We start from the raw sequence: 226227 nt of genomic DNA, 5'->3' as shown, positions 1-226227 counted from the left end.
CGATCCGCGCTGGCTCAACCGTGTCTCGAAGCTGTCGGCGAAGGGCTGGAAGAACTTCGTCCATCACGAGAAGGACCGCATCAAGGACCTCCGCCACGAGGTGCATCAGCTCGCGGCGCTGACCGGCCTCGAGATCATCGAGTTCCGCAAGATCGTGCACTCGGTGCAGAAGGGCGAGCGCGAAGCCCGCCAGGCCAAGAAGGAGATGGTGGAAGCCAACCTCCGTCTCGTGATCTCGATCGCCAAGAAATACACCAACCGCGGCCTGCAGTTCCTCGACTTGATCCAGGAAGGCAACATCGGCCTGATGAAGGCGGTCGACAAGTTCGAGTACCGCCGCGGCTACAAGTTCTCGACCTACGCGACGTGGTGGATCCGGCAGGCGATCACCCGATCGATCGCCGACCAGGCGCGCACCATCCGCATCCCCGTGCACATGATCGAGACGATCAACAAGATCGTGCGCACCTCGCGCCAGATGCTCAACGAGATCGGTCGCGAGCCGACCCCGGAAGAGCTGGCCGAAAAGCTCGGCATGCCGCTGGAGAAAGTGCGAAAAGTCCTCAAGATCGCCAAGGAGCCGTTGTCGCTGGAGACGCCCGTCGGTGACGAAGAGGATTCACACCTCGGCGATTTCATCGAGGACAAGAACGCAATCCTCCCGATCGACGCCGCGATCCAGTCCAACCTGCGCGAGACCACCACGCGCGTGCTGGCCTCGCTCACCCCGCGCGAAGAGCGCGTGCTGCGCATGCGCTTCGGCATCGGCATGAACACCGACCACACGCTGGAAGAAGTCGGCCAGCAGTTCTCGGTGACGAGAGAGCGTATTCGTCAGATCGAGGCGAAGGCCCTGCGCAAGCTGAAGCATCCGTCGAGGTCGCGGAAGCTGCGGAGCTTCTTGGATAACTGAGCGCGAACATCGATTCAAAGCAAAACGGCGGGCCAAGGCCCGCCGTTTTTGTTTTAGCTTCCGCTCTCGCCCCGTCATTGCGAGCGGAGCGAAGCAATCCATCGCGCAGCATGTGGAGACGTGGATTGCTTCGCTTCGCTCGCAAAGACGTGGATGGGGCTGAAGCCTACTTCTTCTTCGCGCCGACCCGCTCGAGGTTCTTGATCTCCAGCGCCGGGCGGCCGGATTTTTCGGCGATCTCGCGGTCCTGCTCCATGATGTAGGCGCGGGCCGGCTCGTCGCCGTCGAGGCCGCCGAGCAATTCGGCGGGGACGCGCCGGTTGGAGCGTTGGGAGCCGTCTTCATAGAAGACGTTGAAAAAGGCGAATTCGCCCTTGGGATTGGTTCCGGGTTTTTTGGCCATGGCCGGCTTTTCGTCGATCAGGGGGCCATAGTCAAATGACTTTGGCAGGTTTCCGGGGGCTGGCCGCGGGGCGCTGCGGCGGCAGAACCGGCTACGCGATCGATCGACGAACCCGTTTGCGAGCGGCGCGGATGCAGGGCGGAAGCGTCCGACGCTTCGTAAAACCCGATGCGCTCCTTCGAGGGGACCCTTAACTTCAGCCTTGCCTCACCCTTGCCTCAACAAACGGCGGGCCGCGAAGCCCGCCGTTTATTTTGGTCTTCAGTGTCGCCCGGGGCTGGCGGGGCGACAACCTAGAATAGAAGTTTATAACCGGCGCCATGCCATGGCAAGGCAAATCGTTGGCGCTGCGATGTCGCAGTGAGCGCATCGGATATGCAATGGTCGCGACATCGCGTTTCGATCAGCGTCACAGCAATTGATTGGATAGCCAAATCACTTTGTTCATATTTCCTCCTCTCGCAATGCAGCGATCGGTGCGCGCCTTGTCGGCAAGCGCGTTTGCCTGCACGTATTCCCCGCGTGCAGAAGTTGCGATGCCCAACATAATGAGTTCCGCGCTCCACACGTAGCGTTGTTCCCATCACATTGCGCGCGCCGCATGCACCGTTCCTACGGCGCCACCAGCTCCACCCGTCGGTTCAGCGCACGGCCCGCGTCCGTTGCATTGGATCCGACCGGCGCCAGCAATCCAACGCCGGCAGTGCGCAATCGCGCCTGAGCGATGCGAAAACTCTTCACCAGCTCGGCCGCGACGGCTTCGGCGCGGCGCTTCGACAGGTCGAGATTGTATTCATAGGCGCCCTGGCTGTCGGTGTGGCCCACGATGAAGACGTTGAGCTGCGGCTGGCTCGTCAGCAGCTTTGCGATCTGCTCCAGCGTCGGGCGGCTTTCCGGTTTGAGCACCGCCTTGTCGGTGTCGAAATAGATGCCGTAGAGCGCGATGTGGCCGGTCTCGCCGAGTCCTTTCGCCATCGCGGCGGCATCCACCATCTTGTTCGCGATGGCCCCGAGCTCGGCGACGGTGACCTGCGCGGTGATGTCCTGGTTGTTCTGGCTGACCAGGACGCTGGCGAAGGTCTCGCGCCCGCCCTCGGTCTTGCGGCCGGCGTAGTAACGGTAGTTGAAACCATCGACCCACATCTGCGGCACCGGCAGCGTGTCGATAGCTTCAGTAAAGGGAATGGCGCCGCAGGCATCGGTGTCGCAGGCGAGCAGGGTCTCGAAGCCGGCTTTCGCCAGCTGCGTCTCGAAATTGCGCGACACTTCCAGGATCGAGGGGCCGGGATTGGTGCGATAGGCGATGCGAAAGACGCGGCCCTCGAGCCGCCGCGCATCGACGGGCTGACCGTCCCTGAAGGGAGCCGCCTGCATCCGCGCCGCGTCAAAATCCTTCATCGCATAGCCGGTGATGACGCTGCCGGCGAACCGGCCGATGCCGGGATAGTCGCGGCCACCTGCCACATCGCGCGTCTGCGCGGAAGCGGCCGTCAGGGTGAGGGAGAGCGATGCGAGGACGCCGAGCATGCGGCGCGACATGGACATAGACATGGTCATCTCGATCGGTTGGGGAGGGGGCGAGCGCATTTGTTTTGTCGCAGGCAGGCAGCGATCGGTTCTGGCGAGGATTTGCCGCTTTGACGCGAATCCGGTTCCCGGGCATGATCGCGCGCTGCCTTCCCCGCTCATTCCCTGTAGGATTCATCCGAATGTCGAAATACGCCCTCGCCATCGCCGTCATCGCCTGTCTGGCCGGCGGATCGGCGCAAGCCGCGCGCTGCGGCGGCGACTTCAATAGCTTTGTCGCGAGCATGACCTCGGAAGCGCAAGCTGCCGGCGTCTCGGCGGGCGTAACCAGCGCGGCGCTCAGCGGTGTGCAGCAGGACGGCGCGGTGCTCGCCTTCGACCGGCGCCAGCGCTACACCTTCAACAAGAGCTTTGAGCAGTATGTCTCGACCCGCGTCGGCCCCGGCCGCATCAATGGCGGCCGTGCGATGTTGCAGCGCCACGCCGCGTTGCTCTCACGCATCGAGCAGCAGTTCGGCGTGCCCCGCTACATCCTGGTCGCGATCTGGGGGCTGGAGAGCGATTTCGGCAAGGGCGACATCGGCAAGCTGCCGGTGATCCGCACGCTGGCGACGCTTGCGCATGACTGCCGCCGCACGGAGCTGTTCCAGGGCGAGCTGCTCGCGGCGCTGAAGATCGTGCAGCGCGGCGACCTGCCGCTGCGCGACCTGATCGGCGCCTATGCCGGCGAGATCGGCCAGACCCAGTTCCTGCCGTCCTCCTACATCAAGTACGGCGTCGATTTCGACGGCGACGGCCACGTCGATCTCCGCCACAGCGTCCCCGACGTGCTCGCCTCGACCGCGAACCTGCTCCACACCAGCGGCTTCAAGATGGGCCAGCCCTACGGCGAAGGCACCGCCAATTTCGAGGCCATGCGCGAATGGAACAGGGCGGTGATCTATCGCAAGACGATCGGGTATTTTGCCGATCGGCTGGCGGGGCAGTGACGCGGTGATGTCTCTCCGCCGTCGTCCTGGCGAAAGCCAGGACCCACCCCAGGCGGGACTTGTTACAACGACTCACAGTCACATGCTGAGTAACTGCCAGTCCTCGCCAAACTGAATTCGGGGGCTATGGGTCCTGGCTTTCGCCAGGACGACGGTGAAATTCGATGGCGCCGCTCATTTCCCCTTCGCCATCTTCTCCAGCTTGCGCTGCAACGGCGCCCAGTACGTTGCCGGGCGGAAGCGCTGCAGGAGGTCCATGAAGCGGGCGTCGTTGCCGATCAGGATGCGCGGCTCGTTTCTCTCGATGCCCCTGATGATGCGCAGCGCGGCGTCTCTCGGCGTGGTCTTGGCCGCGTTCTCGAACCGCTCGATCGATTGCGACCGGCGCGCATTGTCGGTGACGCCGACCCCGGTGCGCGAATTGCGGGCGATGGCGGTGGCGACGCCGCCGGGATGCACCACCGACAGCCTGACAGGGCTGCCCGCCACCACTAGCTCGTGCCGCACGCTCTCGGAAAAGCCGCGCACCGCGAATTTCGCCGCGGCATAGGCTGACTGTCCCGGCGGGGCGATGATGCCGAAGATCGAGGACAGGTTGACGATGTGCGCCTCGCCCAGCGTCTTCAGATGCGGCAGGAAGGCGCGCGTGCCGTGCACCACGCCCCAGAAATTGATGTCGAACAGCCAGTCCATCTGCGCCTGGTCGATCTCCTCGAACGAGCCCATCAGCGCCACGCCGGCATTGTTGACGACGATGCCGAGCGCGGGATGTGTGGTGGTCGCCTCACGCGCGAACTGCGCGATGTCGTCGGGCTCGCCGACGTCGACGCGATGCAGGCTGATCTTGCATGCGGCGCCGATCTCGGCCGCGAGCGTCTTCAGCCCGGCCTCGTCGCGATCGGCGAGCGCGAGATCGCAGCCGCGCCGCGCAAGCTCGATCGCCAGCGCGCGGCCGATGCCGCTTGCCGCTCCGGTGATGGCGGCGGCGCCGCGGATTGCTGTCATGATGATCCCCCGTCGAGCCTCTCGAACGGAACTATGATTTACATTTTTTCATATTGGAACCGAACCGCATCGCTGTTCCCACCTTAACCTACGTTACTTGATGAAGACAGGCAGCATTGGGAGCCGCCGATGGGACAAGCACAGCCATTTCGGGCCACCGCACTGATCGTGGAAGACGACCTCATGCAGAGGGAGATGCTCAGTCTTCTTCTCGAAGAAAGCGGCTACGACGTCATTCAGTGCGAGAGCGCCGAGGCGGCCGAGCTTGTATTGGAGAAGAGGGCCGGCGCGCTCTGCCTGATGATGACAGACGTCCAGCTTGCGGGCCGCATGAACGGCGTCGAGCTCGCCCACGTCGCCAAGGACCGCAACCCCAGGCTCGACATCATCGTCACCTCCGGCCGCCCCTTGATGCAGGCCCTGCCTGACGGCGCGAAATTCTGGGCCAAACCCTGGGCCCCGCTCGACGTGCTCCGCGAGGCCGAGATCGCGCAACTGTCCTGAAGGCGATCCCGCGGGGCCGCTTTCGTGGTCCGGGGTACGGTGATAAGGTCTGTCCATGACCTTGTCCTTCCTGCTCACCTCGCTGATCGTCGTCGCCTCGCCCGGCACGGGCGTGCTCTACACGCTGGCCGCCGCGCTGACCCGCGGCTCGCGCGCGAGCATCGCGGCCGCCTTCGGCTGCACCCTTGGAATCGTGCCACACATGATGGCCGCGATGCTGGGGCTTGCCGCCGTGCTCCACACCAGCGCGCTCGCCTTCGCCGCACTGAAATGGTGCGGCGTCGCCTATCTGCTCTACATGTCCTGGCAGGCGCTACGCGAGACCGGGGCACTGGCGGTCGACGGCGAGATCCGCGAGCGTTCGGCTGGCCGGGTGATCGTGACCGGCTTCCTGATCAACATCCTCAATCCAAAACTGTCGATCTTCTTCCTGGCCTTCCTGCCGCAGTTCATCGCCGCGGACGAGGGCCATGTGCTGGCGCGAATGCTGGAATTGAGCGGCGCCTTCATGGCGATGACGTTTGCGGTGTTCGTGGTCTACGGGCTCTGCGCTGCCTCGGTGCGCGAGCGCGTCATCTCCAGACCGCGCGTCATGGCCTGGCTGCGCCGGAGTTTTGCCGCCGGCTTCGCCGCGCTCGGCGCCAAGCTGGCGTTCGCGGAGCGGTAGCTTCTCCAGCCAATAAACGCGGGAGCCAATAAAAAAGCGGGCCTTGCGCCCGCCGTTTTCAAACTCACAACTCTTGCCCGACGCCCGGGCGGAGCGAGCTCCACCCGGGCAAAGAATAAGAAGCCTCGTTACTTCTTCTTCGCTGCCTTCTTGGCCTTCTTCTTCGTCGCCTTCTTCGCCTTCTTCGCTTTCTTAGCCATAGGATCCTCTTCAGGGTTAATGGTGAAACGCGACACGAGGGATGCTCGGCGGAGGGCCAGCCTCGCAACATCCTCAATGACAAGCTCAGCAGATTCGCGCGCTTCTGCCCCGCGCTGTCACATCCGTGTCATCGCGTTATCCACAGCTCAGATGCGTTTTCGGGTGATTTTGGCTCGCGAATCCGCTTCGCCGGCATGCCTAACGATCCGACAATGCGCTGGCCGTTCATGAATCCAAAACCAAAGGCATGTTTTCGCGGATCGCAGTGAGACTCCGTTAAGCGCGTCGGTCGCATTGTCCCCGCAAGAAAACGGGGACGGGTCATGGACGGACAGCTGGCAGGGACGGAGGGCGCGACGCTGCGCTTGTGGCGCGCGCCATGCTGAACGTGCCCACACTCTGGACCGTGTTCGTCGTCAACTTCCTGGCGCTCGGCCTGATCTGGGCCTACGTGACGCGCTCCTATCCGAAATTCGCGGCCGCGCGGTTCTGGATGGCATCGTGCTTCGTCGGCGCGACCGGCACGATGGCGGCCTTGATCCGCCTTTTCGTCGTTTCGCCTGTCCCGCTGCTGCTCGGAGCCGTCGGCATCATTGCCGCGAGCTGCCTTGCCGCCATGGGCATTCAGCGCTTCTACGGCCAGCCGGTGTCCTGGCGCGTCATGGCTGCGACGGGAATTCTCAGCCTCGGCGGCGTATTGTTCTTCATGGTCGCATACGATCACATGCAGCTGCGCATGCTCAGCTACTCGCTCGGCCAGGCGCTGCCGCTGGCGCTGTCGCTGCGTTTGCTGCTGTCGCCGCCGGAAGGCCGCGCCAGCCCGGGAGCCCGGCTCTCCGGCATCGTGATCATCACCATCATCGCGATCTTCGCGGCCCGTGCGATCGGCAATCTGCTCGGCGGCGATTTCTCGTCGGTCGCCGGAGGGCAGTCTCATGCCGTCATGGTGCTGGGCCTCCTGTTCCTGTCGATGACGCTCAATTTCGGCTTCCTGCTGATGGCGATGGACCGCCTGCGCAACGAGGTTGCCGACCTCGCGCTGCTCGACGATCTCACCGGTGTCGCCAACCGGCGGCACCTGTTGCAGCGGCTGGCTGAGGAATGCGCCCGCTCGGAGCGCAGCAACGAACCGTTCTCGCTGCTGGTGATCGATCTCGACGGCTTCAAGACCATCAACGACACCCATGGCCATGCCGCGGGCGATGCCTGCCTCCAGCACTTCACCTTGATGGCGCAGACGCGTTTGAGGCCCGGCGACATGCTCGCCCGCACCGGCGGCGACGAATTCTGCGTCGTGCTGCCGTCGTCGACCTTGCGCGAGGCGGCTGCGATCGCCCGCCGCGTGCTCGAGGTCTGCCGCCAGGATGCCGTCACCTGCACCGGCATCGACATTCCGATCGCGATCTCGATCGGGGTGGCGCAGTGGGACCGCGGCGTCGGCCAGTTTCCGGACCGGCTGATCGCGCATGCCGACCACGCCCTCTATGCGGCCAAGAAGAACGGCAAGAACGACTTTGCCGTCCACGATCCGGCGCCGCCGCTCATGCCTGACCCGATCGGTCCAGGCGAGGCCTTGCGCAAATTCGCGTAAGGGCGTGCTAACGTCGGGTCCGCACTGGACCCGCATCATGATCTCCCGCCTGCTTGCGGCCGTTCTCGCCGCTCTCATTCTGATCGCACCCGCCGCCGCGACCGACGCCGAGCTCGCCAAGCTCGCGCGCGCCTCCGGCACGCCCGACATTCCCGGCCTGAAGATGGTGTGGCTGGCGCCATGGGGCGACGTCGGCAACGCAAGGCCCTGGCGCAACATCATCGTGCACCAGACCGAGGGACCGGCGGGCTCGGCGCGCGGCGGCGCGCAAGAGCAAGCGAAGAACCCCACGCGTCGCGGCGTCACATTGTGGGTCGAGACCGACGGCACCGTCTATTGGGCGGTCGCGGAACACCTGGTGCCGACCCATGGCGACGGCGCCAACCGCAACGACAACAAGTACATCGACAACAAGCCGACCTATCGCCAGGTGGTGCGCGACAATTCGATCGGCGTCGAGTTCGCCGGCAACTATCCCGACGTCACGACGGGCCCGACCGCGGCGCAGGTCGCGGCGTGGAAGATCCTCGTCCAGATCCTGCGCGCGCGCTACGGCATCCCGCTCGACCACGTCTATGCGCACAACTGGATCGACTACAAGGACGCCCGCTATTGCGAAGGCTGCTGGCTCGCGACGCTGGCGCGGGTTTGGGGGGAGTAGAGGGCGCGCCGGCGGTAGTCTTTTCCCTTCTCCCCCTGCGGGAGAAGGTGGCGCGAAGCGCCGGATGAGGGGTATCTCTCCGCGAATGACGATGTGAGAGGCGTGCTCGCGGAGGCAACCCCTCACCCGTCTCGCCGCTACGCGGCGATCCACCCTCTCCCGCAAGGGGCGAGGGGAAGATCAGTCACACCGGCTCCGACATCCAGCCGAACAGCCGCCGGATCAAGCCCGGCCGCCGCGGCATCTCCGGCGGGCCGTCCGCCGCCAGCACGCGTTTGAAGAAGTAGTCCAGGAACACCATGTCGTTCGGCTCGGTGACGGTGAATGTCTCGTCGCCGAAATAGACGCTGTAATTGAAGAAGAACGGGCCCATGAGCGGGATGCTCGCGGTCGAGGCGTAGTCCTTCGAGATCACGAACTCCGACGGCTCGAGTCCGTGCTCGCGCATCGCCTGCTCCACCAGCGGCAGCTTGCGCATGAACTGGGCGGAGAAGCCGCCGACGGTGGATTGCAGGATGATCGACACGCTGCGTGTCCGTTCTCTTGATGCTGCCGGCCCGATGCTTTTGGTCGCTCGACCGGCAGCGCCGGTTCAAGATGCCTGGTCCGCGTCCCCGCGAACATGCTGCGCCTCACACGCAAAAAAAAGCCGGCGTTGCCGCCGGCTTTCTGTCTCTCGTCGATCCGCCAATCTCTGGCGCTAGAAACCCGCGCTTAGAGCGCGGCTTCCAGCGCGGCCTGTTCGGCCTTTGCGATCGTGCCCTTGACCGCGGACTGCACCTTCTCGAAGGCGCGGACCTCGATCTGGCGGACGCGCTCGCGCGACACGCCGAACTCGGCAGCAAGGTCTTCCAGCGTCATCGGCTCATCGGCGAGGCGGCGCGCCTCGAAGATGCGGCGTTCGCGCGGGTTGAGCACGCCCATGGCGCCGTTCAGGGCGTCACGGCGGTGATCATACTCCTCGTGCTCGGCCAGCATGGCTTCCTGGTTGGGCGAATTGTCGACCAGCCAGTCCTGCCATTCGCCGGCTTCGCCGTCGTCGCGGATCGGCGCGTTGAGCGACGCGTCGCCACCGAGGCGGCGGTTCATGTCGACCACGTCCTGGGCCGTGACGCCGAGACGCTTGGCAATGATGGCCACCTGGTCGGGGCGGAGATCGCCTTCGTCCAGCGCGGAAATCTTGCTCTTCGCCTTGCGCAGGTTGAAGAACAGCTTCTTCTGGTTCGCGGTGGTGCCCATCTTCACGAGCGACCACGAACGCAGGATGTACTCTTGAATCGACGCCTTGATCCACCACATCGCGTAGGTAGCGAGACGGAAGCCCTTCTCGGGCTCGAACCGCTTCACCGCCTGCATCAGGCCGACATTGCCTTCCGAGACGACCTCGGAGATCGGCAGGCCGTAGCCGCGATAGCCCATGGCGATCTTGGCCACGAGACGGAGATGGCTGGTGACGAGTTGGTGCGCGGCGTCACGATCATCGTGCTCGCGCCAACGCTTGGCGAGCATGTATTCCTGCTGGGGTTCCAGCATCGGAAACTTGCGGATCTCGCCGAGGTAACGGGAAAGGCCGGATTCGCCATTAAGGACCGGCAGGGTAGCTGTACGGGCCATAGTGCGCCCTCCAAACAGGTTCAGGCCCCCGATAGCGGCGGGCCAGGCAGACGACCGCTTGGTTAAAGCCGATCGGTGCTGCGATGTTCCGCGTTGGTCTTCAACGCAAGCGCAATATACTCCATCGGGAGGCAAAAAGGGAAGGATTGCTGACGTCACGTCCCCGTGTGGCAGCTATAACTTTTTGTAATGTAAAGCATTTCTGAAGCGGCCTGCGTCATTGCGCCGCTTTCAGGGCCCCCTGAAGGAGAAGCAAATCCTCCGGCAGAGGCGTCTCCCAGTGGAGTAATTCTCCAGTCCTCGGGTGCTCCAATACCAGCAGGTAAGCGTGCAGGGCCTGCCGCCCCAGCGCGGCGAGGGCGGCCTGCGACTCAGGCGCCAGCTGGTTTGCCTTGGTCTTGAAATGCGGGCCGTAGACGGCATCGCCCATCAGGGGGTGGCCGATATGGGCGAGGTGGACGCGGATCTGGTGGGTGCGCCCGGTCTCGAGCTCGCAGGCGAGCAGCGTCGCGATCGGCTTGCCGTCACGCCCGTTAAAACTCTCCAGCAGCTCCCAATGCGTCACCGCCTCGCGGCCGCCCTGGCGCACCGCCATCTTCTCGCGCGCATGCGGGTGGCGGTCGATCGGCGCGTCCACGGTGCCGCGATGGCGGCCCGGCAGCCCCCATGCGAAGGCCATGTAGCCGCGCCGCATCGGCCCGGTGCGGCCGTGGTCGGCGAATTGCGCGGTGAGCGAGGCATGCGCGAGGTCGTTCTTGGCGACCACCATCAACCCCGTGGTGTCCTTGTCCAGCCGGTGCACGATGCCGGGTCGGCGGACGCCACCGATGCCCGACAGCGATGAGCCGCAATGGGCGATCAGCGCGTTCACCAGCGTGCCGGTCTCGTGGCCCGCCGCGGGATGCACCACCAGCCCCTTCGGCTTGTTGAGGACGACGATGTCGTCGTCCTCGAACACGATGTCGAGGGCGATATCCTCGCCTTTCGGCTCCGGCGCGGCCGCTTCCGGCACGTCGATTGTGATCGTATCGCCGGATGCGACGTGATAAGCGGGGTCCCGGATCGCGGCGTCCCTGAGGCTCACCGCGCCCGCCAGAATCAGGGCTTTCAGCCTCGATCGCGACAGCTCGGCAAGGTGCACCGCCAGCACGCGGTCGAGCCGGGTCGAGCCCTCGGAGCCCTCGACGACCACCTCCAACCTTTGCGCAGAGCCAGAATTTTCCATGACGACGTCTGATACCGCTGTTCCCGACCCGAGCCCCGAGCAGGCCGCGCTGTTCGCGCGGGTGCGGCGGATGATGCTGATCGCGGGGTTGACCACGGCGCTGGCAATCTGCGCCGTGCTGATCGCGGTGGGCTACCGCCTTTTCAAGTCCGAGGGAAGGGCGCCCGAGCCTGTCGGCGACGTCACCGCCACCCTGCCCAAGGGCGCCAAAATCGTCTCGAGCGGTGTGGCCGGCGACCGGCTCGTGATCACGCTCGATGTCGGCGGCGTCACCGAGATCCGCACCTTCGATGCCCATACTCTGAGGCCGGCCGGAAAGCTGAAATTCGCCAATGAGCCGTAACGCGGGGGCTGGGGCGCGGAACTCGCCTCAGCCGTCGTCCTGGCGAAAGCCAGGACCCATAACCACCGAATCCGGTTGCGTGAACGAGATCGCCACTCCGATCGGTCTTAACCATCCGCATACGGGGTAATGGGTCCTGGCTTTCGCCAGGACGACGCCGATTGCGCGTCTAAAACCCCTCGATCCCCGCTTGCCGCCGGCAAAATTCGAGGCTATGTCCTCTCCCTCAACGCTCCCTTCGTCTAGCGGTTAGGACGCGGCCCTCTCAAGGCTGAAACAGGGGTTCGATTCCCCTAGGGAGCGCCACCTTTATAGAGTCGATCGGCCTCCGTTTGGCGATTGACTGTTCCGCCCACAGGGTGAGTCTGTGGCACTTGCCATCAACATCCGGGCCGACCATGCCTCCGCTGGCGAGATAGAACGTCTGTGGGATCAGGTTGCCGCGTTCGAGGTCGAGCCATCGATGCGTACGCTGGGCTATCGGCCACATTTCACATTTGCCATCTACGATCCGCCTGCCATCGACGAGAAGACCGCATGGGACGCCATGCAGGCGGCCGTCGTCGATGAACCGCAATTGCGCATCGAGTTCAAACGTATTCGCTGGTTCGAAGGCTCGCCACTCGTTCTCTGGGTGGAGCCGACCTGCAATGAGGCGCTAACCCGCATCCACAGCTCTATCAGCGCCGCAATCGACCCGGCACATTGTCGTCCTCATTACCGGCCGGGAACGTGGACGCCGCATTGCACGCTCGGCACGCGCATCGCCGATGAATGTCGCGGTGACGCCCTTGCATTCGCACGCTCATTCGAGCGACGAATTGAAGTGCTGTTCGATGTGGTGGATTGCGTCGCCTTTCCGCCGGTGCGGATCATCTCCGAGCGAAAATTGCCATCGTAGTTGGTTGTCGCTTCGGCGTCATTGATCGCGACGCATCAAACTCATGCCGGGCGGCCACTCCCTTACGCGATCGTGCCGTCGATCGAGCGGCGGATCACCCGCTGTACTTCTGCATTCGATAGAAACAGATCGTGGTTGATGATGCCCCAGCCTTCCTGCGAGGCATCGACCACGCGTACACCGAGCCGCGCGATGACGGCTTTTTCGGCGGCGCCGACCCTGGTCATTCCACCTGCGATCTGTCCCGACAGCGCCAGTGCGCGATCGTTCGTGGAGGCGATCACGGTGATCTTGCCGGCAAGCGGACCGATGCGGTGGATCGCTGACGAGAACACGTCCATGTCGATATCCGGCGCGGCAAACACCACCGCGCCGATCTTGCTCGTCACTGTGTCGCCGTATCGCGCATAGAGCTGACGCAGGCTTTCGAGCGCCAGCATGGTTCCCATGCTGTGCGCAACGATGTTCACGCGGCCGGTGCCTGGCGCCGACACGAGTGCGGAGAGCACGCGCTCGAACTCGTCGCGGGACCACATCGCACTGTCGCGGTCATAGGCATAGTCGAACAGTCCTGCCTTGGAGGGCCAGGAGAACACCATGGTCCGGCCGCGGAACTTGATCCCATCGGAGAGATGGGCGCCATCCAGCACCGCCGTCTCGAAGGTCTGCTTGAAGCCGTGCACATAGATCAGCACGTCTCCTCCGCCGGCTTGCGCCACGAGATCGCCAACGTCTGCCGACACCGGTTCGAGCCGATCAAGGCGCCAGTCGCCAAATCCGACTGAGGCGAGAGAAAGTCGGCTCTCGTCCGGCGCCATCAGCTTCGCCCGCGCGACCATCATGTTGGTTGCGCGCTCCGGCCCGAACCAGGGTTTCGCGCGACCACCGTTCACGGGCTTGCGCGTGGTAGCGACGAGCAATGTGGGGTCAAGCGAGAGCGATGACGCGTCGAAACGCGCCCCGGTCGCACCCAAGCCGGCGCATCCGCCGAGCGCGAGGGCGGTCCCTGCCGACATAAATCCACCGAGGAGAGCGCGGCGCGAAATAGAATGACGAGAGTCGCGTTGCAGGAGACGTCGAGCGATCACACGAAACCTTTGGGAACTTTGCCCACCGTAGCGCCCCATCTAACTTCCTGAATGACAATGGGGGCGAGAAGACGGCGGAGCAGCTTCGCGGGTCCATTGCATGGCCTTGGGTCCATCACCTCCGCGGGGCGAGAGTTACGGTGACGGTGCACAAGTCTGACTCGTGATAGTCCATGATTTCGACTACGGTATTGGATCGGCTTGGAGGTTTCAATCAACGAAGGCCGGCTGGCACACACAGGACTGAGCGTTGAGGACGGGGATGACCGCCGCACAGATCAGTAAAAAGCACTTCGCTATTGCAAAGACGCGAGTTGCGCGGTGGCTCGACACGACCCAGCATTCTGCCGAATTGCGTTTGAAAGTCTTAAGCGGGTTAGACCTTATTTCGAAGGAGCTCCCCGCACGCAGAGACTGGTTCGAAGTTTACACGGTCGCGCTGGATGGAAGCAGCGGAATCGACGTGTTGATCGAGAGTAAGGGTTTTCGGGCATTTCAGTGCCGAGATTGCGTCGCCATTACAACGATTGTGCCTTCATGGGCGAATGGTTGGTCAAAGATACTGAAGGATGAAGAAGTATATCAGATACTCACGTGGCTGCTGCACTATGCGCGTCAGTATATTCATAGGTCGTACGTCGCATCAGTTCTCATGATGCTCTGGGAGAGTAACCAGAGGGTACTGCATCCATTTGGGAGCCGGGCGATCAAGAACTACTACGGGCAAGTGAGGCCATTTGAGTCGGCGGAGAGCGCTCTCGCAGAAGCGCAGACCAGTGCCATTGCGGTATGGGGCTCATCTGCCTGTTCGACAGAAGGGGTTGTGGCAAGCAATTCTCCTTGGCTAAGAAGAAATACTCTCGACCCGTTACTGCATCAGGCCATATTCTATTTCCTTCGAGCGCAGAGCTTGCGAGCGGCCAATTTTGAGATGGAATCGGTTGTTGCTTTTGATTGCGCCCTGCAGGCGATCGCTAGATTTGTGCGCGACAGGTTTCATTTTCCGAACGAGCCCAGCCTAGACGAGACGTTCCGAAATCTCGGGTTGCCCGCTCAGCTTCGACGAGCGGCTGAGTATTCGCGTTTTCTGAGAAATAATTTTGGGGCGCATGCAGGTGGCTGGAGATGGTGGGACCAAGCAGAATTTTTCGAAGATGGAGCGCTAAGTGAGCTCGCAGATCTGGTTCAACTCGCATTGGCCGCCGCGGCAGATGTTGAACCCAGAATCCGTTCGGTCGATCCCTCACCTTTAGAATGGGGGGAATGGTTGTTCAAACATCTCGAAATGCTTTGGGATGCAGTGTGGTTCGAGAGAGTCGACGAGTGGGATCGCAAGGTCGCAAACAGGTCACCATTCCTTCCATGACCGAATGGTCTGGCGGCTAGAGTTCGCTGTCTTTTCGAGGGCGGGCGTTCTGGCGAAGCAGCTCAATCCATGTCAATCCCCTCCCGCAAAAATATTCCACTTTACCGAAATTCGGATTTGTCGTATGTGTCGCCCATCCCAGCCCACAAAAGGGGCGGTCGTACGTCGTCACGAACGCGGGTTGGGAGTTGCGGTGGACGCGGGCGGCGTTAAAGGCGGGCTTGTGCGTGCAGGGCGAGATGAACCTCGTGAGCATGGCACGAACCGCATCGACGGACGACGCTCAAACCTCGCGAAGTCTCTGGCGAAGCAGGAAGCCTGCGTACGGCGAAACCGTGTGGTCCTGACCGTCGTTGCTACGGTCAAGCCTTTGCGAAGGCGTCAGCGCGTCAACCGGCGCGGTGCCGTGCATTTCGCGGAGGTGACGGAGGCAAGAAGGAACTCGTCTCCGGGGAGCAACTGTGTTGAAGTAGCCCGGCGATCGGCCGGCCTCAAGGCTGGCGCTTGCGCGCCACCGCCTCCGGCGGCTGACGGCCTTGACCCCGCCCGCTCACCGGTCTTCAGGCTGTGCATGCGCTCGGCAGAAGCCGAGCGGAGTCGCTTGCTTGGTACCGGTTGGGGTCCCATTTCTCACCACGCGCGATCATGACGTTGAGGATCACGATCAGCTTGCGCATGCAGGCTGTGAGCGCAACCTTCGGTTCTTTGCCTTTGGCGATCAGGCGATCGTAGAACGCCTTGAGCACAGGGTTGTGCCGTGTCGCGGCTCCCATGCAAGCCATGTAAAAGACATTGCGGACTTTGCGGCGCCCGCCCTGGATATGGCGCGTGCCCCGACGTTTGCCGCTGTCGTCATCGTAAGGTGCAGCACCCAGTAAGGCGGCAGCAACTTTACTGCTGATCTGGCCGAGTTCCGGCATCGCCCCGATCAGTCCGGCGGACGTGCCCTGGGCAAGACCCGGTACGCTCTCGATGATCTCGGCGAGCTCGGCAAAACGCGGTGTGGTCTTGATCAGGGCTGCGATCGCTGCCTCCAGCTTGGCAATCTCGGCGGCGATCTGTTTCAGCAGGCGATCCTGCATCTTCTCCACGACGTCAGGTGTGGAATGCTCCCTTCTGTTTTGCAAGCTCGTCTGTACGTCGATCAGAGCTTGGCGCGCACTCACGATCTGGACCAGCTTCTCACGTGCCGCATCGTAGGCTTGGCCCCTTGACTCGATGAAGGTCTCGGCGAACCAAGCAATCATCTGCGCATCAATCGGATCATTCTTGGCAAGCCGTCCGGCCGATCTGGCGAAGTTGCGCACCCGCTTCGGATCCACCACCAGGGCTTCGATACCAGCCTCGCGTAGCGCCTTGGCCCACTCCCGTTCATAGCCGCCGGAAGCCTCCATGGCTGCCTTGCCGACTTTTTGCTTGCGAAGCCAGCGGATCAGCGCTCGCCGGCCTTCTGGGCTGCTCGGGAACGCCTGTCTTTGCCACAATGAGCGAATGCACACATCCACCTTGTCTTTGGCCACGTCGATGCCGGCGACAACCAGATCGTTTTGTGCCATCATCCAGTCCCTTCCTTGCTCGTCCGGGCTCGAAGCCCATGCAACTGTTCGGGTTGAGGAAGATCACCGGATCTGTCCCTCGCTCCCCGACAGGCTCAAGGCCTTTGAGCACGAACGGGCTCAGATCCAGCGACGGGCGGTTTTGCGAGAACCGCCCGTTTGCACATCTTGTCAGATTTTCTGGACACAAGAGCACGGCATAGGCCGTCAAACCATCGCGCAGGGAAGGCCTGGTCTCGGCTGCCCTGTGTCTCCCCTGTGCATTGCGTGTGCAATCAGTTCGCATCGGGGCTTTTATGGGTGCCAGCCGGCGCCCGGTCTTCCCTGCGCCCTTTCTTCTCGAGAGGGTGAAGCGAGAAGCATAGCTCGGGCAAACCTGCCGCGAGACTGCGAGCGCGTGTCCGCGACCCGCATGTGAATTGACCTCTCTTTCGAGCCTTCCTTGCGAGCCTTGCTTGCGAGCATGATGCGTCGGCATCGGTGGAGGTGGTCGTCCCTCGCGGAATCTGCCTTGATGCGAATTCAGCGTGAGGGAGCGACGACATGAGCGGCTTGGTGATCTCTGGCGGCCGGGTGGTGGATCCCGCCAGCGGAATGGACGCCATCGGGGATGTGGCGGTAGTGGACGGCAAGGTCGCCGCGGTCGGAACGGGGCTCGGCAGCTCCGAGCGGGTGATCGACGCGACCGGGCTCGTGGTCGCGCCCGGCTTCATCGACCTGCACGCGCATGGCCAGTCGCTCCCCGCCGATCGCATGCAGGCGTTCGACGGCGTCACGACGACGCTCGATCTCGAAGCCGGCGTGCTGCCGGTCGGGTCCTGGTATGAGCGCCAGGCGCGGAAGGGACGCGTGCTGAACTACGGCGCCGCGACCAACTGGGCTTTCGCGCGCATCGGCGCGATGACGGGCTCCAATGCGGAGAGCTCGCTGGAGGCGTTCGGCAATGCCATGCGCGATCGCCGCTGGATGGACAACGTGGCGAGCGATGCCGAGGTCGCCGGCATTCTGGAGCGCCTTTCGCGCGGCCTGAACGACGGCGGCATCGGCATCGGCATCTTGAATGCCTATGCCCCGGGCGCCGGGGTGCAGGAGCTGACCGCGGTGTGCCAGCTCGCTGCCGCGCAGGACGTGCCGACCTTCACGCATGTCGCCTACATGTCGCGGGTCGACCCCGAGAGCGCGGCGGAGGCCTATATCCGCCTGATCGGCTATGCCGGCGCCACCGGCGCGCACATGCACATCTGCCATTTCAACTCGTCGAGCAAGACCGACGTCGAGCGCTGCCGCGTGCTGATCGCGAAAGCGCAGGCCCAGGGCCTGCCGATTACGGTCGAGGCCTATCCCTACGGCACCGGCTCGACCGTGCTGGCGGCGGCGTTCTTCAGCGACCCCGAATTCGTCGAGCGCAACGGCACCGGTTACGATTCCGTGCAGCGGGTCACCGACGGCCATCGCTTCAGCGATCGCGAGGAGCTCCTGAAGGCGCAGGCGGAAGAGCCGTCCTCGCTGGTGCTGTGGCACATTCTTGACACCGAGAACAATGCGCATCACCGCGACCTCCTCGACATGTCGGTGCTCTATCCCGGCGGCGCCATCGCCTCCGACGCGATGCCGTGGACGACGTCGGACGGCAAGACCTACACCGGCGATGCCTGGCCGCTGCCGGACGACGCCACCTCGCATCCGCGCTCGGCGGGCTGCTTCACCAAATTCATCCGCGAATGGGTGCGCGAGCGCAAGACCGTGTCGCTGCTCGAAGGCGTGCGCAAATGCGCGCTGATCCCGGCGGAGATCCTGTCGCAGAGCACGCCCGCGATGCGCGCCAAGGGCCGGCTCGCGAAGGATGCCGATGCCGACATCGTCGTGTTCGACTACGAGAAGCTCTCGGACCGCGCGACCTTCACGGCGATGAACCGCCCCTCCGAAGGCGTGCGGCATCTCGTGGTCAGCGGCCAACCGCTGATCACAGATGGTGTGTTGGACGTGGCGGCGCGGCCCGGCCGTCCCGTGCGCCGCCCCGTCGTTGGGGGCTGAGACATGCCGGTCCCCATTCTCCTGGTGACGGGTTTCTTGGGGGCCGGCAAGACCACTGTCGTCAACCATCTGCTGGCGCATGCGGAAGGGCGGCGGATCGCCGCTGTGGTCAATGATTTCGGCGCGATCAACATCGATGCCGAGCTGATCGCGGGCGTGAGCGACGGCGTGGTCAGCCTCGCCAACGGCTGCATCTGCTGCTCGCTCGAAGGCGACCTCTTGCGCACGCTTGCGACGCTGCTGCGGCGAAATCCCAAGCCGGAGTACATCGTCATCGAGACCAGCGGCGTCGCCGATCCCGCCGAGATCGTCCGTAACCTGATGGATCCCGTGATCCTGCGCGAGGCGCCGCTGGAAACCGTGCTCTGCGTGATGGACGCGGCGACACCGCCGGCTGCCCTGGACGATGCGCTGCACCGTTCGCAATTGCGCGTCGCCGACATCGTGGCTCTGAGCAAGCTGGATCTGGCGGACGAGGGCGCGGGTGCGCGGATGCGCGAGGCCATCCGCGCGCAGCGCGTTCCTGCCGTGGTGGTGGATGCGCAGCACGGCGAGATTCCGTCCGCGCTGCTGTTTCCCGCAACCGTCGATCGCGCCCCCGCGCTACGCGAGGCCGGACCGAAACATCCGACAGAGCAACGCTTCGACACGCTCAGCTGGACGTCGGACCAGCCGATCTCGCTGCCCCGACTGCAGCAGGCGATCGGCCGGCTGGCGCCAAAACTCGCGCGGGCAAAAGGCCTGTTCGAGACCGTCGAGCAGCCCGGACGCCAGATGGTGTTTCAATTCGCCGCCGGCCGCGCCACGCTGGCCCCCGCAGATGGCAATGCGCCGACGCCGGCCGCGCCGCGTGCGCGGATCGTCTTCATCGCCGAGCTCGGGGTGCTCTCGAAGGCGGAGCTCGATGGGATCATGGAGACGTGCGTTGCGGATCGGTGAAGCTGCCGCCTCAAGAAAATTGCGCGACGCCGTGGCCGACGGACCAGTTCTCCGCGGGCGCGTCGAGCACGTTCACGAACACGTCCTCGGGGCGGATGCCCGGGTTTTCGCCGAGCAGGTCGGCGATCCGCCGGTACAGGGCCTTCTTCTGCTCAGGGGTGCGCGAGGCGAACACGGTGATCTGGATCAGCACGGCGTCGTCGCTGCGCTCGACGCCATAGGCGTTGCCGCAGCGGAAGTTCGCAGGCGAGAGCTCGCTGATGGTCATGAACTCGTCGCCGTCAGGGACGTTCAGCGCTTCGCGCATGGCACGGTAGAGGCCGTCGAGGATCGCCCTCCGGTACGCTTCCGGCTTTCCGGCGCGCATCGAGATGTGGAGGAGAGGCATCGCGAATTCCTCATTGACGAGAGGGCGCATCGGCACCAGTTTGTTCTTGACGCAGCGTCAAGAAACCACGTTTTTGACGGCGTGTCAAATATTCCCGGCAGGAGCAAACCTTGAGGCCGCGCGAGTTCGACCACGACGACGTCCTGCGGATCGCGTTCGACCAGTTCTGGCGCAAGGGCGTGCGCGGCACCTCGCTGTCCGACATCGCGCGGGATGCCGGTGTCCAGCGCGGCAGCCTCTACAATGCTTTCGGCAGCAAGGAGGCGCTGTTCCTCCAGGCCTATGAGCGCTACGCGGGCGACTATCTTCTTGCGCTGCAAAAAGCGCTCGCTGCGGGCAGCTTGCGAAAACGCCTCACCGCGTTCTTCGATCTGACCATCACAAACTTCCGCTCCGGCACACCGCCGCGCGGATGTCCGACGACGCGCGGCTTGATGGAGCTCGGCGCGGCCGAAGGCGAGGGGCTGGACGAGGAGGCGCGGCAAGCCTTCGCGAACCTCATCTCGCGCATTACCGTTCTGGTTCAGGAGACGTTGTCGGCGGGTGCGGCGCGCGGTGAATTCAACGGCAGCCCCGCGTCCGCAGCGCTGCACATCATCACGGTGACGCGCGGGCTCGCGGTGCTCGAACGTGCCTTCGGCGACGAGCCCCAGCTGCGCAAGATCGCCGCCCACACCATCGATCTCGTGCTCGGCAAGAAGGGCGGCTAGGTGTCAGCAGACCGCGAGCGCGTTGACCGCCCGCGTCGTCACGGTCTCGTTCTCGTTGCCGACGAACTGGCAGACGGCGGATTCGAGCTCACCCGCCTGGCTGCCGCGCGCCACCGCCAGCAGCCGCATCAATTCCGCCTCGTCCTTCGACAGGCGCCGGCACGACGGCGGCATGAAGCACAATTGGCAGGGCCGGCCGCTGCGCAGGATTCTGACCAGCGCGGCAACGCGTGCGACCAGCAGCGGGCTGTCGGCGATGCCAGGCGCCTCGTCGGCAAAGCGATAGGCCGCCTCCCAGCAATCGGACGCGCCGGTCGCATAGGCGGCAGCGATGAACCGGAACAGCGAGAGCGTGACGCGGCCAAAATCATCGTAGCTCTCGACACTAGGCCGCGTCACAAGCGCGGCCTGAAGCGGACAGAGCCGCGCCTGGCCGGCTTCCGTGACAGACACAGAGCCGCAATTATCCTGCATCATGCGCGATCCCGGTCAGTGCAACGTCGGGCTTCCGACCAGCCAGCTCTTCATCGCCATCGTTCGGTCATGGTCGAAAGACGGAACGTGTCGGTCGGGCAGGATGAGACCGGCCATGCGGAAGATCGTTGCAAGCCCCCGCACAGGTGCGAGGGCCCAATCGGCGCCGACCGGCGGCAGCCAGCATTCGAACTGTTCGCGCGCGATATCGTCGCGCTCTTTCTGCGCGGCGGCGATCGCCCGCAGCATGCCGTGCTCGCTGTCGGACATGCGTGGACAGGTCGGGCAGTGCACCGCGATGGCCGTGTGCGCCGTGCACGCAAAGATCTCGACGATGGATTCCAGCGAGGGTACGGCGTCGCCCACGCGAAAATGGTCGTACACTTGCTGAATGTCGGCCGCGGTCGGAACGGCGCTTCCGCTGCGTGCCTTGGCCCGAAATCCCCAAATGAAGAGCCGCTCCGCCGCGCTCAGCGACGGAAGGTCGAGGGATCCTGTCGATGTCGATTGATGCATTGAGCCTCCGGCCTCTGGCTGCGCCCACGCTCCGGCTGGCGCCGATGATCTGTCCCGATCGTTCCGTCAGCGCCCCCTGCAAGTCAACGCTCGGAGGGGCGATGTCGAGGGCTTCTAGTTTTGAAGAGTTCGCATTTCGGATGCAGCCGGCGTCGTGAACCTGCGAGGCCGTGCGCGGCACGCCGGTAGGATCCTACGGAGGTCTGCGGAGTTTTTGGGGGAACCCGAATGCTTAAAGCTTTGCTAAGGGGCGCGGGATAAACTGGCATATCAGCCCTTCCAATTCTTGCGAGCTCCAATGTTTTTCTCCCGCATCAGTTTCAAGCTGGTCCTGATTGTCGGTATCAGCCTCCTCGGCATGATCGCGCTGGCGCCGATCGCGCTTTCGACCCTGCGCACGCAGATGATCGCGGACCGTGAGGCCAAGACGCAGCACATGGTCGACGTCGGCTACGGCATCCTGGCGCACTACCAGAAGCTCGAGAGCGAGGGAAAACTCCCGCGCGAGCAGGCCCAGGCCGGCGCGATCGCGGAGATCAAGAGCCTGCGTTACGACAAGGTCGAGTATTTCTGGCTGAACGACATGACCCCCAAGATGGTCATGCACCCGATCAAGCCCGAGCTCGATGGCAAGGATCTCGCCGGGATGAAGGATCCGGCCGGCAACGCGCTGTTCGTCGGCTTCGTCGACGTCGTCAAGAAGCAGGGCGCGGGCTTCTACAGCTACCTCTGGCCGAAGCCCGGCTTCGACCAGCCGGTCGGGAAAATCTCCTATGTGAAGGGCTTTGCGCCCTGGGGCTGGATCATCGGCACCGGTATCTATCTCGACGACGTCGACGCCGTCTTCCGCCAGAATGCGATGACCTTTGCCCTGGTGTGCCTGGTCGTGCTCGTGCTCGTGCTCGGCGCCTCCTTCGTGATCGGCCGCAGCGTGACCCGGCCGCTGGCGAAGATCACCGCGCTCACCGATCGCCTCGCCGCCGGCGACAGCGCGTTCGACGTGCCCCATACCGACCGTCGCGACGAGATCGGCGGGCTCGCCAAGGCGCTCGCCGTGTTCAAGGACAATGCGTCGGCGGTCGGTCGGATGCACGCCGAACAGCAGGAGACGAAGCAGAAGGCCGACGAGGAGAAGCGCAAGACGATGACCGACCTCGCCGGCAAGTTCGAGGCGAACGTTCAAGCCGTCGTCCGCGACGTCTTCAACGAGGCGCGCGCGATGCAGCAAGCCGCGCAGGGCATGTCCGCGACCGCCGACAAGGCGACCGACCGTGCGAGCTTCGTCGCCACCGCCTGCCAGCAGGCTTCGAGCAACGTGCAGACGGTGGCCTCCGCCGCCGCGCAGCTGTCGTCCTCGATCACCGAGATCAGCCAGCGCGTCGCGCAGGCTGCAAGCGTGGCCGACAAGGCCGCCGCCGACGGTCAACGCACCAACGACACCGTGCAGGGACTTGCCGCCGCCGCGCACAAGATCGGCGAGGTCATCGACCTCATCAACCAGATCGCCTCGCAGACCAATCTGCTCGCGCTCAACGCCACCATCGAGGCGGCGCGCGCCGGCGAGGCCGGCAAGGGCTTTGCGGTGGTGGCAAGCGAAGTGAAGTCGCTGGCAAGCCAGACCGCGAAGGCGACCGACGAGATCGGCGCGCAGATCACCGCGATCCAGGCCGAGACCAACCAGGTCGTCGGCAACATCGACAGCATTCGCAAGACCATCATGGAGGTCAACGAGATATCCTCGTCGATCGCCGCAGCGGTCGAAGAGCAGGGCGCCGCGACCGCGGCCATCGCCCACAGCGTGAGGGAGGCCGCCTCCGGCACCGACCAGGTTTCGCAGAACATCTCGGGTGTCACCGACGCGACGGCGGAGACCGGCCAGGCCGCCGGCCTCGTGCTGCAATCGAGCGGCCGGCTGTCGCAGAAGCTGCAATCGCTGGAAAACGAGGTCAGCGCTTTCGTTGCGGGGGTGCGGGCGGCCTAGTATAGCAGGGGGATGGGCCAAACTTCCGATCGGCGCGCGCGCATTCTCCTGATCAATCCGAACAGTTCCGTGGCGACCACAGCGATGATGGTCGCCATCGCGAAGTCGGCCGCCGTCGACGGCTTCGACATCGACGGCGCGACCGCAACGCGCGCGCCGCAAATGATCGTGACGCCGGATGCGCTGGATGCAGCTTCCACCGAAGTTCTCGAGATCGCGCAGTCGAACCGGCATGCATGCAACGGTATCATCGTCGCGGCGTTCGGCGATCCCGGATTGGCCGGGATCAAGGCCGCGATAGAACGGCCGGCGGTCGGCATCGGCGAGTCCTCGATGTTGGCAGCCGCCGAGAACGGCCGCCGCTTCGGCGTGGCGACCACGACGCCGCTGCTGGAGGCGAAGATCAACGCCTTGCCGGACGCGCTGGGGCTGCGATCGTATTACACCGGCGTCCGCTTCGCGGAGGGCGATCCGCAGGAGCTGATGCGCGATCCGGCGCGGCTGCGCGCCGCACTCGCCGGCGCGGTCGAGGCCTGCATCGCGCAGGATGGCGCGGAGGCGGTCATCATCGGTGGCGGGCCGCTGGGCGACGTCGCGCGCGAGCTTCAGCCGATGTTCACCGTGCCGGTGATCGCGCCGATCCCGTCTGCCGTGGCGCGGATTATTCGCCTCCTCACGGCGCGCGCGCCCGACTGAAATTCCGGCCCGCGGGAACGGTCGTCGCCACTAGCGTTCTTGCCCTTGACGGCCTCGGTTAAAGTGACGAAGCAGAACCATCGGACCTGCCGATCCGCGCTTGGGCACGCGGGCATGGAGACGCTGCATGTCGTTCAAGAAGCTCCTGATCGCCAATCGCGGCGAGATCGCCATCCGCATCGCGCGTGCGGCGGCGGACGCGGGGATCGCGACGGTCGCGATCCATACCGCGGACGATGCGCTGTCGCTGCATGTGCGGGTTGCCGACGAGGCGGTCGAAATTGCCGGCCGCGGCGCGCGGGCCTATCTCGACATCGAGGCCGTGGTGAAGGCGGCGAAGAGCGCAGGCTGCGACGCCATGCATCCCGGCTACGGCTTCCTCAGCGAGAACGCTGCGTTTGCGAAGGCCTGCGCCGATGCAGGCATCGCCTTCGTCGGGCCGAAGCCGGCGGCGCTCGAACTGTTCGGCGACAAGGTGGCGGCACGTCAGCTGGCAAAGCGCTGCGGCGTGCCGATCATCGCCGGCACCAGCGGGCCGTCCTCGCTGGAGGACATCACGGCGTTCTTCACCTCGCTCGGCAGCAACGCGGCGATCGTGATCAAGGCGATGGCCGGCGGCGGCGGCCGCGGCATGCGCGTGGTCGAGCGCGCTGCCGATCTCGCGGAGGCCTACACGCGCTGCCAGTCCGAGGCCAAGGCCGCGTTCGGCTTCCACGGCGTCTATGCCGAACGGCTGATCCGGCGGGCGCGCCATATCGAGGTGCAGATCATCGGCGACCGCCATGGCGCGATCTCTCACCTTTGGGAACGCGAATGCTCAATTCAGCGCCGGCACCAGAAGCTGATCGAGGTAGCGCCGAGCCCGTCGCTCAGCGACGGCTTGCGTGGCCGGATCATCGAAGCGGCCAAGCAACTCGCCGCGGCCGCGTCCTACGACAATCTCGGCACGTTCGAGTTCCTGGTTGACGGCACTGCCGAAGACAGTTTTGCCTTCATCGAGGCCAACCCGCGGCTTCAGGTAGAGCACACCGTGACGGAAGAGGTGCTCGGCCTCGATCTCGTCCGCGCCCAACTCGCGGTCGCTGGCGGTGCCTCGCTTGCCTCGCTCGGCCTGGCGCAAGCTTCGATCCCGAAACCGCGCGGCTACGCCATGCAGTTGCGCGTCAACATGGAGACGCTGGACGAGCTGGGGGCGACGCACCCGACCGGCGGCGTACTTGCCGTGTTCGAGCCGCCGTCAGGTCCCGGCGTCCGCGTCGACAGTTTTGGGTATGCCGGCTACAAGACCAGCGCCGCCTTCGACTCGCTGCTGGCAAAGGTCATCGTGCATACGCCCGGTGAAGCCTGGCACGAGGTCGTTGCCAAGGCTTCGCGTGCCTTGCGCGAGTTTCGGATCGACGGCGTCATCACCAACATCGCCTTCCTCCAGGCCGTGCTGGCGCATCCCGACTTCAGGGCCAACCGCATCGCGACAGACTTCATCGATCGCAATATCGCGAAGCTCGTGGTGGCCGCTGATTGCGCTGCAAAGCCGCTGTATTTTGCCGCGAGCGAGCGAAGCGTCGGCCAAGACACCGACGCACACGTCGCGCAGGTAGTTCCTGAAGGCGCCGTGATGGTCGCAGCGCCCTTGCAGGGAACCATCGTCACCATCCAGGTGAAGGAAGGCGAGGTCGTGCGCCCGGGCCAGCAGCTCGCCGTGATCGAGTCCATGAAAATGGAGCATCTCGTCATGGCCGAGCAGGGCGGACGCGTCATGAAGCTCGTCGCCGGCGACAGTGTCACGCTGATGCATGGCGAGCCGATCATGTATCTGGAGCCGCTCGACGTTGCGGCGGACGCGTCGGCAACGGAAACCGATGTCGATCTCGACCACATCCGTCCCGATCTCGCCGAACTGATCGCGCGCCAGGCCAACACGCTCGACGAAAATCGCCCGGCCTCGGTCGAGCGCCGCCGCAACACCAATCAGCGCACCGCACGGGAGAATGTCGCGCAGCTCATCGACGATGGCTCGTTCATGGAGTACGGCAGCCTTGCGATCGCGGCGCAGCGGCGCCGGCGCAAGCTCGACGATCTCGTCAAGAACACGCCGGCCGACGGCCTCGTCATGGGCGTCGCGACCGTCAACGCCGGGAAGTTCGGTCCCGAAGGCGGGCGCTGCATCGTCGTGGCCTATGACTACACCGTGCTCGCGGGCACGCAGGGCCACATGAATCACAAGAAGATCGACCGCATGCTGACGCTCGCGGAAGACTGGCGCGTGCCGCTGGTGTTCTATGCCGAAGGCGGCGGCGGCCGGCCCGGCGATACCGACCGGCTCGGCATGACCGGGCTCGATGGTCCGTCCTTCGTGCAGTTCGCGAGGCTCTCGGGTCTGGTGCCGGTCATCGGCGTGGTCTCCGGCTATTGCTTCGCCGGCAATGCCGCGATGCTCGGCTGCTGCGATGTCATCATCGCGACCAAAAACGCCTCGATCGGCATGGGTGGCCCCGCGATGATCGAGGGCGGCGGGCTCGGCGTCTATCATCCGGCCGAGGTCGGTCCTGTTACGTTCCAGTCGCCGAACGGCGTCATCGATATCCTCGTCGAGGACGAGGAGGAGGCGACGCGTGTTGCGCAAAAATATCTGTCCTATTTCCAGGGCGCGGTGACGGAGTGGCAGGCCGCCGACCAGCGGCTGCTGCGCCGCGCGATCCCCGAGAACCGCCTGCGGGTCTATGACATCCGCAGCGTGATCGATCTCGTCGCGGACAAGGAGTCCGTGCTGGAGCTGCGCCGCGACTACGGTGTCGGCATGATCACCGCGCTGATCCGCATCGAGGGCAAACCGTTCGGCCTGATCGCCAACAATCCACGCCATCTCGGCGGTGCGATCGACGCCGATGCCGGCGACAAGGCCGCGCGCTTCCTCCAGCTCTGCGACGCCTTCGATCTGCCGATCGTCTCGTTGTGCGACACGCCCGGCTTCATGGTTGGCCCGGAAGCCGAGAAGACCGCGATCGTGCGCCACGTCTCGCGGATGTTCGTGACAGGCGCGAGCCTGACAGTGCCGCTGTTCGGCATCGTGCTGCGCAAGGGCTATGGGCTCGGGGCGCAGTCGATGATCGGCGGCGGCTTCCACGCCTCGTTCTTCACCGCGGCCTGGCCGACCGGCGAGTTCGGCGGCATGGGCCTGGAGGGTTACGTCCGCCTCGGCTTCCGCAAGGAAATGGAGGCGATCGCTGACCCCGTCGAGCGCGAGACTTATTATCGCAACAAGGTCGCCGAGCTCTATGCCAACGGCAAGGCTGTCTCGATCGCCTCCGTGTTCGAGATCGACAACGTCATCGACCCCTCTGAGACGCGGCGGTGGATCATGGCGGGCCTGCGCTCGGTGCCGAAGCCGCCGGCGCGGACTGGGAAGAAGCGGCCCTGCATCGATACGTGGTGAGGGCGGTGCAGCAATTCTGATTGCGCTTCGCCGCGTTCCCGGTTCCCGATTGACATCCCCGCCTGCGGTGCCAGACTTTGCACAATAATACAGGGTGGAGACGTCCGCGATGGCCAGCCTTTCGGCCTCGAACCATGTCGCCCGCGTCTTGTCCGTCGCCAATCACGTGGCCGACGTCGATGCCTCTTCGCGTATTGCCAATTCCTGGCGGCGCTGCCTGGTCAGCCACAAGCTCGATCCCGCCCGTCAGGGGCCGCCGCAGACGCTGACCGAAGTCGAGATTCGTCGCGTCGCCGAACCCATGGAGGAGACGATCCGGCTCGTAACACCGGAGCTCGACGACCTCGCCCGTGTGCTGCGCGATGCCGGCTATTGCGTCAATCTGGCAGACGTGAACGCAACCATGCTGTTCAGCCGTCTGCCCGGCGAGGCCGACGCAAGACTGTTCATGGACTGGAAGATCTACACCGGCTCCAATTTTTCCGAGGCCTTCGAAGGCACCAACGGGCTCGGCACCGCACTCGCCGAGCAGAAGCCGATCCTGGTGCATCGCGACGAGCATTTTCGCGCGCAGTGGCACATGTTCTCCTGCGCCGTGACGCCGCTGTTCGACCAGGCCGGACGGCTCGCAGGCGCCGTCAACATCACCTCCTGCCGCGAGGACCTCGAACGCACCGCGCATCAGCTTGCGCTGGCGGTGACGATGGAGGCGACGCGGCGCATGGAGGGGGCGATCTTCCGCGGTCATTTCCGCAACGCCTGGATCGCGACCGTCCCGGGCGACGGCGGCAGCGGCCTGCTCGCCTATGACGACGATCGCCGCATTGTCGGCGCCTGCCGTTCGGCGCGCGCACTGCTGGGTCTCACGGATGGCTTGATCGCAGCCGGCATCGATCTGTTGCGCTACGTCAAATTCGACCATCCCGCCGCGCGCGACGCAGACGATCTCGTCGAGCTGCGCCGGGCCGATGGCACTCCGTTGGGGCATGGCCATGTCGCGCCGCCGCTGCGACCACGGCCGTCCACGCAGCGTCGTGACGCTCCTGTGGACCGGTTCGACGCGCTGCACCGGCTCGCCGGTCGCGATCCCGGACTGATCAAGAGTGTAAAGCGGCTCAGAAGCATCGGCGATCACAATCTGCCGGTGCTGCTACATGGTGAGACCGGCGTCGGCAAGGATGTGTTCGCTCGTGCCATTCACGCAGCCGGCAATCGCGCACGCCACAACTATGTCGCGCTGAACTGCGCGGCGATGCCGGAAAGCCTGATCGATGCCGAGCTGTTCGGCTACGAGGCCGGCGCCTTCACCGGCGCACGCCGCGACGGCTCGAAGGGCCTGATCGTGCAGGCCGACGGCGGCACGCTGTTCCTGGACGAGATCGGCGACATGCCGATCGCGCTGCAGACGCGGCTGTTGCGCGTGCTGGAGAACCGCGAAGTCTGGCCGCTCGGCGCGCTGAAGCCCGTGCCGGTCGACATTCGCCTGATCAGCGCCACCCATCGCGATCTCGGCCGCATGGCCGAGGAGGGCGCCTTCCGCACCGACCTCTATTTCCGTCTGCGCGGCATGGAGGTGCGGCTGCCGGCCTTGCGCGAGCGCGCCGACCGCGACGACGTCATCCGCCAGATCGCGCGCGAGGAAGCGCCGAACTGCTCCCTCTCGGACGAGGCCTGGGCGCAGCTCGCGGCCTATCCCTATCCCGGCAACATGCGCCAGCTCCGCCACGTGCTGCGGCTCGCCGGCTGCACGGCGGAGGACGGCGTGATTGCCGATGCCGATCTCGACCTGCCGCCGTTTGGCGGAAGGGCGGCGGAGCCGGATCTGGCAGCGGCCGAACGCGCCACGATCGTAGAGGCGCTACGCAAGCATGGCGGCCATGTGACCGAAGCGGCGCGCGCGCTGAAGCTGAGCCGTGCCACGCTGTATCGGAAGATCAAGCAGTTGAAGATCGAGACGGCGCAGTAGCCCTCAGCTGCGTGCGGCGCCACCTTCTCCCGCAAGGGGAGAAGGGAACGGTAGCGAACTCGCCGCCGCTGCCTTACGAAAAATCACTCCAGCTCAGATGCCGGGAATCGAGATCTCCGACTGTGACTGTCCCACGGATTTCGCGCGGTGCGTGGAAGCTGCTGCGCAGATACACGAGCGGCGCCGCGCCGTCGGAATGCGATGCGCCGCGCACCTCGCCGACGAAGATCGAATGCGTCGTCGTCTCGAATTCCTGGGCCAGCACGCAGTCGAACGCGGCGACCGCATCGCTCAGCACCGGCGCGCCGGTCACCCCGCGCGTCCACTCCCCGAACGCAAAGCGATCGTCGCCATTGATGCCCTTCTGGCCACTGAAGGTCAGCGCCAGCGCCGCATGGTCCTCGTGCAGGAAGTTGATCGCGAACGCGCCTTCCTCGCGGATCCGCGCGTGCGCGCTGGCGTTGCGGTTGACGCAGACGATCAGGGATGGCGGATTGTCCGACAGCGAGCAGGCCGAGGTCACCGTCAGCCCCGTGCGCTTGCCGTGCTCGGCCCCCACCGTCACCAGCGCGACCGCGCCGGCGCACTGGCGCATCGCCTGCTTGAAATCCTTGGCGTCGAAAGCACTGGCGTCCACCGTCACGCGGAAATCTCCGAAATGGATGCGGGTGCGGCACGATCGCGCCGCACCCGCGTCGGGTCAAGCCGCCTTCTTCGCGGAGCCGAGATGCTTCAGGCGCGGCATCACCTCGTTCCTCAGCAGCGACAGCGAGTGATGCCAGGCTTCAGCCTTGTGCTTGTAGTCGAAGCCGAACACCAGCAGCACGCCGAAGCCGCCGACCTCCTCGTAGATCTTCTCGATTTTCTCGGCGACGGTCGCGGGCGAGCCGACGATCCAGTTCCGCTTGGCGCAATATTCGACGGTGACGTCGCTATCGGGCACGTCGGGCGCGTGCTTCAGATAGTCCTTGAAGCCGAAATGCCCGAGCAGCGGCAGGAAGTACTCGCCCATCATCCGCCCCATCATGTCGCCGGTCGAGAGCTTCCACGCCTCCTCGTCGGAGTCGGCGACGAACACTTCGCGCACCAGCCGCCAATCCGCGCGATCCGGCTTGCGCCCGGTCTTGGTGGCACCGGCCACAACCGAATCCCAATGACTGCCGACATAGGCCGGGTTCAGGTTGAGGCTCATCGGGATGAAGCCGCGCTCGCCGGCGAGCTTCAGCGTGTCCGAGTTCTTCGAGAGCCCGGCGACGCCGATCGGCGGATGCGGCGTCTGCAACGGCTTGATGTGCGGCTTGAGGAAGTCGAACATCGTGTCCGGCTTGGTCACCGTCCAGAATTTGCCCTTGTAGGTCCAGGGCGCGGGATCGCTCCACATCTTCAGAATGATCTCGAGCGCCTCGCGCGTCATGTCGCGGTTCTGTCCGCTCATGCCGTCGACGTTGAACATGGCCCAGTCGCTCGGCAGGCCACTGGCTGCGACGCCGAAATTGAGCCGGCCCCCGGAGAGATGATCGAGCATCGCGACGCGGTTGGCGAGCTCGGCCGGGTGGTGATAGGGCAGCAGGAAGCCGCCCGGTCCGATGCGAATATTCTTGGTCTGCATCAGGGCCTGTGCAATCAGCAGATCCGGCGTGGGATTGGGTTCCCACGGAGCGGTATGGTGCTCGCCGACCCAGGCCTCCTGATAGCCGAGCTCGTCGAGCCAGCGCATGACCTGCAGGTCCCAATCGTTCCCTTCCTTCAGGCCGCACTCCGGCGGGTGCGAAGGCATCGTGAAATAGCCGATCTCCATGGTTTCCTCTCCACAATTGACGCGTCTTGTTGCGCGGTTCACGGATGTGAGCAGGGTTGCTTGAGCAAGCGGTGTGCCACCGCTCCGCAAGCGGTGTGCCAGCACTACAGCGTCTCAGACCTGCGAGAAAACGCTGGTTCGCGGCGGCAATAGCCGATATCCCGGGGCGAATTTGCCGGATGTCGTCTCATTGTCGCGAGACGGCGTCTTGCCGGTGAGACGAGGACGAGAACCGAGATGACCGAACCCGCTTACGTCGCGGTGGACTGGGGCACCAGCAGCTTCCGGCTCTGGTTGATCGATCGTACCGGCGTGGTGCTGGCCGAACGCCGCAGCGATGAGGGCATGCTGGCGGCGGCAAAGACCGGTTTCGCGGTCGTGCTGCAATCGCATCTTGCCGCCGTCGAAGCACCAGCTCAACTGCCGGTTCTGGTCTGCGGCATGGCCGGCGCCAAGACGGGCTGGGTCGAGGCCGGCTATGTCGACACGCCGGCACCACTCTCCGCCGTTCTGAAGCAGGCCGCGCGCGTGCCGGGCGAAGCACGCGACATCCGCATCCTGCCGGGTATCGCGCAGCGCGATCCAAGAGCGCCGGACGTGATGCGCGGCGAGGAGACGCAATTGCTCGGCGCGCTCGGGCTCGATGCCGCCGGCGAAGCGCTGGTCTGCATGCCCGGCACGCATTCGAAATGGGTGCGCCTGAAGGACGGCACCGTCGCGCGTTTCTCCACCTTCATGACCGGCGAGCTCTTCAGCGTCGTCTCGCGCGAGACGATTTTGTCGCTTGCGGTTGCCGGGGCCGATGACGCCGAGGATGTCGCGAGCTTCCAGGCAGCGGTGAAGTCTGCGTATGAAGCGCCGGCCTTTGCAGCCAACCTTCTGTTCACCGCGCGGTCGCGGCAGTTGCTGTTCGGCGGCACGCCAGCTGCCGCGCGCGAAACGCTGTCGGGCACCTTGATCGGCATCGAGCTGGCCGCGGGGCTGTCTGGCGCCGTGCCGAAAGCAGGCATTACCTTGATTGCCTCGGGGCGGCTCGCGACGCTGTACCGGCTGGCTTTCGGCGCGCTGTCGGTCACTGTGAACCCGGTCGATGCCGATGAAGCGGTCCGCCGCGGTCTGTCGATGGCGGCTGCCGCGATCTGGATGAAATGAGAGGACTGTCGAGATGAGCGTTCCCTTTCCGGCGATGAAGCGGCCACTGGTCGCGATCCTGCGCGGCGTGAAGCCCGAGGAGACGCAGGCCATCGTCGGCGTGCTGATCGAAGCCGGCATGACTGCGATCGAGATCCCGCTGAACTCGCCGGACCCGTTCCGCTCCATCGCAACGGCCGTGAAACAGGCGCCGGCGGGCGTGCTGATCGGCGCCGGCACGGTGCTGACCACCGCAGATGTCGATCGGCTCAACGATGTCGGCGGCAAGCTGATGGTCTCGCCGAATGTGGATACACAGGTGCTTACGCGTGCACATCAGTACGCCATGGTGACGTTGCCGGGCGTGTTCTCGCCGACCGAGGCGCTGCATGCCGCGCGCTCCGGCGCCTCGGGCCTGAAATTCTTTCCGGCCAGCGTGCTCGGTGCATCCGGCATCGCCGCGATTCGCGCCGTGCTGCCGGCCGGCGTGATGATCGCCGCCGTCGGCGGCGTCTCCGACCAGAATTTTGCGGAATATATCAACGGTGGCGTGACGGCGTTCGGGCTCGGCTCCAGCCTCTACAAGCCCGGCATGTCGGCGGCTGATGTCGCCGCGCGCGCAAAGTTGACGATTGCGGCCTACGATCGGGCGATTGCGAAAGACTGAGCCCGCAATAAACCAGCCGTGATGCGGTCACGGTCGCGCGTTATCCTATCTTGCCGAAGAAGCGAGATCAGGAGACCGACATGGCGATCAACAACGTGGCCGATCTGTTCGTGGCAACGCTCGAACAGGCCGGCGTCAAGCGCATCTACGGCATCGTCGGCGACAGCCTGAATGCGCTGACCGAAGCGCTGCGGCGGCGCGGCACGATCGAGTGGATCCATGTCCGGCACGAGGAGGTTGCGGCCTTCGCCGCTGCCGGGGAAGCGGAGATGACGGGGAGCCTTGCGGTGTGCGCGGGCTCGTGTGGTCCCGGCAATCTGCATCTCATCAACGGCCTGTTCGACGCACATCGCAGCCGCGTTCCGGTGCTGGCGATCGCCGCGCAAATCCCGACCGCCGAGATCGGCAGCGGCTATTTCCAGGAGACCCATCCGCAAAACCTGTTCCGCGAGTGCAGCCATTATTGCGAGCTGGTCTCCGATCCGAGCCAGCTGCCTTACGTGCTGGAAAACGCCATCCGCGCGGCGGTGGGCATGCGCGGCGTTTCCGTCGTCGCCATGCCCGGCGACGTCGCCTTCCGTAGCCCACCCAAGCGCGCGCTGTCGACGGCGCGTGGCCTTGCGCTGTCGGCGCCGAAGGTCGTGCCGCAGGCCGATGAGCTGAAGGCGCTCGCGGACCTCTTGAATGGCGCCGAGCGCATCACCTTGTTCTGCGGTCGCGGCTGCGCCGGCGCGCATGCGCCGTTGATGCAGCTTGCGGAAGCTTTGAAGAGCCCGATCGTGCATGCGCTGGGCGGCAAGGAGCATGTCGAATACGACAATCCCTACGATGTCGGCATGACCGGCTTCATCGGCCTCTCCTCGGGCTATGCGGCCATGCACGCCTGCGACGCGCTCGTGATGCTCGGGACCGATTTTCCCTACAAGCAGTTCTTCCCGACCGACGCGAAGATCGCGCAGATCGACATCCGTCCGGAAAATCTCGGGCGCCGCTGCAAGCTCGATCTCGGCCTGGTCGGCGACGTCAAGCTCACCCTCGAGGCGCTGCTGCCGCTGCTGAAATCCAAGACGCAGCGCAAGCACCTCGACGATGCGATCGCGCATTACAAGAAGGCGCGCGAGGGCCTCAACTCGCTCGCCAAGGGCACGCCGGGCAGCAAACCGATCCATCCGCAATACCTGGCAAAGGTCATCAGCGACCATGCGAGCGATGATGCGGTGTTCACCGCCGATGTCGGCACGCCGACGGTGTGGGCCGCGCGCTATCTCGAGATGAACGGCCGCCGCCGGCTGATCGGCTCGTTCGTGCACGGCTCGATGGCCAACGCCATGCCGCAGGCGATCGGCGCGCAGGCCGCGCAGCCCGGCCGTCAGGTGATCTCGCTCTCGGGCGACGGCGGCTTCACGATGCTGATGGGCGATCTGATCACGCTGACGCAGATGAAGCTACCGGTGAAGGTGGTCATCTTCAACAACGGCGTGCTCGGCTTCGTCGCACTGGAGATGAAGGCGGCCGGCTTCGTCGACACCAATGTCGATCTGGAGAATCCGGACTTCGCGGCGATGGCGCGCGCCATGGGCATCTTTGCGCGGCGCGTCGAGGATCCCGGCGAACTCTCGGGGGCGGTGAAGGAGATGCTGGCCCACAACGGGCCGGCGCTGCTCGACGTCGTCACCGCGAAGCAGGAGCTGTCGATGCCGCCGACCATCACGCCCGAGCAGATCAAAGGCTTCAGCCTCTGGGTCTTGCGCGCGGTGATGAATGGCCGCGGCGACGAGGTCGTCGATCTCGCCAAGACCAATTTGCTGCCGCGCTAGCCGCGCTTGACCGACGGCACGGGCAGCCGCTCATGGCGGCGCTGGAAGCGTTGCCAGTGCAGCACGATGCCGATTAGCAGTGCCGGCACGAAGCCGAGCGCGATCAGGAAATGCGGCAGCTGCGCCGGTGAGATGAACGCAATGCCGATGTCGGAGATCAGCCAGAGCGCTGCGAACATCACCGCGAAATCCAGGCGCGGGCAGCGCAGATAGTAGAACACGGCGGTGATGACGATGGCGGGTCCGATGGCAATGCCAATCATCACCGCGGTCAGCTCCTTCGGCGTCAGCGCGTCGAGCACCATCGCCGCCAGCAGCCAGAGCGCGGCGAACATGGCGATGATGTCGAGCGGATGCCGCAACCCAATACCTCTCGCGGGAACGCGCTATCGTTGTGGCCCAGACCTTGGCCGTCAAGGGAAAATGCGCCTATTCCTCGTCGTTTCCGGGCGTCGGCCGCAGCATGAAATGGCCGAAGGCGGTGGCGATCGGCTTGTTCGCATCGTCCTGCCAGGCCCGCGCCTCGAAGGCGACAATGCGCCGGCCCTGCTTCACGATCGAAACGTTGGCGAACGTGTCGAGCGCGCGGCCCGAGCGCAGATAGTTGACGGTGAGTCCGATCGGCTTGGGCAGTGCGGCGACGCCGAGCTCGCGCGCCACTCCGAAGATCGCGGCGGTCTCGAGGAAGGCGCCGGTCATGCCGCCATGAATCGCGGGCAGGATCGGGTTGCCGATGATCTTGGGCGAGAACGGCATCGTCAGTGTGTCGTCGTCGTTGACGCGAATGCCGAGGCAGCGCGCGAACGGACTGTTGGCGAACGGGCCTTCCGGATCGTCCGGCGCCTCCAGCGTCGGGATGTCGAGCGAGTCCATCCTGCGATCCGCGAGCATGTTGGTGCGGTTGGCGCCGATCATGAAGCAGGCGGTCGCGGTCGCGACCGGATCGTCCTCGGACTCCTGATAGGCAGTGGAGCGCACGAAGGCGATCGAACGCGTGGTGCGATAGCAGACCGAATGCGCCTTGATGTCGAGTCCGGGCGTTGCCGGCTTCTGATAGTCGATGCGCAGATCGAGCGTCGCGATGGCGCTCGTGCCGTCGAGCGCGAGCTGCACAGCCATGCCGCAGCTCTCGTCCAGCATCGCGGTGACGACCCCGCCATGCAGGACGCCGGTCTCGGTGTCGCCGACGAAGACAGGCCGGTAGGGCAGGCTGGACCAGGCCTCGCGAGGTGCGAAGCGATTGAGCTGGAGCCCGCTGATACGGCCGTAATCGGAGCGGCGGCCCTGGATGGCCTCGGCGAGGTCCTCGAACGAAAGTGTGGTCGGTGAGCTGGACATGAGGACGTTCTAGACCAGTGGCGGGCGCGGCGCAAAACCCCGGATGCGCGTCCGGCGGCAGGCGCCGGGGGCGGTTTGGCCTCGACAGGGCGGGCCGAAGCAACGATGGTGGGCGCTTCGTTCGTCCGACTAGCCGCAAGGAGTGCCCATGGCCGATTCCGAAACGCCCGCCACCAGCCAGGGGCCCGTCATCATTTCGACCTCGAGCTCGGAGCGGGCGCCGATCATCTATTTCGACGGCGCATCCTGCTTCGGCCACCACAACGGCGCGATTCAGATCGAACTTGCGGCGAACCTGTTGATGCCGGTCGGCGCCGCCGTCAGGGTCGACGTGGTCCAGACCGCGCATCTGCGCTGCAGCGTGGCCGCGGCGCTGGCGCTGCGCGAAGCGCTCGAAAAGGCGCTGGCGATGTACCAGCAGGGCCAGCAGCAGCCCCGGCCGGAAGAAATTCCGACCGTGAAGAACTGAGATCCGCTATGGAGGTTGGCTCGCGCGCTTGGCCTTATGGTTCGAGACGACCGCTTCGCGGTCTCCTCACCATGAGGGTCTGACATTTCGCCTCGCCGCTAAACCAGACCTCATCCTGAGGAGCCCGCAACGCGGGCGTCTCGAAGGATGGCCGCGGGGACGTGAACTCTCGTCAAGGCGAATAGCTCCGCTTCAGCTCACATGCACCTTCGGCTTCCTGCCGTCGTTCCACTTGCCGTCGAGCGCGCGCTCGATCTGGGCGGCGAGTTGCAGCAGGAGGCCGTCATTGGCCTGTTTCGCAATCGCCTGGATGCCGAGCGGCAGGCCGTGGTTCTGCGTGGCCATCGGCATCGAGATCGCGGGCATGCCGCAGAGATTGGCGAGCGGCGTGAAGGCGAAGAAGCGCCAGAGATTGCCGAACCAGTCGAGCACGTCGGGGTTGTCGGAGATGGTGAGATATTCCCTGGTGCCGACCTTCGGCGTCGGCAGCGCGGTGATCGGGGTCAGGATCACGTCCCACTGCTCGAAGAAGGCGCCGAAGGCGCGCGAGGTCGTGTTGAACGCGCCTTGCATCTTCGCCCGCTCGGCGAAGCTCGTGTGCCGGCCGGCTTCCCAGATCCGGATATTCATCGGCTCGATGAGATCTTCCGGCGGCCGTTCCAGCCCGCGCGCGGCGAGCATGTTGGAGATCACCACGGCAAAATTCGAGATGTAGCAGGTGGTCTGCGCCTCGAACGCGGCGCGGAAGTCGACTTCGGGCAAGGCGTGGTCGACGTGATGGCCGAGGCCCTCGAGGAAGCGGCCGGCCTTCGCCAGTTCGGCTGCGATCTCGGGCGTCGCGGTGTAGTCGCCCCAGCTGTGCGACAGCGCGATGCGAAGTTTTGACGGATCGCGCTTGATCATCTCGGAATATGGCTGCGCGGTGGTCCAGAACGGCATGAACTCGCCGGGCGCCGCTCCCCTTGCGTGATCGACGAAGGCGGCGGTGTCGCGCACCGAGCGCGACTGGCAGCCCTGGATGGAGACGAGGCCGGTGAGATCCGACATGTGCGGTGCCAGCGAGAACACGCCGCGCGAGACTTTCAGGCCGATATTGCCGTTGACGCCGGCGGGAATGCGGATCGAGCCGCCGCCGTCGGTCGCATGCGCGATCGGCACCACGCCGGCGGCGACCATTGCGGCGCTGCCGGCCGACGAGCCGCAGGTGGTGTAGTCGGTATCCCAGGGATTGCGCGTGACATAGACGGCCGGATTGTCGGCCGAGCTGCAGACGCCGAATTCCGGCGTCGTGGTGCGTCCGATCAGGTTCAGGCCGGCCTGGCGGAATTTGCCGGTCAGGAACGTGTCGGCGCTGGCGCGATTGCCGCGCATCAGCAGCGAGCCCATCTCCTGGAGCCGGCCCTTCATGGTCGGGCCGAGGTCCTTCATCAGGAAGGGCAGGCCTGCGAACGGGCCGGCGAGATTGGCGCCGTCCTTGGCCGGATCGGCGATCACGTCATCGAACAACTCGACCACGCCCGACAGTGCCGGATTGACCTTGGCAACCCCTGCAGCGGCCTGGCGCGCCAACTCCTTTGCCGTGAGCTCGCCCTTGCGGACGCGCGCGGCCAGCCCGACGCCATCATGCTGCGCCCATTCGTTCCAGCTCATCGGAAAAGTCATGCGATCCAAACCTCTTCGTGCGGCGCCATCTTAGTTTCGCACGGGAACACTTTAATCAACTGAGCGGCGCGAAGGGCAGGGTTGCGCCGGATGGAGAGGTAATCCCGCATTGCATGCGCGCGCATCAATTCGAGAGCTTTGCGATCACCGCGACCGGCCCGCCGCCGGCGGGGCCCTGATGCTCGGCGCCGCCGGAGACGTAGACCGCCCCGATGCCGGCGAGGCCGGCAATCAGGCCGCCGACGGCAGCCCGTGCGTGGCGCGTCGAGCTGATATCGGTATCTTCCAGCATGGTGTGGCGGAAGCCGCGCACGTTGCCATCAGGCGAGGCCTCGGCCTTGGCGAAGATGTTGACGAGCTCGCGGCCGGTCGTCGTCTGCGGCGCGGCACGGAGCCCAACGCTCTCCAGTGCCGCAAGCACTGCGGTGGCGTCGATCGCATCGCCCATCACGGCATGCCCGATCTCGAATTCGCTCGTTGAGGACATCGAATTGCCGAGCACGATGACGACGTTGTGCATCAGCTCGATCCCGGACGAGGTCGAGGCGACGTTCGAGAACAGATCGTAGCGGCGCAGCACGTCCGCGTCGCGTATGTCGGTTGCGATCTCGCCGAGCGCGACCGCAACGCCAAGCGCGGAAGCGCCGCGGGAATAGGCCATCGAACTGTAGGCGCTGATCGTCGCCGTCTTGTGGCCGCGCGCATTCGCCGCTTCGACGCGCTCGCTGGTGAGCAGCGGGCACTTGATCTGCACGAAATGGACGTCGGCGGGATCGGCGATGCCGCCATCTGCCATCGCGGCCTTCACGGCCTTGGCTGTCTCCGTGATCTGAGCGGAGCGGCCGAGCTCTTCCGGGAGAAAATCCCGCGTGTGCGCCATGCCGATGCTTAGCCGCTTGCCGGAGATGCCTGCCGGGCGCTGCGGGACTTCCCGGCGCGTGAACACCGTGATGTGCGGGCTGAGCACGCCCTCGGTGCCACCGGACATCACGAAAGCGATGCGTTGCTCGACCTCCTGCGGCAACAGGCCGAGCCGCGGCGCCAGCGCCGTGCACAGCGCGGCGACGGCATATTCCCGGGTAAAGTCGTTGACGCCGCCATTGCCTTCGGTCTTGCCGAGGATCGCCAGGATGGATGCCGGATCGATCGCGCCGGAGCCGATCATGCTGATCAATCCGGAGACGTCGCCGGGGCCTTTGGTGGCGACCTTGAAGACGCCGACCGATGTCGTCCGCATGATAGTCCTCACATGGGTTCAGGAGCCCGGCCGACAAAACAGCCGCTGAACCGCGGCGCCTGTCAAGGTGTCCTCCTCGTCGTCCTGGCGAAAGCCAGGACCCATTACCCCATGGGGGAGTTTGGCGAAGGCTCGTCGTTCGGTATTGATACCGCCCACAATCGATGAATTCCGCGGTATGGGTCCTGGCTTTCGCCAGGACGACGGCGGAAGATGTGCGTCGTCTTCCCCGCTCCCACGATTGTGGCGAGATCGCATCGGCTCAACAAAAAATCCCTTGTCGACGGCCGTGCGTCGCACCTTGATGAATCAACCCTGATTGGTCCATAAGCGGCGTCCCGCAGCCGGTGGTTCGCCTCCGCGATGCGTGCTTGGATAGAGGGGTTCTCGCGTGGCAAATATCAACCAGAAAATTGCGCAGGAGCTTGGAGTTCGGGCGGAGCAGGTCGAGGCGACAGTGGCTCTGCTCGACGGCGGCGCCACGGTTCCCTTCATCGCCCGGTACCGCAAGGAAGCGACCGGTGCGCTCGACGACGCGCAATTGCGCACGCTGGAGGAGCGACTGGGTTACCTGCGCGAGCTCGAGGACCGCCGCAAGGCCATCCTCGATTCGGTCCGCGAGCAGGGCAAGCTCGATGCCGCGCTGGAAGCCTCCATTCTCGCCGCCGACAGCAAGGCGCGCCTCGAAGACATCTATCTGCCGTTCAAGCCGAAGCGCCGCACCAAGGCGGAGATCGCCAGGGAAGCCGGCCTCGAGCCGCTCGCCAATCAGCTCATGGCCGAGCCCACCAACGATCCGAAGGTCGTTGCCGAAGCCTTCGTCAATGCCGAGAAGGGCGTTGCCGATGCCGCTGCGGCACTCGACGGCGCCCGCGCCATCCTGGTCGAGCGTTTCGACGAAGACGCCGACCTGATCGGTGCGCTTCGCGAGGAGGTGTGGACCAATGCGCGCATGGCCTCCAAGGTGCGCGACGGCAAGAAAACCGAGGGCGAAAAGTTTGCCGACTATTTCGAGTTCTCCGAGCCGCTGACCAAGCTGCCCTCGCACCGCATCCTCGCGATGTTCCGCGGCGAGAAGGAAGAAATCCTCGATCTCCAGATCCAGGCCGAGGCCGAAGCATCGCCCCCGGGCGTGCCGAGTGTGTATGAATTGAAGATCATGAAGCGGTTCGGCATCGCCGACCTCAAGCGCGCCGGCGACCGCTGGATGATCGACACCGTGCGCTGGGCCTGGCGCACCAAGATCCAGGTGCATCTCAACATCGACCTGCGCATGCGGTTGTGGAATGCCGCCGAGACCGAGGCCGTGCGCGTGTTCGCCTCGAACCTGCGCGACCTCCTGCTGGCCGCGCCGGCCGGCACCCGCGTCACCATGGGCCTCGATCCCGGCTTCCGTACCGGCGTCAAGGTCGCCGTCACCGACGCAACCGGCAAGGTAGTGGATACCGCCGTGATCTACCCGCACGAGCCGCAGCGGCAGTGGAACGAGGCGCTTGCGATCCTCGGCAAGCTCGCGCTGAAACATCGCGTCGAGCTGATCGCGATCGGCAACGGCACCGCCTCCCGCGAGACCGACAAGCTCGCGGCCGACCTCGTCAAGGGCCTGCCTGACTTGAAGATGACCAAGATCGTGGTGTCGGAAGCTGGCGCGTCGGTCTATTCGGCCTCGGCTTTCGCCTCGGAGGAGTTGCCTGATCTCGACGTCACCCTGCGCGGGGCGGTGTCCATCGCGCGGCGGCTTCAGGATCCGCTCGCCGAGCTCGTCAAGATCGAGCCCAAGGCGATCGGCGTCGGCCAGTACCAGCACGACCTCGGCCAGGCCAAGCTCGCCAAATCGCTCGACGCGGTGGTCGAAGACTGCGTGAACGCCGTCGGCGTCGACGTCAACACCGCGTCCGCTCCGCTGCTCGCGCGCGTGTCGGGCGTCGGCTCCGGCCTTGCCTCCAGCATCGTGGCACACCGCGACGCCAACGGTCCGTTCAAGTCGCGCAAGGCGCTGAAGGACGTGCCGCGACTCGGCCCCAAGGCGTTCGAGCAGTGCGCGGGCTTCCTGCGCATCCTCGGCGGCGAGGACCCGCTCGACGCCTCCGGCGTGCATCCGGAAGCCTATCCGGTGGTGCGCCGGATTCTCAGCGCCACCAAGAGCGACATCAAGGCGCTGATCGGCAGCAGCGACATCGTTCGCACGCTGAAGCCGAAAGACTTCGTGGACGAGACGTTCGGTCTGCCGACCGTCACCGACATCCTGCGGGAGCTCGAGAAACCCGGCCGCGACCCGCGTCCGGCGTTCAAGGCAGCAGTGTTCATGGACGGCGTCGAGGAGATCAAGCACCTCAAGAAGGGCATGATCCTCGAGGGCACCGTGACCAACGTCGCCGCGTTCGGCGCCTTCGTCGATATCGGCGTGCACCAGGACGGGCTCGTGCACATCTCGGCGATGTCCAGGACCTACATCAAGGATCCGCGCGAGGTGGTGAAGCCCGGCGACATCGTCAAGGTCAAGGTGCTGGACTTCGAGGTCGCGCGCAAGCGCATCTCGCTGACACTGCGGCTCGACGACGAGGTCGGCGCCAAGAAGGACGCGCCCGGCATGCAGCGGGACAACAGCCCACGCAACCCCTCCCGCATGACGTCGTCGGCCCCGCGCCAGCAGGAGTCTTCCGGCGGCGGCGGTGCGCTCGCCGAAGCGCTGCGCCGCGCGGCCGAGAAGAACGGCGGCAAGCGGGCGTAGCTTCTAACCTGTCCCCGCTCTTCTGCGGGGAGAGGTCGGAATTCGCGCGAAGCGCGGATTCCGGGTGAGGGCCGAGCCTCCGCTGATCGCACTGGTCGATGTATGGAGAGCTCTATCCAATCGTCATTGCGAGCGCAGCGAAGCAATCCAGAATCGTTTCGCGGCGGGACTCTGGATTGCTTCGTCGCTTCGCTCCTCGCAATGACGAGGAGAGATTCGGGACGCCTCCTAACTTCCGCGTCAGAATCTGGCGCGTTTGTAAGTTGAAGGTGCCGGTCCCTTGCTTTCATCTGAGCCTCCTCGCGCGGCAGGTATCGCTGCGCAGCACGGAGGACGCTTCGATGGACAACAGGATTCTGAAAGGCCTCACCGCGGTGTCGATCGCCGCGGTGATGGCGCTCGCTTCGCCTGTGCTCGCCCGTGGCGGCGGTGGAGGCGGTGGCCACGGCGGTGGTGGTTTCGGCGGCGGAGGTCATGGCGGCTTTGGTGGCGGCGGGCATTTCGGTGGTGGTGGCATGCACGCGGGAGGCTTCGGCGGTGGCATGCACGCCGGTGGCTTCGGCGGCATGCACGTTGGTGGCATGGGTGGCGCCCGTTTCGCCCATGTTGGCGGACCCGGCTTCGGCGGCGCCCGCTTCGCACATGCGGCGATCGGGCCGCGCTTCGCTGGCTCCGGCTGGCACGGCAGGCCCTTCATTGGTCGCCATGCCTTCTTCCGGCACCACCATCGCTTCTTCTTCGGAGCACCTTTCATCTATGCCGGCTACAATGACGGCTGCTGGCGCAGGAGCTTGACGCCCTATGGGTGGCAATGGGTCAATGTGTGCGGAGACTCTTGGTACTAGCATCGCCGTACCGCACCATTGTCGCGATCGTCATCGGACGGTTCCGCTCAGCCCCGGAACGGGATAGTCTGGTGGCGATCGTCGCGCGGAGTTTGTCATGACCGGAGCTCACCGCCGCATTCTGGTCGTCGAGGACGATGCGGAAACCGCAGGCCAGCTCGTCGAGGAGCTGACGACCTCCGGCTACGATGTCGATCTCGCCGCCACGGGGCGCGAAGCCCTCAGCCGCGGCGCCGCGCGCGACTATGCCGTCATCACCATCGACCGCATGCTGCCCGACATCGACGGCATCAGCGTGATGCGCCAGTTGCGTGACGACGGCATCGCCGCACCGTTCCTGATCATCTCCGCACTTGGCGAAGTCGACGACCGCGTGCGCGGCTTGCGCGCCGGCGGCGACGATTACCTCGTCAAGCCGTTCTCTTTCACCGAGTTGCTGGCGCGGCTGGAGGCACTCGGCCGGCGCAGTGACACCGTCGCCAAGGAGACGATCCTGCGGATCGGAGATCTCGCCATCGACCTGATCGCACGCAGCGCGAGCCGCCGCGGCCGGAAGATTCCGCTATTGCCGCGGGAATTCCAGCTGCTCGAATATCTGGTCCGCAACGAGGGCCGCGTCGTCTCGCGTGCGATGCTGCTCCAGCATGTCTGGGATTTGCACTTCGATCCCTCCACCAACATCATCGACGTCTATGTCGGGCGCGTCCGTCGCAAGGTCGATGGTGCCCAGGCCTATCCGCTGATCCACACCATCCGCGGCATCGGATATTGTCTCCGTGCTCCTGGCTAAAACGCTCCGCTCCTCGACCTTCCGCCTTGCGCTGATCGCGATCGCAGCGTTTGGGCTGATCGTCGCGGCAATCATGGCGTATGTCTATTTCGGTACGATCGCCTATGTGCGGAGCCGGGTCGGCGATGCCGGCGATCACGGCGGCTTCACCGCGATGATCGAGCTCGCAATGGCTGCGGTAGCCGTGCTGATGCTGGTGCTCGCCGGGCTCGCCGCGGTGCTGGTGACGCGCCGCACGGTCGGGCGAATCGAGGAGATCAACGCCACCAGCCGCGCCATCATGATGTCGGGCCTCGACCAGCGCATTCCCTTGCGCGGCAGCCACGACGAGTGGGACCGCGTCGCCGAAAACCTCAACCAGATGCTCGACCGCATCGAGACGCTGATGGGCGAGGTCAAGCAGGTCAGCGACAACGTCGCCCATGATTTGCGCACGCCGCTGACGCGCATGCGGGGTCGGCTGGAAAAAGCTTATCACGCCTCGCGCAATGACGAGGCCGACGCGGCGCTGATCGGCGACACCATCGCCGATCTCGACGCCGTGCTCGGCATGTTTGCCTCCATCACCCGCATTTCCGAGATCGAGACCCGAGCCCGCCGCAGCGCGTTTCGCAAGCTCAATCTCACTGAGGTCGCCGGCGAGGTCGTCGAGCTCTACGATGCCGCCGCCGAACAGGTCGCGACCCGGCTCAGCCTGGGCGGCGATCGCGAGGTGGCGATCACGGGCGACCGCGACCTGCTGTTCGACGCCTTCGCCAATCTCGTCGACAACGCGATCAAGCACGGCTGCAAAGGCGGGCAGGTGACCGTCACCTGCCGCAGCACCGACCGTGGCGCGACGATCGCGGTCGCCGACGATGGACCGGGCATTCCGGCGGATCAGCGCGATCACGTGTTCAAGCGTTTCTACCGGCTCGAACAGAGCCGCTACACGCCGGGTAACGGCCTTGGCTTAAGCCTGGTCGCCGCGGTCGCCGGCCTCCATGGCGCCGAGATTGCCCTGCACGACAACGCGCCGGGCCTGACGGTTCAGCTCAGCTTCCCGCTGCTCCCGCTCTAGAGTTCGATCACGCCGCGGCGGGCCGCATGTGCCACCGCGTCGGTGCGGCCGGTGGCGTCGAGCTTGTCGAGCAGCGAGCCGACATGGAATTTCACGGTGTGGACGGAAATGCCGAGCTGACGCGCGATCATCTTGTTGGAGCCACCTTCCGCCATCAACGCCAGTACATCGAGCTCGCGCTGTGTCAGCGCGATGTCCTCAGGCATGATGCGCGGATCGCGAGTGACGATCGTCGCGGCGGCCTTCTCGCCGGGTTCGGCGAGGCGAAGCCCGGCGATATTGCCGAGCAGAGCCGCCAGGCGATCGGCGAGGGCGGGATCGTCGATCTCCAGGGCCAGAACGATCTCGGGCGCGATATCCTCGCTCACGCCGCCGGCCTCTCGCCGATCGTGACCTTGAAGCTGACGGGCTCTCCGCCGCGGCGCGCCGCGACATCGACCACCGTGCCGACACTCGCCGGACCCAGCGTCCGCGACAGCGCGCGCACGCCGGACAGTTTCTGGTCGTTGACCGCGACGATGACGTCGCCCTGGCGGATGCCGGCCGCGGCCGAAGGGCCGGCCTTGTCGACATTCATCACCATCGCGCCGACGCCGTCGTCGAGCCGGACCGGCTGCAGCCCGAGGCCAAGATATCCGCGTGCGATGCGGCCGCGGGCCTCTAACTGAGCCGCGACCCGCTCGATCGTCGCCGTCGGGATCACCAGCACACGCCTCGGGCCGAGCACGGCCATGCCGAAGGCTTCGCCCGATGCATCGAGCGCGAGGCCGCCCTGCTGGCTGGAGCGCAAGCGGACGTCGAGCTCGATCCGCGCGTCGATGTCGCCGCCGCGCAAGGAGCGCCAGCTCTTGCCGGACAGCGACACCATGCCGAGCGCGGCGCTCGACGCATCGCGGTTGGTGGCGACGACGACCGACAACGCGCCGAGGGGCGGCACCGTTGTGGCCAGCTTGACCGGAGCAATCGCCGTATCGGCGCGCAGCAGCGCGATATCGGTGGTGTGGTCACGGCCCGCGATCGTGGCAGCCACCTGGCTGCCGTCGGGGAGGCCGATCGCGACGTCCCCCTCGTCAGCCAGCGCCTCGTCGGCGGTGACGATCAGGCCGGGTTTCCAGACGAAGCCGGTGGCGCGAGAGCGATGCGAATGCACGGCGAGGACGGACGGCGCAGTGCGCGCGACCAAATCCGCGAGCGCGGACGAAAGCGAGGACAGGGGAGTTGAGTCGGTCATGGCAGGCTCCTGTAAGCTGTCCTCAATCTGGGATGTCGCGGGCGATCGCGTAACTGGCCGCATGGCCAGGAAATAGGCAGGGAAGCTGGTCCGTAAGACCACGGCCGACGAACATGTGATTGGAGCCGCTCACGGGAAAGTGTAGCAATCGGCTCGACCTTGTGCCGTACGGCCTCGAGCCGTTTTTTGCGAGCCCTGATTGATGACCATCGACCTCACACGCCGCACCCTGCTTCAACTCGCGGGCGTCTCCTCGCTTGCAATGGCGGCCGCGGGCGCGGCGCGCGCCGAGGGCACACCGCAGGGCGGCGGGCCGACCTATGCCAGCCGCACCCCGATGCGGGTCGGCATGGTGACGCTCCGGGTGAAAAATCTCGACAAGGTTGCGGACTACTACCGCGACGTCATCGGGCTCACTGTGATGGAACGCTCGGCGAGCGCCGCCAAGCTTGGCACGGCCGGCATCGCGCTGCTGGTGCTGGAGGCCCGTCCTGATGCCGAGATCGAACCACGCAACGCCGCGGGCCTTTACCACACCGCCTTCCTGATGCCGACCCGCAAGGACCTTGCGCGCTGGCTGGTAGCAGCGGCCTCGCATCGTGTGCCGCTGTCGGGCTTTGCCGATCACCTCGTCAGCGAATCCGTCTATCTCGACGATCCCGAAGGCAACGGCATCGAGGTCTATGCCGACCGCGATCCCTCGCAATGGCAGTGGAGCGAGGGCAGCGTGAAGATGGCGTCCGACGAGCTCAACATCCCCGATCTGCTGTCGCTGACCAATGCGCGTGTGCCTGATTATGCCAAGGCGCCGGACGGAATGCGCATCGGCCACATGCATCTGCGCGTCGGCGACCTCGCGCAGGCCGAGCGCTTCTATCACGGTGCCATCGGCCTGGACCCGACCCGCAGCCGCAACGGTGCCGCGTTCCTGTCGTCGGGGCGCTATCATCATCACCTCGGCATGAACGTCTGGCAGAGCCAGGGCGCCGGCCAGCGCGACGATCAGGCAACAGGGCTCGCCTGGTTCTCGCTGGTGACGGAGAAGCCGGACCTGCTTGCCGCGCAGGACGAGCGCCTGCGCAAGGGCGGCGCGAAAGTCACGGCGCTGGCCAATGGCGTCGAGGCGATCGATCCCTGGGGCACGCGGGTGCGGCTGATCAGGGTTTGATCGCCGGCGCCAGCGTTGGTATGACCGGTCAGGCGCTGGCCAGTTTCCGGGATTCACACCTGACATGTCCGATTTTCGCGGCGTCTTCCCTTATCTCGTCTCGCCCGTCGCTGCCGATGGCGCGGTGCGCACGAACGTGCTCGCAAAGCTCTGCGACGATCTGGTCGGTGCCGGCGTCCACGGTCTGACCCCGCTCGGCTCGACCGGCGAGTTCGCCTATCTCAATGCCGCCCAACGCACCGCGGTCGTGCAGACCACGATCGAGGCGGCAATGGGCCGCGTGCCCGTTGTCGCGGGCGTCGCCTCCACCTCGACGGCGGACGCGGTGGCGCAGGCGAAAGCGTATCAGAAGCTCGGCGCCAACGGCATTCTGGCGATCCTGGAAGCGTATTTCCCGCTCGCCGACGCCCAAGTCGAATCCTATTTCCGCGCCATCGCGGATGCCGTGGACATCCCCGTCGTCATCTACACCAATCCGCAATTCCAGCGCTCCGATCTCACCCTCGACATCATCGCGCGTCTCGCCGAACATCCGCGCATCGGCTACATCAAGGACGCCTCGACCAACACCGGCCGGCTGCTCTCGATCATGAACCGCTGCGGCGATGCCTTGCGGGTGTTCTCGGCCTCCGCCCATATCCCGGCCGCGGTGATGCTGATCGGCGGCCTCGGCTGGATGGCGGGCCCGGCCTGCATCATTCCGCGCCAGAGCGTCGCGCTCTACGACCTCTGCAAGGCCGGCCGCTGGGATGAGGCGATGGCGCTCCAGCGCAGGCTGTGGCGCATCAACGAGGCTTTTGCCCGCTTCAACCTGGCGGCCTGCATCAAGGCCGGGCTGGCTATCCAGGGCTACGACGTCGGCGATCCCGTCCTGCCGCAGGCCGCTCTCACGGCCGATGCGCGCAAGATCGTGGAAGCGGCCCTGCGGGAGCTTGGCTAGGCGTCCATAGGACGGCTTCGCTTCCGCTCGCCTATGCCCGGCATGACGAAATCGTGGATAGACCGCCCAAAACCGCGGCTGGCCTCGCATGCCTCGATCCGCTAAAAGGCAGCCGCTTTTGAGACATTAAGGGACCCCACGGAATGAACATTCTTCCCGGCAATTTGCGTTTCGGAGCGGGGCAGCCCGTCAAGCGTTTGGAAGACCAGCGACTGCTCACCGGGAAGGGGCAGTTCATTGACGACAAGCCGGAAGATGGCGCGCTGTGGTTGTACCTGCTGCGCTCGCCCCATGCCCACGCGAAGATCGTCTCGATCGACACTGGCGCCGCCACTGCAATGCCCGGCGTGACCGCGGTCTACACCGGCGCCGACCTCGTCAAGGACGACATCGGAATCATCCCGACCTTGAGCATCTTCAAGCGCCCCGACGGCAAGCCGATGACGGTGCCGCCACGTCGCCTGCTGGCGCACGAGATCGTGCGCTATGCCGGCGAGGCTGTGGCCGCAGTGGTGGCCTCCTCGCGTGCCGACGCGCAGAGCGCAGCCGAAGCGATCGTGGTCGAATATGACGTGCAGCCGGCGGTGGTCGATCCGGTCGAGGCGGTCAAGCCCGGCGCGCCATTGGTGTGGCCGGAGGCGCCCGACAACATCGTCGGCGCGATGGCTTACGGCGATGCCGCCAAGGTTGACGAGGCTTTTGCCAAGGCGACGCATACCGTCGAGCTCGATCTCGTCAGCCAGCGCCTGGTGCCCTCGGCCATGGAGCCGCGCTCGACCATTGCCGAGATCGACAAGAAGTCCGGCCGCCTTTTGCTGCATGTGCAGTCGCAGACGCCCGCCTCGACCCGCGACGTGCTGGCCGAGGCCGTGCTGAAGCGTCCGAAGGACAGCGTGCGCGTGCTGGTCGGCGATATTGGCGGCGGCTTTGGCCAGAAGACCAATCTCTATCCCGAGGACGGCATCGTCGCCTATGCCGCAACCAAGCTGAACAGGAAGATCCGCTGGCGAGGGGACCGCACCGACGAATTCGTCGGCGGCACCCACGGCCGCGATCTCACCTCGACCGCTTCCTTCGCGCTGGACGAGAAGGGCAAGGTGCTGGCCTATCGTGTCAGCTCGATCGGCTGCACCGGCGCGTATTCCTCGGGCGCGGCCAACATCATTCCGCTGGTGCTGGGGCCGTTCGTGCAGACCGGCGTCTACGATTTGCCGCTGGTGCATTTCGAGGTGAAGTCGGTGATGACCCACACCGCACCCGTCGGTGCCTATCGCGGTGCGGGCCGGCCCGAGGCGGTGTTCATCGTCGAGCGCCTGTTCGACGCGGCCGCGCGGAAAATCGGCATGGACCCGCGCGCGATCCGGAAAGCCAACTACATCAAGCCGGCACAGCTCCCCTACACCAATGCTGCCGGGCAGGTTTACGATTCCGGCGCCTTCGCGCACATGCTCGACCGCGCCGTGAAGCTCGCCGACTGGGACGGCTTTGCCGCGCGCAAGAAGGCGGCGAAGAAGAAGGGTCTGCTCTATGGCCGCGGTCTTACCTCCTATATCGAATGGACCGGTGGCCGCGCCCACACCGAAAAGGTCAGCCTGCACGCGACGTCGGAAGGCCGCGTCATCCTGCATTCCGGCACCATGGCGATGGGGCAGGGGTTGCAGACCACCTACACCCAGATGATCTCCGACACGCTCGGCATTGCCATGGACAAGATCGACGTGGTCCAGGGCGACACCGATCTCGCCACGGGCTTCGGCAGCGTCGGCTCGCGTTCGCTGTTCGTCGGCGGCACGGCGGTCGCGGTCTCCTCCAACGATCTGATCCAGAAGGCGCGTGAGAAGGCGGCGAACGTGCTGGAGACCTCGATCGAGGACATCGAATACCAGGGCGGCATGCTCACCGTGGTCGGCACCGACCGCCGCATCAGCCTGTTCGATATTGCAGAGAAGGAGAGCGGCGCAAAACTCAGCGTCGATTCCGAAGGCGAGGTCGATGGCCCGAGCTGGCCGAACGGCACGCATATCTGCGAGGTCGAGATCGACCCCGAGACCGGCGTCTCCAAGGTCGTGCGCTACACCACCGTCGACGACGTCGGTGTCGCCGTGAATCCGATGCTGGTGACGGGGCAGATCCATGGCGGCGTGGCGCAGGGTATCGGCCAGGCGCTGTATGAAGCCGTGTCCTATGATTCCGACGGTCAGTTGCTCACCGCGAGCTACCAGGACTATTGCATCCCGCGCGCCGACGACGTTCCGCCCATTGTGGTGACGCTGGATGATTCCGCGCCCTGCCGCACCAATCCGCTCGGCGCCAAGGGCTGCGGCGAATCCGGCGCCATCGGCGGCCCGCCTTGCGTCACCAACGGCGTGATGGATGCGCTCGCCGAACTCGGCATCACCCAGCTCAACACGCCCCTGACGCCGCAGAAGATCTGGCAGGCGATCCGGGACGCGAAGGTGGGGTAGTTGCTCGGCGTGTAGCCCGGATGGAGCGAAGCGAAATCCGGGGCCGCTCGCGATTGTTGTCCCGGATTGCGCTGCGCTCCATCCGGGCTACAAGTGCTAAATCCCCAGCATCATCTTCGCAATAATGTCGCGCTGGATCTCCGAGGTGCCGCCGAAGATCGTATAGGCGCGGCCGTTGAGATATTCCGGCACCACGGTTAGCATCTCCTCCGGCATCGCCGGCTCGTGGTTGAGCCTGTAGAGCGGGCGCATCGGCTCGACCGTGAGGGCGTCATGGCCGATCACGTCGACGCCTAACCGCGTCACGGCCTGCCGGATCTCGCTGTTGCGCAGCTTCAGGATCGACGACACCGCGCCGGGATTCTGTCCGGTCTGCAGCGCCGCCAGCACGCGCAGCTCGGTCATCTCCAGCGCGTCGATGTCGATTTCGACCTCGGAGATGCGCGTCGCGATGTCGGGACTGTCGATCGCGCGGCCCGTCAGGTCCGATTCAGCAAGCTCCGCGATCGCCTTCAGCCCTTCGCGCAATTTTGCCGAGGCGATGCCGGAGCCGCGCTCGAACTCGAGCAGATACTTGCCGTAGGTCCAGCCCTTGCCTTCCTCGCCGACGCGGTTCGCCACGGGAACGCGCACGTCGTCGAAGAACACCTGGTTGACCTCGTGGTCGCCGCCGATGGTGAGGATCGGGCGCGTGGTGATGCCCGGCGTCTTCATGTCGATCAGGATGAAGCTGATGCCGTCCTGCTGCCGCGGGCCGTCGCTGGTGCGCACCAGCGCGAACATGCGGTTGGCGTGGTGGGCATGCGTGGTCCAGATCTTGGTGCCGTTGATGATGTAGTCGTCGCCGTCGCGCACCGCGCGCGTCTTTAGCGAGGAGAGATCGGAGCCGGAGCCCGGCTCGGAATAGCCCTGGCACCAATAATCCTCGCCGGAGAGAATGCGCGGCAGGTAGAAGTTCTTCTGCTCCGCCGAGCCGAAGCCGATGATGACGGGGCCGACCATCTTCACGCCCATCACATTGACATTGGGCACGCCGGCACGCGCGCTTTCCGTCTCGAAAATCCAGCGCTGCGCCGGCGTCCAGTCGGGACCGCCATGCTCGACCGGCCAGCCCGGCGCGCCCCAGCCTTGCTTGTGCAGCGTGCGCTGCCAGGCCATGCCGATATCGGGGTCGGAGAACACCGACGGCGTCAGCGCGGTCGCGCGCTTCACCTCCTCGGTAAGATTTTTGGCAATGAAGCCGCGCACCTCGTCCTGGAAGGCGCGCTCCTCGGCATTGAACGACAGGTCCATGAGGCTCTCCCAGTATCAGGCCGGCACGATGGTGCGGCCAAGCAGGGCGTGGCGGCCATAATGGTGCGCGCTGCCGCCGAACAACGTGTCGAAGGCGACCAGCCGCTTGAAATAAGCGCCGACCTCGAGCTCCTCGGTGACGCCCATGCCGCCGTGAAGCTGGATCGCCTGCTCGCCGACGAAGCGCGCAGATCTGCCGATCTTCGCCTTGGCGCCCGATGCGGCCCGCGCGCGCTCGACCGGATCGGCGTCGACCTTCAGCGCGGCGCGCAGCGCCATCGAGCGCGCTTCGTCGACCTGCACCGCCATGTCGGCGAGGCGGTGGCGGATCACCTGGTTGGCCGAGAGCGGCCGGCCGAATTGCTTTCGGATCTTGGTGTACTCCAGCGTCGTGTCCAGGAGCACCTGCATGATGCCGACGGCCTCGGCGCCAAGCGCAGCCATGGCGCGGTCAACAGCCCATTCGATGGCCGGCAGCGCGTCATGCCCGTTGCCGAGCAAGGCATCCTCCGGCAGTTGCACGTCCGACAGCACGATGTTGCAGGCCCGCCCGCCGCCGAGGCGCTCGGAGTCGGATATCGCAACATTCGGCGTCGTCGCCGCGACCAGAAACAGGCCGATCCGCGCCGAGGGCCCCTGATGATCATGGATATGCGCGGAGACGATGATCTCGTCGGCGGCATGACCGTCGAGCACGGCAATCTTGCTGCCAGCAAGGCGCCAGCCTTGCGCAGTCCTATGGGCGATGGTTGCAACCTTGGCAAGATCGAACCGCGCCGCGCGCTCGGAATGCGCGAGCGCGAGCTTCATCGATCCGTCCGCGATCTTCGGCAGGATTGCCTGCTTCTGCGCCGTGCTGCCGCATCGCTCGATCAACGCGGCGCCAAGCACGATTGTTGCGATATACGGCTCCGACACCAGCCCGCGGCCGAAGGCTTCCATCAAAATGCCGATCTCGACCGCACTGCCGCCGAGCCCGCCAAACTCTTCCGCAATCGGCAACGCCAGCCAGCCGAGCTCGGCGAATTGCGTCCACACCGCCGGACTGAAGCCGAGCGGATCGTTCGCCATCTTGCGGCGGTGATCGGCATCGTAACTTTCGGCCACGAAGCGCTCCGCGCTTTCGCGCAGCAGGCGTTGCTCGTCGGTGAGATTGAGATCCATCCTGTCTACTCCGCGGCCGCCGGCGGCTTGCGCACGGAGGGATGCAGGCCGGATGGATCGACGACCATGCCGAATTCCTGAAGATTATGCGCGTGACAGAGCTGATGCAGCGCGAAGGCCTGGTCGATTGCGGCCGGCTGGCCCATCACGTCAACCGAACGATTCACCGCCTCCTTGGTCAGCTTCAGCGCAAAGGACGGCTTTGACGCGATCCGGCGCGCCAGCGCCAGCACGGCGGCTGACAGCTCTGCGCGCGGCACGACCCGGTTGACCATGCCGAGCTGGTGCGCCTCTTGCGCGCTCCATGCGTCGGCGGTGAACAGAAACTCCTTGGCCTTGCGAGGGCCAAGCTCCCATGGGTGCACGAACCATTCGACGCCGCAGACGCCCATGGTGACCACGGGATCGCAGAACTGCGTATCGTCGCTGGCGACGATGAGATCGCAGGCCCAGGCCAGCATCAGGCCGCCGGCGATGCACTTGCCGTGCACCTCGGCAATGGTCGGCTTGGCGAGGTTGCGCCAGCGCCGTGTGATCTGGAGATAGATCTCCTGCTCGCGCGCGAAGCGGCCATGAGCATTTGATTCAGCGAAGCCGCCCCAATTTCCGATCGGCGGAAAATCCACGCCCGCTTCATTCTTGCTGCCGGGCCGCAGGTCATGGCCCGAGGAGAAGTGCGGGCCGTTGCCGGCGAGAATGATCACCTTGACCGCATCGTCCTGCACCGCCTCATCGAAGGCGGCGTTGAGATCGTAGGTCATTTGCAGGTTCTGCGCGTTGCGCGCGTCGGGCCGGTTCATCACGATCCGGGCAATCGCCGGCTCCGGCCTCTCCACGAGGATGGTCTCGAACGAACTCATCGCGTTCCCCTGGCGTTCCCGACCCGGTATTATTGTTCCCTCAAGTTGACTATTACAGCCGGGATTAAGCAAGAGGCTTGCGTACATTGGCTGCTTTTCGCGGCCTCGGCGCGGACGCAAGATGTCTGGCATCTCGCGTATGCAATCTGGTAGCTTGCGCCCGATTCCACCGGGAGAAATTTGATGCGCAAGATCCTGACCGTGCTGGCGGCGCTGGCCTCGTTGAGCCTCACCAATTGCGGCTATAACGCGATCCAGAGCGAGGACGAGCAGATCAAGGCCAACTGGTCCGAGGTCGTGAACCAGTATCAACGCCGCGCCGATCTCGTGCCCAATCTCGTCAACTCGGTGAAGGGTTTTGCGCAGCAGGAGAAGGACGTGCTGCTCGGCGTCACCAATGCCCGCGCCAAGGTCGGAAGCATCCAGGCGACGCCCGAGGTGCTGAACGATCCCGCCGCATTCCAGAAATTCCAGGCCGCCCAAGGCGAGCTCTCGGGCGCGCTGTCGCGGCTGCTCGTGGTCACCGAAAACTACCCGCAGCTCAAGTCGGATGCGCTGTTCAAGGATCTGATGTCGCAGCTCGAGGGCACCGAGAACCGCATCACGGTGGCGCGCAACCGCTACATCAAGGCGGTGCAGGACTATAACGTCACCATCCGCTCGTTCCCGAGCAACGTCACTGCGATGATGTTCGGCTACAAGGAGAAGCCAAACTTCACGGTCGGGAACGAGAAGGAAATCTCGACCGCACCGAAGGTCGATTTCAATCCGGCACCTGCGTCGTCGAAGTAAGTGCGCGCTATTTTGCGCATGCGCCCAGCCCCACCCACCACTGTCATTCTCCGCGAAAGCGGGGAATCCAGTACGCCGCGGCTTCACCGTATCCCGCTGGCGTGTCTGGAATACTGGATCGCCCGGTCCCGGCTTCGCCAAGGGCTTCGCCGGACTCCTCGATATGGGGCCGGCGAAGCGTCAGCGAAGACGGCGAGCCGGGCGATGACAGCGCATGTGTGGCGAGCGATAGTCGCCGTCGCATTCTCATTCTTTCTCACCTTTGCGCTTCCCGCCTCAGCTGATGTCGCCATACCCCAGCTCACCGGCCGCGTCGTCGATCAGACCGGCACGCTTTCCAGCGGCGACATCGCCGCGCTGTCGCAAAAGCTGCAGGACTTCGAGACCCGCAAGGGCAGCCAGATCGCCGTCCTGATCGTGCCGACGACGGATCCGGAGACGATCGAGCAATTCGCGATCCGCGTTGCGGAGGCCTGGAAGATCGGGCGCAAGAAGGTCGACGACGGCGCCATCCTGGTGGTCGCCAAGAACGACCGGCATTTGCGCATCGAGGTCGGTTACGGCCTCGAGGGCGCGCTCACCGACGTCACCTCGCGGCGCATCATTGACGAAGACATCACGCCGAAATTCCGGAGCGGCGATTTCGCCGGCGGCATCACGGCGGGCGTCGATCGCATGATCCGCGTCATCGATGGCGAGCCGCTGCCGACGCCCTCGCGCAGCGTGAATTTCGGCGATTGGAACGACATCGAGCCGCTTTTTTTCTTCCTGCTGTTCGGGCCGCTGGTGATCGGCGGCATCCTGCGTTCCATGTTCGGGCGGCTGTTTGGTTCGGGCATAACCGGGGCGATCGTTGGTGTCCTCGCCTGGTTCGTGATCGGCTCTGCGGTCATCGGACTGGGTGTCGGTGTGCTCGGCGCTGTCCTGACGTTTATCGCCGATCTGTTTGGGGCGGGATCGGGCACCGGGTCCTCGCGCGGCCGCTCGTGGTCGAGCGGCTCGTCATCCGGCGGCTGGAGCAGCGGGTCGTCGTCGAGCGGCGGCTTCAGTGGCGGTGGCGGCAGCTTTGGCGGCGGCGGTGCTTCGGGGAGCTGGTAGGTCATGAGCATCAAGCGCATCACCCGGCATCTGCTTCAGCATCATTGGCGTGCCAAGCAGGTGTTCCCAAAAGACATGCTCGACCGCATCGAGCAGGCGATCAGGCGCGGCGAAGCCATGCATTCCGGCCAGGTACGGTTCGTGGTCGAAGGCGCGCTCGACGGCGGCCCGCTGTTTCGCAACCAGCCGGCGCGCGAGCGCGCGCTCGACGTCTTCTCGCAACTGCGCATCTGGGACACCGCGCACAACAACGGCGTCCTGATCTATCTCCTGCTCGCCGACCGCGATGTCGAGATCATCGCCGATCGCGGTATCGATGCGAAGGTCGGTGGCGAGCGTTGGGAACGCATCTGCCGCGCCATGGAAGTCGAGTTCAGGTCGGGGCAGTTCGAGCGCGGCGTGATCGGCGGGATCGAGGCGGTGTCCCGGCAGCTGGCAAAGCACTTTCCGCCAAGCGGCCCGCATCCCAACGAGCTGCCGGATGCACCGGTGGTGATGTGATGGGAGCGGTCATAGCTCGCGATAATCTATCACCGTCACCCTGAGGTGCTCGCCTCTTCGGCGAGCCTCGAAGGGCGACGGCCCGGCTGCATCTCGGCCGTTCATCCTTCGAGGCTCCCGGCGCGATGCTTTGCATCGCGCCGCTCGCACCTCAGGATGACGGGCCAGGAGAGGCGGGTGCCGCACGCCCACCTAATCGTCCAGCTTGTTCAGATCCCGCACCGACTGCATGATCGGCTCGAAGTTCGAGCGCGCATCGAGCGCGTCGAACAGTTGCGCGGTGTCGTCCAGCAACCCATGCGACCTCGCGATCGCGATGCGGACGTCTTGCTGCGGTGTGTCCGACAGCCGGCCATGGCCCGATAGCAAGATCTTCGCGTTCAATCCCTTGAGCCGCTCCAGCGATTCGATGTAGTCGGCGATGCTGCCCGAGCCGAACACGCCGCCCATCACGCCGCCGGGCATGAGCGTATCGGCGGCAAACAGCAGGCCCTTGTCCTGGTCGAACAGCGTGATGCAGGCCGAGGTGTGTCCCGGCGTGTGCATGACGTTGAGACGGAAATTGCCGAGGTCGATCAGATTGCCCTCCTCGAGCCAGATGTCGATATTAACAGGCACGTTCGGCTCGTTGAACATCTTTCGCAGCATCGAGAAGTCGTCGCGCAGCATGATCTTGTTGGCGGCGAGGCGATGGGCGGCGACGAAGGTGCGGCGCTCGTTGAAGTGCCAGGCCGCGCCGATGTGGTCGAGATGCTCGTGGCTGAGCACCACCATGTCGATCTTCTCCGGCGGGCAGCCGACGAAGTTCAGGCAATCGACCATCGCCGCATAATTCGAGGACAGCCCGGTATCGATCAGGATGGTCCGCGCCGAGCCGCGCACGAGATAGACGTTGGCGGCGCGATTGGAGAAACGGATCTGGTAGACGTCGTCCGCAGCCTGGATCAGCGAGCAGGTGTCGTTCTTCATCAGGACCGGAAAGGCCGTCGGCTTGCCGTCGCTCATGATTGGGCCGCCCTGTAGCTGACCGCGTTGGCGGCGCGCAGGCGCTTCGACAGCGCATCCATCACCATCAGCGCAAACGCCGGCTGCTGGCTGACGAGATAGACGAAGCGGGCGTGGTTGACCCTCATCACCTTGGTGTTCGGCGCCGCCGCGATCGCGGTCGCCGAACGTGCCGAGCCGTCGATCACGGCCATCTCGCCGAAGAATTCGCCCTTGCCGAGTTTGATGATGCTGGTCTTGCTGGCGCCGCTGATCTTGGCGATCTCGACCTCGCCGTCGAGGACAACGTACAGCTCGCGGCCGGTCGAGCCCTCCTCGAAGATGATGTCGTCGACGCCAAACTCGTTGATGCACTTCTCGATCGTCATGACACCCCCCAAGGGCCTTCTGCAGCCGTTCTGGCTGACATCATGTTAGCGGGGTAACAGGGGCGGGCAACAGCCTGTTCGGGGAGAGCGTGGCCTGCCGCAGGGCAGCATCGGCTGACAATTTGTTGCACAGCGCCACACCGGTTCCACGATCCCGGCCCAATTCGGCCCCGGATGAGTTCCTAAAATTTCGGTAAGCGGGTCCGCAGGTAAGGAATTCGCAAGCAATGAAAGTTACCAAAAGGTCAACCGAGACTGGAGTATTTGAGCCGTGAGCGAACCAATGCCCGAGCAGGCCGCCCAGGATACTGGCGTCGTCGAAGCCGCAGCGACCGTGCCGCAGGCCATCGAGGCTGCTGCCGGGATCGAGGCCCCCTCGATTGCCCCCGACCACGAGACGCCGCCCAAACCCGACCCGGTCAAGATCGAGCCGCCAAAAATCGAGGCGTCGAGGATCGAGGTGCCCAAGTTCGAGGCCAAGGTTGAGCCCAAAGCCGAGACCAAGCCCGAGCCGAAGCCCGGCAAGCTCATCGTCATGGCACCCGCGGAGCGGTCCTGGGACCGTGAGGAGTTTGCGCCGCATGTGAAGGCGGACGAGCCGCGCGAGACCGGCGGCAAGCGCCGCCTGTCGGCGATGGCCGCGGTGGTGGCGATAGCGGCCAGTGTCGGCGCCATCAGCGGCGCGCTCGCGACCGCAGGGATGATGCACTTCGCAAGCCCCGCGCCGGCACAGGTTGCCGACACCAGCGCGCTGGAATCCTCGGTCGCCCGGATCGATGCCGATGTCGTCGCGCTCAAGGCCAACGTAGAACATACCTCCAAGACCGGCCTCGGCCAGTTCAACCGGACCAACGACCGCCTCGACAAGCTCGAGAAGGCTCAGGCCGAGCCGATGGCCAAAATCGCGAAGCTGTCCGAGACCGTCGACAAGCTCCGTGCCACCCCGCCCGCGGCGCCCCAGGCGGCAGCCGCCGTGTCCGCCAGGGAGACCACCGGCTCGATCGCGCCGGCCCAGGTTGCGACCGCGGCAGCTGCGCCGGCTCCCGCCGCACCCAAGACCGAGGTCGGCCGGCTGCCGACGGTTGAAGGCTGGGTGCTGCGCGACGTCTCCAACGGCGGCGCACTGGTCGAGGGCCGCAATGGCCTCTACGAGGTCTATGCCGGCGACCCCATCCCCGGCGTTGGCCGCGTCGATGCGATCCGCCGTCAGGACGGCCGCTGGGTGGTCGTCACCAGCAAGGGGCTGATCGTCGCGCGCTGAGCGGCTGCTATCCGATTTTCGAAAAGGCGCTTCACCACCATGTGAAGCGCCTTTTTGCTTGAATAGCCGTCCCGGCGCGGTGTTACCTGAGGCATGAGCCGCGCCTTACGAATTCTCGTTGCCGCCGCCGTGTTTTCCGGCGGCGTCGTCTCGTCGTTGGCCGCGGAGAATGCGCAACTGGCGCGCGGCACGGCGATCACCGATCCCGATCTCCTGCGCGAGCTCGACCAGCACGATGCGTTCACGATCTCGCGCCTGTTGTGGCCGGAGCGGAACGCGAACTTTCCGCTGACGACGGATCTGATGTTTTCGTGGTTGTCGCAGCTCAAGGAAATTCGCCCCGCAATCGAAGGCGAGATCGACCGCTACGTCGCGCGGCAGAAGGCGGCATATCCGACCGAGACCATCGGCGTCGGCGATGGCTTCGACGTACAATTGTTCGATCAGTCCAATCTGAAATCCCGCGACACCCGTTTCGTGCTGGCCGGCTTAGTCAACCGCATGGACCGGGCCTATGTCTCGGAAGACTCTTGCGGCGAGATCAGGCTGATCTATCGTCTCGCGCGTTTCGAGACCAAGCCGGACGGCGGCACAACCGCAACGCGGCTGCCTATGACGCTCAACCTGGTGATGAAAGCGCGCGATGCGCGGCAGACGGATGCGAGCGGCAAACCGATCACCTGCGCCGAGGTCGCGCGACGCTGGCTCGGTCATGGCGACTGGCAGGGGCTGATCGGCAGCAGCTTCCATCCTTATGATGCGATGCTCGATCGCATCGAGACCAACATTCAGATCTCGGTTGCGGCCAAATCGGCGCTGCACGATTTCCGCTCCGATTATCTGCTCAAGGTGTTCAGATACGACGCTTCCTCAAAGACGTTCGAGGAATCGACGCTGGAGAACCAGATCGACCGTGACCGCATCCTCGCCGACAATGATCTCCGGCGCGACTTCAGGGATTGGCTGCTCGCGCCCGATCATCTTCGGGATTTCGATCGCGGCACGGTGCTGATCCCCGAGAAATTCCTGGCCAAGGCTGCAATCGTGCCGACGCCAGCCGGCCTCGATGCTTCTCCGTTGCAGCCGGAGTTCGGGATGATGCAAGGGGAGGGCAATGGAGAGGGACAAGGCGAGCCGGTCTTCTCCGACGACGACGTGGTTGGTGCGCTGAAGCAAGCTGCTGCGCGCGGGGACATGCTGAACGTCCGCTCGGTTGCGGGCTTCCAGCGCCGCCTCAATGACGTCACCTGCGCCGGCTGCCACCAGACCCGCGGCATCGGCGGCTTTCATTTCCCGGGCGTCGATTGGCTTGCGGACAAGCCGTCCAACTCGACCATCGTGCCGGCCTCGCCGCATTTTCTTGGCGACCAGGTCCGCCGCCGTGACATCCTGACCGCGATGGCCGCGGGCAAACGTCCTGATTTCTCACGCGGATTTGCCAGCCGGCCGCAGACCCGCGGCAGCACTGAGCTGGCCGGGACCGAATATCAGGATGGCTGGGGTGCGCATTGTTCCCTGGAAAATGCGGGATCGGGATCGGCCGACAGGAGTTTTACGTCATGGAGCTGTGCTAAAGGGCTGACCTGTCAGGCTGCCGCGGCCTCGCGCCGCATCGGCATGTGCTTCATCAAGACGCGTTAGCGCGTGATCCGGACCCGGAGGGCCGCGCCAGCGCAAAGTGTGCAGCGGTTTTCCGAGAAGATCACGCGCAAGATAAAGCCCACAATCGGTTTGGATGACCCCATGACGAACTCCAGCGAAGCCAACAAGGAGCGCAATCGCGAGATCGCGCAGAATGAAGAGGCCAAGCAGGTCAGCGGCAGCTTCCGCGTCAGCACCTCGGCGGTCGCGGTCGTCGTCATCATCGGCGGAATCCTGTTCACGCTCGGCTGGCTGGCGCTGAAGTAGTCGGCGCCCTCACTTCGCGTAATTCGTCATCCGTTTGCCGGGCAGCAGCTCGTAGGCCGGCTTCCACCCGGGCAGTGCAGCCATGCGGCCAAGCCACGCGTGAATGGCGGGATAGCTTTCCGCGAAATCGAAGCCGTGCTCGTCGCTCGGATAGTGCAGATAGGCCATCATCGAGATGTCGGCGACGGTCGGCCTGGTGCCGATCGCGAATTGATTGTGCTGGAGATGGCCGTCGAGAATGCCGAGAAAATCCTCGAGCCGCCGGCGAAAATGTTTCAGCACCTGCGGATCGTTGCTTTGCGTGAAGGCGCGCATGAAACGGTAGGTCGCCATGTAGCCGGTGAGCTTGTGGTTGTCCCAGAACAGCCAGCGCAGCAGCTCGAACTTTTCCTCCTCGGTCTCGGCACCGAAACGCCCGTACTGCTCGGCAAGCTTGAGCAGGAGAGGCGCGGTCTGCGTCATCTTCACACCGTCGATTTCGAGCACGGGAATCTCGCCCATCTCGTTCACGCTCTTGCGCCATTCCGCCGTCCGCGTGACGCCGCCGCCGAAATCGGTCCAGACCGGCTCGAACCTCTCGCCGCAAAGCGTCAGCATCAGCGCCAGCTTGTAGCTGTTGCCGGATTCGGGGAAGTAGTGCAGGCGGTAGCTGGGCATGGGACCTCGCGATGGCGAATGTAGTTGAAGCAAGTTATCCCTCACCGTCGTCCCGGCCTAGTGCGCAATTGCGCACGGGGGCCGGGACCCATAACCACCGAATGTGGTTTGGCGAGGACTCGGAGTTGGCGGCTTTGCGCGACAACTCTCACTCTGGGATATGGGTCCCGGCCCCCGTGCGCAATTGCGCACTAGGCCGGGACGACATAGTAGATGCAGCGAGCCGCCTCTCTTACCCCACCGCCCCCTGCGACCGCAGCTGCTTGATCGCGGCCTCGTCGTATCCCGCGCCACGCAAGATCTCGTCACTGTGCTCGCCGACGCCGGGGGGCTTGCGCGGCTGCACTTTCTTGGCGCCGTCGATCCAGATCGGGCTGGAGATGGTGAGCATGGTGTCGTTCTCGAACGGCACCAGCACTTCGTTATCGAGCATCTGCTTGTCGTTCGGGATGTCGTCGAGGATGCCGACGATGCCGAACACCAACCCGTTGCCGTCGAGGATCTTGCGCCATTCGGCGAGATCCTTGGTTGCAAAGGTCTCGTCGAAGATCTTGATCAGCTCGACCGAGCGGGCGTGGCGATCGGGTTTGGTGGCGAAGCGCGGATCGGTGATGAGGTCTTCGCGGCCGAGACACCTGGCCAGCGTCGGAAACTGTTTCTCCTCGCTCAGCAGCGACAGGATCAGCCAGCGGCCGTCCTTGCACTGGTAGTGGTTGGCGACCGCGTTCAACGCGCGTTCGCGCGGCCGCCGCTCGGCGAACTTGGCGCCGCAGAGCTTTGCCTGCGCCAGCACGCTCGCAGCCCACACGCCGTTCGCCATCAAATTGGAGGCGACATGCGAACCCTTGCCGGTCTTCTCGCGCTGGTACAGCGCGGTGACGATGGCGCCGTAGAACGCCATGGCGCAGGGATGGTCGCCCATGCCGGCGACCGAGCGGGCCGGCGTCGTGTTGGTGTCGGCGCGGACGAGGTCCATCAGGCCGGAGCGCGCCCAATAGGCGTTGCTGTCGAAGCCGGGCTTGTTGGCCTCTTCGCCCTTTTCGCCGTAGCCGGTGAAGGAGGCGTAGATCAGCCGGTCGTTGAGATGGGCGAGGTGGTCGTAGGTGATGCCGAGCTTGGCGCGCACCGGCGGCGGCATGTTGGTGATGAAGACGTCGGCCTCTGCCACGAGCTTGTAGAGCACGGCCTGCGCCTCGGGCTTTGCGAGGTCGAGCGCGATGCTCTTCTTGTTGCGGGCTTCCAGCAGCCAGGCAAAATTGTGCTCACTGCTCGGATAGCCCGGGATGTTGGGCAGGTTGCGGTAGGGATCGCCGGCACCGGGCGGCTCGATCTTGACGACATCGGCGCCGAAATCCGACAGCACGGTCGCGGCCGCTGGTGCTGCGATGAAGCTCGCGCAATCCAGCACCTTGAGCCCTGCAAAAATGCCCTTTTCCATCGCGGAATTGCTCCCTCGCTCGTGTTGTTTCCCGCGCGCTGGAATTGGCGAGGGCTACGTCACGGGCAGCATTAGACCGATGTTTCGGCGGGATGCAACGGCGGCGGGCGCAGAGCTTCGCTGCGGTACCACTCCCGTCATCCTGAGGTGCGAGGCATGGGCGCATCGCGGCCCATGCGGAGCCTCGAAGGATGAACGGCCCGGCTGCATCTCGGCCGTTCACCCTTCGAGGCCTCCGCTACGCTCCGGCACCTCAGGATGACGGAACTGAGATCATGCGTCGTAGCGTGCTCCTCGCCGCGCCTCACTCATCTCCTGCGAGCAGGGCAGCGTTGCCGCCGGCTGCTGCGGTGTTGATCGTCACGGTCTGCTCGGTCGCAAAGCGCGCGAGGTAGTGCGGGCCGCCGGCTTTCGGGCCGGTTCCGGACAGGCCGTTGCCGCCGAACGGCTGCACGCCGACCACGGCGCCGATCATGTTGCGGTTGACGTAGATGTTGCCGATCTGAACGCGGTCGACGATCGCCTCGATCGTATCGTCGATGCGGGAATGGACACCGAGTGTCAGCCCGTAGCCGGTGCGCTCGATAGCATGCAGGACGCGTTCGAGATGTTCCGCACGATAGCGCACGACGTGGAGAATCGGGCCGAACACCTCCTCGGTCAGCTGGCCGGCATCCCCAAGCTCGAAAATATGCGGCGCGACGAAGCAGCCCTCCGGCGCGGTGCCGGCAAAGTGCAGCCGTGCCTCTCTCTTCATTCGTGCGATGTGCGCATCGAGGCGCTGCTTGGCCTCGATATCGATCACCGGACCGATATGGGTCGCGACGTCGCTGGGGTCGCCGATCTTCAACTCGCGCGCCGCACCCGCGATCATTTCGATCATGCGGTCGGCGACGTCCTCCTGCACGAACAGCAGCCGCAGCGCCGAGCAGCGCTGGCCGGCGGAACGAAACGCCGAGGTGACGACGTCGTCTGCGACCTGCTCGGGCAACGCGGTCGCATCGGCGATCATGGTGTTGATGCCGCCGGTCTCCGCGATCAGCGGCACGATCGGTCCGTCCTTGGCTGCCAGCGCGCGGTTGATACTGCGCGCGACTTCGGTCGAGCCGGTGAAGACGATTCCGGCGATATCGGGATGCGCGGTCAGCGCGGCGCCGATGCGGCCGTCGCCGGTGACGAGGTGCAGCGCGCTCGCGGGGATGCCGGCCTCGTGCAGCAGCCGCACCGCCTCAACCGCGATCCGCGGGGTCTGCTCCGCGGGCTTGGCCACCACGCTGTTGCCGGCCATCAGCGCTGCCGTGACCTGGCCGAGGAAGATCGCCAGCGGAAAATTCCAGGGCGAGATCGCCACGAAGACGCCACGGCCGCGCATGGCCAGCACATTGCTTTCGCCGGTCGGACCTCGCATCGCCACATCATTGCCGAACAGCTTGCGGCCCTGCGCGGCGTAATAGCGGCAGAAGTCGGCGGCCTCGCGCAGCTCCGACAGCGCATCGTCGAGCGTCTTGCCGCCCTCGCGTTGCAGCAGCGCGATGAAACGGGGCGCGCGGCTCTCCAGAAGATGCGCGGCCTGCTCCAGCGCCGCCGCGCGCGTGGCTGCCGGAGTCCGGTCCCAGGCGGCAAAGCCCGCGCGCGCAGCCGTCACGGCCGCATTGGCCTGATCCGGCGTTGCGTCCGCGATCGGCTTGAGGTCGGCCCTCTCGGCCTTGACCTCCGTCAGTAACCGGTCGAGCGCGGCGCGCGCGCCGAATTCGACGCCGCGCGAATTGCGCCGCTCCGGCGCGAACAGATCGCACGGCAGTGGAATTTTAGGATGGGCCGCCTGCTGCGGCCCGACGACGGCATCCGCCGGACGTTGCAGCAGCGCCGTAACCGGCACGCGGTAATCGGACGCCTGCGCCACGAAGGAGGAGTTGGCACCGTTCTCCAACAGTCGCCGCACCAGATAAGCGAGCAGGTCGCGATGGCTGCCGACCGGGGCGTAGGTGCGGTAGGCGATCTCGGGGTGATCCTTGGCGAGCTGTTCGTAGAGCGCCTCGCCCATGCCATGCAGGCGCTGGAATTCGAAGCCGCCGTTCGCACCGGCAAGCTCCAGCACGGTCGCGACGCTCAGCGCATTGTGGGTGGCGAATTGCGGGAAGATCCGCGGCCGCAGGCTCAACAGCTTTTGAGCGCAGGCGACGAAGTTCAGATCGGTCATCGCCTTGCGGGTGAATACGGGATAGCCGTCCAGCCCGCGCTCCTGCGCGCGCTTGATCTCGGTGTCCCAATAGGCGCCCTTGACCAGCCGCACCATCAGCTTGCGATCGTGCGCGCGGGCCAGCGCATCGACATAGTCGATCACGGCGCCGGCGCGCTTCTGATAGGCCTGGATCGCGAGGCCAAATCCGTCCCAACCGGCAAGCGAGGGATCGGCGAGCGTTGCCGCGATCACGTCGAGGGACAATTCCAACCGGTCGGCTTCCTCGGCATCGACGGTGAAGTTGAGGTCATGGGCCTTGGCGCGTTGCGCCAGGTCCAGCAGTTGCGGCACCAGCTCAGCCATCACGCGGTCGCGGCTGATCGCCTCGAAGCGCGGATGCAGCGCCGACAGCTTGACGGAGATGCCGGGCCGGTCGGGCAGGGGATGGTTTCCGGTCGCCTTGCCGATGGTCAGAATCGCGCTGGCATAGGCGTCGAAATAGCGCTTGGCGTCAGTGGCCGTGCGCGCGCCTTCGCCAAGCATGTCGAACGAATAACGCGCCCTCTCACCGGAGCGCGGTCGGGCCCGCTCCAGCGCCTGCGCGATGGTCTCGCCCAGCACGAAATGATTGCCCATCAGCCGCATCGCTTGGCGCGTGGCGGTGCGCACGGCGGGTGCGCCCAGCCGCTTCACCAGACGGCCGATAGTGCCGTCGGGCGTCTCGCCGGGCTGGATCACCCGCGCCGAGAGGCCCAGCGCCCAGGCCGAGGCGTTGACCAGGAAGGCGGTGGACTTGGTCTCGTGGTGGATGAAGTCGCCCTCGCCGAGCTTGTCCTCGATGAACTGGTCGGCGGTGCGCGCGTCGGGCACGCGCAGCAACGCCTCGGCCAGCACCATCAAGGCGAGGCCTTCCTTGGTCGAGAGCGCGAACTCCCGCAGCATGTCCTCGACACCGCCAAGACTGCCGCTAAGCCGGTCGTCCCGCTTGCGGATGGCTTCGATCAGCCGCGTCGCGGTGCGATCGATCCGCGCCTCCTGCGGCGCGCCGAGATGCGCAGACGGCAAGAGGCGCGCGGCGATGTCGGCATCATCGGGCGCGTAGGCGGCGGAGAAGGGAGGCGGAATGTTCGGCATGGCGTGTCCCGTGGCTCAAATCCAGGATAATGCCCACGCTACCTTAGCTCGATAGACAATTTAGCTCATTCGGCTTATAAAATGAAGCAATCGAGCCATTTGGCCTTATGAAATATGGAATTAGATCGAACCGACCGGAAAATCCTCTCGATTTTGCAGCAAGACGGGCGAATCGCCAATGTCGAGCTCGCGGAGCGCATCGGGCTGTCGCCGACCTCGATCGGCGAGCGGCTGAAGCGTTTGCAGCGAGAGGGCTTCATCGAAGGCTATGGCGCGCGGCTCAACCCGCACCGGCTCGGCCTCGGGCTCCTGGTGTTCGTGGAGGTGCTGCTCGACAAGACCACGCCCGACAATTTCGAGCGTTTTGCCCGCGCGGTGAAACTCGCGCCCGAAGTGCTGGAGTGTCACATGGTTGCCGGCGGCTTCGACTATCTTGTGAAGGCGCGGCTGGCAGACATGACCGCGTATCGACGTTTCCTCGGCGAGACCTTGCTGTCGATGCCGGGCGTGCGCGAAACGCGAACCTATGCGGTGATGGAAGAGATCAAGCGCGACGCACCATTGCCGGTGGACTAACGAAATGCCGTCGCGATTGTCGTTGCTGTGGCGTCGAACGGGCGGTCTTCACGGGCAAATAGTTCTCCGTGTGCAATCGCAACGCCTGTCGTCGAATGCACTGACCGTCTTCTGAAATTTTCTTGGCCCGGGTCCCGGATTGATCCGGGAGTTAGCAAAAGCCGGCGGGCTTATACTTTGAGGTTCTCTGCGGAGCTTTTGCCTCGGTTTGCGATCTCTTCATACTCCACCGTCTGTCCTTCGTTCAGGGACGACAGACCGGCTTTCTGCACTGCCGAGATATGCACGAACACATCCTTGCCGCCCGACGCAGGCTGGATAAATCCATAACCCTTCGTCGGGTTGAACCACTTGACCGTACCTTTAGCCATCACGACTTCTCCGCGGGTCTTCCTCCGAGATCTCGAACCGCCAGTCCCCGCCAACCGGCCGGTTCGGTCCTAATACGATACGCGGAATGTGGCTGGCTTGGTAGCTCAAACCACATCTGCATTTCGCCGAATTCCGCTCAACTTCGCGGCGTTTTTGCCGGATTTGCCCGTTTCGCGGTCACTTGGTCCGCGCACCGCGCGCCATCCTCAATAAGTCGCGGCCAGATAATCGACGATCTTGCCGACATCGGCATCGTCGATGGGGGCGCCATAGACCTTGATCATCTTGGTCACCTCGGCCTGCCAGAAACCTTTCTTGTCCTTCATCGGCGGCTGCGTGTTGATGTAGTCGGACGAGTGGCAGGCCGTGCAATTGCCCTGAACCACTTCGAGATTGGGCCCGGGCTTGAACGCCGCGACCTCATCGGGGGTCTTGTAATTGACCGGTGCTGCAAGTGCCGAACCCACCAATGCGGCGAGGGCGAGCGTGATGGCGAGGAAAACGGTGCGCTGCATGATCGTTCCCCTCAAGCCACGGTGACGCGGACGGTTTCGACGACGTTGCGCAAGTAACCCGCCGGATTCCAGCGCGGCGTATCCGGCTGGGTTTCGCCGCCATTGCCGGTGGCGCGCACCTTGAGCTCGTGGGAGCCCGCCGCGAGCTTCACCGGCAGCGTCCATTCGCGGAATGAGTATTTGCCGAGATCCTTGCCGAGCTTGGCGCCGGTCCAGGTCTTGCCGCCGTCAGTGGAGACCGCGACCTCCTTGATGCCCTTGCCGCCGTCGAAGGCGATGCCGCGCAGCGTGGTGCCGCCTGCTTTCAGCTTGGCTCCGTCGGGAACGCTGGTGATGAAGGAACGGATGGTGAAGCGGTTGATCGGGATCGTCGCCTTCGGCGCGGTGCCCGGCTCGATCGCATTGTTCGGCGTGTCCGGAATACGATAGGCCGACTTCATCCAGAAGCCGTCATAGACATTGTCGACGACGGTGATCTCGTTGAGGTGCTTGACCCAGTAGGTGCCGTAATAGCCGGGCACGATCAGGCGGAGCGGAAAGCCGTTGAGGAACGGCAGGTCCTCGCCGTTCATGCCATAGGCCAGCATCACCTCGCCGTCGCTGGCATGATCGATATCGAGCGCCTTGACGAAATCGGGCGTCTTGTCGCTGACCGGACCGTCCATGCCGTTGAAGGTGACTTGCTTGGCGCCGCTCTGCACGCCCGCCATCGCCAGCACGGCCTTCAACGGTACGCCGCGCCAGCGCGCATTGCCCATCGCGCCGTTGGCGAGCTGGCCGCCGGCGACGCGCGGATCCAGGAAGCCGCGGCTGTTGCCGGAGCACTGGTTGACGGCGACGATCTCGGTCGCCTTCATCTTCCTTATGTCCTTCAGCGACAGCTTCAGCGGCTTGTCGACCTTGCCCTTGACCTCGAGCGTGAACTTGTCGGGGTCGATGTTGTAGGGCAGGTCGGAAAGGTGATAGCGCACGAAGAACGCGTTATTCGGCGTGATCGGGCCGTCGTTGAACACCGCGAACGGCGTCTCGAGCTGCGGCGGGCGGCTGGTCAGGCCGATCATCGGCCGCTTCTGCGGATATTTCACCAAGGGACGTTCGCCATTGGCGAAGGGCAGGGTGACGGTGTCGAGTGCCAGCGCTTTGGTCGGGCTCATTGCAGCCGCAGCAGCAGCAAAGCCCGCTCCTTTGAGCAGGTCGCGTCGATCGAACATGTGGTCTCCTCCCGGAGCTTTTCGTTGATGGCGGTCATCACCGCCATCTCGCGTCCATGTGTCGCAACGACTCAGTTGAAGTCAATTCGTGCTTTCGCAGCAAGCCCATGCCGCTGCGTTGCAGCAAGCCGGTGTTTCGCTTGCAAGGAGATTGAGCCGAGCCGTAGCCGCGACGACGGTGCACCTCTCCCGCTTGCGGGAGAGGTCGCGCCGAAGGTGCGGGTGAGGGTTTTCTCCTCTGGGGGATTGTCCCGTTGCGGAGACACCCTCTCCCCGACCCTCTCCCGCAAGCGGGAGAGGGAGCGCTCCGCCTCAGTGGCCGCCTTACGCCGCGACGCGTTCGCCGTGGTCGACGAGCGCCGACAGCTCCCTGGCGTCCGCGACGACGCGCACGGCCATCGGTTCGTCGCGGCCGCGGATCGGGACCTCCTGCTGTGGCAGCGCATCCTCGGCAAGGCCGGCGGTGCGGCGGACTTCCTCCGACACGACCGCTTCGCAGGCCAGTGTCTTGGTCATGTCCTGGAGCCGGGCCGCGACGTTGACGGCATCGCCCAGCGCCGTGAAGACGATGTGATCGCGATAGCCGATGTCGCCGATGATGACCTCGCCGCCGTGGATGCCGATGCCGAAGCGGATCGGTTGGCGCAGATCGTGGCTCAGGAGCTCGTTGAGCTCGTCGATATGCACGGCAATGCCGGCTGCGGCCTTCAGCGCCTGCCGGCAGGCTTCTTGCGGATCGGCGCTCAGTCCGAACAGCGCCAGCATGCCGTCGCCGACGAACTGGTTTGGCTGGCCGCCATTCTCGATGACCGCCTGCGAGACGGCGCCGAGGAAGCGGTTGACGATGAAGACGGTGTCGAACGGCAGCCGCTTCTCGGCGAGCTGCGTCGAGCCGCGCATGTCCACGAACAGGCTGACGAGATAGCGCTCCTGGCCGATTCTGGCGGGCGTCGAGGCCTGCGAGCTCGCCGTCAGGGTATGCGCGGTGAAGAGCTGGAAGAAGGAGAGATCCGACGTCGGCCGCAGCTGGCAGGCGAGCCTGATCGAGGGGTCGCTGGTGCCGACACGGGTCAGCACGAACGCCTCGCGCTGCGACGGCTCGGGCAGGGCGCCGTGATCGCCGATGATGCGGATGCGGCAGGTCGAGCAGCGGGCGCGGCCACCGCAGACGCTGGCATGCGGCACATTGTGGCGCAGGCTCGCCTCCAGCACGGAGAGGCCCTTGGGGACGCGCACCGTCTTGCCGTTGCCGTAGGACAGCGCGATCATGCCACCGCGTCGTTCGCGCAAGGCCCGTACGCCGCGTGCGGCCAGCGCCAAGGCGAGCAATCCGAGATAACCGGCGGTAAGGCCGCCGGTGATGCGGTCGAGCGTCGTGGCCTCGGCCGCCGTGCCGACCTGGCGGCGCGTGAGATTGTGCGTCCGCCATTCCCCGTCGTCGGCCTCGACCTCGACGCTGCGGCCACCCTGGTAGACACCCAGCAGCGACAGCGTCGGGATCAGCACGGCCGCCGCGAGCAGATAGGGCGCCGCGCGCGTGAAGAACGGTTTGAGGCGAAGCCAGAAATAGATGCCGATGCAGCCGTGCACCCAGGCGATGAGAAGCAGGACCGTCATGGTCCAGATACGGTTCGACGCGACGAAGAACAGATAGAGTTCCTGCGGATAGAGTTTCTGGTGTCCGTAAAGCGTCTGGCCGAGCCGCACCCCGATCACATGCGCCATGACCAGCGCGGGGATGCTCAAGCCCAGCACGAGCTGCAGCGGCTCGACCGTCCGCCAGCGGAACTGCCGGCGCTGATACAGTGCATAGATGCCGAGCCCCATATGCGTCAGCGCCGCCGTGTAGAACACGATCGCAACCGGCAGGAACTGCCAGAACAGCGTGTGGTAGGTGACCCCGATCTCCATGGCATCGACCGAGATGTTGCCGAGTGCATGGTTGAGGAAATGGCTGACCACATAGGCGAACAGGATGACGCCGCAGACCAGCCGCACCTGGCGCAAGCTGATGGCGCGGGAAAGCTCGGAAAATCGGGTGGATGCGGTTGCGGCCATGATTCTGTTGTATCAGTTCATGAAGGAGAACAGCCAGCGCCGCGTTTAATTCCGGGCTCGATCGGTTCGCGGGATCACATCCGCGGCAGGAATCACTCCATTGTCGTCCCGGACAAGCGCGCCCTTGGGCGCGCGCAGATCCGGGACCCATAGCCACAGGACCGGGTTTGGCGACGACTCGTGGTGATCAGCTCGCGCCACACCACTCCCTGTGGTTATGGGTCCCGGGCTCGCGACTGCGTCGCGCCCCGGGACGACAGGTTTCTTCCCCCCACATTGACTCCCCCTCCCAGGTTGGCGAAAAGCGCCGCCGTGACGACAGCTCCCGACATCACGATGCCCCCCGCCGGCGCGGCGCGCCGGCCGCTCGTCATGGCCGCGGTAATCATCGCCGCGATGACGCTGCTGCGCATCGTCTACGCCTCGGCCATCGAGCTGCGCACGGACGAGGCCTATTACTGGACCTGGTCGCGGGAGACGGCGCTCAGCTTCCTGGATCATCCTCCCGGCATCGCCTGGCTGATCCGGTTCGGCACCGCGATCTTCGGCGACACCACGCTCGGTGTGCGCTTTGGCGGCATCGTCGCGATGCTGGTGACGCAGCTCCTGCTCGCCGATATCGTTCGCCGCCTCACCCACGACATGCGCGCCGTCGTGCTCGCGGTGCTGATGCCGGAGGCCGCGCTCTATTACGGGCTGCTGATGGCGAAGGTCGCGCCCGATGTCGCCATGATCCCGCTTGCGGTGGCGATGATGTGGTGCCTGGTGCGGCTTGCGCAGGGCGGCGACGGCTGCTGGTGGCTCGCGGCCGGCCTGTTCGCCGGGCTGGCGATGCTGTCGAAATTCACCGTGATCATGTTCGCGCCGGCGGTTGCCGCCTTTCTGCTGGTGCCGGATTGGCGCTGGCGCTGGCTGCGCAGCCCCTATCCGTATCTCGCGGTCCTGATCGCAATTGCCGTATTCTCGCCCGTCCTGATCTGGAACGTGCAGCACGACTGGGCCGCGATCCGCTTCCAGGGTGTGCGTGCCACCACCAGCTACGGCATCTCGCTCCGCACCTTCGGCGATTACATCGGCCTGCAATTCGGACTGGTCGGCTTCGTCATGCTGCCGGTGGTGCTGACGGGGGTGGTGCTGACGGCGTGGCGCGGCTATCGCACGCGCGAGCCGGTCGCGATTTTGCTGTCGACCGCGGTGCTGGTGCCGTTTCTCTATTTCCTCTTGAAATCCCTGACCCTCCGCGTCGGCGACACTTGGCCGATGTTCATGTGGCCGGTCGGTTTCGCCGCCGCCGCTGTCAACCTCACCATGCTGTCGCGCGAAGGAAGATCGGCGCGGATGCTCAGGTCGGCGCTGTTCTGGGCCAACACGGCGGTGGTCTCGGGCATCGCCTTTGTCGTCATCGTGTTCCTCTACTACGTCGCCGCGCCCTGGAATTTGCTCGGCAAGATCGATCCGATCGGTGCCGAGTCCGGTTACGAGCAGGTCGCCGCGCGCGCACAGGCCGCATTGGACGAGACCGGCGCGACCTGGATCGCAACCACGGACTACCGCACCTATGCCATGATGCGCTGGCTGTTCAGGGGCCGCGTGCCCGTGATCGAGATCAACGAGCGCGGCCGCTTCCAGGATTTTCGTGATCCCGGCATGGATCGGATCAAGGGCCACGCCGGCATTTATGTTGGGCGCGAGCCAGACAACCGCTCGCCGCTGTGGGAGAACATCCCCGCCAGGCGCGAGCCGCTCGGTCAGGTCGAGCGCCGCTGGCGCGGACTCGTGATGGACACGTACACGCTGGAAAAGCTCACCGGCTGGACTCCGGAGCTTTCACCACCGAAGGACTCGCCGCTGTTCCAGTGGCGCGTGCTGGCGGGAGAATTCGAGCGACGTACGCTCGCATAGCAAGGCGGCCTTCTTCCTTCTCCCCTTGTGGGAGAAGGTGGCGCGAAGCGCCGGATGAGGGGTATCTCTCCGCAAATTCGAATGAGAGTTGGACTCGAGGAGAGAACCCCTCACCCGTCTCGCCGCTTTGCGGCGAGCCACCCTCTCCCGCAAGGGGAGAGGGAACAGCGGTCGCGTCGCGCGAACAGAACGCTACTCCTCGTCGTCCTTCTTCCGCAGAAGATCGGTCGCGAGATCCGACAGCTTCGGCGGCGGCAGGGCCGCGAACGGCAGCGGTCGTGTGACGTCGATCGCGGCGAGGCCCAGCCGCGCCGTCAGCAATCCATTCAGCATGCCTTCGCCCAGCCGCTGCGACAGCTTCGCCGCAATCCCATGGCCGAGCATCTGCTGCACCAGACTGTCGCTCGCCGCCATGCCGCCGGTGATGGCGAGATGGGCGATGACGTGGCGGAGCAGGCGGATCATACCGAGTGCGCCGGGACGGCCGCCGTAGAGAAAAGCGAGCTGGCGTATCAATCTCAGCGACGCCACGAACACGAACAACACGTCGATCAGCGCGCGGGGCGAAACCGCTGTCACGATCGAGACCTTTTGCGCGGCTGACGACACCAGCCGCCGCGCCTCGATGTCCAGCGGCGACATCAATTCGCGCTCGGCGAGCCGGATCATGTCGGCGCCGTCGATGATCTCGCCGGCATGGCTTTCCAGCGTGGCGCGGGCGCGCGCGAGCTGCGGGTTCTGGTGCGCGATCTTGAGCAGATCCTGCACGATGATGCGGCTCTCCTTGCGGTCGTCGCTGGCAAGGACGGCGGCTGCGCGCTGATGCAGCTTTTCGATCGTTGCCAGCCGCGCCAGCCCGAACGCCTCGCGTCCGGTCACCACCGCGAGCGCAAGCGCAGTGACGAAGGCAAGCGCCAGTCCGACGAAGCCGAGGCTTTCGCTGCGCGCAAACAGATCCTCGATCAGACGGACGACGCCGAGCCCGACCCCGAGCAGCGTCAGCCCGGCAACGCCGGACCAGAACAATGTGCCCCAGGGAAAGCCGCGCCGCGCCGGAAGCGTCGCTGCGATCGGCACCGGAAAATTCGCCGGATCGGGCTCCGGCGTGATCTGGATGGTGGTGCGGCCGAGCCGGGTCGTCTCGTCGGCCTCGGTGACGACGACGCCGGGATCGTCGAGCCGGAACGTCGCCGGCCGCCGTGGCTTCGATCGGTCGTTCATGACAATTTGTCTCCGATCAGGAACTGCAAGGCACGGTCGAGGCGGATGTGAGGCAGCGCCGGCTGGTCGTCCCCCTCGCGTTCGAGCTTTGGCGGACGAAAACGCAGGAAACGAAAATCGCTCTTCTCGACGGCCTCGGTCGAGAGCCCGCGGAACGCGTCGGTGCCGTTGAACAGGGGTTCGGGATCCAGCGGCAGGTCGCCCGGAAAGGTTGCCACCTCGGTGTTGCCATCGAAGAACTCGCCGCCGGCGCTTTCGCCTGCGGCCGGCGTTCCCAAAATCGACGGCAATTTGTCGCGGCCATGCGCAACCTGCGCCTCGCGGGTAGCGCGGACGGCGGCAAGCGCGACGACGTCGATCACCGCGCCGGTAGTTTCCGCGCGCGCAACGGCTCCCGAGACGGCGCGGCGCAGCACGGCCTCGAGCCGGTCGTGGCTGGAATGATGCAGATGATCGGCCTTGGTCGCCGCGAACAGCACGCGGTCGATCCGCGGCCGAAACAGGCCGGAGAGGATCGTGCTGCGGCCGATGTTGAAGCAGTCGAGAATGCCCGCGAGTGCGGCTTCGAGATCGTGCAGCGCTTCGGGGCCGGCGTTGAACGCGGCGAGCGCGTCGGCCAGCACGATCTGGCGATCGAGCCGGGCAAAATGATCACGGAAGAACGGCCGCACCACGACGTCCTTGTAGGCCTCGTAGCGACGTACCATCATCGCCCACAGCGATCCCTCCGGCGCCTGGCCGCCTGCGGGCACGTCGAGCGGCGCAAAGGTCAGCGCTGGTGTATCGGCGAGATTGCCCGGCATCAGGAAGCGGCCGGGCGGCAGCAGGCTCATCGCAAACCGCTCGTCGCGGCAGCCTTGCAAATAGCTCCTGAAGAGCTTTGCGGCCGTGAGCGTCGCCTGCTCGTCCTCGCGCGCTTCGGGTTTGAGCGTTGCGAGATGCGCGTGCCAGTCCGCGGCCAGATGGACGCGCGGCGCCTCGCGCGACAGGGCGAGACTTTCGGCCGACCATTGCTCAAAACTCTTCTGGAGCAGCGGCAGGTCGAGCAGCCACTCGCCGGGATAGTCGACGATGTCGAGCGTCAGCGTGCGGTCGGCGCCGTTCTGGCGCTGGTAGTCGATGACGAGCCTGAGCTCGCTGATGTCGACAGTCGAGTTCGGCCAGCGCCGCTCCTCGATCAGCGCGCGCAGATGGCTCTCATAGGCAAAGCGCGGCACGGCGTCGTCCGGCTGCGGCGCCAGATGCGCCCGCGCGATCCGCCCGGATGAATAGGCCTCGAAGACCGGAAACCGCCCACCGCGCGTGAGGCCGTGGATCAGCGCGGTGATGAACACCGTCTTGCCGGCCCGGGACAGGCCGGTGACCCCCAATCGTACCGTCGGATTGAAGAAATGCTCGCCGTAGTCGATCAGCGCCCTCGCCGACAGCCGCGCTTCTTCGACGATATCCTGGAAACTGAATGCCATGTGAACGAGAGGGTCTCGGGCGGGGGGCAAATACGCAAAACGGACTAATCACAAAAATGGCAACTGCCTGAGGAAAATCAAGCTTCACACTTCCACCGCCTTTATCGGCAAATCAGCTATTTGAACGACGCGCCGATGCCGAAAGACCCATAGAAAAGTGGCCCCTTCCTTGCCTCCGGATTGCCATGACCGTCTTCCAACTGAAACAGCTCGCATCCTTCTCCGTCCACGCAGCCGCTGACGCGGTCGGCTGGCATTACGACCGCGCCGAGTTGATCGCCGACGGCGTGATCCACGCGATCGGCGTGCTCTGCGGCATCATTGCCGCGACCGTGCTGGTGGTGCTGACGGTGCTCTTTGCCGACGGGACCGACATCCTCGGCGTCTCGATCTACGTCGCCGGCCTGCTCTCGATGCTGGTGTTGTCGGCGACCTATAATCTCTGGCCCGTCTCGCCGGCCAAATGGCTGCTGCGCCGCTTCGACCATTCGGCGATCTATCTCCTGATTGCGGCGACCTACACGCCGTTCATCCTGGAGGTGAAGGACAGCGCCTTCGCGCTGGTGCTGCTCGCCGGCGTCTGGTGCGTGGCGATCCTCGGCATCGTGCTGAAGCTTCTCTATCCCGGCCGGTTCGACCGCGTCGCGGTCGGCATCTATCTCGCGATGGGCTGGAGCGGCGTGATGCTCTACGATTCCGTGGTCAAGGCGTTGCCTGCGCTGGTGCTGGGCTTCATCCTTGCGGGCGGACTGCTCTACAGCTTTGGCGTGATCTTTCATGCCTGGCGGCGGCTGCGCTTCCAGAATGCGATCTGGCACGGCTTTGTCTTGGCCGGCGCGGCATGCCATTATACCGCGGTGCTCGACCTCGTGTTGAGCTGAGCAAGCTCCGCGAAGCGGAATAAGCGCAACTGCATAGGTATAAAACAAGAGGGAGACGTCGCATGCAGGTGACCGGCAAGGTCGTGGTCGTCACGGGCGGCGCCAACGGCATCGGCAAGGCGCTGTGCGAAGCGTTTCACAAGGCCGGTGCGGCCAAGGTCGTCGTGGCCGATATGGACGCGGACAATGCGAGGGCGGTCGCAGCCACGGTGGATGGCGCGGCCTTCAAATGCGATGTCGCGCAGGAAAAGGATATTTCCCACGTCATCGAGGAGACCGAGCGGCTGTTCGGCCCGATCGAATTGTTCTGCTCCAATGCGGGCATCGGCGGCGGCTTCGATCCGATGTCGGTCAATGCCGGTGGCGCCTCGGATGAGCCGTGGCAGCGCAGCTGGGCGATCCACGTCATGGCGCATGTCTATGCGGCGCGGCACCTGATCCCGCGCATGAAGGCGCGCGGCGGCGGTTATTTCCTCAACACCATCTCGGCCGCGGGCCTGCTGTCGCAGGTCGGTAGCCCGGCTTACTCCACCACCAAGCATGCCGCGGTCGGCTTTGCCGAAAATCTCGCGATCTCGCACAAGGCGCACAACATCCGGGTCTCGATCCTCTGCCCGCAGGGCGTCGATACCAACATGCTGCGTTCGATTCCCAAGGGCCCGCAATCCGGCGACGGTGACCTCTCGCCCGAGCAGGTCGCCAGGGACGTGCTCGCCGGCCTCGAGCAGGAGACCTTCTTGATCCTGCCGCACCCGCAGGTGCTCGGCTACATGCGCAAGAAGACCGAGAACTATGACCGCTGGATCGGCGGCATGGCCAAGATCCAGGCCAGGATGCGGGAAGATTTCGGGACGTAGGGAAGGCGGGCCGACAATTTCGGAGTCGTCCTGGCGAAGGCCAGGACCCATACCGCGAGGTCGATCGATCTTGCCGTGGTAGCAGTACCGAACGACAAGTCTTCGCCAAACTTCTCCCTGGGGGAATGGGTCCTGGCTTTCGCCAGGACGACGCTGGTAGCTACGCCGCCGACTCCACCTCGCCCTCCACCCGGCTCTGCCGCAAAGCCCGCGCATAGAGCATCATCCCTTCCCGGACCGTGCGCTGCTCGGCCTCTGTCAGTGCGGCCAGTGCACCACTCACCTGCTGCCGTCCGAACGCGTGCAGCGCCTCCAGCGTGCGGCGGCCCTTCGCGGTCAGTGACAGCAGCTTGCTGCGCGCGTCGGCCGCATCGGGCGTTTCCCGCAGCTCGCCGCAGTCGATCAGCTTGCGCACCAGGCGGCTGACGCTCGATTTCTCCAGCCGCAGGAAATCGCCGAGCTCGCCGGAATTCATCGGCCCCCGGATACCGATCTCCAGGATCGTGTGCACGGCCGACGGCGGATAGTCCGATGCCGCCACGGTCGCATCCATGAAGCCGAGCTCGCGTACCATCAGGCGCGAGGCCGCGCGAATGTCGTCGATCAGCGACAGCCTGGTCATGCTTGACTCCGCGCATATAGTTGTACAATACAACTATATGCGCGGAACGGCGCGTGCAAGCGTTTTGGGGTGAGCCATGAGCGGAGCTTTGCCTGCGGGGGCGCGGATGAGCGGCAAGGTCTGCCTGGTGACGGGCGGCGGCAGCGGCATCGGGCGTGCCACGGCGTTGCGAATGGCGTCCGAAGGCGCGGAGGCGATCGTCGTGGCGGGCCGGCGCGAAGCCGAGATCGACGCCACCGCTGCGGCGTGCCGCGAACTCGGTGCGAACGCCATCGCGTTCAAGACCGACATCACGCGCGAGGACGACGTCGCGCGCCTCGTTGCCACGGCGGTCGAGCGATGCGGCCGGCTCGACGTCGCCTTCAACAATGCCGGCTTCCAGGAGCGGCGCGCGCCGCTGGAGGAGCAGGGCATGGATGTCTACGACAGCGTGTTCGACACCAACGTCCGCGCGCTGTTCCTGTGCCTGCGCCATCAATTGCCGGTCATGCTCGCGCAAGGCCGCGGCAGCATCGTCGTCAACGCCTCCGTCAGCGGCGTGCGCAATCCCAATCCCGGCTTCTCGCTCTACTCGGCATCCAAGGCCGCGGCGATCTCGTTGACGCGCTCAGCCGCGATGGAGAACGCTCCACGTGGCATCCGTATCAACGCCGTCGCTCCCGGCCGCGTCGTCACCGACATGATGCTGCGCGCCGGTGTCGGCGATGTCGCAACCGTCAGCGCGGGCCTGCCGCTGCGACGGATGGGGAGCCCGGAGGAGGTGGCCGAGGCGGTGGTGTGGCTATCGTCCGACGCGGCGTCCTATGTCGTCGGGCATGTGCTGGCGGCGGATGGGGGGTTCCTCGCTTCGTAGCCCGGATGGAGCGTAGCGTAATCCGGGGCGGATTCGCGTGTGGCACGATTCCCGGATTACGCTGCGCTCCATCCGGGCTACGGCACGGTCAATGCTTCTGCCCGTATAGCACCGGCACCGCCGAATCCACGACGACCTCGACGAGGCTGGTCCCTTCGAATGCCATCCCGCGCTTGAGCGCCTCGCCCAGTTCGGCTGCCTTCGTCACCCGCACCGCATGGCAACCCATGCCCTCGGCGAGCCGGACGAAATCGATCCCCGGCAGCTCGAGCCCCGGCACATTCCTCACCTGCATCACCTGGCTGAACGAGCGCATCGCGCCGTAGCCGGAATTGTTGATGACGATGATGGTGAGCGGCAGCTTGCGCTGCGCGGCGGTCCACAGCGCCTGGATCGAATACATCGCCGAGCCGTCGCCGATCAGGCACACGGTGCGGCTGCTCGGCTTGCCGAGCGCCATGCCGACAGCGGCGGGCAGGGAGTAGCCGAGGCCGCCGCTCGCCATGGTGTAGAAACTGTCCTGGCCGCGCATCGGCATGAACTTTTGCATCGCCGGCCGGTGCGAGGGGATTTCCTCGACCAGAGACGCGCCATCCGGCATCGCCTGCGACAGCGAATGCAGCAGGAATTCGACCGGAAGCGGCTCGCCGGCCTGCGGGCCGGGCGGCAGCGTACGCCCCTTCGGTGCGGCGCGCTTGCTCTCGGGCAGGAGCTCGAGCAGCGCCGTGAGCGCCGGCTTCATCGTCGCGATGATGCTGGTCCCGACCGGCGTCACCGCTGCGGCATCCGGGTCATCCGTGATCTGGAAGATCGTCGCGCCGCCGTCGAAGATCGCGGCGTGGCCTTCGACGTGGAAGGTGAACACCGGCGCGCCGATCACGACGACGAGGTCGTGCTCGCGCAGCGCGTCGGACAATTGCGCCGGCGAGGCATGCAGGAAGCCCGCGAATTGCGGATGGCGTTCCGGGAACGAGCAGCGCGCCGAAAACGGGCTGACCCAGACGCTGGCCCTGGCCTTCTCGGCGACGCGCACCATCAGGTCGACCGCGCCGGCGCGGTCGACGCCGGGGCCGACGACGAGGGCAGGGTGCCTGGCCGAGCCGAGCGCCGTGACCAGCGCCTTCATCGCGTCAGCCTCGGGCCCGATCTCGCGGCTGACCTTGCGGGCTTCGACGGGCGCTGTCGCATGCGCCCAGTCGTCGACAGGGATCGACACGAAAGTCGGCCCGCAGGGTGGCTGCATCGCGGTGTAATAGGCGCGTGCGATCGCGGCCGGCACGTCCTCGGGCCGTGCCGGCTCGACGCTGTACTTCACATAAGGCCGCGGGAATTCGGATGCACGCTCCGCATAGAGGAACGCCTGCAACGGGAGGATCGAGCGCGCCTGCTGGCCCGCGGTGATCACGAGCGGCGTCTGGTTGCGATGCGCGGTATAGATGTTGCCGAGCGCGTTGCCGACGCCGGCGGCCGAATGCAAATTGACGAAGCCGGCATTGCGCGTCGCCTGCGCATAACCATCGGCCATGCCGACGGCCGAGGCTTCCTGAAGCGCCAGCACGTAGTCGATGTCGTCGGGCCAGTCGCTCAGGAACGGCAGCTCGGTCGAGCCGGGATTGCCGAAGACGCGTCTGATGCCGAAGGAGCGCAGCAGGTCGAGCGCCGCCTGCTTGACGGTGACGGATTTGCTGCCGGTCTTGCCGTTCTTCGCCATGGTTCCGTCCTTCTAATTCCTCATCCTGAGGAGCGCGTCTTCGCGCGTCTCGAAGGATGAAGGCCCGGCTGGTGGCCTCGCCCTTCGAGACGCGCGCGAAGGACGCGCTCCTCAGGGTGAGGGTCTAGCAGCAGTGTATCACCACACCGCCGTCCCCTTCATCGTCGGCTGCCCCTCCGCGTTCGCGGTCCACAGCTCCATGCCATCGGCGGTCTCGTTGGCGTTGATGGAGAACTCGCTGCCCTCGAACAGCGGCTGCAAGCCGCGATAGGTGAACTTCTTAGGCGCCTTGCCGCCGTGCAGCCTCGCGGCCATCTCGATGATCAGCGCCGCCTGTAACGGCCCGTGGAAGATCAGGCCGGGATAGCCCTCGACCTTGGTGACATAGTCGCGGTCGTAATGGATGCGGTGGCCGTTGAAGGTCAGCGCGGAATAACGAAACAGCAGCACGGGATCGGAGACATGCGCCTCGCGATGCTGGGCCTTGGGCGGCGGAGGTGGCGCCTTTGCCGGCGCGGGCGTCGTCGTCATCTCGCGATAGACGATGTCCTGCCGCTCGCGGATGGCGACGCCGCGCGGCGAGGAGATGCTGTGCTCGACCGAGACGAAGCACAGCGTGCCGGTCGAGCCGGTCTTCACCTGCACGTCGGCAATGCGCGAGGTCCGCGTCGATTCGTCGCCGACGCGCAGCGGTTGCAGGAACTCGATCTCGCCGCCGGCCCACATCCGGCGCGGCAGCGGCACCGGCGGCAGGAAGCCGCCGCGGGTGGGGTGGCCGTCGGGGCCGAGCATCGACATCGGAAACACCGGCTGCGCCAGACACCAATGCACCGTGAACGGCGCCGCATCGCCGGCCTTGGGCGAGCCGACCTCCTGGAACAGCGTCGCGCGCAGACCCTTCACGAGCTGCGCGGTGACGGTGTCGGTGGCCTCTTCGCTGCGGCCGATCCATTGCCTGAGATGATCGATGTCGAGCTTCCCGGTCATGACGCCTCGCTCTCGTTATTTCTTGGATTGGGGATTTTCGCCGATCCCCGGCACCGCGCCATAGCTGCGCGTCTCGCCGACAATGATCGGCGCCGGCGCGGGATAGCTGACACGTCCCTGCGGGGTGTCCACCTCGATGCGGCGCAGATGCGGATGGTTGGTGAGGTCGGCCATGGTGTTGACCTCGGCAAAGGCGATGTCGGCGTCGGACAGCCGCTTCAATAGCTCGTCGCGCGTCATCTTGCCGAAGGCATCCGCGACCGTCTTGTCGGTGAAGTCGCGGTTGCGTACGCGCTCGACCATGTTGGCAACGCGCGGATCGGCGGGCAGATCCGGCTGGTCCAGCACTTTTGCGCAAAGCGTCTTCCACTCGCGCTCGCTCTGGATCGAGATCAGAATGTCCTTGCCGTCGCTGGACGTGAACACGCCATAGGGCGCGATCGAGGGATGGCGGAGCCCCATGCGCTTGGGCGGATTACCGGCTTCCGAGTTGAGCAGCGGCACGGTGCACCAGTCCGCCATCACGTCGAACATGGAGATCCGGATGTCGGCGCCCTTGCCGGTGCGCCCGCGCCCAATCAGCGCCTCCAGGATCGCCGCATGCGCGGTGGCGCCGGTCGCGACGTCGACGATGGACATGCCGACCCGCGAGGCACCGTCGGGATTGCCGGTGATCGAGGCAAGGCCGCTCTCGGCCTGGATCAGGAGATCATAGGCCTTGCGGTGCGCATAGGGGCCGTCGTCGCCATAGCCGGTGATCGTGCACGAGATCAGTTTGGGATAATCCTTCAGCAGCCGCTCGCGCGAAAAGCCGAGCTTGTCCATCGAGCCCGGCTTGAGGTTCTGGATCAGCACGTCCGCGCTCGCGATCAGTCTCTCCAGCTCGGCGCAGCCTTCCTTGGTTGCGAGATCGACCACCGCCGATTGCTTGCCGCGGTTGAGCCACACGAAGTAGCTGCTCTGGCCCTTGGCCGCCGCGTCATAGCCGCGGGCGAAATCGCCTTCGGGCCGCTCGATCTTGATGACTTCCGCACCGGCATCCGCCAGCCGCGACGAGCAGAATGGCGCCGCCACCGCCTGCTCGACCGCAATCACCCTGATCCCGTCAAGAGCTCCCATGACGGTGGCCTCAGTACGAGCGGGGCATGCCGAGCACGTGCTCGGCGATGAAGGACAGCACGAGATTGGTCGAGATCGGCGCGACCTGATAGAGCCGCGTTTCGCGGAACTTGCGCTCGACGTCGTACTCCTCGGCGAAGCCGAAGCCGCCATGGGTCTGGACGCAGGCATTGGCCGCTTCCCACGAAGCATCGGCCGCGAGCATTTTTGCCATGTTGGCCTCCGCGCCGCAGTCGAGCCCTGCCTCATATTTGCGCGTCGCTTCCTTCACCATCAATTCGGCCGCGCGCATCGCGGCGTAGGCCTTGGCGATCGGGAACTGGATGCCTTGGTTCTGACCGATCGGCCGGCCGAAAACGCTGCGCTCCTTGGCGTAGTTGGTGGCCTTGGCGATGAACCATTTGGCATCGCCGACGCATTCGGCCGCGATCAGGATGCGCTCGGCATTCATGCCGGAGAGGATGTAGCGAAAGCCCTTGCCTTCCTCGCCGATCAGATTCTCCGCCGGCACCTTCATGTCGGTAAAGAACACTTCGGTGGTGGCGTGGTTCATCATGGTGCGGATCGGGCGGATCTCGAGGCCCTTGTTCTTGGCCTCACGCATGTCGACGATGAACACGGAAAGGCCGTCGGTGCGCTTCTTGACCTGGTCCTTCGGCGTGGTCCGCGCCAGCAGGAGCATCAGGTCGGAATGTTCGGCGCGGCTGGTCCAGATCTTCTGGCCGTTGACGACGTAACCGGCATTGCCGTCCTTGCGCGCGAAGGTCTTCAGCGAGGTGGTGTCGGTGCCGCTGGTCGGCTCGGTGACGCCGAAGGCCTGCAGCCGCAATTCGCCGCTCGCCACCTTCGGCAGATATTTTGCCTTCTGCTCGTCATTGCCGTGCCGCAGCACGGTGCCCATCGTGTACATCTGGGCGTGGCAGCCGCCGCCGTTGCAGCCCGCGCGCTGGATCTCTTCGAGGATCGCCGCGGCCGCTGAAAGCTTCAGGCCCGCGCCGCCATATTCCTCGGGGATCAGCACCGAGAGATAACCGGCCTCGGTCAGCGCGTCGACGAAGGCCTTGGGGTAGGCCATCTCACGGTCGAGCTTGCGCCAGTATTCGCCGGGAAACTGCGCGCAGAGCTTTGCGACGGCTTCGCGGATGTCGGCGTGATCTTCGGTGTGGTGTTCTTCACTCATGGGGTTTCCCGTATATGCGGCAGTCAAGATAACGCCGGCCGATCCTCTGGCGTTGTGAAAACAACGCCAGCCCCCTATGCTCATTTGCTATAGCGTATGGAGTAGCCTTCCAGGATTGGCAAGCATGGATTTCCGTCAGCTCAGGACCTTCAGTTGCGTGGCGGAGCTCGGCAGCCTCTCCAAGGCGTCCGACACGTTGCGCGTGGCGCAGCCGGCGCTCTCCAGGCAGATCAAGCTGCTGGAACACGAGCTGCGCACCGAATTGTTCACCCGCAACGGCCGCGGCATGGTGCTCACGGATGCCGGCCGCCTCTTGCTGGCGCGCACCTCCGGCATCGTGCGGCAGATCGACCAGATCCGAGACGACATCCAGTCCTCCAAGGGGCCGCCGTCCGGCCAGGTCGTGCTCGGCCTGGTCCCGACCGTGAGCTGCGTACTGTCGGCGCGCTTCGCGCGGCGCTGCGTCGAAAAGTTTCCCGGCATTTCGCTGCGCATCGTCGAGAGCTACAGCGGCCATCTCGTCGAATGGCTGCATCGCGGCGAGATGGATCTCGCCATCCTCTACGGCCGCTCCGCCGATCTGCATCTCAACGTGGAAAGCCTCGGTCGCGACAACATCGTCGCCGTTGGTCCGCGCGGTTGTGGCCTGGCGCGCAAGAAGAGCGTCGATATCGGCTGGCTGCTGCGGCAACGGCTGGTGCTGCCCAGTCATTCCCACGGTCTCCGTGCGCTGATCGAGCACGCGGCGGCCCAGCGCAAGATCAAGCTCAACGTCCAGCTCGAGGCGGATTCGTTCCGCGTGCTCACGAGTCTCGTCGAGGAAGGCCTCGGTTTCGCGCTGCTGCCGCCCTCGTCGGTCCACGGCGAGGTCGCGGACGGGCGGCTGGAAACCGCCGTCGTCTCGAAGCCGATGACCCGCGAGCTCATATTCGCCTCTCCGATCGACCGTCCGGTCTCGACGGCCTCGGTCGCCGTCACCGCCCTCCTGCGCGAGGAAGTCGCCGCCTGCCGCAAGGACGGGGTCTGGGACATCAAGTTGAGTTAGATGTGTCCGTGCGGTTTAGGACAGTACGCCGTGTGCGACCCATCGCATGTTGTGCGAGCTGTCATGCCGGAATTTTATATCCGCGCGAAAGGCGTTTATCCTCATCCTGAGGAGCGCGTCTTCGCGCGTCTCGAAGGATGCAGGCCCTGCTCTCGGCCTCGCCCTTCGAGACGCCTGCTTCGCAGGCTCCTCAGGGTGAGGGGATAGAGTTGAACGCGCCGCAATGACGGACAGTGAAGTCTACCCCGGAATCCTCACCGGCAGTGACTCATAGCCCTTGATGAAGCTCGAATAGATCCGCTTGGGCTCGCCGACCACCTCGATGCGGTCGAAGCGCTTCAGCATCTCTTCCCAGACGATCTTGAGCTGGAGCTCGGCGAGGCGCATGCCGACGCAGCGGTGGATGCCGAAACCGAAGGAGAGGTGGGTGCGCGGCCGCGGGCGATCGATGACGAACTCGTTCGGCCTCTCGAACATCTCCTCGTCGCGGTTACCGGAGACGTACCACATCACGACGCGGTCGCCCTTCTTGATGTGCTTGCCGCCAACTTCGGTGTCCTGCAGCGCAGTGCGGCGCATATGCGCGAGCGGGGTCTGCCAGCGGATCACTTCGGGCACCATGGAATCGATCAGTTCCGGGTTGGCGCGCAGCCTGTCGTACTGCTCCGGATTCTCGTTCAGCGCCAGCACCGAGCCGGTCATGGTGTTGCGCGTGGTGTCGTTGCCGCCGACGATGAGCAGGATGATGTTGCCCATGAGATTGTCGGGATCCATGAACCGTGTAGCGTCGTTGTGCGCCATCAGCGACAACAAATCGTTGCGCGGCGCGGAATTGACTCGCTCGTTCCAGAGCCTGGACATGTAGGCGTAGCACTCGTCCATCTCGCGGCGGCGCTCTTCGGCCGAGGCAACAATGCCGCTCTTGGGCAGCGCGGTCGCGACATCGGACCAGCGCGTCAGCTTGCGCCGCTCCTCCCAGGGGAAGTCGAACAGGGTGGCCAGCATCTGCGTCGTCAATTCGATCGAGACGCGCTCGACGAAATTGAAGGTCTCGTTGCGCGGCAGATTGTCGAGCACGGTCTGCGAGCGCTGGCGGATCAGTTTTGCCAGCTCGTCCAGATGCGTCGGCGTGAACATCGGCGACACCGTCTTGCGCTGCGACGAATGACGCGGCTGGTCCATGGCGATGAAGCTCGGCCAGTCGTAGCCTTCCGGCACGTCGCGGATCCCGATGCCGCCGAGCGTTGAATCGGAGGAGAACAGGCCGTGGTTGGTGTCGACATGCATGATGTCGTCGTACTTCACCACCGACCAATACGGCTCGATCGGCGCATTGGTGCAGTAATGCACCGGCTCTTCCTTGCGCAGCCGCTCGAACCACGGCCACAGGGTATCGTCCTGGAACAGCCTGGGCGCGCCGGGGTGGAATTGCGCCAGCGGCGTCGCATAGGCCTCCTCGCGGGCCCGACGCATGCGTTCGGCCTTGTCCACTTGAACCGGCGCTTGAATGTTCATGGTGGTTGCTCCAGTGTTTGAATCGGACGCCGGGACGCAGTTCACCTCGCCCCGCTTGCGGGGAGAGGTCGGATCGCATCGTTAGATGCGATCCGGGTGAGGGGGACTCTCCACGATCCGGCTGTCACCGTCCTCGCGGAGACTCCCCCTCACCCCACCCTCTCCCCGCAAGCGGGGCGAGGGAGACAAGCACCGGCGCATGCCGCACGTCACGCCGCAATCTTCACCGGCAAGGTTTCGAGACCCTTCACGAAACTCGAATAGACCCGCTTGGGTTCGCCGACCACCTCGATATGGTCGAATCGCTTGAGGATCTCTTCCCAGATAATCTTGAGCTGGAGTTCGGCAAGCCGCAAGCCGACGCAGCGGTGGATGCCGAAGCCGAACGAGAGATGCGTGCGCGGGCGGGCGCGGTCAATGATGAATTCGTAGGGCTTTTCGATCGCGTCGGCGTCGCGGTTGCCCGAGACGTACCACATCACGACCTTGTCACCTTTCTTGATCTGCTTGCCGCGGAACTCGAAGTCGGCAAGCGCGGTGCGGCGCATATGGGCCAGCGGCGTCTGCCAGCGGATCACTTCCGGCACGAAGCTGTCGAGCAGCGCGGGATTTTCGCGCAGCTTGCGATATTGCTCCGGATGCTGGCTCAGCGCGTGGAGCGAGCCCGACATGGTGTTGCGGGTGGTGTCGTTGCCGCCGACGATCAGAAGGATGAGATTGCCGAGGAAGTTCTTCGCGTCCATGTCGCGCGTCGCGGCGCCATGCGCCATCATCGACAACAGGTCGCTCTTCGGCGGCTGCGCGATGCGTTCCTTCCACAGCCGCGCGAAATAGCCGGCGCATTCCGTCAGCTCGGCCTGACGCTCGTCTTCGGTGGCGACGAGGCCATCGGGTCCGGGAATGGTGGTCGCGATGTCCGACCAGCGCGTCAGCTTGCGGCGATCCTCCCAGGGAAAATCGAACAGCACCGCGAGCATCTGCGTGGTGAGCTCGATCGAGACATGGTCGACCCAGTCGAACACCTCGCCACGCGGCAGATTGTCCAGACACTCGGCCGAGCGCTGGCGGATGCTCAGGGCCAGATTGTCCAGATGCGTCGGTGTGAACATCGGCGCCACGGTCTTGCGCTGCGCCGCGTGGCGCGGCGGGTCCATCGAGATGAAGCTCTCGCGGCGCAGGTCCGGATCGATGTCGCGGATGGTGATGCCGCCGAGCGAGGAGGCCGAGGAGAACACCGAATGATTGGTCTCGATCTCCATGATGTCGTTGTAGCGCGTCACCGACCAATACGGCCCGAACATCGAGTCCTTGCAATAGTGCACGGGATCTTCGCGGCGCAGGCGATCGAAATAGGGCCAGAACGTATCGGTCCTGAACAGCTCTGGGTCGCCCGGATCGAACTGCTCCAGTGGCAGTGACGTAGCGCGTGCGCGTAACGCGTCGAGCTTCGCCGCGTTTTCGATGGTCCCATGCATGACCGCTCTCCCTGACATCAACCGCGCGTTCTCGTTGAATTCTGCGCTGCGGTATTTGATTTGCAATTACAGCCGGTTGTCTGCGCCGGAGCAAGGGCGAGTTTTGCCACATGGGTGTGTAGTAGCCCGGATGGAGCGAAGCGAAATCCGGGATTCAGGCCGCCACTGCCGCCGTCCCGGATTGCGCTCCGCTCCATCCGGGCTACCGGACATTCGCGAACGTGATCTCGCGCACCCCCTCGGCCGTGAAATCGTGCCAGAAAGCGACTGGAATCGAGCCAAATCGAACCCGCCCATCTTGGGGATCGACTAATCTCTGATCTATAGTTTGATCGAACCAGGTCCGCACCCCGAGGTTGCCGCCGTGAACGACATGCAATGGGCCCCTATCGGCTCAGAACCCTTACCCCCGCCGCTGCCGCCCACGCGGGTCGATTTCACCGGCAACCGCACCGAGTTTCGCAAATTGGTCACCAAGGGTGCCCTGCTGGAGCTCGTCACCTTCGGCTTCTACCGGTTCTGGCTCGTCACCGACATCCGCCGTCATCTGTGGGCGAACATCGCGGTCGACGGCGACGCCGCCGAATATACCGGGCGGGCCAAGGAGCTTCTGGTCGGCTTCCTGTTCGCGCTCGCGATTCTGGTGCCGATCTACCTCGCTTACTTCCTTGTCGGTATCGAGTTCGAGCGCTGGCAGGGCTTTGCCTCGACGCCGCTGTTCATCAGCTTCTACGCCTTCGGCCAGTTCGCGATCTTTCGCGCGCGGCGCTATCGGCTGACGCGCACGGTCTGGCGCGGCGTGCGGTTCTGGATGGACGGATCGGGCTGGGCCTATTCGTTCCGCGCCATGCTGTGGGGCTTGCTGGTGTTTCTGACGCTTGGGCTCGCGTTGCCGTGGCGCGAGGCCTCGCTCGAACGCTACAAGATGCGGCACACCCATTACGGCGATTTGCGCGGCGATTTCGATGCCGACGGCTGGACGTTCTTCAAGCGCGGCTGGTGGCTGTGGCTGCTGAGCCCGATTGCAATGGTGATCTTTCCGCTGGCGCCGTTCTTCTATGCCGAGTTCAAGGCGCGCGAGTGGCGCTGGTGGCTCGACGGTATCCGTATCGGCGGCGTCAGCGTGTCCTCGCAACTGCCGCACAACGCATTCTACGGCCTGTACTGGAAGGTAATCGGCTGGTGGATGCTGCTCTCGGTGATCTTCGCCGCCTATATCGGCGGAGCGACCATGCTCGTCGTCAAGCTGAGCGGCCTTTCGGTCGAGCAGGCGTTGGGGCCCGGCAATGCCGCCAAGAGCATCCCGACACTGGTGATGATGGTGATCGGCTACTTCGCACTCGCTCTCGCCCTCAACATCGTCATGCGGGTCTATCTCCAGCGCGATCTCTGGGCCAAGGTGCTGGAAACGGTCGATGTGCACAACATCGGGGCCGCGGCTGACGTGCGCGGCAGCGCCGAGCTTGCCAGCGCTCTGGGCGAAGGCTTTGCCGATGGACTCGATGTCGCGGGATTCTGAGCTGTGAGTGACGTATTCGCTGAGGCCCCGGCGCAGTCCGCGAAGCCGACGATCTTCTTCGACGGCGTGTCCAGCCGCAGACGGCAGGTGGTGCTGACGCTCATTGACGCGCTCGAGATCCTCGAAGAGGGTGCGACGCCCGTTCGCTGGGCCTATGCCGACATCCGCCGCGCCGACAGCCCGCCCGGCATCTTGCGACTCGCCTGCGCTTCCGCGCCGCCGCTGGCGCGGCTGGAAATCCGCGACGCTCTGCTCGCCTCAGACGTGACCGCCCGCTGCATGCGGCTCGACGAGCACCAGACCTCGCGCCGCGGCGTCGCAAAGATCGTCGGCTGGTCGATGGCTGCCGCCGTCTCCATCGTCTGCGTCGTGCTGTTCGGCGTGCCGCTCGCCGCCGACCGCCTCGCGCCGCTGGTGCCGAAACCGATCGAGCGGCGCATCGGCGACGCGTCGGAGGTTCAGGTGAAGACGATCTTCGGCCGCAACGCGTGCGAGGACGCGGCAGGGAAGGCGGCGTTCATCAAGCTCGTCAATCGGCTGCGCGATGCCGCCGGCCTCGACGACGATTCCATGACCGCGGGCGTGCTGCCGACCCCGGTGCCGAACGCGTTCGCGCTGCCCGGCGGCAAGGTCTTCGTGCTGAAGGGCCTGCTCGACAAGGCCGAAAGCCCGGACGAGCTCGCCGGCATCCTCGCCCACGAGCTCGGTCATCTCAAGCATTACGACAACATGCGCGGCCTGATCTACAACGGCGGCACCTCGTTCCTGATCGGCTTGTTGTTCGGCGACGTCACCGGCTCGAGCGCCGTGATCTTCGCCTCGCGTAGCGTGGTCGAGGCCTCCTATTCGCGCGAGGCCGAGACCGCCGCGGATACGTTTGCCATCGAGATCATGCACAAGCTCGGCCGTTCGCCGAAGCCCGCGGCCGAATTGATGTTCCGCATCACCGGCAAGGAGGGCGGCGGCCTCACGTCGATCCTGGCGAGCCATCCGCTGACCGAGGACCGCCTCGCACGCATGACGAAAGAAGACCGCCCCGCCAGCGGCGCGCCGCTGCTGACCGATGCGGAGTGGCGGTCACTGAAGGGGATCTGCGGCAGCGGCAAGGTATAACGCGCCGCCCTCGGCGCATCATTTCGCGGGCGCAGCAGGCGGGTTCGATCCGGTGGTGACGCTCGGCGCGTTGTTCGGGCTGGAGGTCGTGGTCTGCGGACCGACGTCGCGTCCATTGTAGAAGAAGACGGCCGCGACCACGGCGATCACGAAGATCGCGCCGATCGCCCAGCCCACCGGGCTGTTGCGGCGTGCTCTGTCTGCCCTGCGGTCATCCTGATAGGTCATCGTGCTCTCCATCGTAGAGCAGGAAGAACCTTGCGCGGGCGAAGCTGTTCCTAACGTGACGCGGTTTGCGGGCCGGCGCCTATCTTGTCCCGTAGGCGCGGTCGCCGGCGTCCCCGAGGCCCGGCAGGATAAAGCCGTTCTCGTCGAGACCTTCGTCCACCGCGGCCGTCCAGATCGGGACGTCAGGATGCAGTCCGCGCAGCCGCTCGAGCCCTTCGGGGGCGGCGATCAGGCAGGCGAGGCGAATATCCTTGGCGCCGCGCTCCTTGAGCCGGTCGATTGCGGCCACAGCCGTGTTGGCGGTCGCAACCACCGGCGTCACCACGATCGCCAGGCGCTCGCTGAGATCGGACGGCGATTTGAAGAAGTACTCGACCGCCGCAAAGCTGTGCGGCTCACGATAGAGTCCGATATGGGCGACGCGCGCGGTCGGCACCAGGTCCATCATGCCGTCGACGAAGGTCGTGCCGGCGCGCAGCATCGGCACGAATACCAGCTTCTTGCCCGCGATCTTGGCCGAATGCATCGTCGCCAGCGGCGTTTCGATGACGGTATCGGCGAGCGGCAGGTCGCGCGTCACCTCGTAGCACAGGAGCATGCCGATCTCCTTGATCAGCTCCCGAAACGATTTGGTCGAGATCGATTTGTCCCGCACCAGGGTCAGCTTGTGCTGCACCAGCGGATGATCGACGATCGTAACGCCTTGCATGGAACGCTCCTAACGAAATGCACTTGGGTGAAACGCGACGGGCCGATGCTTCCCTTCTCCCCTTATGTCCGCCGAAGCCTTGGCGAAGGCGGATGTGGGAGAAGGTGGCGCGAAGCGCCGGATGAGGGGTCTGTTTCCGCGAACTCGAACGAGAGACTAGAACACCGTGCCGTCGCTGATCACCGTGAGCGGCGGCGAACCGTCGGGCCGGCGCGCGAAGGCGATCGCGCGGCCCGCGGCCCAGGTGCCGCCTTCCAGAATGCTGGCGAGCGGCAATGTTTCAGGGGTGCGGCCGAGTTTTGCGCGAACCAGTTCGGCGAGCCGGTCCAGCAGCGCCACCGTCAGCGCGCGCCACTCGACGACGAGCAGGGAGTCCACCGCATGCGCATGTTCGGCGTCAGCGGCGTCGCGCAGGCGCAACACCTCGTGATCGACGAACAGGCCGCCATTGCGATATTCGGCCAGCCCGGTCAGGCCGTCGATGTCGGTGACGTCAATTCCGGCGCGCTGCAGCGGCTCGATCAGCGAATAGCTCAGCCATTGCGACAGCTTGTGCAGAGGCACGAGGCCCGAGGTGGCATCGCTGGCCTTGATCGCCGGATGGCGCCAGCAATCGCCGAGCGGAATCCCGGCAAGCTCGAGCCGCGACGGCCAGATCGGTCCGAGCTGGTTCAGCACCGCCGATAGGATCGCGGGCGCGGGAACCGCGCCGCCCTTCGCCTGTGCCGCGATGTGATCGAACAGCCCGCCCGGCCGCGGCGTGTCGTGCGAGCCGAACACGTCCGCGCGCTCCGCCACCAGCTTGCCCAGACGCCGCAGCAGATCGGTCCGCCCCTCGAGCCCGAGCAGCGGATTGGCATCGCTCACCTGAAAGGCCGGAGTGAGCGCGGCGAGCGGCAGTTGCGCGAGCACGTCGGCATCGGCCCTGAAAGGCGCGCGGGCATCGTGGGAAAAAAGACCGCTCGCGAACATGTCGAGACTTGCAATCGCCAGTCCTTCGGATCGGCCGATGCTTTGTCCCGTCACAGCGTCGCGGTATCGCCACGCCGCACCCGCGCCGGCATCGAGCAGCACGCTGACGATGGCAAGGTCGAACTCCGCGCGCGCCCGTGCCGCGCGATCGGTCCATGACGCCGAATCCGCAAGCCGCGCCCAACGGTCGACGCCGCCGAGCACGAAATGCCGCCAGCGCGCATGGAACGGAATCTCCAGCGTGGGATAGGCTTTTCGCGTAACAGCCAACACGGCGTCGGCAACGCCGTCCATGCGATCGAGATCGATCGTGAAGTGCGTCAGCCCTCCGTTCAGGCCGATCTCGAGCATCTCGCCGGCACGCGCGCGAACCGCTGCTGCGCTGAGCAGGGAACGGGCCTGCAATTCCAAAGCGTCTGCCATCAATCGATCAGTATTTTTCCAGCGAACGCCCGACCACGCCGTCGACGTCCTTCTCCGGCGCGATGTCGGTGGAGTAATAGCCGGCGGCCTTCTTCGCGGCGATCTCGACATAGGCGTCGGCGGGAATGAGCTCGGGCGGGATCGGCACGCGCTCGACAATGTCGATGCCCTGAGAGGTCAGCGCGTCGTGCTTCATGTCGCTCATCGACAGGAAGCGGTCGATGCGCTTCAGGCCGAGCCAGTGGATCGTATCCGGCATCAATTGCTGGAAACGCGCGTCCTGGACGCCGGCGACGCATTCGGTGCGCTCGAAATAGGCGGCGGCCGCGTCGCCGTCTTCCTGGCGCTTGCGCGCATTGTAGACCAGGAATTTCGTGACCTCGCCGAGCGCGCGGCCTTCCTTGCGGTTGTAGATCACGAGCCCGAGCCCGCCCTCCTGGGCGCCGCGCGCGGATTCCTCGATGCCGTGAATGAGGTAGGGGCGGCAGGTGCAGATGTCGGAGCCGAACACGTCGGAGCCGTTGCACTCGTCATGCACCCGGCAGGTGATCTTGGTGCGGTGGTCCGGCAGCTTGGTGACATCGCCGAACATGTAGACGGTGGTGCCGCCGATCGGTGGCAGAAACACCTTCATGTCCGGCCGGGTCACGAGCTCAGGGAACATGCCGGCGGTCTGCTCGAACAGCGTGCGCCGCAGCTCGGTCTCGTTGGTGGCAAAGCGCTCCGCAAGACCCGGCAGATACCAGACCGGATCGATCGCGATCTTCACCACCGACACGCTGCCATTGGCGTGCACGACGTCGCCGTCGGCGCGCAGGCGCTTGGCGGCGAGCGCCTCGCGGATCTCCGGCAGGTCCAGCCGCGCACGCGTCACCGCGATGCTCGGCCTGATGTCGATGCCCTCAGCGATGTCCTTGCCGAAATTCTCGGCGACGAGATGCCCCCAGGGATCGAGCGCGACGATCTTGGCGGGATCGCTCCATTGCGGAAACGGCCCGATGGTGGCGGCCGGAAAGGTATTGGTGAGGTCGGGACGCCGGATCGGATCGAGTGCGCCGGCGGACACCGCGAGCGCGCGGTACATCGCATAGGAGCCGCCATGGCTGCCGATCACGTTGCGATCCCCGGCGCGCGACACCGTGCCGATGATCGGCCCGCGGGCGCGTGCGTCGGCGGCGCCCCAGTGGATCGGGAAGGCGGCTGTCCTGCCCGGCTCCGGATGGGAGGTCAGGCGGATGTGGTCGGTACGGTTCGCGCGGCTCATGACCAAACTCCCAAAAAGCCAACGGCCCGCCGCTCGGACGGGCCTTGGCTCGTCGCGCTGCCGATGCGGAACATCGGCGGCGCGAGCTCAATCCAACATATTGTAGCGGGCAGTCGCGACAGACAAGTTAATCGTGCTGCGCGGGGCAGGGCGGCTCGCGGCCAAATTCCCGTCATCCCGCGACCCGGCAGCGCTTGCCCGAGTGCCACGCCACCGCACTGGCGGAGCTCGCTGCCATCGCCGTAAGCTGATGAAGTAATTATGGTTTTCACGTTTTCAAGGGGCGGTGCACGGGTTGCGCGGCGGTCGTCGAGTTTCCGGACAAAACGTGTCATCAAACCAAACGTACAGATCGCCTTTGCCCTATCGCCAACCTCATCGTCTTCCTTGGAGACCGCCATGCCCGCCGCCGCCTACATCGATCCCCGCAACGGAAAGCTCTATCCGCTGGACCAGCCGCGCTGGTGCTCGGACGAACGCACGCCGCTGCTGGTGACGCGGGGGGCCGGGATGTCGCGCGAGGACATCGACGGCCGGGCGCGCTCGCTCTGGCGCTACCGGGCGGCGCTGCCGGTCGAGATCAAGACTCCGATCACGCTCGGCGAAGGCTGCACGCCGCTGGTGCAGCAGGCCTGGGGCGAGCTGCGCCCGTTCTTCAAGCTCGAATGGTTCAACCCGACCGGCAGCTTCAAGGACCGCGGCTCCGCCGTGATGCTGTCCTTTCTTCGGCAGATCGGCGTCGAGGCCATTCTGGAGGATTCGTCCGGCAATGGCGGCTCGTCGATGGCGGGGTTAGGTGCCGCCGGCGGCATGCGCGTGAAGATTCTCGCGCCGGCATCGACGTCGCCGGCCAAGATCGCGCAGGTCCGCGCCTATGGCGCGGCAGTGCAGCTCGTCGAGGGCCCGCGCGAGGAATCGGAGGCCGAGGCCATCCGGCAGTCCAGCCAGACCTTCTACGCCAGCCACAATTGGCAACCGTTCTTCCTCGAAGGCACCAAGTCGCTCGCCTATGAGATATGGGAAGATCTCGGCTTTCGCGTCCCCGACAACGTCATCGTTCCCGTCGGTGCCGGCAGCTCTCTGCTCGGTTGCGCCTTCGGCTTCCGCGAGTTGCTCAAGGCGGGCCAGATCGCCAGGCTGCCGCGCCTGTTCGCGGCGCAGCCGCTCAATTGCTCGCCGATCGATGCAAGCTTCAAGGCGGGTGTCGATACGCCTGTCGCCCGCGAGGTCAGCAAGACCATCGCCGAAGGCACCGCGATCAAGCATCCGCTGCGCCTGCGCGAGATCATCGGCGCGTTGCGCGAGAGCGGCGGCGGCACTGTCGCGCTCACCGAGGACGAGATCGTCGCCGCGCTGCGGCGCCTTGCGCGGCAGGGCCTGTTCGCCGAGCCGACCAGCGCCAGTGCGGCCGCCGCGCTGGACAAACTGTCCGCCACCGGTGCCATCAGGGCGAACGAGACCACGGTCGCGGTCCTCACCGGCACCGGCCTCAAGGCCGCGACCATCGTTGCCGATCTCGTGCAATAGGACCGCAAGGAGGCGAAGCCGTTGCCGTCATGGGCCCGCGTTGAACCTTTGGCATCCGTCGTCAGCCTCATGAAAACCGACCTCGAGCGAAGGGAGAGTTCCATGACCGCGCAAGACCCGTTTGCTGGTTTCAAGGCAGTCCAGAAGGAAGCCTGGTCGCTGTTTACGCCGATGGAAGTGTTCACGACGCCCTCGGCCGCCAAGCTCGTGAGCTTCGCCGGGGTCGCGACCGGCCAAAGGCTGCTCGACGTCGGCTGCGGCACCGGCGTTGCCGCGATTACGGCGGCGCGCCGCGGTGCGAAGGTCAGGGGCCTCGACCTGTCGCCAGTCCTGATCGAACGCGCTCGCGAGCACGCGCGGCTGGCGAACCTCGACGTTGACTTCGCCGAGGGCGACGCCGAAAACCTGCCCTATGGCGACAACGAGTTCGACGTGGTGCTCAGCCAGTTCGGCCACATGTTCGCGCCGCGTCCCGAGGTCGCCATCGGCGAGATGCTGCGTGTGCTGAAGCCCGGCGGCATCATCGCCTTCTCCACCTGGCCCCCGCATCTCTATGTCGGACGGATGTTCGCGCTGATCTCCCGCCATCTGCCGCCGCCCGAGGGTGTGGCATCACCGGTGTCGTGGGGCGATCCGAAGATCGTCTCCGAACGTCTCGCGGGGAAAGCGAAGGACATCGCCTTCGACATGGACATCATGACGCCATCCGCACTCAGCCCGCAGCATTTCCGCCGCACCATGGAAACGACGATCGGGCCTTTGATCAAGCTCATTGCCCAGTACAAGGACGAGCCGGACAGGTTGCGGAGTTTTCGCAGCGAGTTCGAGGCGCTGATCTCCGAATATTTCGACGCAAGCCACAACGTGATGCGCCAGCAATTTTTGATGACGAAGGCGAAGAAGGCGTGAGGCCGCGTTGACAGTGACTTCCCTTCTCCCCTTGCGGGAGAAGGTGGCGCGAAGCGCCGGATGAGGGGTTGCTTCAGCGAGCTCGAAAGCGAGAGGTTCGCGGGCTGAGAGAACCCCCGCAGGGGGAGAGGGTGAGAGTGCCTCACTCCTTCAGATCGTTCACGCGCCTCACCCAGATGCGCACATCGGTGAGCACGCCGGGCAGCGCGGCCTTGACCTCAGCCACGGTCATGCCGGCCTTGATGCGGGGATCGTAGAGCAGGTTGAGGATGTACTGGTCGTAGACGTCGAAATAGCCCATCGAGACGTTGTCGTTGAACATGGTCCAGGGCACGCTCGCGGTGTCGTTGATCGGGCCGAGCGATTGCAGCAGCTCCTCATAGGCGCAGTCGAGGAAGGTGAAATCGCCGTTGTCCACGGTGAGGATGACGTCGGAATGCTCGATCTCGAAATTGTCGTTCTTGCGGAAGCCGGACAGGCACTGCGGATCGAGCGAGGTGCGGATCTCGCGGGCCTTCTCCGCACCGTAGAAGCTCGAGATGGTGCGGAACAGATCGCGGTCGCGCACGAGCTTCACCCGCACATTGGCGGCCTCGCTGCTGTCGATCATGGCGATGTCGAGATGCTGCACGCGCTTGCCGATGTCGGCCACGACCTTTGCGAGCTGCGCCTTGCGGTCGGCGCGGTCGCTCTCGGCAAACACGCGCACCGGTCCGTCGAACTTGCGGATGCGGTCGACACGGCCGGCAAGGTGATATTCGGCGCCGAACGCCGTCTTCAGAAAGCCATCGACGATCTCGCCGTCCGTAAAGCTCTTCTTCTCGGCGCGCTGGCGCGAGGCGATCGCGGGCAATTCGCCCGCGACGGCGATGGTAGCGGTGTCAGGGGCAAACGCGACGGTGGCGAGCGCCAGCAGGGCGATGCGAAAGCCGGACGAAGGCGGGGCCATTGCGCTCATTGCCGGGCGACGCTGCCGTATTCGCCTCGCGCACACAAGACCGCATATCCACGCGCCCGGCGGTTCCTGCTAATTGTTCAGCACGACCACGGTGGTGCCGACCCCGACGCGGCCGTAGAGGTCGGTGACGTCGTCGTTGGTCATGCGGAAGCAGCCCGAGGATACTGCCTGGCCGATCGTCTCCGGCTCGTTGGAGCCGTGGATGCGGTAGAGCGTCGAGCCCAGATACATCGCGCGCGCACCGAGCGGATTCTCGATGCCGCCCTTCATGTGGCGCGGCAGGTCCGGCCGGCGCGCGATCATCTGCGACGGCGGCGTCCAGTCCGGCCACTCCTTCTTCGCGGTGATCCTGTGCACGCCGCCCCAGCGGAAGCCGTCGCGGCCGACGCCGATGCCGTAGCGCAGGGCCTGGCCGCCTCCCAGCACCAGATAGAGCCGGCGCTCGGTGGTGTTCACCACGACCGTGCCCGGCGCGTAATTGGTCGGATACATCACGGTCGAGCGCGGGATCGGGCTCGCGCCACCGCCGAGAAATCCGCCGGAACTGGTACCCGTGAAGTCTACCATCCCTGCCGCGGACACGCCGCTCGCGCCGGTGACCAAAAGCGCCATTGCGGCGACCGACGCGGCAAAAAACCGGAACATGCTCTACCCCCGGGGAAAATCGATTCAACACACCCATCAGAGGCCATATTCGCCGGGATTTCGCAAGCCCCGGCGCCGTGAACATGCGCAACCCGATGGCGTCGCCGTTAGCGAATCCGTAAACGGTGACCGTCAAATTGAACGGCGAGGTCCGCAGCCGCGGGGCCGGGCAGGGCAGCAATGCCGCCGAATGCTTTGACGAAGACGGCGAACAATGTTTGATCGGCCGTGGATCTACGATCATGGTTGCGGGAGCTGACGGATGAACGGTGCGGAAAGTCTGGTGCGGACGATGGTCAAGGGCGGGGTCGACGTCTGCTTCTCCAACCCCGGCACCTCCGAGATGCATTTTGTCGCAGCGCTCGACCGCGTGCCCGGCATGCGTTGCGTGCTCGGCCTGTTCGAAGGCGTGGTGACCGGCGCCGCCGACGGCTATTTCCGCATGAAGGGCACGCCGGCCTCGACGCTGCTGCATCTCGGTCCCGGCCTCGCCAACGGCCTTGCCAATCTGCACAACGCCAAGAAGGCGAATTCCGGCATCGTCAACATCGTCGGCCAGCACGCCGTCTACCACATCGGCTACAACGCGCCGCTGACCTCCGACATCGAGGGCCTGGCCCGGCCGATGTCCTCCTGGGTCCGGACCTCGCCGGACTCCAAATCGGTCGCCGCCGACGGTGCCGCGGCGATCGCGGCCGCCAAGAGCGCGCCGCCGCAGATCGCGACCCTGATCCTGCCCGCCGACACCGCCTGGAACGAAGCGGACGGCATCGCCGAGGTTCCGGCCGAGCAGCAGCGCGCGAGCTATTCGCCGCAGGCCGTCGAGCAGGCCGCAAAGATCCTGCACGGCGACGGCGAGGGCACGCTGCTGCTGATGACCGGCAGTGCGCTGAGCGAGCAGGGCCTGGCGCTGGCCGAGCGCATCGCCGCCAAGACCGGCTGCACCGTGATGGGCCCGACCTTCCGCCCCAGGATGGCGCGCGGCCGCGGCCGCTTCTCGATCGATCGCATTCATTACGTGATCGACAACGCGCTGCAGATGCTGGCGAGGTTCCGCCATATCGTGCTGGTCGAGTCCGACGATCCCGTGGCCTTCTTCGCCTATCCGAACAAGCCGAGCATCCTCAAGCCCGAGGGCTGCGACGTGCATCGCATGACCTCTTGGGGCGAGAATTCGGTCGCGGCGCTGGAAGCCCTCGCGGGCGCGGTGAAGGCCAGCGCGAAGGACGTCAAGCCGCAGGCCGCGGCCGAGCTGCTCAAGCCGACCGGCGCACTGACCCACGCCTCGATCGCCCAGTCGATCGCCTATGCGATTCCGGAGAATGCGATTCTGGTCGACGAATCCCTCACCACCGGCCGCGCCTTCTTCCCGCCGACGGCGGCGGCTGCTCCGCACGACTGGCTCCAGAACATGGGCGGCTCGATCGGCTTCTCGACGCCGCTCTCGATCGGTGCCGCGATCGCCTGCCCGGACCGCAAGGTGATCTGCATGGTCGGCGACGGCAGCGCGATGTACACGATCCAGTCGCTGTGGACGCAGGCAAGAGAAAACCTCAACATCGTCACCATCGTGTTCGCCAATCGCATCTACCAGATCCTGCGCGGCGAGTTCGACAATGTCGGCGCCGGCGAACCCGGCCAGCGCGCCACCGACATGCTTCGTCTCGACCGGCCGACGCTGGATTTCGTGGCGCTGGCCAAGGGCATGGGCGTGCCCGGCCGCGCCGTCACCAACGCGGACGAGTTCAACAAGGCGCTGGCCGAAGCCGTCGCCGAGCCCGGGCCGCGGCTGATCGAAGTCCAGATGTAACTCTGGTCGATTGCGCCGCGAATTCCGGCCTCACGTAGCCCGGATGGAGCGCAGCGTAATCCGGGACGCCGTGCGTTTTGCGAGAACCCGGATTGCGCTGCGCTCCATCCGGGCTACGATTGGGCCCGGAGGCAAGATGCAGACCGAGCTGAACAAGGTGATCGCGGCGCTCCGGGACTTCTACGCGCACGAAGCATTCCTGTTCGAGAAGGACATCGGCGAGCGGACCATCACGCACCGCTTCGCCGTGCATCTGGAGAAGCAGTTCTCCGGCTGGTCGGTCGACTGCAACTACGACCGGCTCGGCGAGCGTACGCTGCATCTGCCGCACGGCACCATCATCTCGACCGACGATCATCTGGGCAAGTCGATCTATCCCGACGTCGTCGTGCATCAGCGCGAGATCCCGAACAATTTGCTCACCGTGGAGATCCGCAAGGCGAGCAATCACACCGCGCTCGACCACGACCAGCACAAGCTGATGGCGCTGACCGATGCGCATGTCTGGTTCGCCTTTTGGATCGGCGTGCTGCTGGTGCTGGACAAGGACCATGTGACGATCTCGGAGGTCTATGTCAGCGGCGTCCTCGATCAACCGCTGTCGCGCTGGTTCGCCACGCGGCTCGCGGAGATCGGCCTGGGGACGGCGCGGTAAGGCGTGTGCCGAGATTGTCGCCTTCAATTCAGCTATTGCTTTGAGTCACAACCCAAGCGCGATCTCGGCCCATTTCAACATGCTGTCGCTATTGAGGAACGACAGCACCGCCGGCTCCAGTGACGCTGTCGCGCCCGGTGCGAGCAAAGCCGTCGCGGCCACCATGTCGCAGCGTTGATTGAAGGCGAGTGAGAGCGCGGCCTTGGGGTTCCCCTCGATGCGATATGCCCGGCTGCGACCGCGCATTGGACCGACGACGATCTCTCGGCCCGCCCCCATCGGCGTTGCTTTGCCAATCAGCGGCAGGTCGCCCATCTGCTCGAGGTCGCCGTCGTCGGCAACGCCGGTGGCGCAATTGCAAAAGCCGAGCTTGGCACGAACGTAGAGCTGGACTTCGCCACCGCAATCCCCGGCCTTGCAGCGGAACGCCTTGCCTTTCCCCCACGGATCCGCTCCGAAAGGCCAATCAATTTCCGTCCACACGGGTCGGACCTCCCCGGATGCCGCTGTTGCGCGTGCCGGTTCACCGGATCGCAATATCCAGACCGCAGCGGCTGCGCAGAGCAGTGCAGCGACTGCGCCGATTGCAACAAATTTGCCTGTCAGGCGCATGGATGCTGCCGCGGCACTTTTGCTAATTCTGAGCCATCAACTTTCGTGCGGCTGCGAGGTCTTCCCGCGACGAGTCGCCATTTCTCGCCGTTTCGACGATTTTTGCGTAGTACTGGCGGGCCTTCACAGCATCCCCCGCTTTCTCGGCCGCGTGAGCGGCGCCGATGGTCGCGCCAAAGCGGTTCGGCTCCTTGCGCATGGTGCTTTCAAACGCGGTCAATGCCTCGGTCGCCATGCCGCGTTCGAGCAGCATGGTCCCGTAAAGCTCGCGTGCGGGGGCAAGCGGACCCGGCGTCACGATGGATTTCTCGGTCTTGTCTTCGGCATCGGCGGCCAGGCGCATCGCTTCCAGCGCCTCCGCCTGTTTCCCCCGGGCGTTGAGCTGCCAAGCTGTGGCGACCTGCCGCTGGATGTCCACGATTTCGGTCCAATAGGCGTCCTTGTCCTGCTGCAGCTTGTCCCGCAACTCCGCCAGCTTGGCGATGTCCGGAGTTGCTGCGTCTGCATTGCCGGAGCGCGCGGCGCCAAGGGCGCGGGCGAAATAGGTGATCGCATCGACATAGGCAAACCGGCTCGGCTCGACCTTCAACGCGGCAGCACCTTTCCAATCACCGCGCTCGACCATATAGCGCGCCTGGCTGGCCGCTATCGCGTAGGGACCGGCGCGGACAGCCGGCGCATAGCCCGTGGTCGCAACCATATCCGCGATGACGTCGCTGGCGCGGCTGTCCTGCGCAAGCTGGAGCAGGGCGTAGACCATATAGTCGTCGGCATGCAGCTGCTCGCTGGGGTCCTTGCCCTCCTTGGCAGCCTTGGCGGAACGGCTATTGGCGTCGATGGATTCGTTCCAGTAGCCGACGCGCGTGAAGATGTGCGACGGCATATGCAAGGCGTGCGGTGCCGCCGGCGCGATCTCGGAGTAGCGCTTGGCAGCGTCGAGTCCCTGCTCTGCGATCGCCGGATAGTCATAGAGGTGGATCAGGTAATGCGCGACGCCGGGATGCCGCGGCTGGCGCTTGAAGATCGGCTCCAGGATAGCAGCGCCCTTGAGCTGGTTGGCATAGGTCTTGTCGTTTGGTGACGCCGTGACATTCAGCGTGATGGCGTAGGCGATCTGCGCCTCGTCATCATCGGGATAGCGCGCGGCGACGGCTTCGGTTGCCTTCAGATAGTCCTGCGCCCGCTGGCCAAACGTCGTCTTCTCGTCGCCCGAATAGAAGGCCAGCAGCGCGTCGATATAGTCGCGTTCGCGTTCGCTCTTGGCGCCGAGTGCCTTGGCCTTCTGCAGCGCGGCGAGGCCTCCGGCGAGGTTTTCCTTCGGCGCGGGAAAATGCGGATTGTACAGCAGGCTCAGCGCAATGCCCCAATAGGCGATCGCGCAATCCGGATCGGCCTGCAGCGTCTCCTCGAAAATTTCTTTTGCGGGCCGGTACCAGAATGAATGCTGATAGCGCATGCCGCGATCGAAGCGGCGCTGCGCCACCTCATTGCAGGTGGTCTGGAAGTGCACCTTGCCAAATTGCTCGTCGGTCCCGTCCTCCGCGCGTGCGGCAGGCGTGCCGGAAATCGAACCCAGGGCAGCGAGGGCGAGAAGAGAGACGGTTCTCAAGGCGAGCGCGCGCATCAGCCCCTCCATTTTCTGTTCAGAATAAATTTGGTCGGATGGCGCCGATAAAACCGAGGGCGCCGAAATTCGTACTGCTGAGATTGGCAATGGCAATTGTCTTGTTGAAGGATTTCTCCATTCGCGATGCGAGTCAACAGGAAGCGGACGGATTCGCGTTAGGGAAGCACGCCTGCCAGGACCCGTCCGCCCGCCCGTCGAGGCGATGGGGCCACAAGGCCGCTCGCACGACGAGCGGCCTTGCATCATCGTCCGTCACCCGCTCAATGCAGCGGGTCGCCCTGGCCGAGCGCGTAGGCGACGAGGTCCTTCAGCGCGAAGCCGGAGCCGGTCACCGGCGTCCATTGCGGGTCGAGCGACAGCACGGAGGAATTATCTCCGAACATCATGCCGAGGAAGACCTCGGCGACGATGCGGCCGCCGACCGGTCCGAGTTGCGGTGTCTTGACCGTGGCGGGCCCACCGGTAGCCGGGATTGGCATGTCCGTCGCGTTTTGCCGCGCCTCGGCCAGGATATAGGCCCACAGCGGGCAGTTGTCGGCGAACACACCATTCGCGATGCTCGCGATCTTGACTTGCGGATCGCCCGGTCCCGGCTCGTCGACGGCCTTGCCGATGATGATCTCGTCGTCGGTCAGCGGCGTCAGGTTCATCGCCCGGGCGACGGCCTGGCCCGACGGCAGTCCGAGCCGCCAGCTGCGCTCGAGATTGCGTAGCGCCAGCGACGCCGGATTGGAGGCGACTTCCGGCGGCAGCTTGCGCAGCGGGTCCACCAGCGAGGCATCGATGCGATAGGCGAACTGCAGCCGCCTCTTGTTGTCGGGATTGGCGTCGTCGTCCTCGACGCCGTAGGGGCGCGTGTCGAGATCGATGAAGCGGCCCCAGTCCATGGCGCGTCCGGGTCCCATCGCACGGAAGCCGGTCAGTGCGTTGTGATCGGGATTGTTGGGGTCGGGGAAGATCTGCAGCAGCATGTTGGCCGCATCGTTCAGCCGGTAGCCGGGGCGGATCATGGAGTGCCCGAGCCGGTAAGCCGCGACCGAGAATTCGACCGGCATGAACGGATAGGTCTTCCAATGGTAGTAAGCGAGCTTGCTGCGGTCATATTGACCTGCGGTCTTCAGCTCGTCCAGGACGCTGGCGTGGACGATGCGCGGCAGGAAGTCGTTCAGCACGACGTACTGATAGTGGAATCGAACGCGCTGCTGCACGTCTTCGAACGACAGGCTGTCATTGTCGTCGACCATGCGGTTGTGAAAGCGCAGCATCAGGGCCTGAAACTGCGAGACGATGCTGTTCTCGTCGTTGCGGGGATCGCCGATGAGCGCGCGGCCCTTGAAGCGCGGCAGGTCGACCGCATCGGGCACGCCCGCGCCGGTGACCTTCTCGCCGAGCCGGAACTTATTGCCGTCATACATGTAGGGCTGGTCGTTCGGGCCGCGGCCGTAGACATTGTCCATGTCGAGCGAAGGCGTGCGGAAATCGACGAGGCCGTCGGGATCCTGCTGCTTGGTCAGCGAGCTGACCGGATCGAAGGTGATGTCGTGGTCGACGAACTGGCCGAAATAAGTGTAGAGCGAAGGAATGCCGCTCTCTTCCGCGTCCGGCCCGTCCTTCGGCCCGTCGAAGCCGGCGATCATCTTGTCGGCGAGCGCCGACAGGTTTGCGATCGTGTTGGAATCGTTCGGGCCGAATTTGGCCGGTGCGAGCTTGCGGAACATGCGGCCGAAGCGGCCTTGCGAAAGCGGCGAACGCGTTGCGTTCAGACCGCGCGGAACAATTGCGTGGCGGCTGCTCATTGAAACACCTTCCTGAAAAGTCGGATGAAACAGTTCGGGCTCAAGTTTCTCGCGCTGGGATTTGCAGCCTAGGCGCGATCACGCCTGCCACGAGCGAGATGGATCACAATTGCCCGTCATCGAAATTTTCGGAAGGTGTGCTTGGCCCGCAAGCCACGGCGGCGCATCGTGAATTTCTCCGTGACGATGACGGATAACATTCTCGTCATCGACGGACGCAGGCGGCTTCGGGCAGTATCAATTCGCCGGAGCGTCGGCGAAGCGGATCGTCTTCACGTAAAAAATTGTGGCGGCGTGCGCGGCATGCGCGCACGCCGCGAATCGTCAGGAGTCGCGCTGCTGCGAGAACGCGTAGCGCGGGCTGATGCCACAATGGGACGACGTGCCGGACGCGGTGGCAAGGCACTGCTGGTAGCTGGCGAACTGGCAATATGCCTTGCGTTCGCGACAAGGCACATCGTGACGCAGCCTGCCGCCGGCAATGTGATCTCGGCCACAGTTCACGATGGGGTTCGAGCCTATCGTGAACGGACTTGCACGCGTCGATCCCGGAGAACTACGCTTGCCTTGTTCGGATCAGGTATTTTGGAGGTTCTAATGCAGAAATCATATTGGCTGGCTGCGACAGCAGCGCTGGCGCTTCTCATGCAGACACCGCTCGCGCTGGCGCAGGGCGCACCAGCCGCCGCCGGAACCGCGGCGCCTGCGGCGACAACCGCCGCGCCGGCAGCGACGACCACAGCGCCTGCCGCCACGAATGACGCTTCCAGCCAGCCGACCGACTCCAAAAAGAGTGCGTCGAAAAAGCCGGCGAAGAAGAAGATGACGCGGCAGCAGGAGATCGATCACTCGGTCGACAGCGGCACGGTGCCCGCGCGCTACCGCAGCTCGGTGCCCAAGCAGTACCAGCAATACATTCCGTTCGATGAGCAGTGACGGATCGCACGGCGGCGCGGCGTGATCGGGCGTCGCGCCGCCGGTGTCATCGCGTGACGGACTTGAAATAGGACCTTGGCCGGACGGAATCCGGCCATACAACCCGGTGGCGGTCCGCGCGAGCGGTGCTAGAGTAGGCCGAAGCTTGGGGGAAGTAATGAGTGACGACGTGAGGGATGCTGGCCTTGTGGCCATGATCAGCAGCATCCTGGGAGGCAACAAGCGCAATTCAGAAAGTGTTGCGCCGCCGCCGCTCATCGAGGTTCCGCCGCCGACCGCGCCGACGAACGGATTTGAGCTGGTCGAGCCCGCCCCCGATACATCGCCCGCCAATCCAGAGAACAAGCCCGAAAATAATTCCGAGAACGCGCCCGATGCGACGCCGGCTGCCGCGAAGCCGGCCGAGCCGCCGGCGAAGATCGCCACCACACCTGATGGCAAGCAGTTGCTGCCTGCCGAGGCGATCGCCGATCTCGTCCTGGGTGAGCTGCGCAAGCTCGAGAATTTTCCGGCGGCCGGCGCCTCCGTGACGGTCTATGGTTACAGGCACTGGAACGCGATGATCACCTTCGCGCCGTTCTCGACCACGTTCCGGGATGCTACGCGGTTCCGCCAGGCCATGCCGGACATCGTCTTCAAGCTGCGCCGTTTCGTCGAACTTGAGATATGATCCGGGATGATCGCCAGCTTCGGCCCGCCGCGTTTCCTCGCGGCGCGAAGGCGCGGGCCGTGAGCCCGAACAGTTCGACAGGATTTTCGACTTGAGCGTTGCCTTTACCAAAGAAGAGAGCGCGGAAACCGCCGCCGAGACGCTGTTGCCGGATCGGCCGATCTCGCCGCATCCAAACCTCGTGACGGAAGCGGGTTTGCAGGCGTTGCAAAAGCAGCTTCAGGACGCACGCGAGGCCTATGAAGCCGCGCAGGCCATTGAGGACGTCAACGAAAAGCGCCGGCAATCGGCGGTGCCCTTGCGCGACGCCCGCTATCTCACCGAACGGCTGCGCACGGCGCAGGTCATTGCCGCTCCGGCCTCGACCGATATCGTCGCCTTCGGAAGCACGGTGACGTTCAGCCGCGCCGATGGCCGCGTGCAAACCTATCGCATCGTCGGCGAGGACGAAGCCGATCCCAAGGCCGGCTCGATCTCGTTCGTGGCTCCGGTGGCGAAGTCGTTGATGGGGAAGGCGGTCGGGGATGTCGTGGGGTCGGGTGCGCAGGAGATCGAGATTTTGTCGATCGGGTAGGGGGCGTTTATCGATGGTTTCCGCTGTGTCCGCGCAACAAGGCGCGATAGCTGGATGAGGCGGTTTCTGTCGGGAGCATTGCCGTTCTACGCGCTGGCCGGATTGGCCATGTGCATGTACCTCGTCCTGTACAGGACAAACCTCTTCGACTTGAACGCCATCGTCCAGGATGCGACCGGTTCTTCGTGGTTTTTGGTCTTCATATTCGTCTGCGTGCTGCTGGAGTCGGTTTTCCCGTATTTTGGCTATTTTCCCGGAACCGCCCTCATCCTGATGTCCGTGGCGCTCAATCCGAAGCCCGCGGACGTCTCCGTTTTCATCGTGGCGTGGCTGGCCATCATCCTGGGCGCCGTTCTGAGCTACGGACAGGCTCGTTTTTTCAGACCGCTGTTGCAGCGGGTTGCCTCAAAGGCGGCGCTGAACCGGTGCGAGTCCCTCCTCGACGCCTACGGTCCTTACGCGCGAATTGCCCTGTTCGTTCATCCCAACGCCTGCGCGATGTATTTCACGGCACTCGGACTTCTCGGCCGCAACCTGACGCGCGAACTCGCCTATCTCGCCGTGGGTGCAGCAGCCTCCGTGGGCGTGCTGTTCGTCGTCGTGAGCAGACTCGTGTCGTCCGTAGGCACGACAGACGATGGCGAATTGCAGCTGCTCCTGGCCGCAGCGCTGCTCGCCATCGGGACGCTGGTGGGTCTCTACGTGGCCTGGCGGCCGGCGCGGGCGGCTTGATCCGCCATCAGACTTCAGCCCCCGCGACGATGCCATCATGCCAGTGTTTTGCCCGACGGCGCAAGTGAATTCGGAAAAAGAGTAGTTACTCGCAGGGGGCGCATCGCGCGGTGAGGCGTTCGCGCAGCGCGAGCGCGGCTACGGCAAACGGACTTTCGCCAAGCCCATCGCCTTCGCCGATCTGACGAATCGCTGATTGAAGGTCAGTAAGGCATCGCAGGAAGCAGCCCGCCCAAGGTGGAGCAAATCGGCAAAATCCATGCAAGATTGATATCAATCGCGAGCATGACGTCTTCGCGCCTCTGCAGCGATACCCGCCTCCATCTCTTCCACCCTTTTTGGCTTGCCCCGATAGGGCAGCGACGCGAAGACATCCGTGGTCTTGCCTGGCGCGAAAAGCGAGGCCGGCTTGAGAAGCACTCCCTCCGGCGTGTTCTCGATCGTGAGTAGCGTACCCGCCCGCCAGCAGCGCTTATCACGGATCGCCTTCGGCAGGACGACCTGACCCTTGGTCGTGACGGTCGTCGTCAGCTTGTCCAAAGCCATGCGGTCTCCTTGGTACGACAAAAGTTAGATAAGTCGGCCGCCCTTCAGGCAAGGGCGGTCAGCCTTAAATCGCTGCGGTTGATCACGTCATGTGGGCCGCACCCAAAGAATCAAAACATTCGGGAAAGCGTAACCCCTTGATTTCGCACGCGTCGGCTACTGTGCATGGGGTTGTTTTCGACATTTTTGATCGAGACGGTCCCCACACGCGACCGTGCGTCGACGATGAGTCCGCGATCAGCAGGGTTCAGGAAGGTGGATGGTGGGCGCACAAGGGATCGAACCTTGGACCTCTCCCGTGTGAACCACAATCCGTAGACCACAGCCAACCAAATTTGGCCATAGTGAAGTTCTAAAAACGTTGCGCAGCAGTGAGTTCTGGCCATCTGGGGCCATAGCAGGCCTTACTACAATTTGTATGCCCTGGCTGTGCCCTCGGTGAGTTTTCCCTTGGGGCACACCAGAGCCGGGAACGCGAAGGGAACGGTTTCTGATCCGTTTTGGGTCTCCCCTCGATGTGCCCCGGGGCACCAGGAAGAAGGGCAGGATCGATGGAAACGAACGGTAAAGATCTTAGGCCCGAGAACCACCTGAAGCTCACTGACGCGGCGATCCGTGCGTCCACGCTGCCGTCGGGCAAGTCGCAGCATTATCTCCACGACACAGAGCAGCCAGGGCTTGCGATCAGGATGCGCGCGACTGGCGGCCGGACCTGGGTCTACATGTTCACCAAGCCTGGGATGAAAGGCACCCAACGCAAGACGCTAGGCGCATGGCCCAAGTTCAACGAGAAGGCCGCGCGCCAGGCCGCTACCATCGCCGCTGCCGAGGTGGTCAAGGGGGTGGATCCGAACGACGCCAAGCGCGAGGTAATGCGGCAAAAACTCGCCGACAAGCAATGCACGACGCTGGCGATCCTGATCATTGAAGATGGCCCCTACGAAACGTCCTTGACCGGACGCCAGGTCGTCAACTGGAAACCAGCAATGTCGGCGCTGCGACGCGGTCTCAAGGATCATTTCGATCTCGCTATCGGCGAACTGACGCGACGGCAAATCATGGCGGCAGTGGACAAGATCACCAAGACCGGTAAGCGCGGCGCGGCCAAGGACTTGCGCAAGCATACGCACACACTCCTCGAATGGTGTGTCGGTGAAGGTTACGTCGAGCACAACGTGCTCGCCGGCTATCGCGCGCCCAAGGAAACCCGTGCGCAGAGGGTCGGGCGCCGAACGAAGGGCCGCGCGCTGATCGATGAGGAGATCATCAAGGTCTGGCACGCATCGGGCAAGCTCGGGGCTTTTGGGCAATTAGCACGGATGTGCCTGCTCGGTGGCCCGCGCCGCAGCGAGCCAACCATGATCGAGTGGCGAAAGCACATCATGGATGACCGCATCACCTTCGATGCGGCATGGACCAAGATGGGCCTGCACCACGATGTGCCGCGCACCCACCTCGTTGATGAGGTACTCGCAGCAGCGAAACATTTCCAGCGCGCGACGTCCGACTATGTCTTCCCGTCACCGAAAACAGGTGGCCAGATGTCGGGTTTCACCAAGATGGTCAACCGTCTGATCAGGGAAGCGGGTGTCGCCAAGTTCACCATGCATGATTTAAGGCGCAGCTTGAGAACGATCATGTCGCGCTGCGGCTACGACAACGAAATCCAGCGGCTGTGTGTCGGGCAAAAGCCGCGTGGAATCGATCAGGTCTACAATCACGACGAACAGTGGATCATCCGCAAGATGGCGTTCGAAGCGGCTCATGATTACATCGCGGAGTTGGTGGGTGCGAAACGGGCCGGCAAGGTCGTGCGGTTGCAGCGGACGAATCCGCTCGACCCCATCAAGGCCGAACTGCTGGGCCGTCTCCGCGAGCATTATGCGGCTGGGGCGGCTTAGTGGTCTTATCGCATCCGGCCAAATAGTCGCGCACCGCATCAACACGATAAAGCGGGCGGCCATCGACGTAGCGCCATTTCAGCGGGTGGTTCGGATCGCGCCGCCACTGCTCCAGCGCTCCGGGCGTGCGCCGGATGACCGCGGCCGCCTCCAAAGCCGTCAAATTTGAGCTGCCCGGCAGCGTCTCGATATCGAACGTCGCGGGCGGTGGCATGCCCCGGTTCTTGCGATGGCGCTTCGCCACACGTGGGATTTTCCGACCGCCTGGCGACCCTAATGCCTCGATCCGAGTCTTTTCGTCCTTGCCGCTCATGCCTCCGCCCCGAACCATGATTGGTCTGAGGCAAGAAGATCTTAGACATCACCAGAAAGAAAGGAATCTAGCGCGCAGATATGGCTGCTGGGTAGCTTTGGCGTACAAAGAGGACGAATTCCCTTTGGCGCCAAGTTGACGAGCCACTGCTGTCGCTCGGCGGCCAGCTTCTGCAGGGTATGGCCCTACGCACGCTCAATGTGGCGGTAGTGGTCGCGTTGATTTCCTATGGTTCGATTTCTTCGGTCTTGCGGCCTCCCTCGTGATCCTGGGCGAGCGCCTGGCCGAGCTGTATGCGCGGCTGATGTCTTTGCACCGGACGCGGGTCAGACGGCCCGGGCCTGGTTGACGGAAAGTGCCGGGAACGCCTAGCTCGCGCGCGGCCGGGTCGGGCTGAAATCGGGATAATTTGGCCAATAACAGCCGCGTCCGAAATTTGTATACATATTTCGGACATACAATTTTGCGTTTCATCCGAAAAAGGTATACATTTTTCGGACATGACCGACGACTCACCTGATCTCAAGACGGCAATCCTGGAGCGCATCCGGGCTGATGCGCCACGCAAGGTCTGGACGCCGACCGATTTCGTCGACCTCGCTTCGCGAGACGCCGTCGACAAGACATTGCAGCGGCTGACCAACGCCGAAAACCTCAGGCGGATTGACCGCGGGCTCTACGACCAGCTCGGTTTCAACAAGCTGACCCAGAAACCCAACCCGCCCGATCCGCGATCCGTCATCGACGCCGTCGGGCGGCGTGACCAGAACCGGATGCTTGTCGACGGCATGACCGCCGCGAACGACCTGGGCCTGACCGACGCTGTGCCAGCGAAGATCGTGGTCCATACCGACGCGCGCAAACAGCCGATCAAGCTCGGCAACGTCACCATCACTTTCCGTCTAACTGCTGCCAGCAAGCTCTTTTGGGCCGGACGGCCGGCCATGCGCATCATCCAGGCACTTCACTGGTTGCGTGATCTCCTGGCCCGTGAAGGCGAGAGTGACCGGGTTAAACGAAAGCTTGCCAAGCTCTTCGACGACCCGTCGGCAGGGCCGCCGCTTAAAGCCGATATCAACGCCGGCATGACCGCGCTTCCGATCTGGATGTGGGCGTTCCTCAAGCCACTGATCGAAAGAGACATCAATGTCCAAGATCGGTACGTCGATGCTGACTATGCTGCTGATGATGATCATACTGGTTCGGATCATGATGATCATCGTCCCGCCGCCGGCGTCCGGTCAAAGGGCAACCTGGACCTAACCAAAAAGCCGCAATCAGCCAAGCGGGGCAGGGCGAGAAAACATGAATCGCGCTTTTGATGAGGTCCTCGCAGCCGGAACGGACACGATGTTGAGCGCCTTCGATACGACGGCGCTACGCCTCGGCACGGTATCCCAAAATATCGAAAAGGATTTCTGGGTGTGCTGGACGCTCGACGCCTTATTCCATGGCCTGAAGGAGGGTGGACCCCGCCTGCTATTCAAGGGCGGGACATCATTGTCCAAAGGCTTTGGCCTGATCAATCGCTTTTCCGAAGATATTGACGTGACAGTTTTTCGGGACGACATCGGCGAGCCGGCGACCATCGAAGAACTCAATGCTCTTAGCAACAACAAGCGCCGCGCGCGGCTCGATGCGATCAAAGCGGCATGCCAAGCCTATATCAACGGCCCATTACGCGACCAACTGACACAGATTCTCAAGGATCGGCTAAAGGCCGCCGGTCTTGATGCAGGCGCGGCACGGGTGGAAGTAGACGACACAGATGCCGACAAGCAGACGCTTCTGATCTGGTATCCGACGGCGACGCCGCAATCGGATTATGTCCGCGCCGCGATCAAGATCGAGTCGGGCGCCAAATCCGCCCTTGATCCGAACAGCGAAGTGCCGATTAAGCCCTATGTTGATGACGATCTGCCGGCGCTCGACCTGACCGTTCCGGACGTACGAACTGTCGACCCCGAACGAACCTTCTGGGACAAGGTCGTCATTCTGCACGGCTTACGGCGTTGGTTCGACAAGCGCGGCGAGCTGCGCGGCGGCGGCCAGCGCGTGTCCCGCCACTATTATGACCTGCATAAGCTCCTTCCGACGCAGGCCGGAGCCTCCGCAATCGAAGACCCGGAACTCGGAGCCGACTGCGTCGCGCACGCACGGATGTTCTTCAACCGCCCTGATTTCGATCTCGCGAGCGCCGCGCCTGGCTCCTTTGCGCTCGCTCCACATGACGAGATGATCGCGCAGCTGCGTGTCGACTACAGAGCCATGACTGGCATGATCTTCGGCAACCCGCCGAGGTTCGAGGCCGTGCTCGAGAGCGTCACCTCGCTCGAGGCGCGCCTGAACAAACGCGCTGGTGGAGGCAGGGCAGCGCGATGAAACGATCAGAAGATCATGTTGGCGCAAAGCCGCAGGTGGATGCGGAGCCGTCAAGCGATGTCGTCGTAAATCCGCTGCGCAAGCGACGCCAGAGCGGTGAACTCTATGAACGCGATCCGAAGATCAACGCACTCATTGCCGAGCTCGCGGCCCTGCCGCGGGACGCCCTGGTCACTAGGGCGGCAATCACCAAGCGCTCCGACCCGGCCTACATTCCCAGCGAGTGTCTCATCTATTTCATCCGTGCAAGCCGTCGCGACAACAACGAGACCTGGTTCGAGCGGCTCTATCGCATCCTGACCGAAAGGGTGCTGCGCAGTCTGCCCAAGGCGGATAGCCAGGATGGTAAAACCGAGTCGCTGACGCGCGGAATCGTGCGCGACAAGGTCTTCGGCCGGTTTGTCGAGCTGCTCTCGGCGGATCGCGCCGACTATGTCGACAAACTCGACTATTTCGAGGTCCGTTTCGATGGCGCGCTGGCCAGCCTGCGACGAGACGCGCAGGAACAGGCTTGGCGCGACGAGAACCGGTCCCAGTCCCTGGAATATGACGAGGAGAGCGGGGAACTGTCGGAGGAGGTCGAGACGGCCGCCGGGGCCTACGATCCCTTCGCCACGTCAAATTTTGACGATCCGGCTTACCGGTTGCGCCTGGACGCGGCGATTGATGCCTTGCCACCAGAACAAAGCAGGATCATTCATATGCTGAGACAGGGCTTCCCCATCGACCCAAAGGATAAAGACGTCATGTCTATCCCCAAGGCCCTCGGCCGTTCCGAAAAGACCGTCCGGACCTACCGCGATAAGGCCTTCGCCGCAATTCGGGCCGCCATGGCCGATGGAGGTGAGCGGTGAATCCCGCCGGCCAGCGACCATCCCGTGAGGCCGTGCTCGACGCATTCGCGGTCGAAAGCGTTCCTGATCGGTCGACTTTGGAGCAATATCTCCGGCTTTACCCGGAATATGCTGCGGAACTCGTCGATTTTTCGCGAGAACTCTGCCGCGAAGATCGTGACGACACGACGCCGCTGACCGCTGCCGATCGGAAATTGCTCGACGCTGCCTGGGCTCGGCACGCAGCGGCCCAGCCGACGGCAGCGGCCGACCCCTTCGCAGCGTTGACGGCCGATGACTGGCGGGCAGTGGCCCGCCGTCTTGACGTACCCCGACAGGTCGTCACCGCATTGCGGGAGCGGCGGGTCCTGCTCAGCAGCATCCCAAAACGATTTCTCCAGATGTTCGCTGACGCGGCCCGCAGCACCATCGCGCTGGTCGAGGCCTCGTGGGGCTCGCCCGAGTCGTCTCTGGCGCGCAGCTACAAGGCCGACAGCAAGCCCACGGCCGGCGAGCAAGTGACCCTTGAACAGGTCCTCATCGAGGCCGGCGTCCCGGCGGAGAAGCGGGCCCGGTTGTTGGCCGAGGCTAACTGACATGGATGGGGTGGAGCTCGCCAGGCAGATTGCCGCAGAGCTTCACGCTCGCCTTGTTGCCGCCGGTGCCGATCCCTGGTCGCCTTACGAATTTGCTGTCGCCGAGGCCAAGCGGCGAGGGATCGATGTCGAGCCGACAGCGGCGGGAGCCATGGTGCTGGATGGCGGCCGGGCGACCTTAGTCGCCGCCGACGATCTGATCATCCACGAGAATATCGGCTCTCGCTTCGATCAGGCTTTCCTCGTGGCGCACGAAATTGGCCATGTCGAGCTCGGCGACGATCCGGATGGGGCTGTAGCGGCGGCGACCATCGATCCGGCCCGGGCCGCCGAGCCGTCGCCGGTCGGCATGGACCGGGTTGTCGACTATGGACGCAAGCAACGCCGTGAAGTCCAGATGGACCTGTTTGCACGTGAATTGCTGCTTCCCCGCAACGTTGTGCGGGCGCTCCATGTCGACGATGGCCTATCCGCGTCTGCTATTGCGGCCAAGCTCGGCGCGCCATTCGAGGTCGTGGCGCAACAGCTTTTGGATGCTTTACTGTTGCCGTCGATCCCGCCGACGGCAGAGGTGACGCATGTCGAGCGGTCGCTCAATCCGCTGCAGGTCGCGGCGGCAACGCACCGTGGTGAAGCCTATCTGCTCGAGGCCGGGCCCGGCACAGGCAAGACGCAGACGTTGATCGCGCGCGTCGAAGGCCTTCTGGATGAAGACATCGATCCGAGGCGCACCCTGCTGCTGACGTTTTCCAACAAGGCGGCAGGCGAGATGGCGGAGCGCATCGCGCGCAAGCGTCCCGATGCAGCGGCTGCGATGTGGATCGGTACGTTTCACGCCTTCGGGCTCGATATCATCCGCCGATTCCATGTGGAGCTCGGGCTGCCGAAAGATCCACGCATGATGGACCGGACCGAAGCCGTCGAACTCCTCGAGGAGGAATTTCCGCGCCTGCGGCTTGCGCACTACCGCAATCTCTATGATCCAATCCAGGTCATCGCCGACATGCTCGCTGCTGTGTCGCGCGCAAAGGACGAGGTGGTCGACGCCGAAACTTACGCCTCGCTCGCTGACGCTATGCTGTCAAAGGCACAAAATCCCGATGCACGCGAACGGGCGGAGCGCGCCGGCGAGGTGGCTCGCGTCTATGCGGCCTATGAACAGCTCAAACGCAACGCGCACTGCGTCGACTTTGGCGACCTTGTGACCCTGCCGGTTCAGCTGCTCGACAAGGACACGGCCATCCGCGCGGCGCTGCAAGCGCAATATGATCACGTCCTTGTCGATGAGTACCAAGACGTGAATCGCAGCAGCGTGCGATTGCTGAGTGGCCTGCGACCCGACGGCCGAAATCTCTGGATGGTCGGCGACGCCAAGCAGTCGATCTACCGGTTTCGCGGCGCGTCATCCTTCAACATGACCCGGTTCGGCAAAGAGGACTTTGCCGGCGGCAAGCGTGGCCGATTGAAACGCAACTACCGTTCGGTGCCAGAAATAGTCGACGCCTTCTCCAGCTTCGCGACAAAGATGCTGGCTGGCGATGCCGAGAGCGGCCTGGAAGCGGACCGAGATGACAATGGGCATAAACCGGAGTTGCGCACCGTTCGGCGCGCCGAGCAACAGCAGGTCGCCCTGGCCGACGCGATCGAGGAACTCCGGCGCGAAGGTTACGCCTATCGCGATCAGGCGGTCCTCTGCACCGGAAACGAAAAGCTGTCAAAGATCGGGCAGGAATTGGAGCGGCTCGGCGTGCCGGTCCTGTTTCTGGGCAGTCTCTTCGAGCGGGGTGAGGTCAAGGACCTGCTGGCTTTTCTGTCGCTTTTGGTCGATCGCCGCGCCATGGGTCTGGTGCGCATTGCCTGTTGGCCTGAATTCGCCAGTTCCTTCGCCGACGTCGTTGCCGTGTTTGATTATCTGCGGGCGGCCGACCATGCGCCGGGCAGCTGGCTGACTCAGGACGAGCCGATCCCCGGATTGAGTGACGCCGGCCGCCAGGCGCTGGCCAAGCTCGCGGCCGCCCTCGATGGTTTCGGTCAGGCGGCCTCGCCCTGGACGGTGCTTACGACGTTGCTGCTCGATCGCACCCGTATCGCCGCTCGCCTCGGGACGTCAGCGGACCTCGCTGATCGCACGCGCGGCATCGCCATATGGCAATTCCTGAACTTTGTGCGGGTCCAACCAGCCGGCCGCGGACTGCCCATAACGCGTTTGCTCGACCGCGTGCGCAGGCTTGTTCGTCTTGGCGATGATCGCGACCTGCGCCAGTTGCCTGCGGCGGCGCAACATCTCGACGCGGTCCGCCTGATGACCATTCACGGCGCGAAGGGCCTGGAGTTCGGTGCGGTGCACATCCCGGGCCTCAACAGCGATACCATGCCGCGCGTCCCGCCGGCGCCGCCCTGCCCGGCGCCTGACGGCATGATCGCCGGCGCCGAGGGAGATGCACTCGAGACATTTCGCGCGGGCCAGGCCGAGGAGCAGGAGTGCTTATTCTACGTCGGCCAGTCGCGTGCGCGCGATCGCCTGATCCTTTACGCGCCGACCGAGAAGAGCAACGGCCATAATTGGCCGCTTTCGCCGTTCCTCGACCGTCTGGGCGGCTTTTTGGCCCGCCGTTCTGTCGTTCCCGCCCGACCGCTTCCCTTGGCGGCGGAAGCGCGCGGCATTGACCTGGTCGTCGACGGCCAGCTCCGCTTCGGCGCCCCGCAGATCGCTCTATATGAGTCTTGCCCGCGGCGCTTTTTCTACACCCATGTCTTGCAAGTCGGTGGGCGGCGAACCGCGACCGCTTTTATGCATTTGCATGAGGCGGTTCGCTCGGTCGTCGAAGCCGTGATCGCATCGGACGAGCCTTTGAGCGAGCAGGCGCTGCAGGACCGCACCGATGCGGCGCTGGCCGGGGAGGGGCTCGCCGAGCATGGCTACCGCGCCGATTTTCGCGATCTGGCGCTCACGATGCTGCGCTTCTTTCTGAACAATCGCGCCGGCGCGGCTCCCGAGCCGCCGGTCGCGCTGAGCCTCAATTTTGGTCGCGAAGAGATCCTGGTTCGACCGGACGAGGTGCTGGTCCGGCCGGACGGCAAGCGCGCTGTGCGCCGGGTTCGCACCGGCCACATGCGGTCGGCCGACGCCAAGGATGTCGGCGCCGCGGCGCTGATGCTGGCGGTCAAGCAGGCCTTCCCGGGCGCCGTCGCCGAGCTTGTCTACCTGTCCGACGGTGAAATCCACTCCATTTCCTTGTCTGACCGCGAGTTGAAAGGGCGCAAGGACAAGCTCGCCGCGTTCCTTGGCGACATCCGGGCTGGCCGGTTTCCGGCGGAGATATCGTTCCGCACCTGCCCGAACTGCCCCGCCTTCTTCATCTGCGGCCAGACCCCCGACGGCCCCCTGAAAAAAAACTTCGCCTGATTTTACCGGTTGGCCGATCTCGCCCCGATTGGACCCTTAGAGCCCCGGCATCCGCTGCGGCCAAACCTAAGGAACCAATCTGATGAAGACTGAAGAACTGCTTGACTATGACGACCTCGGCGATGCCCTGCGCGAAGGCCGGGCGCTGCGCCCGGCGCGAGGGTATCGCTTCCTCCTCGCGCAGGGCGATCTCAACTTCCAAATCCGCCAGGTGAATGATCCCGTGCCGCTCGGCCGGCAACTGCTCGAGACCGCAGCACTCGACCCGCGGGATGGTTACAGCCTCTTTGCGATCTTGCCGTCCGGTGATTTCGAGGATGTGCTGCTCGACGAGCCCTTTGATCTCCGCGCACGCGGCGCCGAGCGCTTCATCGCCTTTGAGACCGATCGCGATTTCAAGCTCACCCTCAACAAGGACGAGCTGCGCTGGGGCAAGCCGGCCATCAGCGGTGCGGTGCTCTACGGTCTGGCCAAGCCCGGCGAGGGCGAAGCCGTCTTCCTCGAAATCCCCGGCGGCGAGGATCGCCTCATCGAAGGCGGTGATCTCGTCGATCTGACGCAGCCCGGCATCGAACACTTCATCACGGCGAAGAAGGGCTATGAGATCATCGTCAATTCACGGCCCCGCACCGTGCCGGCGCGCAAGGTCACGTTCGAGGAAATCGTCCAGTTGGCCTTCCCGGGCCAGCACGCGCCGAACGTCGTCTTCTCCATGACCTTCCGCCACGCGGCATCGGCGCCACACGCTGGCGAGCTCGGCGCAGGCGGCTCGGTCGAAGTCAAAAAGAAAGGCACGGTGTTCAATGTCACGCGAACTGTTCAGTCGTAATCAGGACCTCAAGCAGCTGCGGGACGAAGGCTACTTCGTCCAGCAGCAGGGCGGCTCTCTCGTGATGCGGGAAGTACCCTACGTCGATGCGCACCGCCAGGTGCGCACCGGCAACTTGATCTCCAGCCTCACTCTGGCCGGCGACCAGACGCGAACGCCCGACACCCATGTGGTCCATTGGGACGGCGACTTTCCGTGCAATGCCGACGGAACCCAGATCCAGGGCATCTCCCATGTCGCCGGCGCTTTCGACCTCGGCCACGGCCTCAAGGCGGCATTCGGCTTCTCCAGCAAGCCCGACGGCGGCTATTCGAACTATCACCATAAGATGACGAGCTACGCCAACATCATCGCGGGGCCTGCCGCGGTGCTGAAGCCCGGCGCTACGCCTCGCACCTTCCGCGCGCCAGAGGAGGAGGAAGACAGCGTCTTCAATTATGTCGAGACCGCCTCGGACCGTGTCGGGATCGGCGTCTTGACCGAACGGCTGGTCAATGAGCGCGTCGCCGTCATTGGCGTCGGCGGCACCGGCGGCTACATCCTGGACTTCGTCGCCAAGACGCCGGTCCACGAAATCCGACTGTTTGACGGCGACGAATTTCTGACCCACAACGCGTTTCGCGCGCCGGGGGCGCCGAGCTTGGAAGAGCTGCGGGAAGCGCCCACGAAAGTCGACTACCTGAAGGGCATCTATGGCCGGATGCACTGCAATATCGTGGCCCACGGCGTCACGCTCGGCGCCAACAACATCCACCTGCTCGACGGCATCACCTTTGCCTTCTTGTCCCTCGATGCTGGCGAAGCCAAACGTCTAATCGTCGAGAAACTTGAGGCCATCGGCGCCGGATTTATTGATGTCGGCATGGGTCTGGAGCTCGACGAAGGCTCCCTCGGCGGCATCTTGCGGGTGACTGCCAGCACGCCGGAGAAGCGCGATCACGGGCGGCAGCGGATCTCCTTCGTCGGCGGTGGCGCTGAGGACATCTACGCCTCCAACATCCAGGTCGCAGACCTCAACGCCATGAATGCGGTCCTCGCAGTCATCAAGTGGAAGAAGATCCGCAGTTTCTACCGCGACCTCGAACACGAGCATCACTGCACGTACACCACGGACGGCAACATGCTGATCAATGGGGACCTCACATGATCAGATACAAGAAATTGGAGCATCGGTTCGTCGAGCATATCCCCGAATGCCTTCAGCCAGGCATCCTCTATGTTTCGACGAAGTATGCCACGTCGGCCCACAGCTGCTGCTGCGGCTGCGGCGAGGAGGTTGTCGCGCCCTTCACGCCGACAGATTGGAAAATGACATTCGATGGCGAGACCATCTCGCTTCGCCCATCGATCGGCAATTGGACGCTGAAGTGCCGGTCACACTATGTGATCGACCGTGGCAAGGTGATCGAAGCCGGTCCCTGGAGCGATGAGCAGGTTGAAGCCGAACGGCGCCGTGATAGTGCCGCCAAGGCGCGCTTCTACGGCCAGCCGCCACAGGCGGAGCACCCGCCGCAGCCCGCTCAGCCCAAGGCAACGCCAAGCATTTGGCGCCGCGCTTGGCACTGGGTCTGGGGCAGATAACGACGGGCCCGGCGGCGACCTGCCGCCGGGCTGCCTTCTTTGCGCGATTTGGCGCAGGGCCGATGATGTGTGGGCACGCTGCGCCAGATATCCAAGTCGGTAGGGTTCTTTGATAACGTTGTTGCCGGAAATGGGGACGAGACAGTGGTGATGAGGGGGACGGTTATTGTGCAGGGCGGGCTGGCTTTCGCCACCCGCCGCGCGGCCGCCGCTTGCGATGGCGAGAACGGTCTGCAGATCATGACAATAACGCAATTGGCGGCGCGGCTGGCAGGCGGCTTCCTGCATCAGGTCACAGGCGAGGAGCTTGAATTTGTTGTCGCCCGCGCCCTCGATGCCGGAGGCTTTGAGGACATCGAGACCGTCCGGCACCTCCCCGGGATGACGCGCGCCGTTGCGCGAACCCTGAGAGCGGCATGGAACGCGGACACCCGTCTCGCTCACGCCCCGGACGGTAACGCGCGCATCCGCGATCTTGCTTTGCTTGAGAACCGGGTGCGCGGCTTTCTTGCCGGCGGCGCGCGCCTGCCGATGGATCTGCGTGACGAGGCGCGCGCGCGAATGCAATGGACGCCTGAGGTCCTGGGCTCGGTCTCCATCATGGGCGTTCACTTCATCGAGCCGGTCTGGCGACCGATCATCCATGATCTCTGCGCCGTGGCGCCAGTCATCTGGACCGCACCGCCGGGCGCAGACACGGCCTGGTTTCGAGGTGAGGTCAGAACGGCCACCGCCGCGGCGGCGCCGCCCGTCCAGGTCACTTGCGCCGATCCCCGACACGAGGTGCTTGAGGCTTTTCGTTGGGCGCGCGCCTTGATTGCCTCAGGACAAGCCGAGCCCCGCGACATCGCGATCTGTAGCGTCAGCACCGATGAGTGGGACGAGTACATCGTTGCGCTCGCGCAAGAGACCGAACTGCCGGTGAGTTTTCCGCACGGCAGGCCGTGTCTTGGTACCGCAGATGGGCAGCGTTGCGCGGCGCTCGCCGATGTCCTGCTACATGGCTTAAGCCAGGCCCGCGTGCGGCGCCTGTTTGCTCTGACCGCAGGTCAGCGAACGATGCTCGACGCCTTGCCGCGCGACTGGCTGCGCGTGCCGCGCAGCGCCTCGCTGACCTCGGCCGCGGAATGGGCGGGGGCCCTCGACCAACTGACCTTTCTAGATACCGATCCGCGTCCGATCGTGATGCCGCTGCTGACCTTGCTGGAACGAGGAACAGTTGCGGCCGAAGAAGCGGCGGACGCGTTCCTGCGCGTCCGTGCGCGCCGCCTCTGGGAGCGGGCGACACGAGGCGCGCCGGCGGCCGCGCTTGAGCTTTCGCTGCGCAAAATCCGAGTCGAGGATGAGCGAGATGCCAGCGATGCCGTGGCCTGGGCGCCTGCATGGCAGCTGGCGGCATCGCCTCGCCCTTGGGTTCGCCTGCTCGGGCTAACGGAGCGCGGATGGCCGCGCTCCTCCGGCGAAGATCCTCTGCTGCCGGACCATATTGGTCCTCCAGGTCCTCTCGACGCTGATCCGCCCGCTGAAGCGGATCGGCGGGCATTCAACATCATTGCCACTTGCGCGACACAGGGCATTGTTCTTTCGCGCAGCCGTCGCAACGCCCAAGGTGGTCGCGCGGGACCAAGCCCGCTCCTGGCTACTGGCGGTAATGCGCTCGCACTCGCGCGCACGCGGATCGCGGAGCACGCGGCGAGCGAATCGGACCGGCTCACAGCGCGCCCGCAAGAGATCGCGGGGCACCTCGCGACAGACTCTGCCCTGCAGTGCTGGCAGAGCTGGCACCGACCGGAGTTGACGGCCCATGACGGGCTCCTGGTTGTGGGTCATGCCGTCATCGTCAAGAGCCTCGCAGAGATCCAGTCGCCGACCTCGCTCGCGCGGCTGCTACGTGATCCGCTAGGCTTTGTCTGGAAATACGCATTGGGATGGCGTGCGCCGGCCGACCGGGAGCGTCCACTGATGCTCCCGCCCGATGAATTCGGCCGGCTGGTCCATGAGCTTTTGCGCCGCGCCGTCGACGCGCTTGAGCCGTCGCCCGGTTTTATCGTGGCCGGTACGGAGGAGATCGAGGGCGCGCTTGAGGGCGCGGTGCGTCACGTGATTGCGGCGTGGCCGCTGGAGCGGCCGGTGCCGCCCGAGGTGCTCTGGGTCAACACCGTGCGCCAGGCCTCCGCCATGGCGCTAGCTGGGCTCACGAACGAGAAGTTCACGGAGAGCGGCACGCGCAGCTGGACCGAAGTGCCGTTCGGCGAGCATGCCAATCCGCCAGAGCCGATAAATCCGGATTGGCCGTGGGACCCTGCGTTGCGCGTCGATGTGCCTGGAACGGCGGTGGCCATTCGCGGGAAGATCGATCGCCTCGACCTGCGCGCCGGCAGCGTCGCCGTCCGTGTGACCGATTACAAGACAGGCGAGCGGCCGGAGAATGCCGCCGACAGAGTCATTGCCGGCGGCGCGGAACTGCAGCGTGTGCTGTACGCCTTGGCATGCCGCCAACTTCTGCCGGACGTGCCCGCCATTCGAACCCGGCTCATCTATCTGAAGGACGAACCAGCAATCTTCCTGCTGCCGGATCTTGACGACGCGATTGGGCAAACCGCCGCCTTCGTCAACGCTGCCTGTGCCGCTTTGACGCGCGGCCACGCTGTCCCAGGGCCAGCCGCCGACGGCCGTCTCAACGATCTGCGGCTCGCGCTTCCTGCATCTCCGGCCTACTTCCGCAGAAAGCAGGCTGCGCTCACAGCCGCCGCCGGCGATCTAGCCCGGTTCTGGGAGTTGCCATGAACGCGCTCGCCGACAGCGCCGACCGGCGGCGCGCCCTCACGGTTCTTGATCAAACCCTGCTGGTCGAGGCCGCGGCAGGCACCGGCAAGACCTCGCTACTTGCCGGCCGCGTGACCATGCTCCTGGCCAGCGGTGTCGCGCCACGCAACATTGCCGCCATCACGTTCACCGAGCTCGCGGCCGGTGAATTGCGTGTGCGCGTGGAGCGGTTCGTCAACGAACTGCTGAACGGAAACGTCCCCGATGATCTGGCGCTTGCCGTCGATAAAGCCCTGACCGCGCCGCAGAGAGCTGCGCTCATAGCGGCGCGCGCGCGGCTAGACGAACTCACGGCAACCACGATCCACGGCTTCTGCCACAAGCTGCTTCGCAGCTATGCGATTGAGGCGGGCGTCGATCCCGGCGCCGAGGTCCTCGACGCGGTCCAGACCGAGTTTGCCTTCACGACGGTATTCGAGCGTTGGCTGCGGCGGCGTCTCGGCGAGAACGCTGATCCGACCGATCCGGTCGTCGTCATGGCGCGCCGAGATCCAAGGGAGGCTGTCGACACCCTGAAAAAGCTCGGCAAGTTCCGGCGCGACTTTCGAACCGCAAAGCCTCTGCCCCGCGATCTCGCCGAACATGCCGATCTGGAGTTTGTCGAGAGTGTGCGGGAGTTTCGCCGCTGGATCGACGGCACACGGGCGCCTGACCGGGCGCTCGAAGACATTGCCGATCTCGAGAGGCTCGCCGTCTTCTTCACGGGTGCCTTCAATCCTGCGCCATCATTCGAGCGGCTCTGGGAGCTTGCCCATCCGCCTCGGGTCGAAGCCATGGCTTGGCGCTCCAACGATCTGCGCCCTTATCGGCGCTTGGGGGCCTGGAAATACGTTGCCGGCAAGGACCAAGGCACGCGCCTCGCAGAGGAGGCCGCATCCTACTATGACCGCTGCGCGACGGAGTTTCGTGGCCTTCTTGGTAGTATCGCAACAGCGCTGGTCGCGACCTTCTCCGGCGCGCTCGATGAGCTCCTTGAAGACTTCGAGGCGTTCAAGCGCAACGCTGCCGTCCTTGACTTTGACGATCTGCTGCTCGCCACGCGCGCGCTTTTGCGCGGTCATGAGGCCGTCCGGCGGGCGTCGTCGAAGCGCTACACGCGAATCCTCGTCGATGAATTCCAGGACACCGATCCGGTGCAGGCCGAGATCCTGTTTCTGATCGCGAGCGCTCCTGGCGCGGCTCCGGCCTGGCAGGCGCGGATACTGATTCCGGGCAGCCTGTTTATGGTCGGCGATCCCAAACAGGCGATCTATCGATTTCGAGGCGCGGATGTCGCAACCTATATGGAGGCGCGCAATGCCGTCGAGCGCCAGTTCCCCGGGAACATCTTGCGGATCACAACAAGCTTCCGGTCACGCGGCGAGATTTTGGACCACGTCAATCGCTGTTTCCGCGATCCCCTGGGCCGACAGGCCCCGGGTTACGTTCCGTTGGTTTCTTCGCTTGGTCCAGCCGAGCACGGTCTGCCTTGCGTCATGAAGGCCACGATCCGCATCGGCGAGAAAAGCCGTGCGGCGTTCGTACGCGATAAGGAAGCGCACGCCGTTGCCGATATCTGTGCTCAGCTCATCGGAAATGTCCGCGTTCGGCGATCCGGCGGAGAAACGTCCCTGATCGTGCCTGGCGACATCGCTTTGCTCGCGCCGGTCGGCACCGAGCTCTGGCGTTACGAGCGGGCGCTCGAGGAGCGTGGCCTGCCGCTCGTCTCGCAGGCCGGACGCAACCTCTTCCGGCGCCAGGAAGCGCAGGATTTCGTCGCGCTGATCCGTACGCTCGCAGATCCGGGTGATACGCTGGCGCTCGGCGCCCTATTGCGCGGGCCGCTCGTCGGTCTGACCGATCACGAATTGCTCGACATCACGCGGGTCCTCGCGCCGAATGAGACCGAAGATCGTGCGCCGGCGCCGAGATTGGCGCTGCAAACGCCGCCCGATCAGATCAACCATCCGCTGGCGCGAGAGACGCTCAGCGTGCTGGCGGACCTAAGGAGGCGCGTGCGTCGAACGACGCCGTTCCTCCTGCTCAGCGAAGCGATCGATCGGCTGCGGGTGCGGGCCACCCTTGCCGTGCGGGGCAGCGACCAGGCCGCGCGGGCTCTGGCCAACCTCGATCTTCTGATGGAGCGTGCACGTCGCTACGGCGTGCGAGGCCTCAAGCAATTGGCGCAGGACATCGACGCCGACTGGGAGGGCGGTCCTCTTGGACCCGAGCCCTACGACGAGGCTCGGCTGGATGCGGACCGCGAGGCGATTGAAATCATCACCGTCCACAGTGCCAAGGGCCTCGAATGGCCGATCGTCATTCCGATCAACATGGGCTCCGAACTCAGACGGCGAGAGCCGTTTATCCACCGCCACCAGGACGACACGCTGCACTGGGTGCTGGGCGACGTCGTGCCGCCGGCTATCGCGGATGCCATCCACCTCGACGACCAGGACAGCGCAGAGGAGCACGAGCGACTCCTGTACGTCGCCTGCACGCGGGCAATCGAAATGCTGATCCTGCCCACATTGTCGGTGCCGCGCACCAACAGCTGGGCGCACCTTTTAGATCTTCGGCAGGACGATATTCCGGAATGGGATCCAGCGCGTTTCTCTCGGCGTCCTCAGGCGCGCGTCGCGCCAGAAGAAAATCATCAAAGCGAGGAGGTGTTTGCCGCCGAGCAAGCCGCGGTCGCGGATGCGTCCCGGCCCATCCGCTGGGTTCGGCCGAGCGACGGCGACACCGATCGCTTGGTGGAGGTCGCTCGCGTTGACGAGAGCGCCGACATTAACCCTGCCGGTCTCGTGACGGTGGCGGGCAGCGCCATCCGGGGTGCAGTGCTGCACAAGCTGATCGAAGAGATATTGACGGGCGAGATCGAGGAGATTGCATCTGATCTGCAGGCGCGCGCCGCTGACCTCCTCGCACAGCTGGCGCCGCTCGAAGCGCAGCCGCTGCCCGATCCGGCGGAGATGGCTGCGACCGCGTTGCGAACCCTGCGACTACCGGGTGTCGCGGAACACCGTGCTGCGCTTGTGCCGGAGTTGGCGCTCTATGCTGCCCGTGACGCTGGCCGCGTCTTGACCGCCGGGCGCGCGGACGCTCTCGCCGTCGCAGCCGGCCTAGCCGTTGTCGCCTTTGACTGGAAAAGCGACGTGGCCCCGACTGCCGCTGACCGGCAGACTTATGCTAGGCAGCTGCTGCAATACCTGGACGCGGTCGGCGCTCCCCGCGGAGCTGTCGTCTATCTTACTCTTGGAGAATTGGACTGGATTGATCGATAAGACGCGGGGCATTGATGACCATTTGGCATGCGACAGTCGGAGCACACCCTCACCTTCATGACGCTGAGGCGCATCGGAGCGGCTCGTTATCTCGGGCGGTGGAATAGCTAGCCATATCGATTCGGGACGATCGCTGCGGGTTGGAATAAAAAGAAGCGCTAAATCAATGCGTTACTTGATTGACCTTGCCAAAGGTGGACGAATCTATTAAGTGACCATAATGGTACATTTCTCGTAGTTGCTGGAATGATCGATAATAAGCCGATTGAGCTCACACCGGGCGAAATCCGTCGTATCCGAGAAAAAATCGGTTTGTCGCAGGTCGAAGCCGGCGAACTCCTTGGGGGTGGTCCGCGCGCCTTCACGAAATACGAATCCGGCACGATCAAGCCCACGACGGCAACGGCGAATGTCCTGCGCCTGCTCGACGCCAACCCATCTGCCATCATCACCCTGTCCGGCGGCAAGGTCGCGCCCATGGAGGCGGACAGCACGGGACCGTTCGAGGTCACCGGCAAGCACATCGCGGCGCTCAACCCGAGGAAGTTCACGCTGCTGATGCGCCGGCTTCTGGACGGCGAGGCGCTGAGCGGCAACCTGCCGATGGATGGCATCCACGTCGCCGCCAACATCACCGCGGCCGATGGCGGCGAGGATGCGCGCATCGAGTGGCAGAACGGACCCGAACGAACGACGTTCTTGCCGAGCCGCATCTCGCAGTTCCAGCTGAAGGCAGGGCCGATTTCGCCGGCGGAAGCCGGCGCAGACGTGGTCACGCCGGGTGGCGAGGTCAAGTCGATGGTGCGCGAAGCCTTGGAAAAGGGCGGCACCTACGTCATGGCGTGCGGTCATTCGTACGAGAACAAGCTCGTCAAAGCGCGCGCCGAAAGCATCCGCAAAGCCCTCGCAAAAGCAGGGCTCAAGGTCAGGCCCGAGCAGGTTCAATTCCGTGACGCTGACCAGCTCGCGTCATGGGTCAACATTCTGCCGCCCGTTGCGGCCTGGGTGCTCGAGCAGACGCAGCCCGGCCTTGTCGGGCCGTTCAAGGATTGGACCCATTGGGCAGGTCGCTTCGACGGCACTCCCTGGATCCCGGACCCGCGGTTGCCCCCTTTCCGGGAGAAGCTTCGCGCGTTGGCCGGTAAGCCGCGTGGTGTCGCGCGCGTCGTCGGTCTGTCCGGCGTCGGCAAGTCGCGACTGACGCATGAAGCTCTCGGACCGACCGACGAGGAAGAAGCGTCGGGCGTTCAGCTATCGGACCTTGTTCTGTACTCTGTGGAATCCGAGGCTGGACCGGTGGCGATCAAAAGTATCGTGCAGAGCCTTGTGGACTCTGGCTTCCGTGCAATCGTCGTCGTTGATCGTTGCCCGCTTGAGTCCCATCACGATCTCGTTGCCATGGTGAAGCGTTCCGGCAGTCGCGTGTCGCTCATCACCATCGACCACGACCTCCCCCCGTCGGTTCAGGGTGACGATGAGCTGCAGATGGTCGAGCCGGCGAGCGACGCCGTCGTGGAAGGGATGATCAAGCAGATTGCCCCCGAACTGCCGAGCGAAGATCATCGTCGCCTCCTGAAATTTGCACGCGGCTTTCCACAAATGGCAACCTTGCTCGGCCAGGCGTGGCTCAGCGATATGCCCATCGCGGCCGCTACGGATGACGAGCTCATCGATCGGATTCTTCTTGGCCGAAGGCCGACCGACCCTGCATTGCTGAAGGATGCGGGAATGCTCCTGGGCGCCTTCCGGCTTCTCGGCACCGCCGGCGAGTTGAACGATCTTGCGCAGGCTGCAGCGTTTACGCGCGGCCGGTCCGTCGATGATCTCCGTGCCGCACTGACCGATCTGCAGGGACGCGGCGTGGTGCAGCAGCACGGACGCCTTGTCAGCCTGCAACCCAAGCCGCTTGCACTGGCGCTTGCCGAGCGGCAGTGGCGTCAATGGGGACAAGCAACATGGGACAGCGTCCTCGCTGGAAATCTTCCGGAGCGGCTTCGGCAGAACGCCGCATGGCAGCTCGCTCTCTTGAACACGGGCGCTGTCGCTCCGCAGGTCGCGCACCACCTGATGCGTTTTGATGGCCCATTTGCTTCGCTGGAAGCACTTGGCCAGGAAGGGACTGGTGACGTCGTCAGCGCCTTGGCGGAGATTGATGCCGACGCGGTCGTCACGCTGCTCGAACACATCCTGAACCCGCTCTCCGTCCAGGAACTCGTAGGCGTTCGTGGAGACCTGCGGCGCGGCCTTGTTCGTGCGCTTGAAAAGATCGCTTTCATCGACACGACGTTCGAGCGTGCTGCACTGTTGCTACTCAAACTTGCCGTCGCCGAAAACGAGCAGTGGGCCAACAACTCCGTTGGTCAGTTCAAGGCATTGTTCCCGGTATTCGGCGGGAACACGGTTGCCTCGGCCGCGTCGCGCCTACGCCTGTTGGATGAGCTGTTGCAGAGGGATGACCCCCAAGAAATGCCTATTGTGATCGACGCGCTGTTGGATGCGTCCAGCGCGCACTCGCATGCGAGCTTCATGGGTCCAGAAACGCATGGCAGCCGTCCCCAACTGGTGCCCTGGCAACCGAAATACTGGAAGGACGCCTGGGACTACGTGATTGCCTGCGTCGATCGGCTGGTCGCGATCGGCTTGCGCGACGACGGCCTCGGTGCCAGTGCGCGCAACGGGATCGCGCAGGAATTTCGCTCCTACGTGGATGGCGGCTTAATCGATCACGTCGAGAAGTGGGTTGCCCAGATTCAAGCGGTTCATCCGTACTGGCCTGCCGCCCTGAACGCGCTGGGCGATGTGCTGCAGTACGACTTGCCGGATCTCAAGGACGACGAAGAGGCGCGCGTCCGCAAACTCATCGCCGATCTCTCCCCACAAGATATTGCGAGCCGCATCCGCCTGCTTGTCACCGAGATGCCCTGGGATTATCCCGCCGACGCGAAGCTCGAATTTTACGAGCGGGAAAAGTACCAGGCCGACACCGTGCGGGACTTGGCCAAGGAGGCGCTTGGGCAGCCGGGGACGCTGCGGGCCTCGCTCGACGCTTTGTCCCGCGATGAGCAGCGCATGTCGGTCGCCTTTGGCAAAGCCATCGCCGAGCTTGCGGACGTCCCCCTTTCTTGGGAAGAGCCGATCAAGCGAGCTTATGCCGCAACCACGGAAGGCAACCGGAACTACGGACTGGTCACCGGGTACTATTCGGGCCTCGCGGCGCAGCACCCCGCTGCGGTCGCCGCCTATAAGAACGAGGCTATCGCCTCGACCATTTTCGCGCCCACACTGCCGTTCTTGTGTCTGTTGCTGGGCATTACGGCAGATGATGTCAGGCTGGCATGCGTGGGCCTGAAATCGGGCACGATGCCGCCGAGCGCGATGTCGCATTGGGGCATGGGCGGTGTGTTCGCCAAGCTCGATGCACCCGCAGCAGCGCCGTTGTTCAACCAGCTTTTGAATATGGACAGCGTGGCCTATTCGGTAGCGCTCGATGTCATGGGGATGTTCGTTCACGGCAACCGCGAACGGCTTGAGGAATTGCGGCCGCAAATCATGTTAGCGGTTGAGCACGTCGGTAAGCGGCCGAAGCGCCGCGGCTCACAGATGAGCGCGCATCACTTCGAGCATGTGGTGGCCTGGCTCTTGAAGAAGGGGCGGGACGATACCGATGCCCGCGTGGCAGCCGGGAAGCTGGCGAACTACCTTGCGGCTAGCCCGGATGGGGACGCGGCTAAGATGATCAAGCCGTTGCTGCCTATCATGTTCAAAAACTTCTCCTCCATCGTGTGGCCGGTGTTCGGCAACGCGATTATCCGGGACCGAGCCACGGCATGGCGCATAGAACACACAATCGGGGACGGCTTTTCCTTTGCCGATACCAAGCAGCCGGCGGTTTTGCATGTGCCCGAGGATATCCTTTTTTCGTGGGCGCACGCCAATCCCGAGGGTGGACCTGCGTTCCTCGCGCGAACGCTGCCGGTGCTGAACTCGCGTGCGCCGGGGGTCGAACGAAGTTTCCATCCGTTGATGATGCGCCTCCTGGACGAATTCGGTGATCGCGACGACGTGCGGCGCTACGTCATGCAGAATATGCACACCTTCGGCTGGTCCGGGTCATTGACAACATATTTCGCGCTCTACGAAGAGCCGCTGCGGTCGCTTTTCGAGCATCCGATCGGGGTTTTGCGGCGCTGGGCGACGGTCGCGCACACCCAAATGCGCAAGCAGGTGGAGTCCGCAAAGCGCGACGACGATGAGCAGGATGCTCATTGGAATGCGTGACTTTGCTTCCGCTAAGCTAGCCTGCGCATCTCATTCGACAATGGTTGCTCGTTAATGAAACCACTTACCGGTCTCTTCCTCGGTGCGGGCGCCTCCTATGAGGCTGGGCTTCCGCTCGTCTGGGAACTGACGGACGAACTTAAACGATGGCTAACGCCTGCCAAGCTGCGCGAGTTCAACGAAGGATGGCGTGTACAAGGCGGCGGGCAACCGGATGAGGTGATCGATGATTTGATTGCCTGCCTTGGCAGGCCGGAGATGCACTACGAGGCGATCTTGGGTTACCTGGAAACGCAGTGGCATCGACACCGGGCTCACGCGCAGGCGTATCACGGGCTGTATGTGTGGTTGGTCGAGATGGTCTACCACATGCTCTACTATCGGCACACCAACAACGAAGCGTATCTGGCACGGCAACTTTCTGCGTATGATGGTCTGCGCGCATTGGCCGATGAGAATACGCCCTTGTGGATATTCTCGCTCAACCATGACCTCATCATAGAGGCCATTGCAGCGCGTCTTTCCATTCCGCTGCACAGCGGGTTCAGCCCGGCGCGGAAGACATTTGTTCGTCGTAATCATGCAGGCAAACCGATCGGTGAGATCCAAGCGGAAATTCTCGGCAAGAGCGAGCTCGAAAAGCACGCTATGTATTTTGCGAACCCCTTCAAGCCCGGGATCTACCTTCTCAAGATTCACGGCGCGCTGGACGTCTTCACGTTCAACGAAGGCGAAGACCTGCTGAAGCTGTTGCCCAACGCTCCGGGCGAGGAGGGTGTCATCGACGTTCTGCGCGCCGCGAATGAGGGACTTTTCTACGACATTCCCGGTTTTCCAGGTAGGCATGCGAAAGCCGCAAACGAGATCTGTTATCCCGACGAACAAGGCGTGATGCAATTTCTTCGGCGGACGCTCCTCGCCGGCGCATACAAGTTCGACGCCCGAGGTCAGCAAGTTCTGCCGAAAAGCATGCTCAAGCACTTTCGGGAGAACCTCAATTTTGTCACCACGCTGGTCTGCATCGGCTATGGCTTCGGCGACCTACATATCAACCTTATCATCCGCGAATGGCTCGAATTCCATCCCGAGCGGCGGATCGAGATCGTCAGTCCTGACGCACGCGACGTGCCGCCATTTCTATTGCACCTCTTCTCACAAGTGACGATCACCGCACGCACTGCGACCGAATATCTAGACGAACGTGCGGGTATCGTGCGAACTCCGAAAGAACTGCTCGAACGGCGCGTCGGCAATACCCTTCGGCGGCTCGGCAAGGAGCGGGCAGACGAGGCCCTCAAGGGATTTGCCCGCGCTAATCAAGAGCGGACGGCGCAGGGAGTGGCAGAGCGGCTCAAATCGCTTCCCGTCGTGGACGGTCAACCGGACTTAGCCGCGCTTGGCGCCCCCGCGTTGGTGGCCAAGCAGTGGGCCGCAGAATTGCATCTGTTGCCGGAAGGTCAGTTAACGCAATTTCTGGCGTATGTGGAAGAGTTACGAACTCGCGAGCAGGCGCCTAACGCGAAAACGAGTTAGGCGGCTACGCAGGCCACTCGGCTATTCTTCGAAGCGTGCACTACGCGCCAAATCGTCTCTTTGTTCCCGTTGCCGGTACACCTCCGCCTCCTGGGCGAGTTCTCCACGAAACACGTCAACGGCTGCACGGAGACCGTGATGATCGCCGATATCGAGTTTGTCGAGAAGATGTATCCGCAGCTCAAATTTCGAGGCGGGTGAGCCATCGAAACTCGTCGGCCAAAGACGGCCCTTCATCGCCTCAAACACGGCGACGGGATCGGGAGCGCCGGTCAGCAACGATTTCGCGATCGGTTGCCATGCGTGCGGCGACTGATCGTCCGGGCGCGAGTAGAGCAGTGCAACCCCTGCAGCAAAGGGATAGCGGAGGCCAGGATCCCCTCCACACCAGCCGAGTAGCACATCGTCGGGTACAATGGCCGACGGATTCTGTCGATGACGCATGGTTTCCCGCATAAGACCCGTACCCGCCTGCCGATCATCTCCGTCTCCTGCGGCGAGTTCATCCAACGCGGCAATCGGCTGTCGCTTGAACAGGCTCCGAATAAGATCGTCTTGCTCCCAGGCAGAAATGTCGTGCCGTGCAACGGCCTCCTTCATATCACGCAATATCTTGCGCGTGATGGGTGCCCCCTCCGGCCCGATGAGGGAGGCTGAAGCCACCAATCCAAGTCTGTAATCATCATGGTCGCCGGTATTGCTCTGGTCTATAAACCGATGATCAATCAACAATTGACGTCCCGCTTCAGCGCTTTCTGGCAGTGGCTGGCGCTTGGCCGTGGCATCCGCGTGGAGCCGCATGGACAGAATTGAAAGTGCAATGGGGTTGCCGTCAGGCTTGGCGCCGATCGCAAGGACAAGGTCCCGAAAGGCAGGGCCCGGGATAGGTTCACACACGCCGCCATTTTCGAGGTTGGAGAACTGCTGGATCGGCGCCTTGCCAAGATTCAGTGCACGCCGCAGCCGCGCAACCCCCGCCTTGTCAATGGTCACTGCGGTCTGGAGTGCGGGCAGCCATCGGCCAAGCGTCGGGTCATCAATCGCCTCATCAAGCAAAGCGTGGGTTTCAGCATTGTCTCGCACTTCGAGCCCATTCAGAAAGCCGAGAAGGACGCGAATACTGGCGTTCTCGGCTTTGGCAACTGCGCCGACTAATTGATTCCAGAGAACGCGTGGCTCAATGGCCTCGAGAGCCAACCCGCGACCAAATTCGCGAAGGTTTCCCGGAGTGCTCACAAGTTCAGGGAGCAATTCGGAAAGCGCAGCCTCGTCGATGGCCACGTCCTTGCCCAGCTCTTCGGCGGCGATATTGGATTGCTTCACTCGCTCGGAGGCCCGTGCGACCGGCTCGTCGTCGCTTACGGCGAGTTCGTCTAACGTCAGGCGCCCGCTGCGATCTCCGAGAAGGATCGCGCGCACGCGGTTGACCAGCTCCTTCGGCCGGAGAAATTGTTCCAGCCGCACAAGCCGATCCAAAGCCTCAGGCTTGAGACCCTTGCCGTCATAGTAGTGCGTCTGTCGTGCCGCGACCCAGCCATCGCGCCAGAAGCCGTTCCGAGCGACTGTCTTCGCAATCCGTTCGAGGGCATCGTAGCGACCTCCATGGGTCCAAAGACCGCGAAAGCGCGCGGCGATCGCTTTCCTCGCGCGGGCTGTGACGGGGCTATCGCCAAGCGCGAAGGGTTCCGCGAAAGTCAGCACATCCTCAAACCATTGGCCCGCTTCAGAGCCCGTCTTTGGATAATAGCCGTAGGTGCGAGACCGCGCGCCGAATTCGAACCGTCCATAAGGGGTGAAATTGTTCGACTTCATCAGCGCGTCGAGAGCCTGGATTCCGAGATGCTGCTCGACTGATTTATCGGACTTGAGGAGCCGCTCCGCGACGGCCAGACGCAGCGGGAGTGGCGTCACGGTGCCCGAAAATGCGGGATAGAAGAGGGGCGTCGCCGCCCGAATAGCTTCTCCATCAAAGCTGCCTTCATCAAGAACGGTCGCGAATGTGGCGAGCAACCGGACGGCACGTTCGAATAGCGGCGGGTCATAGGCAAGGGAGTGCAGCAACCGGATGAAGTGTCCGCCTCGTAAGAGCGTTAAGCGATCGGCGTTGCCGAATACTCTTTCCAACGCGGCGAGCGTCGCTTCGGGCAGGACCGGCGCGACGTTCTCGAACATCGCCCGGCCCAGCTCGCCGAAGTTCAAAATGTCTGAAAGACGTCCGTCTTTCGAAAGCCAGCCCCGCACGATGTCCTGCGCTTGCTTGCTGTCATCCAGATAGCCAAGACGCCGCGAGAACGAGCGAAGCAGGCGTTCGGAGCGGCCATTGACGATTTCGGCCTCGATAGCGGCATAGGGAATATTCTCTAGCGCGCGCTTCGCAAGTTGGTTCGCGATAGCGTGTGGAAGCACGGCCCGCCATTCACGGCGCTGCTGGAGAAGACTACGCCGGCCCAACTCTGCGGCGGTTGCATGTACCTCCAGGGCCGTCTTTCCGATCAATTGGCCAAGCACCGGCAACTCGGCGTTATTGCCTTCCAAATCGACCCCTTGGAAGGAATAGACCACCGAACAGGCTTCAGCGATCTGAAGAAGATTCGCATCATGCGCGTGGCGTTGCTGAAACAGCCGCGTGAACAGATCGACGTTGGTCAGACCGGAAATCGTTTCGCTGTGCTTGACGGTGCTTGCAAGGGCAAGCGCGATGCGGGCATTCCCGTCAGAGAATTCAGCGATCGTGCGAGCATCGATTTGCGAAATGTCAGGATACCGCCCCCGCACCAGCTTCTCGATGAGAGGTAGCGACGACGTCTCGAGCGAGAAGACGTCGGTACCTTCTGGCTTGTCGTCCTTGATATCGTATTCGATTGTGATCACGCTGATGGTGGAACCGGGGATGCGCGCCACGTCGACCACCTGGCGGTGGGTTTCCGGCGGGCAATTGTCGATCACGACAATCGCGCGCGTGCCCGACGCGATGAGGTCGGAGGCAAGGCCGCGTGGCTGTGGGTCAGGCTCGAAGCCTGTATCGGTGTATATCGCGAGCGACTGGTCAAGCGCGTTTGTGCCGATTGTTGGATCGAACAGGGCTTCGGCCAGCCGGGTCTTTCCGACGCCTGACAAACCGACCAGCCTTACAACCTGGCCTGGGCTTCGAAGCGCATCCCGAATGCGGTTAATGCCCTCTGCGGCTGTCAACCCGTCGGCATCATCCTTGCGGGCGGTCTTGATGCGAGCCTTATCGTCGAGCAGATAGCTGTGGTCGGCATTCGCCGGAACCAGAGACCACCCGCCGTAGGGTTGCCAGCCGCGGAACGCCCTGCCGATCCGTGCCCGAACCCAGGGGATCAGGCCCGCATGGCCGCGCACCCAGCTCGCAATTCGGTTTCGATCATAGAACTCAAGATGAAGCTTGGGGGCATCCGCGCTGCCAGCAACAGCCGCCGCCATGGAATTGCGCCTGCTGGTCAGTGCGGAATCGGATATCGAACCGTTAGAGCTGATGATGATGTAGGAGCCGGAAGCCGCCGCCAATTCTTCGATCACTGGTCGAAGCAGACCCTTGGGCTTCATCTCCTTTGTGATTTCCGCCGCAGGCATATCCGGCTTCTTGACCTGGAAGCCGGTGGCGGCCCTCGGGACAAAGCCTTCGATTCTGGTTCCGGGTTCCAATGCAACACGAACGTCAAGACCTCCATCCTTGGCCGTTTGATCGCCGCCCCAGGTAACGGCGGAAACGGGCAGCCCCCTGCGACGCAGTTCCGCTTCGCAGAGCCTGCCGATCAGCGTGCGCAGGTCTTCATCATTCAGAGCTGCAATATCATCTCGCGTTATTTCAAACATGCCCTACTCGTCGTCTCGTCTCGAATGCCGGTCTCAAGTGTGTCGATGTTTACTGGTTTACGCGACCTTCCGTCGAGCTGTTCCACAATTTTGCGGTTGCCGGTGGGAGGGTCCCCCGCGCGCATCGCGATGATTGCGCCGCCTGCCGCTGGACGTCGAACGGGCGGGACGGCAATCCGTCAACTGCGGCTTGTTTTGGCGACCGCGGCAACCGCGACGCCGTCACGCCGGAAACGTGTATGTGCGCTCCCGGAATGTCCCGACAAAAGCGGGGACATAGCACTCTTTTCAGCGACCACTGAGGCGATGCTTTCAATCGGAAGAATGCGCGAGATGCCGCATCGCCCTTAAGCGCAAAGTCCCAACCGTACTGCGCGCAAAGCATGACAAAGAAGCCGGTCAGCGCGTCGAATGCATTATCGAGGGATGCCCGGGAGAAATGGTCGTCACGATAGTGCTTCACGGAACTATATGCGCCGTACCATGGCAGATCTTTCGTCCCGTGTTGCTACCCTTCAAACGGGCGACGTTCAGGCATCCATGGATAGTATAAGAATTCCACCGCATACTCGGCTAATTTCATCGGCGCACAAAGCTTGACGTAATGCATGGTGTTCTCAGCTTTCGTGCGGTGGGCCGCAAGAATGGCCTTCCATTGGGATTCCAATTCCGTGCAGGCGAGAATAGGCACATTTCGGATTTCGTGTCCGTAGGCCTGGAAGTTTGAGTCCTTCGGGTGGACTACGCGGCAAATCTGTTCAAGCTGTTGGATGAGTGCATGAAGCTGTCCGCTCGCGCTTGCACGGCGGCTCATTGTCCCGACGCTCTGATCGGGATTGCGCCCAAGGCTCTCCCAAAGGACAGGACGCGCCATTCCTGGATAGTATTCGCCCGGCCCAAGCTCCATCTCGTCAAATGTTGTACCCGGATAACTGCTTCGCAGCGTTTCCAATGCGGTTGTGCCGGGCCGGGCCAAAAATCTGCCGAGATCTGAGACGTCGATACGTCTTGCAGTCGTTTCATCGACCTCCCAAAGCCCGAGAACCTGGCTAGGATCGATGCCATTCAAAGCGCTTTGGACATAGTAAGACAAAGTTTTCCGGGCTCCCGTAAAGGCTCCATACTCTATGCGATTCAATCCGCGGTTTCACCCTATCTCGCAAGATACCGCGGGACGCGTCGCAGGGTGTGTTAGGCTGATGCTCGAATCGGATGCATCCAATTGCTCGCCGATAAGCCCAGATAAACGCGACGCGGACATGTCTTGCGCGCGCCCTCGTCTATTGACCGCTGGGCGGAGAGGGTCGGGCGCCAGTACGATAGCCGACTAGGAGCTGCAGGCAATGAAATCGCTACAGCAAACCGTCGACGATATCTTGGAGCGGCAGTGGCCGCTCAAGATTTGTACGGAACTGCTTGACGAAAAACTCCGTGACCAAGGCTTAAAGCTCTCGAAGTCCAAACTGACCAAGCTTGCGGAGCGCGTATTGGATGAGAGGACATCATCGGTCGATCTCGATATCGATGAACCGGCGCTAGCCGGCATTCGGATTGAGTTCACGAAGGAAGACGGACGAAAGGCGGAAGAGAGAATGGAGCAGCTATCGAACTCGCTGCCCGGCTTCCTTCAGGAGATGACCGTTGTTGGAACGGAACTCGTTCTGAAAAGCATGAGGCGCCGCTGGCCGAAGGAGTCACGTGCGCAAAAGCGCGAGATAGAGCAATTTCGCCGAAACCTCCAGCTGCGCTGGGGACCAGGCTTAGAACGCCTGAAGATGCTTTGCACTATTTCCCGCGAGCTAGGCAGCGGTATCAACACTGCGCTTCGCGCCGCCGGTGGCGGGGATCGTCCGCTGACGTTTGACCTCCTCATCCGGCTCCATGCGCGCGCTTGTCAGATCACAGAAGAGGTGGTTTGCCTCCTCAGCGGCGGATTTGCCGACGGTGGCATGGCACGGTGGCGTACCATGCATGAGATCGCCGCCACGGTCTCCCTGCTCGAAACACATGGCGAGAGCCTGGCTGAACGCTATCGCATGCATGAGGTGGTTGAAGCCAGAAAAGCCGCTCAGCAATACAAGCGCTTCGAGACCCAGCTTCATGTTCAGCCGATGGACGACGAAACGATCGACAGTCTCGACAAAGACTATAGGCAAGCAATCGACAGGTTCGGCAAAGCGTTTGGTAACAGCTATGGCTGGGCGGCCGAAGCCCTCGGCAAGGAAAATCCCACGATCGCTGACATTCAGGCATCAGCGAGTATTCATCATCTCTCCCCTTATTACCGTCTCGCGAGCCACAACGTACATGCCAATCCAAAAGGGATATTCCACAGGATGGGGCTCTTGGAGGGGGCCACGACGCTGCTCGCCGGACCAAGCAACGCGGGCCTGGCCGATCCCGCGCATTCGACCGCCATATCGCTCTTGCTGATCTCGGCAGTACTGTTGAAATTGCATCCCACGCTGGACAATACGGTTGCGGTGCGGGCGATGAACGAAATCATGGACGAGATTGGAATACTGTTTCAGGCAGCGCACGAAAAACTCGAGCGGGACGATGAAGCGTGCCGTGGTTCCGGGCAGAACGACCCTGATCTTGCGGAGGGGAAAGAAAGATCAATCTAACTCGTCTGAGGCGGAAAGACCGCGTGGTGATATCCGCCAAGGTGTGAGATGTAACATCCCTTAAAGCCAATTGCGCTAAAGATCAGCCGGGTGACGATTTCGCGAACGACGCAATAATGTCCCCAAAGCTCCGGTCGCTTCTCTCCTTCTACATAGTAACGCCCCTCGTGAATAATTTCGTTTCGGGCGTTGAATGCGCTGCGGATCATCGATTTTGTGATGCCATCCATCGGCACTGACCAGCGTTCCAGTAGAATATCGAGCTTACGGCGCAGGGAGCGACGCTGAAGTTCAGCGAGCTTTACCGTCAGTTCGTCGGCAAGCGCAGGATCAATGGTTTGGAACTCGTTCTTCTCTGCGAACTCCTTGATCGCCGCCGTGAGTACGGATTTCAGCTTTGCGAAGAGCGCATCGTCAAGCAACTGCCTGATGTCCCGCGTGTTCGAGCTAACGAGATTCTCCAGCGCTGTCATTGCATTGACAAGACGTACTTCGTTATACGTTGCCTCCATGGCAATCCATTCCAGCGCCATCCAGAGATTCTTCGCGTCGAACGGCGGCGAAAAGAAAGAGGTGACCGCCGCCGAGAAGATGTCGTCGCGGCCAACCATCGGAAAGGATGGGATCAACGGCGTACGATGGGACGTATGGGGCTGAACGGTAATTTCCGCATCCCCGTCCAAGAAGAACGTCAAGGAGGGATCGGCGAGATTGGCACCAGCGGCAAACGACATCACCCGGCGGACGTGATCGAGCAAGCGCTTGGCGTTGGCGCGCCATTGGGCGAGATCTGCTGGCTGTTCATGTGCCCGAAGCTGGATATAGCCCGTAACATTTTGCAGATCGGTCTCGCGGACATCACCGCCTGCCGTGAGTTCGCCTAACGCGCACGTCGCGGTGACCTGCGGGAAACATTGAAATGCCTGTAAGCTGAGAAGGTACACCGGTGTCGGCGAAGGGCTTGTGGCTTTACGTCTGAGCGTCGCAATCTTGCAGACCGCATCAAACACGAAGTACGAGCCACGTTTGGAGTCCGAATGGGGCCCGACCGAGTTGAAGTACAGGCGCTCGGTATTGAGACTGACATTATCCCCGGCCTGTCCGGAAAGGCAAAAATAGGTGATCAGGTCACCTTCGCGGTGCCACTCCGTGAGGATAAACCGGGTCTCCTCGGTGAGTGGCAATTCCTGTAGTTTGATGAGGAGTTCGCCGCGCCGGTCGACATGGGCCTGAAAGTTCACGTCAACGCTGTCCTGGCCTAGACGAAGGGCCCCCTTGAATTGGAAGGGCTCAATTGGTCTGGTCTCGCTCATCGATGGCCTCGAGAGTTATTCTTCAACGGAAGATCGGTGGCCTAGCAAAGACAGCTTGGTTCCCCCATTCCGACCGAATTCAGCCGAAATGGTGAGCCTGGCAGTATAATTGCACTTTCGCTGATTCTCCCGGCCGTGAACGTGCGATTTCGGCCTGCTGGGTGTGTCAGCACTACGCGCTGCTCGGCTTGCAACAAAATGAATTTGCTCATCAAACCAAGATTTGTGGCGCTTGATTCATCCCATCTCGGCGATATCGCCCGTGATCACGCATCGATAGACAGCGATCGGAGGCGTGCTGCACGGGATTTTCAACGCGCGTTCGATGCCGGCAACAACGTCCTGCTTCTATGCTGGCACCATATTCAAGAGCTGCTTTCGCATCAGGATGAACGCGTCATCGTAGAGCGCATCGCTTACCTCAAATCGCTCCCGTTCGTCGCTTCCATTCGATCCGCGCGCGAAGATGATATCATTGGAGGTATTATCGATGTGCTGTCCATCGAGGTCCGTGCCGCTTTCAGCACGCCCGCTATGGATGCCGCGGAGATCCGCAGAGCCGTGGCGCCTGGTCTTTTGCGTGTAGGGCGCGGCGTCGAAATCATTCGCGCCTTCCTAGAGGTCTGGCCGTTGCTTAAATCCGAACTGACCCAGCGACAGGAGCGGGACAGAGAAATCGTTGCGATCTCCCGTTCCGGCTTCGCGGAGGTTTCCCACCTCAAGGTTGTCGATCTCCTGCGGGGGAAGCTCCGCCCACCGGAAGAGATTCTGCAGCGCTTGGGAGGCATGCACGATGCGTTGAGCCAAGACATCAAGACGCGTGGCGACCGACGCCTCTCCAATGCTGAAGGCGTCTCGGCGACTTTTCTGGAAGCGGTGCGCCGGTTTGGTATGGACACCCTGTCGCACAAAAATCCGGGGCTACAAATCCTCGAAGCGAACGGCATCGACGTCTCTGACATTGATGAGAACACAACGGTCGGTGATGTCGGGACTCTCGCGGTGTTTCGCGCAAAACTGCGGGTGATCAACCAAATAACGCGACTGCCGTGGGGCGAGCTTAAAGCGACTGTCCCAGCACGACGACTGCCATCGCAAATCATCCAGTCCAGCGTCGATCGATTCAGGCCGGACGGGAAGGAGTGGAAGGGCAGCGATTTGAACGATACTCACCTGAGTTGCTTAGCGGCCTACGCGGATGTGACATACGTTGATAAGCGAACGCACGAGGCCTTCCGCATGGCAAGGGATAAAATCCCCGGATTCACTGCACTGGTCCACCGGGTCGAGAAGGCCGGCCACTACTCGAAAATTCGGGAGCAGCTAATCGAGCCTGAGATTTGATTTCTTGACAGAGCGGGCGGCATGAACGGCAACTTCCGCGACGTTCTGACCGATCTCAGCAAGATCAATTCATTAATCGAAAAGGTTTGCGAGAATATCTAGTGTACTGCCGCAGCCGTCGAGGAACAAAGCGCCGTTGTCGGTGTGATGTCTTCGAGCATGCGACCGACTTGAACGCGATACCACCGGCGGGCACGGGGCACACGATGTCCCGCGACACAACCGTGGCGGAACTCCTCTCAAAGGGAAGAGGCGAAATTTGGAGACTGGCGAAGGTTTCAACGGTGAGCGGCTAAAAACGCATCCATTTCGACAAGCACCGGCGCCTTCACTTGATTGTCGTCTCGTCCGTCACGGCGCGGGTCCGGTCGGATCTTCCTTGGCGCCGCGAGCGACGATCTGGAGTGACCCATCGGGAAGCGGCCGCTGCAGCTTCAACGCCTCGTGCACGGGGACAGTCATCCAGGTTTCGACCTCTTCGGGCGTCGGCAGGATTACCGGCATCGCCTCTGGGTGGATGGCGCCAACTTCAGCGTTGGGCTCCGTCGTGAGGAATGCGTAGAGGTCGTTGGTGGTCTCGCCCTCTTTGACCTTCCGGACTGATGTCCAGTTGGTCCAGATGCCGGCGAAGCAGGCGAGCGGACGGGTCTCATCGAGCGCGAACCAGATATCGCCGCCCTCGGCCTTGTTGAACTCGCTGAAGGAGTTGAACGGCACCACGCAGCGATTTTCGGTCCCCAGCCATCGCGTCCAGTGCTTGCTCTTCACGTTACGGATGTTTGTCGTGCCGCCGTCCGGCTCCATTCTGAGCAATTCCTTGAAATCCACTGCCTTGCCTTTGGCCTGCAGCTTTTCGGCTCGTTTCTTGGTGGCGTCCATCAGCGCTTTTGACGACGATGGCATTCCCCATCGCGCAGTAGCGAGTTCGCGGCCCTCGGCTCCGTTGCGCACGATCGGCGCCTTGTAGTCGGGAAACACGCCGGGCATCGGCGCCAGATTGCCAACGTATCGGTTCACGACGCGGAACAGCGCGCTGATGGCGGCCTGGTTTGTCGTGATCGAGTAGAGATTGCACATCAGTCAGGCTTCGGTTCGAGGGTGGCGAGGCTGCCAAGCCAATTGTAACAGAGTCGCGGATGGACGCCGGCCCACCTTGGCGCATTTGCGGCAGCGCAGCCGGCTGGCGAGATCATGCACGAAGGTGGTTGGCGGGTGCTTCATCGCCGCAAGGTCGACGTCGCTCGGCGTCTTACAGCGCGCGCACCTGATCTCGAGCCAAGGGAAACCTCCATTTACAGCTTGGTCGATGGTGGGCGAAGGATCGATCGGTTCGCCGTCGCTCCACATGCGCTCGTTCCAGCTTTCGCAAAGCAGCCTGTCAGCTTGCTGAATCATGGCCTCGCCCTTGGCCCGCACCTCCGACGATTGAGCGGCCAGCATATTGGCCATCGCACACACCAACATGCTGCGATGCGCTTCTGTGCAGATGCCATACACCATCGCTCCATGGCATTTTCGATCAATCGAGCAAGCTTCATTTGAACTCCTGGGTCAGCGACAGCAAGGCCGTCATGGTCGTACAGAATCTTTGGGGTGTCCCAGCAATCCACGTGCCACCAAAGCCGCTTGCGAGCCTCGCTTGAAGAGGGCAAAACCATGTTCTTCGGCGCCAACGGCGGGATACTCGCGCCTCAGTGTCTGGTCCCCGACATTAACGTCTTCAGCCGGACACGGCTGAACACGACAAACGCGGGATGTTGAATGATGATGGAGGCCTCTCATGTTCAATCGCGAACATCTGCTGCACGACGAGCTTACGACCGAGTCGCTCGGCTGATGCAGGCAGCGTCGCTGCACATGACGGATATGCAAATGAATTCGTCACATTGTTGCGGCGCGGGGTGGCCACGTAGAAAGTCCGCTTGCTACCATCGGGGAAGCGTTCAAGTCCGACGCCGGTGTGAGGAGACTGATATTTGCTGTGTGCGCTTTCCAGTCAGTTGCGGGCGGTTGCACGCGGCGCCGCGTCGTCAAGATCACCGGCATCGCCTTGACTGGGTGTCGACACCCCGGCGTCCCCCCCGTTGTCAGGAAGGCACAGCCGCTCATCGAGAAGGTCTGGATGCACTGCGAGGACAAAGGTTCGCGGGGCCGGACGGTTAAACTGAGGGGCAGGTTCAACGATCTCGAGATCATCACGCGGAGCAGGACCGGACGCGTCCCGATTTCGAGCCGCTGCGAGCTCGAAACTTGTCGCTCGTCTTCCTTCAAACGAGATACCCGCTCCAAAGCCGATCCGCCTTCTTGTCTTCACGCCAGGGCGAACCGTAGGCCGAGCTGCAGCTCGGCCTACCAATTTGAGTCCGCATCGATCAGAATCAAGACCGCGGTACATCAGTAGAGCGCGAGCCCTCGTGCGCAACGCGGCAGAGTTTACCTCAAATGCGGGAATCCCAAGGTCGAAAGACTTACGGTAGGATAGGCGTCCATGGTTGAACACCCCACGACCGCTCTATCGCAAGCGGTACTTGACGAGGTCTGCCAGACGCTTCCGCGCAAGGGGAGCGGCGCTGGTTTGGCCTCCGAGATCGTCGAAGCCGCAAAGACCGACGAAACAACGCCGAAGCTGCTGCGGCATATAGGGCGTAAAGCCCTGGCCCGAGCGTCGATCATGTGGCGTTGATCGGGCGAGGTGCGGAGTGAACTTCCAGGTCACAGTCTTGAAGATCCTGGTGAGTTACCCCCAAGGATTTGCCGTGATGGCGGACCTCAAGCGGGACATGGCAATCCTCGCGACCAGCGGCCCGGAATGGGCCGAGCGCACCAAACGGCTGGCCGCGCGCGTTCCCGGGCTGGACATTTTTTCGGACGGCCTCGTTGAGCGCCAAAACGGCGGTTGGAGAATCACGGTGAGAGGGCGAGTTGTGCTCGAGACCATGGAGGCGCGCCCAGGCCAAGACGAGCCGACGGAGAAGGTCCCAGTCGAAACGGCCGGGCCGGTGCCATCGGTGCCCAGCCCTCGGAACGAGCGAACCGCTGACGCGAGCGCTTCCAGCGTCGCCGCGAAGCCCGCGAACGCGCGCGAGCGCATGCATCTTGAGGAGCAGCCGCCGAGTTCTCCCAGCGGCTCAGAAAGTCAGGTCGTTGACTCGCCTGTGGCGCACACGAACAGGTCCCCTGGGTAGGGGGTGTGGGAGCGAATTGGACTATGTCCGCCAGCAGCGGCGAAGCGCATCTCCGTCCGGCAGCGCGACCCGCGCGTCAAACCGAACCGGTGCCTTTGGCGTACCGTGCGGCACGAGCGCTGGTGCTGTTACGGTTGCGGAGTTCCGGATGCCCAACTGGCCCCGTCAGCGTCCAACCATGACCCCGGCCTACTGCTGATTTCGTCCAGACCAGTACTGACTTGCGATGGAATAGCTGGGGTCAGCGTTCGGCTCTGACGCATATTCGATGATCGTGTTTGTTTTTATGGCGCGCCAATCAGCCTAGCCTGAAGGAGATCGAGCTTAGCGCGCCCGTACATTTGCCGTTTGACCCAGCTTGAGGTTGGTGATCTGAGCTTCCACTTGACCATTGGACCATGGTTGCGTGATAGCCGCGTGCACCGCGCCCATATCGTTGGCAATGCCATTCGCGAACGAGGCAATGAGGCTCCGCTTGGAGTCATCAATCCAAGGTTCGAGCTCCATCTCGGCCTTCTTTCGGATCATCGCGTGGAAGCGGCCAACGAGAGCTTGGGCATCGGCCAGCATAGGAACGTTTTGTTCGATGACCGCAAGCGTGACGGTCTCGGCTTTGGTTAGGTGGTCGCGCTTCGTCGTCATCAGCTGCGCTATCGTCCTGGCGGCGGGGACCTTCTGCAATTGTTGATGGCTGATAGTCTCGGCACGTCGCCGTCGCGTCGCCCATTCCGCCACGACGCGCAGCGATCCCTTGAAGCCTTGTCCCTTCAAGCGGCGCCAGAGCTCGGCACCGTTGCGACAGCCGACTGACCACTGCGCGTCCAGGAACGGCAGATGCCCGTCCAGGGTGCTTTGACGGGTGCGGAACATATCCGTACCGCCGCCGCGGCTAATTTGGCGAACCAGATTGCGACTATGTCCTGTGCGGCGGACGATCTCCTTGAGCGACACACCGTCGCTGACGAGAGCCGTAATTACGGCATGGCTGTCCTGCCGCCGCAAATAGCCCTGATAGCGCAGCTTTTCCGCACAGGTCAGCAATTCCGGGTTGATCGTCGTCGCTCCAATTGCGGTTCGGATTCTGTTCATGGAGCGGCGCACCGCATCAAGGAAGGCCGCGCTCGCATTTTCCATCAGATGCCAGCGGTCGGCGACTTGGATGGCGTTCGGCAGCGCCTTGGCTGCTGCCTCGCCGTATCCACCACCGCGATCTCGCGACACAATGTTGATCGCTGGGTGCTTCGATAGCCACGCCCGAACGGTCGCAGTTTCCCTGTCGGGCAGCAGGGTAACGATCCGCCGGCGCTCCAAATCGCACACGATCGTCCCGTATCGATGATTTCTCCGGAACGCCCAGTCATCGATGCCCACAACAAGCAATGGATCTGTCGGCATCGCCGTCCGCCGGCGGACCACCCGCAGCAAGGTATCGTTGCTGACGGGCAGCATGAGCCGCTTGGCGAAGCTTGCCGCCGGCCGGCCGCCGAGCGCCAACCCCAAGTATGGACGATGTATTCCAACCGTGCCGTCCGGCGCCGTCGAAGCGGGACGATGTCTTCTCCAAACCGCTCCGCGAAGATCCGCCGGCGGCAATGCGGCACCTCACATGTGAAGCGCCGCGTGAGCAATCGGAGGCGCACCGTTCTGCCCGCTGACGGCAAATCAGCCACGTGCCGGATGTATCAGCTATGGATTCGGCGCGACGCTGTCGCGCACAAAGGGCACTGGGCCTCCGCAGCCTCTGACCGAACAGCCAGAATAACCGAATCCTCTGAATCACTTACGCCATCAAAGACCAAACCACTCGGTACTAGCGATGAAATTCGAAAGCCTGTCCGCATGGCGCCGATTCTCCGTTGAAGAACCACAGTCGCCGGCGAACTTCATCAGAAATGAGTCAGAGCCAGCGTTCGACGCACGGGGTGAAGTTGCTCTCCGATTCTACAATGTGACGCTTGCCAACACGCTCGACTATCTGGGATCGCTGAGGTCGTAAGAGCGGCAATGTGTGGGTGAGAGATGGGTTATTGTTCGATCTGGCATCGTCAAGCCTCGAGCAGTCCACCGGTGACGACTACAGGCGCCTGGAATGCCGAGAGTGCGGCAGGTACCCGATTACGGGTTCGGTATTGCAGATGTTGGACTCGCGACTGAGTTGAGCCATGCGACGCGTGCGATGTCGAAGGCGGAGTTCGAATCGCCGAGATAAACTCGTTCAACATGGACGATATGATCAAGGTTTTACAGACGCTGTGCGGTGATCTTCGCCGATCATGATTTGTGCATTCCAAAAAAACCGTAGCTTCGTAAGATTGGCAACAGCTCATGAAGGTTGTTAATCGTGTAGTCTGGATGCGCCGCTTGCAGGCGCGCCTCGGAAACAAATCCCCCGGTAATGGCTATACTTATCAGTCCGAGATTCCGTGCAATATCCGTTTCGATCGGCATATCGCCGATGATGAAAGTTGACGCTGGTTTCAAGTTGTTCTTCTGCATGTATAGACGAAGTCGCTCTCCTTTGCTTGTCGATTTGTATTGCGTGTCGCGGCTTTCGAACGCGAGCACATCGTCGATGCAGTCATTGATTCCAAGTCTTCTCAATTGGTAGCGCAGAGGGTCGGCTATATGGTTGCTCACGATGATGGACGAAGCCCCTTCTCGGCGCGCCAACTCCAAGACTCTGCGCGCGCCCTCGCGTAGATCGGCTCTGCCCGCAAGAGCCTCATAGGCGTCGTGAAACATTGCACTCCCATCGCGATCCACCGTCGCAAGCTCGTCTCGCGATAGTCCGAGGCTGCGATAAAGAAGAGACAGCGGAACGTCGCAATGTTCCCGAAGCGTCTTCATGTCGATCGTTGTACGACCAAAGCGATCTAGAATTGCATTGGTGGTTTCGAGCAGTGCGTATGCATCATCGAGCAACGTTCCATTCCAATCGAAGACGAGAACCGGTTTCATGATCTGACCTTAAGCATAGATTCCGTGCGGGTGCCACCGTCGTTCGCCACGTATAGTAGCACCGAACTACTACGGCATGGGCATCGACACCCTAGATGAGTTGAAATGCTGGCGAGAATGGAGATGATTGACGCCCGCGATCAATCGAGCAAGTTTCATTTGGACTCCTGGGCCGGCGACTGCGAGGCCGTCATGATCGTACGGGCTCTTTTCGGTGTCCCAGCAATCCACGTGCCACCAAAGCCATTTGCGAGCCCCGCTTGAAGAGGGCAAAACCATGTTCTTCGGCTCAGGCGACGGAATACTCGCGCGTTAATGTCTGGTCTCCGACATTAACGTCTTCAGCCGGATACGGCTGAACACGACAACGCGAAATGTTGAGTATGAAGGAGGCGCCATTCGCAAGTGTTCGCGGGCGGCGCTCCATGGAGACGGGGCCTTTGCGCTGAAGACGCTCCGGTTGGCATGGGGAAGTCGGGCTTCGGCAGGCGACTGCCTGAGCAACACGCGATTTGAGGACCGCGAAGCGATCTTTCGTGGCGAGCACTCGCGGTCCTTGGCAGACTCGAGCTTCGCTGAATGCGCCTCAGGTCCGCTCATCATCCGGCTTGGGGACGCGGCCCTTGCCATCGCACTTATGTCAACGGTTACATCCAACGCACGGGCAGGGCGAAGAGGCTAAAGCCCTCGCACAATTCCCGCCAGAATATCTGCCCGCTTAAGACATTTTCGACCGTAGCAGCGCAGAAGCTGCATCGCGTGTCGCGCACGTTACGTCATCTAAAAGCGCACGTTCCTGCGACCTACGGTGATCGCGAATCGCTTCGCAAGATTAAGTGGCCGACAGTTGACGAAAGCAACAGGGGCTCAGACAGAAGAAGTTGAGCTGCTGCAAGAACACGCAAGGCTTAGAAATATGATCTAACCTGGGCATCTCCCTGCCGGGTTAACTTTGTAACTGGCCGCCCGGCAGCGCTCCTGGCAGCCTTATTGTGTTCCGGCTTGTGGACCGTGGAGGATGGTGCGCGTCAAGACTTCGACCCGTTCGGCAATTTGGCGAATTCGCCTCGCCACGTCCTCGACTGCGGTCATGTCCACCGGCTGCGTGCAGGAAATTGAGCTCATCTTCGCGTTAAGGTCCCTCAGCTCAGCCTTGCAGCGATCTAACTCCGCGTTGAGCATCGTAACTTCATTCATCGCCGTTGCCCGTATTGCCGTTGCTTCCGAGAAGATGTTTGTTCGGAGCATGCACCTGATTGCAATCTTTGTCGCGCTCGCGTGGTTCCACATGGGTAGGGCATCTCGAAAGGCACAGAACGGCCAACCCAAACACAGACCGGGTCGTTCACGCGCACAGCTGCAAATGGAGTCCCCATACCCAATTTATATAAAGGAATGAATTTCAATGGCACGCGCATGCGTTCCTCTCAGCAAAGCCCGGGCGACCGGCCGCACTCGCAAGAATCCAAAACGATTTTCGGGCCGCAGAGAGCCAAACGGCTTGGGTCCGTTAGGCGAACCGCCGAAATGCTTAGGCAAACCGCACGAGCGCGAGGCGCGGCGAACGCTGTCTGATGACCTTCGATGGTTCAACCCGGAGCCACCGGACGCTAGTGGCAATGGCAAGTGGGCTGGTTGCGCGGCAAATCGGAGGCGAAGACGTTTGCGAAAGCTCTGAATCTTCTCAGAATGATGCTGAATTCCATTGGCGGCTCGCTGTCCGATGCATCGAAAGTAATGATGCCGGAAGTGGAAGATGCTGAAGACCCGGCCGCGAAATACTTCTAGCTCATTCTCAAGTACTCTCGCCTGAATGGGCATCTCCAAACAAGAGTGTAGAAGCCCGGCTGAACCGGACTTCCGCTGTTGTCGGTCGCTCACTTCGGATTGTGATCTGCCCATACGATCAGACGCCATCGAATGGTGCTTGTGCTGACGTATGCGCATCATTGCTTTGCGGAGGCAATGTGTGGCCTGCTGCAATTCCGATTTCGCGATGACAGCCCGTGCATCGGTAGAGAGCGGCAAAGGGAGCCGCGACTCCCGGCCCCTGATCCTGATCGAAACAGTCGCTGTTAGATTGCGGTAGGTAGTTGGCGTTCTTATAGGTAGCCATTCGACTTCTGTCACTAGAGTAAAGCCGGACTTGACCTCTCGGGGCTTACCGAATGTAATGCTGTTGCTGCTAACATCGGCGTTTGGCCCGCAGTCCGCAGCGTTGCGCGGGCAATCGGGGCCGCCAGTCGCAAGCTGGCGGTTCTCCCCGATTCGTTACGAGCAGTGGAACACGTTTCCCGGCGTGCAACCGCAAATAGCGGAACCTTATGCCGGCTATTCACAGCTTCCTGTGGACAACCTCATTATTCGGAAGAGATTTCGCCGCGCACCGCACGCGCTCGGCGCATGGATTAATTATGACACCCCAACAGAAAGCCGCGCTGGCATCTAGCACTACGATGCCGGGATAAAGCAGGGAGGCGAAGTTGCTCTGTCCATCATAAGGGAGTTTCCAGACGGGTTCAGCGAAACGAAATGACGCAGAACTCGCCTCACAGGCTGGCGCTTCCCTTTCGACCGCCGTGACGGCAACTCATGAGCGCTTCCAGTTTGGGGTGGGCCTTCGCGCTGGTGTCTCGCGATATCGAGAAACCCTTTTAAAGTGCGGCTTCGGTCACTGCCGGCTTTTGCGTTGAGCGCGTCTTCATCGAGCGATCCGTCGGGGAGATGATCCGCCTCCACGGTGCGGACTGGCATTCGGCGGAGAACCGACAGCTCGAGTCATGAACGTCACCCGTCGCAAGCTCGTCGTTTTCACCATCCGATTGTCTACCCGAGGTATGCTAAGTTCCATGACGGCGCCCTTGAACACATCATAACAACATCACGAGGACCGGCATGCTTCGAGCGAGGGCAGCTTGTGAAGCCAACCGGGTTGCTGGGGTGATCAGAACCAGGAATCCATCAGGTGAACAAGCTGGGAGCCCGCCGTATAAAACGCCTCCTGCGCTGCACGAAAGCGCTGGGCTTCAACGGCGGTGACCGGCAACGGCAGGTCGTTCTCCGCGATCTGCCCCAATACATACGAAGCCAAAACACTGCCAAACACAGTGCCTGGTGCGATTCCGCGGCCGTTATAGCCACTGAAACCGATGACTTTGCGGTCCAGCTTGTGAAGCCGGGGCAAGTTGTCGGAGGTCATTCCAATCATGCCAAACCAGCCGGTTTCAAACTGGACGCCCCGAAGTCCTGGAAAAAGCTTGTGCAACGATCTTTGGGCCCAAGCGCGGTGAATAGATCGCCCAATCCCCTCAAGCGCACCAACACTGCCAAACACGAGTCGCCCGGAGCGATCGAGACGAAACGAAGAGAGGACTTCTCGAGTGTCCCACACACCCTGCCGCTCAGGCAGGATCGACTTTCTCAGATCATCGGGCAGACATGGCGTGCCAAAGTTGAAATAGGGCAGTTGAATCTGTTCCTGCCGTACCTCAGACCAAAGTCCCTTGCTATAAGCATCCGTCGCGACGACCACCCAGTCGGCCTCTACAGATCCGCTTTCGGTGCCGACTCTCCAGCGGAAACCATTCTGTTGCGCCATGACGGCCTCACTATGCGTAAATATCCTGGCTCCCATCGCAAGCGCGGCCCGCGCTAACCCTCGCACATAAGCCAATGGCTGTATGGTGCCGGCGCGCTTATCGAGCAGCGCGCCGGTGTAGTCGCCACCGCCTACTTTGCTGCGTGTTGCCTCCGCATTTAGCACCAGGACGGGCGCTCCACGCTTCTGCCACTGTTCGGCACGGGCCTCAACCTCCTCCAAGCCCTTACGTCCGACCGCACAATGCAAGGTGCCGGCACGTTCGACTTCACATTCGATGTGGTGCTTTTCGATGAGCTCGAATACCGTCTGCGGTCCGCGGCCGAGCTGTTCAAGTAACCGTTCTCCAAAAGGCGCGCGGAGCGCGGCCGGAAGCGACTCAGGCATGAGCCACATGCCCGCATTCACGAGTCCGACGTTCCGCCCGGACCCGCCGAATCCTATTTCAGACGCCTCCAAAAGCGCAACACGCGCTCCACCTTCAGCTAGATGAAGGGCCGCCGACAGCCCGGTATATCCACCGCCAATCACGACGATATCCGCTGCAATTTCATCAGTAAGTGGAGCAGTTTGTGGCGCTGGTGGCGCAGTCAGCACCCACAGTCCGTGTGATCGTCGATTGTTTCGCATCCGCCAATCCTCTTACAAGTAGCTTCTTGATCGACCCGAGCTCCAGCAGCCATCGTGAATACCGCTAAGTTCTGGCGGACCTCTCTAGTATCCAAGCGGACCTCCCTAGTATCCAACACTGACGTGCCAGCGCCACACCGGCAGGCAAATCGCAGGCCAAAAGGGCAGTTCGTCATCACCCCGAAGATCAGGCCGAGCTACTAAGTTGTTGATCTGTTGAGGGCACGCGCAGCACCCACGCGGCGGTGCGCCGGAGCTCCGACTGCGCGAACAAAGCCAAAGCCCCTCGGCGCTTGCTCTGGAACGCGCCTTTGTGCGAGACAATGGGTCCCAAAAGGGCAGCAAGGGGACCACACCGTGAGAGCCTCTCTTGATGGCGAAATTCGCGACGGCCGCCATCATATGCAGATCCGGGTCTATTTCGAAGATACCGACTCCGGCCAGATTGTTTATCACGCAAATTTCTTGCGCTTCATGGAACGCGGCAGAACGAACTACTTGCGCCTGCTCGGAACGAATCAGCAAGCATTACTCAAAGAAGCCAAGAACGATGCGCCCGGTGTTGCCTTCGTTGTGCGCTCGATGACGATCGATTTTCTAAAACCGGCGGTCTTGGATGACATTCTTGACGTCGTCACAGTCCCGCAAGAGGTGAGGGGCGCGTCGATTGCCTTGCTGCAGGAATGCAGGCGTGGCGACGATCTCCTGGTCACAGCACGTGTACGGGTAGCGTTTATCTCAGCTGGAAAGGCGCAGCGCATCCCGAAGTCGCTGCGGCTCGCTATGGAAGGGCATAGATAAATCTGCCGCCTCATTCACGCGTTTGCCTTGCAGCGCTCCAACGAATTCAAGTCATCATGGCGGCGTAAGTTAAAGCAAATGGGCTGCGGCAAACCCGGGGTGGCTCAATTGCACAGTCCAGCCGAATGAATCAGAAGCCGGCGAAGAACGAAAATAAATCGGACTTCGTCGGCCGCTTTGGTCACAGCGACCACAGCGAAACCCACGTCAAGGATGACGGGCCGATTGGCGACTGGCGCGGCTATCCCGGCGGCGCTGCCGTGGCGAACTTGCGCGATCGCATTTCGCGGCTCTTCTCAAATGGCGGCGCCGTCTCCATTGCCCCATGCTCCATCTGGCTGACGGCAGCGAGGCGGATGGTTTCCGAGCTGCGCGCCAACGCTCGGTGCTCTTGCCACTCCGGATAAAAAATCATGGAAGAGGGCGGAACCGAGCGCGATCATTTTCGACGAGATGGTCAAGACGGTCCAGGAGCCGGCCCAATCGAAGGCGGCCGGCGGCCTCGTCCTTGGGTCTGAAAACATCAAAGGCACGTTTGTCGGATTCATTGTATTCCTCCGGGGTGGGCCGCCTTGTTGAGTTGCAGGTATCCGACGAGGATCTAGCTTTAAGGCTAGCCTTAAGGTCGGTAGATGCGGGTAGAGGTCCTGGGCGGGGTTGAGCGTCGTCGTCGCTGGTCTCGCGACGATAAGATGCGGATCATCGAAGAGACGCTGGCGCCCGGCGCGGTTGTGACGGAGATCGCGCGGCGGCACGGCATTTCGACGAGTTTGGTGTTCACGTGGCGGCGGCGGGCGCGCCTGGCGAGTGTCGTTTCGGCGGGACCGAAGCTTGTCCCTGTTCAGCTCACCCCGGGTGCGACCGAAAGCGTTCCATCGATTGAAGCCCCAGCGGTGATTTCGCCCCGGAGGCGCCGGGGCCTGATCGAGATCGAACTCGGTGGCGGCAAGCGTGTCAGCGTTGACGAGAACGTCGATGCTGACGCGTTGGGGCGGGTCCTTGATGTTCTGAGCCGGCGATGATCCCGATACCGGGTGGCGTCAGAGTCTGGATCGCAACCGGCCACACCGACATGCGTCGCGGCATGCAGGGTCTGGCTTTGCAGGTTCAGGAGAGCCTGAAGCGGGATCCCCACGCCGGAGATCTCTATATCTTCCGAGGCCGGCGTGGCGATTTGGCAAAGATCCTCTGGCATGACGGGATCGGGCTGTCGCTCTATGCGAAACGCTTGGATCGCGGAAAGTTCATCTGGCCTTCGGCGTCAGGTGACGCGGTGTCGATCTCGGCGGCGCAGATGGCGTACATGCTCGAAGGGATCGATTGGCGCAATCCACAACTGACGTGGCGGCCGACAAGGGCGGGATGAGCGAAGAAAAATGTGGAAACCCGCGTATTTTGGGGTGCCGCAAATCACTAAAACTATGATTCACTTCGTCTCATGGATGCTGATCGCGCCGCTCTTGCCGAAGAAAACGCCGCGCTGAAAGCGGAGCTGGCGGTAGCGCGGGCAAAGGCGTCGGAGGACGCCGCGCTGATTGTGCAGCAGACCTTGCGGATAGCGAAGCTCGAGCGCCAGGTTTACGGCCAGAAATCGGAGCGCTCGGCGCGGTTGATCGACCAGCTGGCGCTTACCTTCGAAGAATTGGAAGCTAACGCGACGGAAGACGAATTGGCGGCGGAGCAGGCAGTCGCCAAAACGACTACGGTTGACGGATTTACGCGCAAGCGCGCTGAGCGCAACACGTTCCCAGACCACCTTCCGCGCGAGCGGGTGGTGATCGATCCGCCGACGGCGTGCGAATGCTGCGGCGGCAATCGCTTGCGCAAGCTCGGCGAAGATGTGACCCGAACGCTGGAATCGGTGCCGCGTCAGTGGAAGGTAATCGAGACGGTGCGCGAGAAGTTCTCTTGCCGCGACTGCGAGAAGATCAGCCAGGCACCGGCGCCATTCCATGTGATCCCGCGAGGGTGGGCGGGGCCGAGCCTGCTGGCCATGCTGCTCTATGAGAAGTTCGGCCAGCATCAGCCTCTGAACCGGCAAACCGAGCGTTACGCGTTGGAAGGCGTGCCGATCAGTCTGTCGACCGCAGCCGACGCCGTCGGAGCGTGCTGCACGGTATTGGAGCCGCTGTTGCGTCTGTTGGAAGCCCACGTCATGGCATCCGAACGCCTCCACGGCGACGACACCACCGTGCCCGTGCTGGCCTTGGGCAAGTGCGATGTCGCTCGATGCTGGGTCTATGTAAAGGACGACCGCCCCTTCGGCGGCTCAGATCCGCCGGCGGCAATGTTCTATTACTCGCGCGATCGAAGGGGCGAGCATCCGCAGGCGCATCTGGCCAACTATAGCGGTATCCTGCAGGCCGACGCCTTCGGCGGATACACCAAACTCTACGAGCCCCCGCGAAGTCCTGGGCCTATCAGGGAGGCGGCCTGTTGGGTGCATGCCCGGCGCCTGTTCTTCGCCATGGCGGATCTTGAGGAAAACGCGCGACGTAAGGCTGCTGGCAAGAAGGAGATCGCCCTCTCGCCGATTGCGATCGAGATCGTGCGTCGCATCGACGCCCTCTTCGCAATCGAGCGCACGATCAATGGCCAAGGCGCCGACCACCGAGAGGCTGTCCGCCAGGCGCAGAGCGCTCCGTTGGTTGCCGATCTGGAAGCCTATATGCGTGAGCAGTGCGCCAAGCTCTCCCGCGGTCACGATCTGGCCAAGGCCATGAACTACATGTTCAAGCGCTGGGGCTCCTTCACACGCTTCCTCGACGATGGCCGCGTCTGTCTCTCGAACAACGCCGCCGAAAGAGCGCTGCGCGGCATCGCATTGGGCAGAAAGTCTTGGTTATTCTGCGGGTCCGACCGCGGAGGGCGTCGTGCCGCCGCCATGTATAGCCTCATCGTCTCTGCGAAGATGAACGACGTCGATCCTCAGGTCTGGCTTGCCGATGTACTCGCTCGCATCGCCATCCACCCCGCCCACAGGCTCGATGAGCTGCTGCCCTGGAACTGGAAGATTGCGCAACAGCAAGGCCTCGCGGCGCAGGCGGCTTGATGGGGCCCGTCAACAAAGTCAGCCACGTGTTTACCCTCGGCCATGTCGCCGAGATGCTTGGAGAAGACGAGGAATGGCTGTTCGAGGTCGCCGAAGAAATGGACCCCGAGGACGGCCAGCTATGGGTCGTGGGCGTCGGTGAAGATGGGGTGATGGCGTTCACCGATGAGGGGATCGAGAACCTCAAAGAGCTGATCGCAATCCACAAAGAGGACCCTAGCATCATCGATAAACGCCGCCAAGTGCTCGCTGCGACGATGAAGCCGAAAACCGAGGAGTCCGACGAGCTCTAACGGTTAACTGGAAAGATCAGCGCGCTGCGGCCTACCGCGTAGGGTTACGATTCATTAGAAGGTACAATCTTTATGTTGTTTTCTGGAATGCGGATCAGCACGATCGAGCGATCGTCATTCACCGTCGCTCAAAGAGGATGGATATCGTCGCGGAAATGCCGCTTACGTTCGAGACCGCGCACCGGCTAGCGCTCTTTATGCCGCGTGCCGTGCCGACAACAACATTGCGCCGGATGCGCCGCCAATCGAATGAAGGGCCGCGCGGCCATTTTCGAAGTTGGTCCGGGCCTCCAATAGGCAAAACTGTTTCGTGGGGCGCCCACTTTATGTCAGCGAGTGCCATGATATCAGAATGGCAACCGGTGGCCTGTGGGCTGCCATACCTTACTTCACCGCTTGAACGCGCGAGGATAGTGCCGTGGCTAATGACGTAGAGCTTCTGATCTCGTATTTCGCGCTTTCGGGGCACGTTTACCCGCTGGGGGCCTGCTGAGGTCACTCCATTCCAATTCAAAGGCAGGGTCGAAGGGGCAGCGCGCGCGGGGTTCAACGGGTTCGGTCTTCACTACGAAGACACGATGGTCGCGCAAAGCAAGATTGGTTTTGCGGAAATGAGACGCATTCTTCAAGACAATGGCATTAAATATCTGAAGATTGAATTTCTGCTCGATTGGTACAGGACTGACGAGAAGCGAATGGAATCCGACAAATTCCGTCAGCAAACTGCTCGATGTCTCCGCCGAACTTGGAATGCGGGATATCAAGGTGGGCCCGGGATTCCAAGAAACGCATGCCGATGTGGCGCTCCGCCCATGGTGGCCTCCGTAAGGGGACACTTGGGAATGATCTGCAACGCAGAACCTAACGCAGCGTCCGGTTCACGCATTTCTTTCGGCACGAATGTTGTGACGCAGCTACAGCAATTCGCGCGCACGTTGTTAAGACGCATGAGGCTCGGGGCACTCAAGACATGAGAGTAGAAATGAAGAACTTCTTGCTTACGACTGTGAGCATTGTGGCGCTTGGCGCAATTGCGTCCGCATCCGGTGCAGACCTGGCTGCGCAGCCCGTCCAACCTCTCTACTCCAAAGCTCCGCCGCCTGTCGCGGCTGCAATTTACGACTGGAGCGGCCTCTACGTCGGTGTGAACGGCGGCTTGGGCTCAAGCTCGAATTGCTGGGACTACAATGGTCGCACCCCTGAGGGCTGTCATGATGCGACCGGCATTACCGTCGGCGGGCAGATCGGCTATCGATGGCAGATCGGCCAGATCGTGCTGGGCGTTGAAGGTCAGGGGAACTGGGCTGATCTGAGCGGATCCAACGTCAGCATTGCGTTCGGCGATGTCGACCAGAGCAAGATTGGTGCGTTCGGTACGATGACTGGGCAGATCGGTTATGCGCTCGACACCGTACTGTTTTACGCCAAGGGCGGCGTCGCAGTGGCGAGCAACACGTATCGAGTCAACTCCGCAGTCACGGGCGCGCAGTTCGCGGGCGCTGATAGCAGCCCTTGGGGTGCTACTGTGGGCGCCGGGATCGAAGTCGGTTTCGCGCCGAACTGGTCGGTAAGCGTCGAGTACGACCACTTGTTCATGCGGGATGCCGACGTGAACTTTGTCGTGGCTGCTGGTTCGCTGGGCGGCGACCGCATCCGCCAGGATTTCGATCTTGTGACTGCGCGGCTCAACTATAAGTTCGGCGGCCCGATTCTGCTCAAATATTGATCTGAAGTCGGACTGGTGAATCGAAGGCCCCGGCTAGACCGGGGCCTTTCAGGCATCGCGCGTGCGACGCGACTGGCGGGTGACCGGAAGTCAGGAACAGTTAGCGAAACCGCGGCGAGTTCATCTTCTGAGCTGAAGTTCTAAATCGATAAAGGACAGCGAGCATGTTCGTTTCATTCTTCCCTCGACCAAAGTTGTTCTTTGCGTCGTCAATTCTTTGGACGGCGTTGGCGATGGCGTTTTGGTATGTATTTGCCGGCAATCTCTTTCCAGCCCCGGAGAAGCCGGTCGGGCTTGCGACGTTCTGGTCGGCCTCGGCGCTGTGGTTTGATCTCTATTTTGCGCTGGCCGTTACGGTGTTCGCGGCGGCATGGATGTTATTTGCCCCCCATCCCTGGGCGACGTGGTCCATTCTTGGTTCGGCGCTGATCCTGTTCACCTCTTACTTTCAGGTCCAGGTCTCGGTCGCGATCAACAGCTGGTATGGACCGTTCTATGACATGATCCAGGCTGCGCTTTCGAAGTCGGCGCCGGTCACGGTCGAGCAGTTCTACAGCGAGTTGTCGACCTTTGCCGGCATAGCGCTCGTGGCCGTCGTGGTCGGCGTGATGACGCGATTCTTCGTCAGCCACTACATCTTCCGCTGGCGCACGGCGATGAACGATTTTTATGTCGCCAACTGGCCACGGCTGCGCACGATCGAAGGCGCCTCCCAGCGGATCCAGGAAGACACGATGCGCTTCGCCAGCACGATGGAAGGTCTAGGCGTCAATCTCATCAGCGCGGTGCTGACACTGTTGGCGTTCCTGCCGGTTCTGGTGAGGCTGTCCAGCAACGTCACGGAGCTGCCTCTGTTCGGCTCGATTGCCTATCCGCTGGTGTTCGCCGCGGTGATCTGGTCGATCCTGGGCACCGGCGTTCTCGCGCTTATCGGCATCCGCCTGCCCGGAATTGAATTTTTCAACCAGCGGGTCGAAGCGGCCTATCGCAAGGAGCTCGTGCTCGGCGAGGATGATACGGCGCGTGCCAATGCGCCGACATTGAGCGTGCTGTTTAGCGACATTCGCAGGAATTACTTCCGGCTCTATCTGAACTTCATGTACTTCAATATCGGCCGGATCGTCTATCTGCAGGCTGACGTCATCTTTCCTTATCTGCTGCTTGCGCCCACAATCATCGCGGGCAGGATCACCCTCGGCGCGATGAACCAGATCCTCAACGCGTTCACGCAAGTACGAACCTCGTTTCAGTATCTCGTCAACTCCTGGAGCACGATCGTCGAACTGATCTCGATCTATCAGCGGCTGCGGAGCTTTGAGGCAAAGATCCACGGTGGGCCACTGCCGTCGATCGAGATAAGGAAGCCAGCCACATGATTCCTATAGCTGTAGGGAGTTGACGGACACCTGACCTTCCGTTCCGCGTCAATCGGTCGCAACGCTGCTGAATTGCTTAAGTTGTGAGAAGGGGCACTCGAGAGAATGGCGCTCGGCGTGGAGAAACTTAGCAACTGCATATCGGAACCCCCGTGACGTGTTGTTGTGGATGACGGCTAGCGCGCTGTTGCAGCGCGCGGACTGAGGCAAAGGGGCGGCGGATGGCTGTAGGGGGCCATTACAGCCGCGGCGGGTAAGCTACAAAGCAGCCGCGTCGCGTTCGACCTGCAGTCGAGCCAGCGGGTTCATGACACCGAAGACTTGCTCCGAGAAAACAGCCATGAATCTGATTTGCTCCTGGAAATGGGTTCTCAGAGTCCACACCGCCTAGCTCTACAAATAAGTACCAGCGTGTCGTAAGTTCGACAGTGTGAGTCAGACACGCCTCAACGGTGTTGTCCCGCGAGCAATCATAATTGTGTCACACATGGCACCGGACACTGACTGACTAGCCAGAACGACCATGCGGGATGTTTCAAACTTGATCCGCCTCCATGGAATACGGTGCTAAACAGGGGTAGGCATTACGTGGGGCGGCGAGCCCTTGTGACCGCCGGATGTGTTGGTGTCCATTCTGGTTCTGGCGGAACGGTAATCGAGCCCAGTGGCACCCAAGCTCGTTCTAGCGTCACTGGATCGCGCAGCTGGGCGAAAGTTTCGGTGCGAATATCGAGCCACTCGAACCAGCGATCCTGGACGGCGACAAGCTGGGCTGGCCGGAGCACGCCGAAATTATCTCGAAGAGAAATTCTTATCACCGTAAGCTCAACTGTGAACCGTGCCAGAAGAGTTCAAGATGATGTTGCGTCGTGTTTCAACTACCAGAACCGGGATTTGACAACTCTGAGCCTGCGGACCAATCCGTTTCCGCCGAGCCGGAGCTCTGGCCGTGAACATGACCGCCAGATTGAGCAGCGTGGATTTCACAAGCGTGGCTCGCCGACTATAGCAACCGCGCCGCACATCCGGCTCAAAAGGCGCGACGAGCTCCTAAGCTGGAATTGGCGCGATCGAAACAAGCAATCCACTAAGGCTGCCCAATTCACGGCTCGGCGATCCTCACCAAATGCTTTACGAACTTTTGTTGATAGCGTCAGCAAGCGTCGACTTGAAAGCCAAAGGACCTATCCGCAGGATGCTTTCTTAAGCCGTCATGCATCCAGAATGAGCGGAGCACGAACTGTCACATTACCGAAACCTAGCTCTTGTACTTGTAGGCTCGGCCGTCTCCCTTACTCCTCCCGCTCCCTGGAGCGAAGAAGGTTTATTCCGCACGGCTTTCCGGGGGCCACCGGCCAGGCGGGCCGGAGCCGAGGTCGGCCAGATCTCCGTTGTTTTTGGATTAGCGCCATGACACCGAAAACCAAACTATGCGCTTTGTTGCGAGGTGTTCTGGACGATGCGATCGGGATGGTGCCCGAAGCAAACCGGACGTCTTCGTTGAAGGCGTGCCTCGCCGAAAAGGTATTAGCTCTGGCCGCAAAAGGCCACTTGGATCCAACTGTCTTGACGCGTCTCGCGCTACGGAGTCTGCAGGAATCCTGTTGTGGTTGCTACGGGTGCGAACTGCAGAACCCCCTTCGAGGTGTGAAGGACCGAGAATGAACTCCAAACCTATTCCCCGCGCTCCGGCGTGGCTGACCGACTGGGTTTCGGCGGGTTGCAAGGCGACGCGAGACTAGAGTTCTGCCCGGCCATGGAGCTTGCGCCCGGCAGCGATGCCATCTGAGCGCGAGGGTTATGGCGTCCTGGCCGGAGAAACTCGGGTCAGTCCTGCTGTGGATGCCGCCTTGCTTCATCATGGAGTCGCCCGTGTCCGCGGCTTTCACTGACGTCATTGCGCCCCGCCCGCGGCACCGATGATTTCTCCTCGGTCCGCATCGGCGCTTGGCGCGCGATGTCGGCGATGTCGGAGGGCAGGTGCTCGCCTGCTCGGTTGCCGCTCGTAGCCGAAGCAGGCGAGGCCGAGTGATCCGAAAGATCGGACGGGCCGGTGAGATGCTGGAAAGCCGAGCTGCCTATCGTCCGGGTTCGCGACAGACGCGGATGAGCCGATCTATTATGTCCTCAACGCTTGCAGGCGGATCTTGCCGTGGCCGCCTCAGCGGAGGCAGCTGTGTTCGACGATCTCGTCTGCCTCGATTGCGACGGCGATGCGCCGCTTACCCTGGCAAGGCGGCAGCCGCAAGCTAAGCAGTATCATTCCCGCGGGATCGACGCAGGTTCCGAGCTCGGCGCCCTTGCGACTACCCTGTCCACGATTACGGCCGACTTTCGGTGTCGAATGTGCTCCAGCGCTGAGCCGGCGGTTCCCCGCCAAGTGCTGCCGAGCTTGCCGTCCGGAGAAGGAGGGATCGCAGGCCAGCGAAAGGCGAAGGGCCGGGATCGCGCGCTTGAATCTCACGTCGGAATTGCCTGAATGGCCGGGCTCTGAGCGGGCCATGCTTTCCTTCAAATGGCCCCGGCTAGGCCGGGGCCATCGACACAAGTACGGATCAATATTTCAGGAGAATCGGACCGCCAAACTTATAGTTGACCCGTACCGTGATAAGGTCGAGACCCTCGCGGATGCGATCGGCCCCACCGATGTTCCCGCTGAATTTCGCCGTGCGGGGCTGGAAGAACAGGTGGTCGTACTCGAAGCCCACCGTCCAGTTCGGTGCGAGGCCGTGCTCGAATCCGACCCCCAACACACCGCCCCAAAGAACGTCACTTTTCCTACTGGCTCCTGCCACGGTCGAGCTGATCTGATGGATGTTGCTCGTGACTGCGGCGCCGCCTTTGCCGTAAAGTACGTTGTTCCCGAAGGCATAACCAATCTGCCCCGTCATGAGACCGAACGCGTCAATCTTAGTCTGGTTGGTAGTATCGGAAAACGCGATGCTGTGATTGGACCCGGTCAAATCAGCCCAGTTGCCCTGGCCCTCAACACCCAGCACGATCTGGCCCATCTGCCATCGATAGCCGATCTGGAGGCCCACGCTACCGCCTGTCGGATGATGACAGCCCTCGGGCGTGCTGCCAAGGTACTCCCAACAACTCTCGCCTGAGCTCAGACCACCGTTCACGCCGAAATAGTAAGCACTCCAATCGTAGATTGCAGCCGCGACAGGTCCTGGAGCGGTGGTGTAGAGAGGCCTGATGGGTTGCGCAGGCAGATCAGCACTGAATGCGGGGGCCACCGCAGCAAGCGCCACCGTACTGACTGTCATAAGCAACAAGTTCTTCATTTCTATTCCCATGTCTTGAGTGCCCCCGAGCCGGCTGCGTCTTAACAACGTGCACGCAAATTGCTGTAACTGCATCGCAACATTGGCGCTGGAAGAAATGCGTGAATCAAACGCCGCGTCAGGTTGCGGCGTTGCAGATATCTCCAACTCCTTGACATGCCCCTTCGCTTGCGAGCGTAGATCAGCGCGGTGTCCTGCCTCTTGCGCACCCGACAGCTTGACGGCATCGCTCCACGTCGCGACGTAGTAGCGTGGCAGGTCGACGGGGCGCCCGGTAAGTGCGTGTTCCAGCCGTTCGCGATCACGAAGTCCAAGCCATCGTGATCGCCCATTCCAGAGCATCGTGATCACCGTTTCCAGCCGATCGTGATCGCTATTTCAGCGATTGCGATCGGGGGTAACCAGGAGGCGCGCACCGCTGACAGTCTGCAACCCAGCTACCTTGGTCTTTTGCCTAACTCCGACTGCTTCAGCTATGCGAACGCGACAAGCAATGGGCCGGCCCCCTCAAGCCCATCCTGTCCCCAGGTCCATGTCGCCGGCGAGAAGCTGTTCGTCGACTATTCCGGCCAGGCCATGGAGCTGGGTTGACGGAGTACGATACACGCCAGTCCTGCTCCGGCTCCGCGGACGAAACCGTCAATGCAGGAGCGATCGGTTGGGCTTTCGGTCAGGGGCGGCGCCGACGGAGCAACGAACCCGGAAACTCTCACGCAAATAACCGCACACGTTCTTAATGTGGGTCAGTGGTGTGAGGTCCGCGATAGGATCTCCCGAAATCAGGCTCATAAGTGCCGCGGTTTCGCCCATGGCACAAGTACGGGTCTAATTAGGTTGTGGGCGCGTCCGCTCCGCGGACGGGGCTCTATGAGCCAGCTTGCCGAGCCATGCTGTCTCGGCCCTTCGGATCACGATGCCTCGCGCAAGCCATAAAGTGCTCCTCGCCGGGGGCACTCGGAAAACGGGCTCGCCTGTGGCGAGCGTTATCACGGCCCCGTTCCCGCGTACCGCTCAAACACCGGTGTTGTCGCTGCACTCGTCCCGCATGCCCCTTCGGGCCGCTATGCTCGCGGCCGGGCTGACATTTCTCTCGAGGCGAGCTAGGTGAACACTGAAGCTGATCCCGAAGGCGCTGCGGCTCGCCATGAAAGGGACGTAGAAAAATCTGCGCTTGTTCACGCTATCGCCCTCCAGCGCCCCAACGAAATCAAGAAGTTGGTATTCTGTTGCGATATCGTCAAACCAGAGTTTTCCGGCATCGTCTATCACGCCAACTATTTGCGCTTCATGGAGCGCGGACGGACCAACCATCTGCGACTGATGGGTGCCGAACAGCAGGCGCTGTTCGAGCAGGCCGAGACGGAAGACGCAAGCTTTGCCTTCGTGGTGCGTTCGATGCATCTCGATTTCCTCAAGCCTGCCCGGATGGATGACGTGCTCGATGTCGTGACCTGGCCGGTCGCCGTGAAGGGTGCGTCCATCGTGCTGGCGCAGGAGGTGCGGCGCGGGGAAAACGTGCTGGTGAAAGCCGAGGTGCGTGTCGCCTTCATCAGCGGCGGCCGCGCCCAGCCGATCCCGAAGTCGATCCGCGCCTTGATGAAGGCTGATCTGATTTCGTGATCGGGCGATAGCGGACGGCCTCTCGACTCCCCCGCGCGCGGCGATAGATTGCACTCCCGCCAACCGATGAGGCCATCATGTCGCGCCCGCCGCTTCCGCCCTTTACCCGTGAGACCGCAGCGCAGAAGGCCCGCATGGCCGAGGATGCCTGGAATTCGCGCGACCCGGTGCGCGTGTCGCTCGCCTATACCGAGGACAGCCGCTGGCGCAATCGCTCCGAGGTTTTTCAGGGGCGTGAAGCCATCGTCGCATTCCTCACCCGCAAATGGGGGAAGGAGCACGACTACCGCCTGATCAAGGACCTCTGGGCGTTCGACGAAAACCGGATCGCCGTGCGCTTCCAGTACGAATGGCACGACGCGAGCGGCCACTGGTACCGCTCCTACGGCAACGAGCAGTGGGAGTTCGACGAGCACGGCCTGATGCGGCGGCGCGAAGCCTCGATCAACGACATCGCGATCGCGGAGAAGGACCGACGGTTTCAATGGCCGGCGCCGGGGCCGAGGCCTGCGGACGTGGCGGGGTTGGGGACGGATCCTTTCTGAGCCGAGACACAACTGTCACCCCTCATGGTGAGGAGCCGCGAAGCGGCGTCTCGAACCATGCAGGCCCCCGTTGCCGCATCCGGGCCTCTATCCTTCGAGACGCGCGCGAGAGCGCGCTCCTCAGGATGAGGGGATGGATTTGCGCGCCAGAAACCGCGTAATCGCGCCTCCGAGTTTGGCGTGGTCCATCGGCTGCGCCAGTGACTTCCTCGCGGTTGCAACGACATCGTCCGGCGCTTTGCCGTCGCGCAGCTCGCAGCACACTTGCGCAAACTCCACGTCGAACTCCGGATGCGGCTGCACGGTGAGCGTTGCGCCGTTGGCGTAGAGCAGGCCGGCATGCGGGGTGAAGTCGGAGGAGAGAATCGTCAGCGCATCGTTTGGCGGCTCAATCACCTGGTCCTGATGCGAGCAGGCGATGGCGACCGCTTCGCCGTCGACGACGCCGTTGTCCGGCAGCACCTGATAGACGTGCCGGCCGATGCCCCAGCCCTTCTCCGATTTGCGCACGGTGCCGCCGAGCGCCTGCGCGATCAACTGATGACCGAAGCAGATGCCGACCATGGGCGTCTTGTTCGCATAGGCGGTGCGGACGAAATCCTCCAGCGGTGCGATCCAGTCGAGCCCGTCATAGACGCCGGCCGCCGCGCCGGTGATCAGCACCGCCCCCAAACTGCGCGGGTCGGGAAGCGCTTCGCCATTCGGGATGCTGACGATGTCGATCGTGGCCGTCGGATCCTCGGCGCGGACCATGCGTTCGAACATGTCCGGGAACGAACCGTGGCGCTCGCGATATTTTTGTGGGACCTGCCCGGTCTCGATGATGGTGATGCGTGCCATGTGCCCTCTGGTCAAGGTCAAGCCTCGTCGCTTCCTGCTCCATGTTGCTGGTGTGGCGCTGTGCGCTCCAGCAGCGCACTCTCTTTACGGACCTCGTTGAGAAACGCCTTGGCCAGGCGCGACAGCGGCTCGGCTTCCGACCATAGCATATAGGCCACCGCGTGCGTTGTCGGCGCGAACGGCCGTACGACGAGGCCGGTCCCGCCGTTCTGCCGCGGCGAGAAGGGATCGACCACCGCGGCGCCGACGCCGGCGGCGGCGAGCACGCAGGCCGTGTTGCAGTAGCGCACCTCGACGGTCGGCTGGAACGGCGCGCCGGCGCGTGCGAAACTGTCGCGCACGGCCTCACCAAGCCGCGTGCCGCGCTCGAGCCCGATGAAGGGCAGGCCAGACAGGTCCGCGGCCGAGATCACCGGCCGGTCGGCGAGCGGATGCTGCGGCGGCAGCACGCAGACCATCTCGCCGGTGTGCACCACCTCATGGGCGATGCCTGGATGATGTGTCAGCCCGAGCGCAAAGCCGAGCTCGGCGACGCGGTTGAGCACGCCTTCGATGATGCCCTCGTAGCGTCGCACGTCGAAGAACACCCGCGTCTCCGGGCGTCGGCGCAGGAAGCCTGACAGCGCCGAGGGGATGATGCTGTAGGCGAGCGGCGGCGTCGCGACCAGCGCGAGATGCCCGGAGCGGTTCTCGCGCAGATCGCGCACGCGGTTCTCGAGCTTTGCGTGCAGCGCGAAGATCGCCTCGCTCTCCTTGTAGAGCGCCATCGCTTCCGTGGTCGGAAACAGCCGGTTGTTGACGCGTTCGAATAGCGCAAAACCCGCCTGCGCCTCCATCGTCTTCAGCGCGTTGCTGACGGCGGGCTGCGACAGCGCCAGTTCGTCGGCAGCCGCAACGGTGGTGCGGTGGCGGATGACGGCGCGGAGAATCTCGAGCTGGCGCAGGTTCATATCACTGCCGATTATACTCTGGGCCAAAACATCATAGCAGAACGAATTGATTTTGCAGCCCCGCTTCCGCGTAATGGCAGCGGATTTGCACGTCGCATCAAGGGGTTCATTCGCCCATTGAGGCGGCACTGCGCACAGATTGGAGGCAGTCTTGGTTCGTGTCCTTCGCGCCGCCGCCGCACAGATGGGGCCGACGCAAAAAGCCGATACGCGCGAGCATACGCTGTCGCGGATGCTTGCGCTGCTGGAGGAGGCGGCCGGCCGCGGCGCCAGCCTCGTGGTGTTTCCCGAGCTTGCCTTCACCACATTCTTTCCGCGTTGGCTGCTCGAAGGCGAGTCGCTCGACCATTATTTCGAACGCGGGATGCCGAACCCGAACGTCGCCGCCTTGTTCGACCGTGCGCGTGCGCTGCGCGTCGGCTTCTATGTCGGATATGCCGAGCTGACGCCGGATGGACGCCGCTACAATTGCGCCATCCTGGTCGATCGCGACGGCGAGCTGCTCGGCCGCTATCGCAAGGTGCATCTGCCGGGCTCGGTCGAGCCGCGACAAGGTGCGCGCTACCAGCAGCTCGAGAAACGCTATTTCGACTATGGCGACCTCGGCTTTCCCGCCTTCCGCGCCGGCTCGGCCTGGGCCCACGCCATCATGGGCATGATGATCTGCAACGATCGCCGCTGGCCGGAATCCTGGCGCGTGCTTGGCCTGCAGGGCGTCGAGCTTGTCTGCATCGGCTACAATTCCGCGGCCTATGATCCCAATGGCGGCAGCACGGAGGATGCCTCCTTGCGCACCTTCCACTCCACGCTGGTGACGCAGGCCAACGCCTACATGAACGCGACCTGGGCGATCTCGGTGGCGAAGGCAGGCGAGGAGGACGGCTCCGGGCTGATCGGCGGCTCCTGCATCGTTGATCCCAATGGCCGCATCGTCGCGCAGGCCGCAACGCTGACTGACGAGGTGATCGTCGCCGACATCGATCTCGACCTCTGCCGCCAGGGCAAGGACAAGATGTTCAACTTCGCCGCCCACCGGCGGCCGGAGCAATACAGGGTGATCACCGAACGTGCCGGCGTGATCGAACCCGCGGTTCTCGACGCAGACTGACAGGACGTTCCAACAACGTTGGCAAAGGAGCTGACATGACACGCCTCTCGCATTTCCTCGGGTTCGCAGCGTTGGCTGCCGTGATGTCCGCGCAGGCGGCGGAGCTCCCGGCGGAGATCAAGCAGGCGGGCGCGTTGAAGCTCACGGTCAACTCCACTTACGCGCCGATGGAATATCGCGATCCCGCGACGAATGAGCTCGTCGGGCTCGATGTCGATCTGGCGAACGAGCTCGCCAAGCGTCTCGGCGTGAAGATCGTCTGGAGCGAGACGCCGTTCGCCGAATTGATCCCGTCGCTCCAGACCAGGCGCGCCGATTTCATCATTTCCGGCATCTCCGATCGCGCCTCGCGGCGCGAGACCGCGGATTTCGTCGATTATCTCGGGACCGGCCCGCAGTTCTTCGTGATGGCGGAGAACGAAGCCAAGGTCGCCACCGATCTCTGCGGCAAGAAGGTCGGCACTACCCGCAGCACCAGCTTCCCGGTCGAGATCGAGAAGTGGAGCAAGCAAAATTGCGAGCCGGCCGGCAAGCCGGCGATCCAGTACGTGCCGGGCGAGAACTCGATCGACGTTCGCAACCAGCTCAAGCAGGGCCGCATCGACGCCGCCGTACAGGGCAGCGAAACCCTGCCTTACGCGCAGACGCAGGAAGCGGGCAAATACCGCGTGATCGGCGAGCCTTTTGCCAAAGGATATCAGGGCATCATGTTCCGCAAGGACGATGCGGCGCTTCGTGAGGTGGTGACCGAGAAGCTCACCGCCATGATCGCCGACGGCTCCTACAAGGCTGTCCTCGACAAATGGGGTCTCGGCGCCAACGCAGTCGAGAAGCCCATGCTGAACGCGGCGCCGCAATGAAGACGGTACCGGCACTCGCGGAGGGTTTTCCCGATCTGTCGGGGATGCGGATCGCGCGCGAGCCGCACTGGTTTCGCTGGCTCAGCGCAGCGCTGATCGTTTTTGTGCTCGCCTTGATCGTGCGCGCTTTTGCGGGCGGCCAGATCGAATGGGCCTATGTCAGCCGCTTCCTGACCGCGAAGGTCATTCTGGAAGGCATCGTCAACACCATGGTGATGGCGGTGCTCGCGATGGCGCTCGGCATCTTCCTCGGCGTGGTCGTCGCGGTCATGCGGCTGTCGCCCAACCCGGTGCTGAAGACCGTCGCCGCTGGCTATACCTGGCTGTTTCGCGGCACGCCGCTGATCCTGCAGCTGCTGCTGTGGTTCAATCTTGCGCTGGTGTTTCCGACCATCGGCATTCCCGGCCTTTGGAGCGCGCGCGCCGTCGACGTCATGACGCCGTTCCTTGCCGCGCTGCTCGGGCTCGGCATCAACCAGGGCGCCTATACGTCGGAAGTGATGCGCGCGGGCATGCTGTCGGTCGATATCGGGCAATATGAGGCGGCGCAGGCGATCGGCATGGGACGCTTGCGTGCGTTGCGCCGGATCGTTCTGCCGCAGGCGATGCGGGTGGTGATCCCGCCGCTCGGCAACGAGTTCATCGGCATGGTGAAGGCGACCTCGCTCGCCAGCGTCATCCAGTATCCGGAACTGCTGCACAACGCCGAAAACATCTACTACGCCAATTCGCGCGTGATCGAGCTCCTGATCGTCGCCGGGCTCTGGTACCTGCTCGTCGTCTCGGTGCTGACGCCGCTCCAGATGCTGCTCGAACGCCGTTTTGCGCGCGGCACATTGCGGCTGTCACGATGACAAAACCCCTCGTCGCGATCCGCTCCGTCAGCAAGAGTTTTGGCGAATTTCAGGCTCTCAAAAACGTCACGCTCGATGTCCGGCCCGGCGAGGTGATGTGTCTGATCGGCGCCTCCGGCTCCGGCAAGACCACGCTGCTCCGCTGCATTAACCAGCTCGCCGCGATCGACAGTGGCGGCATCTGGCTCGACGGCGAGCTCCTGGGCGTGCGCGAGAAGGGCGGGCGGCTCCATCGCCTCGCCGAGCGCGAAATCGGGCGGCAGCGGCTGAAGACCGGCATGGTGTTCCAGCGTTTCAACCTGTTTCCGCACAAGACCGCGCTCGAAAACATCACCGAGGGTCCGCTCCAGGTTCAGGGCCGAAAATCCGACGAGGTGCGTGCGGAGGCGATCGAGCTGCTGCGGCGCGTCGGATTGTCGGCCAAAGCCGACTCGTATCCCGCCCAGCTCTCCGGCGGCCAGCAGCAGCGCGTCGCGATTGCCCGCGCGCTTGCCATGAAGCCGATGCTGATGTTGTTCGACGAGCCGACCAGCGCGCTCGATCCCGAGCTCGTCGGCGAGGTCTTGGCGGTCATGAAGGAGCTGGCGCGGAGCGGCATGACCATGATGGTCGTGACGCACGAGCTCGGCTTCGCGCGCGAGGTCGCCGACCGCGTCGTCTACATGGACCAGGGCGCGATCATCGAGCAGGGGCGCGCATCCGACGTCTTGGGCGCGCCGCGCGAGGAGCGCACCAGGGCATTTCTTTCGGCAGTGATCTGAATGGGGGCGTATCGATGAAGAGACTTCTGGTTACGGCAGCACTCGTGGGCGCCATGAGCGCTCCGGTCATGGCAGTCGAGCTGCCGGCGGAGATCGCCAAGCGCGGCAGCATCAAGGTCGCGCTGGTGCCGAACTATCCGCCGATGGAGTTCCGCGATCCCGCCACCAACGCGTTGTCCGGTTTCGACGTCGATCTCGGCGAGGCCATCGGCCGCAAGCTCGGCGTCAAGATCGAATGGCAGGAGACCAGCTTTGCCGAGTTCATGCCGTCGATCTCGACCGGGCGGGTGGACGCCATCCTGTCCGGCTTCACGGACTATGCCAGCCGGCACGAGATCGCGTCCTTCGTCGATTATTTGCGCAGCGGTCCGCAGTTCTTCGTGCAGCAGTCGCGCAAGGCGGAGTTCAAGGACGCGGCCGCGCTCTGCGGCAAGAAGGTCGGCGCCAGCCGCCGCACCATGTTCCCGGCCCAGATCGCGGCCTGGAGCGAGAAGAATTGCGGTACCAATCCGATCCAGTTCGTCGGCACCGACGGATCGGCCGACGCCCGCACCCAGCTGAGGCAGGGCCGCATCGATGCCGCCGCCCAGGGCAACGAGACGCTGCCCTACATCATGGACCTCGAGCCCGGCACCTATGCGACTGTGGGCGAGCCCATTGCGCAGCAATTCACCGGCATCGCTCTGCCGGTCAAGGAAAAGGCGCTGCAGCAAGCCATGCTGGAGGCGGTCGATGCGCTGATCGCGGACGGCACCTATCGTACGCTGCTGGCCAAGTGGAAACTGACTGACAACGCACTCGAAAAGGCGACCATCAATGCTGGACAGTAAGGCACTCCAGAGCATTCCGCTCACCCCAGCCAACACCGCGGATCCTGCGCCGGAATACCCCTGGCCGAAGCCGTACAATTCGGCGATGTTCCTGTCGTTCGACGTGGACGCGGAGAGCGCCTGGACCAGCAAGGACGCGATGCATGCGCAGCGGCTCATCACCATGAGCTATGGCGGCTATGAGGCGCGCGTCGGCACGCCGAAGCTCCTGGAGCTGCTCGACCAGCTGGATCTCAAGGCGACCTTCTTCGTCACGGGATGGTCGGTCGACGCGCATCCGGCGATGGCCGAGGCCATTCTCAAGGCCGGTCACGAGATCGGCCACCACGGTTATCACCATCTCCTTCCCGATCCCGGCGATCCCTGGATCGAGGAGGAGCTTGAGCGCGGCTTCGAGGCGCTCAAGCGCCGGCTTGGCGTCAAGCCGACCGGCTACCGCGCGCCCTACGGCGAGTTCACCGAGGAGCTGCGGGTGGGGTTGGTGCGCCACGGCATCGTCTACACCTCCTCGTTTCGCGACGACGTGCGGCCTTACCGCCATCGTCTCGCCGACGGCAAGCCGGGCACGATCGAGCTGCCGGTGACCGCAAGCTATGACGACTGGATGCACGGTCTGTCCGCGCGCTTCAGTCCGCGCTCAATTTTCCCCAAGGAGCATGTGCTTTCGATCTGGAAGGACGAGCTTGACGAAGTCCGCGACTGGGGCGCGATGGTGACGACCGTGCTGCATCCGCAATGCAGCGGCCGACCGATGCGGCTGCGCCTGCTGCGTGAGTTCCTGACTTACGCGAAGTCGTGCCCGGATGTCTGGATCACGACCGGCGAGAAGATCGCGGCCAACTTCCTGCGCCACGAGGCCGGAAAAAGCTGAGCCACGCCATGACCCGCATCCTCGTCATCAACCCCAACTCCTCCGCATCGGTGACGGCGGCAATCGATGACGCCGTCGCGCCGCTGCGCATCGTCGGCGGACCCCAAATCGAGGTCGTCGGTCTTGCCGAGGGGCCGCCCGGCATCAGCTCGCAACGCGACGCCGACAGCGTCGTCATGCCGCTGGTCAATCGCGTCATGCGCGACGAGGCGGATGCCTTCGTGCTCGCCTGCTTCAGTGATCCCGGCCTGCATGCGGTGCGCGAGGCAGCCGGCGGGCGCCCGGTGATGGGCATCGCCGAGTGCGGCATCTTTCGTGCGCTGATGCTGGGCGAGCGCTTCGGAATCATCGCGCTGTCGCCCTCGAGCATCCGCCGCCAGCAGCGCATGGTGCGGCTGATGGGCGTCGATAGCCGTTATGCCGGAAGCTGGTCGGTCGGCGCGAGCGCGGCGGAGACGGCGGGCGCGGACATCCGCGGACGGTTGATCGAAGCCGGCCGCGCGCTGGTCTCGCAATGCCGTGCCGATGTCGTGGTGTTGGGCTGCGCCGGCATGGCCTCGCATCGCGCGGCGATTGCGGAGGCCATCGGTGTGCCCGTGGTCGAGCCTGCGCAGCAGGCGGTGGCCGCTGCGATCGGTGCCATTTTGTTGAACACGTAAGATCCTTCAGGAGCCTCTTGCAATGCCCGTCTCTCGCCGTTCGCTCCTCAAGGCCGCAGCCGCTGTACCGGCGCTGTCATTCCCGGGCATCCTGCGCGCCGAATCCCAGACCACGCTGCGCTTCATTCCCGTGATCGACCTCGCCTTCGTCGATCCCATCTATTCCACGGCACAGGTGTCGCGAAACCACGGCTTCATGGTCTACGACACGCTCTATGGCATGAGCTCCTCCCTGCAAGTCTCGCCGCAGATGCTGTCGGGCCACGCCATCTCCGGTGACCAACTCCAGTGGGATCTGACGTTGCGCGACGGCCTGTTCTGGCACGACGGCGAGCGCGTCCTTGCGCGGGACTGCGTTGCCAGCATCCGCCGCTGGGCCGCGCGCGACGGCTTTGGCGGCGAACTGATGGAGGCGACGGACGAGCTGTCGGCCACCGACGACCGCACCATCCGCTTCCGCCTAAAGCGTCCGTTCCCGCTGCTACCGCAGGCGCTCGGCAAGGCCGCGATCAACGCGTGCTTCATGATGCCGGAGCGGCTGGCGAGCCAGGATCCGTTCAAGCCGCTGACCGAAGTGATCGGCAGCGGCCCGTTCCGCTATCTCGCCGACGAGCGTGTGCAGGGCGCGCGCAATGCCTATGCCAAATTCGAACGCTATCAGCCGCGCGGCGACGGCAAGCCGGATTGGACCGCGGGTCCGAAGATCGTGCATTACGATCGGGTGGTCTGGACCACCACGCCCGATGCCGGCACCGGCGTCGCCGCGCTGCAGACCGGCGAGCAGGACTGGCAGGAGACCACGCCGCACGACCTGCTGCCGATCATCAAGGCGGCCGGCGACATCGAGACGCGCGTGCTCGATCCCCGAGGTTATGCCTGCATGCTGCGCCTCAATCATCTTCAGCCGCCGTTCGACAACCCTGCCGTTCGCCGCGCGCTGCTGGGGGCGATCGATCAATCCGCCTTCATGACCGCGGTGGCCGGTACCGATCCGAACTTTCAGGTCTCTCCCATCGGCTATTTCGCGCCGAATACGCCGATGGCGAGCGAGGTCGGCCTCGATGTGTTCCGCGGCCCGCGTGACTACGCCAAGGTGAAGGCCGATCTCAAGGCCGCGGGCTACAATGGTGAGAAGATCGTGGTGCTCGTCCCCACCAACTCGCTGGCGCAGAAGCCGCTTGGCGAGATCGCCGTCGACAGTCTGCGGAAGGCCGGCATGAACGTCGAATATGCCGGGCTCGATTTCGCCGTGGTGTTGCAGCGCCAGCTCAAGAAGGATCCGCTTCCGCAGGGCGGCTGGAGCGCGGCGGTCGGCAACTGGCAGGGCATCGACTGGCTCAATCCGGCCGGCAACACCAACATCCGTGGCGAGGGCAAGGTCGCCGGCTGGTATGCGAGCGAGAAGATGGCCGGCCTGCGCAGCCAATGGCTCGCGGCCTCCGAGCTCGCCGAGCAGCAGCGCATCTGCCGCGAGATCCAGGCGGTGGCGTTTCAGGAAATCCCCTATATTCCGATCGGCCTGTACAAGCAGCCGACCGCCTATCGCAAAGCCATCACCGGCATTCTCGACGGCACCGCCGTCTTCTGGAACGTACGCCCCGCATGAGCACGATCGCAATCTTCGGCAGCTATGTGCTGTCACGCAAGGACGGCGCGCAGGACGTGTTGCGCGACCACTGGGTCCTGATCGAAGGCAAGACGATCGCCGCGGTCACGCGCGACAAGCCGCGCGCGGACGAGGTGCATGACCGTCCCGGCCGTTTCGTTCTCCCGGGCCTGCTGAATCTGCATAATCACTGCTTCTCTGAGGCGGTGGCGCGCAGCCACACCGAGGACGGCAATGGTCGCAAGAACAACCAGAGCATCGTCTACACGGTGCTTTTGCCGCTGACCAAGCGCGGCGCAGATATCTTGTCGGCGGAAGAGCGCATGGCAGTCGCGCGGCTCGGCATCCTTCAACTCCTGAAGGGCGGCGCCACCACGGTGATGGAGCCGTTCCGCAACTCGATCCCGGAGATGTTCGGCGCGGCCGAGGAGATGGGCATCCGTTTCTACGGCGCGCCCTATCTGTTTTCGACGTCGGACGCCAAGGCCGGACCCGATGGGGTCGTGCACTATTCCGGCGATGACGGGACCGCCGACATGGCGACGTGGGATGCGCTCTATCAGCGCTGGAATAATCGCGGCGATGGCCGCATCGGCCTTGCGATGAGCCCGCATGCGACCGATACCTGCGGCCCCGATCTGCTGAAGGCCTGCGCCGCGCGGGCGCGCGAGCTTGGCGTTCCCATCACGACGCATATGGCGCAGAGCCGCGCCGAGGTCGAGACCATCGGCAAGCGCTATGGCGGCCGCACGCCGGCGCAATATCTCGACTGGCTAGGCCTGCTGGCGCCCGATCTGATGGCGGCGCACTGCATGTTCAGCACCGACGACGATCTCAAGCTGATGGCCGCGCGCGGCATGACGGTTCTCAACTGCCCGCGCGTGTTTGCGCGCGCCGGCGTCACTGCCGCATTCAGCCGGTTTGCGGAGCACGGCGTTCGCACCGTGGTCGGCACCGACGGCTACAACATGGACCTGCTCGGCGAGCTCAATGCGGCATCGCTGATCTCCAAGATCACCTCGGCGCGCGCCGATGTCGCGAGCTCGCCCGAGTTGATCGAGGCGAACACGGCAATCGCCGCCGATGTCATCAAGCGGCCCGACCTCGGCCGGATCGAGCCCGGTGCGACCGCCGACCTCACGATCGTCGATCTCACCCATCCGCATCTTCAGCCGCTGTTCGATCCGCGCCGCGCGCTGATCGCGCTCGCCAATCGCGCCAATATCGATCAGGTCATGGTCGACGGCCGCATGCTGATCGATGCCGGCCGCTATCTTGGCGCCGACGAGGCGGCGATCACGGCGGCGGGCACCGCTGCGATCGGCAAGATCTGGGACCTGTCCGAGGCGCAGGCGGCGTTCAACGGTTGAGGGGTCTCCTGGAGCCACGAAGGTGGTGCGCTCCCTCTCCCGCTTGCGGGAGAGGGCTCTCTCCACACGGGGACACTCCCGATGAGGAGAGAGCCCCCACCCGGCGCTTCGCGCCGACCTCCCCCGCAAGCGGGAGAGGTTGCAGCGAGCCCGCGGCGAGATCGATTGAACTCAAAACGTTCTTGGCTAGTCGTCGAATTCGGCGAGCGACTTGCGCATGGTCTCCACCAGATCCAGCGCCACCGGCGAGGGGCTGCGCTGCGCTGGAAAGACCGCCGAGAATTCGAAGTCGATGCGAGGCAGGAAGCGGCGCACGACGATGCCGCGGGTCGAAAATTCCTGCGCGGTGAAGGGATCGCAGATGGCGACGCCAAGTCCCGACGATACCATGCCGCACATGATCTCCGACAGCGTGGTCTCGACCCTGAGCACGCGGCGGACATCGTGGCGATGGAAGACCTGGTCGACGAGATGCCGGCTTGATGATCCCGCCGACAACGAGATGAAGGTCTCGCCCTCGAAATCGCGGGGCTCCAGCACTTCCTTTTCCGCGAGGCGATGACCGGTCGGCAGCACCGCGACGCGGGCCGGCGCTGGCAGCTTCTGGCTCGGCAAGCCCGAATGCGCGATCGGCACCTCGGCAAAGCCGACGTCGCACTGGTTGTTCAGCACCCAATCGACCACGATCGGCGAGATCACGCCGAAGAAAGCGAGGTTGAGGTTCGGCCGCTCCTTCAGGAAGTGCCCGGTGAGCCGCGGCAAATAGCCATTCGACAGTGCTGGAAGTGCCGCGATCCGCAGCGAGCCGGTGCGGCGGCCGCGAATTTCTTCGGCTGCCGCGGTGATGCGTTCGAGGCCGACGAAGGAGCGCTCGACTTCGGTGTAGAGTGCCATGGCCGCAGCGGTCGGCACGAGGCCGGTGCCGCGCCGCTCGAACAGCTCCATCTTCAACAGCGCCTGGAGGTCGCGCAGCAACCGGCTGACCGCCGGCTGCGTCACCGTCATCAGCGCCGCCGCCTCGGTCACGCTGCCGGTCAGCATTGTGGCCCGGAAGGCCTCGACCTGCCGCGAATTGATCCGTGCCATCCTCAATTCCATTCATAACATTTAGGCATGCAAAGGGTGCCATTATTCATTGGACGATGGAAGCTTGGGTTTGCAATCTTTTTCATCAGGACTGGAGACAGCCCGCTTTTCCGGCAGATTGGAGGGGTTCGAACCTCCAGATCGCGCCAAACCCGCCAAGCAGGGGCCGGAGCCCTGATCAGAGAGGGATTTGCGCGGAAGGAAATGCGGCAACGCGCTTCGGCCAGCGAGACTCGTCGGCACATCACCTCATCCCGGTATGGAGATCGGACCACATGAAGACTTTTCGCCTTCTGACAGCGGTCAGCATCGCGGCGCTTATCGCCGCCCCGTCGGTCGCCACGGCCCAGCAAAAGACGCTCTATGTCGCCGGCTATGGCGGCTCGTTCGAGAAGACCATCCGCGACGAGGTGATCCCGGCCTTCGAGAAGGAGAACGGCGTCAAGGTCGAGTACGTCGCCGGCAACTCTACCGACACGCTGGCAAAGCTCCAGGCGCAGAAGGGCAACCAGCAGATCGACGTCGCCATCGTCGACGACGGCCCGATGTACCAGGCGATCCAGCTCGGCTTCTGCGGCAAGCTCGAGGGCCTGCCGGCCGATCTCTACGACACCGCGCGCTTCAAGGACGATCGTGCGGTCGCCATCGGCATCGTCGCGACCGGTCTGATGTACAACACCAAGGTGTTTGCGGAGAAGGGCTGGGCGCCGCCGACCTCCTGGAACGATTTGAAGGACACGAAATACGCCAAGCAGCTCGTGATCCCGCCGATCAACAACACCTATGGTCTCGAAGCGCTGGTGATGCTGTCGAAGATGAATGGCGGCGGCGAGTCCAATGTCGATTCCGGCTTCAAGATCTTCAAGGAGCAGATCAATCCGAACGTGCTCGCCTATGAGCCGTCGCCGGGCAAGATGACCGAGCTGTTTCAGTCCGGCCAGGCCGTGATCGCGGTGTGGGGCACGGGCCGCGTGCAGAGCTTTGCCAATACCGGTTTTCCCGTCGACTTCGTCTACCCGAAGGAAGGCGCCGCGACGCTGCTGACGACCGCCTGTCCGATCACCAAGCCGAACGCCTCGCCGCTTGCGTCCAGCTTCGTCAAGATGCTGCTCGAACCCAAGATCCAGCTCGTGATGCTGAAGGATTACGGCTACGGCCCGGTGCTGAAATCGCTGGTGATCCCGCCCGAGCTCGGCAAGATGGCGCCGATCGGCGAGCGCGCGGCAAAGCTCTATAATCCGGACTGGACCGTCATCAACGAGAAGCGCGAGGAATGGACCAAGCGCTGGAATCGCGAGGTCGAGCGCTGATCGGTCATACCGGAGTCAGTATGATGGCCTATCTCGAGCTCGAAGGGGTCGCCAAGCAATTCGGAGCGCAGACTGTTGTCGACGACTTCAGTCTCGCGGTGGGGAAGGGAGAGTTCATCTCCTTCCTCGGTCCCTCCGGCTGCGGCAAGACGACGACCCTGCAAATGATCGCGGGCTTCCTCGATCCCACCCGCGGCGCGATCCGGTTGGAAGGCAAGGATCTGACTGCGATCCATCCGGCCAAACGCGGGCTCGGGATCGTGTTCCAGAGCTACGCGCTGTTTCCGCACATGACCGCGGCCGAGAATGTCGCCTTCGGCCTCGAGATGCGCAATGTGCCGCGCGGCGAACGGACCGAGCGCGTCCGCGCCGCGCTCGCGATGGTCGGGCTTGCCGGCTACGAGGAGCGTCATCCACGCCGCATGTCCGGCGGCCAGCAGCAGCGCGTGGCGCTGGCGCGCGCGCTGGTGATCAAGCCGAGCGTGCTGCTGCTCGACGAGCCGCTGTCCAATCTCGACGCCAAGCTGCGCGAGGAGATGCAGATCGAGCTGCGCCAGATCCAGCGCACCATCGGCACCACCACGATCCTCGTCACCCACGACCAGAACGAGGCGATGTCGCTGTCCGACCGCATCGTGGTGATGAGCCAGGGCCGGATCGAGCAGATCGGCACGCCGCAGGAGACCTATGAGAAGCCGGCCTCGGCCTTCGTCTCGCAATTCTTGGGCAAGACCAACGACTTTGCCGCGACGATCGATCAGACCAGTGCGCCTGCGCGATTGATCGCCGGCTCGTGGAGCGCGCCTGCGCCTGCCGGGCGCAGCGGTCCTGTCACCGTCAGCATTCGCCCCGAGCGGATCGACTTTGGCGACGCAGGCCTCAGCGCAAAGATCGTCACGCGCATCTTCCAGGGCAATCACTGGCTGTACCAGTGCGAGAGCGAATGCGGCCCGGCGACCGTAATCCGCCAGAATGACGGCCGGTCGCAGCCGGTCGAAGGCGAGGCAGTTCACCTCACCTGGAGGCCGGAGGACATGGGCGTGAGAGGCGTCGCATGAGCGCTTCCGCCGAGGAACGAAACGCACGCACGCCCTGGGCGCTGACCGCGCCCGCCTTGATGTTGTTCTTCGGCGTGCTCCTGATTCCGCTGGCAATGACCGTGATGCTGTCGTTCCACGATTGGGGCCAGTACAAGGGCATCGAGCCCGTCTTCATCCTCAAGAACTGGCGCGAGATCGTAACCGATCCCTATTACGCCGAGATGTTCTGGCGGACGTTTCGCATCGCGATCCTGACCACGCTGCTCACCGCACTGCTCGGTGCGCCCGAGGCCTACATCCTCAACCGCATGAGCGGACGCTGGAAGAGCGTTTTCCTGCTGGTCATCCTGGGGCCGCTGCTGATTTCCGTGGTGGCGAGGACGCTCGGCTGGGCGCTGCTGTTCGGCGGCAACAACGGGCTCGTCAACAAGCTGCTGATGTCGGCCGGGCTGATCCGCGCGCCTATCCCCTTCATGTTCACCGAAACCGGTATGGTTGTCGCGCTTGCGCACGTGATGATGCCGTTCATGGTGCTGTCGGTGTGGGCGGCGCTGCAGCGTCTCGATCCGCAGATCGAGAATGCCGCGATGTCGCTCGGCGCCGCCCCTGTGACCATCATCCGCCGCATCATCATGCCGCAGATCATGCCGGGCGTGCTGTCGGGGGCGATCATCGTGTTCTCGCTCTCGGCCAGTGCGTTTGCGACGCCCGCCATCATCGGCGGCCGCCGACTCAAGGTCGCGGCGACGCTCGCTTATGACGAATTCCTCAACACGCTGAACTGGCCGCTGGGTGCGGCGGTTGCCACGCTGCTGCTGGCCGCGCTGGTGCTGATTGTCGTCGGCAGCAACGCGCTGATCGAGCGCCGTTACGCGGAGGTGTTCCGATGAGCCGGAACGGGCCGCTCGCGCTGATCTTCCACACCATCTTCGTCATCGTCATGGTGGCGCCGATCCTCGTCGTCTGCCTCGTCGCGTTCACGCCAGAAGGCTTCCTGTCGCTGCCGACCAACGGCTTTTCGCTGCGCTGGTTCAGGGCGATCGCCAACTATCCCGAATTCATCCATGCTTTCTGGGTCAGCCTTGGCCTTGGCGCACTATCCTCTTTCGTGGCGCTGCTGTTCGCGGTCCCTGCGGCGCTGGCGATCGCGCGCTATCGGTTTCGCGGTCGTGACACATTGGCGGCGTTGTTCCTGTCGCCGCTGATGATCCCGCATGTCGTGCTCGGCATCGCCTTCCTGCGCTTCTTCACCTCGGCTGGCCTCGGCGGCAGCTTCGCCGCGCTGATCATCGCGCATGTCATCATCGTGTTTCCGTTCGCGCTGCGGCTGACGCTGGCGGCGGCCACCGGCATGGATCTTTCGGTCGAGATGGCCGCGGTCTCGCTCGGCGCCGGCGGCTGGACGCTGTTCCGCCGCGTGACGCTGCCGCTGATCCTGCCCGGCGTCATCAGCGGCTGGGCGCTCGCCTTCATCCAGTCCTTCGACGATCTCACCATGACCGTCTTCCTCGCGGCACCCGGCACCGAAACATTGCCGGTGCGCATGTTTTTGTACATCCAGGACAACATCGATCCGCTGGTGACGTCGGTCTCTGCCTGCGTGATCGCGATCACCATGACCGCCCTCATTCTGCTCGACCGCTTCTACGGGCTCGATCGCGTGCTCGCCGGCAAGGGCGATACGGGGCGATAGGAGAATCCATGCGAACAGATTACGACGTCGCCGTCGTCGGCGGCGGATTGCTCGGCTCCGCCATCGCCTGGGGCCTCGGCCGGCTCGGCAAGCGCGTCGCCGTGCTCGACGAAGGCGACATCACCAAGCGTGCCTCGCGTGCCAACTTTGCGCTGGTCTGGGTGCAGAGCAAGGGCCTCGGCATGCCGGCCTATACGGTGTGGACCGTGCAGGCGTCACAGGCATGGAGCCGGCTCGCGTCCGAGCTGAAGCAGCAGACCGGCCTCGACGTCTCGCTTCAGCAGAATGGCGGCTTTCATCTCACGCTCGGCGAAGACGAATTCGGCCAGCGCACTGAGCTGGTCAAGCGCATGCACAACCAGACGGGCGCTGCCGACTACAAGATGGAGATGCTGCCGGCGTCCGAGGTCAAGAAGGTGCTGCCGCTGATCGGGCCTGAAGTCTCCGGCGGCAGCTTTTGTCCACTCGACGGTCACGTCAATTCGCTGCGCACGTTTCGTGCGTTCCACACCGGCTTCAGGGCATTCGGCATCGATTATCTTCCGGAGCGCCCGGTCTCGTCGATCAGCCAGAACGGCGGCGAATTCCGCCTGATAACGCCGCAGGGCGAGCTCCGTGCCGCCAAGATCGTGCTCGCCGCCGGCAATGCCAACCAGACGCTGGCGCCGATGGTCGGTCTCACCGCTCCGATGGGCCCGACCCGCGGCCAGATCGTGGTGACCGAGCGCACCATGCCGTTTCTGCCGCACCCGCTGACCACGATCCGCCAGACCGATGAGGGCACGGTGATGATCGGCGACAGCAAGGAAGACGAGCTCGACGACCGCACGCTGAAGCATTCGATCAGCGCCGTGATGACGGATCGCGCCCAGCGCATGTTTCCGCATCTCGCGCGGCTCAATGTGGTCAGGAGCTGGGCCGGCATCCGCGTCATGCCGCAGGACGGCTTTCCGATCTACGACCAGTCGGAAACGCATCCCGGCGCCTTCGTCGCCTGCTGCCATTCCGGCGTGACGCTCGCCTCCAACCACGCTTTCGAGATCGCGCGCATGGTCGCGCAAGGTTCGCTCGAGCCGGAGCTGGTCGGCGCGTTCTCGGCCAGCCGTTTCGGCGGCGCGGGCGCTGCGAACAATAGCGGCTACTAGGGATATTGAAGGAGCCCAGATGTTCAAACGATCCGAACAGGACAAACGGCCGCCGGTGCAAATCTTCGTCGATGGCGTTGCCGTCGCCGCGCGGCAGGGCGACACCGTCTCCGCGGCGCTGCTGGCCTCGAGCTGCGATGCACGCCGTTCGACCGCGGTGAGCGGCGCGCCGCGTTTGCCCTATTGCATGATGGGCGTGTGCTTCGATTGTCTCGTCACCATCGATGGCGTCGGCAACCGACAGGGCTGCCTGGTGCCGGTCACTGAAGGCATGCAGATCGAGATCCAGAAGGGCAAGCGGGAGATCGGAAAATGATTATGGCTCCCAAGCGCGAAGATTATGATGTGGTGGTGATCGGTGCCGGCCCCGCCGGCCTCGCCGCCGCCGCGACATCCGCCGAAGCCGGCCTGTCGACGCTACTGCTCGACGAGAATATCGGCCCGGGCGGCCAAGTGTTTCGTGCCATCGCCTCGACGCCCGTGACCGACCGCAAACAGCTCGGTGAGGACTATTGGGTAGGCACCGAACTCGTGCAGGCGCTGCGCGCGAGCGACGCCGAGGTCATCCACCGTGCCACCGTCTGGAGCCTCGACCGCAATCTCGACATCGCCGTCTCGGTCGGCGGTGCGTCCGCCTTCGTCAAGGCCAGGCGCGTGATCCTCGCGACCGGTGCGCTGGAACGGCCGTTTCCGATTCCCGGCTGGACGCTGCCGGGCGTGATGACCGCGGGCGCGGCGCAGACGATGCTGAAATCGTCGGCCCTGGTGCCTGACGGACGCACGGTGATCGCGGGGCAGGGGCCGCTGCTCTGGCTGCTCGCCGCGCAGATCTTGCGTCTCGGCGGTCGCATCGATCGCATTCTCGACACCACCGAGCGCGGCAATTACTTCGCGGCTCTTCCCCACGCCTTTGCTTTCCTGACCTCGCCGTATTTCGCCAAGGGCCTCTCGATGATGCGCGAAGTGAAGGCGAAGGTGCAGGTCGTGTCCGGCGTCACCGAGCTTTCGGCATCCGGCGACGGCCAGCTCGCGAGCGTGAGCTATGTCGCCGGCGGCAAGCGCGAGACCGTCCTTGCGGATCTCTTGCTGCTGCACCAGGGCGTCGTGCCCAATGTCAATCTGGCGATGGCGGCCGGAATCGAGCATCGCTGGGATGATCTGCAATTGTGCTGGTCTCCGGTGCTCGATGCCAGCGGCAGTTCATCGGTCGCCGGCATTGCGATCGCCGGCGACGGCGCCGGCATCGGCGGCGCGAATGCAGCCGTGGTGCGCGGCCGCATCGCGGCGCGCGCGGCAGTGGAAGCGTTGGCGCCCCCGGCCGCCGCGAAGCTTCCAGCAATGGCGAGCCTCCGCGCCGATCTCGCCAAGGCCGAGCGTGGCCGTGTCTTCCTCGACACGCTGTTTCGCCCGGCGCCGCAGTTTCGCATTCCCGCGGGCGACACCATCGTCTGTCGCTGCGAGGAGGTCACCGCAAAGGACATTCTCGACGCCGTCGCGATCGGCGCGACCGGGCCGAACCAGCTCAAGGCCTATCGCCGCACCGGCATGGGTCCGTGCCAGGGCCGGCTCTGCGGCCTCACCGTCTCCGAGCTGATGGCGCAGGCGCGGGGCAAGAGCCCGCAGGAGATCGGCTATTACCGGCTGCGCGCGCCGGTCAAGCCGATCACGCTCGCCGAGCTTGCCGCGGTTCCGAAGAGCGAAGACGACATCAAGGCGGTGGTGCGCGGATGACGAAAAACGTGGATGCGATAGTCGTCGGCGGCGGCATCCACGGGTGCTCGACTGCGCTGCATCTGTGCCTTGCCGGCCTGAAGCCGGTGCTGATCGAGAAGGACTATGCCGGCCGGCATGCCTCGGGCGTCAACGCCGGCGGCGTGCGCCAGCTTGCGCGGCACATCCCCGAAATCCCGCTCTCGATCCGCTCGATGGGAATCTGGGAGAAGATCACCGATCTCCTCGACGACGATTGCAGCTTTGAGAGCTATGGCCAGGTCCTCGTCGCAGAGAACGAGGAGGAACTCGCGGTCTGCCGCGCACGTGTGGCCGAGCTCAACGCGCTCGGCTTCACCCACGAGGAGCTGATCGATGCGGCCGAGTTGCGACGCCTCGTGCCTGCGGTCGCCGAGAGCTGTCCCGGCGGCGTGGTCTCGCGCCGCGACGGTGCGGCCAATCCCGCGCAGGCAACGACGGCGTTCCGGCGCAAGGCCGGGCAGCTCGGTGCGACCGTGCGCGAGGGTATTGCCGCCACGAATATCAGGCGCACCGATGGCCTCTGGCACGTCGACGTCGGCGCGGAGAGCTTTGCCGCGCCGGTGCTCGTCAATGCCGCCGGCGCCTGGGCCGGGACCATCGCAGCCGCGCTCGGTGAGCCCGTTCCGGTCGAAACCGTGGCGCCGATGCTGATGATCACCTCGCGCGTGCCGCATTTCATCGACCCCGTCGTGATCCTGCGCGGGCGCAAACTGTCCTTCAAGCAATTCAAGAACGGCACCGTGCTGATCGGCGGCGGTCATCTGGCAACGCCGTACCGGGACCGCAACGAGACGGTGCTGGACTGGAAGAGCCTCGCGACCAGCGCGCGCACCGTGTTCGAGCTGTTTCCTGTGATGCGCGATGCGACGATCATGCGGGCCTGGGCCGGCATCGAGGCCAAGACGAAGGACGATCTGCCCGTGTTCGGGCCGAGCAGCCGCCACAAGGGCCTCTATCACCAGTTCGGCTTCTCGCTGCACGGTTTCCAGCTCGGCCCCGGCGCCGGCGCCGTCATGGCGGAGCTGATCGTCAACGGCGGCACCCAAACCCGCATCGGCGATCTCGGCATCGACCGTTTCCATCCTTCCACGCTCTAGCATCAAGAGGACATCATGAGCATTACCCGCAGCATCCGCACGCCCATCATGCACCGCGCCGTCGAAGCCAACGGCTTCGTCTTCATTGGCGGCACCATCGCCGACGACACTTCGCTGTCGATGGGCGAGCAGACCCGCAACATCCTCGGCAAGATCGCGGGCTATCTGAAGGAAGCGGGCACCGACAAGTCGCGCGTCGTGAGCACCTCGATCTTCGTCACCGACCTTTCGAAGAAGAAGGAGATGGACGCGGTCTGGACCGAGTTCTTCGGCGACAATCTGCCGACCCGCGCCACCGTCGGCGTCGCCGATCTCGGCGGCAGCGCGCTGATCGAGGTCGTGGTCACCGCGCTCAAGGACTAACGACGTCTGCCGATGTGGACTGAAGCCGGGCGTCCAGCCGCCGGAACGATGATGCCGATCCGGGCCGCCGACGGCGCGCCGATCCCGGCGCGTCGTCCCTCACAGTGATTATCAAAAACCCGACGCCCTGCCCCCAGCGCGTCGGGTGGAAAGAATGAGTATCAATCCGTGATCCCAACCCGGTTGTTGTGGCGCGTTGCGCATTGATTGACCACTCCGGGAAACTACCGCGTTGGAACCGGACTCCGCCATACTTGCGCGCGGCCTAGGAGGCGGCGCTGCCGCCCGGTTCGAGAGCCTCACCCATCTCCAGCGGATGGGCCATGGTCTCGTGCAGCGCATCGCGGTCGAGCTCGCCTTCGGAGATGCTGATGACGACGCAGGCGACGCCGTTACCGATCAGATTGGTCAGCGCGCGGCACTCGCTCATGAACTTGTCGATGCCGACCAGGATCGCGATCGACTGGATCGGGATGTCGGGCACGATCGAGAGCGTCGCCGCGAGCGTGATGAAGCCCGCCCCGGTCACGCCCGAGGCGCCCTTCGAGGTGATCATGGCGATGCCGAGAATGCCGAGCTCCTGCCAGATGGTCAGGTGGGTGTTGGTCGCCTGGGCCAGGAACAGCGTCGCCAGCGTCATGTAGATGTTGGTGCCGTCGAGGTTGAAGCTGTAGCCGGTTGGAATGACGAGGCCCACCACCGAGCGCGATGCGCCGAGATGCTCCATCTTCTGGATCATCTGCGGCAGCACCGTTTCCGACGACGAGGTGCCGAGCACGATCAGGAGCTCGTCCTTGATGTAAGCAATGAAACGCAGGATCGAGAAGCCGGCGAGCCGCGCGATTGCGCCGAGCACGACCACAACGAACAGGATGCTGGTGAGATAGAACGTGCCGATCAGGGCCGCGAGGTTGAGCAGCGAACCGAGGCCGTAGGCGCCGACGGTGAAGGCCATCGCGCCGAACGCTCCGATCGGGGCGACCCGCACGATGATGCGGATGATGCCGAAGAACATCTTTGCGGCCTTGTCGATCGCTTCCGCAATGGGCTCGCCGGCCTTGCCGAGAAACGCGATGGCGAAGCCCGACAGGATCGAGATCAGCAGCACCTGCAACAGATCGCCGCGTGCGATGGCGCCAAGATAGCTGTCGGGGATGATCGCCATCAGATGGGCGACGATGCCTTCTTCCTTGGCCTTGGTGACGTAGGTCGCCACCGATTTCGGGTCGATCGTGGCGGGATCGATGTTGAAGCCGTGGCCGGGCTGGAGCACCTCGCCGACCAGCAGGCCGACTGCGAGCGCCACGGTCGAGACCGTCTCGAAATAGATCAGTGACTTCAGCCCGACCCGGCCGACGCGCTTGAGGTCGCCCATCGAGGAGATGCCGTGCACCACGGTGCAGAAGATCACCGGCGCGATCATCATCTTGATCAGCGCGATGAAGCCGTCACCGAGCGGCTTCAGGGCCTTGCCGAGATCGGGATAGAAATAGCCAACGAGCACCCCGAGCACGATCGCGATCAGCACCTGGATGTAGAGGATCGTGTACCAGGGCTGGTGCCGGCGATGGATGGCTGGCTGGATCGCGATCTGTGTCATAGAATAGGCCCCGGAACGTATTGATCTTGTTTGATTTGCATCATGTGATGGTCGCCGCAGAAGCGACAATCACATTTTTGTCTGTTCGCACGAAGATCGGTCGCTGCACCGCAACTGGGGGGAACATGCCGATTGCAACGGACTCAGATGAGCGAGCGCAAGGCTATTTCCCGCGTTGGACTCTGAAGTCCTCCGGCGTGATCATGCCCGAGGAGCGGCTGCCGCTTGCCCAGACCGTCGTCTCCGGTCTCCAGCATTGCGTCGCAATGTCGGGCTCGACGATCATCGCGCCGCTGCTGATGGGGTTCGATCCCAATGTTGCGGTGCTGTTTTCCGGCATCGGCACGCTGATCTTCTTCGTCATCGTCGCGGGGCGCGTGCCGAGCTATCTCGGCTCGAGCTTCGCGTTCATCGCGGTCGTCATCGCCGCCACCGGCTACGTTGGGCACGGGCCGAACCCGAACCTGTCGGTTGCGCTTGGCGGCATCGTCGGGGCCGGCGTCCTCTACGGCGTGATCGCGCTGGTCGTGATGTGGTCGGGGGTTGGCTGGATCGAGAGACTGTTGCCGCCGGCCGTCACCGGCGCCGTGGTCGCCGCGATCGGCCTCAACCTCGCGCCCGTGGCCGTCAAGGCAGTGAGCGCCGATGCGTTCGACACAGGAATCGGGCTCGCGACCGTTCTGATCATCGGCGTGGTTGCCGTTGGTGCACCTGGCCTGTGGCGCCGCCTGCCGATCATCCTCGGCGCGATCGGCGGATATCTTTTGTACCTGCTGTTCGCGAACGGCCTTGGCTTCGGCAAGCCGATCGACTTCGCCCCGCTTGCGGCTGCGCCGTGGATCGGCCTGCCGAGTTTTACGACGCCGAGCTTCCAGACTGATGCGATCGTCCTGATCGCGCCGGTCGCGATCATTCTCGTCGCCGAGAACCTCGGTCACATCAAGGCCGTCGGCGCCATGACGGGCCGGAGCCTCGATGACTATCTCGGCCGCGCCTTGCTCGCCGACAGTCTCGCGACCATCGTGGCGGCCTGCGGCGGCGGCACCGGCGTCACCACCTATGCCGAGAACATCGGCGTCATGGCGGCGACGAAGGTCTATTCGACCTTGCTGTTTGCCTTTGCGGCGGTGGTGTCGATCGTGCTCGGCTTCTCGCCGAAATTCGGCGCGCTGATCCTGTCGATCCCGGGTCCCGTCATCGGTGGACTCTCGATCGTGCTGTTCGGATTGATCGCAGCGATGGCCGGCCGGATCTGGGTCGAGAACAAGGTCGACTTCTCAAATCCGGCAAACCTGATCACCGTCGCGGTCGCGCTCACCGCAGGCGCCGGCGACTTCACGCTCAAATTCGGCGCCTTCACGATGGGTGGGATCGGCACCGCAACCTTTGGCGCTATTATCCTGTACCAAATCCTGACTTCGCCGCTGGCTCGCCGCGAGAAGTGAATCCCAGCGATGCGCTGAGGGATGGAACAAAACGCCGGTTCCGTCCATGTTGATGTGTCCTCGGAGAACAACGATGCCACATACCGACCGCTCGACCACCTTTTCCTCGCGCCTCGTCGGCCAGTACGCGCTGGTGACCGGCGCCTCCCAAGGCATCGGCCGCGCCGTCACCATCCGGCTCGCTCAGGAAGGCGCGACCGTCGCCATCAACTATGTCGATCATCCCGAAAAGGCAGAGGAGACGCTCGCGCTGGCACGGACGGCATCGAGCGATCGGGGCCACGGCAGGCTCGATCATGCCATCGTCAAGGCCGACGTGAGCAATGAGCAGGAGGTCGCCGCGATGTTCGAGACGGTTTTGGCGCGCTGGAAGCGCCTCGACTGTCTCGTCAACAATGCCGGCTTCCAGCGGGAATCGCCGAGCGAGGCGCTCGACATCGATACCTATCGCCGCATCATCGACGTCAATCTCAACGGCGCCGTGCTCTGCGCGCAGAAGGCGCTCGCGCATTTCGTCGCGCGGGGCGCAGGCGGCAGCATCATCAACTGCTCCAGCGTGCACCAGATCATCCCGAAACCCGGCTACCTCGCTTACTCGATCAGCAAGGGCGGCATGGCCAATCTGACGCGTACGCTGGCGCTCGAATTTGCCGGCCGTGGCATTCGCGTCAATGCGGTCGGTCCCGGCGCGATCGACACGCCGATCAACGCGGCCTGGACCGGCGATCCGGAAAAGCGCGGCGTGGTCACCAGCCACATTCCGCTCGGCCGCGTCGGTACACCGGAAGAGATCGCCGCCGTGTTCGCCTTCCTCGCCTCGGATGAAGCCAGCTACATCACGGGGCAGACCATCTACGCCTGCGGAGGTCTGACGCTGTTTCCCGAATTCCGCGAGAACTGGGCGAGTTAACGGGCTTCCTGGCCATCTGGCAAAACCGAGCGCAGCAGACTACATCTGCGCCATGGAAAAAGCTCCGCTCGAAGACTTCGTTCAGCGGCACGAAAACCTGTTCGTGCTGACCGGTGCTGGCTGCAGCACCAATTCGGGCATTCCCGATTATCGCGACACTCACGGCAACTGGAAGCGGGCCCAGCCGGTGAACTTCCAGGCTTTTATGTCGGAAGAGCATACGCGCCGGCGCTATTGGGCGCGCAGCCTGATCGGCTGGCGGCGGTTCGGCCAGGCGAGGCCGAACGATGCGCATCACGCGCTCGCCCGGCTTGAGGCAAGCGGGCGTTGCGGAATGCTGCTGACCCAGAATGTCGACCGGCTGCATCAATCCGCCGGGCACCGCCAGGTGATCGACCTGCACGGCCGGCTCGATCTGGTCCGCTGCATGGGCTGTGGGCAAAAGACGCCGCGGCGCGAATTCCAGGAGACGCTCGGCCACGCCAACGCAGAATGGTTGACGCTCGACGCCGCCGATGCACCCGATGGCGATGCCGACCTGGAGTATGCGGATTTTTCGTCGTTCACGGTGCCTCCTTGCGAAGCCTGCGGCGGCATCGTCAAGCCGGATGTCGTGTTCTTCGGCGAGAACGTCCCGCGCGACGTCGTCGCCACCGCGCAGGATCATCTGGCGCAGGCCGACGCCATGCTCATCGTCGGCTCCTCGCTGATGGTCTATTCCGGCTTCCGCTTCGTCAAGGCGGCCGCGCAGCGCAACATTCCGATCGCTGCGGTCAATCTCGGACGCACCCGCGCCGATGATCTCCTCACGCTCAAGATCGAGGAGCGCTGCGAAGCGGCGCTTGCATTCCTGCTCTGATCGCGCAGGCTGCGACATGCCTTGCCTATTGCATGGGTGCCAAGCAGAATAGCTGGACACAGCATGTTCCTGTCATCCATGGCATGGAAATTGCTGCGCTTTTGTCCTCAGTCTTGACGATCAGCACGGAGAATTTGGAATGCTTGAGGGAGCCGAGGTGCGGCTTGCCGTCGATATCGGTGGCACGTTCACCGACATCGTGCTGGACGTGGGGCAGGATCGCAAGACGCGCAAATTGCTGACGACACCGCAACGGCCCGAGCAGGCGGTGCTGGACGGCATGCGGCTCATTCTCGCTGATGCGCGCGCCCATATCAGCGACATCGACGTCTTCATTCACGGCACGACGCTCGCGACCAACGCCATCATCGAGCGTCGCGGCGCCAGGACGGCGCTGATCGCGACCGAGGGCTTTCGTGACGTGCTCGATATCGGCACCGAGAGCCGCTACGACCAGTATGACCTCAGCATCGACAAGCCGAAGCCGCTGGCGCCACGATCCCTGCGCTTCACCGTGCCCGAGCGTATCGACGCGCACGGTGGCGTCCGCCTCCCGCTGGACGAAGCGGCGGTGCGCGCTCTCGCGCCAAGATTGCGCGCGCTGAACGTCGAGAGCGTCGCGGTCGCCTTCCTGCACTCCTATGCCAATCCCGAACACGAGCGCCGTACGGCAGCGATCATCAGCGAGGAGATGCCCGGCATTTCCGTGACTGTATCGTCCGCGGTGTGCCCGGAGATCCGCGAATATGAGCGGACATCGACTGCGGTGGCCAACGCCTATGTGCAGCCGCTGATCGACGGTTATCTCGCCCGCATGTCCGACGCCTTGCAGGTCGAGCAGTACCGCGGCGCGATCTATCTCGTCACCTCCGGCGGCGGTGTCACCTCGATCGAGACGGCGCGGCGCTTTCCGGTGCGCCTCGTCGAATCCGGTCCTGCCGGCGGCGCCATTTTTGCGGCGCAGATCGCGGCGCGTCTCGGCGAGAGCAAGGTGCTGTCCTTCGACATGGGCGGCACCACGGCAAAGATCTGCCTGATCGAAAAATACCAGCCCGAGACCTCGCGCGTGTTCGAGGTCGATCGCGCAGCGCGCTTCCTGAAAGGTTCGGGTCTGCCGGTGCGGATTCCCGTGATCGAGATGGTCGAGATCGGCGCCGGCGGCGGTTCGATCGCCCATGTCGACGCGATGAAGCGCGTCACCGTCGGCCCCGAGAGTGCCTCGTCGGAGCCCGGGCCCGCCTGCTACGGCCGCGGCGGCCTGCGCCCGGCCGTGACGGATGCCGACGTTGCGCTCGGCCTGATTGATCCCGATGCCTTTGCGGGTGGAACGATCAAGCTCGACCCTGCGCTCTCGAAGCAGGCGCTGCTGCGCAGCGTCGGCGAGCCGCTCGGCCTGTCGGCGGAAACCGCGGCCTATGCCGTGCACGAGGTCGTCTGCGAGAACATGGCAAGCGCGGCGCGCGTGCATGCGGTCGAGCGCGGCGAGATTGTCGGTCAGCATACGCTGATCGCCTTCGGCGGCGCGGCACCGCTGCATGCAGCGCGCGTCGCCGAGAAGATCGGCGTCTCCCGCGTGATCGTCCCTTCCAATGCCGGCGTCGGGTCGGCCGTCGGCTTCCTTGCGGCTCCGATCGCCTATGAGTTGGTGCGCAGCCGTCACGTGCGGCTCGACGATTTCGACACCGAGGGGGTCTCCGACCTGCTCCAGGAGATGGTGACCGAAGCGCGTGCGCTGGTCGAGACGGGTGCGGCAGGCGCGCAGGTTCGCGAGCGCCGCGCCGCCTTCATGCGCTATGTCGGCCAAGGCCATGAGATATCGATCGAACTGCCGAACCGGCGGTTGGCGACGGCCGATCTGGCCGGCCTGCGCCAGAAGTTCGAGGCGGATTATGCGGCGATGTTCGAGCGATCGATTCCGGGTGCCGCGATCGAGGTGTTGAGCTGGTCGGTGCTTGCGACGACCGAGGCACGCAATCCGCCGCGCGTCGCCGACGTGGCACGCATGCCCGCGGGCAAGGCGTCGGGCAGCCGAAAATTCTTCGACGGCCGGGCAGGGCAGGTGATCGAGATCCCGCTCTACCGCCGCGAGGACATGGCGCCGGGCGCGACGATTGCAGGTCCCGCCGTGATCGCGGAGGACGAGACCTCGACATTCGTCTCTAACAGTTTTGATGCCCATATCGATGGTGCCGGCAGCATCGTCATGGAACGGAAGGCGGCCTGATCATGAGCAAGGCAAGCGGCGCGAGCCTGATCGACCTTCAGATCATGTGGCACCGGCTGATCGCCGTGGTCGAGGAGCAGGCGCAGGTGCTGCTCCGCACCGCCTTCAGTCCGATCGTGCGTGAATGCGGCGACCTCTCGGCCGGCGTGTTCGACCTCAAGGGACGGATGCTGGCGCAGGCGGTGACCGGCACGCCCGGCCACGTCAACTCGATGGCGGAATCGGTCAAGCACTTCATCGCCCACTTTCCGATCGAGACGATGAAGGAGGGCGACGCCTATATCACCAACGATCCCTGGATGGGCACCGGCCATCTCAACGATTTCGTCGTCACCACGCCCTGCTTCAAGGACGGCAAGCCGGTCGCGCTGTTTTCCTGCACCAGCCATCTCATGGACATCGGCGGCATCGGCTTCGGACCCGACGCCACCGACGTGTTCATGGAGGGGCTCTACATCCCCATGCTGAAGCTGATCGACCAGGGTGTCGTCAACGAGACGCTGATGGCGATGATCCGCACCAACACGCGGCTGCCGATCGACACCGAGGGCGACACCTACTCGCTCGCCGGCTGCAACGACGTCGGCTGCGAGCGCCTGGTCGAGATGATGACCGAGTTCGGCATCGACTCGCTCGATGCGCTCGGCGACTACATTTGCGACCGCTCGCGCGAGGCCGTGCTGGCCGAGATCGCCAGGCTGCCGAAGGGCACCTGGCGCAACACCATGGTGGTCGACGGCTATGACGCGCCGGTCTCGCTTGAGGCGACGTTGACGATCTCGGACGAAGGCATCCACGTCGATTTCGACGGCACCTCGGCCGCGTCCAGATTCGGCATCAACGTGCCTCTGTCCTACACCATCGCCTACACCGTGTTCGGTCTCGGCTGCGTCGTCGCCTCGCAGATCCCGAACAATGCCGGCTCGCTCTCGCCGCTGACGGTATCGGCTCCCCCGGGCGCGATCCTCAATGCGCCGAAGCCGGCGCCGGTCGCCTCGCGCCACATCATCGGCCAGATGCTGCCCGACGTCGTGTTCGGCTGCCTGCGCCAGATCATTCCCGAGCGCGTGCCCGCGGAAGGGACATCGTGCCTGTGGAATCTCAACGTGCGCGGACAGACCCGCTCGGGCGCCGGCGGCAATTACGGATTCTCGATGGCGGTGACTTCCAATGGCGGCACCGGCGCGCGCTTCGCGAAGGACGGGCTATCGGCGACCGCCTATCCCAGCGGCGTGCGCGGCACGCCGGTCGAGATCGCCGAGACGCAGACGCCGCTGATCTTCTGGCGCAAGGAGCTGCGTCCGGATTCCGGCGGGGCAGGGCGCACCCGCGGCGGTCTCGGCCAGATCATCGAAGTCGGCAGCGGGGTCGATGCGCCGTTCGACATCCTGGCCGCGTTCGACCGCATCGATCATCCGCCACGCGGCCGCGATGGCGGCAAGAACGGCGAGGCCGGCTATGTCGGCCTGAAGTCCGGCAAGAAGCTGCGTGGGAAAGGCTTTCAGCAGGTGCCGCCGGACGACCGGCTGGTGGTGCTGACACCAGGCGGCGCCGGCATCGGCGATCCCCGGGAGCGCGCGCCGACAGCCGTCAACGACGATATCGAAAGCGGCCTGGTGTCGGCCGACAACGCGGTTGCAGTTTATGGGCATACGCGATGACGCTTCAGGCGTCGTGCGCGTAGCAAACGGAGGGGCTCAATGATCACGCGACGGAATTTTACAGCGGGCGCAGCGACGCTGCTCGCGGCCGGCCACATCTCGACCCGTGCGCAAGCGGCGACGGTGAGCTGGGACATGTCGACGGTATGGCCTGACGGCAATTTCCACACCCAGAACGCGTTTGCCTTCGCGGAGGAGGTGAAGAAGCAGAGCGGCGGCTCGGTCGCGATCACCGTGAAGGCCGGTGGCCAGCTCGGCTTCAAGGGCCCCGAGCATCTGCGCGCCGTGCGCGACGGCCTGGTGCCGCTCGCCGACGTCCTCAATATTCAGCAGGTCGGCGACGAGCCCTTCATGGGCGTCGAGAGCATTCCCTTTCTCTGCGGCTCCATGGACGAATTGAAGGTGCTGCACAAATATGTGCGGCCCGAATACGAGAAGGTCGCCGCGCGCAACAACCAGAAGATCCTCTACATCGTGCCCTGGCCGACCCAATATCTGCACCTTAAGGTCAAGGTCGCCGATGTCGACGGGTTGAAGAACATCAAGATCCGCGTGCCCGACAAGAACGCCGTCGAGATGCTGGCCGTGGTCGGCATGGCGCCGGTGATGATTCCGTGGGGTGAGACGATCCCGGCGCTGGCCTCGGGCGCGGTCTCCGGCGTCTCCACCTCGGCGGTGTCGGGCGTCGACGGAAAATTCTGGGAATTCCTGAAATACATCTACGCGACCAACCACGTCTGGTCGTCGCAGATGCTCACCGTCAACCTCGATTCCTGGAAGGCACTGAGCGCCGATCAGCAACAGCTCGTCGCAGGCATCGCCGCGAAGATGGAGCCGGGCTTCTGGGCGAACTCGCTCAAGGCGGACGTCGACAGTCTCAACCGGCTCAAGGAAGGCGGGATGGAGGTGGTGCCGGTCTCGGAGGCCATGATGACGGACATTCGCGCCAAGACCGCGCCGCAGCTCGACGCTTTCGTCAAGCGCGTGCCGGCGGCCGACAAGCCGGTGCGGGCCTATCTCGCCGAAATGAAGCGCTGAGGACGGAGCGTGGCAAGCGTTTCGCCCGCAGCTCCGCAGAGTCTCAACGCAGCGGCGCCGGCGCCGCTGCGCATCCTGCTCGACGGCATCGATCGTCTTGGCCGGCTGGACGGCTGGATCGGCGGCGGCTGTCTCTTGATGCTGACGCTGCTGATGCTGTGCGAGGTCGCAACGCGCTTCCTCTCGAACTTCCTGTCGTTCTTTCCGCCCACGATCTCGATCGCGTGGGAGTATTCCTCCTATCTGATGGCGGCGTCCTTCACCTTCGGGGCTGCCATGACCCTGCGCGTCGGTGGCCATATCCGCGTCGTGCTGCTGCTGAAGAACGTCCCGGCCCTCTTTCAGCGCGCGATCGAAATCCTGTCGGCCGCCGCGGGCTTCGCCTTCATGGCCTTCCTGACCTCGTCGATGGCGAAGTTCGCCTTCGGCGCCTATGTGCGCGGCCAGGTTTCGACCTCGAGCGATACCCCGCTGTGGTTTCCGCAAGGAGTCGTCACCTTCGGCATGCTGCTGCTGACGCTCCAGTTCCTGGCGCGCGCGATTCAGGCCGTGCTCGGCCTGCCGCTGGAGGATCATCGCATGAAGGCCTCGCCCGTCGAATGATCGCCCTTGCGCAAGCCAGCGGACACCGGACTCCATGACCATAGAAGTCGTCGCTCTCTTTGCGATCCTGTTTGCGCTTCTGGCATGCGGCGTATGGATCGGCCTGACGCTTGCGCTCACCGCGACGCTGCTGCTGGCGATGTTCCGCTCGATCCCGCTCGACAAGCTGCTGCCGCAATACGCCTGGAACATCTTGACGACGCAGGAGCTGCTGGCGTTGCCGCTGTTCATCCTGATGGGCGAGCTGCTGTTTCGCACCCGTCTATCGCGTTCGCTGTTCCAGGGACTCGCACCCTGGGCAGGGCTTCTGCCGGGTCGTCTTCTGCATGTGAACGTAATCGGCTGCACCATATTCGCGGCGATCTCCGGCTCGTCGGCGGCGACGACGCAGGTGATCGGCCGCATGTCGCTCAACGAGCTCACGCGCCGCGGCTATTCCCGTGACATCGCGATCGGCTCGCTCGCCGGCGCCGGCACGCTCGGCTTCCTGATCCCGCCCTCCAACATCATGATCATCTACGGCGTGCTGGGCGACGTTTCGATCTTGAAGCTGTTCACGGCCGGCTTGCTGCCCGGCCTGCTGCTGGCCGCCACCTTCATGGGCTGGGTGATGCTGCACACGACCCTCAACCCCAGCATGGTGCCGGAGACGGAAGCCAAACTCTCGCAGGTGCCGTGGCGCGAACGTTTTGCGGCGCTGAAGGACCTCGCGCCGGCGCTGTTCCTGATCGCCTGCGTGCTCGGCTCGATGTATGGCGGGCTGGCGACGCCGTCGGAGGCCGCAGCGGTCGGCGTGTTCGGCGCGGCGCTGGTCGCCTGGGCGCAGGGCTCGATGTCGCAGCAGGTGATGCGTGACGTGCTGATCGGCTCGGTCGTGACCTGCTCGATGATCGCGCTGATCGTGCTCGGCGCCTCGATCCTCGGCAACGCTGCGGCCTTCCTCGGCATCCCGCAAACAGTCGCCGCCTTCGTGAAGGGCTTGGGGCTATCGCCCTTCATGCTGATCGTGGTGCTGATTATCTTTTATCTGATCCTCGGCTGCTTCCTCGATGGCTTCTCGATGATCGTGATGACGCTGCCCATCGTGCTGCCGATCGTGAAGGGCGCCGGCTTCGACGAGATCTGGTTCGGCATCTTCCTCGTGCTTGCGGTCGAGATGGCGCAAATCACCCCGCCGGTCGGCTTCAATCTGTTCGTAATCCAGGGCTTGACAGACGATGGCCTCGGCTACATCGCGCGCGTCACGATGCCTTATCTGCTCATCATGGTCGGCTTCGTGCTGCTGCTGACGCTCTGGCCCGGCATCGTCACGATCCTCCCGCGCGTGCTGTACGGGTAAATCCTTCCTCGGGGCTTGGCGCTATCGCGTCCGCCCGCAGCAGTCTGAGACTGCGAGGCCAAACGAACCGGACAGCGCAACTGACGTTTGTGACCTGCGCCGCGCGTCAAATTCGCGCCGTGCGCGTGTTCCGTCTTTGCGCTCCTCGTCATCCGGCGTACGCTGCCGGAGCGAGGATAAGCACAACTGCAACCAATCCAGAGAACGTAGCACCTTTTGGCGATGTCCGCCGAGAGCGATCGAGAGCCGTTGGCGGCTCGTCTGCAATGGAGAAGAACCGACAGATAGCGGACTGCAACATCCCTCGCGGCGGCGTCTGTGAGACGCAAGTTAAACAACATAAAGCGGGAGGAACGGATGAAGAAGCGTTGGTGTAAGTCTGGTCTACCTCTTCTTGCAGGCGCGACGCTGGTGGTGTCGTCGGCCTTGGCCCAGTCCGTGGATACTGCGCGGATCGAAAACGGCGGTCAGAACGATTGGCTGACCTACCACGGTTCATACAAATCCTATCACTACAGCCCGCTGGCGCAGATCAATGCAAACAATGTCGGCAATCTGAACGTTGCCTGGACCCACATTCCAGGGCGCTCGACCCGCGGCCTGCAATCGATGCCGCTAGCGGCGGATGGCGTGCTCTATTACTCGGGTTCTTACAGCCGGGTTTTTGCGCTCAACGGCGCGACAGGCGAGGTGATCTGGTCCCATTTTCCGGAGCTGGACGAGGCCCTGATCTCCCGTCAGACCCATTCCCCCTACAATCGCGGCGTAGCGCTCGGCGAGGGCAAGGTTTTCGTCGGCACCATGGATGGCAGGGTCCTCGGCCTGGATATGAAGTCGGGGAAGGTCCTCTGGGAAACCAGGCTGATCGACTCGCAGAAGCTCACGGTCGGTTTCACCGGTGCACCGCTTTACGCAAAGGGTACGGTGATCATCGGAGCGCAAGGTGGTGAATGGCCGGGCCGCGGCCCGATCTTCGGCCTGGATGCCACCACCGGGAAGAAGAAGTGGGAGTTCTTGACCGTCGCCGGCACCGACGAGGCCATGAAGACGTGGGGAAACGATTCCTGGCGCACGGGCGGTGGCGGTGGCTGGATGCCGGGCACTTACGATTCCGAGACCAACACGATCCTGTGGGGCACCGCAAACCCGGCGCCGCTCTACGATTGGTCGGGTGCCGATTACAAGACGCAAGGCGCGCGTCCCGGCGACAATCTCTACACGAGTTCGGTGATCGGTCTCGACGTCGATACCGGCAGGCTGAAATTCCATCATCAGGAATTGCCCCACGACGCCTGGGATTTCGACAGCGCGGTCGGCGAGTTTGTGATGCTGGAACGCGACGGTCAGAAGTTCGTGGTTCACCCGAACAAGGGCGGTTTCGTCTTCGTCTATGACCGCAATCTCGCCGTGAAAAATGTCTGGCGGCTCGTTGAGAACATCAATTTCGTCAAGGATATCGATCCCAAGACGGGTGCCTTGATCGGCCGTCGCGACTTCACCGCCGGGAAGGTCACCGAACCGCCGCTGTGCCCCTTCATCGGCGGCGGCGTCAGCTGGAACGCCGGCTCCTACAACCCGAAGACCGGCCTGTACTACAAGATCGGCCAGGAATGGTGCATGACGCTCGACGTCCAGAAGACGACGCCGGTCACAGCGCCCCAGGTCCAGCTCAACATCGGCGCCGATTTCAAGATGGTGCCCCCTCCGGGCGGAGAGATTTATGGACATCTCGACGCGCGCGACCCCATCACCGGCGCCAAGAAGTGGGAGGTTCGCTATCCTGAGCCGCCGCTCGGAAGCGTGCTGTCGACTGCGGGCAATCTCGTATTCGTGCCCGACTCCCGCGGCATCCTTCATGCCTACGATGCCGAAACCGGGGCCGAGCTCTGGAGTCACAACAACGGCACCGGCCACCAGGGCGGCATCGTTTCCTATTCCGTCAACGGCAAGCAGTACATTGCCGTAGTCGCAGGCTTTGGCGGCATGCTGGCGGACGAATACGCGCCAAACTTCGGCGGCGCCTACAAGAGCATGCCGCGTGATGACGGGGCGCTCGTCGTCTTCAGCTTGAAATAAATCATCGCAGATTGCCGGGGAGCAGGCGCAAGCTTGCTTCCCGTGCATTGGAATTTCCGGGTGTGCTTCAGGACTCGTGCTTCGGGGCGTGGCGCTTCAGGATATGGAGCTGGATACCTTGAACTTGCATGTGAAGAAGATCACCGCGCTGCTATCGGCGGTGCTGGGCGCCTCGTCACTGTATGCCGCACCGATTCAGGCGCAGTCTGCCACTCCCGTACCCGACAACGGGACGTTCGACGTCGAACAGCTATTCGCGGGGACTTGCGGCTTTTGTCACTCCGCAGGCGGCCGGGCCGCCGGCAAGGGACCACAGCTGATGAACTCGCCGCGCGACGACGACTATCTGCACAGCCGCATCAAGAACGGCAAGTCTGGTGCGATGCCGGCATTCGGCGGGGCCTTCACCGACGCGCAGATCGACCAGATCGTCAAATACATCCGCGCCCTGAAGCCGCGCGAGGGCTGAATGGACCAGCCGATGTCGATACGAGGACGCGGGATGAAGACAGTTCTCCCGCTTGTGGTCGGCGCCGTGATCGGATTGCTGAATCCTGCGCAGGGGCGAACCCTGGACGCGATCCGCGCATCCGGTGTGCTCGGATTATGCGCCCATCCGAACTCGCTTCCGTTCGCAAGCAAGGCCGCCGATCCTCCCGGCTTTCAGATCGAATTGGGCGAGGCGCTGGCACACGAGCTCGGCGTCTCGCTGCGTCTCGACTGGATCATCACCCAGTACCAGATGCGGAGCGCCGGATGCGACATTGTTCTGGACGTCATCGCCGACCGCGAAGCGCAGGGTGAAACCCGCTTGAGATTCTCAAAACCGTATTATCGCACAGGCGTCGCGCTCGCCGTCCCCTCATCCAGCGCGCTCGCCTCGTTCCAGAGCCTCAACGAGCATACCAAGGTCGGGGTGCAGGTCGGATCCGTCGCTGCCATGATCATCAGTCAACGGCACGTCCCGACGTCGACTTTCGGCTTCGAGAGCGACAGCCTCGATGCCTTGTCAAACCATGAGATCGATGCCGCTGCGGTCACACCCACTGCAGCGAGTTATTTCAATCTGACGCATCCAGACAAGGCATTTCGTATCCTGGATCGCGACGAGTCCGTGGCCGATCTCAACTGGAACGTCGCGGTCGGCATGGTCCGTCCGGATGATGCATTGCGCGACACCATCGATGGAGCGGTTGAACGGCTGCGAAACGACGGTACGATCGATCGGATATACGGCCGCTACGGGGTCGTACTGCAGACGCCGAAATAGTCACGTGTTCCGTCCGGACCCGTCGTCCCGGCCGCATTGGCCGGAACGACGGTCGTTTCGAATGCCGCTTACGCCGCGGCCTTCTTCCGCGCCTGCTCGGCCTTGTACAGTTCGAACTCTTCCGCGATCGCCTTGGCGATCGACGGTCGCTGACGCAGGCGTTCGTAATAGGCCTTCACGTTCGGCCATTTGGCGAGCTCGATCGGCGGCGTCGCCATGGTCCAGTTGATGACCGTGACGAGATAGGCGTCGGCGACGCTGAAATGGTCGAGCAGGAAGTCGCGCCCCTTCAGGTAATTGTCGAGGTAATCCAGCCGCGACAGGTTCTTCTCCAGCGCATAGGCTTTCGTCTCCTGCGGCGCCTTGCGGTCGAGCACCGGGATGAACAGGCCCTTGTGCAGCTCGGTGCCGATGAAGCAGAGCCATTGATGAAGCCGCGTGCGCTCGATGCCCGCCGCGGCGCCGAGGCCCGATTGCGGGAAACGGTCGGCGATATATTGCAGGATCGCGGCGTTCTCGGTCAGCACCACGCCCTCGTCGGTGCGCAGTGTCGGCACCAGGCCGATCGGGTTCACGGTTCGGAAGTCAGTGCCGTCGCTCAGCACTGTCTTGGTCGGCGGATCGACTTCGAGATATTTGGCTTCGGCGCCGGCTTCATACAGCGCGACGCGGCTCGCCATCGAACAGGCGAGCGGCGAGAAATAAAGATCCATCTTGAGCCTCCTTGGGCAATTCCTCGATGTGACTTTTGGAGTGTCGCTCAACCTGGCCAGATTGATTTTTGTACTGTCTTGCATATTATGAGGACGGTCAAGGATTAAATTGCAAAATGGTACAAAAAGCCAAGCCGCCAGCTGCTGCCAGCGAACCCAAACGCCGCGGCCGTCCGCGCGCCTACGAACCCGACGTCGCGCTGGGCAAGGCGCTCGATCTGTTCCGCACGCAAGGTTTCGCGGCGACCTCGCTCGACGATCTCAGCGAAGCTACCGGAATGAATCGCCCGAGCCTCTATGGCGCCTTCGGCGACAAGCGCGAGCTCTACATCAAGAGCTATCAACGCTACCGCGAGGATGCGCGCGCATCGATGGTGGAGATCTTTCGCCAGGAGATGCCGGTGCGCCAGCGGCTGGAGCGTATCTTCGCCTCCGCGCTGAACATCTATCTCTCCGGCGAGACCGGCCCGCGCGGCTGCTTCACCGTGGTCACGGCGGCCTCCGAAGCGATCGGCGATCCCGACATCCGGGCCATGGTGCTCGATGGCCTCAACGAACTCGACAAGGCATTTGCGAGTTGCTTCCGCCGCGCCAAGGAGAAAGGCGAGTTGCCCGAGAGCGCCGATCCAGCAGTGCTGGCACAGCTCGCTTCAGCGACAGTGCATTCAATCGCTATCCGCTCCCGCGCCCGCGTGTCGCGGAAGGAGCTCGAGGCGATCGTGAAGGGGGCGATCGACGTGATGGTGGGACGAAAGAGCTAGGCGGTTGCGTGGCGCGAGCTATCTCCCAAACGTCGTCCTGGCGAAAGCCAGGACCATAGGCACCCGAATCTGGTTTGGCGAAGATTCGGAGTTGCCGCCGTCGCGCCGCAGCTCCTCCCTGGGGTAATGGGTCCTGGCTTTCGTCAGGACGACACTGAGTTTGTAGCCTGCTACGCCGCGCGAATATGCGCGAGGAAACGGTCCACCTCGTCCCGCAGCCGCTGCGATTGCTTTGATAGCTCGATCGCCGAGCCCAGGACTTCCTCCGCCGCTGTCCCGGTCGCGGCGATGCCGGCGGTGACGCCCGCAATGTTTTGCGAGACCTCGCCGGTGCGGGCGGCTGCCTGCTGGACGTTCTGGGCGATCTCCTGCGTCGCGGTGCCCTGCTGGCCGACGGCGGCGGCAATCGCCGCGGAGATCTCGTCGACCTCCTGGATCGTGGCGCAGATCGACTGGATGCCGTCCACTGCGCCGGTGGTCTCGCCTTGCACCGCCGTCACCTGCGCGCCGATCTCCTCGGTCGCCTTGGCGGTCTGGGTGGCCAGCGCCTTTACCTCGGAGGCGACCACCGCAAAGCCGCGGCCGGCTTCGCCCGCGCGCGCCGCCTCGATCGTCGCGTTGAGTGCCAGCAGATTGGTTTGCTCGGCAATACCGCTGATGAAGGAGACCACGTCGCCGATTTTCTGCGCGGCGTCGGCCAGGCTCTGCACGCGCTCATTCGACCGTCGACCGTCGCTCGCAGCTTTGCCGACCACCGCGGTCGCGTGCGCAAGGCGCCGGCTGATCTCGGTCATCGACGACGACAGCTCTTCCGCGGCGGCAGCGACCGTCTGCACATTTTCCGAGGCGAGCGCCGAGGCCGACGACACCGTGCCGGTCTGCTGCCGCGGCCGCTCGACGATATCAGACATAGAGCGCGCGGTGTTCTCCATCTCGACCGCTGCCGAGGAGACCGTGGTGACGACGTCGCGGATGCTGGCTTCGAAATTGTCGGCGAGCGCGGCGAACGCGCGCCGTTTCTCCGCTTCGGACTGCGCCTTGGTGTCGGCCTGGTCGGCCTGGAGCTTGTTGAAGTTGACGGCGTTGTCGCGGAACACTGCGACCGCCTTGACCATTGCGCCGACCTCGTCATTCGCTTTGCTGGCGGGGACGGCGACATCGAGGTGTCCGTCTGCCAGCTCGCGCATCACGGTGGTGATGGAGATGATCGGACGCGAGATGCTGCGGGCGATGAGATAGCCGACGATTGCGGCGAGCACGAGCCCGAGCGCGGCGATGCCGAATGCCAGCAGCCAGGCACGGTCGGCGGAGGCCACATAGTCGGCATTGTCCATCACCAGTTCGACCGCGCCGAGGGGCTTGCCGGAAAAATCCCTGATCGGTCCGAGCAGCGCGGCCACCGGCGTCGTGTCGAGCTTGGCCTGCCGCATCGTGAAGTCACCGCCGGCGGCGCGGCCGTAATCGGTCGCGTCGAAGAAGCTCTTGCCCTTCAGCGTTCCGCCGAACAGCTTGAAACCGCCGCCGTCCGCGAGATGGAAGGCGATGTCGACATGGCGGTTGGTCTTGAAGTCGTCCAGGAAAGACTGGCCGAAGGTCAGGCCAAACTCCACTGAGCCGAGATGCTTGCCGCCTTGCGCGATCGGCACGACGCCGCGGATGCCGAGCCCGGCCAGGCCGCCCTCGAGGCCGACCACGACCTTGCGCTCCTGGTTGGCCATGATCACGGTCTTGCGGAAGCCCGAGAGGTCGTCGCCAAATTTGGCAGGCTGGTGCACGCGCAAGAATGAGGTCGCGGGCGCCACGTGGAACTGGAACTGTTCGACGCCGTACTCCGATTTGGTCGCGGCAAAGACCGGCCCGAACAGGCTGACCAGGGCATTGCGATCCTGTTTGGCCATGGCGTCCTGCGTCGCGGGCATCGCGGCGACGACGGCGCTCATGGCGGCGGCGCGGCGGGACTCTTCGGTGATGCGCGATTGCAGGGCATCGTAATGGCTGCGCAGCTCGCGCTGGTCGGCGCGGTCGATGATCCCCGCGATGATCCACATTGCACCGAGCACCGCAAACAGCGCGGTCGCGGCTGCCGTCACCGCCAGCGCAACCGTGATCCGCATCCTGAGGCCGAGCGTCAAGCGCATGTCCGACTCGTTCGTTGAGCGTTGATTAAGGAGACCTATCAACTTCTCGCTAAGAGAGGGTGAACGGGATACCGGCCGAGCGGGTGCCTTCGTGGGGGGACGGAGTGACCGAGAACTCTGGCGTCGTCCTGGCCTTCGCCAGGACGACACCGGGAATGAGGCGCCGCGTGCGGCCTAATACCCCCGCGTCCGGTCCACCACGTTCTCCAGCACACCACCGGCCTCGAACCGCGCGATCTGCTCGGCGACATAGGCCGAGATCGCATCGGCGTCGGTGTCGGCGGCGTTATGTGGCGTCAGCAAAACCTTTGGATGGGTCCAGAACCGGCTGTCCTTCGGCTGCGGCTCCTGCACGAAGACGTCGAGCGAGGCGGCGCCCAGCGTGCCGTCGTCGAGGCAGGCCAGGATGTCGGCTTCGTTCTGAAGGCCGCCGCGGCCGGCGTTGATCAGCACGGGCGCACCGAGCGGGCTCTTGCGGTTGAGCTTGGTGAAGACGTCGCGGTTGAGGATGCCGTGTGTATCGGGCGTCAGCGGCAACAGGCTGACCAGAATATCGGTCGTGCGCAGGAATGCGTCGATCTGCCCGGCGCCATGGAAGCATTCGACACCCGCGATGGTGCGCGGGCTGCGGCTCCAGCCGGCGACGCCGAAACCAAGCCGCCGCAGCACATCGGCCGCGTCGGCACCGAGCGTGCCCAGTCCCATGACACCAACCGTGACGGCGCTCGCCGGCCATTGATAGGTCGGCTCCCAGCGCTTTTCGCGCTGCGACTGGCGCAGATAAAGCTCCTGGCGGTGGTGCATCAGCACGTGCTGCACGACGTATTCGGTCATGCGGCCGGTCAGGTCAGGCACGGCGACGCGCACCAGCGGCACGTTCGGAAGGCTCTTGTCCGCCATCAGCGCATCGACGCCGGCGCCAAGATTGAAGATCGCCCGTAGATTGGGGAAGGAGCCGAGGTCGCCCGGCACCGGCTTCCACACCGCGGCATAGTGCACCTCGGCCGGATCGAGCCCGGCATCGGGCAGCAGCACCACGCGGCGGCCGCCGCTGACCGCGTCGAACCGGGCCTTCCAGCGCTCCGGCAGCCAGTTTTGCTGCGTGCTGTTGATCAGGACGGCCAGTGTGCCCACGGTCATTCGAAGTGCCTCTTTAAGTTCCGTTTTTGAAGGCCCTCCTTGGCACGATCTGCCGGATTTTTCTTGCAATTTTTTTCCGCAGCCATGTCGGGGCGGGGCATAGTGGATCGTCTTCAAAACAAGCGTTCAGAGAAGGTACTGCCCATGCTTTATGCGATCCTTTGCTATCACGACGAGGACTTCGTCGGCTCATGGAGCAAGGACCAGGATGAGGCCGTGATGAAGAAGCTCGCCGTGGTGCAGGAGAAGCTGACACAGCAGGGCCGGCTCGGCCCGGTGGCGCGGCTGCTGCCGACCACTGCGGCAGCGACGCTGCGCAAGGAGGACCCGCCGTTGGTGCTCGACGGCCCCTACGCGGAGACCAAGGAGCAGTTGCTCGGCTTCTATATCGTGGATTGCAAGAATCTCGATGACGCACTCGATGTCGCCCGCGACCTCGGCGCCGCCAATCCCGGCGGCGCCTACGAGGTGCGCCCCGTCGGCGTGTTCAGGCCCGGAGGGAATCTGACGTGAGCGAGGCCGATACCGCCTGGATCGAGACCGCGCTGACCTCGGCGCGCCCCCAGGCGGTCGGCGCACTGCTGCGCTATTTCCGGGATCTCGACACCGCGGAGGAGGCCTTCCAGAACGCCTGCCTGCGCGCGCTGAAGACCTGGCCGCAGAACGGGCCGCCTCGCGATCCCGCGGCCTGGCTGATCATGGTCGGCCGCAACGTTGCGATCGACGAAGTGCGCCGCACCCGCAAGCAGCAGCCGCTGCCGGAGGACGACCAGGCGATCTCCGATCTCGACGACGCTGAGGGCGCGCTCGCGGAGCGGCTCGACGGCTCGCACTACCGCGACGACATTTTGCGGCTGATGTTCATCTGCTGCCATCCAGGCCTGCCGGCGACGCAGCAGATCGCGCTGGCGCTCCGTATCGTCTGCGGCCTGACGGTGAAGCAGATCGCGCGCGCCTTCCTGGTGTCGGATGCGGCGATGGAGCAGCGCATCACGCGTGCCAAGGCCAAGGTCGCGGAGGCCGGTACACCATTTGAAACGCCGGGCGCGGTCGAGCGCTCGGAGCGGCTCGCCGTCGTCGCCGCGATGATCTATTTGATCTTCAACGAAGGCTACTCGGCGAGCGGCGACACCGCCGAGATCAGAAAGCCGCTGTGCGAGGAAGCGATCCGGCTGGCGCGGCTGCTGTTGCGGCTGTTCCAGAGCGAGCCGGAGATCATGGGCCTCACGGCGCTCATCTTGTTGCAGCATGCGCGCAGTGCCTCGCGCTTTGCCGCGGATGGCTCGCTGATCCTGCTGGACGACCAGGATCGTTCGCTGTGGAACGGCACGATGATCGCGGAAGGCCTCGCGCTGATCGACAAGGCGATACGCCATCGCCGCAGCGGGCCCTACCAGATCCAGGCCGCGATTGCCGCGCTGCATGCCCGCGCGTCCACGCCCGCGGAGACCGACTGGGCGCAGATCGACCTGCTCTATGGTGCGCTGGAGGTGGTTCAGCCCTCGCCGGTGGTGACGCTCAACCGCGCGGTCGCGGTTTCCAAGGTGCGCGGACCGCAAGCCGCGCTCGACCTGATCGAGCCGCTGGCGCCAAAGCTTGCCAACTACTTCCACTTCTACGGCGTGCGCGGCGCCTTCCTGATGCAGCTCGGCCGCAACGACGAAGCCCGCATCGCCTTCGACCGCGCCATCGCCCTCGCTAACACGTCCGCAGAAGCGGCTCACATCCGCATGCATCTCGATCGCCTGATCCGGGACAGCCAGCCCAAGGGCGCAAATGGCGGCGCCAGGCAAGACGCCAAGGTCGAAGGCGCCAAGGTGAAGTAGGGAGCGCCTGTTTCGGGCGTTGCAAAATTTTTGCTTCGCCTTGTCGGGCTCGACCCCCTCCCTTCGTCCTAGGAGCGTATCCAGGGAGCCATTCATGTTGAAAGCCATTGCCGTCATCGTCATCCTGCTCGCGGTCGGAATCGTGGGCGTGCTCGGCCTCGCCCTGACGAAGCCCGACACATTCCGCGTCGAGCGCAGCCTCGCCGTGAAAGCGCCGGCCAATGCGGTCTATCCCTTGGTCGCCGATTTCCATCGCTGGACGGCCTGGTCCCCCTACGAGGGCCGCGATCCCGCCATGAAGCGCAGATTCGGCGGAACCGAAGGAAGGGGCGCGACCTATGCCTGGGACGGCAACAACAATGTCGGCGCCGGCCATATGGAGATCCTCGAGGCGAGTGCGCCGTCAAAACTACGCATCAAGCTCGATTTCGAGCGGCCTTTCGAAGGCCACAACACCGCCGAGTTCACCTTTGTGCCGCAAGGCGATGCCACACTGGTCACGTGGGCGATGTCCGGTCCGGCCCCGTTCCTGTCCAAGGTCATGCAGGTGTTCATCAACATGGACAACATGATCGGCAAGGATTTCGAGGCGGGCCTGGCCAGCCTGAAGAAGCTCACCGAGAAGTAGCGCCGTCACCCGAACGAAAGCAAAACGGAGAGAAACGATGCTCAATCCCTATCTGTTCTATCAGGACACCTGCGAAGCGGCGTTCAATTATTACGCCAAGGTTCTCGGCGGCAAGATCGACGCCATGATGCGTTCGTCGGACGCACCGCCGGACATGGCCGCGGCGCCCGGCCGCGAGAAGACGATCATGCATGCGCGGATGTCGCTACCCGACGGCAGCGTGCTGATGGGGTCGGATGCGCCGCCCGAGCATCGTCACAAGCCGCAGGGCTTTTCGATCTCGCTCACGGTCGCGGACCCGGCGGAGGGCGAGCGCAAGTTCAACGCGCTCGCCGATGGCGGCAACGTCACCATGCCCTTCAGCAAGACCTTTTGGGCCAAGGGTTTTGGCATGTGCGTCGACAAGTTCGGCATTCCCTGGATGGTGAATTGCCCGGCCGAGGGAATGTGACAGGCGCGATCGCCTGACGCGCCAAGCGGCGATCCCCTCTCCACGACGATGCGGGAGAGGGGCGCGCATGAGGACGTTGCGTCATGGGCCGATCGACCGCGTGCCCTATCAGCGGATCGATCCGGTCACGTCATTGCTCGGTGGTTGGGAGGAGGGAACGCAGCGCGGACAGATTACGAGCTTGGTCCCGAGCTGCCTGTCATTCTCCGCTTCGATTTCGTCATGGATTGCCCACCATGCCGCGGAGTACGGGCGCAAGGTGCCGAGGACTCTCTCCCGCTCCTGATTCGAATCACTCGCCGCGGGAGCTTGGGTCGCCACACGACGCTTGATGACGGAGGGACGGTTCGGATCCTGACCGAGGCCGTCCCATGCGATCGGACGGCGTTCCTGCGCAGGCGCGACCACGCATCCCATGAGCGTTGCGCAAAAAGTGAGCAAGACAAAGCCGTGTCGTATCATGCCGGGCCCTTGGGTGTTGTATGCGACGCGCAAAGTCCGCTTGCCGAAGCTTGCCTCGCACCGCTCAAATGGAACCTAAGGGAAACGCCTGGCCGACACGGCCGAATATGGATGTTGCTGTCGCACCACATTGCGAGAGCAGTGAGGCCGCTTCGTGAAATCATGCGGACCGCATCGCACAACAACTGGCGCAATATTAGGCTGTGAACTCCGGGACAGAATCGTTATTTATTTCGTCATAAATTCTAAAAACTGGGGCGGGCGGACTTGGAAGGGGAGCGACCGATGGCGGCGGCGCTGCAGATCAACTTTGCACTTTGGGGTATGCTCATCTGCGCGAGCATGGAATTGGCCCAGCTGATCCAGAGCTTTTACTAGACTCACGAAGCATGTGACCGGCGCAATTTTGCCGGCGCGCTTGTTCGCTGGCTCACGTGCAACGCGATGGCCGTGAAGTTGACGCTCGCGATCATCGAGGCGGTGTCGTTGCGCGGCCCTACCGTGCGGGCGCTTGCGTCCGCCTGATCATCACCGGCAGCGCGGATAGATCGCGGCGAGGTCGCGTCCCTTCAGCAGAAGCAACCGCGACGAGAGGCCGCCGCGGCGGCTGATCCAGTCGCGCACCGGGCCGGGATAGGCCGCAAGCACCGCATCTGATGCTTCCGGCTCGGCGTAGAAGCGTCCGCGCCGATCGATCGAGCGCGCCGCATGGAAGCCGAGCACGGCACGCTTGGTGACGCATATCCGCTCGCCCGGCACGATGCTCAGTACCAGCGTGCAGGCGGACAGGCAGGGACCGTCGATCACCACGCGCTCGCCGCTCTCGCGCACCTTCTCGAACAAATCGAGGAACGGCCCGACCTGTCCACCGGGCGACTGGACGATGCGGATTTCGGCCGAGGCAGGCGTGGCGGCGAGCAGCGCGGATGCGAGCATCAAGGCTCTGAGCAAGGTGACGCGTCGCATGAAGCCTCCGCGAATTCGAGTCCGTGGGATAGGCCGACGAGAAGAGGTGGGTGACGCTTCGCTAGGCCAACCTGCGCCGTGTCTATCCGTTCCGCCGTTCGCCGCGCAGCGTCGGCAGGCCGATGCCCGCCGCATCGAAGCCGCCATCGACGGCCAAAATTTGGCCGGTGATGTAGCTGGATCGTTCCGAGCACAGGAAGTAGATGGCTTCGGCGAGTTCCTCTTCCAGGCCGTAGCGGTTGAGCGGGATGGCGTCGTGATAGTCGGCGCGGATCTCCCTGGTGTGCACCTGCTTCGCCATCGCGGTGTCGACCGGTCCCGGCGCGACCGCGTTGACGCGGATGTTGAGGGACGCGAGCTCGACCGCGAGCTGCTTGGTGAGGTGCGCGAGGCCCGCCTTGCTGGTGCCGTAGGCCGAGCGCAGCGTCGAGGCGCGCACCGCCGAGATCGAGGTGACGTTGACGATGGCGCCGCCATTGCCGTCGCGCATCAGCGGCACCGCCGCCTTGGTGCAGAGGAACGGGCCGGTGAGGTTGACCTCGAGCACGCGCCGCCAATCGGTCTCCGACGTCTCCATCAGCGGCGCGAACACGGCAATGCCGGCATTGTTGACGAGCGCGTCGAGCCGGCCAAACCGCTGTTCGACCGTCGTCATCGCGGTGGCAACCGCGGCTGCGTCCGAGACGTCGCAGGTCAACGCCAGCGTGGCTTCGTCCCGGCCGATCTCGGCGACCGCGCGGCCGAGCAGCTCGCCTTCGATGTCGAGCAATGCCACCCGCCAGCCCTCGGTCAAAAATTTCTTCGCGGTCGCAAGCCCGATGCCGCGTGCGGCTCCGGTAACGAGGGCGATTTTCTGCGGGGAGGCGGTCATAGCTTATCCGTGGTTCGGGAATTGAGGCGGTCTCCCTACCACGAAAGCCGCGAGGAGACGCGACAAACTATCGCGCCTTTAGCTCGTCGAGGCTCTCCTGTTGCGGCCGCGCAGGTCGGCCTAGGCCAGCTCCGCCGTGGCGCGCTGCATGTTGGCCGACATGTCGGCCGTCACGATGCTCTGTTCCTCGACCGCGGCGGCGGTAGAGGCGATGAACTCGTTGACGCCGGCGATGGCGACCTTGATTGCGGTCAGCGAGCTTGCAACGTCGCCGGAGATGGTGTTCAGCGCGTCGATTTCTGATGTGATGGTGTCGGTCGCCTGCTTGGCCTGATTGGCTAGGCTCTTCACCTCGGAGGCGACCACGGCGAAGCCGCGGCCGGCTTCGCCCGCGCGCGCCGATTCGATCGTGGCGTTGAGCGCGAGCAGGTTGATCTGGCCGGTGATGCCCGAGATCATCTCGACGATGCCGCTCATCGCCTGCGCCGCTGCGTTCAGCCGCTGCGCCTGGCCATCGGCGGCCTCGACGCGGGTGGTCGCGACCTTCGAATTCTCGCGCGACTTCGCCATGGTCGCGGAGATCTCGCGGATCGAGGCGCTCATCTCTTCGCTGCCGGCCGCGACCGCCTCGATCAGACCGCGCGCGTTGTCGGCCTTCTTGCGGCCGATCGCCTGCGCGGTGATGTCGGTGGCATATTTCACCACCTTGTAGGGTTTTCCGTTGAGGTCGAGGATCGGGTTGTAGGACGCCTGGATCCAGATTTCGCGGCCGCCCTTGGCGATCCGCTTGTATTCGGCGGCCTGGTATTCGCCGCGGTTGAGCGTCTCCCAGAACTGGCGGTAGGCCGTCGAATTCTTCACGTTCGGCTCGACGAACATGGAGTGGTGCTGTCCCTTGATCTCTGCCAGCGAATACCCCATCGCCTTCAAGAAGTTCTCGTTGGCGGTGCGGATGGTGCCGTCCATGTTGAATTCGATCACCGCTTGCGATTTCTGGATCGCGGCGAGCTGTCCGTCATTGTCGGCCGCCTTCATCTTCTGCGCGGTGACGTCGGTCGCAAACTTCACTACCTTGAACGGCCTGCCCATCTCATCGAGGATCGGGTTGTAGGTTGCCAAAATCCAGATTTCGCGTCCGCCCTTGCCGATCCGCTTGTATTCGGCGGCTTCGAACTGGCCGCGGTTCAGCCGCGCCCAGAAGTCGGCATAGGCAGAGCTCGCGCGATCCTCCGGCGTCACGAACATGCTGTGGTGCTTGCCCTGGATCTCGTCGAGCGAGTAGCCCATTGCGCCCAGGAAATTCTCGTTGGCGGTGAGGATGGTGCCGTCCATGTCGAATTCGATCACGGCCTGGGCACGGTTGACGGCGGCGATCTTGCCCGCGTCCTCCATGGTCTTGACCTTGTATGCCGTGATGTCGGTGGCGAACTTGATGAAGCTGACCACCTTGCCGTTCTCGTCGCGCAGCGGCGCGTAGGAGGCGTGGACCCAGACTTCCTTGCCGTTCTTGCCGAAGCGCTTGTATTGCGTGGTCTGGAACTCGCCGCGGTTCAGGCTGGCCCAGAAGTCGCGGTAACGGGCGCTCTCGCGTTCAGTCGGGCTGACGAAGATGCTGTGATGCTTACCCTTGATCTCCGAGAGCGTATAGCCGCTCATCTTGAGGAGATTTTCGTTGGCATCGAGAATGGTGCCGTCGAGGCCGAATTCGATCACGGCCTGGGACCGGTCGAGCGCCTCGACTTCCGCGATCGCGTGCCTGACTTTCTTGCTTTGGAAATTGAACACGTAAGCTCCGCCTAATGCTGAGGGGCGAATCAGCCGGATTGTCATACCGTTTCGCTCAAGCTAAAAAGTTGCATGGGCTTCTTTAGCAACTGTAAATTCCTGCACGAGACGTTGCCCGCTCTGTATTTCGCACGCGTCCGCCATGTTGCTCAGGTTGCAAGCATTCTTGATTCATATGCACGGCGGCGGTCATAGAACGAGCCGTATTTGTACGGGCCGCCGCGTGCATTATTTTTCGCGTGGTTGCTGCCGGACGTGATGTCGGCGCGGCTGCGCGTCAATCGTCTTCAAGACGATGTTGATTACGGAGCCGTTCGATGACCAATCCCGAGCGCCTGATTCGGGACCTCTTCGCCGCCTATCTCGGCAACGACCGGCAACAGGTCGCCGACGCGTTGGCCGACGATTTCCGCTTCACCAGCCCGTTCGACGAAGACCTCGACAAGGCGGCCTATTTCGGGCGCTGCTGGAAGGACACCGGCTGGATCGTAAGGCACGACATCGAGCGGATTTTCGTCCAAGGCGACGAGGCCTTCGTCACCTATTTTTGCTTGGCGACAGATGGCAGGAGCTTTCGCAACACGGAGTTCTTCACCTTTGCCGGCGACAAGGTTCGCCGCATCGAGGTTTATTTCGGCGCTGCCCGGCAGGACGGGCGTTTCCTGCCGCAGCCCCGCTAGCAGCCAGCCAACAATCTCCAGAATAATTTTCGTCACCTGTCGGTTTCGCCAAGGTTCCTTCGTCTTGGAGGTGAGGGCGGGCGGCCCGGGCCGTCGCTCCCGTCCATCCGGAGTGGCGCCTCGCCGCGCAACCCGAACGACAAAAGCACGCAAGGAATGCTCATGCGATTCATGATGCTGATGATCCCGCTCGGCTACGAGACCGCAGCGCCCGACGTTCAACTGGATCCCGAGCGGGTTGCTGCGATGATGCGCTACAACGAGGCGCTGAAGGACGCCGGCGTGCTGATCACGCTCGACGGCCTGCACCCGCCGTCGATGGGCGCGCGCGTCTCATTTGCGGCCGGCAAGCCCATCGTGACTGATGGTCCGTTCGCCGAGGCCAAGGAGGTCCTGGGCGGCTACTGGATGATCGAGGTTACCTCGCGTGCCGAGGCGATCGCCTGGGCCAGGCGGTGTCCGGCCGCACCGAACGAAATCATCGAGATCCGTCAGGTGCAGGAGATGAGCGACTTTCCGCCTGACGTGCAGGAGGCCGCCGCCGGTTTCGGCGACCTGAAGAAATAGCCGCAGCTTTGTCTATCCATCACCAAAAGGAGAGAACCGATGAGCACCGACACCTATCTCGCCGTTTTCCTCGGCAGCAAGACCAGCTCCAAATGGGCCGCATGGAATGCGATGCCCGAGGTCGAGCGCAAAGCAAAGGAGCAGGAGGGCATGGCGGCCTGGAAGGGCTGGGTGGAAAAGCACCAGGGCGCGATCGAGGCCATGGGCGGGCCGCTCGGTAAGACCAAGAAGGTGGACGGCAAGGGCCTCGCCGACATCGCCAACGAGATGGGCGCATTCACCGTGGTGCGCGCGGCATCCCATGAAGCCGCGGCCAAGATGTTCGAGAACCATCCGCATTTCACGATCTTCCCCGGCGAACGCGTCGAGATCATGCCGGTGCTCCCGATCCCCGGCGGCTAGGATCTCGGCCGCCGCCCCGGACCGGGAAGAATACGGGTCGCTCAAACCCGTCGCCGCTAGTGACCTTCCTGCCCGGCTCATGTAAAGGTCGTTCACATGAGCTGGCGCAAGGAGACGCGCCGCGCCGAGCGCGGCTATCACCACGGCAATCTGAAGGAAGCCCTGTTGCAGGCCGCCCTCGGGCTGATCGCCGAGAAGGGCGCGGCCGGCTTCACCTTTGCCGATGCCGCGCGCATGGCCGGCGTCAGTGCGGCGGCGCCGTACCGGCATTTTCGCGACCGTGAAGAACTGCTGTCCTCGATCGCGCAGCGCGGCTTCGAGCAGTTTGAATCGCGCCTGACCGCGGCCTGGGACGACGGACGGCCCGACACCGTCACGGCGTTCGAGCGTGTCGGCAGGGCCTATCTCGCCTTCGCCCGCGAGGAGCCCGCGTTCTACAACGCGATGTTCGAATCGGGCGTGCCGGTGGATTCCAATCCGGCGCTCCAGGCCGCCAGTGAGCGTGCTTTCAACATCATTCGTGCTGCGGCGGAGCGGCTTGCCGCGCTGGCGCCGCCGGGCACGCCGCGGCCTCCGGCGATGATGATGGCGCTGCACATCTGGTCGATGGCGCATGGCGTGGCCTCGCTGTTCTCCCGCGGTGACGCCGCGCGTCGAAAGCTGCCGATGTCGCCGGACGAGCTGCTCGAAGCCGAGGTGCTGATCTATCTGCGCGGTCTCGGCTTCCCGACCGATCGCCGTCCTCCGGGGAAAAGCGCCGAGCCGCCGCCGGTGCCACCGGAGGCATCCTCCGGTTCAGGCGTGCCGCCCGGTGGTCCCTGGGGGAAGCCGAAATAAAGTTACCCAAATAATTGCGTCGCCCTGTCAGGCGGTCGGCTTGACAAAATCGCGGGATGATCTACCTATGTAAATGTTATTTACATTCACAACGGCGCTGATGCCGTCATGGAGAGGGAAATGGCCTACACCGCTGATGTCAATCGATGGCGCGGCCCTTCGGACCAACACTACGAGCGCCCCCACATGCTCAATACGCCCTGGCATCCCGGCTGGATCGCCGTGACCATCGTCGGCTTCATCATCTGGTGGCCGATCGGACTCGCCCTTCTCTTTTTCACACTCGGGAGCAGAAGAATGTCGTGCTGGAGCAACCAGGATCGCTGGCAGAACAAGATGGAGCGGATGCAGTACAAGATGGATCGTATGCGCGGCCGCATGGAGCGCCACGGTTTCGGCTTTGGCTTCGGCCCGCCCTCGAGCGGCAACCGCGCCTTTGACGAGTACCGCACCGAGACACTGCAGCGGCTCGAGGAAGAGCAGGTCGAGTTCAAGAATTTCCTCGACCGTCTGCGTCACGCCAAGGACAAGGAAGAGTTCGACCAGTTCATGGCGCAACACAAGACGCGCCCGACCCCGCCGCCGACCGACCAGCAGCAGGGTTGATCTCAAACTTGATCTCGGGACTGACGCCTCTCAAAGCCGTCAGGCGCATGCCCCCAAAGTCCTGATGGCCCCGAGCCGCCCGCCTGCGCAACCCGCAGGCGGGCGGTTTGGTTTGGGAATGCGCGTCAGGCTGCCGCGACCGTCCGGATTGCCTTGGTTTGGAAAAAGCTTGGTCTGGAAAGTCTGGTCCGGAGAGACTTGGTCAGCGCGCCGTGGCGAGCTGCGCGCGAACCGACTCCATGAAGTGTTCGTAGGCGTAGTCCACGATCTCGTTGAGCGATCGCGTGCGCGCGAACATCGCCTTGGCCTCGGCGAGAAACTCCTCGCGGGTCGGAATCTTCGGCAAATGCAGATGCGTCAGTGCATCGACGCCTTCGTGCGCGCGACTGAGGATGTCGTGCAGCGTCGGCAGTTGCAATTGGGCCAAATCGGCTCGGCGTAGCGCCGACGAGATCGCGTGCGCCAGGGTCTGCGCATCGAACCGTCCAGCAAGCTCGCGGCCCGCGCGGTTGATGACGCGTGCGCCGAGCGGCTGCTCGTTGCGCAGCACCTGCTCGGGCGGCGACTTCATGTTCCAGACGATGCCGAACCAGGACAGCACCTTCAGGATGTAATAGGTGACGTCGATTTCCCACCAGCGAAAACCCTGCCGCACGCTGCTCTGGTAGGCGTGGTGATTGTTGTGCCAGCCCTCACCGAGGGTGAACAAGGCCAGCAGCCAATTGTTGCGTGAATCATCGCCGGTCACGTACCGCTTGCGTCCATGCACGTGGGCGAGGGAATTGATGCAGAAGGTCGCGTGATAGACCAGCACGGTGCTCCACAGGAAGCCGACGACAAGACCGGACCATCCGCCAACCAGGAAGCAGAGCGCAGCCAGCGTGACGGCTGGGAGGAGTTCGAGGCGATGCAGCCACATCAGCTCCGGATAGGCGGCGAAATCGCCGACCTTCACGAGGTCGGTGCCATCGTGCTGCCGGTAGAAAATCCAGCCGAGATGACTGTAGAGGAAGCCCCGATGACGCGGCGAATGCACGTCGTCTTCGGTATCGGAATGCAGATGATGATGCCGATGCTTGGCCGCCCACCACAAAACGCTTTTCTGCGCGGTGCTTTGCGCAAGCCAGGCCAGGATGAATTGAAACACCCGGCCGGTCGCGAAAGCCCGATGGGAGAAATAGCGGTGGTAGCCCGCTCCGATCGCAAACATGCGGACGACATACAGCGAGGCGCAGATCGCGATGGCCTGCCAGGTCACGCCGGTCCAGATCGCCGCAATGCAGCCGAGATGGACCAGCAGGAATGGCAGGGCGGAGGGATACATGATGTCGTCGTGTTGGTCGTCGGCGGAGGCGTTGGGCGACATGGATTGGCGTGACCTTGGATGACGGGATTCCGGAGTCGCTTCGGCAGCATTGAGGGCCGCTGTGTACGACAAACCCGGGGGTGGCGGACCGCTGCGGGGCTTCGAACGAGATACTTTGCCTGAACAACCCGGGCCAGCGCGACAGCACGATCCTGAGACCATAGCTTCGGCCGGGAACTCGACTGATCCCATATATATGATCCCGTCCGCTTGGCATGCAAGCTCGTAGCCTCACGGGGTGCGTGGCGCGCGGGCTGCCGACGCTCTATATCCGTCAGTGAAAAGGAAGCGTCAAAACATCGCAGGCGGCAACGATGACGGAAGCGGCGATGATGGCGAGCGAAACCCTTTGGCAGAAGATCCGCGACGAGGCGCAGCGCGCAGCGGCAGCCGACCCCATATTCGGCCGGACTCTTGGCGGCCTCATCTTCGCCCATGACGATTTTACCGCCGCACTATCCGACCTGATCGGACGGCGGCTTGGCGACAGCGCGGCCGAACGCGGGCGCTTCACGACATTTTCCCGCGACGCCTTCAATGGCCAGCCCGATCTGATCGAGGCGGCCGGCCGCGACTTGCAAGCCATCGTGCTCCGCGATCCCGCCATCACCGGACTGTTGGCGCCGCTGCTGCATTTCAAGGGCTACGTCGCCTTGCAGGCCTGGCGCGTCTCGAACTGGCTCTGGCATCACGACCATCGCGACGCGGCGCTGCTGTTTCAGAACGAGGCCTCGAACGTCCTGCAGGTCAGCATTCATCCGGCGGCGAGCTTGGGATCATCGGTGTATCTCGACCACGCCACCGGCATCGTGATCGGCGCCGATGTGGTGATCGGCGACGAGGCCACCATCCTTCAGAACGTCAGCATCGGTCGCGGCACGGAACTGCCGGCGCGCTCGCCTCGCATTGGTCGCGGCGTGTTCATCGGCTCCGGCGCGACAATTCTCGGCAACGTCAGGATCGGCGATTTTGCAAAGATCGGCGCCGGGACCGTCGTGACGTGCGACGTGCCCCCGGGCTGTACCGCAGTCGGCAATCCGGCGCGGCTGACCAATTGCCCCGAACCCGCCTCGGCGGCCTGACTCGCCCTCACGTCATCAGGCGACGTGCTCCTCGGTCAGGCGGCGCGGCGGCGGCTCTCGCCGCCATGATGCGGCGTGACTGGCTTCGAACTGGTCTGGCCCGGTGCGTCCAGTACCGCGACATGATGCCGGTAGACCATTTCCCAGCCCTTCCATCCCGTGAACAGGAGGATGCCGACCACGATCAGCGAGAGCACCACGCCCCACGGCTTGACCGCAGCCTCCGCGCCTTGCGCGTAGCGGAGGTAGAAATTGATTGCGGCGAGCACGACCGCCACGAGATTGCCGACCATGTGATACCAGGCATCGTTGAGGCTGCGGATACGGGCGTCGCTGAAGAAGTCGGTGAAGCCGGCCACGGCGGCAACGAGCGCCATGACGATGCCGGCGCCGATCAGCCAAATCGCGGCTCTGGCCCAGAAGCCGTCACCGGTTCCGATGAAGGCGAGATCGGCGATGGGCGCGCCGACCAGGAAGGCGACGGGGAACGGGATGATCATGGGGTGGAGCGGATGATCGCCGATGGCGGCGGTCGACTTGGGGTTGATGCTCATGGCAAAACCTCGCGAGAAGTGATTTTCGGGACAAATTTTCGGGCGAGGGCTGGTTCCTCCGACGTGATGTCAGCACCCGCCGAGGCCGGCAGATTGCCAACCGCCTGCAACGCCAGGCTTTCCTGGGGCCAAATTCAGTCCCGGTAACCCAGCATTAACCATCGCCGGGCTCTGGTAATTGCGGACAATCGCGCCCAAAGCCCGAAGTCTGAGCCTTGGGTCGAGGCCCATAGTTTTGACATCTTGGCAGGGAATGCAGGCGGCCGGCTTTGGACGAGCCCTGCACCCCAGAAAGACAAGGCTTTGAGCGGGCTTGCCGGCCGCGCCGGGTTCTAGCGCGGCCATTGGGGAACCGGCGGCCATTTGCTGGCCGGGACATGAGATCGGGACATCAGGTAACGATCGCCTTGAGAGGATACTGCTTATGAATCCGGCCGACGTGGCTCAGTCAGCCCTTCCGGTTGCCGCTTCCGCGGACGTGTCGCTGATCGCGCTGTTCTGGCAGGCTCACTGGATCGTGAAAGCGGTGATGCTGGGGCTTCTCGCCTGCTCGGTCTGGGTCTGGGCGATCGCCATCGACAAGATCTTCCTGTTTGCCCGCACCCGCCGCTCGATGGACCGTTTCGAGCAGGCTTTCTGGTCCGGCGAGTCGATCGAGGACCTCTATCGCACGCTCTCGGCCAAGCCGACGCATTCCATGGCGGCCTGCTTCGTCGCGGCGATGCGCGAGTGGAAGCGTTCGTTCGAGAGCCAGGCCCGCTCGGTCGCGGGCCTTCAGATGCGCATCGACAAGGTCATGAATGTCTCGATTGCCCGCGAGGTCGAGCGGCTGGAACGCCGGCTGCTGGTGCTCGCCACCGTCGGCTCCGCAGGCCCCTTCGTCGGCCTGTTCGGCACCGTTTGGGGCATCATGTCGAGCTTCCAGTCGATCGCGGCGTCGAAAAATACCTCTCTGGCGGTGGTGGCCCCCGGCATCGCGGAGGCGCTGTTTGCGACCGCCGTCGGCCTTATCGCCGCCATTCCTGCCACTATTTTCTACAATAAGTTCACCTCCGAGGTGAACCGGCAGGCCCAGCGGCTCGAAGGCTTCGCCGATGAATTTTCAGCCATCCTGTCGCGCCAGATCGACGAGCGGGGGTGACGGACGGCATGTATAGTGTGAAGGGCAATTTGGGCACCAGACCATGGGCATGAACGTTGCGAGTTCGTCCGGAGGCGGTGGGCGCCGTGGCCGGCGCAAGCCGGTCGTGGCCGAGATCAACGTCACGCCGATGGTGGACGTGATGCTGGTGCTGCTCATCATCTTCATGGTGTCGGCGCCGATGCTGACGGTCGGCGTGCCGCTCGACCTGCCGCAGACCCAGGCCAAGAGCCTCGAAAACAACGACCAGAAGCCGATCCAGATGTCGGTCGACATCAAGGGCAAGGTGTTCATCAACGACGCCGAGATCGCGATCAACGACCTGATCCCGAAGCTGAAGGCGATCACGGATGCGCGCGGCGGGCTCGAGGAACGCATCTATCTGCGTGCCGACAAGAAGGCGGATTACGGGACGGTGGCCAAGGTCATGGGACAGTTATCCGGCGCAGGCTTCAAGAAGCTGGCGCTCGTCACGGAAGCGGATCAGGGGTAGACCGTGAAGGTGAAGGTCGACAAGACACTCGTTGCGTCGATTGCCCTCCACGTCCTCGTGCTGGGATGGGGGCTCGTCACCTTCAGCAGCAGGGCTTTCGTTCCGGCCGAAGAGTCGCTGCCGATCGACATCATCTCCACCGACCAGCTCGCGCAGATGATGTCGGGGCAGAAGACCGGCGACAAGAAAGAGCCGAAGCCGAAGGTCGAGAAGATCGCGGAAGCCAAGCCCGAGGAAGATGCCGTCGGCAAGGTCACCGAGAAGAAAGAGCTGATCAAGACCAACTCGACGCCCGAGCCGCCGCCAAAACCCGTCGAGAAGCCGGTCGAGAAGAAGCCCGAGCCGCCCAAGCCCGTCGCCGAGGCGAAGCCGAAGGAAGAACCCAAGCCGCCGGAAAAAAAGCCTGACCCGGCCAAGGAAGATCCGATCGCCGAGCTCCAGAAAAAGCTCGAAACCAAGAAGCCCCCGCCCAAGCCGCCGGAGCAGAAGGTCGCGGCGGTGCAGCCGCCGCAGGTGCCGAAGCCCAAGGAGCGCAGCTTCGATCCCGCGCAAATCCAGCGCGATCTGGACAAGCGCGCGGCGACCCGGCACGAGCTCGCCGGATCGACGCTGAATGCGTCGGCCTCGCTGGGATCGACGACCGGAACGGCCGCCAACAACATTGCGACCTGGCGGGGAGCGTTCCAGGGGGCGGTGAAGCGCTGCTTCACGCCGACCTATAACGGGCAGGATGCAGATCAATACGAAGCCGACATCGACATTCCCATGAAGATCGACGGATCGCTCGCGTCCGAGCCGATCGTCGTCGCGGTGAGGGGACCGTCGCGGTCGATCGCACAGGCGGTGGCGGAGAGTGCCAGGCGCGCCATCGTGCAGTGTCAGGTCTATTCGTTCCTGCCGAAGCAGCAATACGAGAGCTGGAAACTCATTCCGATGACTTTCGGCCTGAAAGACATGTTGTGACATCCGAACAAAAGAATTTTGCGATGAATGACGTTCGATCGATGAACCGCCGCCGCTTCATGACCCTGACCGGATCGACGCTCGCGATGCTGGGGGGCGGACAGGCCTTCGCCCAGCAGCCGCAGGGACGGCTTCGCATCGACCCCACCGAGTTTCGGCCAATTCCGATCGCGATCACCAATTTCGTGCCGGGCTCGCCGGCCGACGGCGACGTCGGCAACGGCGTCACACAAGTCATCACCAACAATCTGAAGCGCTCGGGCCTGTTCGCGCCGGTCGACCAGGCCGCCTTCATCGAGCGCATCAGCAACATCGACGTCGCGCCGCAATTCGAGAACTGGAAAACCCTCAACGCGCAGGCCCTCGTCACGGGCCGCATGACGCGGCAGCCGGACGGCCGCCTCAAGGCCGAATTCCGCTTGTGGGACGTGGTCACCGGCCAGCAGCTCGCGGGCCAGCAATATTTCACCTCGCCGGAATATTGGCGCCGCATCGCCCACATCATCTCCGACCAGATCTATGAGAAGCTGACCGGCGAGAAGGGCTATTTCGACAGCCGCGTGGTGTTCGTCGACGAGACCGGGCCGAAGGAGCGTCGCGTCAAGCGGCTCGCGATGATGGATCAGGACGGCGCCAATGTGCGCTATCTGACCCGCGGCTCCGACCTCGTGCTGACGCCGCGCTTCTCGCCGAACTCGCAAGAGATCACCTACATGGAGTTCGGCCAGGGCGATCCGAAGGTCTATCTCTTCAACATCGAGACCGGCCAGCGCGAGATCGTCGGCAACTTCCCGGGCATGACCTTTGCGCCGCGCTTCTCGCCGGACGGCCAGCGCGTCATCATGAGCCTGCAGCAGGGCGGCAATTCCAACCTGTTCGTGATGGATCTGCGCTCGCGCTCGACCACGCGCCTCACCGACACGCCCGCGATCGACACCTCTCCGTCCTACTCCCCGGACGGCACCCGCATCTGCTTCGAGTCCGATCGCGGCGGCAGATCGCAGATCTATGTCATGGCCGCGGGCGGCGGAGCGGCGCAGCGCATCTCCTTCTCCAAGGACGACAACAACGCCACCTATTCAACGCCGGTGTGGTCGCCGCGCGGCGATTACATCGCTTTCACCCGGCAAGGCGGCGGGCAGTTCTCGATCGGCGTGATGAAGCCGGACGGCTCCGGCGAACGGCTTCTCACCTCGGGCTACCACAACGAAGGTCCGACCTTCTCGCCGAACGGCCGCGTGCTGATGTTCTTCCGCGATCCCGGCGGCAGCGGCGGGCCGTCGCTGTTCTCCGTCGACATCTCGGGACGCAACGAGCTGAAGGTGCCGACGCCGGGCTTTGCCTCCGACCCGGCATGGTCGCCGCTATTGTCCTCGACATCGGGCTAGCCGCCGCCCGCGGCGCGCGATGATTTGACCGCGCGCCTTTTCCGAAAACTTTGCCAGATGTTTCCCCGCAATAATTGTTCTTTAAGGTTGCACTCGGCAAACTTTTCCCATGGGTTTGTTTCTATTGATGTATTTCGACTATTGGTCACTCAAAACAACTCGACTTTAACGATGTTCCCTCAGAAAGACTTCATACCGGATCGGTAAAACTGCGCTCCAGACAGGACGCGCGTAGACACCAGATGCAGTTTGCAAGTCAGAGCGGAGAGCCGGAACAGCGGCCGCCGAAAACTTCGGCGGCGCAAATCGATTCGCTGTTCGAAGCGCCTGGTCCGCTGCTGGCCGGACTCATTTTCGTGTCGATTGGTGCGGCCCTGACCGCGCTGAGGACGGGCGAGCCGCTGATCTGGGCGTGCGTCGCACTTCTTGTCCTGGCCGGGACCGCGCGGGCGATCGACCTGCGCCTCTATCAGGCACGTCAGGCGGTCATGACTGTCGAGGCGGCCGCACGCTGGCAGAAGCGATATCAGATCGGGGCAAAGATCCAGGCGGCTGCGATCGGCATCTGGTGCGCCACGGCCCTGTTGGCCACGGACGACGCCGTGGCCCACATGATCGCCTTGTCGGTCACCACCGGAATCGCGGCGGGCGGCGCGGGCAGGGCATATGGCCGGCCTGCGATCTTCCACCTCCAGGCCGTGCTGATTTTCGGCCCGGCCGTGCTTGCCTTGGCGCTGCGTGGAACGCCCTACTACATCGCGATGGCGCTGGTCAGTGCCGCGTTCCTGATGGCGATCATGCAGCTCTCGGTGAATCTGCACCGAATCTTCATGGGAGCGGTCGTGGCACGGGAGCGTGAAGCCGCGCTCGCCGGCCAGTTCGACACGGCGCTGAACAACATGCCGCACGGCCTGTGCATGTTCCGCGTCGACGGACAGTTGGCGGTCATGAACCACCGCTTCGGCGCAATGATGAATCTGCCGGAAGGTCTGGCGCAACGCGGCGTCAACGCGCGTGACATCGTCGCGGCATGCGTCAGCGCCGGATCCATCTCGGCTGGGAGCGGCGAGCGGATCGTCGCGGACATCGAGAGTTCGCAAGCCAAGGAGATCATCACCGCCGATCCCGATACGCAGCGAAACCGGTCGTTGTCCTGGACTGTCCAGCCGATGGCTGACGGCGGCGCGGTGGTGCTGCTCGAGGACATTACCGACCGTCGCAGCGCCGAAGCCAAGATTACGCATCTGGCGCGCTACGACGACCTCACCGCGCTCCCCAACCGCGTTCATTTTCGCGATGAGATCGAAAGGCTGCTGGCGATCTCGCACGATTCCGAGCGCCTGTCCGCGCTGCTGTTCGTCGACCTCGACCAGTTCAAGCAGGTCAACGACACGCTCGGCCATCCCTGCGGCGATCAGCTGCTGTGCGCGGTCGCCAACCGTCTGCGCGAGATGCTGCGCCCGGAGGATTTCGTCGCCCGCTTCGGCGGTGACGAATTCGTCGTGTTCCAGGAGAACATCTCCTCGCCGGAGGACGCCGCTGCACTGGCGCGCCGGATCGTCGAGCGGCTGAGCGAGCGCTACCGCATCGACAATCATCTGGTCGAGATCGGTGCCAGCGTCGGCATCGCGCTGACCTCGCCGGAGGGCGTCAGCGCGGACACGCTGCTCAAGAACGCCGACATGGCGCTGTACCGGGCCAAGGCCGACGGCCGCGGCACCTTCTGCTTCTTCCGCGACGAGATGGCGGCGACCGTCGAGGCGCGCCGCATCCTCGAGCTCGATCTGCGCAAGGCGCTCGCCAACGAGGAATTCGAGCTGTTCTACCAGCCGCTGGTCAATCTGAAGTCCGGCAAGATCACGACGTGCGAGGCGCTGCTGCGCTGGAATCATCCGGTGCGCGGCACGGTCTCGCCGATCGACATCATCCCGGTCGCCGAGGACATGGGGCTGATCGTCGATCTCGGCCGCTGGATCCTGCGCCGCGCCTGCATGGAATGCATGAAATGGCCGGAGGGCGTCAGCGTCGCCGTCAACTTCTCGCCGCAGCAATTCCACCAGCGCGACGTCTTGAGCGAAATCCGCTACGCACTCGAGGTTTCGGGGCTCCCGGCGCATCGGCTGGAGATCGAGATCACCGAATCCTCGCTGTTGCGCAACACCCAGCTCACGCACGACATCCTGTCGCAATTGCATGCGATCGGCGTGCGCATTTCGCTGGATGATTTCGGCACCGGCTATTCGAGCCTCAGCTACCTGCACAATTTCCCGATGCAGAAGGTGAAGATCGACCGCTCCTTCCTCGAAGGCATCGATGCCGACCGGCCGCTGACGCTGCTGCGCGGCGTGGCGCGGCTGTCGGCCGATCTCGGCATGGCCGTCGTGGTCGAGGGCATCGAGACCAATGACCAGCTCGAGCTGATCAGCGCCGACGGCACCGTGACCGAAGGGCAGGGCTATCTGTTCAGCCGGCCGGTGCCGGCAGTCCGGATTCGCCAATTGCTCAATGCCTCGCATGGACGTCGCGGGGCTGAGGACCAGATCGTCATGGTGTCCTCCCGATCGATCGCCTGATCTTTCACTGCCTGCTCCTTCAACGCCTTGGCTCTTGTGCGCCCCGTGTTTTTGCGGGCTGCAAAGGTTAACCCTAACGTTTCTAAGCCTTTGCAATTCCGTTAATGAACCATTAATCTCGTCACACTCGTAGAAGTTGCTTGGAGTGTAGGGGTACTGGATGACGTCTGGAGCCGAACCGCAAACGGTGCTCCTTCCGCGGGGAGCCGCTCTGTTTGACCGCATCGATTACCGCCTGATCGAAACTCCTGAGGACCGAGACAACCTCTATCTGATGCGCTACCGGGCCTATCTGCACGCCGGACTGATCGAGCCGTCGGAGTCGCGGCGCGTGACCGATCGCTTTGACGATGCGCCCAACACCTGGAATTTCGGGGTCTATGTCGATGGAGAGCTCTGCAGCTCCGTTCGCATTCACGTCCTGACGTCCGACTGGCGGATGTCCTACACGACCGAAGTGTTTGGCGACGTCCTGCATCCCCGCCTCGACCGCGGCGAAGTTCTCATCGATCCATGCCGGTTTGTTGCCGACCCCGAAAAGCACCAGCGCTTTCCGGAGCTGCCCTATCTGACGGTGCGGCTGGCTTTTGTGGCTTGCGATCATTTCAACGCCGACACCGGGCTGGCCATGATCCGGACCGACCATCAGGCGTTCTATCGTCGCGTCTTCCTGCACGAGACCATTTCACCGGAGCCCCGCGGGTTTCCGGGCTGGCCCACCAAGAAGGCCGTGCTGATGGCGTCCGATTTCCGGAACCAGCGGGAAAAGGTCCTGACGCGCTTTCCGATCATGCGCTCCAGCGCTTTTGAGCGGCGCATGTTGTTTCAACGCAGCAGCCCGCGCCAGGCGGTCCCGCGCCCGGTGTCGCTGGCCACCCAGCGGACCCCCGACGTCGCCGCCTCGGCAACGGGTTCTGCCCGCTAGGCCCAGGGTCTGGCCCCAGGTCCGGCCCCAGCGTCTCCACGCGACCAGCCTAAAATTCCGGCAAAAGCCGCGGTTTTTGCCGGTCGGCGCCGCTTGCCTTCACCATCGCGCCACATTTACAACCCATTAACCATGACGGTTGCTTTTCGCTGGTTGGGGGCATTTGACCGGCTGTGGCAAGGTTCCATCAAGGTTGACGGAACGTTCGCTTAACCAACCCCCTGTAGACCGGACAGCAGTGGACGAAAACGTGAGCGTGGAGGCTCCGGAATGAAACATCCTATGCGCATCCTCCAGGGATTGAAGCTGGCCGCGGTGCTTGCCGTCGCGTTGTCGATGGGTGCCTGCGCCAACAAGAACGCTGCCACGGATGCGATGGCCAACGCGGCGACGCCGGGCAGCCAGCAAGACTTCGTCGTCAATGTCGGCGACCGCGTGTTCTTCGAAAGCGACCAGACCGATCTGACCCCGCAGGCGATCGTGACCCTGGAGAAGCAGGCGCAGTGGCTCCAGAGCTATCCGCGCTACAGCTTCACCGTCGAAGGTCATGCCGACGAACGCGGCACCCGCGAATACAACATCGCGCTCGGCGCCCGGCGCGCCCAATCGGTGCGTTCGTTCCTTGCCTCGCGCGGCATCGATCCGAACCGCATGCGCACGATCTCGTACGGCAAGGAGCGGCCGGTGGCCGTTTGCAACGACATCTCCTGCTGGTCGCAGAACCGCCGCGCCGTCACCGTGCTGAACGCGAGCTCCTGACGATCGCTCAGGCGCCGTTCATCTTCAGAAACCGATTATGCCGGCGCCCTCTCGGGCGCCGGTTTCGTTTCAGCGATCTGTGACAGAAACCCGTTTGTTACAGTCACAGTTTTGGCGTACTCCCCTTCAATGTGTGGCGCGTCGAATGTTCGGTCGCAGGCCATTTCGCTTTCGTCGTCAGGGCAAGATGTCATCCAGATTTAAGGTCTTCACCGGCACCGTGGCGATCGCCGCGCTGCTCTCGTTGTGCTCGCCCGCCCTCGCACAGACGGACGATGCAGATCCCGAGATGCGGATCGAGCGGCTGGAGAACCAGTTGCGCCAGCTCACCGGCCAGAACGAAGAGCTGCAATATCGCAACCGCCAGCTCGAAGAGCGGCTGCGAGCGCTCGAGGGCGGCGCGCAAGGCGCGCCCGGCCAGGCGCCGGTCCAGCCCAATGTCGCGGCCATGCCGCCCACGCAAGCCGCGCCGGCCTATCGCCAGCAGCCGCCGCACCAG

Annotated in this window: 198 protein-coding genes, 1 tRNA gene and 3 pseudogenes (1 of these 202 only partly in view); 127 read left to right on the top strand and 75 right to left on the bottom strand. The window is 63.8% G+C overall.

Annotated elements, in window-relative coordinates:
* Positions 1 to 913: the final stretch of an RNA polymerase sigma factor RpoD gene (gene rpoD / locus BRA471DRAFT_RS31290; RefSeq protein WP_007614644.1), read on the top strand. It extends 1238 nt beyond the left edge of the window; only the last 913 of its 2151 coding nucleotides appear in the window; its start codon lies beyond the left edge, outside the window; the stop codon is at positions 911 to 913.
* A 166-nt stretch (positions 914 to 1079) separates the two neighbouring features.
* Here the strand turns inward: rpoD and BRA471DRAFT_RS31285 are convergent, their stop codons facing one another.
* The 3 genes from BRA471DRAFT_RS31285 to BRA471DRAFT_RS31280 form a co-directional block, all read right to left on the bottom strand.
* Entirely contained in the window at positions 1080 to 1316 is a 237-nt protein-coding gene (locus BRA471DRAFT_RS31285; RefSeq protein ID WP_007614643.1) for a hypothetical protein, read from the bottom strand.
* A gap of 409 nt (positions 1317 to 1725) precedes the next feature.
* Positions 1726 to 1863, bottom strand: a complete 138-nt coding sequence (locus BRA471DRAFT_RS38560; protein ID WP_157234107.1) for a hypothetical protein — start codon at positions 1861 to 1863, stop codon at positions 1726 to 1728.
* 65 nt (positions 1864 to 1928) lie between these two features.
* Positions 1929 to 2867 (bottom strand): OmpA family protein, encoded by a 939-nt coding sequence (locus tag BRA471DRAFT_RS31280; RefSeq protein ID WP_007614642.1) that lies wholly within the window; start codon positions 2865 to 2867, stop codon positions 1929 to 1931.
* Positions 2868 to 3025: 158 nt separating this feature from the next.
* On the opposite strand from BRA471DRAFT_RS31280, the gene BRA471DRAFT_RS31275 reads away from it, so the two are divergent.
* The gene (locus BRA471DRAFT_RS31275) at positions 3026 to 3832 is read left to right on the top strand and encodes a lytic murein transglycosylase (RefSeq protein WP_007614641.1); all 807 of its coding nucleotides are present in this window, start codon (positions 3026 to 3028) and stop codon (positions 3830 to 3832) included.
* A 174-nt stretch (positions 3833 to 4006) separates the two neighbouring features.
* Here the strand turns inward: BRA471DRAFT_RS31275 and BRA471DRAFT_RS31270 are convergent, their stop codons facing one another.
* Complete coding sequence (locus BRA471DRAFT_RS31270; RefSeq protein ID WP_007614639.1) at positions 4007 to 4837, bottom strand: SDR family oxidoreductase; 831 nt, start codon at positions 4835 to 4837, stop codon at positions 4007 to 4009.
* Between the two features lie 129 nt (positions 4838 to 4966).
* On the opposite strand from BRA471DRAFT_RS31270, the gene BRA471DRAFT_RS31265 reads away from it, so the two are divergent.
* The 4 genes from BRA471DRAFT_RS31265 to BRA471DRAFT_RS31250 all read left to right on the top strand — a co-directional run bounded on the left by BRA471DRAFT_RS31265 (position 4967) and on the right by BRA471DRAFT_RS31250 (position 8461).
* Positions 4967 to 5341, top strand: a complete 375-nt coding sequence (locus BRA471DRAFT_RS31265; RefSeq protein WP_007614637.1) for a response regulator — start codon at positions 4967 to 4969, stop codon at positions 5339 to 5341.
* 55 nt (positions 5342 to 5396) lie between these two features.
* Complete coding sequence (locus BRA471DRAFT_RS31260) at positions 5397 to 6008, top strand: LysE family translocator (protein WP_007614635.1); 612 nt, start codon at positions 5397 to 5399, stop codon at positions 6006 to 6008.
* Between the two features lie 580 nt (positions 6009 to 6588).
* Positions 6589 to 7800 carry a GGDEF domain-containing protein gene (locus BRA471DRAFT_RS31255; protein WP_007614627.1) on the top strand — a complete coding sequence of 404 codons (1212 nt, stop codon included), beginning with the start codon at positions 6589 to 6591 and terminating at the stop codon, positions 7798 to 7800.
* A 34-nt stretch (positions 7801 to 7834) separates the two neighbouring features.
* On the top strand, positions 7835 to 8461 hold the full coding sequence (locus BRA471DRAFT_RS31250) for a peptidoglycan recognition family protein (RefSeq protein ID WP_083843334.1): 627 nt from the start codon (positions 7835 to 7837) through the stop codon (positions 8459 to 8461).
* Positions 8462 to 8645: 184 nt separating this feature from the next.
* Here the strand turns inward: BRA471DRAFT_RS31250 and BRA471DRAFT_RS31245 are convergent, their stop codons facing one another.
* The 3 genes from BRA471DRAFT_RS31245 to BRA471DRAFT_RS31235 all read right to left on the bottom strand — a co-directional run bounded on the left by BRA471DRAFT_RS31245 (position 8646) and on the right by BRA471DRAFT_RS31235 (position 11300).
* On the bottom strand, positions 8646 to 8987 hold the full coding sequence (locus BRA471DRAFT_RS31245; protein ID WP_007614624.1) for a hypothetical protein: 342 nt from the start codon (positions 8985 to 8987) through the stop codon (positions 8646 to 8648).
* 188 nt (positions 8988 to 9175) lie between these two features.
* Positions 9176 to 10075, bottom strand: a complete 900-nt coding sequence (gene rpoH / locus BRA471DRAFT_RS31240; protein WP_007596598.1) for an RNA polymerase sigma factor RpoH — start codon at positions 10073 to 10075, stop codon at positions 9176 to 9178.
* Between the two features lie 217 nt (positions 10076 to 10292).
* Positions 10293 to 11300: an RluA family pseudouridine synthase gene (locus tag BRA471DRAFT_RS31235; RefSeq protein ID WP_007614623.1), complete on the bottom strand. Its 1008-nt coding sequence runs from the start codon at positions 11298 to 11300 to the stop codon at positions 10293 to 10295.
* On the opposite strand from BRA471DRAFT_RS31235, the gene BRA471DRAFT_RS31230 reads away from it, so the two are divergent.
* The 3 genes from BRA471DRAFT_RS31230 to BRA471DRAFT_RS31220 all read left to right on the top strand — a co-directional run bounded on the left by BRA471DRAFT_RS31230 (position 11299) and on the right by BRA471DRAFT_RS31220 (position 12544).
* Positions 11299 to 11643: a hypothetical protein gene (locus tag BRA471DRAFT_RS31230; protein ID WP_007614622.1), complete on the top strand. Its 345-nt coding sequence runs from the start codon at positions 11299 to 11301 to the stop codon at positions 11641 to 11643. The genes BRA471DRAFT_RS31235 and BRA471DRAFT_RS31230 overlap by 2 nt on opposite strands.
* Before the next feature lie 231 nt (positions 11644 to 11874).
* Positions 11875 to 11949 (top strand) — tRNA-Glu (locus BRA471DRAFT_RS31225).
* A 61-nt stretch (positions 11950 to 12010) separates the two neighbouring features.
* Positions 12011 to 12544, top strand: a complete 534-nt coding sequence (locus BRA471DRAFT_RS31220; protein WP_007614621.1) for a 2'-5' RNA ligase family protein — start codon at positions 12011 to 12013, stop codon at positions 12542 to 12544.
* 62 nt (positions 12545 to 12606) lie between these two features.
* On the opposite strand, the gene BRA471DRAFT_RS31215 is transcribed toward BRA471DRAFT_RS31220, so the two are convergent.
* Positions 12607 to 13560 carry an alpha/beta hydrolase gene (locus BRA471DRAFT_RS31215; protein WP_007614620.1) on the bottom strand — a complete coding sequence of 318 codons (954 nt, stop codon included), beginning with the start codon at positions 13558 to 13560 and terminating at the stop codon, positions 12607 to 12609.
* Positions 13561 to 13894: 334 nt separating this feature from the next.
* Here BRA471DRAFT_RS31215 and BRA471DRAFT_RS31210 point away from each other — a divergent pair, with 334 nt between their 5' ends.
* Positions 13895 to 14998 (top strand): hypothetical protein, encoded by a 1104-nt coding sequence (locus BRA471DRAFT_RS31210; protein ID WP_007614618.1) that lies wholly within the window; start codon positions 13895 to 13897, stop codon positions 14996 to 14998.
* 560 nt (positions 14999 to 15558) lie between these two features.
* Here BRA471DRAFT_RS31210 and BRA471DRAFT_RS31205 read toward each other — a convergent pair.
* Entirely contained in the window at positions 15559 to 16557 is a 999-nt protein-coding gene (locus BRA471DRAFT_RS31205; RefSeq protein WP_007614614.1) for an IS110 family transposase, read from the bottom strand.
* Positions 16558 to 17097: 540 nt separating this feature from the next.
* Here BRA471DRAFT_RS31205 and BRA471DRAFT_RS31200 point away from each other — a divergent pair.
* The gene (locus BRA471DRAFT_RS31200; RefSeq protein ID WP_007614612.1) at positions 17098 to 18588 is read left to right on the top strand and encodes an amidohydrolase family protein; all 1491 of its coding nucleotides are present in this window, start codon (positions 17098 to 17100) and stop codon (positions 18586 to 18588) included.
* Positions 18589 to 18591: 3 nt separating this feature from the next.
* Entirely contained in the window at positions 18592 to 19527 is a 936-nt protein-coding gene (locus BRA471DRAFT_RS31195) for a GTP-binding protein (RefSeq protein WP_007614610.1), read from the top strand.
* 10 nt (positions 19528 to 19537) lie between these two features.
* Here BRA471DRAFT_RS31195 and BRA471DRAFT_RS31190 read toward each other — a convergent pair whose 3' ends face one another.
* Complete coding sequence (locus BRA471DRAFT_RS31190) at positions 19538 to 19915, bottom strand: tautomerase family protein (RefSeq protein WP_007614608.1); 378 nt, start codon at positions 19913 to 19915, stop codon at positions 19538 to 19540.
* 110 nt (positions 19916 to 20025) lie between these two features.
* Here BRA471DRAFT_RS31190 and BRA471DRAFT_RS31185 point away from each other — a divergent pair, with 110 nt between their 5' ends.
* Positions 20026 to 20625, top strand: coding sequence for a TetR/AcrR family transcriptional regulator (locus BRA471DRAFT_RS31185; RefSeq protein WP_007614607.1), 600 nt, complete (start codon positions 20026 to 20028; stop codon positions 20623 to 20625).
* Positions 20626 to 20628: 3 nt separating this feature from the next.
* On the opposite strand, the gene BRA471DRAFT_RS31180 is transcribed toward BRA471DRAFT_RS31185, so the two are convergent.
* Both BRA471DRAFT_RS31180 and BRA471DRAFT_RS31175 read right to left on the bottom strand, forming a co-directional pair.
* The gene (locus BRA471DRAFT_RS31180) at positions 20629 to 21102 is read right to left on the bottom strand and encodes a hypothetical protein (RefSeq protein WP_007614605.1); all 474 of its coding nucleotides are present in this window, start codon (positions 21100 to 21102) and stop codon (positions 20629 to 20631) included.
* A 12-nt stretch (positions 21103 to 21114) separates the two neighbouring features.
* The gene (locus BRA471DRAFT_RS31175) at positions 21115 to 21615 is read right to left on the bottom strand and encodes a hypothetical protein (protein ID WP_007614603.1); all 501 of its coding nucleotides are present in this window, start codon (positions 21613 to 21615) and stop codon (positions 21115 to 21117) included.
* A gap of 298 nt (positions 21616 to 21913) precedes the next feature.
* Between BRA471DRAFT_RS31175 and BRA471DRAFT_RS31170 the strand changes: the two genes are divergently transcribed.
* The 4 genes from BRA471DRAFT_RS31170 to BRA471DRAFT_RS31155 all read left to right on the top strand — a co-directional run bounded on the left by BRA471DRAFT_RS31170 (position 21914) and on the right by BRA471DRAFT_RS31155 (position 29691).
* The gene (locus BRA471DRAFT_RS31170; RefSeq protein ID WP_007614601.1) at positions 21914 to 23596 is read left to right on the top strand and encodes a methyl-accepting chemotaxis protein; all 1683 of its coding nucleotides are present in this window, start codon (positions 21914 to 21916) and stop codon (positions 23594 to 23596) included.
* A gap of 12 nt (positions 23597 to 23608) precedes the next feature.
* The gene (locus tag BRA471DRAFT_RS31165; protein ID WP_007614600.1) at positions 23609 to 24292 is read left to right on the top strand and encodes an aspartate/glutamate racemase family protein; all 684 of its coding nucleotides are present in this window, start codon (positions 23609 to 23611) and stop codon (positions 24290 to 24292) included.
* Positions 24293 to 24419: 127 nt separating this feature from the next.
* On the top strand, positions 24420 to 27725 hold the full coding sequence (locus tag BRA471DRAFT_RS31160; protein WP_007614598.1) for a carboxyl transferase domain-containing protein: 3306 nt from the start codon (positions 24420 to 24422) through the stop codon (positions 27723 to 27725).
* A gap of 109 nt (positions 27726 to 27834) precedes the next feature.
* Positions 27835 to 29691 (top strand): sigma-54-dependent Fis family transcriptional regulator, encoded by a 1857-nt coding sequence (locus BRA471DRAFT_RS31155; RefSeq protein WP_007614596.1) that lies wholly within the window; start codon positions 27835 to 27837, stop codon positions 29689 to 29691.
* A gap of 73 nt (positions 29692 to 29764) precedes the next feature.
* Here the strand turns inward: BRA471DRAFT_RS31155 and BRA471DRAFT_RS31150 are convergent, their stop codons facing one another.
* Positions 29765 to 30334, bottom strand: a complete 570-nt coding sequence (locus BRA471DRAFT_RS31150; protein ID WP_007614594.1) for a flavin reductase family protein — start codon at positions 30332 to 30334, stop codon at positions 29765 to 29767.
* A 57-nt stretch (positions 30335 to 30391) separates the two neighbouring features.
* Entirely contained in the window at positions 30392 to 31489 is a 1098-nt protein-coding gene (locus BRA471DRAFT_RS31145) for an LLM class flavin-dependent oxidoreductase (RefSeq protein WP_007614592.1), read from the bottom strand.
* Positions 31490 to 31726: 237 nt separating this feature from the next.
* Here BRA471DRAFT_RS31145 and BRA471DRAFT_RS31140 point away from each other — a divergent pair, with 237 nt between their 5' ends.
* The 3 genes from BRA471DRAFT_RS31140 to poxB all read left to right on the top strand — a co-directional run bounded on the left by BRA471DRAFT_RS31140 (position 31727) and on the right by poxB (position 35104).
* On the top strand, positions 31727 to 32641 hold the full coding sequence (locus BRA471DRAFT_RS31140; protein ID WP_007614591.1) for a 2-dehydro-3-deoxygalactonokinase: 915 nt from the start codon (positions 31727 to 31729) through the stop codon (positions 32639 to 32641).
* Between the two features lie 13 nt (positions 32642 to 32654).
* On the top strand, positions 32655 to 33287 hold the full coding sequence (locus tag BRA471DRAFT_RS31135) for a 2-dehydro-3-deoxy-6-phosphogalactonate aldolase (RefSeq protein ID WP_007614589.1): 633 nt from the start codon (positions 32655 to 32657) through the stop codon (positions 33285 to 33287).
* Positions 33288 to 33367: 80 nt separating this feature from the next.
* On the top strand, positions 33368 to 35104 hold the full coding sequence (gene poxB, locus BRA471DRAFT_RS31130; protein ID WP_007614587.1) for a ubiquinone-dependent pyruvate dehydrogenase: 1737 nt from the start codon (positions 33368 to 33370) through the stop codon (positions 35102 to 35104).
* Here poxB and BRA471DRAFT_RS31125 read toward each other — a convergent pair.
* Together BRA471DRAFT_RS31125 and BRA471DRAFT_RS31120 are read right to left on the bottom strand one after the other, a co-directional pair.
* Positions 35101 to 35466, bottom strand: a complete 366-nt coding sequence (locus BRA471DRAFT_RS31125) for a hypothetical protein (protein WP_007614586.1) — start codon at positions 35464 to 35466, stop codon at positions 35101 to 35103. The two genes, poxB and BRA471DRAFT_RS31125, sit on opposite strands and share 4 nt — an antisense overlap.
* A gap of 67 nt (positions 35467 to 35533) precedes the next feature.
* On the bottom strand, positions 35534 to 36442 hold the full coding sequence (locus BRA471DRAFT_RS31120; protein WP_007614585.1) for a PaaI family thioesterase: 909 nt from the start codon (positions 36440 to 36442) through the stop codon (positions 35534 to 35536).
* A gap of 148 nt (positions 36443 to 36590) precedes the next feature.
* Between BRA471DRAFT_RS31120 and BRA471DRAFT_RS31115 the strand changes: the two genes are divergently transcribed.
* Entirely contained in the window at positions 36591 to 36911 is a 321-nt protein-coding gene (locus BRA471DRAFT_RS31115; RefSeq protein ID WP_007614584.1) for a hypothetical protein, read from the top strand.
* Positions 36912 to 37103: 192 nt separating this feature from the next.
* Here the strand turns inward: BRA471DRAFT_RS31115 and BRA471DRAFT_RS31110 are convergent, their stop codons facing one another.
* The gene (locus tag BRA471DRAFT_RS31110; RefSeq protein WP_007614579.1) at positions 37104 to 38573 is read right to left on the bottom strand and encodes an amidase; all 1470 of its coding nucleotides are present in this window, start codon (positions 38571 to 38573) and stop codon (positions 37104 to 37106) included.
* A 124-nt stretch (positions 38574 to 38697) separates the two neighbouring features.
* The gene (locus BRA471DRAFT_RS31105) at positions 38698 to 39810 is read right to left on the bottom strand and encodes a ring-opening amidohydrolase (protein WP_007614577.1); all 1113 of its coding nucleotides are present in this window, start codon (positions 39808 to 39810) and stop codon (positions 38698 to 38700) included.
* Between the two features lie 391 nt (positions 39811 to 40201).
* Here BRA471DRAFT_RS31105 and BRA471DRAFT_RS31100 point away from each other — a divergent pair, with 391 nt between their 5' ends.
* The 4 genes from BRA471DRAFT_RS31100 to BRA471DRAFT_RS31085 all read left to right on the top strand — a co-directional run bounded on the left by BRA471DRAFT_RS31100 (position 40202) and on the right by BRA471DRAFT_RS31085 (position 45236).
* Positions 40202 to 42541 carry a Tex family protein gene (locus BRA471DRAFT_RS31100; RefSeq protein ID WP_007614575.1) on the top strand — a complete coding sequence of 780 codons (2340 nt, stop codon included), beginning with the start codon at positions 40202 to 40204 and terminating at the stop codon, positions 42539 to 42541.
* Positions 42542 to 42882: 341 nt separating this feature from the next.
* Positions 42883 to 43386 (top strand): hypothetical protein, encoded by a 504-nt coding sequence (locus BRA471DRAFT_RS31095; RefSeq protein ID WP_007614573.1) that lies wholly within the window; start codon positions 42883 to 42885, stop codon positions 43384 to 43386.
* 97 nt (positions 43387 to 43483) lie between these two features.
* A complete protein-coding gene (locus BRA471DRAFT_RS31090; RefSeq protein ID WP_007614572.1) occupies positions 43484 to 44176 on the top strand; it encodes a response regulator transcription factor in 693 nt (230 codons plus the stop codon).
* A complete protein-coding gene (locus BRA471DRAFT_RS31085; RefSeq protein WP_007614570.1) occupies positions 44163 to 45236 on the top strand; it encodes a HAMP domain-containing sensor histidine kinase in 1074 nt (357 codons plus the stop codon). The genes BRA471DRAFT_RS31090 and BRA471DRAFT_RS31085 overlap by 14 nt, the downstream gene beginning before the upstream one ends.
* Here the strand turns inward: BRA471DRAFT_RS31085 and BRA471DRAFT_RS31080 are convergent.
* Together BRA471DRAFT_RS31080 and BRA471DRAFT_RS31075 are read right to left on the bottom strand one after the other, a co-directional pair.
* Positions 45233 to 45604: a response regulator transcription factor gene (locus BRA471DRAFT_RS31080; RefSeq protein WP_007614569.1), complete on the bottom strand. Its 372-nt coding sequence runs from the start codon at positions 45602 to 45604 to the stop codon at positions 45233 to 45235. The two genes, BRA471DRAFT_RS31085 and BRA471DRAFT_RS31080, sit on opposite strands and share 4 nt — an antisense overlap.
* Positions 45601 to 46467 carry a S1C family serine protease gene (locus BRA471DRAFT_RS31075; RefSeq protein WP_007614567.1) on the bottom strand — a complete coding sequence of 289 codons (867 nt, stop codon included), beginning with the start codon at positions 46465 to 46467 and terminating at the stop codon, positions 45601 to 45603. The genes BRA471DRAFT_RS31080 and BRA471DRAFT_RS31075 overlap by 4 nt, the downstream gene beginning before the upstream one ends.
* Before the next feature lie 202 nt (positions 46468 to 46669).
* Between BRA471DRAFT_RS31075 and BRA471DRAFT_RS31070 the strand changes: the two genes are divergently transcribed.
* The 3 genes from BRA471DRAFT_RS31070 (at position 46670) to BRA471DRAFT_RS31060 (ending at position 51040) form a co-directional block, all read left to right on the top strand.
* Positions 46670 to 47635 (top strand): VOC family protein, encoded by a 966-nt coding sequence (locus BRA471DRAFT_RS31070; RefSeq protein WP_007614565.1) that lies wholly within the window; start codon positions 46670 to 46672, stop codon positions 47633 to 47635.
* A 64-nt stretch (positions 47636 to 47699) separates the two neighbouring features.
* Positions 47700 to 48575, top strand: coding sequence for a dihydrodipicolinate synthase family protein (locus BRA471DRAFT_RS31065; protein ID WP_007614563.1), 876 nt, complete (start codon positions 47700 to 47702; stop codon positions 48573 to 48575).
* 143 nt (positions 48576 to 48718) lie between these two features.
* Positions 48719 to 51040, top strand: a complete 2322-nt coding sequence (locus tag BRA471DRAFT_RS31060) for a xanthine dehydrogenase family protein molybdopterin-binding subunit (RefSeq protein WP_007614562.1) — start codon at positions 48719 to 48721, stop codon at positions 51038 to 51040.
* Positions 51041 to 51136: 96 nt separating this feature from the next.
* Here BRA471DRAFT_RS31060 and BRA471DRAFT_RS31055 read toward each other — a convergent pair whose 3' ends face one another.
* Genes BRA471DRAFT_RS31055 through BRA471DRAFT_RS31045 form a run of 3 tightly spaced genes read right to left on the bottom strand, consistent with a single transcriptional unit; the run spans position 51137 to position 54357 of the window.
* Positions 51137 to 52333, bottom strand: coding sequence for an acyl-CoA dehydrogenase family protein (locus tag BRA471DRAFT_RS31055; protein ID WP_007614560.1), 1197 nt, complete (start codon positions 52331 to 52333; stop codon positions 51137 to 51139).
* 15 nt (positions 52334 to 52348) lie between these two features.
* Positions 52349 to 53497, bottom strand: a complete 1149-nt coding sequence (locus tag BRA471DRAFT_RS31050; protein ID WP_007614558.1) for an acyl-CoA dehydrogenase family protein — start codon at positions 53495 to 53497, stop codon at positions 52349 to 52351.
* A gap of 5 nt (positions 53498 to 53502) precedes the next feature.
* On the bottom strand, positions 53503 to 54357 hold the full coding sequence (locus BRA471DRAFT_RS31045; protein WP_007614556.1) for an enoyl-CoA hydratase: 855 nt from the start codon (positions 54355 to 54357) through the stop codon (positions 53503 to 53505).
* A 183-nt stretch (positions 54358 to 54540) separates the two neighbouring features.
* Here BRA471DRAFT_RS31045 and BRA471DRAFT_RS31040 point away from each other — a divergent pair, with 183 nt between their 5' ends.
* The 3 genes from BRA471DRAFT_RS31040 to BRA471DRAFT_RS31030 all read left to right on the top strand — a co-directional run bounded on the left by BRA471DRAFT_RS31040 (position 54541) and on the right by BRA471DRAFT_RS31030 (position 56748).
* Positions 54541 to 55149: a LemA family protein gene (locus BRA471DRAFT_RS31040; RefSeq protein ID WP_007614554.1), complete on the top strand. Its 609-nt coding sequence runs from the start codon at positions 54541 to 54543 to the stop codon at positions 55147 to 55149.
* A 204-nt stretch (positions 55150 to 55353) separates the two neighbouring features.
* A complete protein-coding gene (locus BRA471DRAFT_RS31035; RefSeq protein ID WP_007614553.1) occupies positions 55354 to 56247 on the top strand; it encodes a YgcG family protein in 894 nt (297 codons plus the stop codon).
* A 3-nt stretch (positions 56248 to 56250) separates the two neighbouring features.
* Positions 56251 to 56748: a TPM domain-containing protein gene (locus BRA471DRAFT_RS31030; protein ID WP_007614550.1), complete on the top strand. Its 498-nt coding sequence runs from the start codon at positions 56251 to 56253 to the stop codon at positions 56746 to 56748.
* A 192-nt stretch (positions 56749 to 56940) separates the two neighbouring features.
* On the opposite strand, the gene BRA471DRAFT_RS31025 is transcribed toward BRA471DRAFT_RS31030, so the two are convergent.
* The gene (locus tag BRA471DRAFT_RS31025; protein WP_007614548.1) at positions 56941 to 57753 is read right to left on the bottom strand and encodes an MBL fold metallo-hydrolase; all 813 of its coding nucleotides are present in this window, start codon (positions 57751 to 57753) and stop codon (positions 56941 to 56943) included.
* Positions 57750 to 58121 (bottom strand): Crp/Fnr family transcriptional regulator, encoded by a 372-nt coding sequence (locus BRA471DRAFT_RS31020; protein ID WP_035974430.1) that lies wholly within the window; start codon positions 58119 to 58121, stop codon positions 57750 to 57752. The genes BRA471DRAFT_RS31025 and BRA471DRAFT_RS31020 overlap by 4 nt, the downstream gene beginning before the upstream one ends.
* A 283-nt stretch (positions 58122 to 58404) precedes the next feature.
* On the opposite strand from BRA471DRAFT_RS31020, the gene BRA471DRAFT_RS31015 reads away from it, so the two are divergent.
* The 3 genes from BRA471DRAFT_RS31015 (at position 58405) to BRA471DRAFT_RS39160 (ending at position 61290) form a co-directional block, all read left to right on the top strand.
* Positions 58405 to 59382, top strand: coding sequence for a hypothetical protein (locus tag BRA471DRAFT_RS31015; protein WP_007614546.1), 978 nt, complete (start codon positions 58405 to 58407; stop codon positions 59380 to 59382).
* Between the two features lie 93 nt (positions 59383 to 59475).
* The gene (locus tag BRA471DRAFT_RS31010; RefSeq protein WP_007614544.1) at positions 59476 to 61023 is read left to right on the top strand and encodes a hypothetical protein; all 1548 of its coding nucleotides are present in this window, start codon (positions 59476 to 59478) and stop codon (positions 61021 to 61023) included.
* 102 nt (positions 61024 to 61125) lie between these two features.
* Complete coding sequence (locus BRA471DRAFT_RS39160; RefSeq protein ID WP_007614540.1) at positions 61126 to 61290, top strand: hypothetical protein; 165 nt, start codon at positions 61126 to 61128, stop codon at positions 61288 to 61290.
* A gap of 9 nt (positions 61291 to 61299) precedes the next feature.
* On the opposite strand, the gene BRA471DRAFT_RS31000 is transcribed toward BRA471DRAFT_RS39160, so the two are convergent.
* From BRA471DRAFT_RS31000 to putA, 3 genes are all read right to left on the bottom strand, one after another.
* A complete protein-coding gene (locus BRA471DRAFT_RS31000; protein ID WP_007614538.1) occupies positions 61300 to 61947 on the bottom strand; it encodes a glutathione S-transferase family protein in 648 nt (215 codons plus the stop codon).
* A gap of 232 nt (positions 61948 to 62179) precedes the next feature.
* Positions 62180 to 63385, bottom strand: a complete 1206-nt coding sequence (locus BRA471DRAFT_RS30995; RefSeq protein ID WP_007614536.1) for a CaiB/BaiF CoA-transferase family protein — start codon at positions 63383 to 63385, stop codon at positions 62180 to 62182.
* Positions 63386 to 63689: 304 nt separating this feature from the next.
* Positions 63690 to 66701: a bifunctional proline dehydrogenase/L-glutamate gamma-semialdehyde dehydrogenase PutA gene (putA, locus tag BRA471DRAFT_RS30990; RefSeq protein WP_007614535.1), complete on the bottom strand. Its 3012-nt coding sequence runs from the start codon at positions 66699 to 66701 to the stop codon at positions 63690 to 63692.
* A gap of 114 nt (positions 66702 to 66815) precedes the next feature.
* On the opposite strand from putA, the gene BRA471DRAFT_RS30985 reads away from it, so the two are divergent.
* Complete coding sequence (locus BRA471DRAFT_RS30985) at positions 66816 to 67277, top strand: Lrp/AsnC ligand binding domain-containing protein (RefSeq protein ID WP_007596520.1); 462 nt, start codon at positions 66816 to 66818, stop codon at positions 67275 to 67277.
* 170 nt (positions 67278 to 67447) lie between these two features.
* Here BRA471DRAFT_RS30985 and BRA471DRAFT_RS30980 read toward each other — a convergent pair whose 3' ends face one another.
* From BRA471DRAFT_RS30980 to BRA471DRAFT_RS30965, 4 genes are all read right to left on the bottom strand, one after another.
* Positions 67448 to 67648, bottom strand: coding sequence for a cold-shock protein (locus BRA471DRAFT_RS30980; RefSeq protein ID WP_007596519.1), 201 nt, complete (start codon positions 67646 to 67648; stop codon positions 67448 to 67450).
* A 207-nt stretch (positions 67649 to 67855) separates the two neighbouring features.
* Entirely contained in the window at positions 67856 to 68164 is a 309-nt protein-coding gene (locus BRA471DRAFT_RS30975; RefSeq protein ID WP_007614532.1) for a sulfite:cytochrome C oxidoreductase subunit B, read from the bottom strand.
* Positions 68165 to 68175: 11 nt separating this feature from the next.
* Positions 68176 to 69375 (bottom strand): molybdopterin-dependent oxidoreductase, encoded by a 1200-nt coding sequence (locus BRA471DRAFT_RS30970; RefSeq protein WP_007614530.1) that lies wholly within the window; start codon positions 69373 to 69375, stop codon positions 68176 to 68178.
* 324 nt (positions 69376 to 69699) lie between these two features.
* On the bottom strand, positions 69700 to 71433 hold the full coding sequence (locus tag BRA471DRAFT_RS30965) for an adenylate/guanylate cyclase domain-containing protein (RefSeq protein WP_007614527.1): 1734 nt from the start codon (positions 71431 to 71433) through the stop codon (positions 69700 to 69702).
* A gap of 336 nt (positions 71434 to 71769) precedes the next feature.
* On the opposite strand from BRA471DRAFT_RS30965, the gene BRA471DRAFT_RS30960 reads away from it, so the two are divergent.
* Positions 71770 to 73335 carry a glycosyltransferase family 39 protein gene (locus tag BRA471DRAFT_RS30960; RefSeq protein WP_007614525.1) on the top strand — a complete coding sequence of 522 codons (1566 nt, stop codon included), beginning with the start codon at positions 71770 to 71772 and terminating at the stop codon, positions 73333 to 73335.
* 192 nt (positions 73336 to 73527) lie between these two features.
* Here the strand turns inward: BRA471DRAFT_RS30960 and BRA471DRAFT_RS30955 are convergent, their stop codons facing one another.
* Together BRA471DRAFT_RS30955 and BRA471DRAFT_RS30950 are read right to left on the bottom strand one after the other, a co-directional pair.
* A complete protein-coding gene (locus tag BRA471DRAFT_RS30955) occupies positions 73528 to 74556 on the bottom strand; it encodes a YcjF family protein (RefSeq protein ID WP_007614522.1) in 1029 nt (342 codons plus the stop codon).
* The gene (locus BRA471DRAFT_RS30950; protein ID WP_007614521.1) at positions 74553 to 76022 is read right to left on the bottom strand and encodes a YcjX family protein; all 1470 of its coding nucleotides are present in this window, start codon (positions 76020 to 76022) and stop codon (positions 74553 to 74555) included. Before BRA471DRAFT_RS30950 ends, BRA471DRAFT_RS30955 begins: the two co-directional genes overlap by 4 nt.
* A gap of 185 nt (positions 76023 to 76207) precedes the next feature.
* Between BRA471DRAFT_RS30950 and BRA471DRAFT_RS30945 the strand changes: the two genes are divergently transcribed.
* Both BRA471DRAFT_RS30945 and BRA471DRAFT_RS30940 read left to right on the top strand, forming a co-directional pair.
* Positions 76208 to 76903, top strand: a complete 696-nt coding sequence (locus BRA471DRAFT_RS30945; RefSeq protein WP_007614518.1) for a hemolysin III family protein — start codon at positions 76208 to 76210, stop codon at positions 76901 to 76903.
* Positions 76904 to 76965: 62 nt separating this feature from the next.
* The gene (locus BRA471DRAFT_RS30940) at positions 76966 to 77760 is read left to right on the top strand and encodes an SDR family oxidoreductase (protein WP_007614517.1); all 795 of its coding nucleotides are present in this window, start codon (positions 76966 to 76968) and stop codon (positions 77758 to 77760) included.
* Positions 77761 to 77920: 160 nt separating this feature from the next.
* Here BRA471DRAFT_RS30940 and BRA471DRAFT_RS30935 read toward each other — a convergent pair whose 3' ends face one another.
* The gene (locus BRA471DRAFT_RS30935; protein WP_007614516.1) at positions 77921 to 78382 is read right to left on the bottom strand and encodes a MarR family winged helix-turn-helix transcriptional regulator; all 462 of its coding nucleotides are present in this window, start codon (positions 78380 to 78382) and stop codon (positions 77921 to 77923) included.
* 76 nt (positions 78383 to 78458) lie between these two features.
* Here BRA471DRAFT_RS30935 and BRA471DRAFT_RS30930 point away from each other — a divergent pair, with 76 nt between their 5' ends.
* Complete coding sequence (locus tag BRA471DRAFT_RS30930) at positions 78459 to 79235, top strand: SDR family NAD(P)-dependent oxidoreductase (RefSeq protein ID WP_035974425.1); 777 nt, start codon at positions 78459 to 78461, stop codon at positions 79233 to 79235.
* An 88-nt stretch (positions 79236 to 79323) separates the two neighbouring features.
* Here the strand turns inward: BRA471DRAFT_RS30930 and mdlC are convergent, their stop codons facing one another.
* The 4 genes from mdlC to BRA471DRAFT_RS30910 all read right to left on the bottom strand — a co-directional run bounded on the left by mdlC (position 79324) and on the right by BRA471DRAFT_RS30910 (position 84232).
* Positions 79324 to 80946, bottom strand: a complete 1623-nt coding sequence (gene mdlC, locus BRA471DRAFT_RS30925) for a benzoylformate decarboxylase (protein ID WP_007614513.1) — start codon at positions 80944 to 80946, stop codon at positions 79324 to 79326.
* 138 nt (positions 80947 to 81084) lie between these two features.
* Entirely contained in the window at positions 81085 to 81933 is an 849-nt protein-coding gene (locus tag BRA471DRAFT_RS30920; protein WP_007614512.1) for a MaoC family dehydratase N-terminal domain-containing protein, read from the bottom strand.
* A gap of 15 nt (positions 81934 to 81948) precedes the next feature.
* Positions 81949 to 83052 carry a CaiB/BaiF CoA-transferase family protein gene (locus BRA471DRAFT_RS30915; RefSeq protein ID WP_007614511.1) on the bottom strand — a complete coding sequence of 368 codons (1104 nt, stop codon included), beginning with the start codon at positions 83050 to 83052 and terminating at the stop codon, positions 81949 to 81951.
* A gap of 10 nt (positions 83053 to 83062) precedes the next feature.
* A complete protein-coding gene (locus BRA471DRAFT_RS30910) occupies positions 83063 to 84232 on the bottom strand; it encodes an acyl-CoA dehydrogenase family protein (RefSeq protein WP_007614510.1) in 1170 nt (389 codons plus the stop codon).
* 124 nt (positions 84233 to 84356) lie between these two features.
* Between BRA471DRAFT_RS30910 and BRA471DRAFT_RS30905 the strand changes: the two genes are divergently transcribed.
* Positions 84357 to 85277, top strand: coding sequence for a LysR substrate-binding domain-containing protein (locus BRA471DRAFT_RS30905; protein ID WP_007614509.1), 921 nt, complete (start codon positions 84357 to 84359; stop codon positions 85275 to 85277).
* Between the two features lie 240 nt (positions 85278 to 85517).
* Here BRA471DRAFT_RS30905 and BRA471DRAFT_RS30900 read toward each other — a convergent pair whose 3' ends face one another.
* Positions 85518 to 86792 (bottom strand): cytochrome P450, encoded by a 1275-nt coding sequence (locus tag BRA471DRAFT_RS30900; RefSeq protein WP_007614507.1) that lies wholly within the window; start codon positions 86790 to 86792, stop codon positions 85518 to 85520.
* A gap of 209 nt (positions 86793 to 87001) precedes the next feature.
* The gene (locus BRA471DRAFT_RS30895; protein WP_007614506.1) at positions 87002 to 88267 is read right to left on the bottom strand and encodes a cytochrome P450; all 1266 of its coding nucleotides are present in this window, start codon (positions 88265 to 88267) and stop codon (positions 87002 to 87004) included.
* A 373-nt stretch (positions 88268 to 88640) separates the two neighbouring features.
* Between BRA471DRAFT_RS30895 and BRA471DRAFT_RS30890 the strand changes: the two genes are divergently transcribed.
* On the top strand, positions 88641 to 89786 hold the full coding sequence (locus BRA471DRAFT_RS30890) for a YjgN family protein (protein WP_371258334.1): 1146 nt from the start codon (positions 88641 to 88643) through the stop codon (positions 89784 to 89786).
* Positions 89787 to 89789: 3 nt separating this feature from the next.
* Positions 89790 to 90899 carry a M48 family metallopeptidase gene (locus tag BRA471DRAFT_RS30885; protein WP_007614504.1) on the top strand — a complete coding sequence of 370 codons (1110 nt, stop codon included), beginning with the start codon at positions 89790 to 89792 and terminating at the stop codon, positions 90897 to 90899.
* A gap of 18 nt (positions 90900 to 90917) precedes the next feature.
* On the opposite strand, the gene BRA471DRAFT_RS30880 is transcribed toward BRA471DRAFT_RS30885, so the two are convergent.
* The 4 genes from BRA471DRAFT_RS30880 to BRA471DRAFT_RS30865 form a co-directional block, all read right to left on the bottom strand.
* Positions 90918 to 91127: a hypothetical protein gene (locus BRA471DRAFT_RS30880; protein WP_007614503.1), complete on the bottom strand. Its 210-nt coding sequence runs from the start codon at positions 91125 to 91127 to the stop codon at positions 90918 to 90920.
* Positions 91128 to 91206: 79 nt separating this feature from the next.
* Positions 91207 to 91836 (bottom strand): uracil phosphoribosyltransferase, encoded by a 630-nt coding sequence (upp, locus tag BRA471DRAFT_RS30875; RefSeq protein WP_007614501.1) that lies wholly within the window; start codon positions 91834 to 91836, stop codon positions 91207 to 91209.
* A gap of 156 nt (positions 91837 to 91992) precedes the next feature.
* Positions 91993 to 93231: a URC4/urg3 family protein gene (locus tag BRA471DRAFT_RS30870; RefSeq protein WP_007614499.1), complete on the bottom strand. Its 1239-nt coding sequence runs from the start codon at positions 93229 to 93231 to the stop codon at positions 91993 to 91995.
* 7 nt (positions 93232 to 93238) lie between these two features.
* Entirely contained in the window at positions 93239 to 94495 is a 1257-nt protein-coding gene (locus BRA471DRAFT_RS30865) for a GTP cyclohydrolase II (protein WP_007614497.1), read from the bottom strand.
* Between the two features lie 399 nt (positions 94496 to 94894).
* On the opposite strand from BRA471DRAFT_RS30865, the gene BRA471DRAFT_RS30860 reads away from it, so the two are divergent.
* Complete coding sequence (locus BRA471DRAFT_RS30860) at positions 94895 to 96022, top strand: threonine synthase (protein WP_007614494.1); 1128 nt, start codon at positions 94895 to 94897, stop codon at positions 96020 to 96022.
* 102 nt (positions 96023 to 96124) lie between these two features.
* On the top strand, positions 96125 to 96931 hold the full coding sequence (locus BRA471DRAFT_RS30855) for a class I SAM-dependent methyltransferase (protein WP_007614492.1): 807 nt from the start codon (positions 96125 to 96127) through the stop codon (positions 96929 to 96931).
* A gap of 142 nt (positions 96932 to 97073) precedes the next feature.
* On the opposite strand, the gene BRA471DRAFT_RS30850 is transcribed toward BRA471DRAFT_RS30855, so the two are convergent.
* A complete protein-coding gene (locus BRA471DRAFT_RS30850; RefSeq protein ID WP_035974422.1) occupies positions 97074 to 97889 on the bottom strand; it encodes a DUF2927 domain-containing protein in 816 nt (271 codons plus the stop codon).
* Between the two features lie 69 nt (positions 97890 to 97958).
* A complete protein-coding gene (locus tag BRA471DRAFT_RS30845) occupies positions 97959 to 98534 on the bottom strand; it encodes a L,D-transpeptidase (RefSeq protein WP_007614485.1) in 576 nt (191 codons plus the stop codon).
* Positions 98535 to 98796: 262 nt separating this feature from the next.
* On the opposite strand from BRA471DRAFT_RS30845, the gene BRA471DRAFT_RS30840 reads away from it, so the two are divergent.
* Complete coding sequence (locus BRA471DRAFT_RS30840; RefSeq protein WP_007614480.1) at positions 98797 to 100344, top strand: acetolactate synthase large subunit; 1548 nt, start codon at positions 98797 to 98799, stop codon at positions 100342 to 100344.
* Between the two features lie 136 nt (positions 100345 to 100480).
* Positions 100481 to 100999: a hypothetical protein gene (locus tag BRA471DRAFT_RS30835; RefSeq protein ID WP_007614479.1), complete on the top strand. Its 519-nt coding sequence runs from the start codon at positions 100481 to 100483 to the stop codon at positions 100997 to 100999.
* A gap of 45 nt (positions 101000 to 101044) precedes the next feature.
* Here BRA471DRAFT_RS30835 and BRA471DRAFT_RS30830 read toward each other — a convergent pair whose 3' ends face one another.
* The 4 genes and pseudogenes from BRA471DRAFT_RS30830 to BRA471DRAFT_RS37690 all read right to left on the bottom strand — a co-directional run.
* The gene (locus tag BRA471DRAFT_RS30830; protein WP_035974420.1) at positions 101045 to 101611 is read right to left on the bottom strand and encodes a hypothetical protein; all 567 of its coding nucleotides are present in this window, start codon (positions 101609 to 101611) and stop codon (positions 101045 to 101047) included.
* Between the two features lie 22 nt (positions 101612 to 101633).
* Complete coding sequence (locus BRA471DRAFT_RS30825) at positions 101634 to 103235, bottom strand: hypothetical protein (protein ID WP_007614476.1); 1602 nt, start codon at positions 103233 to 103235, stop codon at positions 101634 to 101636.
* 263 nt (positions 103236 to 103498) lie between these two features.
* Positions 103499 to 105034, bottom strand: coding sequence for a heme peroxidase family protein (locus tag BRA471DRAFT_RS30820; protein WP_007614469.1), 1536 nt, complete (start codon positions 105032 to 105034; stop codon positions 103499 to 103501).
* Positions 105035 to 105358: 324 nt separating this feature from the next.
* A pseudogene (locus BRA471DRAFT_RS37690) lies at positions 105359 to 105463 on the bottom strand (DUF3551 domain-containing protein); the annotation flags it as partial.
* 168 nt (positions 105464 to 105631) lie between these two features.
* Between BRA471DRAFT_RS37690 and BRA471DRAFT_RS30815 the strand changes: the two are divergent.
* The 4 genes from BRA471DRAFT_RS30815 (at position 105632) to BRA471DRAFT_RS30800 (ending at position 107946) form a co-directional block, all read left to right on the top strand.
* Positions 105632 to 105970, top strand: a complete 339-nt coding sequence (locus BRA471DRAFT_RS30815) for a hypothetical protein (protein ID WP_007614468.1) — start codon at positions 105632 to 105634, stop codon at positions 105968 to 105970.
* Positions 105971 to 106127: 157 nt separating this feature from the next.
* Entirely contained in the window at positions 106128 to 106640 is a 513-nt protein-coding gene (locus BRA471DRAFT_RS30810) for a hypothetical protein (protein WP_007614466.1), read from the top strand.
* Positions 106641 to 106731: 91 nt separating this feature from the next.
* Positions 106732 to 107214 carry a transcription elongation factor GreA gene (greA, locus tag BRA471DRAFT_RS30805; RefSeq protein ID WP_007614464.1) on the top strand — a complete coding sequence of 161 codons (483 nt, stop codon included), beginning with the start codon at positions 106732 to 106734 and terminating at the stop codon, positions 107212 to 107214.
* Positions 107215 to 107268: 54 nt separating this feature from the next.
* Positions 107269 to 107946, top strand: coding sequence for a hypothetical protein (locus BRA471DRAFT_RS30800; RefSeq protein ID WP_007614462.1), 678 nt, complete (start codon positions 107269 to 107271; stop codon positions 107944 to 107946).
* 273 nt (positions 107947 to 108219) lie between these two features.
* Here the strand turns inward: BRA471DRAFT_RS30800 and BRA471DRAFT_RS30795 are convergent, their stop codons facing one another.
* Complete coding sequence (locus tag BRA471DRAFT_RS30795) at positions 108220 to 108492, bottom strand: AbrB/MazE/SpoVT family DNA-binding domain-containing protein (protein ID WP_007614458.1); 273 nt, start codon at positions 108490 to 108492, stop codon at positions 108220 to 108222.
* Positions 108493 to 109043: 551 nt separating this feature from the next.
* Here BRA471DRAFT_RS30795 and BRA471DRAFT_RS30790 point away from each other — a divergent pair.
* Positions 109044 to 110393 (top strand): integrase arm-type DNA-binding domain-containing protein, encoded by a 1350-nt coding sequence (locus tag BRA471DRAFT_RS30790; protein WP_007614457.1) that lies wholly within the window; start codon positions 109044 to 109046, stop codon positions 110391 to 110393.
* Here the strand turns inward: BRA471DRAFT_RS30790 and BRA471DRAFT_RS37230 are convergent.
* Positions 110338 to 110706, bottom strand: a complete 369-nt coding sequence (locus BRA471DRAFT_RS37230; RefSeq protein WP_007614455.1) for a hypothetical protein — start codon at positions 110704 to 110706, stop codon at positions 110338 to 110340. The genes BRA471DRAFT_RS30790 and BRA471DRAFT_RS37230 overlap by 56 nt on opposite strands.
* A 500-nt stretch (positions 110707 to 111206) precedes the next feature.
* Here BRA471DRAFT_RS37230 and BRA471DRAFT_RS30785 point away from each other — a divergent pair, with 500 nt between their 5' ends.
* From BRA471DRAFT_RS30785 to BRA471DRAFT_RS30730, 12 genes are all read left to right on the top strand, one after another.
* Positions 111207 to 112028, top strand: coding sequence for a DUF6088 family protein (locus tag BRA471DRAFT_RS30785; RefSeq protein ID WP_007614453.1), 822 nt, complete (start codon positions 111207 to 111209; stop codon positions 112026 to 112028).
* Positions 112012 to 113088 (top strand): nucleotidyl transferase AbiEii/AbiGii toxin family protein, encoded by a 1077-nt coding sequence (locus tag BRA471DRAFT_RS30780; RefSeq protein ID WP_007614449.1) that lies wholly within the window; start codon positions 112012 to 112014, stop codon positions 113086 to 113088. Before BRA471DRAFT_RS30785 ends, BRA471DRAFT_RS30780 begins: the two co-directional genes overlap by 17 nt.
* Positions 113085 to 113942 (top strand): response regulator transcription factor, encoded by an 858-nt coding sequence (locus tag BRA471DRAFT_RS30775; protein ID WP_007614447.1) that lies wholly within the window; start codon positions 113085 to 113087, stop codon positions 113940 to 113942. The genes BRA471DRAFT_RS30780 and BRA471DRAFT_RS30775 overlap by 4 nt, the downstream gene beginning before the upstream one ends.
* Positions 113939 to 114517, top strand: coding sequence for a hypothetical protein (locus BRA471DRAFT_RS30770; RefSeq protein WP_007614445.1), 579 nt, complete (start codon positions 113939 to 113941; stop codon positions 114515 to 114517). Before BRA471DRAFT_RS30775 ends, BRA471DRAFT_RS30770 begins: the two co-directional genes overlap by 4 nt.
* A 1-nt stretch (position 114518) precedes the next feature.
* Positions 114519 to 117923 carry a UvrD-helicase domain-containing protein gene (locus BRA471DRAFT_RS30765; protein ID WP_007614444.1) on the top strand — a complete coding sequence of 1135 codons (3405 nt, stop codon included), beginning with the start codon at positions 114519 to 114521 and terminating at the stop codon, positions 117921 to 117923.
* A gap of 82 nt (positions 117924 to 118005) precedes the next feature.
* Positions 118006 to 118752: a multiubiquitin domain-containing protein gene (locus BRA471DRAFT_RS30760; protein WP_007614443.1), complete on the top strand. Its 747-nt coding sequence runs from the start codon at positions 118006 to 118008 to the stop codon at positions 118750 to 118752.
* The gene (locus tag BRA471DRAFT_RS30755; RefSeq protein ID WP_007614442.1) at positions 118727 to 119899 is read left to right on the top strand and encodes a ThiF family adenylyltransferase; all 1173 of its coding nucleotides are present in this window, start codon (positions 118727 to 118729) and stop codon (positions 119897 to 119899) included. The genes BRA471DRAFT_RS30760 and BRA471DRAFT_RS30755 overlap by 26 nt, the downstream gene beginning before the upstream one ends.
* Positions 119896 to 120333: a DUF6527 family protein gene (locus tag BRA471DRAFT_RS30750; protein WP_007614441.1), complete on the top strand. Its 438-nt coding sequence runs from the start codon at positions 119896 to 119898 to the stop codon at positions 120331 to 120333. The genes BRA471DRAFT_RS30755 and BRA471DRAFT_RS30750 overlap by 4 nt, the downstream gene beginning before the upstream one ends.
* Before the next feature lie 69 nt (positions 120334 to 120402).
* Entirely contained in the window at positions 120403 to 123120 is a 2718-nt protein-coding gene (locus BRA471DRAFT_RS30745; RefSeq protein ID WP_198287843.1) for a PD-(D/E)XK nuclease family protein, read from the top strand.
* A complete protein-coding gene (locus BRA471DRAFT_RS30740) occupies positions 123117 to 126425 on the top strand; it encodes an exodeoxyribonuclease V subunit beta (RefSeq protein WP_007614438.1) in 3309 nt (1102 codons plus the stop codon). Before BRA471DRAFT_RS30745 ends, BRA471DRAFT_RS30740 begins: the two co-directional genes overlap by 4 nt.
* Positions 126426 to 126671: 246 nt before the next feature.
* Positions 126672 to 130703 carry a type II toxin-antitoxin system MqsA family antitoxin gene (locus BRA471DRAFT_RS30735; protein ID WP_007614437.1) on the top strand — a complete coding sequence of 1344 codons (4032 nt, stop codon included), beginning with the start codon at positions 126672 to 126674 and terminating at the stop codon, positions 130701 to 130703.
* Positions 130704 to 130757: 54 nt separating this feature from the next.
* On the top strand, positions 130758 to 132236 hold the full coding sequence (locus BRA471DRAFT_RS30730) for a hypothetical protein (RefSeq protein WP_007614436.1): 1479 nt from the start codon (positions 130758 to 130760) through the stop codon (positions 132234 to 132236).
* A 21-nt stretch (positions 132237 to 132257) separates the two neighbouring features.
* Here the strand turns inward: BRA471DRAFT_RS30730 and BRA471DRAFT_RS30725 are convergent, their stop codons facing one another.
* Both BRA471DRAFT_RS30725 and BRA471DRAFT_RS35845 read right to left on the bottom strand, forming a co-directional pair.
* Complete coding sequence (locus BRA471DRAFT_RS30725; RefSeq protein WP_007614433.1) at positions 132258 to 136073, bottom strand: hypothetical protein; 3816 nt, start codon at positions 136071 to 136073, stop codon at positions 132258 to 132260.
* Between the two features lie 508 nt (positions 136074 to 136581).
* On the bottom strand, positions 136582 to 137166 hold the full coding sequence (locus BRA471DRAFT_RS35845; protein WP_157234106.1) for a hypothetical protein: 585 nt from the start codon (positions 137164 to 137166) through the stop codon (positions 136582 to 136584).
* 250 nt (positions 137167 to 137416) lie between these two features.
* Here BRA471DRAFT_RS35845 and BRA471DRAFT_RS30715 point away from each other — a divergent pair, with 250 nt between their 5' ends.
* Positions 137417 to 138700 (top strand): DUF5677 domain-containing protein, encoded by a 1284-nt coding sequence (locus BRA471DRAFT_RS30715; RefSeq protein WP_007614431.1) that lies wholly within the window; start codon positions 137417 to 137419, stop codon positions 138698 to 138700.
* Here the strand turns inward: BRA471DRAFT_RS30715 and BRA471DRAFT_RS30710 are convergent.
* Entirely contained in the window at positions 138697 to 140013 is a 1317-nt protein-coding gene (locus BRA471DRAFT_RS30710; RefSeq protein WP_007614430.1) for a hypothetical protein, read from the bottom strand. The genes BRA471DRAFT_RS30715 and BRA471DRAFT_RS30710 overlap by 4 nt on opposite strands.
* A gap of 198 nt (positions 140014 to 140211) precedes the next feature.
* Between BRA471DRAFT_RS30710 and BRA471DRAFT_RS30705 the strand changes: the two genes are divergently transcribed.
* Positions 140212 to 141357, top strand: a complete 1146-nt coding sequence (locus tag BRA471DRAFT_RS30705; protein WP_035974417.1) for a hypothetical protein — start codon at positions 140212 to 140214, stop codon at positions 141355 to 141357.
* Between the two features lie 351 nt (positions 141358 to 141708).
* Here BRA471DRAFT_RS30705 and BRA471DRAFT_RS30700 read toward each other — a convergent pair whose 3' ends face one another.
* On the bottom strand, positions 141709 to 142434 hold the full coding sequence (locus BRA471DRAFT_RS30700) for an SOS response-associated peptidase (RefSeq protein WP_007614428.1): 726 nt from the start codon (positions 142432 to 142434) through the stop codon (positions 141709 to 141711).
* Between the two features lie 3 nt (positions 142435 to 142437).
* The gene (locus tag BRA471DRAFT_RS30695; protein ID WP_050992673.1) at positions 142438 to 142857 is read right to left on the bottom strand and encodes a hypothetical protein; all 420 of its coding nucleotides are present in this window, start codon (positions 142855 to 142857) and stop codon (positions 142438 to 142440) included.
* A 460-nt stretch (positions 142858 to 143317) separates the two neighbouring features.
* Between BRA471DRAFT_RS30695 and BRA471DRAFT_RS40455 the strand changes: the two genes are divergently transcribed.
* From BRA471DRAFT_RS40455 to BRA471DRAFT_RS30690, 3 genes are all read left to right on the top strand, one after another.
* Positions 143318 to 143758 (top strand): hypothetical protein, encoded by a 441-nt coding sequence (locus tag BRA471DRAFT_RS40455; RefSeq protein ID WP_369126686.1) that lies wholly within the window; start codon positions 143318 to 143320, stop codon positions 143756 to 143758.
* 87 nt (positions 143759 to 143845) lie between these two features.
* Entirely contained in the window at positions 143846 to 144040 is a 195-nt protein-coding gene (locus tag BRA471DRAFT_RS37225) for a hypothetical protein (protein ID WP_007614425.1), read from the top strand.
* Positions 144041 to 144056: 16 nt separating this feature from the next.
* Positions 144057 to 144542 carry a hypothetical protein gene (locus BRA471DRAFT_RS30690; RefSeq protein ID WP_007614424.1) on the top strand — a complete coding sequence of 162 codons (486 nt, stop codon included), beginning with the start codon at positions 144057 to 144059 and terminating at the stop codon, positions 144540 to 144542.
* Positions 144543 to 144826: 284 nt separating this feature from the next.
* Here BRA471DRAFT_RS30690 and BRA471DRAFT_RS30685 read toward each other — a convergent pair.
* Positions 144827 to 146383, bottom strand: a pseudogene (locus BRA471DRAFT_RS30685) (ISL3 family transposase).
* A 430-nt stretch (positions 146384 to 146813) separates the two neighbouring features.
* Complete coding sequence (locus BRA471DRAFT_RS30680; RefSeq protein WP_007614422.1) at positions 146814 to 147500, bottom strand: HAD family hydrolase; 687 nt, start codon at positions 147498 to 147500, stop codon at positions 146814 to 146816.
* A gap of 1626 nt (positions 147501 to 149126) precedes the next feature.
* On the opposite strand from BRA471DRAFT_RS30680, the gene BRA471DRAFT_RS38555 reads away from it, so the two are divergent.
* The gene (locus BRA471DRAFT_RS38555; RefSeq protein WP_157158605.1) at positions 149127 to 149288 is read left to right on the top strand and encodes a hypothetical protein; all 162 of its coding nucleotides are present in this window, start codon (positions 149127 to 149129) and stop codon (positions 149286 to 149288) included.
* Between the two features lie 1156 nt (positions 149289 to 150444).
* Here the strand turns inward: BRA471DRAFT_RS38555 and BRA471DRAFT_RS30670 are convergent.
* Positions 150445 to 151728: an FAD-binding oxidoreductase gene (locus BRA471DRAFT_RS30670; protein ID WP_007614421.1), complete on the bottom strand. Its 1284-nt coding sequence runs from the start codon at positions 151726 to 151728 to the stop codon at positions 150445 to 150447.
* A gap of 357 nt (positions 151729 to 152085) precedes the next feature.
* On the opposite strand from BRA471DRAFT_RS30670, the gene ybgC reads away from it, so the two are divergent.
* The 8 genes from ybgC to sbmA all read left to right on the top strand — a co-directional run bounded on the left by ybgC (position 152086) and on the right by sbmA (position 158976).
* The gene (gene ybgC, locus BRA471DRAFT_RS30665; protein WP_007596415.1) at positions 152086 to 152529 is read left to right on the top strand and encodes a tol-pal system-associated acyl-CoA thioesterase; all 444 of its coding nucleotides are present in this window, start codon (positions 152086 to 152088) and stop codon (positions 152527 to 152529) included.
* Positions 152530 to 152654: 125 nt separating this feature from the next.
* Positions 152655 to 152936, top strand: coding sequence for a hypothetical protein (locus BRA471DRAFT_RS30660; protein WP_007614419.1), 282 nt, complete (start codon positions 152655 to 152657; stop codon positions 152934 to 152936).
* A 225-nt stretch (positions 152937 to 153161) separates the two neighbouring features.
* Entirely contained in the window at positions 153162 to 153551 is a 390-nt protein-coding gene (locus BRA471DRAFT_RS30655; protein ID WP_007591026.1) for a transposase, read from the top strand.
* Positions 153548 to 153895 (top strand): IS66 family insertion sequence element accessory protein TnpB, encoded by a 348-nt coding sequence (tnpB, locus tag BRA471DRAFT_RS30650; protein ID WP_007591027.1) that lies wholly within the window; start codon positions 153548 to 153550, stop codon positions 153893 to 153895. Before BRA471DRAFT_RS30655 ends, tnpB begins: the two co-directional genes overlap by 4 nt.
* A gap of 72 nt (positions 153896 to 153967) precedes the next feature.
* Positions 153968 to 155581: an IS66 family transposase gene (locus tag BRA471DRAFT_RS30645; protein ID WP_007605828.1), complete on the top strand. Its 1614-nt coding sequence runs from the start codon at positions 153968 to 153970 to the stop codon at positions 155579 to 155581.
* Positions 155581 to 155874, top strand: a complete 294-nt coding sequence (locus BRA471DRAFT_RS30640) for a hypothetical protein (RefSeq protein ID WP_007614415.1) — start codon at positions 155581 to 155583, stop codon at positions 155872 to 155874. The genes BRA471DRAFT_RS30645 and BRA471DRAFT_RS30640 overlap by 1 nt, the downstream gene beginning before the upstream one ends.
* Before the next feature lie 982 nt (positions 155875 to 156856).
* A complete protein-coding gene (locus BRA471DRAFT_RS30635; RefSeq protein ID WP_035974413.1) occupies positions 156857 to 157600 on the top strand; it encodes an outer membrane protein in 744 nt (247 codons plus the stop codon).
* Positions 157601 to 157764: 164 nt separating this feature from the next.
* Positions 157765 to 158976: a peptide antibiotic transporter SbmA gene (sbmA, locus tag BRA471DRAFT_RS30630; RefSeq protein ID WP_007614413.1), complete on the top strand. Its 1212-nt coding sequence runs from the start codon at positions 157765 to 157767 to the stop codon at positions 158974 to 158976.
* Between the two features lie 2555 nt (positions 158977 to 161531).
* Here sbmA and BRA471DRAFT_RS30620 read toward each other — a convergent pair.
* Positions 161532 to 162266 carry an outer membrane protein gene (locus BRA471DRAFT_RS30620; RefSeq protein ID WP_007614406.1) on the bottom strand — a complete coding sequence of 245 codons (735 nt, stop codon included), beginning with the start codon at positions 162264 to 162266 and terminating at the stop codon, positions 161532 to 161534.
* Between the two features lie 1215 nt (positions 162267 to 163481).
* Between BRA471DRAFT_RS30620 and BRA471DRAFT_RS30610 the strand changes: the two genes are divergently transcribed.
* Together BRA471DRAFT_RS30610 and BRA471DRAFT_RS30605 are read left to right on the top strand one after the other, a co-directional pair.
* Positions 163482 to 163886, top strand: coding sequence for a YbgC/FadM family acyl-CoA thioesterase (locus tag BRA471DRAFT_RS30610; protein ID WP_231170991.1), 405 nt, complete (start codon positions 163482 to 163484; stop codon positions 163884 to 163886).
* Between the two features lie 77 nt (positions 163887 to 163963).
* Complete coding sequence (locus BRA471DRAFT_RS30605) at positions 163964 to 164431, top strand: nuclear transport factor 2 family protein (RefSeq protein WP_007614403.1); 468 nt, start codon at positions 163964 to 163966, stop codon at positions 164429 to 164431.
* 120 nt (positions 164432 to 164551) lie between these two features.
* Here the strand turns inward: BRA471DRAFT_RS30605 and BRA471DRAFT_RS30600 are convergent, their stop codons facing one another.
* Positions 164552 to 165271 (bottom strand): type 1 glutamine amidotransferase, encoded by a 720-nt coding sequence (locus tag BRA471DRAFT_RS30600; RefSeq protein WP_007614401.1) that lies wholly within the window; start codon positions 165269 to 165271, stop codon positions 164552 to 164554.
* Positions 165272 to 165288: 17 nt separating this feature from the next.
* Positions 165289 to 166221, bottom strand: a complete 933-nt coding sequence (locus BRA471DRAFT_RS30595; protein ID WP_007614399.1) for a LysR family transcriptional regulator — start codon at positions 166219 to 166221, stop codon at positions 165289 to 165291.
* A 151-nt stretch (positions 166222 to 166372) separates the two neighbouring features.
* On the opposite strand from BRA471DRAFT_RS30595, the gene BRA471DRAFT_RS30590 reads away from it, so the two are divergent.
* From BRA471DRAFT_RS30590 to BRA471DRAFT_RS30550, 9 genes are read left to right on the top strand one after another with little or no spacing between them, the layout of a single operon-like run.
* Positions 166373 to 167329, top strand: a complete 957-nt coding sequence (locus BRA471DRAFT_RS30590) for an N-carbamoyl-D-amino-acid hydrolase (RefSeq protein ID WP_007614391.1) — start codon at positions 166373 to 166375, stop codon at positions 167327 to 167329.
* 35 nt (positions 167330 to 167364) lie between these two features.
* Positions 167365 to 168189 carry an ABC transporter substrate-binding protein gene (locus BRA471DRAFT_RS30585; protein WP_007614379.1) on the top strand — a complete coding sequence of 275 codons (825 nt, stop codon included), beginning with the start codon at positions 167365 to 167367 and terminating at the stop codon, positions 168187 to 168189.
* Positions 168186 to 169043, top strand: coding sequence for an amino acid ABC transporter permease (locus BRA471DRAFT_RS30580; RefSeq protein WP_007614377.1), 858 nt, complete (start codon positions 168186 to 168188; stop codon positions 169041 to 169043). The genes BRA471DRAFT_RS30585 and BRA471DRAFT_RS30580 overlap by 4 nt, the downstream gene beginning before the upstream one ends.
* The gene (locus BRA471DRAFT_RS30575; protein WP_007614372.1) at positions 169040 to 169804 is read left to right on the top strand and encodes an amino acid ABC transporter ATP-binding protein; all 765 of its coding nucleotides are present in this window, start codon (positions 169040 to 169042) and stop codon (positions 169802 to 169804) included. Before BRA471DRAFT_RS30580 ends, BRA471DRAFT_RS30575 begins: the two co-directional genes overlap by 4 nt.
* A 14-nt stretch (positions 169805 to 169818) precedes the next feature.
* Positions 169819 to 170634 carry an ABC transporter substrate-binding protein gene (locus BRA471DRAFT_RS30570; RefSeq protein WP_007614370.1) on the top strand — a complete coding sequence of 272 codons (816 nt, stop codon included), beginning with the start codon at positions 169819 to 169821 and terminating at the stop codon, positions 170632 to 170634.
* On the top strand, positions 170621 to 171505 hold the full coding sequence (locus tag BRA471DRAFT_RS30565; RefSeq protein WP_007614368.1) for a polysaccharide deacetylase: 885 nt from the start codon (positions 170621 to 170623) through the stop codon (positions 171503 to 171505). The genes BRA471DRAFT_RS30570 and BRA471DRAFT_RS30565 overlap by 14 nt, the downstream gene beginning before the upstream one ends.
* An 8-nt stretch (positions 171506 to 171513) precedes the next feature.
* Positions 171514 to 172164, top strand: a complete 651-nt coding sequence (locus tag BRA471DRAFT_RS30560; protein WP_007614367.1) for an aspartate/glutamate racemase family protein — start codon at positions 171514 to 171516, stop codon at positions 172162 to 172164.
* A gap of 22 nt (positions 172165 to 172186) precedes the next feature.
* On the top strand, positions 172187 to 173770 hold the full coding sequence (locus tag BRA471DRAFT_RS30555; RefSeq protein WP_007614365.1) for an ABC transporter substrate-binding protein: 1584 nt from the start codon (positions 172187 to 172189) through the stop codon (positions 173768 to 173770).
* The gene (locus tag BRA471DRAFT_RS30550; protein ID WP_007614363.1) at positions 173767 to 175140 is read left to right on the top strand and encodes an amidohydrolase family protein; all 1374 of its coding nucleotides are present in this window, start codon (positions 173767 to 173769) and stop codon (positions 175138 to 175140) included. The genes BRA471DRAFT_RS30555 and BRA471DRAFT_RS30550 overlap by 4 nt, the downstream gene beginning before the upstream one ends.
* A 186-nt stretch (positions 175141 to 175326) precedes the next feature.
* Here BRA471DRAFT_RS30550 and BRA471DRAFT_RS30545 read toward each other — a convergent pair whose 3' ends face one another.
* Complete coding sequence (locus BRA471DRAFT_RS30545; RefSeq protein ID WP_007614361.1) at positions 175327 to 176226, bottom strand: LysR substrate-binding domain-containing protein; 900 nt, start codon at positions 176224 to 176226, stop codon at positions 175327 to 175329.
* Between the two features lie 275 nt (positions 176227 to 176501).
* On the opposite strand from BRA471DRAFT_RS30545, the gene BRA471DRAFT_RS30540 reads away from it, so the two are divergent.
* The 9 genes from BRA471DRAFT_RS30540 to BRA471DRAFT_RS30500 are packed head-to-tail and all read left to right on the top strand — an operon-like array spanning position 176502 to position 184626.
* Positions 176502 to 177536 carry an ABC transporter substrate-binding protein gene (locus BRA471DRAFT_RS30540; protein WP_007614359.1) on the top strand — a complete coding sequence of 345 codons (1035 nt, stop codon included), beginning with the start codon at positions 176502 to 176504 and terminating at the stop codon, positions 177534 to 177536.
* A gap of 23 nt (positions 177537 to 177559) precedes the next feature.
* The gene (locus BRA471DRAFT_RS30535; RefSeq protein WP_007614358.1) at positions 177560 to 178594 is read left to right on the top strand and encodes an ABC transporter ATP-binding protein; all 1035 of its coding nucleotides are present in this window, start codon (positions 177560 to 177562) and stop codon (positions 178592 to 178594) included.
* A complete protein-coding gene (locus BRA471DRAFT_RS30530; protein WP_007614356.1) occupies positions 178591 to 179466 on the top strand; it encodes an ABC transporter permease in 876 nt (291 codons plus the stop codon). Before BRA471DRAFT_RS30535 ends, BRA471DRAFT_RS30530 begins: the two co-directional genes overlap by 4 nt.
* The gene (locus BRA471DRAFT_RS30525) at positions 179463 to 180269 is read left to right on the top strand and encodes an ABC transporter permease (RefSeq protein WP_007614354.1); all 807 of its coding nucleotides are present in this window, start codon (positions 179463 to 179465) and stop codon (positions 180267 to 180269) included. The genes BRA471DRAFT_RS30530 and BRA471DRAFT_RS30525 overlap by 4 nt, the downstream gene beginning before the upstream one ends.
* Positions 180270 to 180277: 8 nt before the next feature.
* The gene (locus BRA471DRAFT_RS30520) at positions 180278 to 181414 is read left to right on the top strand and encodes an FAD-binding oxidoreductase (protein WP_007614352.1); all 1137 of its coding nucleotides are present in this window, start codon (positions 180278 to 180280) and stop codon (positions 181412 to 181414) included.
* A gap of 19 nt (positions 181415 to 181433) precedes the next feature.
* Positions 181434 to 181730 (top strand): (2Fe-2S)-binding protein, encoded by a 297-nt coding sequence (locus BRA471DRAFT_RS30515; protein ID WP_007614350.1) that lies wholly within the window; start codon positions 181434 to 181436, stop codon positions 181728 to 181730.
* Positions 181727 to 183145 (top strand): NAD(P)/FAD-dependent oxidoreductase, encoded by a 1419-nt coding sequence (locus BRA471DRAFT_RS30510; RefSeq protein WP_007614344.1) that lies wholly within the window; start codon positions 181727 to 181729, stop codon positions 183143 to 183145. The genes BRA471DRAFT_RS30515 and BRA471DRAFT_RS30510 overlap by 4 nt, the downstream gene beginning before the upstream one ends.
* Complete coding sequence (locus BRA471DRAFT_RS30505; protein WP_007614342.1) at positions 183142 to 184263, top strand: FAD-binding oxidoreductase; 1122 nt, start codon at positions 183142 to 183144, stop codon at positions 184261 to 184263. Before BRA471DRAFT_RS30510 ends, BRA471DRAFT_RS30505 begins: the two co-directional genes overlap by 4 nt.
* A gap of 15 nt (positions 184264 to 184278) precedes the next feature.
* The gene (locus BRA471DRAFT_RS30500) at positions 184279 to 184626 is read left to right on the top strand and encodes a RidA family protein (protein ID WP_007614340.1); all 348 of its coding nucleotides are present in this window, start codon (positions 184279 to 184281) and stop codon (positions 184624 to 184626) included.
* Between the two features lie 265 nt (positions 184627 to 184891).
* Here BRA471DRAFT_RS30500 and BRA471DRAFT_RS30495 read toward each other — a convergent pair whose 3' ends face one another.
* Positions 184892 to 186226 (bottom strand): dicarboxylate/amino acid:cation symporter, encoded by a 1335-nt coding sequence (locus BRA471DRAFT_RS30495; protein WP_007614338.1) that lies wholly within the window; start codon positions 186224 to 186226, stop codon positions 184892 to 184894.
* Between the two features lie 125 nt (positions 186227 to 186351).
* Here BRA471DRAFT_RS30495 and BRA471DRAFT_RS30490 point away from each other — a divergent pair, with 125 nt between their 5' ends.
* The 11 genes from BRA471DRAFT_RS30490 to BRA471DRAFT_RS30440 all read left to right on the top strand — a co-directional run bounded on the left by BRA471DRAFT_RS30490 (position 186352) and on the right by BRA471DRAFT_RS30440 (position 199651).
* Positions 186352 to 187671, top strand: a complete 1320-nt coding sequence (locus BRA471DRAFT_RS30490) for a solute carrier family 23 protein (RefSeq protein WP_007614336.1) — start codon at positions 186352 to 186354, stop codon at positions 187669 to 187671.
* A gap of 73 nt (positions 187672 to 187744) precedes the next feature.
* The gene (locus BRA471DRAFT_RS30485; RefSeq protein WP_007614335.1) at positions 187745 to 188581 is read left to right on the top strand and encodes an SDR family oxidoreductase; all 837 of its coding nucleotides are present in this window, start codon (positions 187745 to 187747) and stop codon (positions 188579 to 188581) included.
* Between the two features lie 52 nt (positions 188582 to 188633).
* On the top strand, positions 188634 to 189440 hold the full coding sequence (locus BRA471DRAFT_RS30480) for an NAD-dependent protein deacetylase (protein ID WP_007614332.1): 807 nt from the start codon (positions 188634 to 188636) through the stop codon (positions 189438 to 189440).
* 139 nt (positions 189441 to 189579) lie between these two features.
* Positions 189580 to 191664 carry a hydantoinase/oxoprolinase family protein gene (locus BRA471DRAFT_RS30475; RefSeq protein WP_007614329.1) on the top strand — a complete coding sequence of 695 codons (2085 nt, stop codon included), beginning with the start codon at positions 189580 to 189582 and terminating at the stop codon, positions 191662 to 191664.
* A gap of 2 nt (positions 191665 to 191666) precedes the next feature.
* On the top strand, positions 191667 to 193325 hold the full coding sequence (locus BRA471DRAFT_RS30470) for a hydantoinase B/oxoprolinase family protein (RefSeq protein WP_007614318.1): 1659 nt from the start codon (positions 191667 to 191669) through the stop codon (positions 193323 to 193325).
* 39 nt (positions 193326 to 193364) lie between these two features.
* A complete protein-coding gene (locus BRA471DRAFT_RS30465; protein ID WP_007614316.1) occupies positions 193365 to 194363 on the top strand; it encodes a TRAP transporter substrate-binding protein in 999 nt (332 codons plus the stop codon).
* A gap of 9 nt (positions 194364 to 194372) precedes the next feature.
* Positions 194373 to 194966, top strand: coding sequence for a TRAP transporter small permease subunit (locus BRA471DRAFT_RS30460; RefSeq protein ID WP_007614314.1), 594 nt, complete (start codon positions 194373 to 194375; stop codon positions 194964 to 194966).
* 34 nt (positions 194967 to 195000) lie between these two features.
* The gene (locus BRA471DRAFT_RS30455; protein WP_007614313.1) at positions 195001 to 196305 is read left to right on the top strand and encodes a TRAP transporter large permease; all 1305 of its coding nucleotides are present in this window, start codon (positions 195001 to 195003) and stop codon (positions 196303 to 196305) included.
* Positions 196306 to 196662: 357 nt separating this feature from the next.
* A complete protein-coding gene (locus BRA471DRAFT_RS30450) occupies positions 196663 to 198381 on the top strand; it encodes a PQQ-binding-like beta-propeller repeat protein (RefSeq protein ID WP_007614311.1) in 1719 nt (572 codons plus the stop codon).
* 118 nt (positions 198382 to 198499) lie between these two features.
* Positions 198500 to 198850 carry a cytochrome c gene (locus BRA471DRAFT_RS37215; RefSeq protein WP_007614309.1) on the top strand — a complete coding sequence of 117 codons (351 nt, stop codon included), beginning with the start codon at positions 198500 to 198502 and terminating at the stop codon, positions 198848 to 198850.
* 33 nt (positions 198851 to 198883) lie between these two features.
* Positions 198884 to 199651, top strand: a complete 768-nt coding sequence (locus BRA471DRAFT_RS30440; protein ID WP_007614302.1) for an ABC transporter substrate-binding protein — start codon at positions 198884 to 198886, stop codon at positions 199649 to 199651.
* A gap of 68 nt (positions 199652 to 199719) precedes the next feature.
* Here the strand turns inward: BRA471DRAFT_RS30440 and BRA471DRAFT_RS30435 are convergent, their stop codons facing one another.
* Entirely contained in the window at positions 199720 to 200364 is a 645-nt protein-coding gene (locus tag BRA471DRAFT_RS30435) for a glutathione binding-like protein (RefSeq protein WP_007614301.1), read from the bottom strand.
* A 116-nt stretch (positions 200365 to 200480) separates the two neighbouring features.
* Here BRA471DRAFT_RS30435 and BRA471DRAFT_RS30430 point away from each other — a divergent pair, with 116 nt between their 5' ends.
* Positions 200481 to 201125, top strand: coding sequence for a TetR/AcrR family transcriptional regulator (locus BRA471DRAFT_RS30430; protein WP_007614300.1), 645 nt, complete (start codon positions 200481 to 200483; stop codon positions 201123 to 201125).
* 170 nt (positions 201126 to 201295) lie between these two features.
* Here the strand turns inward: BRA471DRAFT_RS30430 and BRA471DRAFT_RS30425 are convergent, their stop codons facing one another.
* Both BRA471DRAFT_RS30425 and BRA471DRAFT_RS30420 read right to left on the bottom strand, forming a co-directional pair.
* Entirely contained in the window at positions 201296 to 203263 is a 1968-nt protein-coding gene (locus BRA471DRAFT_RS30425; RefSeq protein WP_007614299.1) for a methyl-accepting chemotaxis protein, read from the bottom strand.
* 174 nt (positions 203264 to 203437) lie between these two features.
* A complete protein-coding gene (locus BRA471DRAFT_RS30420) occupies positions 203438 to 204403 on the bottom strand; it encodes a glyoxylate/hydroxypyruvate reductase A (protein ID WP_007614298.1) in 966 nt (321 codons plus the stop codon).
* A 144-nt stretch (positions 204404 to 204547) separates the two neighbouring features.
* Between BRA471DRAFT_RS30420 and BRA471DRAFT_RS30415 the strand changes: the two genes are divergently transcribed.
* The 4 genes from BRA471DRAFT_RS30415 (at position 204548) to BRA471DRAFT_RS30400 (ending at position 207308) form a co-directional block, all read left to right on the top strand.
* Positions 204548 to 204916, top strand: a complete 369-nt coding sequence (locus BRA471DRAFT_RS30415) for a YciI family protein (RefSeq protein WP_007614296.1) — start codon at positions 204548 to 204550, stop codon at positions 204914 to 204916.
* Positions 204913 to 206229 (top strand): RNA polymerase sigma factor, encoded by a 1317-nt coding sequence (locus BRA471DRAFT_RS30410; RefSeq protein WP_007614295.1) that lies wholly within the window; start codon positions 204913 to 204915, stop codon positions 206227 to 206229. Before BRA471DRAFT_RS30415 ends, BRA471DRAFT_RS30410 begins: the two co-directional genes overlap by 4 nt.
* Before the next feature lie 94 nt (positions 206230 to 206323).
* Complete coding sequence (locus tag BRA471DRAFT_RS30405; RefSeq protein ID WP_007614294.1) at positions 206324 to 206857, top strand: SRPBCC family protein; 534 nt, start codon at positions 206324 to 206326, stop codon at positions 206855 to 206857.
* Between the two features lie 37 nt (positions 206858 to 206894).
* Entirely contained in the window at positions 206895 to 207308 is a 414-nt protein-coding gene (locus BRA471DRAFT_RS30400; protein WP_007614293.1) for a VOC family protein, read from the top strand.
* Between the two features lie 108 nt (positions 207309 to 207416).
* Here the strand turns inward: BRA471DRAFT_RS30400 and BRA471DRAFT_RS39870 are convergent, their stop codons facing one another.
* From BRA471DRAFT_RS39870 to BRA471DRAFT_RS30380, 4 genes are all read right to left on the bottom strand, one after another.
* The gene (locus tag BRA471DRAFT_RS39870) at positions 207417 to 207770 is read right to left on the bottom strand and encodes a hypothetical protein (protein ID WP_035974403.1); all 354 of its coding nucleotides are present in this window, start codon (positions 207768 to 207770) and stop codon (positions 207417 to 207419) included.
* Positions 207771 to 208298: 528 nt separating this feature from the next.
* Entirely contained in the window at positions 208299 to 208736 is a 438-nt protein-coding gene (locus BRA471DRAFT_RS30390; protein ID WP_007614290.1) for a hypothetical protein, read from the bottom strand.
* Between the two features lie 82 nt (positions 208737 to 208818).
* The gene (locus tag BRA471DRAFT_RS30385) at positions 208819 to 209607 is read right to left on the bottom strand and encodes an SDR family NAD(P)-dependent oxidoreductase (RefSeq protein WP_007614289.1); all 789 of its coding nucleotides are present in this window, start codon (positions 209605 to 209607) and stop codon (positions 208819 to 208821) included.
* Positions 209608 to 209727: 120 nt separating this feature from the next.
* Positions 209728 to 211392, bottom strand: coding sequence for a PAS domain-containing methyl-accepting chemotaxis protein (locus tag BRA471DRAFT_RS30380; protein WP_007614288.1), 1665 nt, complete (start codon positions 211390 to 211392; stop codon positions 209728 to 209730).
* 317 nt (positions 211393 to 211709) lie between these two features.
* Here BRA471DRAFT_RS30380 and BRA471DRAFT_RS30375 point away from each other — a divergent pair, with 317 nt between their 5' ends.
* The 5 genes from BRA471DRAFT_RS30375 to BRA471DRAFT_RS30355 all read left to right on the top strand — a co-directional run bounded on the left by BRA471DRAFT_RS30375 (position 211710) and on the right by BRA471DRAFT_RS30355 (position 214484).
* A complete protein-coding gene (locus tag BRA471DRAFT_RS30375) occupies positions 211710 to 212072 on the top strand; it encodes a nuclear transport factor 2 family protein (protein WP_007614287.1) in 363 nt (120 codons plus the stop codon).
* Between the two features lie 162 nt (positions 212073 to 212234).
* Entirely contained in the window at positions 212235 to 212639 is a 405-nt protein-coding gene (locus tag BRA471DRAFT_RS30370) for a YciI family protein (protein ID WP_007614286.1), read from the top strand.
* 39 nt (positions 212640 to 212678) lie between these two features.
* Positions 212679 to 213041 carry a YciI family protein gene (locus tag BRA471DRAFT_RS30365; RefSeq protein WP_007614284.1) on the top strand — a complete coding sequence of 121 codons (363 nt, stop codon included), beginning with the start codon at positions 212679 to 212681 and terminating at the stop codon, positions 213039 to 213041.
* A gap of 96 nt (positions 213042 to 213137) precedes the next feature.
* A complete protein-coding gene (locus BRA471DRAFT_RS30360) occupies positions 213138 to 213878 on the top strand; it encodes a TetR/AcrR family transcriptional regulator (RefSeq protein WP_007614283.1) in 741 nt (246 codons plus the stop codon).
* Positions 213879 to 213998: 120 nt separating this feature from the next.
* Positions 213999 to 214484, top strand: coding sequence for a DUF2852 domain-containing protein (locus BRA471DRAFT_RS30355; protein ID WP_007614282.1), 486 nt, complete (start codon positions 213999 to 214001; stop codon positions 214482 to 214484).
* A gap of 202 nt (positions 214485 to 214686) precedes the next feature.
* Here the strand turns inward: BRA471DRAFT_RS30355 and BRA471DRAFT_RS30350 are convergent, their stop codons facing one another.
* Positions 214687 to 215850 carry an acyl-CoA desaturase gene (locus BRA471DRAFT_RS30350; protein WP_007614281.1) on the bottom strand — a complete coding sequence of 388 codons (1164 nt, stop codon included), beginning with the start codon at positions 215848 to 215850 and terminating at the stop codon, positions 214687 to 214689.
* A gap of 314 nt (positions 215851 to 216164) precedes the next feature.
* Here BRA471DRAFT_RS30350 and BRA471DRAFT_RS30345 point away from each other — a divergent pair, with 314 nt between their 5' ends.
* On the top strand, positions 216165 to 216932 hold the full coding sequence (locus BRA471DRAFT_RS30345) for a DapH/DapD/GlmU-related protein (RefSeq protein WP_007614279.1): 768 nt from the start codon (positions 216165 to 216167) through the stop codon (positions 216930 to 216932).
* A gap of 35 nt (positions 216933 to 216967) precedes the next feature.
* Here BRA471DRAFT_RS30345 and BRA471DRAFT_RS30340 read toward each other — a convergent pair whose 3' ends face one another.
* Positions 216968 to 217486 carry a DUF2231 domain-containing protein gene (locus tag BRA471DRAFT_RS30340; protein ID WP_007614277.1) on the bottom strand — a complete coding sequence of 173 codons (519 nt, stop codon included), beginning with the start codon at positions 217484 to 217486 and terminating at the stop codon, positions 216968 to 216970.
* Between the two features lie 424 nt (positions 217487 to 217910).
* Between BRA471DRAFT_RS30340 and tolQ the strand changes: the two genes are divergently transcribed.
* From tolQ to BRA471DRAFT_RS35955, 8 genes and pseudogenes are all read left to right on the top strand, one after another.
* On the top strand, positions 217911 to 218627 hold the full coding sequence (tolQ, locus tag BRA471DRAFT_RS30335; protein ID WP_007596319.1) for a protein TolQ: 717 nt from the start codon (positions 217911 to 217913) through the stop codon (positions 218625 to 218627).
* 43 nt (positions 218628 to 218670) lie between these two features.
* The gene (gene tolR, locus BRA471DRAFT_RS30330) at positions 218671 to 219120 is read left to right on the top strand and encodes a protein TolR (RefSeq protein ID WP_007614276.1); all 450 of its coding nucleotides are present in this window, start codon (positions 218671 to 218673) and stop codon (positions 219118 to 219120) included.
* Between the two features lie 3 nt (positions 219121 to 219123).
* Positions 219124 to 220083, top strand: a complete 960-nt coding sequence (locus BRA471DRAFT_RS30325) for a hypothetical protein (protein ID WP_007614274.1) — start codon at positions 219124 to 219126, stop codon at positions 220081 to 220083.
* Between the two features lie 41 nt (positions 220084 to 220124).
* Positions 220125 to 221471 (top strand): Tol-Pal system beta propeller repeat protein TolB, encoded by a 1347-nt coding sequence (gene tolB / locus BRA471DRAFT_RS30320; protein WP_007614266.1) that lies wholly within the window; start codon positions 220125 to 220127, stop codon positions 221469 to 221471.
* Between the two features lie 242 nt (positions 221472 to 221713).
* On the top strand, positions 221714 to 224044 hold the full coding sequence (locus BRA471DRAFT_RS30315; RefSeq protein ID WP_007614265.1) for a bifunctional diguanylate cyclase/phosphodiesterase: 2331 nt from the start codon (positions 221714 to 221716) through the stop codon (positions 224042 to 224044).
* 160 nt (positions 224045 to 224204) lie between these two features.
* On the top strand, positions 224205 to 224969 hold the full coding sequence (locus tag BRA471DRAFT_RS30310) for a hypothetical protein (RefSeq protein ID WP_007614263.1): 765 nt from the start codon (positions 224205 to 224207) through the stop codon (positions 224967 to 224969).
* Positions 224970 to 225239: 270 nt separating this feature from the next.
* Positions 225240 to 225728, top strand: a complete 489-nt coding sequence (gene pal / locus BRA471DRAFT_RS30305; protein WP_007596304.1) for a peptidoglycan-associated lipoprotein Pal — start codon at positions 225240 to 225242, stop codon at positions 225726 to 225728.
* Between the two features lie 187 nt (positions 225729 to 225915).
* Positions 225916 to 226227, top strand: a pseudogene (locus tag BRA471DRAFT_RS35955) (tol-pal system protein YbgF); the annotation flags it as partial.

The sequence above is a fragment of the Bradyrhizobium sp. WSM471 genome (assembly GCF_000244915.1).
Taxonomy (GTDB): domain Bacteria; phylum Pseudomonadota; class Alphaproteobacteria; order Rhizobiales; family Xanthobacteraceae; genus Bradyrhizobium.
The sequence above is the reverse complement of the archived record's forward strand: the minus strand, read 5'-3'. Positions and strand labels throughout refer to the sequence as shown.

What these genes read in the sequence shown, in the direction of transcription:
- BRA471DRAFT_RS31285 (WP_007614643.1), bottom strand. Translation starts at nt 1,316, where the DNA reads ATGGCCAAAAAACCCGGAACCAATCCCAAGGGCGAATTCGCCTTTTTC.
- BRA471DRAFT_RS38560 (WP_157234107.1), bottom strand. Translation starts at nt 1,863, where the DNA reads ATGTTGGGCATCGCAACTTCTGCACGCGGGGAATACGTGCAGGCAAAC.
- BRA471DRAFT_RS31280 (WP_007614642.1), bottom strand. Translation starts at nt 2,867, where the DNA reads ATGTCTATGTCCATGTCGCGCCGCATGCTCGGCGTCCTCGCATCGCTC.
- BRA471DRAFT_RS31275 (WP_007614641.1), top strand. Translation starts at nt 3,026, where the DNA reads ATGTCGAAATACGCCCTCGCCATCGCCGTCATCGCCTGTCTGGCCGGC.
- BRA471DRAFT_RS31270 (WP_007614639.1), bottom strand. Translation starts at nt 4,837, where the DNA reads ATGACAGCAATCCGCGGCGCCGCCGCCATCACCGGAGCGGCAAGCGGC.
- BRA471DRAFT_RS31265 (WP_007614637.1), top strand. Translation starts at nt 4,967, where the DNA reads ATGGGACAAGCACAGCCATTTCGGGCCACCGCACTGATCGTGGAAGAC.
- BRA471DRAFT_RS31260 (WP_007614635.1), top strand. Translation starts at nt 5,397, where the DNA reads ATGACCTTGTCCTTCCTGCTCACCTCGCTGATCGTCGTCGCCTCGCCC.
- BRA471DRAFT_RS31255 (WP_007614627.1), top strand. Translation starts at nt 6,589, where the DNA reads ATGCTGAACGTGCCCACACTCTGGACCGTGTTCGTCGTCAACTTCCTG.
- rpoH (WP_007596598.1), bottom strand. Translation starts at nt 10,075, where the DNA reads ATGGCCCGTACAGCTACCCTGCCGGTCCTTAATGGCGAATCCGGCCTT.
- BRA471DRAFT_RS31230 (WP_007614622.1), top strand. Translation starts at nt 11,299, where the DNA reads ATGACGACGTCTGATACCGCTGTTCCCGACCCGAGCCCCGAGCAGGCC.
- BRA471DRAFT_RS31235 (WP_007614623.1), bottom strand. Translation starts at nt 11,300, where the DNA reads ATGGAAAATTCTGGCTCTGCGCAAAGGTTGGAGGTGGTCGTCGAGGGC.
- BRA471DRAFT_RS31215 (WP_007614620.1), bottom strand. Translation starts at nt 13,560, where the DNA reads ATGTCGGCAGGGACCGCCCTCGCGCTCGGCGGATGCGCCGGCTTGGGT.
- BRA471DRAFT_RS31210 (WP_007614618.1), top strand. Translation starts at nt 13,895, where the DNA reads ATGACCGCCGCACAGATCAGTAAAAAGCACTTCGCTATTGCAAAGACG.
- BRA471DRAFT_RS31205 (WP_007614614.1), bottom strand. Translation starts at nt 16,557, where the DNA reads ATGATGGCACAAAACGATCTGGTTGTCGCCGGCATCGACGTGGCCAAA.
- BRA471DRAFT_RS31200 (WP_007614612.1), top strand. Translation starts at nt 17,098, where the DNA reads ATGAGCGGCTTGGTGATCTCTGGCGGCCGGGTGGTGGATCCCGCCAGC.
- BRA471DRAFT_RS31195 (WP_007614610.1), top strand. Translation starts at nt 18,592, where the DNA reads ATGCCGGTCCCCATTCTCCTGGTGACGGGTTTCTTGGGGGCCGGCAAG.
- BRA471DRAFT_RS31190 (WP_007614608.1), bottom strand. Translation starts at nt 19,915, where the DNA reads ATGCCTCTCCTCCACATCTCGATGCGCGCCGGAAAGCCGGAAGCGTAC.
- BRA471DRAFT_RS31180 (WP_007614605.1), bottom strand. Translation starts at nt 21,102, where the DNA reads ATGATGCAGGATAATTGCGGCTCTGTGTCTGTCACGGAAGCCGGCCAG.
- BRA471DRAFT_RS31175 (WP_007614603.1), bottom strand. Translation starts at nt 21,615, where the DNA reads ATGCATCAATCGACATCGACAGGATCCCTCGACCTTCCGTCGCTGAGC.
- BRA471DRAFT_RS31170 (WP_007614601.1), top strand. Translation starts at nt 21,914, where the DNA reads ATGTTTTTCTCCCGCATCAGTTTCAAGCTGGTCCTGATTGTCGGTATC.
- BRA471DRAFT_RS31165 (WP_007614600.1), top strand. Translation starts at nt 23,609, where the DNA reads ATGGGCCAAACTTCCGATCGGCGCGCGCGCATTCTCCTGATCAATCCG.
- BRA471DRAFT_RS31160 (WP_007614598.1), top strand. Translation starts at nt 24,420, where the DNA reads ATGTCGTTCAAGAAGCTCCTGATCGCCAATCGCGGCGAGATCGCCATC.
- BRA471DRAFT_RS31155 (WP_007614596.1), top strand. Translation starts at nt 27,835, where the DNA reads ATGGCCAGCCTTTCGGCCTCGAACCATGTCGCCCGCGTCTTGTCCGTC.
- BRA471DRAFT_RS31145 (WP_007614592.1), bottom strand. Translation starts at nt 31,489, where the DNA reads ATGGAGATCGGCTATTTCACGATGCCTTCGCACCCGCCGGAGTGCGGC.
- BRA471DRAFT_RS31140 (WP_007614591.1), top strand. Translation starts at nt 31,727, where the DNA reads ATGACCGAACCCGCTTACGTCGCGGTGGACTGGGGCACCAGCAGCTTC.
- BRA471DRAFT_RS31135 (WP_007614589.1), top strand. Translation starts at nt 32,655, where the DNA reads ATGAGCGTTCCCTTTCCGGCGATGAAGCGGCCACTGGTCGCGATCCTG.
- poxB (WP_007614587.1), top strand. Translation starts at nt 33,368, where the DNA reads ATGGCGATCAACAACGTGGCCGATCTGTTCGTGGCAACGCTCGAACAG.
- BRA471DRAFT_RS31120 (WP_007614585.1), bottom strand. Translation starts at nt 36,442, where the DNA reads ATGTCCAGCTCACCGACCACACTTTCGTTCGAGGACCTCGCCGAGGCC.
- BRA471DRAFT_RS31115 (WP_007614584.1), top strand. Translation starts at nt 36,591, where the DNA reads ATGGCCGATTCCGAAACGCCCGCCACCAGCCAGGGGCCCGTCATCATT.
- BRA471DRAFT_RS31110 (WP_007614579.1), bottom strand. Translation starts at nt 38,573, where the DNA reads ATGACTTTTCCGATGAGCTGGAACGAATGGGCGCAGCATGATGGCGTC.
- BRA471DRAFT_RS31105 (WP_007614577.1), bottom strand. Translation starts at nt 39,810, where the DNA reads ATGCGGACGACATCGGTCGGCGTCTTCAAGGTCGCCACCAAAGGCCCC.
- BRA471DRAFT_RS31095 (WP_007614573.1), top strand. Translation starts at nt 42,883, where the DNA reads ATGGACAACAGGATTCTGAAAGGCCTCACCGCGGTGTCGATCGCCGCG.
- BRA471DRAFT_RS31090 (WP_007614572.1), top strand. Translation starts at nt 43,484, where the DNA reads ATGACCGGAGCTCACCGCCGCATTCTGGTCGTCGAGGACGATGCGGAA.
- BRA471DRAFT_RS31075 (WP_007614567.1), bottom strand. Translation starts at nt 46,467, where the DNA reads ATGACCGACTCAACTCCCCTGTCCTCGCTTTCGTCCGCGCTCGCGGAT.
- BRA471DRAFT_RS31070 (WP_007614565.1), top strand. Translation starts at nt 46,670, where the DNA reads ATGACCATCGACCTCACACGCCGCACCCTGCTTCAACTCGCGGGCGTC.
- BRA471DRAFT_RS31065 (WP_007614563.1), top strand. Translation starts at nt 47,700, where the DNA reads ATGTCCGATTTTCGCGGCGTCTTCCCTTATCTCGTCTCGCCCGTCGCT.
- BRA471DRAFT_RS31060 (WP_007614562.1), top strand. Translation starts at nt 48,719, where the DNA reads ATGAACATTCTTCCCGGCAATTTGCGTTTCGGAGCGGGGCAGCCCGTC.
- BRA471DRAFT_RS31055 (WP_007614560.1), bottom strand. Translation starts at nt 52,333, where the DNA reads ATGGACCTGTCGTTCAATGCCGAGGAGCGCGCCTTCCAGGACGAGGTG.
- BRA471DRAFT_RS31050 (WP_007614558.1), bottom strand. Translation starts at nt 53,497, where the DNA reads ATGGATCTCAATCTCACCGACGAGCAACGCCTGCTGCGCGAAAGCGCG.
- BRA471DRAFT_RS31045 (WP_007614556.1), bottom strand. Translation starts at nt 54,357, where the DNA reads ATGAGTTCGTTCGAGACCATCCTCGTGGAGAGGCCGGAGCCGGCGATT.
- BRA471DRAFT_RS31040 (WP_007614554.1), top strand. Translation starts at nt 54,541, where the DNA reads ATGCGCAAGATCCTGACCGTGCTGGCGGCGCTGGCCTCGTTGAGCCTC.
- BRA471DRAFT_RS31035 (WP_007614553.1), top strand. Translation starts at nt 55,354, where the DNA reads ATGACAGCGCATGTGTGGCGAGCGATAGTCGCCGTCGCATTCTCATTC.
- BRA471DRAFT_RS31030 (WP_007614550.1), top strand. Translation starts at nt 56,251, where the DNA reads ATGAGCATCAAGCGCATCACCCGGCATCTGCTTCAGCATCATTGGCGT.
- BRA471DRAFT_RS31025 (WP_007614548.1), bottom strand. Translation starts at nt 57,753, where the DNA reads ATGAGCGACGGCAAGCCGACGGCCTTTCCGGTCCTGATGAAGAACGAC.
- BRA471DRAFT_RS31020 (WP_035974430.1), bottom strand. Translation starts at nt 58,121, where the DNA reads ATGACGATCGAGAAGTGCATCAACGAGTTTGGCGTCGACGACATCATC.
- BRA471DRAFT_RS31015 (WP_007614546.1), top strand. Translation starts at nt 58,405, where the DNA reads ATGCCCGAGCAGGCCGCCCAGGATACTGGCGTCGTCGAAGCCGCAGCG.
- BRA471DRAFT_RS31010 (WP_007614544.1), top strand. Translation starts at nt 59,476, where the DNA reads ATGAGCCGCGCCTTACGAATTCTCGTTGCCGCCGCCGTGTTTTCCGGC.
- BRA471DRAFT_RS39160 (WP_007614540.1), top strand. Translation starts at nt 61,126, where the DNA reads ATGACGAACTCCAGCGAAGCCAACAAGGAGCGCAATCGCGAGATCGCG.
- BRA471DRAFT_RS31000 (WP_007614538.1), bottom strand. Translation starts at nt 61,947, where the DNA reads ATGCCCAGCTACCGCCTGCACTACTTCCCCGAATCCGGCAACAGCTAC.
- BRA471DRAFT_RS30995 (WP_007614536.1), bottom strand. Translation starts at nt 63,385, where the DNA reads ATGGAAAAGGGCATTTTTGCAGGGCTCAAGGTGCTGGATTGCGCGAGC.
- putA (WP_007614535.1), bottom strand. Translation starts at nt 66,701, where the DNA reads ATGCCGAACATTCCGCCTCCCTTCTCCGCCGCCTACGCGCCCGATGAT.
- BRA471DRAFT_RS30985 (WP_007596520.1), top strand. Translation starts at nt 66,816, where the DNA reads ATGGAATTAGATCGAACCGACCGGAAAATCCTCTCGATTTTGCAGCAA.
- BRA471DRAFT_RS30980 (WP_007596519.1), bottom strand. Translation starts at nt 67,648, where the DNA reads ATGGCTAAAGGTACGGTCAAGTGGTTCAACCCGACGAAGGGTTATGGA.
- BRA471DRAFT_RS30975 (WP_007614532.1), bottom strand. Translation starts at nt 68,164, where the DNA reads ATGCAGCGCACCGTTTTCCTCGCCATCACGCTCGCCCTCGCCGCATTG.
- BRA471DRAFT_RS30970 (WP_007614530.1), bottom strand. Translation starts at nt 69,375, where the DNA reads ATGTTCGATCGACGCGACCTGCTCAAAGGAGCGGGCTTTGCTGCTGCT.
- BRA471DRAFT_RS30965 (WP_007614527.1), bottom strand. Translation starts at nt 71,433, where the DNA reads ATGGCCGCAACCGCATCCACCCGATTTTCCGAGCTTTCCCGCGCCATC.
- BRA471DRAFT_RS30960 (WP_007614525.1), top strand. Translation starts at nt 71,770, where the DNA reads ATGCCCCCCGCCGGCGCGGCGCGCCGGCCGCTCGTCATGGCCGCGGTA.
- BRA471DRAFT_RS30955 (WP_007614522.1), bottom strand. Translation starts at nt 74,556, where the DNA reads ATGAACGACCGATCGAAGCCACGGCGGCCGGCGACGTTCCGGCTCGAC.
- BRA471DRAFT_RS30950 (WP_007614521.1), bottom strand. Translation starts at nt 76,022, where the DNA reads ATGGCATTCAGTTTCCAGGATATCGTCGAAGAAGCGCGGCTGTCGGCG.
- BRA471DRAFT_RS30945 (WP_007614518.1), top strand. Translation starts at nt 76,208, where the DNA reads ATGACCGTCTTCCAACTGAAACAGCTCGCATCCTTCTCCGTCCACGCA.
- BRA471DRAFT_RS30940 (WP_007614517.1), top strand. Translation starts at nt 76,966, where the DNA reads ATGCAGGTGACCGGCAAGGTCGTGGTCGTCACGGGCGGCGCCAACGGC.
- BRA471DRAFT_RS30935 (WP_007614516.1), bottom strand. Translation starts at nt 78,382, where the DNA reads ATGACCAGGCTGTCGCTGATCGACGACATTCGCGCGGCCTCGCGCCTG.
- BRA471DRAFT_RS30930 (WP_035974425.1), top strand. Translation starts at nt 78,459, where the DNA reads ATGAGCGGAGCTTTGCCTGCGGGGGCGCGGATGAGCGGCAAGGTCTGC.
- mdlC (WP_007614513.1), bottom strand. Translation starts at nt 80,946, where the DNA reads ATGGCGAAGAACGGCAAGACCGGCAGCAAATCCGTCACCGTCAAGCAG.
- BRA471DRAFT_RS30920 (WP_007614512.1), bottom strand. Translation starts at nt 81,933, where the DNA reads ATGACCGGGAAGCTCGACATCGATCATCTCAGGCAATGGATCGGCCGC.
- BRA471DRAFT_RS30915 (WP_007614511.1), bottom strand. Translation starts at nt 83,052, where the DNA reads ATGGGAGCTCTTGACGGGATCAGGGTGATTGCGGTCGAGCAGGCGGTG.
- BRA471DRAFT_RS30910 (WP_007614510.1), bottom strand. Translation starts at nt 84,232, where the DNA reads ATGAGTGAAGAACACCACACCGAAGATCACGCCGACATCCGCGAAGCC.
- BRA471DRAFT_RS30905 (WP_007614509.1), top strand. Translation starts at nt 84,357, where the DNA reads ATGGATTTCCGTCAGCTCAGGACCTTCAGTTGCGTGGCGGAGCTCGGC.
- BRA471DRAFT_RS30900 (WP_007614507.1), bottom strand. Translation starts at nt 86,792, where the DNA reads ATGAACATTCAAGCGCCGGTTCAAGTGGACAAGGCCGAACGCATGCGT.
- BRA471DRAFT_RS30895 (WP_007614506.1), bottom strand. Translation starts at nt 88,267, where the DNA reads ATGCATGGGACCATCGAAAACGCGGCGAAGCTCGACGCGTTACGCGCA.
- BRA471DRAFT_RS30890 (WP_371258334.1), top strand. Translation starts at nt 88,641, where the DNA reads ATGCAATGGGCCCCTATCGGCTCAGAACCCTTACCCCCGCCGCTGCCG.
- BRA471DRAFT_RS30880 (WP_007614503.1), bottom strand. Translation starts at nt 91,127, where the DNA reads ATGACCTATCAGGATGACCGCAGGGCAGACAGAGCACGCCGCAACAGC.
- upp (WP_007614501.1), bottom strand. Translation starts at nt 91,836, where the DNA reads ATGCAAGGCGTTACGATCGTCGATCATCCGCTGGTGCAGCACAAGCTG.
- BRA471DRAFT_RS30870 (WP_007614499.1), bottom strand. Translation starts at nt 93,231, where the DNA reads ATGGCAGACGCTTTGGAATTGCAGGCCCGTTCCCTGCTCAGCGCAGCA.
- BRA471DRAFT_RS30865 (WP_007614497.1), bottom strand. Translation starts at nt 94,495, where the DNA reads ATGAGCCGCGCGAACCGTACCGACCACATCCGCCTGACCTCCCATCCG.
- BRA471DRAFT_RS30860 (WP_007614494.1), top strand. Translation starts at nt 94,895, where the DNA reads ATGCCCGCCGCCGCCTACATCGATCCCCGCAACGGAAAGCTCTATCCG.
- BRA471DRAFT_RS30855 (WP_007614492.1), top strand. Translation starts at nt 96,125, where the DNA reads ATGACCGCGCAAGACCCGTTTGCTGGTTTCAAGGCAGTCCAGAAGGAA.
- BRA471DRAFT_RS30850 (WP_035974422.1), bottom strand. Translation starts at nt 97,889, where the DNA reads ATGAGCGCAATGGCCCCGCCTTCGTCCGGCTTTCGCATCGCCCTGCTG.
- BRA471DRAFT_RS30845 (WP_007614485.1), bottom strand. Translation starts at nt 98,534, where the DNA reads ATGTTCCGGTTTTTTGCCGCGTCGGTCGCCGCAATGGCGCTTTTGGTC.
- BRA471DRAFT_RS30840 (WP_007614480.1), top strand. Translation starts at nt 98,797, where the DNA reads ATGAACGGTGCGGAAAGTCTGGTGCGGACGATGGTCAAGGGCGGGGTC.
- BRA471DRAFT_RS30835 (WP_007614479.1), top strand. Translation starts at nt 100,481, where the DNA reads ATGCAGACCGAGCTGAACAAGGTGATCGCGGCGCTCCGGGACTTCTAC.
- BRA471DRAFT_RS30830 (WP_035974420.1), bottom strand. Translation starts at nt 101,611, where the DNA reads ATGCGCCTGACAGGCAAATTTGTTGCAATCGGCGCAGTCGCTGCACTG.
- BRA471DRAFT_RS30825 (WP_007614476.1), bottom strand. Translation starts at nt 103,235, where the DNA reads ATGCGCGCGCTCGCCTTGAGAACCGTCTCTCTTCTCGCCCTCGCTGCC.
- BRA471DRAFT_RS30820 (WP_007614469.1), bottom strand. Translation starts at nt 105,034, where the DNA reads ATGAGCAGCCGCCACGCAATTGTTCCGCGCGGTCTGAACGCAACGCGT.
- BRA471DRAFT_RS30815 (WP_007614468.1), top strand. Translation starts at nt 105,632, where the DNA reads ATGCAGAAATCATATTGGCTGGCTGCGACAGCAGCGCTGGCGCTTCTC.
- BRA471DRAFT_RS30810 (WP_007614466.1), top strand. Translation starts at nt 106,128, where the DNA reads ATGAGTGACGACGTGAGGGATGCTGGCCTTGTGGCCATGATCAGCAGC.
- BRA471DRAFT_RS30800 (WP_007614462.1), top strand. Translation starts at nt 107,269, where the DNA reads ATGAGGCGGTTTCTGTCGGGAGCATTGCCGTTCTACGCGCTGGCCGGA.
- BRA471DRAFT_RS30795 (WP_007614458.1), bottom strand. Translation starts at nt 108,492, where the DNA reads ATGGCTTTGGACAAGCTGACGACGACCGTCACGACCAAGGGTCAGGTC.
- BRA471DRAFT_RS30790 (WP_007614457.1), top strand. Translation starts at nt 109,044, where the DNA reads ATGGAAACGAACGGTAAAGATCTTAGGCCCGAGAACCACCTGAAGCTC.
- BRA471DRAFT_RS37230 (WP_007614455.1), bottom strand. Translation starts at nt 110,706, where the DNA reads ATGAGCGGCAAGGACGAAAAGACTCGGATCGAGGCATTAGGGTCGCCA.
- BRA471DRAFT_RS30785 (WP_007614453.1), top strand. Translation starts at nt 111,207, where the DNA reads ATGACCGACGACTCACCTGATCTCAAGACGGCAATCCTGGAGCGCATC.
- BRA471DRAFT_RS30780 (WP_007614449.1), top strand. Translation starts at nt 112,012, where the DNA reads ATGAATCGCGCTTTTGATGAGGTCCTCGCAGCCGGAACGGACACGATG.
- BRA471DRAFT_RS30775 (WP_007614447.1), top strand. Translation starts at nt 113,085, where the DNA reads ATGAAACGATCAGAAGATCATGTTGGCGCAAAGCCGCAGGTGGATGCG.
- BRA471DRAFT_RS30765 (WP_007614444.1), top strand. Translation starts at nt 114,519, where the DNA reads ATGGATGGGGTGGAGCTCGCCAGGCAGATTGCCGCAGAGCTTCACGCT.
- BRA471DRAFT_RS30760 (WP_007614443.1), top strand. Translation starts at nt 118,006, where the DNA reads ATGAAGACTGAAGAACTGCTTGACTATGACGACCTCGGCGATGCCCTG.
- BRA471DRAFT_RS30755 (WP_007614442.1), top strand. Translation starts at nt 118,727, where the DNA reads ATGTCACGCGAACTGTTCAGTCGTAATCAGGACCTCAAGCAGCTGCGG.
- BRA471DRAFT_RS30750 (WP_007614441.1), top strand. Translation starts at nt 119,896, where the DNA reads ATGATCAGATACAAGAAATTGGAGCATCGGTTCGTCGAGCATATCCCC.
- BRA471DRAFT_RS30740 (WP_007614438.1), top strand. Translation starts at nt 123,117, where the DNA reads ATGAACGCGCTCGCCGACAGCGCCGACCGGCGGCGCGCCCTCACGGTT.
- BRA471DRAFT_RS30735 (WP_007614437.1), top strand. Translation starts at nt 126,672, where the DNA reads ATGATCGATAATAAGCCGATTGAGCTCACACCGGGCGAAATCCGTCGT.
- BRA471DRAFT_RS30730 (WP_007614436.1), top strand. Translation starts at nt 130,758, where the DNA reads ATGAAACCACTTACCGGTCTCTTCCTCGGTGCGGGCGCCTCCTATGAG.
- BRA471DRAFT_RS30725 (WP_007614433.1), bottom strand. Translation starts at nt 136,073, where the DNA reads ATGTTTGAAATAACGCGAGATGATATTGCAGCTCTGAATGATGAAGAC.
- BRA471DRAFT_RS30715 (WP_007614431.1), top strand. Translation starts at nt 137,417, where the DNA reads ATGAAATCGCTACAGCAAACCGTCGACGATATCTTGGAGCGGCAGTGG.
- BRA471DRAFT_RS30710 (WP_007614430.1), bottom strand. Translation starts at nt 140,013, where the DNA reads ATGAGCGAGACCAGACCAATTGAGCCCTTCCAATTCAAGGGGGCCCTT.
- BRA471DRAFT_RS30705 (WP_035974417.1), top strand. Translation starts at nt 140,212, where the DNA reads ATGAATTTGCTCATCAAACCAAGATTTGTGGCGCTTGATTCATCCCAT.
- BRA471DRAFT_RS30700 (WP_007614428.1), bottom strand. Translation starts at nt 142,434, where the DNA reads ATGTGCAATCTCTACTCGATCACGACAAACCAGGCCGCCATCAGCGCG.
- BRA471DRAFT_RS30695 (WP_050992673.1), bottom strand. Translation starts at nt 142,857, where the DNA reads ATGGTGTATGGCATCTGCACAGAAGCGCATCGCAGCATGTTGGTGTGT.
- BRA471DRAFT_RS37225 (WP_007614425.1), top strand. Translation starts at nt 143,846, where the DNA reads ATGGTTGAACACCCCACGACCGCTCTATCGCAAGCGGTACTTGACGAG.
- BRA471DRAFT_RS30680 (WP_007614422.1), bottom strand. Translation starts at nt 147,500, where the DNA reads ATGAAACCGGTTCTCGTCTTCGATTGGAATGGAACGTTGCTCGATGAT.
- BRA471DRAFT_RS30670 (WP_007614421.1), bottom strand. Translation starts at nt 151,728, where the DNA reads ATGCGAAACAATCGACGATCACACGGACTGTGGGTGCTGACTGCGCCA.
- BRA471DRAFT_RS30660 (WP_007614419.1), top strand. Translation starts at nt 152,655, where the DNA reads ATGAATCAGAAGCCGGCGAAGAACGAAAATAAATCGGACTTCGTCGGC.
- BRA471DRAFT_RS30655 (WP_007591026.1), top strand. Translation starts at nt 153,162, where the DNA reads ATGCGGGTAGAGGTCCTGGGCGGGGTTGAGCGTCGTCGTCGCTGGTCT.
- tnpB (WP_007591027.1), top strand. Translation starts at nt 153,548, where the DNA reads ATGATCCCGATACCGGGTGGCGTCAGAGTCTGGATCGCAACCGGCCAC.
- BRA471DRAFT_RS30645 (WP_007605828.1), top strand. Translation starts at nt 153,968, where the DNA reads ATGGATGCTGATCGCGCCGCTCTTGCCGAAGAAAACGCCGCGCTGAAA.
- BRA471DRAFT_RS30640 (WP_007614415.1), top strand. Translation starts at nt 155,581, where the DNA reads ATGGGGCCCGTCAACAAAGTCAGCCACGTGTTTACCCTCGGCCATGTC.
- BRA471DRAFT_RS30635 (WP_035974413.1), top strand. Translation starts at nt 156,857, where the DNA reads ATGAAGAACTTCTTGCTTACGACTGTGAGCATTGTGGCGCTTGGCGCA.
- sbmA (WP_007614413.1), top strand. Translation starts at nt 157,765, where the DNA reads ATGTTCGTTTCATTCTTCCCTCGACCAAAGTTGTTCTTTGCGTCGTCA.
- BRA471DRAFT_RS30620 (WP_007614406.1), bottom strand. Translation starts at nt 162,266, where the DNA reads ATGAAGAACTTGTTGCTTATGACAGTCAGTACGGTGGCGCTTGCTGCG.
- BRA471DRAFT_RS30605 (WP_007614403.1), top strand. Translation starts at nt 163,964, where the DNA reads ATGTCGCGCCCGCCGCTTCCGCCCTTTACCCGTGAGACCGCAGCGCAG.
- BRA471DRAFT_RS30600 (WP_007614401.1), bottom strand. Translation starts at nt 165,271, where the DNA reads ATGGCACGCATCACCATCATCGAGACCGGGCAGGTCCCACAAAAATAT.
- BRA471DRAFT_RS30595 (WP_007614399.1), bottom strand. Translation starts at nt 166,221, where the DNA reads ATGAACCTGCGCCAGCTCGAGATTCTCCGCGCCGTCATCCGCCACCGC.
- BRA471DRAFT_RS30585 (WP_007614379.1), top strand. Translation starts at nt 167,365, where the DNA reads ATGACACGCCTCTCGCATTTCCTCGGGTTCGCAGCGTTGGCTGCCGTG.
- BRA471DRAFT_RS30580 (WP_007614377.1), top strand. Translation starts at nt 168,186, where the DNA reads ATGAAGACGGTACCGGCACTCGCGGAGGGTTTTCCCGATCTGTCGGGG.
- BRA471DRAFT_RS30575 (WP_007614372.1), top strand. Translation starts at nt 169,040, where the DNA reads ATGACAAAACCCCTCGTCGCGATCCGCTCCGTCAGCAAGAGTTTTGGC.
- BRA471DRAFT_RS30570 (WP_007614370.1), top strand. Translation starts at nt 169,819, where the DNA reads ATGAAGAGACTTCTGGTTACGGCAGCACTCGTGGGCGCCATGAGCGCT.
- BRA471DRAFT_RS30565 (WP_007614368.1), top strand. Translation starts at nt 170,621, where the DNA reads ATGCTGGACAGTAAGGCACTCCAGAGCATTCCGCTCACCCCAGCCAAC.
- BRA471DRAFT_RS30560 (WP_007614367.1), top strand. Translation starts at nt 171,514, where the DNA reads ATGACCCGCATCCTCGTCATCAACCCCAACTCCTCCGCATCGGTGACG.
- BRA471DRAFT_RS30555 (WP_007614365.1), top strand. Translation starts at nt 172,187, where the DNA reads ATGCCCGTCTCTCGCCGTTCGCTCCTCAAGGCCGCAGCCGCTGTACCG.
- BRA471DRAFT_RS30550 (WP_007614363.1), top strand. Translation starts at nt 173,767, where the DNA reads ATGAGCACGATCGCAATCTTCGGCAGCTATGTGCTGTCACGCAAGGAC.
- BRA471DRAFT_RS30545 (WP_007614361.1), bottom strand. Translation starts at nt 176,226, where the DNA reads ATGGCACGGATCAATTCGCGGCAGGTCGAGGCCTTCCGGGCCACAATG.
- BRA471DRAFT_RS30540 (WP_007614359.1), top strand. Translation starts at nt 176,502, where the DNA reads ATGAAGACTTTTCGCCTTCTGACAGCGGTCAGCATCGCGGCGCTTATC.
- BRA471DRAFT_RS30535 (WP_007614358.1), top strand. Translation starts at nt 177,560, where the DNA reads ATGGCCTATCTCGAGCTCGAAGGGGTCGCCAAGCAATTCGGAGCGCAG.
- BRA471DRAFT_RS30530 (WP_007614356.1), top strand. Translation starts at nt 178,591, where the DNA reads ATGAGCGCTTCCGCCGAGGAACGAAACGCACGCACGCCCTGGGCGCTG.
- BRA471DRAFT_RS30525 (WP_007614354.1), top strand. Translation starts at nt 179,463, where the DNA reads ATGAGCCGGAACGGGCCGCTCGCGCTGATCTTCCACACCATCTTCGTC.
- BRA471DRAFT_RS30520 (WP_007614352.1), top strand. Translation starts at nt 180,278, where the DNA reads ATGCGAACAGATTACGACGTCGCCGTCGTCGGCGGCGGATTGCTCGGC.
- BRA471DRAFT_RS30515 (WP_007614350.1), top strand. Translation starts at nt 181,434, where the DNA reads ATGTTCAAACGATCCGAACAGGACAAACGGCCGCCGGTGCAAATCTTC.
- BRA471DRAFT_RS30510 (WP_007614344.1), top strand. Translation starts at nt 181,727, where the DNA reads ATGATTATGGCTCCCAAGCGCGAAGATTATGATGTGGTGGTGATCGGT.
- BRA471DRAFT_RS30505 (WP_007614342.1), top strand. Translation starts at nt 183,142, where the DNA reads ATGACGAAAAACGTGGATGCGATAGTCGTCGGCGGCGGCATCCACGGG.
- BRA471DRAFT_RS30500 (WP_007614340.1), top strand. Translation starts at nt 184,279, where the DNA reads ATGAGCATTACCCGCAGCATCCGCACGCCCATCATGCACCGCGCCGTC.
- BRA471DRAFT_RS30495 (WP_007614338.1), bottom strand. Translation starts at nt 186,226, where the DNA reads ATGACACAGATCGCGATCCAGCCAGCCATCCATCGCCGGCACCAGCCC.
- BRA471DRAFT_RS30490 (WP_007614336.1), top strand. Translation starts at nt 186,352, where the DNA reads ATGCCGATTGCAACGGACTCAGATGAGCGAGCGCAAGGCTATTTCCCG.
- BRA471DRAFT_RS30485 (WP_007614335.1), top strand. Translation starts at nt 187,745, where the DNA reads ATGCCACATACCGACCGCTCGACCACCTTTTCCTCGCGCCTCGTCGGC.
- BRA471DRAFT_RS30480 (WP_007614332.1), top strand. Translation starts at nt 188,634, where the DNA reads ATGGAAAAAGCTCCGCTCGAAGACTTCGTTCAGCGGCACGAAAACCTG.
- BRA471DRAFT_RS30475 (WP_007614329.1), top strand. Translation starts at nt 189,580, where the DNA reads ATGCTTGAGGGAGCCGAGGTGCGGCTTGCCGTCGATATCGGTGGCACG.
- BRA471DRAFT_RS30470 (WP_007614318.1), top strand. Translation starts at nt 191,667, where the DNA reads ATGAGCAAGGCAAGCGGCGCGAGCCTGATCGACCTTCAGATCATGTGG.
- BRA471DRAFT_RS30465 (WP_007614316.1), top strand. Translation starts at nt 193,365, where the DNA reads ATGATCACGCGACGGAATTTTACAGCGGGCGCAGCGACGCTGCTCGCG.
- BRA471DRAFT_RS30455 (WP_007614313.1), top strand. Translation starts at nt 195,001, where the DNA reads ATGACCATAGAAGTCGTCGCTCTCTTTGCGATCCTGTTTGCGCTTCTG.
- BRA471DRAFT_RS30450 (WP_007614311.1), top strand. Translation starts at nt 196,663, where the DNA reads ATGAAGAAGCGTTGGTGTAAGTCTGGTCTACCTCTTCTTGCAGGCGCG.
- BRA471DRAFT_RS30440 (WP_007614302.1), top strand. Translation starts at nt 198,884, where the DNA reads ATGAAGACAGTTCTCCCGCTTGTGGTCGGCGCCGTGATCGGATTGCTG.
- BRA471DRAFT_RS30435 (WP_007614301.1), bottom strand. Translation starts at nt 200,364, where the DNA reads ATGGATCTTTATTTCTCGCCGCTCGCCTGTTCGATGGCGAGCCGCGTC.
- BRA471DRAFT_RS30430 (WP_007614300.1), top strand. Translation starts at nt 200,481, where the DNA reads ATGGTACAAAAAGCCAAGCCGCCAGCTGCTGCCAGCGAACCCAAACGC.
- BRA471DRAFT_RS30425 (WP_007614299.1), bottom strand. Translation starts at nt 203,263, where the DNA reads ATGCGCTTGACGCTCGGCCTCAGGATGCGGATCACGGTTGCGCTGGCG.
- BRA471DRAFT_RS30420 (WP_007614298.1), bottom strand. Translation starts at nt 204,403, where the DNA reads ATGACCGTGGGCACACTGGCCGTCCTGATCAACAGCACGCAGCAAAAC.
- BRA471DRAFT_RS30415 (WP_007614296.1), top strand. Translation starts at nt 204,548, where the DNA reads ATGCTTTATGCGATCCTTTGCTATCACGACGAGGACTTCGTCGGCTCA.
- BRA471DRAFT_RS30405 (WP_007614294.1), top strand. Translation starts at nt 206,324, where the DNA reads ATGTTGAAAGCCATTGCCGTCATCGTCATCCTGCTCGCGGTCGGAATC.
- BRA471DRAFT_RS30400 (WP_007614293.1), top strand. Translation starts at nt 206,895, where the DNA reads ATGCTCAATCCCTATCTGTTCTATCAGGACACCTGCGAAGCGGCGTTC.
- BRA471DRAFT_RS39870 (WP_035974403.1), bottom strand. Translation starts at nt 207,770, where the DNA reads ATGATACGACACGGCTTTGTCTTGCTCACTTTTTGCGCAACGCTCATG.
- BRA471DRAFT_RS30390 (WP_007614290.1), bottom strand. Translation starts at nt 208,736, where the DNA reads ATGCGACGCGTCACCTTGCTCAGAGCCTTGATGCTCGCATCCGCGCTG.
- BRA471DRAFT_RS30385 (WP_007614289.1), bottom strand. Translation starts at nt 209,607, where the DNA reads ATGACCGCCTCCCCGCAGAAAATCGCCCTCGTTACCGGAGCCGCACGC.
- BRA471DRAFT_RS30375 (WP_007614287.1), top strand. Translation starts at nt 211,710, where the DNA reads ATGACCAATCCCGAGCGCCTGATTCGGGACCTCTTCGCCGCCTATCTC.
- BRA471DRAFT_RS30370 (WP_007614286.1), top strand. Translation starts at nt 212,235, where the DNA reads ATGCGATTCATGATGCTGATGATCCCGCTCGGCTACGAGACCGCAGCG.
- BRA471DRAFT_RS30365 (WP_007614284.1), top strand. Translation starts at nt 212,679, where the DNA reads ATGAGCACCGACACCTATCTCGCCGTTTTCCTCGGCAGCAAGACCAGC.
- BRA471DRAFT_RS30360 (WP_007614283.1), top strand. Translation starts at nt 213,138, where the DNA reads ATGAGCTGGCGCAAGGAGACGCGCCGCGCCGAGCGCGGCTATCACCAC.
- BRA471DRAFT_RS30355 (WP_007614282.1), top strand. Translation starts at nt 213,999, where the DNA reads ATGGCCTACACCGCTGATGTCAATCGATGGCGCGGCCCTTCGGACCAA.
- BRA471DRAFT_RS30350 (WP_007614281.1), bottom strand. Translation starts at nt 215,850, where the DNA reads ATGTCGCCCAACGCCTCCGCCGACGACCAACACGACGACATCATGTAT.
- BRA471DRAFT_RS30345 (WP_007614279.1), top strand. Translation starts at nt 216,165, where the DNA reads ATGACGGAAGCGGCGATGATGGCGAGCGAAACCCTTTGGCAGAAGATC.
- BRA471DRAFT_RS30340 (WP_007614277.1), bottom strand. Translation starts at nt 217,486, where the DNA reads ATGAGCATCAACCCCAAGTCGACCGCCGCCATCGGCGATCATCCGCTC.
- tolQ (WP_007596319.1), top strand. Translation starts at nt 217,911, where the DNA reads ATGAATCCGGCCGACGTGGCTCAGTCAGCCCTTCCGGTTGCCGCTTCC.
- tolR (WP_007614276.1), top strand. Translation starts at nt 218,671, where the DNA reads ATGGGCATGAACGTTGCGAGTTCGTCCGGAGGCGGTGGGCGCCGTGGC.
- tolB (WP_007614266.1), top strand. Translation starts at nt 220,125, where the DNA reads ATGAACCGCCGCCGCTTCATGACCCTGACCGGATCGACGCTCGCGATG.
- BRA471DRAFT_RS30315 (WP_007614265.1), top strand. Translation starts at nt 221,714, where the DNA reads ATGCAGTTTGCAAGTCAGAGCGGAGAGCCGGAACAGCGGCCGCCGAAA.
- BRA471DRAFT_RS30310 (WP_007614263.1), top strand. Translation starts at nt 224,205, where the DNA reads ATGACGTCTGGAGCCGAACCGCAAACGGTGCTCCTTCCGCGGGGAGCC.
- pal (WP_007596304.1), top strand. Translation starts at nt 225,240, where the DNA reads ATGAAACATCCTATGCGCATCCTCCAGGGATTGAAGCTGGCCGCGGTG.